The organism is Streptomyces polyrhachis, assembly GCF_042663125.1.
GTDB lineage: Bacteria > Actinomycetota > Actinomycetes > Streptomycetales > Streptomycetaceae > Streptomyces > Streptomyces polyrhachii.
Window position 1 is genome coordinate 1 of record NZ_JBHSZO010000003.1, and the last position, 225,609, is coordinate 225,609.

At 72.2% G+C, this 225,609-nt stretch carries 210 protein-coding genes, 4 tRNA genes and 1 pseudogene (1 of these 215 only partly in view); 97 read left to right on the plus strand and 118 right to left on the minus strand.

Annotated features, from left to right (window positions below; translation table 11 throughout):
* Positions 1–404 precede the first annotated feature (404 nt).
* Positions 405–797, plus strand: a complete 393-nt coding sequence (locus ACFQLX_RS02285; RefSeq protein WP_386411315.1) for a cupin domain-containing protein — start codon at positions 405–407, stop codon at positions 795–797.
* Between the two features lie 24 nt (positions 798–821).
* Here ACFQLX_RS02285 and proC read toward each other — a convergent pair whose 3' ends face one another.
* From proC to ACFQLX_RS02310, 5 genes are all read right to left on the minus strand, one after another.
* A complete protein-coding gene (gene proC / locus ACFQLX_RS02290) occupies positions 822–1,628 on the minus strand; it encodes a pyrroline-5-carboxylate reductase (RefSeq protein WP_386411318.1) in 807 nt (268 codons plus the stop codon).
* A 105-nt stretch (positions 1,629–1,733) separates the two neighbouring features.
* Entirely contained in the window at positions 1,734–2,534 is an 801-nt protein-coding gene (locus tag ACFQLX_RS02295; protein ID WP_386411321.1) for an ABC transporter permease, read from the minus strand.
* Positions 2,531–3,340, minus strand: a complete 810-nt coding sequence (locus tag ACFQLX_RS02300; protein ID WP_386411324.1) for an ABC transporter ATP-binding protein — start codon at positions 3,338–3,340, stop codon at positions 2,531–2,533. The genes ACFQLX_RS02295 and ACFQLX_RS02300 overlap by 4 nt, the downstream gene beginning before the upstream one ends.
* Before the next feature lie 121 nt (positions 3,341–3,461).
* Positions 3,462–3,977, minus strand: coding sequence for a hypothetical protein (locus tag ACFQLX_RS02305; protein ID WP_386411327.1), 516 nt, complete (start codon positions 3,975–3,977; stop codon positions 3,462–3,464).
* Positions 3,978–4,011: 34 nt separating this feature from the next.
* Positions 4,012–4,797, minus strand: a complete 786-nt coding sequence (locus ACFQLX_RS02310; protein WP_386411713.1) for a DUF3109 family protein — start codon at positions 4,795–4,797, stop codon at positions 4,012–4,014.
* A 99-nt stretch (positions 4,798–4,896) separates the two neighbouring features.
* On the opposite strand from ACFQLX_RS02310, the gene ACFQLX_RS02315 reads away from it, so the two are divergent.
* The 4 genes from ACFQLX_RS02315 (at position 4,897) to ilvD (ending at position 9,338) form a co-directional block, all read left to right on the plus strand.
* Positions 4,897–5,823, plus strand: a complete 927-nt coding sequence (locus ACFQLX_RS02315; protein ID WP_386411330.1) for a Ppx/GppA family phosphatase — start codon at positions 4,897–4,899, stop codon at positions 5,821–5,823.
* Between the two features lie 59 nt (positions 5,824–5,882).
* Entirely contained in the window at positions 5,883–6,704 is an 822-nt protein-coding gene (locus ACFQLX_RS02320) for a sugar phosphate isomerase/epimerase family protein (RefSeq protein WP_386411333.1), read from the plus strand.
* Positions 6,701–7,360, plus strand: a complete 660-nt coding sequence (locus ACFQLX_RS02325; protein WP_386411334.1) for a TetR/AcrR family transcriptional regulator — start codon at positions 6,701–6,703, stop codon at positions 7,358–7,360. The genes ACFQLX_RS02320 and ACFQLX_RS02325 overlap by 4 nt, the downstream gene beginning before the upstream one ends.
* A gap of 124 nt (positions 7,361–7,484) precedes the next feature.
* Positions 7,485–9,338, plus strand: coding sequence for a dihydroxy-acid dehydratase (gene ilvD, locus ACFQLX_RS02330; protein ID WP_386411337.1), 1,854 nt, complete (start codon positions 7,485–7,487; stop codon positions 9,336–9,338).
* A 103-nt stretch (positions 9,339–9,441) separates the two neighbouring features.
* Here ilvD and ACFQLX_RS02335 read toward each other — a convergent pair whose 3' ends face one another.
* Complete coding sequence (locus ACFQLX_RS02335) at positions 9,442–11,178, minus strand: BACON domain-containing protein (RefSeq protein ID WP_386411340.1); 1,737 nt, start codon at positions 11,176–11,178, stop codon at positions 9,442–9,444.
* A 187-nt stretch (positions 11,179–11,365) separates the two neighbouring features.
* Between ACFQLX_RS02335 and radA the strand changes: the two genes are divergently transcribed.
* The 3 genes from radA to ACFQLX_RS02350 all read left to right on the plus strand — a co-directional run bounded on the left by radA (position 11,366) and on the right by ACFQLX_RS02350 (position 14,780).
* Positions 11,366–12,877, plus strand: a complete 1,512-nt coding sequence (gene radA, locus ACFQLX_RS02340; protein WP_386411343.1) for a DNA repair protein RadA — start codon at positions 11,366–11,368, stop codon at positions 12,875–12,877.
* A 92-nt stretch (positions 12,878–12,969) separates the two neighbouring features.
* The gene (gene disA / locus ACFQLX_RS02345) at positions 12,970–14,097 is read left to right on the plus strand and encodes a DNA integrity scanning diadenylate cyclase DisA (protein ID WP_386411346.1); all 1,128 of its coding nucleotides are present in this window, start codon (positions 12,970–12,972) and stop codon (positions 14,095–14,097) included.
* Between the two features lie 260 nt (positions 14,098–14,357).
* Positions 14,358–14,780, plus strand: coding sequence for a hypothetical protein (locus ACFQLX_RS02350; RefSeq protein WP_386411349.1), 423 nt, complete (start codon positions 14,358–14,360; stop codon positions 14,778–14,780).
* 25 nt (positions 14,781–14,805) lie between these two features.
* On the opposite strand, the gene ACFQLX_RS02355 is transcribed toward ACFQLX_RS02350, so the two are convergent.
* The 4 genes from ACFQLX_RS02355 to ACFQLX_RS02370 all read right to left on the minus strand — a co-directional run bounded on the left by ACFQLX_RS02355 (position 14,806) and on the right by ACFQLX_RS02370 (position 18,868).
* Positions 14,806–15,750, minus strand: coding sequence for a hypothetical protein (locus ACFQLX_RS02355; protein ID WP_386411352.1), 945 nt, complete (start codon positions 15,748–15,750; stop codon positions 14,806–14,808).
* Between the two features lie 94 nt (positions 15,751–15,844).
* Positions 15,845–16,660: a hypothetical protein gene (locus tag ACFQLX_RS02360; RefSeq protein WP_386411355.1), complete on the minus strand. Its 816-nt coding sequence runs from the start codon at positions 16,658–16,660 to the stop codon at positions 15,845–15,847.
* A 129-nt stretch (positions 16,661–16,789) separates the two neighbouring features.
* The gene (locus ACFQLX_RS02365; protein ID WP_386411357.1) at positions 16,790–17,692 is read right to left on the minus strand and encodes a phosphoribosylaminoimidazolesuccinocarboxamide synthase; all 903 of its coding nucleotides are present in this window, start codon (positions 17,690–17,692) and stop codon (positions 16,790–16,792) included.
* Between the two features lie 102 nt (positions 17,693–17,794).
* The gene (locus tag ACFQLX_RS02370) at positions 17,795–18,868 is read right to left on the minus strand and encodes an alkene reductase (RefSeq protein WP_386411359.1); all 1,074 of its coding nucleotides are present in this window, start codon (positions 18,866–18,868) and stop codon (positions 17,795–17,797) included.
* A gap of 131 nt (positions 18,869–18,999) precedes the next feature.
* Between ACFQLX_RS02370 and ACFQLX_RS02375 the strand changes: the two genes are divergently transcribed.
* Complete coding sequence (locus ACFQLX_RS02375; protein ID WP_386411362.1) at positions 19,000–21,741, plus strand: helix-turn-helix transcriptional regulator; 2,742 nt, start codon at positions 19,000–19,002, stop codon at positions 21,739–21,741.
* A 60-nt stretch (positions 21,742–21,801) separates the two neighbouring features.
* On the opposite strand, the gene ACFQLX_RS02380 is transcribed toward ACFQLX_RS02375, so the two are convergent.
* The 3 genes from ACFQLX_RS02380 to purD form a co-directional block, all read right to left on the minus strand.
* Entirely contained in the window at positions 21,802–23,289 is a 1,488-nt protein-coding gene (locus tag ACFQLX_RS02380; RefSeq protein ID WP_386411364.1) for a N,N-dimethylformamidase beta subunit family domain-containing protein, read from the minus strand.
* A gap of 206 nt (positions 23,290–23,495) precedes the next feature.
* Positions 23,496–25,169, minus strand: a complete 1,674-nt coding sequence (locus tag ACFQLX_RS02385; protein ID WP_386411367.1) for a hypothetical protein — start codon at positions 25,167–25,169, stop codon at positions 23,496–23,498.
* Positions 25,170–25,573: 404 nt separating this feature from the next.
* Entirely contained in the window at positions 25,574–26,827 is a 1,254-nt protein-coding gene (gene purD, locus ACFQLX_RS02390; protein ID WP_386411370.1) for a phosphoribosylamine--glycine ligase, read from the minus strand.
* 277 nt (positions 26,828–27,104) lie between these two features.
* On the opposite strand from purD, the gene ACFQLX_RS02395 reads away from it, so the two are divergent.
* Positions 27,105–27,866, plus strand: coding sequence for an SLATT domain-containing protein (locus tag ACFQLX_RS02395; RefSeq protein ID WP_386411373.1), 762 nt, complete (start codon positions 27,105–27,107; stop codon positions 27,864–27,866).
* A gap of 81 nt (positions 27,867–27,947) precedes the next feature.
* On the opposite strand, the gene ACFQLX_RS02400 is transcribed toward ACFQLX_RS02395, so the two are convergent.
* Together ACFQLX_RS02400 and ACFQLX_RS02405 are read right to left on the minus strand one after the other, a co-directional pair.
* Positions 27,948–28,595: a hypothetical protein gene (locus ACFQLX_RS02400; RefSeq protein WP_386411376.1), complete on the minus strand. Its 648-nt coding sequence runs from the start codon at positions 28,593–28,595 to the stop codon at positions 27,948–27,950.
* Positions 28,596–28,714: 119 nt separating this feature from the next.
* Positions 28,715–29,380 (minus strand): GntR family transcriptional regulator, encoded by a 666-nt coding sequence (locus ACFQLX_RS02405; RefSeq protein ID WP_386411379.1) that lies wholly within the window; start codon positions 29,378–29,380, stop codon positions 28,715–28,717.
* 252 nt (positions 29,381–29,632) lie between these two features.
* Between ACFQLX_RS02405 and ACFQLX_RS02410 the strand changes: the two genes are divergently transcribed.
* Together ACFQLX_RS02410 and ACFQLX_RS02415 are read left to right on the plus strand one after the other, a co-directional pair.
* A complete protein-coding gene (locus tag ACFQLX_RS02410) occupies positions 29,633–31,423 on the plus strand; it encodes a protein kinase domain-containing protein (RefSeq protein ID WP_386411380.1) in 1,791 nt (596 codons plus the stop codon).
* A gap of 128 nt (positions 31,424–31,551) precedes the next feature.
* Positions 31,552–33,639: a serine/threonine-protein kinase gene (locus tag ACFQLX_RS02415; protein WP_417845702.1), complete on the plus strand. Its 2,088-nt coding sequence runs from the start codon at positions 31,552–31,554 to the stop codon at positions 33,637–33,639.
* A gap of 53 nt (positions 33,640–33,692) precedes the next feature.
* Here ACFQLX_RS02415 and ACFQLX_RS02420 read toward each other — a convergent pair whose 3' ends face one another.
* Positions 33,693–34,976, minus strand: a complete 1,284-nt coding sequence (locus ACFQLX_RS02420) for an adenylosuccinate synthase (protein ID WP_386411384.1) — start codon at positions 34,974–34,976, stop codon at positions 33,693–33,695.
* Positions 34,977–35,128: 152 nt separating this feature from the next.
* Between ACFQLX_RS02420 and ACFQLX_RS02425 the strand changes: the two genes are divergently transcribed.
* Both ACFQLX_RS02425 and ACFQLX_RS02430 read left to right on the plus strand, forming a co-directional pair.
* Positions 35,129–35,962 carry a diacylglycerol kinase gene (locus tag ACFQLX_RS02425; protein WP_386411715.1) on the plus strand — a complete coding sequence of 278 codons (834 nt, stop codon included), beginning with the start codon at positions 35,129–35,131 and terminating at the stop codon, positions 35,960–35,962.
* Positions 35,963–36,048: 86 nt separating this feature from the next.
* The gene (locus tag ACFQLX_RS02430) at positions 36,049–36,747 is read left to right on the plus strand and encodes a PepSY domain-containing protein (RefSeq protein ID WP_386411386.1); all 699 of its coding nucleotides are present in this window, start codon (positions 36,049–36,051) and stop codon (positions 36,745–36,747) included.
* Between the two features lie 46 nt (positions 36,748–36,793).
* On the opposite strand, the gene ACFQLX_RS02435 is transcribed toward ACFQLX_RS02430, so the two are convergent.
* From ACFQLX_RS02435 to ACFQLX_RS02465, 7 genes are all read right to left on the minus strand, one after another.
* On the minus strand, positions 36,794–38,005 hold the full coding sequence (locus ACFQLX_RS02435; protein WP_386411388.1) for a cytochrome P450: 1,212 nt from the start codon (positions 38,003–38,005) through the stop codon (positions 36,794–36,796).
* A gap of 68 nt (positions 38,006–38,073) precedes the next feature.
* Complete coding sequence (locus ACFQLX_RS02440; protein WP_386411390.1) at positions 38,074–38,739, minus strand: response regulator; 666 nt, start codon at positions 38,737–38,739, stop codon at positions 38,074–38,076.
* A complete protein-coding gene (locus tag ACFQLX_RS02445) occupies positions 38,736–40,055 on the minus strand; it encodes a sensor histidine kinase (RefSeq protein ID WP_386411392.1) in 1,320 nt (439 codons plus the stop codon). Before ACFQLX_RS02445 ends, ACFQLX_RS02440 begins: the two co-directional genes overlap by 4 nt.
* A gap of 224 nt (positions 40,056–40,279) precedes the next feature.
* Positions 40,280–41,071 (minus strand): alpha/beta hydrolase, encoded by a 792-nt coding sequence (locus ACFQLX_RS02450; RefSeq protein WP_386411394.1) that lies wholly within the window; start codon positions 41,069–41,071, stop codon positions 40,280–40,282.
* 29 nt (positions 41,072–41,100) lie between these two features.
* Positions 41,101–42,303 (minus strand): kynureninase, encoded by a 1,203-nt coding sequence (gene kynU / locus ACFQLX_RS02455; RefSeq protein WP_386411396.1) that lies wholly within the window; start codon positions 42,301–42,303, stop codon positions 41,101–41,103.
* Positions 42,296–43,132: a tryptophan 2,3-dioxygenase family protein gene (locus tag ACFQLX_RS02460; protein WP_386411717.1), complete on the minus strand. Its 837-nt coding sequence runs from the start codon at positions 43,130–43,132 to the stop codon at positions 42,296–42,298. The genes kynU and ACFQLX_RS02460 overlap by 8 nt, the downstream gene beginning before the upstream one ends.
* Positions 43,133–43,319: 187 nt before the next feature.
* Complete coding sequence (locus ACFQLX_RS02465) at positions 43,320–44,123, minus strand: DUF3152 domain-containing protein (RefSeq protein ID WP_386411397.1); 804 nt, start codon at positions 44,121–44,123, stop codon at positions 43,320–43,322.
* Positions 44,124–44,289: 166 nt separating this feature from the next.
* Between ACFQLX_RS02465 and ACFQLX_RS02470 the strand changes: the two genes are divergently transcribed.
* Entirely contained in the window at positions 44,290–44,703 is a 414-nt protein-coding gene (locus ACFQLX_RS02470) for a DUF3151 domain-containing protein (RefSeq protein ID WP_386411399.1), read from the plus strand.
* A 102-nt stretch (positions 44,704–44,805) separates the two neighbouring features.
* Here ACFQLX_RS02470 and fbaA read toward each other — a convergent pair whose 3' ends face one another.
* From fbaA to ACFQLX_RS02505, 7 genes are all read right to left on the minus strand, one after another.
* Entirely contained in the window at positions 44,806–45,828 is a 1,023-nt protein-coding gene (gene fbaA / locus ACFQLX_RS02475) for a class II fructose-bisphosphate aldolase (protein ID WP_386411401.1), read from the minus strand.
* Between the two features lie 184 nt (positions 45,829–46,012).
* Positions 46,013–46,561, minus strand: coding sequence for an orotate phosphoribosyltransferase (gene pyrE / locus ACFQLX_RS02480; RefSeq protein WP_386411403.1), 549 nt, complete (start codon positions 46,559–46,561; stop codon positions 46,013–46,015).
* A 61-nt stretch (positions 46,562–46,622) separates the two neighbouring features.
* The gene (locus tag ACFQLX_RS02485; protein ID WP_386411405.1) at positions 46,623–47,432 is read right to left on the minus strand and encodes an aldose epimerase family protein; all 810 of its coding nucleotides are present in this window, start codon (positions 47,430–47,432) and stop codon (positions 46,623–46,625) included.
* 91 nt (positions 47,433–47,523) lie between these two features.
* Complete coding sequence (locus ACFQLX_RS02490) at positions 47,524–48,522, minus strand: CoxG family protein (RefSeq protein WP_386411407.1); 999 nt, start codon at positions 48,520–48,522, stop codon at positions 47,524–47,526.
* Positions 48,523–48,601: 79 nt separating this feature from the next.
* On the minus strand, positions 48,602–50,191 hold the full coding sequence (locus ACFQLX_RS02495; RefSeq protein WP_465270542.1) for a polyamine aminopropyltransferase: 1,590 nt from the start codon (positions 50,189–50,191) through the stop codon (positions 48,602–48,604).
* A 129-nt stretch (positions 50,192–50,320) separates the two neighbouring features.
* Positions 50,321–50,872 carry a DUF2617 family protein gene (locus ACFQLX_RS02500; protein WP_386411411.1) on the minus strand — a complete coding sequence of 184 codons (552 nt, stop codon included), beginning with the start codon at positions 50,870–50,872 and terminating at the stop codon, positions 50,321–50,323.
* A 586-nt stretch (positions 50,873–51,458) separates the two neighbouring features.
* Positions 51,459–51,689, minus strand: coding sequence for a hypothetical protein (locus ACFQLX_RS02505; protein ID WP_386411413.1), 231 nt, complete (start codon positions 51,687–51,689; stop codon positions 51,459–51,461).
* Positions 51,690–51,868: 179 nt separating this feature from the next.
* Here ACFQLX_RS02505 and ACFQLX_RS02510 point away from each other — a divergent pair, with 179 nt between their 5' ends.
* A complete protein-coding gene (locus ACFQLX_RS02510; RefSeq protein WP_386411415.1) occupies positions 51,869–53,035 on the plus strand; it encodes a pyridoxal phosphate-dependent aminotransferase in 1,167 nt (388 codons plus the stop codon).
* Positions 53,036–53,109: 74 nt separating this feature from the next.
* Here the strand turns inward: ACFQLX_RS02510 and ACFQLX_RS02515 are convergent, their stop codons facing one another.
* Together ACFQLX_RS02515 and clpB are read right to left on the minus strand one after the other, a co-directional pair.
* Positions 53,110–53,643: a type III secretion system chaperone family protein gene (locus tag ACFQLX_RS02515; protein WP_386411417.1), complete on the minus strand. Its 534-nt coding sequence runs from the start codon at positions 53,641–53,643 to the stop codon at positions 53,110–53,112.
* A gap of 124 nt (positions 53,644–53,767) precedes the next feature.
* Positions 53,768–56,371: an ATP-dependent chaperone ClpB gene (gene clpB / locus ACFQLX_RS02520; RefSeq protein ID WP_386411419.1), complete on the minus strand. Its 2,604-nt coding sequence runs from the start codon at positions 56,369–56,371 to the stop codon at positions 53,768–53,770.
* A gap of 174 nt (positions 56,372–56,545) precedes the next feature.
* Between clpB and ACFQLX_RS02525 the strand changes: the two genes are divergently transcribed.
* Complete coding sequence (locus ACFQLX_RS02525) at positions 56,546–56,950, plus strand: pyridoxamine 5'-phosphate oxidase family protein (protein WP_386411421.1); 405 nt, start codon at positions 56,546–56,548, stop codon at positions 56,948–56,950.
* Between the two features lie 213 nt (positions 56,951–57,163).
* Here ACFQLX_RS02525 and ACFQLX_RS02530 read toward each other — a convergent pair whose 3' ends face one another.
* Positions 57,164–57,403: a hypothetical protein gene (locus ACFQLX_RS02530; RefSeq protein ID WP_386411423.1), complete on the minus strand. Its 240-nt coding sequence runs from the start codon at positions 57,401–57,403 to the stop codon at positions 57,164–57,166.
* Between the two features lie 450 nt (positions 57,404–57,853).
* On the opposite strand from ACFQLX_RS02530, the gene ACFQLX_RS02535 reads away from it, so the two are divergent.
* Entirely contained in the window at positions 57,854–58,882 is a 1,029-nt protein-coding gene (locus ACFQLX_RS02535) for a helix-turn-helix transcriptional regulator (protein ID WP_386411425.1), read from the plus strand.
* Here ACFQLX_RS02535 and ACFQLX_RS02540 read toward each other — a convergent pair.
* Positions 58,845–59,801 (minus strand): helix-turn-helix transcriptional regulator, encoded by a 957-nt coding sequence (locus tag ACFQLX_RS02540; RefSeq protein ID WP_386411427.1) that lies wholly within the window; start codon positions 59,799–59,801, stop codon positions 58,845–58,847. The genes ACFQLX_RS02535 and ACFQLX_RS02540 overlap by 38 nt on opposite strands.
* Before the next feature lie 100 nt (positions 59,802–59,901).
* Between ACFQLX_RS02540 and ACFQLX_RS02545 the strand changes: the two genes are divergently transcribed.
* A complete protein-coding gene (locus ACFQLX_RS02545; RefSeq protein ID WP_386411428.1) occupies positions 59,902–60,894 on the plus strand; it encodes a helix-turn-helix transcriptional regulator in 993 nt (330 codons plus the stop codon).
* Between the two features lie 7 nt (positions 60,895–60,901).
* On the opposite strand, the gene ACFQLX_RS02550 is transcribed toward ACFQLX_RS02545, so the two are convergent.
* From ACFQLX_RS02550 to dnaK, 4 genes are read right to left on the minus strand one after another with little or no spacing between them, the layout of a single operon-like run.
* Positions 60,902–61,369, minus strand: coding sequence for a heat shock protein transcriptional repressor HspR (locus tag ACFQLX_RS02550; protein WP_386411430.1), 468 nt, complete (start codon positions 61,367–61,369; stop codon positions 60,902–60,904).
* Between the two features lies 1 nt (position 61,370).
* Complete coding sequence (dnaJ, locus tag ACFQLX_RS02555; protein WP_386411432.1) at positions 61,371–62,552, minus strand: molecular chaperone DnaJ; 1,182 nt, start codon at positions 62,550–62,552, stop codon at positions 61,371–61,373.
* Between the two features lie 51 nt (positions 62,553–62,603).
* A complete protein-coding gene (gene grpE, locus ACFQLX_RS02560) occupies positions 62,604–63,275 on the minus strand; it encodes a nucleotide exchange factor GrpE (protein ID WP_386411434.1) in 672 nt (223 codons plus the stop codon).
* Positions 63,272–65,128 (minus strand): molecular chaperone DnaK, encoded by a 1,857-nt coding sequence (dnaK, locus tag ACFQLX_RS02565; RefSeq protein ID WP_386411436.1) that lies wholly within the window; start codon positions 65,126–65,128, stop codon positions 63,272–63,274. Before dnaK ends, grpE begins: the two co-directional genes overlap by 4 nt.
* A 336-nt stretch (positions 65,129–65,464) precedes the next feature.
* Between dnaK and ACFQLX_RS02570 the strand changes: the two genes are divergently transcribed.
* A complete protein-coding gene (locus tag ACFQLX_RS02570) occupies positions 65,465–67,735 on the plus strand; it encodes a (Fe-S)-binding protein (protein WP_386411438.1) in 2,271 nt (756 codons plus the stop codon).
* 81 nt (positions 67,736–67,816) lie between these two features.
* On the opposite strand, the gene ACFQLX_RS02575 is transcribed toward ACFQLX_RS02570, so the two are convergent.
* A complete protein-coding gene (locus tag ACFQLX_RS02575) occupies positions 67,817–68,500 on the minus strand; it encodes a CDGSH iron-sulfur domain-containing protein (RefSeq protein ID WP_386411440.1) in 684 nt (227 codons plus the stop codon).
* Positions 68,501–68,616: 116 nt separating this feature from the next.
* Positions 68,617–69,765: a PP2C family protein-serine/threonine phosphatase gene (locus tag ACFQLX_RS02580; protein WP_386411442.1), complete on the minus strand. Its 1,149-nt coding sequence runs from the start codon at positions 69,763–69,765 to the stop codon at positions 68,617–68,619.
* Positions 69,766–69,910: 145 nt separating this feature from the next.
* Between ACFQLX_RS02580 and sigJ the strand changes: the two genes are divergently transcribed.
* Positions 69,911–70,855 (plus strand): RNA polymerase sigma factor SigJ, encoded by a 945-nt coding sequence (sigJ, locus tag ACFQLX_RS02585; RefSeq protein ID WP_386411444.1) that lies wholly within the window; start codon positions 69,911–69,913, stop codon positions 70,853–70,855.
* A 113-nt stretch (positions 70,856–70,968) separates the two neighbouring features.
* Positions 70,969–72,165: an NAD(P)/FAD-dependent oxidoreductase gene (locus ACFQLX_RS02590; protein WP_386411446.1), complete on the plus strand. Its 1,197-nt coding sequence runs from the start codon at positions 70,969–70,971 to the stop codon at positions 72,163–72,165.
* Positions 72,166–72,289: 124 nt separating this feature from the next.
* Here ACFQLX_RS02590 and ACFQLX_RS02595 read toward each other — a convergent pair whose 3' ends face one another.
* Both ACFQLX_RS02595 and ACFQLX_RS02600 read right to left on the minus strand, forming a co-directional pair.
* Positions 72,290–72,691, minus strand: a complete 402-nt coding sequence (locus ACFQLX_RS02595; RefSeq protein WP_386411448.1) for a VOC family protein — start codon at positions 72,689–72,691, stop codon at positions 72,290–72,292.
* 110 nt (positions 72,692–72,801) lie between these two features.
* Complete coding sequence (locus ACFQLX_RS02600; protein ID WP_386411449.1) at positions 72,802–73,224, minus strand: arsenate reductase ArsC; 423 nt, start codon at positions 73,222–73,224, stop codon at positions 72,802–72,804.
* 109 nt (positions 73,225–73,333) lie between these two features.
* Between ACFQLX_RS02600 and ACFQLX_RS02605 the strand changes: the two genes are divergently transcribed.
* Positions 73,334–73,642: an ArsR/SmtB family transcription factor gene (locus ACFQLX_RS02605; RefSeq protein ID WP_386411451.1), complete on the plus strand. Its 309-nt coding sequence runs from the start codon at positions 73,334–73,336 to the stop codon at positions 73,640–73,642.
* Positions 73,643–73,677: 35 nt separating this feature from the next.
* On the plus strand, positions 73,678–74,451 hold the full coding sequence (locus tag ACFQLX_RS02610; protein ID WP_386411453.1) for an aquaporin: 774 nt from the start codon (positions 73,678–73,680) through the stop codon (positions 74,449–74,451).
* Positions 74,452–74,463: 12 nt separating this feature from the next.
* On the opposite strand, the gene ACFQLX_RS02615 is transcribed toward ACFQLX_RS02610, so the two are convergent.
* Positions 74,464–74,826 carry an ArsR/SmtB family transcription factor gene (locus tag ACFQLX_RS02615; protein WP_386411455.1) on the minus strand — a complete coding sequence of 121 codons (363 nt, stop codon included), beginning with the start codon at positions 74,824–74,826 and terminating at the stop codon, positions 74,464–74,466.
* Between the two features lie 124 nt (positions 74,827–74,950).
* Between ACFQLX_RS02615 and ACFQLX_RS02620 the strand changes: the two genes are divergently transcribed.
* Positions 74,951–76,360 (plus strand): FAD-dependent oxidoreductase, encoded by a 1,410-nt coding sequence (locus ACFQLX_RS02620; protein ID WP_386411457.1) that lies wholly within the window; start codon positions 74,951–74,953, stop codon positions 76,358–76,360.
* Positions 76,361–76,390: 30 nt separating this feature from the next.
* Here the strand turns inward: ACFQLX_RS02620 and ACFQLX_RS02625 are convergent, their stop codons facing one another.
* Positions 76,391–76,843, minus strand: a complete 453-nt coding sequence (locus tag ACFQLX_RS02625) for an SCO4225 family membrane protein (RefSeq protein WP_386411459.1) — start codon at positions 76,841–76,843, stop codon at positions 76,391–76,393.
* A 721-nt stretch (positions 76,844–77,564) separates the two neighbouring features.
* On the opposite strand from ACFQLX_RS02625, the gene ACFQLX_RS02630 reads away from it, so the two are divergent.
* Positions 77,565–77,804 carry a hypothetical protein gene (locus ACFQLX_RS02630; RefSeq protein WP_386411461.1) on the plus strand — a complete coding sequence of 80 codons (240 nt, stop codon included), beginning with the start codon at positions 77,565–77,567 and terminating at the stop codon, positions 77,802–77,804.
* Positions 77,801–78,196 (plus strand): type II toxin-antitoxin system VapC family toxin, encoded by a 396-nt coding sequence (locus ACFQLX_RS02635; protein ID WP_386411463.1) that lies wholly within the window; start codon positions 77,801–77,803, stop codon positions 78,194–78,196. The genes ACFQLX_RS02630 and ACFQLX_RS02635 overlap by 4 nt, the downstream gene beginning before the upstream one ends.
* A gap of 299 nt (positions 78,197–78,495) precedes the next feature.
* On the opposite strand, the gene ACFQLX_RS02640 is transcribed toward ACFQLX_RS02635, so the two are convergent.
* The 17 genes from ACFQLX_RS02640 to ACFQLX_RS02720 form a co-directional block, all read right to left on the minus strand.
* Positions 78,496–78,747, minus strand: a complete 252-nt coding sequence (locus tag ACFQLX_RS02640; protein WP_386411465.1) for a hypothetical protein — start codon at positions 78,745–78,747, stop codon at positions 78,496–78,498.
* A complete protein-coding gene (locus ACFQLX_RS02645) occupies positions 78,740–79,093 on the minus strand; it encodes a hypothetical protein (protein WP_386411467.1) in 354 nt (117 codons plus the stop codon). Before ACFQLX_RS02645 ends, ACFQLX_RS02640 begins: the two co-directional genes overlap by 8 nt.
* Positions 79,094–79,603: 510 nt before the next feature.
* The gene (locus tag ACFQLX_RS02650; RefSeq protein WP_386411469.1) at positions 79,604–79,861 is read right to left on the minus strand and encodes a hypothetical protein; all 258 of its coding nucleotides are present in this window, start codon (positions 79,859–79,861) and stop codon (positions 79,604–79,606) included.
* Positions 79,858–80,136 carry a hypothetical protein gene (locus ACFQLX_RS02655; protein ID WP_386411471.1) on the minus strand — a complete coding sequence of 93 codons (279 nt, stop codon included), beginning with the start codon at positions 80,134–80,136 and terminating at the stop codon, positions 79,858–79,860. The genes ACFQLX_RS02650 and ACFQLX_RS02655 overlap by 4 nt, the downstream gene beginning before the upstream one ends.
* A 3-nt stretch (positions 80,137–80,139) precedes the next feature.
* The gene (locus tag ACFQLX_RS02660; protein ID WP_386411473.1) at positions 80,140–80,997 is read right to left on the minus strand and encodes a peptidoglycan-binding protein; all 858 of its coding nucleotides are present in this window, start codon (positions 80,995–80,997) and stop codon (positions 80,140–80,142) included.
* A 77-nt stretch (positions 80,998–81,074) separates the two neighbouring features.
* Positions 81,075–81,725: a hypothetical protein gene (locus ACFQLX_RS02665; protein ID WP_386411475.1), complete on the minus strand. Its 651-nt coding sequence runs from the start codon at positions 81,723–81,725 to the stop codon at positions 81,075–81,077.
* Positions 81,726–81,750: 25 nt separating this feature from the next.
* A complete protein-coding gene (locus ACFQLX_RS02670) occupies positions 81,751–82,029 on the minus strand; it encodes a hypothetical protein (protein ID WP_386411477.1) in 279 nt (92 codons plus the stop codon).
* The gene (locus ACFQLX_RS02675; RefSeq protein WP_386411479.1) at positions 82,026–84,401 is read right to left on the minus strand and encodes a hypothetical protein; all 2,376 of its coding nucleotides are present in this window, start codon (positions 84,399–84,401) and stop codon (positions 82,026–82,028) included. Before ACFQLX_RS02675 ends, ACFQLX_RS02670 begins: the two co-directional genes overlap by 4 nt.
* On the minus strand, positions 84,388–85,212 hold the full coding sequence (locus ACFQLX_RS02680) for a hypothetical protein (RefSeq protein WP_386411480.1): 825 nt from the start codon (positions 85,210–85,212) through the stop codon (positions 84,388–84,390). Before ACFQLX_RS02680 ends, ACFQLX_RS02675 begins: the two co-directional genes overlap by 14 nt.
* Positions 85,213–85,367: 155 nt before the next feature.
* Positions 85,368–86,276 carry a hypothetical protein gene (locus ACFQLX_RS02685; protein ID WP_386411482.1) on the minus strand — a complete coding sequence of 303 codons (909 nt, stop codon included), beginning with the start codon at positions 86,274–86,276 and terminating at the stop codon, positions 85,368–85,370.
* A 159-nt stretch (positions 86,277–86,435) separates the two neighbouring features.
* Positions 86,436–86,855, minus strand: coding sequence for a hypothetical protein (locus ACFQLX_RS02690; RefSeq protein ID WP_386411483.1), 420 nt, complete (start codon positions 86,853–86,855; stop codon positions 86,436–86,438).
* 773 nt (positions 86,856–87,628) lie between these two features.
* The gene (locus tag ACFQLX_RS02695) at positions 87,629–88,483 is read right to left on the minus strand and encodes a hypothetical protein (RefSeq protein ID WP_386411485.1); all 855 of its coding nucleotides are present in this window, start codon (positions 88,481–88,483) and stop codon (positions 87,629–87,631) included.
* Between the two features lie 481 nt (positions 88,484–88,964).
* Positions 88,965–89,621 (minus strand): hypothetical protein, encoded by a 657-nt coding sequence (locus ACFQLX_RS02700; RefSeq protein WP_386411487.1) that lies wholly within the window; start codon positions 89,619–89,621, stop codon positions 88,965–88,967.
* A 48-nt stretch (positions 89,622–89,669) separates the two neighbouring features.
* Positions 89,670–90,011, minus strand: coding sequence for a hypothetical protein (locus tag ACFQLX_RS02705; protein WP_386411489.1), 342 nt, complete (start codon positions 90,009–90,011; stop codon positions 89,670–89,672).
* A gap of 65 nt (positions 90,012–90,076) precedes the next feature.
* The gene (locus tag ACFQLX_RS02710) at positions 90,077–90,367 is read right to left on the minus strand and encodes a hypothetical protein (protein WP_386411491.1); all 291 of its coding nucleotides are present in this window, start codon (positions 90,365–90,367) and stop codon (positions 90,077–90,079) included.
* Positions 90,368–90,484: 117 nt separating this feature from the next.
* The gene (locus ACFQLX_RS02715; RefSeq protein ID WP_386411493.1) at positions 90,485–91,054 is read right to left on the minus strand and encodes a phage tail tube protein; all 570 of its coding nucleotides are present in this window, start codon (positions 91,052–91,054) and stop codon (positions 90,485–90,487) included.
* A gap of 99 nt (positions 91,055–91,153) precedes the next feature.
* Positions 91,154–91,555 (minus strand): hypothetical protein, encoded by a 402-nt coding sequence (locus tag ACFQLX_RS02720; protein ID WP_386411495.1) that lies wholly within the window; start codon positions 91,553–91,555, stop codon positions 91,154–91,156.
* Positions 91,556–91,899: 344 nt separating this feature from the next.
* Here ACFQLX_RS02720 and ACFQLX_RS02725 point away from each other — a divergent pair, with 344 nt between their 5' ends.
* Positions 91,900–92,106, plus strand: a complete 207-nt coding sequence (locus ACFQLX_RS02725) for a hypothetical protein (RefSeq protein WP_386411497.1) — start codon at positions 91,900–91,902, stop codon at positions 92,104–92,106.
* Between the two features lie 67 nt (positions 92,107–92,173).
* On the opposite strand, the gene ACFQLX_RS02730 is transcribed toward ACFQLX_RS02725, so the two are convergent.
* Positions 92,174–92,689: a hypothetical protein gene (locus ACFQLX_RS02730; RefSeq protein WP_386411499.1), complete on the minus strand. Its 516-nt coding sequence runs from the start codon at positions 92,687–92,689 to the stop codon at positions 92,174–92,176.
* A 252-nt stretch (positions 92,690–92,941) separates the two neighbouring features.
* Here ACFQLX_RS02730 and ACFQLX_RS02735 point away from each other — a divergent pair, with 252 nt between their 5' ends.
* On the plus strand, positions 92,942–93,241 hold the full coding sequence (locus ACFQLX_RS02735) for a WhiB family transcriptional regulator (RefSeq protein ID WP_386411501.1): 300 nt from the start codon (positions 92,942–92,944) through the stop codon (positions 93,239–93,241).
* Positions 93,238–93,807, plus strand: coding sequence for a hypothetical protein (locus ACFQLX_RS02740; RefSeq protein WP_386411503.1), 570 nt, complete (start codon positions 93,238–93,240; stop codon positions 93,805–93,807). The genes ACFQLX_RS02735 and ACFQLX_RS02740 overlap by 4 nt, the downstream gene beginning before the upstream one ends.
* 226 nt (positions 93,808–94,033) lie before the next feature.
* Here the strand turns inward: ACFQLX_RS02740 and ACFQLX_RS02745 are convergent, their stop codons facing one another.
* The gene (locus ACFQLX_RS02745; protein WP_386411505.1) at positions 94,034–94,468 is read right to left on the minus strand and encodes a helix-turn-helix domain-containing protein; all 435 of its coding nucleotides are present in this window, start codon (positions 94,466–94,468) and stop codon (positions 94,034–94,036) included.
* A gap of 228 nt (positions 94,469–94,696) precedes the next feature.
* Here ACFQLX_RS02745 and ACFQLX_RS02750 point away from each other — a divergent pair.
* A pseudogene (locus ACFQLX_RS02750) lies at positions 94,697–94,900 on the plus strand (flavoprotein); the annotation flags it as partial.
* 320 nt (positions 94,901–95,220) lie between these two features.
* Here the strand turns inward: ACFQLX_RS02750 and ACFQLX_RS02755 are convergent.
* Positions 95,221–95,294, minus strand: a tRNA-Gly gene (locus tag ACFQLX_RS02755).
* Between the two features lie 439 nt (positions 95,295–95,733).
* On the opposite strand from ACFQLX_RS02755, the gene dcd reads away from it, so the two are divergent.
* Together dcd and ACFQLX_RS02765 are read left to right on the plus strand one after the other, a co-directional pair.
* A complete protein-coding gene (gene dcd / locus ACFQLX_RS02760) occupies positions 95,734–96,309 on the plus strand; it encodes a dCTP deaminase (protein WP_386411507.1) in 576 nt (191 codons plus the stop codon).
* Between the two features lie 156 nt (positions 96,310–96,465).
* Positions 96,466–97,983, plus strand: a complete 1,518-nt coding sequence (locus ACFQLX_RS02765; protein ID WP_386411719.1) for a ricin-type beta-trefoil lectin domain protein — start codon at positions 96,466–96,468, stop codon at positions 97,981–97,983.
* Between the two features lie 97 nt (positions 97,984–98,080).
* Here the strand turns inward: ACFQLX_RS02765 and ACFQLX_RS02770 are convergent, their stop codons facing one another.
* The 5 genes from ACFQLX_RS02770 to ACFQLX_RS02790 form a co-directional block, all read right to left on the minus strand.
* Complete coding sequence (locus tag ACFQLX_RS02770; protein ID WP_386411509.1) at positions 98,081–98,965, minus strand: Yip1 family protein; 885 nt, start codon at positions 98,963–98,965, stop codon at positions 98,081–98,083.
* Between the two features lie 179 nt (positions 98,966–99,144).
* Entirely contained in the window at positions 99,145–100,596 is a 1,452-nt protein-coding gene (locus tag ACFQLX_RS02775; protein ID WP_386411511.1) for an FG-GAP and VCBS repeat-containing protein, read from the minus strand.
* Between the two features lie 77 nt (positions 100,597–100,673).
* On the minus strand, positions 100,674–102,149 hold the full coding sequence (locus ACFQLX_RS02780; protein ID WP_386411513.1) for an FG-GAP repeat protein: 1,476 nt from the start codon (positions 102,147–102,149) through the stop codon (positions 100,674–100,676).
* 245 nt (positions 102,150–102,394) lie between these two features.
* Positions 102,395–103,951, minus strand: coding sequence for an esterase (locus ACFQLX_RS02785; RefSeq protein ID WP_386411515.1), 1,557 nt, complete (start codon positions 103,949–103,951; stop codon positions 102,395–102,397).
* 172 nt (positions 103,952–104,123) lie between these two features.
* A complete protein-coding gene (locus ACFQLX_RS02790; RefSeq protein ID WP_386411517.1) occupies positions 104,124–104,576 on the minus strand; it encodes an Lrp/AsnC family transcriptional regulator in 453 nt (150 codons plus the stop codon).
* Positions 104,577–104,660: 84 nt separating this feature from the next.
* On the opposite strand from ACFQLX_RS02790, the gene ACFQLX_RS02795 reads away from it, so the two are divergent.
* On the plus strand, positions 104,661–105,722 hold the full coding sequence (locus ACFQLX_RS02795; protein WP_386411519.1) for an asparaginase: 1,062 nt from the start codon (positions 104,661–104,663) through the stop codon (positions 105,720–105,722).
* A 28-nt stretch (positions 105,723–105,750) separates the two neighbouring features.
* Here the strand turns inward: ACFQLX_RS02795 and ACFQLX_RS02800 are convergent, their stop codons facing one another.
* A complete protein-coding gene (locus ACFQLX_RS02800; RefSeq protein ID WP_386411521.1) occupies positions 105,751–106,122 on the minus strand; it encodes a cupin domain-containing protein in 372 nt (123 codons plus the stop codon).
* A 43-nt stretch (positions 106,123–106,165) separates the two neighbouring features.
* Entirely contained in the window at positions 106,166–106,708 is a 543-nt protein-coding gene (locus ACFQLX_RS02805; protein ID WP_386411523.1) for a CGNR zinc finger domain-containing protein, read from the minus strand.
* 30 nt (positions 106,709–106,738) lie between these two features.
* Between ACFQLX_RS02805 and ACFQLX_RS02810 the strand changes: the two genes are divergently transcribed.
* Entirely contained in the window at positions 106,739–108,010 is a 1,272-nt protein-coding gene (locus tag ACFQLX_RS02810) for an MFS transporter (RefSeq protein WP_386411525.1), read from the plus strand.
* 67 nt (positions 108,011–108,077) lie between these two features.
* On the plus strand, positions 108,078–108,914 hold the full coding sequence (locus ACFQLX_RS02815) for an undecaprenyl-diphosphate phosphatase (protein WP_386411527.1): 837 nt from the start codon (positions 108,078–108,080) through the stop codon (positions 108,912–108,914).
* Positions 108,915–109,088: 174 nt separating this feature from the next.
* Here ACFQLX_RS02815 and ACFQLX_RS02820 read toward each other — a convergent pair whose 3' ends face one another.
* The 7 genes from ACFQLX_RS02820 to ACFQLX_RS02850 all read right to left on the minus strand — a co-directional run bounded on the left by ACFQLX_RS02820 (position 109,089) and on the right by ACFQLX_RS02850 (position 117,327).
* A complete protein-coding gene (locus ACFQLX_RS02820) occupies positions 109,089–109,817 on the minus strand; it encodes a response regulator transcription factor (RefSeq protein WP_386411529.1) in 729 nt (242 codons plus the stop codon).
* Between the two features lie 67 nt (positions 109,818–109,884).
* Positions 109,885–110,730, minus strand: a complete 846-nt coding sequence (pstB, locus tag ACFQLX_RS02825; RefSeq protein ID WP_386411721.1) for a phosphate ABC transporter ATP-binding protein PstB — start codon at positions 110,728–110,730, stop codon at positions 109,885–109,887.
* 68 nt (positions 110,731–110,798) lie between these two features.
* Positions 110,799–111,713 carry a phosphate ABC transporter permease PstA gene (gene pstA, locus ACFQLX_RS02830; RefSeq protein ID WP_386411531.1) on the minus strand — a complete coding sequence of 305 codons (915 nt, stop codon included), beginning with the start codon at positions 111,711–111,713 and terminating at the stop codon, positions 110,799–110,801.
* Positions 111,710–112,660, minus strand: a complete 951-nt coding sequence (pstC, locus tag ACFQLX_RS02835; RefSeq protein ID WP_386411533.1) for a phosphate ABC transporter permease subunit PstC — start codon at positions 112,658–112,660, stop codon at positions 111,710–111,712. Before pstC ends, pstA begins: the two co-directional genes overlap by 4 nt.
* A 22-nt stretch (positions 112,661–112,682) precedes the next feature.
* Positions 112,683–113,693: a PstS family phosphate ABC transporter substrate-binding protein gene (locus ACFQLX_RS02840; RefSeq protein ID WP_386411535.1), complete on the minus strand. Its 1,011-nt coding sequence runs from the start codon at positions 113,691–113,693 to the stop codon at positions 112,683–112,685.
* A gap of 267 nt (positions 113,694–113,960) precedes the next feature.
* Positions 113,961–114,950 (minus strand): PstS family phosphate ABC transporter substrate-binding protein, encoded by a 990-nt coding sequence (locus tag ACFQLX_RS02845; protein ID WP_386411537.1) that lies wholly within the window; start codon positions 114,948–114,950, stop codon positions 113,961–113,963.
* Between the two features lie 304 nt (positions 114,951–115,254).
* Complete coding sequence (locus ACFQLX_RS02850; protein WP_386411539.1) at positions 115,255–117,327, minus strand: PhoX family protein; 2,073 nt, start codon at positions 117,325–117,327, stop codon at positions 115,255–115,257.
* Positions 117,328–117,568: 241 nt separating this feature from the next.
* Between ACFQLX_RS02850 and ACFQLX_RS02855 the strand changes: the two genes are divergently transcribed.
* Positions 117,569–118,828: a YibE/F family protein gene (locus ACFQLX_RS02855; protein ID WP_386411540.1), complete on the plus strand. Its 1,260-nt coding sequence runs from the start codon at positions 117,569–117,571 to the stop codon at positions 118,826–118,828.
* Between the two features lie 39 nt (positions 118,829–118,867).
* Here the strand turns inward: ACFQLX_RS02855 and ACFQLX_RS02860 are convergent, their stop codons facing one another.
* Together ACFQLX_RS02860 and ACFQLX_RS02865 are read right to left on the minus strand one after the other, a co-directional pair.
* A complete protein-coding gene (locus ACFQLX_RS02860; protein WP_386411542.1) occupies positions 118,868–119,077 on the minus strand; it encodes a DUF5326 family protein in 210 nt (69 codons plus the stop codon).
* Positions 119,078–119,234: 157 nt separating this feature from the next.
* Positions 119,235–119,552 carry a cupin domain-containing protein gene (locus tag ACFQLX_RS02865; RefSeq protein ID WP_386411544.1) on the minus strand — a complete coding sequence of 106 codons (318 nt, stop codon included), beginning with the start codon at positions 119,550–119,552 and terminating at the stop codon, positions 119,235–119,237.
* 69 nt (positions 119,553–119,621) lie between these two features.
* Here ACFQLX_RS02865 and ACFQLX_RS02870 point away from each other — a divergent pair, with 69 nt between their 5' ends.
* The 4 genes from ACFQLX_RS02870 (at position 119,622) to ACFQLX_RS02885 (ending at position 122,991) form a co-directional block, all read left to right on the plus strand.
* Entirely contained in the window at positions 119,622–119,993 is a 372-nt protein-coding gene (locus tag ACFQLX_RS02870; RefSeq protein ID WP_386411546.1) for a phage holin family protein, read from the plus strand.
* 19 nt (positions 119,994–120,012) lie between these two features.
* Positions 120,013–121,179, plus strand: a complete 1,167-nt coding sequence (locus tag ACFQLX_RS02875; RefSeq protein WP_386411548.1) for a cystathionine gamma-lyase — start codon at positions 120,013–120,015, stop codon at positions 121,177–121,179.
* A gap of 327 nt (positions 121,180–121,506) precedes the next feature.
* Positions 121,507–122,412 carry a LysR family transcriptional regulator gene (locus tag ACFQLX_RS02880; RefSeq protein ID WP_386411723.1) on the plus strand — a complete coding sequence of 302 codons (906 nt, stop codon included), beginning with the start codon at positions 121,507–121,509 and terminating at the stop codon, positions 122,410–122,412.
* Between the two features lie 87 nt (positions 122,413–122,499).
* Complete coding sequence (locus ACFQLX_RS02885; RefSeq protein ID WP_386411550.1) at positions 122,500–122,991, plus strand: NUDIX domain-containing protein; 492 nt, start codon at positions 122,500–122,502, stop codon at positions 122,989–122,991.
* A gap of 10 nt (positions 122,992–123,001) precedes the next feature.
* Here the strand turns inward: ACFQLX_RS02885 and ACFQLX_RS02890 are convergent, their stop codons facing one another.
* Positions 123,002–124,183, minus strand: a complete 1,182-nt coding sequence (locus tag ACFQLX_RS02890) for a globin domain-containing protein (RefSeq protein ID WP_386411552.1) — start codon at positions 124,181–124,183, stop codon at positions 123,002–123,004.
* A 235-nt stretch (positions 124,184–124,418) separates the two neighbouring features.
* Here ACFQLX_RS02890 and ACFQLX_RS02895 point away from each other — a divergent pair, with 235 nt between their 5' ends.
* Positions 124,419–125,306: a GNAT family N-acetyltransferase gene (locus ACFQLX_RS02895; protein ID WP_386411554.1), complete on the plus strand. Its 888-nt coding sequence runs from the start codon at positions 124,419–124,421 to the stop codon at positions 125,304–125,306.
* 67 nt (positions 125,307–125,373) lie between these two features.
* Complete coding sequence (locus ACFQLX_RS02900) at positions 125,374–125,826, plus strand: GNAT family N-acetyltransferase (protein WP_386411556.1); 453 nt, start codon at positions 125,374–125,376, stop codon at positions 125,824–125,826.
* Between the two features lie 84 nt (positions 125,827–125,910).
* Here ACFQLX_RS02900 and ACFQLX_RS02905 read toward each other — a convergent pair whose 3' ends face one another.
* From ACFQLX_RS02905 to ACFQLX_RS02915, 3 genes are read right to left on the minus strand one after another with little or no spacing between them, the layout of a single operon-like run.
* Positions 125,911–126,573 (minus strand): HAD family hydrolase, encoded by a 663-nt coding sequence (locus ACFQLX_RS02905; protein ID WP_386411558.1) that lies wholly within the window; start codon positions 126,571–126,573, stop codon positions 125,911–125,913.
* A 37-nt stretch (positions 126,574–126,610) separates the two neighbouring features.
* The gene (locus tag ACFQLX_RS02910; protein ID WP_386411560.1) at positions 126,611–127,105 is read right to left on the minus strand and encodes a GNAT family N-acetyltransferase; all 495 of its coding nucleotides are present in this window, start codon (positions 127,103–127,105) and stop codon (positions 126,611–126,613) included.
* 39 nt (positions 127,106–127,144) lie between these two features.
* A complete protein-coding gene (locus ACFQLX_RS02915) occupies positions 127,145–127,921 on the minus strand; it encodes a GNAT family N-acetyltransferase (RefSeq protein ID WP_386411561.1) in 777 nt (258 codons plus the stop codon).
* Between the two features lie 86 nt (positions 127,922–128,007).
* Here ACFQLX_RS02915 and ACFQLX_RS02920 point away from each other — a divergent pair, with 86 nt between their 5' ends.
* Genes ACFQLX_RS02920 through ACFQLX_RS02930 form a run of 3 tightly spaced genes read left to right on the plus strand, consistent with a single transcriptional unit; the run spans position 128,008 to position 129,438 of the window.
* Positions 128,008–128,394 carry a MerR family transcriptional regulator gene (locus ACFQLX_RS02920; RefSeq protein WP_386411563.1) on the plus strand — a complete coding sequence of 129 codons (387 nt, stop codon included), beginning with the start codon at positions 128,008–128,010 and terminating at the stop codon, positions 128,392–128,394.
* Positions 128,395–128,398: 4 nt separating this feature from the next.
* Positions 128,399–128,743, plus strand: coding sequence for a thioredoxin (gene trxA / locus ACFQLX_RS02925; protein ID WP_386411565.1), 345 nt, complete (start codon positions 128,399–128,401; stop codon positions 128,741–128,743).
* Between the two features lie 35 nt (positions 128,744–128,778).
* Positions 128,779–129,438, plus strand: a complete 660-nt coding sequence (locus ACFQLX_RS02930) for an NUDIX hydrolase (RefSeq protein WP_386411567.1) — start codon at positions 128,779–128,781, stop codon at positions 129,436–129,438.
* On the opposite strand, the gene dnaB is transcribed toward ACFQLX_RS02930, so the two are convergent.
* Positions 129,383–131,713: a replicative DNA helicase gene (gene dnaB / locus ACFQLX_RS02935; protein WP_386411569.1), complete on the minus strand. Its 2,331-nt coding sequence runs from the start codon at positions 131,711–131,713 to the stop codon at positions 129,383–129,385. The two genes, ACFQLX_RS02930 and dnaB, sit on opposite strands and share 56 nt — an antisense overlap.
* 464 nt (positions 131,714–132,177) lie before the next feature.
* On the opposite strand from dnaB, the gene ACFQLX_RS02940 reads away from it, so the two are divergent.
* Positions 132,178–133,527 carry an MATE family efflux transporter gene (locus ACFQLX_RS02940; protein ID WP_386411571.1) on the plus strand — a complete coding sequence of 450 codons (1,350 nt, stop codon included), beginning with the start codon at positions 132,178–132,180 and terminating at the stop codon, positions 133,525–133,527.
* Positions 133,528–133,741: 214 nt separating this feature from the next.
* On the opposite strand, the gene rplI is transcribed toward ACFQLX_RS02940, so the two are convergent.
* The 4 genes from rplI to rpsF form a co-directional block, all read right to left on the minus strand.
* The gene (gene rplI / locus ACFQLX_RS02945; protein ID WP_386411573.1) at positions 133,742–134,188 is read right to left on the minus strand and encodes a 50S ribosomal protein L9; all 447 of its coding nucleotides are present in this window, start codon (positions 134,186–134,188) and stop codon (positions 133,742–133,744) included.
* 19 nt (positions 134,189–134,207) lie between these two features.
* Positions 134,208–134,444, minus strand: a complete 237-nt coding sequence (gene rpsR / locus ACFQLX_RS02950; protein ID WP_271313129.1) for a 30S ribosomal protein S18 — start codon at positions 134,442–134,444, stop codon at positions 134,208–134,210.
* A 99-nt stretch (positions 134,445–134,543) separates the two neighbouring features.
* The gene (locus ACFQLX_RS02955) at positions 134,544–135,155 is read right to left on the minus strand and encodes a single-stranded DNA-binding protein (protein WP_386411575.1); all 612 of its coding nucleotides are present in this window, start codon (positions 135,153–135,155) and stop codon (positions 134,544–134,546) included.
* 123 nt (positions 135,156–135,278) lie between these two features.
* Positions 135,279–135,569, minus strand: a complete 291-nt coding sequence (gene rpsF / locus ACFQLX_RS02960; protein ID WP_386411577.1) for a 30S ribosomal protein S6 — start codon at positions 135,567–135,569, stop codon at positions 135,279–135,281.
* 278 nt (positions 135,570–135,847) lie between these two features.
* Here rpsF and ACFQLX_RS02965 point away from each other — a divergent pair, with 278 nt between their 5' ends.
* The 3 genes from ACFQLX_RS02965 (at position 135,848) to ACFQLX_RS02975 (ending at position 138,644) form a co-directional block, all read left to right on the plus strand.
* Positions 135,848–136,186 carry a hypothetical protein gene (locus ACFQLX_RS02965; RefSeq protein WP_386411579.1) on the plus strand — a complete coding sequence of 113 codons (339 nt, stop codon included), beginning with the start codon at positions 135,848–135,850 and terminating at the stop codon, positions 136,184–136,186.
* 224 nt (positions 136,187–136,410) lie between these two features.
* A complete protein-coding gene (locus tag ACFQLX_RS02970) occupies positions 136,411–137,529 on the plus strand; it encodes a lipid II:glycine glycyltransferase FemX (protein WP_386411581.1) in 1,119 nt (372 codons plus the stop codon).
* A gap of 92 nt (positions 137,530–137,621) precedes the next feature.
* Entirely contained in the window at positions 137,622–138,644 is a 1,023-nt protein-coding gene (locus tag ACFQLX_RS02975; protein ID WP_386411582.1) for an alanine racemase, read from the plus strand.
* Positions 138,645–138,660: 16 nt separating this feature from the next.
* Here the strand turns inward: ACFQLX_RS02975 and ACFQLX_RS02980 are convergent, their stop codons facing one another.
* Together ACFQLX_RS02980 and ACFQLX_RS02985 are read right to left on the minus strand one after the other, a co-directional pair.
* Positions 138,661–140,235, minus strand: coding sequence for a glycosyltransferase family 87 protein (locus ACFQLX_RS02980; RefSeq protein WP_386411584.1), 1,575 nt, complete (start codon positions 140,233–140,235; stop codon positions 138,661–138,663).
* An 85-nt stretch (positions 140,236–140,320) separates the two neighbouring features.
* Positions 140,321–143,080, minus strand: a complete 2,760-nt coding sequence (locus ACFQLX_RS02985) for a transglycosylase domain-containing protein (RefSeq protein ID WP_386411586.1) — start codon at positions 143,078–143,080, stop codon at positions 140,321–140,323.
* 374 nt (positions 143,081–143,454) lie between these two features.
* Here ACFQLX_RS02985 and ACFQLX_RS02990 point away from each other — a divergent pair, with 374 nt between their 5' ends.
* The 3 genes from ACFQLX_RS02990 to ACFQLX_RS03000 all read left to right on the plus strand — a co-directional run bounded on the left by ACFQLX_RS02990 (position 143,455) and on the right by ACFQLX_RS03000 (position 146,776).
* Entirely contained in the window at positions 143,455–144,117 is a 663-nt protein-coding gene (locus tag ACFQLX_RS02990; protein ID WP_386411588.1) for a PadR family transcriptional regulator, read from the plus strand.
* Between the two features lie 53 nt (positions 144,118–144,170).
* Positions 144,171–145,253 carry an inositol-3-phosphate synthase gene (locus tag ACFQLX_RS02995; RefSeq protein WP_386411590.1) on the plus strand — a complete coding sequence of 361 codons (1,083 nt, stop codon included), beginning with the start codon at positions 144,171–144,173 and terminating at the stop codon, positions 145,251–145,253.
* A 170-nt stretch (positions 145,254–145,423) separates the two neighbouring features.
* Complete coding sequence (locus tag ACFQLX_RS03000) at positions 145,424–146,776, plus strand: MFS transporter (RefSeq protein ID WP_386411591.1); 1,353 nt, start codon at positions 145,424–145,426, stop codon at positions 146,774–146,776.
* A gap of 129 nt (positions 146,777–146,905) precedes the next feature.
* Here ACFQLX_RS03000 and ACFQLX_RS03005 read toward each other — a convergent pair whose 3' ends face one another.
* Positions 146,906–148,411, minus strand: a complete 1,506-nt coding sequence (locus tag ACFQLX_RS03005) for a CCA tRNA nucleotidyltransferase (RefSeq protein WP_386411725.1) — start codon at positions 148,409–148,411, stop codon at positions 146,906–146,908.
* Positions 148,412–148,709: 298 nt separating this feature from the next.
* On the opposite strand from ACFQLX_RS03005, the gene ACFQLX_RS03010 reads away from it, so the two are divergent.
* The 7 genes from ACFQLX_RS03010 (at position 148,710) to trxA (ACFQLX_RS03040) (ending at position 158,705) form a co-directional block, all read left to right on the plus strand.
* Entirely contained in the window at positions 148,710–151,019 is a 2,310-nt protein-coding gene (locus tag ACFQLX_RS03010) for a DUF6049 family protein (protein WP_386411592.1), read from the plus strand.
* 123 nt (positions 151,020–151,142) lie between these two features.
* The gene (gene murJ, locus ACFQLX_RS03015) at positions 151,143–153,452 is read left to right on the plus strand and encodes a murein biosynthesis integral membrane protein MurJ (RefSeq protein ID WP_386411726.1); all 2,310 of its coding nucleotides are present in this window, start codon (positions 151,143–151,145) and stop codon (positions 153,450–153,452) included.
* 133 nt (positions 153,453–153,585) lie between these two features.
* A complete protein-coding gene (locus ACFQLX_RS03020; RefSeq protein WP_386411594.1) occupies positions 153,586–155,346 on the plus strand; it encodes a protein kinase family protein in 1,761 nt (586 codons plus the stop codon).
* Positions 155,347–155,436: 90 nt separating this feature from the next.
* Entirely contained in the window at positions 155,437–156,117 is a 681-nt protein-coding gene (gene sigM / locus ACFQLX_RS03025; RefSeq protein ID WP_386411596.1) for an RNA polymerase sigma factor SigM, read from the plus strand.
* 524 nt (positions 156,118–156,641) lie between these two features.
* Positions 156,642–157,163, plus strand: a complete 522-nt coding sequence (locus ACFQLX_RS03030; protein WP_386411598.1) for a hypothetical protein — start codon at positions 156,642–156,644, stop codon at positions 157,161–157,163.
* Positions 157,164–157,336: 173 nt separating this feature from the next.
* Complete coding sequence (gene trxB / locus ACFQLX_RS03035) at positions 157,337–158,317, plus strand: thioredoxin-disulfide reductase (protein WP_386411600.1); 981 nt, start codon at positions 157,337–157,339, stop codon at positions 158,315–158,317.
* Positions 158,318–158,375: 58 nt separating this feature from the next.
* Positions 158,376–158,705: a thioredoxin gene (trxA, locus tag ACFQLX_RS03040; protein WP_386411602.1), complete on the plus strand. Its 330-nt coding sequence runs from the start codon at positions 158,376–158,378 to the stop codon at positions 158,703–158,705.
* Positions 158,706–158,848: 143 nt separating this feature from the next.
* Here trxA (ACFQLX_RS03040) and ACFQLX_RS03045 read toward each other — a convergent pair whose 3' ends face one another.
* The 9 genes from ACFQLX_RS03045 to rpmH form a co-directional block, all read right to left on the minus strand.
* Positions 158,849–159,466, minus strand: a complete 618-nt coding sequence (locus ACFQLX_RS03045; RefSeq protein ID WP_386411604.1) for a GNAT family N-acetyltransferase — start codon at positions 159,464–159,466, stop codon at positions 158,849–158,851.
* Positions 159,467–159,756: 290 nt separating this feature from the next.
* Positions 159,757–160,875, minus strand: coding sequence for a ParB/RepB/Spo0J family partition protein (locus ACFQLX_RS03050; RefSeq protein ID WP_386411606.1), 1,119 nt, complete (start codon positions 160,873–160,875; stop codon positions 159,757–159,759).
* Positions 160,872–161,921 (minus strand): ParA family protein, encoded by a 1,050-nt coding sequence (locus ACFQLX_RS03055; RefSeq protein WP_386411608.1) that lies wholly within the window; start codon positions 161,919–161,921, stop codon positions 160,872–160,874. The genes ACFQLX_RS03050 and ACFQLX_RS03055 overlap by 4 nt, the downstream gene beginning before the upstream one ends.
* Positions 161,922–162,175: 254 nt before the next feature.
* Positions 162,176–162,898 (minus strand): 16S rRNA (guanine(527)-N(7))-methyltransferase RsmG, encoded by a 723-nt coding sequence (gene rsmG / locus ACFQLX_RS03060; protein ID WP_386411610.1) that lies wholly within the window; start codon positions 162,896–162,898, stop codon positions 162,176–162,178.
* A 170-nt stretch (positions 162,899–163,068) separates the two neighbouring features.
* On the minus strand, positions 163,069–163,593 hold the full coding sequence (locus ACFQLX_RS03065) for a Jag family protein (protein ID WP_386411612.1): 525 nt from the start codon (positions 163,591–163,593) through the stop codon (positions 163,069–163,071).
* A gap of 14 nt (positions 163,594–163,607) precedes the next feature.
* Positions 163,608–164,909 (minus strand): membrane protein insertase YidC, encoded by a 1,302-nt coding sequence (yidC, locus tag ACFQLX_RS03070; protein WP_386411614.1) that lies wholly within the window; start codon positions 164,907–164,909, stop codon positions 163,608–163,610.
* Positions 164,910–164,912: 3 nt separating this feature from the next.
* On the minus strand, positions 164,913–165,209 hold the full coding sequence (gene yidD, locus ACFQLX_RS03075) for a membrane protein insertion efficiency factor YidD (protein WP_386411616.1): 297 nt from the start codon (positions 165,207–165,209) through the stop codon (positions 164,913–164,915).
* Positions 165,206–165,589 carry a ribonuclease P protein component gene (gene rnpA / locus ACFQLX_RS03080; protein ID WP_386411618.1) on the minus strand — a complete coding sequence of 128 codons (384 nt, stop codon included), beginning with the start codon at positions 165,587–165,589 and terminating at the stop codon, positions 165,206–165,208. Before rnpA ends, yidD begins: the two co-directional genes overlap by 4 nt.
* A gap of 27 nt (positions 165,590–165,616) precedes the next feature.
* Positions 165,617–165,754 (minus strand): 50S ribosomal protein L34, encoded by a 138-nt coding sequence (gene rpmH, locus ACFQLX_RS03085; RefSeq protein ID WP_386411620.1) that lies wholly within the window; start codon positions 165,752–165,754, stop codon positions 165,617–165,619.
* Positions 165,755–166,111: 357 nt separating this feature from the next.
* On the opposite strand from rpmH, the gene dnaA reads away from it, so the two are divergent.
* The 12 genes from dnaA to ACFQLX_RS03145 all read left to right on the plus strand — a co-directional run bounded on the left by dnaA (position 166,112) and on the right by ACFQLX_RS03145 (position 182,668).
* Positions 166,112–167,902 (plus strand): chromosomal replication initiator protein DnaA, encoded by a 1,791-nt coding sequence (dnaA, locus tag ACFQLX_RS03090; RefSeq protein ID WP_386411622.1) that lies wholly within the window; start codon positions 166,112–166,114, stop codon positions 167,900–167,902.
* A 905-nt stretch (positions 167,903–168,807) separates the two neighbouring features.
* A complete protein-coding gene (gene dnaN / locus ACFQLX_RS03095; protein ID WP_386411624.1) occupies positions 168,808–169,947 on the plus strand; it encodes a DNA polymerase III subunit beta in 1,140 nt (379 codons plus the stop codon).
* 189 nt (positions 169,948–170,136) lie between these two features.
* A complete protein-coding gene (gnd, locus tag ACFQLX_RS03100; protein WP_386411626.1) occupies positions 170,137–171,015 on the plus strand; it encodes a phosphogluconate dehydrogenase (NAD(+)-dependent, decarboxylating) in 879 nt (292 codons plus the stop codon).
* Positions 171,016–171,042: 27 nt separating this feature from the next.
* A complete protein-coding gene (gene recF / locus ACFQLX_RS03105; protein WP_386411628.1) occupies positions 171,043–172,179 on the plus strand; it encodes a DNA replication/repair protein RecF in 1,137 nt (378 codons plus the stop codon).
* A complete protein-coding gene (locus ACFQLX_RS03110) occupies positions 172,176–172,718 on the plus strand; it encodes a DciA family protein (RefSeq protein ID WP_386411630.1) in 543 nt (180 codons plus the stop codon). Before recF ends, ACFQLX_RS03110 begins: the two co-directional genes overlap by 4 nt.
* Positions 172,719–173,080: 362 nt before the next feature.
* Complete coding sequence (gene gyrB, locus ACFQLX_RS03115) at positions 173,081–175,141, plus strand: DNA topoisomerase (ATP-hydrolyzing) subunit B (protein WP_386411727.1); 2,061 nt, start codon at positions 173,081–173,083, stop codon at positions 175,139–175,141.
* A 79-nt stretch (positions 175,142–175,220) separates the two neighbouring features.
* Positions 175,221–177,866 (plus strand): DNA gyrase subunit A, encoded by a 2,646-nt coding sequence (gene gyrA / locus ACFQLX_RS03120; protein ID WP_386411632.1) that lies wholly within the window; start codon positions 175,221–175,223, stop codon positions 177,864–177,866.
* 19 nt (positions 177,867–177,885) lie between these two features.
* Positions 177,886–178,614, plus strand: a complete 729-nt coding sequence (locus ACFQLX_RS03125) for a DUF3566 domain-containing protein (protein WP_386411634.1) — start codon at positions 177,886–177,888, stop codon at positions 178,612–178,614.
* A gap of 73 nt (positions 178,615–178,687) precedes the next feature.
* Positions 178,688–178,761, plus strand: a tRNA-Ile gene (locus tag ACFQLX_RS03130).
* Positions 178,762–179,034: 273 nt separating this feature from the next.
* Positions 179,035–179,169, plus strand: coding sequence for a DLW-39 family protein (locus ACFQLX_RS03135; protein WP_365414966.1), 135 nt, complete (start codon positions 179,035–179,037; stop codon positions 179,167–179,169).
* 266 nt (positions 179,170–179,435) lie between these two features.
* Positions 179,436–181,313: a vWA domain-containing protein gene (locus ACFQLX_RS03140; protein WP_386411636.1), complete on the plus strand. Its 1,878-nt coding sequence runs from the start codon at positions 179,436–179,438 to the stop codon at positions 181,311–181,313.
* A complete protein-coding gene (locus tag ACFQLX_RS03145; protein WP_386411638.1) occupies positions 181,310–182,668 on the plus strand; it encodes a hypothetical protein in 1,359 nt (452 codons plus the stop codon). Before ACFQLX_RS03140 ends, ACFQLX_RS03145 begins: the two co-directional genes overlap by 4 nt.
* Positions 182,669–182,728: 60 nt before the next feature.
* On the opposite strand, the gene ACFQLX_RS03150 is transcribed toward ACFQLX_RS03145, so the two are convergent.
* Positions 182,729–183,994, minus strand: a complete 1,266-nt coding sequence (locus ACFQLX_RS03150; protein ID WP_386411640.1) for a serine/threonine-protein kinase — start codon at positions 183,992–183,994, stop codon at positions 182,729–182,731.
* A gap of 30 nt (positions 183,995–184,024) precedes the next feature.
* Complete coding sequence (locus tag ACFQLX_RS03155; RefSeq protein WP_386411641.1) at positions 184,025–184,570, minus strand: DNA-binding protein; 546 nt, start codon at positions 184,568–184,570, stop codon at positions 184,025–184,027.
* A 171-nt stretch (positions 184,571–184,741) separates the two neighbouring features.
* On the opposite strand from ACFQLX_RS03155, the gene ACFQLX_RS03160 reads away from it, so the two are divergent.
* Positions 184,742–184,814 (plus strand) — tRNA-Ala (locus ACFQLX_RS03160).
* A gap of 190 nt (positions 184,815–185,004) precedes the next feature.
* Positions 185,005–186,030: a restriction endonuclease gene (locus ACFQLX_RS03165; protein ID WP_386411643.1), complete on the plus strand. Its 1,026-nt coding sequence runs from the start codon at positions 185,005–185,007 to the stop codon at positions 186,028–186,030.
* A gap of 122 nt (positions 186,031–186,152) precedes the next feature.
* On the opposite strand, the gene ACFQLX_RS03170 is transcribed toward ACFQLX_RS03165, so the two are convergent.
* Positions 186,153–186,893, minus strand: coding sequence for a DUF5324 family protein (locus tag ACFQLX_RS03170; protein WP_386411645.1), 741 nt, complete (start codon positions 186,891–186,893; stop codon positions 186,153–186,155).
* Positions 186,894–187,319: 426 nt separating this feature from the next.
* Here ACFQLX_RS03170 and ACFQLX_RS03175 point away from each other — a divergent pair, with 426 nt between their 5' ends.
* Positions 187,320–187,844, plus strand: coding sequence for a peptidylprolyl isomerase (locus ACFQLX_RS03175; RefSeq protein WP_386411647.1), 525 nt, complete (start codon positions 187,320–187,322; stop codon positions 187,842–187,844).
* 352 nt (positions 187,845–188,196) lie between these two features.
* On the opposite strand, the gene crgA is transcribed toward ACFQLX_RS03175, so the two are convergent.
* The gene (gene crgA / locus ACFQLX_RS03180; protein ID WP_386411649.1) at positions 188,197–188,460 is read right to left on the minus strand and encodes a cell division protein CrgA; all 264 of its coding nucleotides are present in this window, start codon (positions 188,458–188,460) and stop codon (positions 188,197–188,199) included.
* Positions 188,461–188,620: 160 nt separating this feature from the next.
* Here crgA and ACFQLX_RS03185 point away from each other — a divergent pair, with 160 nt between their 5' ends.
* The 5 genes from ACFQLX_RS03185 (at position 188,621) to ACFQLX_RS03205 (ending at position 192,592) form a co-directional block, all read left to right on the plus strand.
* Entirely contained in the window at positions 188,621–189,352 is a 732-nt protein-coding gene (locus tag ACFQLX_RS03185) for a DUF881 domain-containing protein (protein ID WP_386411651.1), read from the plus strand.
* Between the two features lie 170 nt (positions 189,353–189,522).
* Complete coding sequence (locus ACFQLX_RS03190) at positions 189,523–189,693, plus strand: hypothetical protein (protein ID WP_386411653.1); 171 nt, start codon at positions 189,523–189,525, stop codon at positions 189,691–189,693.
* Complete coding sequence (locus ACFQLX_RS03195) at positions 189,690–190,343, plus strand: aminodeoxychorismate/anthranilate synthase component II (protein ID WP_386411655.1); 654 nt, start codon at positions 189,690–189,692, stop codon at positions 190,341–190,343. The genes ACFQLX_RS03190 and ACFQLX_RS03195 overlap by 4 nt, the downstream gene beginning before the upstream one ends.
* A gap of 23 nt (positions 190,344–190,366) precedes the next feature.
* A complete protein-coding gene (locus ACFQLX_RS03200) occupies positions 190,367–191,725 on the plus strand; it encodes a class E sortase (RefSeq protein ID WP_386411657.1) in 1,359 nt (452 codons plus the stop codon).
* Between the two features lie 204 nt (positions 191,726–191,929).
* Positions 191,930–192,592, plus strand: coding sequence for a class E sortase (locus ACFQLX_RS03205; RefSeq protein WP_386411659.1), 663 nt, complete (start codon positions 191,930–191,932; stop codon positions 192,590–192,592).
* Positions 192,593–192,629: 37 nt separating this feature from the next.
* On the opposite strand, the gene ACFQLX_RS03210 is transcribed toward ACFQLX_RS03205, so the two are convergent.
* The 3 genes from ACFQLX_RS03210 to ACFQLX_RS03220 all read right to left on the minus strand — a co-directional run bounded on the left by ACFQLX_RS03210 (position 192,630) and on the right by ACFQLX_RS03220 (position 196,095).
* Complete coding sequence (locus ACFQLX_RS03210) at positions 192,630–194,030, minus strand: DUF2252 domain-containing protein (RefSeq protein ID WP_386411661.1); 1,401 nt, start codon at positions 194,028–194,030, stop codon at positions 192,630–192,632.
* Positions 194,031–194,217: 187 nt separating this feature from the next.
* Entirely contained in the window at positions 194,218–194,793 is a 576-nt protein-coding gene (locus tag ACFQLX_RS03215; RefSeq protein WP_386411663.1) for a TerD family protein, read from the minus strand.
* 318 nt (positions 194,794–195,111) lie between these two features.
* On the minus strand, positions 195,112–196,095 hold the full coding sequence (locus ACFQLX_RS03220; protein ID WP_386411665.1) for a helix-turn-helix domain-containing protein: 984 nt from the start codon (positions 196,093–196,095) through the stop codon (positions 195,112–195,114).
* 90 nt (positions 196,096–196,185) lie between these two features.
* On the opposite strand from ACFQLX_RS03220, the gene ACFQLX_RS03225 reads away from it, so the two are divergent.
* Positions 196,186–200,460, plus strand: a complete 4,275-nt coding sequence (locus ACFQLX_RS03225) for a S8 family serine peptidase (protein ID WP_386411666.1) — start codon at positions 196,186–196,188, stop codon at positions 200,458–200,460.
* Between the two features lie 108 nt (positions 200,461–200,568).
* Here the strand turns inward: ACFQLX_RS03225 and ACFQLX_RS03230 are convergent.
* Positions 200,569–200,652, minus strand: a tRNA-Leu gene (locus tag ACFQLX_RS03230).
* A gap of 428 nt (positions 200,653–201,080) precedes the next feature.
* Between ACFQLX_RS03230 and ACFQLX_RS03235 the strand changes: the two genes are divergently transcribed.
* From ACFQLX_RS03235 to ACFQLX_RS03265, 7 genes are all read left to right on the plus strand, one after another.
* On the plus strand, positions 201,081–201,887 hold the full coding sequence (locus tag ACFQLX_RS03235) for an FhaA domain-containing protein (protein ID WP_386411668.1): 807 nt from the start codon (positions 201,081–201,083) through the stop codon (positions 201,885–201,887).
* Between the two features lie 10 nt (positions 201,888–201,897).
* Complete coding sequence (locus ACFQLX_RS03240; protein WP_386411670.1) at positions 201,898–202,407, plus strand: FHA domain-containing protein FhaB/FipA; 510 nt, start codon at positions 201,898–201,900, stop codon at positions 202,405–202,407.
* A 28-nt stretch (positions 202,408–202,435) separates the two neighbouring features.
* Positions 202,436–203,848 (plus strand): Stp1/IreP family PP2C-type Ser/Thr phosphatase, encoded by a 1,413-nt coding sequence (locus tag ACFQLX_RS03245; protein ID WP_386411672.1) that lies wholly within the window; start codon positions 202,436–202,438, stop codon positions 203,846–203,848.
* Positions 203,849–203,872: 24 nt separating this feature from the next.
* Positions 203,873–205,297, plus strand: a complete 1,425-nt coding sequence (locus ACFQLX_RS03250; RefSeq protein ID WP_386411674.1) for an FtsW/RodA/SpoVE family cell cycle protein — start codon at positions 203,873–203,875, stop codon at positions 205,295–205,297.
* Complete coding sequence (locus ACFQLX_RS03255; RefSeq protein WP_386411676.1) at positions 205,294–206,760, plus strand: peptidoglycan D,D-transpeptidase FtsI family protein; 1,467 nt, start codon at positions 205,294–205,296, stop codon at positions 206,758–206,760. Before ACFQLX_RS03250 ends, ACFQLX_RS03255 begins: the two co-directional genes overlap by 4 nt.
* Positions 206,761–206,964: 204 nt before the next feature.
* Positions 206,965–208,944: a Stk1 family PASTA domain-containing Ser/Thr kinase gene (pknB, locus tag ACFQLX_RS03260; protein WP_386411678.1), complete on the plus strand. Its 1,980-nt coding sequence runs from the start codon at positions 206,965–206,967 to the stop codon at positions 208,942–208,944.
* Positions 208,945–209,003: 59 nt separating this feature from the next.
* Complete coding sequence (locus ACFQLX_RS03265; RefSeq protein WP_386411680.1) at positions 209,004–209,822, plus strand: J domain-containing protein; 819 nt, start codon at positions 209,004–209,006, stop codon at positions 209,820–209,822.
* 32 nt (positions 209,823–209,854) lie between these two features.
* On the opposite strand, the gene ACFQLX_RS03270 is transcribed toward ACFQLX_RS03265, so the two are convergent.
* The 3 genes from ACFQLX_RS03270 to ACFQLX_RS03280 all read right to left on the minus strand — a co-directional run bounded on the left by ACFQLX_RS03270 (position 209,855) and on the right by ACFQLX_RS03280 (position 211,055).
* Positions 209,855–210,106, minus strand: a complete 252-nt coding sequence (locus ACFQLX_RS03270) for a hypothetical protein (RefSeq protein ID WP_386411682.1) — start codon at positions 210,104–210,106, stop codon at positions 209,855–209,857.
* Positions 210,103–210,462 (minus strand): hypothetical protein, encoded by a 360-nt coding sequence (locus ACFQLX_RS03275; protein ID WP_386411684.1) that lies wholly within the window; start codon positions 210,460–210,462, stop codon positions 210,103–210,105. The genes ACFQLX_RS03270 and ACFQLX_RS03275 overlap by 4 nt, the downstream gene beginning before the upstream one ends.
* Positions 210,463–210,548: 86 nt before the next feature.
* On the minus strand, positions 210,549–211,055 hold the full coding sequence (locus ACFQLX_RS03280) for an Lrp/AsnC family transcriptional regulator (protein ID WP_386411686.1): 507 nt from the start codon (positions 211,053–211,055) through the stop codon (positions 210,549–210,551).
* A 194-nt stretch (positions 211,056–211,249) separates the two neighbouring features.
* Between ACFQLX_RS03280 and pdhA the strand changes: the two genes are divergently transcribed.
* From pdhA to ACFQLX_RS03295, 3 genes are read left to right on the plus strand one after another with little or no spacing between them, the layout of a single operon-like run.
* Entirely contained in the window at positions 211,250–212,413 is a 1,164-nt protein-coding gene (gene pdhA, locus ACFQLX_RS03285) for a pyruvate dehydrogenase (acetyl-transferring) E1 component subunit alpha (RefSeq protein WP_386411688.1), read from the plus strand.
* A complete protein-coding gene (locus tag ACFQLX_RS03290; RefSeq protein ID WP_386411690.1) occupies positions 212,413–213,480 on the plus strand; it encodes an alpha-ketoacid dehydrogenase subunit beta in 1,068 nt (355 codons plus the stop codon). Before pdhA ends, ACFQLX_RS03290 begins: the two co-directional genes overlap by 1 nt.
* Positions 213,480–214,847 carry a dihydrolipoamide acetyltransferase family protein gene (locus ACFQLX_RS03295; RefSeq protein WP_386411692.1) on the plus strand — a complete coding sequence of 456 codons (1,368 nt, stop codon included), beginning with the start codon at positions 213,480–213,482 and terminating at the stop codon, positions 214,845–214,847. The genes ACFQLX_RS03290 and ACFQLX_RS03295 overlap by 1 nt, the downstream gene beginning before the upstream one ends.
* A gap of 71 nt (positions 214,848–214,918) precedes the next feature.
* Here ACFQLX_RS03295 and ACFQLX_RS03300 read toward each other — a convergent pair whose 3' ends face one another.
* Together ACFQLX_RS03300 and ACFQLX_RS03305 are read right to left on the minus strand one after the other, a co-directional pair.
* The gene (locus ACFQLX_RS03300) at positions 214,919–215,707 is read right to left on the minus strand and encodes an alpha/beta hydrolase family protein (RefSeq protein ID WP_386411694.1); all 789 of its coding nucleotides are present in this window, start codon (positions 215,705–215,707) and stop codon (positions 214,919–214,921) included.
* Between the two features lie 88 nt (positions 215,708–215,795).
* Complete coding sequence (locus ACFQLX_RS03305) at positions 215,796–216,386, minus strand: TetR/AcrR family transcriptional regulator (RefSeq protein WP_386411696.1); 591 nt, start codon at positions 216,384–216,386, stop codon at positions 215,796–215,798.
* 90 nt (positions 216,387–216,476) lie between these two features.
* On the opposite strand from ACFQLX_RS03305, the gene paaN reads away from it, so the two are divergent.
* On the plus strand, positions 216,477–218,186 hold the full coding sequence (paaN, locus tag ACFQLX_RS03310) for a phenylacetic acid degradation protein PaaN (protein WP_386411698.1): 1,710 nt from the start codon (positions 216,477–216,479) through the stop codon (positions 218,184–218,186).
* 44 nt (positions 218,187–218,230) lie between these two features.
* Here the strand turns inward: paaN and ACFQLX_RS03315 are convergent, their stop codons facing one another.
* The 3 genes from ACFQLX_RS03315 to ACFQLX_RS03325 are packed head-to-tail and all read right to left on the minus strand — an operon-like array spanning position 218,231 to position 221,163.
* Positions 218,231–218,968: a TrmH family RNA methyltransferase gene (locus ACFQLX_RS03315; RefSeq protein ID WP_386411700.1), complete on the minus strand. Its 738-nt coding sequence runs from the start codon at positions 218,966–218,968 to the stop codon at positions 218,231–218,233.
* 30 nt (positions 218,969–218,998) lie between these two features.
* Positions 218,999–220,381, minus strand: coding sequence for an HTTM domain-containing protein (locus ACFQLX_RS03320; protein ID WP_386411702.1), 1,383 nt, complete (start codon positions 220,379–220,381; stop codon positions 218,999–219,001).
* Positions 220,378–221,163, minus strand: a complete 786-nt coding sequence (locus tag ACFQLX_RS03325) for a DUF5819 family protein (protein WP_386411704.1) — start codon at positions 221,161–221,163, stop codon at positions 220,378–220,380. Before ACFQLX_RS03325 ends, ACFQLX_RS03320 begins: the two co-directional genes overlap by 4 nt.
* A gap of 327 nt (positions 221,164–221,490) precedes the next feature.
* Between ACFQLX_RS03325 and paaA the strand changes: the two genes are divergently transcribed.
* The 5 genes from paaA to ACFQLX_RS03350 all read left to right on the plus strand — a co-directional run bounded on the left by paaA (position 221,491) and on the right by ACFQLX_RS03350 (position 225,377).
* Positions 221,491–222,492, plus strand: a complete 1,002-nt coding sequence (gene paaA, locus ACFQLX_RS03330; RefSeq protein WP_386411706.1) for a 1,2-phenylacetyl-CoA epoxidase subunit PaaA — start codon at positions 221,491–221,493, stop codon at positions 222,490–222,492.
* Positions 222,489–222,773 (plus strand): 1,2-phenylacetyl-CoA epoxidase subunit PaaB, encoded by a 285-nt coding sequence (paaB, locus tag ACFQLX_RS03335; RefSeq protein WP_386411708.1) that lies wholly within the window; start codon positions 222,489–222,491, stop codon positions 222,771–222,773. The genes paaA and paaB overlap by 4 nt, the downstream gene beginning before the upstream one ends.
* Positions 222,774–222,814: 41 nt before the next feature.
* Positions 222,815–223,546, plus strand: a complete 732-nt coding sequence (gene paaC / locus ACFQLX_RS03340) for a 1,2-phenylacetyl-CoA epoxidase subunit PaaC (protein WP_386411710.1) — start codon at positions 222,815–222,817, stop codon at positions 223,544–223,546.
* A gap of 158 nt (positions 223,547–223,704) precedes the next feature.
* The gene (gene paaD / locus ACFQLX_RS03345; RefSeq protein ID WP_386411729.1) at positions 223,705–224,259 is read left to right on the plus strand and encodes a 1,2-phenylacetyl-CoA epoxidase subunit PaaD; all 555 of its coding nucleotides are present in this window, start codon (positions 223,705–223,707) and stop codon (positions 224,257–224,259) included.
* Positions 224,256–225,377: a 2Fe-2S iron-sulfur cluster-binding protein gene (locus tag ACFQLX_RS03350; protein WP_386411712.1), complete on the plus strand. Its 1,122-nt coding sequence runs from the start codon at positions 224,256–224,258 to the stop codon at positions 225,375–225,377. Before paaD ends, ACFQLX_RS03350 begins: the two co-directional genes overlap by 4 nt.
* Before the next feature lie 31 nt (positions 225,378–225,408).
* On the opposite strand, the gene ACFQLX_RS03355 is transcribed toward ACFQLX_RS03350, so the two are convergent.
* Positions 225,409–225,609, minus strand: the 3' portion of a protein-coding gene (locus tag ACFQLX_RS03355; RefSeq protein WP_386411731.1) for a rhodanese-like domain-containing protein. The gene runs 129 nt beyond the window's last position; only the last 201 of its 330 coding nucleotides appear in the window; the start codon falls outside the window, past its right edge — the gene reads right to left on this strand; the stop codon is at positions 225,409–225,411.

Below are 225,609 nucleotides of genomic sequence, written 5' to 3' on the forward strand. Positions count from 1 at the left end.
TTCCTCCGGGCGCTTCCCTTCGTGTCCCCGACTCTATCAGACGCTTTTCAGTGTCTGACTCCCGGTCGGCGGGATTCCCACCCGGCCGCTTCTGCTTTCGCTTCGCGGCCTTGCGGTGGTCACTACGTTAGCGGACTTCGTACCGGGCGCCTAATCGGGCCCTTTCGAAACGAAATTCGGCATGCCGAATTCGACCCCGTCAGGGGTTAACGCTCTGTAGTGAGGTGTTGCCGGAAACGACCCTTGGGGTCGCTCGGAACCGTGTAGGCGCCGTGGCAACTCGAAGAACTATACGGACGGGCCGGAGTCGTGTCAACCCCTCCCCCCAGCAGGCCGCTGACCTGGGGTTCCCGCACAATCGCGGCAGGCGCCAAGGCGGCGCCAGCGCCCTGGGAGGCACCTCTATGTCCGAGTCCGAGTCCGAGTCCGAGTCCGTGACCGAACAGCAGTCCGCCGGCAGCTTCGCGCTCCACGTCCCCGACGCCGTGCTGGAGCCGGAGCCGCTGGAGCCCGGGCAGATCGTCTCGGGTGACCCCGTCGTCTCCGGGAAGGTGGTGTGGGAGTCCGAGGACGGCAGCCAGGTGCGGGGGATCTGGCAGATGACGCCCGGCGTGGTGACCGACACCGAGGCCGACGAGCTGTTCGTCGTGCTGAGCGGGCGTGCCACCGTCGTCTTCGAGGACGGCAAGGTCATCGAGGTGGGCCCCGGTGACATGTGCGTCCTGCGCGAGGGCGACCGTACCGAGTGGACCGTGCACGAGACGCTGCGGAAGGTCTACCAGGCGCGCGTCGCCTGAGGCCGCCTGGCGTACTGCCCGCCGTCACTGGCCCGAGGCCAGCTCCCTGGAGCGGTCTCGGGCCGCCTCGATCGCGGCGATCAGGGCGGCGCGGACGCCGTGGTTCTCCAGCTCGCGGATGGCGCTGATCGTCGTCCCGGCGGGGGAGGTGACCGCCTCGCGGAGCTTCACCGGGTGCTCGCCGCTGTCGCGGAGCATCACCGCGGCGCCGATGGCGGCCTGGACGATGAGGTCGTGGGCCTTGTCGCGGGGGAGGCCGAGCAGGATGCCGGCGTCGGTCATCGCCTCGACGAGGAAGTAGAAGTACGCGGGGCCCGAGCCGGAGAGCGCCGTGGCGGCGTCCTGCTGGGTCTCCGGGACGCGGAGGGTCTTGCCGACCGGCTTGAAGATCTCCTCCGCGCGGGCCAGATGGTCGCTGCCGGCGTGGCTGCCCGCCGAGAGGACCGACATCCCCTCGTCCACCAGGACGGGGGTGTTGGGCATGACGCGGACCACCGGCACCTCGTGCGGCAGGTGCTCCTCGATGGACTCCGTCGTGATGCCCGCCGCCGCGCTGATGACCAGGCGGCCGGCGGGGACGTGCGGGGACAGCTCCGTCAGCAGGGCGCCCATGTCCTGGGGCTTGACCGCGAGGATCAGGGTGTCGGCGCGCTTGGCCGCCTCCGCGTTGGAGACGACCTCCACCCCGTACCTCGTGCGCAGTGCTTCGGCGCGCTCCGGGCGGCGGGCGGTCACCAGGAGGTCCCCCGGGGACCAGCCCGCGCGGATCATGCCGCTGAGGAGGGCTTCGCCGATCTTGCCCGTGCCGAGGACTGCGACCTTCTGCGTCATGGGGGCATCCTCCCATCGCGGGGGTGCGGGGCACCTGCTCTGTCCACAGGGTGGGCGGCGCCCCGGTGGTCGGGGTGGTGCTCGGGGTAGTGGCCGGGGTGATCGTCAGGGGGTCCGGCGGCGGAGGGTGGCCGCGCCCAGGGCCAGGACCGCCGCGGCCGTTCCCGCGACGATCAGGACGTCGCGGACGAAGGCGGCCGTCACCTCGGGGTGGGTGAGCAGCTGCGTCATCGCGTCGACCGCGTACGACATGGGCAGTACGTCCGAGACCGCCTCCAGTACGGGGTGCATCTTCTCGCGGGGGGCGAAGAGGCCGCAGAGCAGGAGCTGCGGGAGGACGACCGCCGGCATGAACTGCACCGCCTGGAACTCCGAGGCGGCGAAGGCCGAGACGAAGAGGCCCAGTGCCGTGCCGAGGAGGGCGTCCAGCAGGGCCACCACCAGCAGCAGCCAGGTCGGGCCGGCCACCTGGAGGTCGAGGAGCCAGACCGCGAGGGCGGTGGCCAGGGCTGCCTGGGCTGCTGCCAGCACGCCGAAGGCCAGGGCGTAACCGCCGATCAGGTCGCCCTTGGCGAGGGGCATCGCGAGGAGGCGTTCCAGGGTGCCTCCGGTGCGTTCGCGCAGGGTGGCGATGGAGGTCACGAGGAACATCGTGATCAGCGGGAAGATGCCCAGGAGTGCGGCGCCGGTGGTGTCGAAGCGGTCCGCGCGGCCGTCGAAGACCCCGTAGAGGAGGGTCAGCATCAGGCAGGGGGTCAGCAGCATCAGCGCGATGGTGCGCGGGTCGTGGCCGAGTTGGCGCAGGACGCGGGCGGCGGTGGCGAGGGTGCGGGTCGTCGAGGCGGCGAGGGCGGAGGTGGCCGCGGGGGCCGTCGCCTGGGTGGGTGGTGCGGTCACGGTGGTCATCGCAGGGCCTCCTCGGTGGCATCGGCGGTGTCGGTGTTCGCGGCGTCGACGATCTTCAGGAAGGCATCCTCGACCGTCGCCGCGCCGGTGCGTTCGCGTAGGGACGCGGGGGTGCCGTCGGCGATGATCCGGCCCTCGCGCATCAGCAGCAGGCGGTGGCAGCGCTCGGCCTCGTCCATGACGTGGGAGGAGACGAGGAGGGTGACGCGGCGTTCGGCGGCGATGCGGTGGAAGAGGTCCCACAGGTCGCGGCGGAGCACCGGGTCCAGGCCCACGGTCGGCTCGTCCAGGACGAGGAGGTCGGGGGTGGCGAGCAGGGCCGCGGCCAGGGAGACGCGGCCGAGCTGGCCGCCGGAGAGGTTGCCGGCCAGGGTCTCGGCGCGGTTGGTGAGGCCGACGTCGGCGAGGGCGCGGTCGACCACCTCGCGGCGGGCCGGGCGGCTGCGGAAGAGGGCGGGGTGCTGGACGGTGGCGAAGTAGTCGAGGTTCTGGCGGGCGGTGAGGTCGCGGTAGACCGAGGGGGCCTGGGTGACGTAGCCGATGCGGGGGCGCAGGGCGGCGCTGCCCGCGGGGTGGCCGAGGACGTCGAGGGTGCCGGTGACCTTGGCCTGGGTGCCGGCGACGGCGCGCATGAGGGTGGACTTGCCGCAGCCGGAGGGGCCGAGGAGGCCGGTGATCCTGCCCCGGGGGATGTCGAAGTCGAGGCTCGTGAGCACGGTGCGGGGGCCGCGGACGACCGTGAGGGCGCGGGCGTGGACGGCTGGGGGGTCCGGTGGGACCGAGGGGCGGTTCTCGTAATTCATCATGTGTTGAATATGGCGCGTGGGGGTGCCTCCGTCAAGGGGGCGCGGGGCCGGAAAACGTTCGAGCGGGACACCCGTTGCTTCGGGTGTCCCGCTCGGAGGTCGGGGCAGGGGTGCGCTGCGGTCAGCGTCCGGTGCGGCGCTTGGCAGCGTTCTTGGCGGGGTTCTTGGCCGGGTTCCTGCTGCGGGTCCTGCGCTGCTTCTCGTACAGGGACAGCTCGTCCTGCCACTCCTGGCGGTGGAGGCGTTCGCCGGGGGCTTCGAGGAGGTTGCGTACGAAATAGGCGAGCAGGACGCCGATGAAGCCGATGCCGTTGGTCGCGCGGGAGGACGAGGAGAACTGAGTCGTCTCCTCGGCCGGGGGGCGGCGGGTGAAGCCGGCGAGGGTGCGGGTGAAGGCGAGGGAGCTGCAGATCGCGAAGGCCGCGATCATGAGCGCGGTGACCAGGCTGCCGGAGTTCTCCATGGTCAGGCCGTCGTAGGCGAGTTTGAGGATGAACGCCCCGGCCGCCGCCGCGGCCGCCGTCGCCACGGCGAGGGCGAGGCGGCGCAGCCAGTACGCGGGGGTGCGCGCGGCCCAGGTCGTGCCGAAGAACCGCAGCGGCCGGGGGCCGGGGGGCTCGGGATGCGAGTCGGTCATAGGACCGATTATCCCGGGTGCGATGGGGGTGCTGTCAGCTGTCCGCGGGGTGGGGCGCCAGGAGGGGGAGTTGGGCGTTGAGGCGCTGGGCGCACAGGTCTGCCAGGACCTCGTAGCCCTTGGGGCCCATCAGCTCCGTCAGTTCCGCGCGGTACGAGACGTAGACCGGGTCGGCGGCGGCGTGGGCCGAACGGGCCGAGGTGCACCACCAGTTCAGGTCGTGGCCGCCCGGGCCCCAGCCGCGGCGGTCGTACTCGCTGATGGAGACGACCAGGACCTGGGTGTCGTCGGGGCGGGTGACCTGGTCGTAGGTGCGGCGGATGGGGAGCTGCCAGCAGACGTCCGGCTTGGTCTCCAGCGGCTCGCGGCCCTGGCGCAGGGCGAGCAGGTGCAGGGCGCAGCCCGTGCCGGCCGCGAAGCCGGGGCGGTTGTTGAAGACGCAGGCGCCGTCGACGCGGCGGGTCTTGCGCTCGCCGTCCTCGTCCAGCTCGATCCAGCCCTTCTTCGAGGAGGTGCCCTCCGCGTGGTACTGCCACAGCTCGGGGGTGAGCTGCTTGACGTACCCCGCGACCCGCTTCTCGTCGTCCTTGTCGGAGAAGTGCGCGCCCAGCGTGCAGCAGCCGTCCGCCGCGCGGCCCGCCTCGATGCCCTGGCAGCCCTGGCCGAAGACGCACGACCAGCGCGAGGTCAGCCAGGTCAGGTCGCAGCGGAAGACCTGGTCCTCGTCGGCGGGGTCGGGGAACTCCACCCAGGCGCGCGGGAAGTCCGGCCCTGTCTCGTCGGGGCGGATGGTCTGCTCGGCGGCGCGCTGGGCGCCCACGGTCCGGTCCGACGCCTGCTCGGGTGCCCGGTTTGCCTTGTTCGTCTTGGCCACGACTCAAGCGTACGGCCCCTGGGGGGAGGCAGTAGCGTCTCCACCATGAGACTCGGAGTGCTCGATGTCGGTTCGAATACGGTTCACCTGCTCGTCGTGGACGCCCACCCGGGCGCCCGTCCGCTGCCCGCGTACTCCCACAAGACGGAGCTGCGGCTGGCGGAACTGCTCGACGGGGAGGGGGCGATCAGCGAGCCCGGCGTGGAGCGGCTGATCGACACCGTGCGCGAGGCGCTGGAGGTGGCCGGGGACAAGGGCGCGGAGGACGTGCTGCCGTTCGCGACCTCGGCGGTGCGCGAGGCGGCCAACGCGGAGGACGTGCTGCGGCGGGTGGCCGAGCGCACCGGGGTCGAGCTCACCGTGCTGAGCGGCGAGGAGGAGGCGCGGCTGACGTTCCTGGCGGCGCGGCGCTGGTTCGGCTGGTCGGCGGGGAAGCTGCTGGTGCTGGACATCGGCGGCGGTTCGCTGGAGGTCGCGTACGGCATCGACGAGGAGCCCGACCGGGCCGTCTCGCTGCCGCTGGGCGCGGGGCGGCTGACGTCGTCCTGGCTGCCGGGGGATCCGCCGGGGGTGGAGGACGTACGGGCGCTGCGGCGCTACGTGCGGGCGCAGATCGCGCGGACCGTGAGCGACTTCAGCCGGCTCGGGCAGCCGGACCGGGTGGTGGCCACGTCCAAGACCTTCCGCCAGCTGGCCCGGATCGCCGGGGCCGCGCGCTCCGGCGAGGGGCTGTACGTACAGCGCACGCTGGGGCGCAAGCCGCTGGAGGAGTGGGTGCCCAGGCTGGCCGCGATGCCGGTGGAGCAGCGGGCGGCGCTGCCCGGCGTCTCGGCGGGGCGGGCGCCGCAACTGCTGGCGGGAGCGCTGGTGGCGGAGGGGGTGATGGACCTCTTCGGGGTCGACGAGCTGGAGATCTGCCCGTGGGCGCTGCGGGAGGGGATCATCCTGCGGCGGCTCGATCATCTTCCGTGACGGGCGGGTTACCCGGAGTGCGGGGAGTTGACGGGGAGGCAGCACGTAGGCTGTCTGCTGTGGCAGAGCTAGTACGGATCCCGGACGCGAAGGTCGCGCTGTCCACGGCCTCGGTCTATCCGGAGCCGACGGCGACCGCCTTCGAGACCGCCGCCCGCCTGGGCTACGACGGCGTCGAGGTCATGGTGTGGACCGACCCGGTCAGCCAGGACATCGAGGCGCTGCGCCGGCTCTCCGACCACCACGGGGTGCCCGTCCTCGCCGTCCACGCGCCCTGCCTGCTGATCACGCAGCGGGTGTGGGCGAAGGACCCGTGGGAGAAGCTGCAGCGGGCCAGGTCCGCCGCCGAGCGGCTGGGGGCCTCGACCGTCGTGGTGCATCCGCCGTTCCGCTGGCAGCGCTCCTACGCGCAGGACTTCGTGGACGGGATCTGGCGGATGGCCGACGAGACGGACGTCCGTTTCGCCGTGGAGAACATGTACCCCTGGCGCTACCGCGACCGCGAGATGCTCGCCTACGCGCCCGACTGGGACGTCACCAACCAGGACTACCGGCACTTCACCCTCGACCTCTCGCACACCTCCACCGCCCGCAACGACGCGCTGGAGATGGCCGCGCGGATGGGCGACCGGCTGACGCACGTCCACCTCGCGGACGGCACCGGCTCCGGCAAGGACGAGCACCTGGTGCCCGGGCGCGGCAAGCAGCCGTGCGCGGAGCTGCTGGAGCGGCTGGCCGCCTCCGGTTTCGCCGGGCACGTGGTGGTGGAGGTGAACACCCGGCGGGCGATGTCGGCGGCGGAGCGCGACGCCGATCTGGCGGAGGCGCTGGCCTTCACCCGGCTGAACCTGGCGACCGCCGCGCCGCGGGGCGCTCGGTGAGCACCGACGCCCCGGCGCCCAGGCGGCGGCGGGGGCGTCCCTCGCGCGAGGACGCCGGCGAGGGGCCGGGGGCGCGGGAGCGGATCCTGGCCGCGGCGCGGGGGGAGTTCGCCGAGCGGGGGTACGACAAGGCGTCGATCCGCGCCATCGCGCGGCGGGCGGACGTCGATCCGGCGCTCGTGCACCACTACTTCGGGCCCAAGGAGCAGGTCTTCGAGGCGGCGCTGGAGGTCGACTTCGCGCCTGCGATGGAGCTGCCCGAGGTGATCTTCGGGGGGGCGTCCACCGGCGGGGGCGGCGGTGCGGGCAGCGGTGTCGACGAGGGCGCCGGCGAGCGGTTGACGCGCTACATGCTGGGGGTGTGGGAGAGCGCCCTGACCCGCGAGCCGCTGCTGGCCGTCGTGCGCTCCGCCGTGAACAACGAGGCGGCGGCGGCCATCTTCCGCCGGGTCGTCGTGCGCAACGTACTGCGCCGGGTCACGCCCCGACTGGCCGGTCCGGACGCGGAGTTGCGGGCCGAGCTGGCGGTGGCGCAGCTGGTGGGGGTGGCGATGCTGCGGTACGTGGTCAAGGTGGAGCCGCTGGCCTCCGCAGGCGTGGAGGAGATCGTCGCGCGGGTGGCGCCGGTGGTGCAGCGGCATCTCGCGGGGGCGTGAAGGGGCGCTCCCCTCTTCGGTACGCACCCCCGCGCGCCGTCCGGATCCCGGACGGCCGGTCCGGATCACGGGCACGGGGCGTAGGCTCGGTGGACTCACCGCCCACGCATAACCGGAGGTCGCGATGCCCGCGCTGAGGTCCCGTACCGTCACCCACGGCCGCAACATGGCGGGGGCGCGCGCGCTGATGCGGGCCTCCGGGGTGGCCAACGAGGACATCGGCAAGCCGATCATCGCGGTGGCCAACAGCTTCACCGAGTTCGTCCCCGGGCACACCCACCTCGCGCCCGTCGGGCGGATCGTCTCCGAGGCGATCAGCGCGGCCGGCGCGGTGCCGCGCGAGTTCAACACCATCGCCGTGGACGACGGCATCGCGATGGGCCACGGCGGGATGCTCTACAGCCTGCCCTCGCGCGACCTGATCGCCGACTCGGTGGAGTACATGGTGGAGGCGCACTGCGCCGACGCCCTGATCTGCGTCTCCAACTGCGACAAGATCACGCCGGGGATGCTGATGGCCGCGCTGCGGCTGAACATCCCCACCGTGTTCGTCTCCGGCGGCCCGATGGAGGCCGGGCGCGCCACGCTGGTGGACGGCACCGTGCGCAAGCTGGACCTCATCGACGCCATGGTGGACGCGGCGAACGACTCCGTCTCGGACGCCGACGTGCTCCGTATCGAGGAGAACGCCTGCCCCACGTGCGGCAGTTGCTCGGGGATGTTCACCGCCAACTCGATGAACTGCCTCACCGAGGCCATCGGGCTGTCCCTGCCGGGCAACGGCTCCGTCCTGGCCACCCACACCGCGCGCCGGGCGCTCTACGAGGCCGCCGGGCGGACCGTCGTGGACATCACGCGGCGCTACTACGAGCAGGACGACGCGAGCGTGCTGCCGCGCGCCGTCGCGAGCCGGGCCGCCTTCGAGAACGCCATGGCGCTGGACATCGCGATGGGCGGCTCGACCAACACGATCCTGCACCTGCTGGCCGCCGCGCAGGAGGCGGGCGTGGAGTTCGGCCTCGACGAGATCGACGCCGTCTCGCGGCGGGTGCCGTGCCTGGCGAAGGTCGCGCCCAACGTGGCGCCGCAGGGGACGTACTACATGGAGGACATCCACCGCGCCGGCGGGATCCCGGCGATCCTGGGCGAGCTGTACCGGGGCGGGCTGCTCAACGAGGACGTCACCTCCGTGCACGCCGACTCCCTGGCCGGCTGGCTCAAGGAGTGGGACGTGCGCGGCGGTTCGCCCTCGCCGGAGTCGGTGGAGCTGTGGCACGCGGCGCCCGGCTGCGTACGGTCGGCCACCGCCTTCTCGCAGTCCGAGCGCTGGGAGTCCCTCGACACGGACGCGGCCGGCGGCTGCATCCGCGACGTGGAGCACGCCTACAGCGCCGACGGCGGGCTGGCCGTGCTGCGCGGCAACCTCGCCGAGGACGGCTGCGTGGTGAAGACCGCCGGCGTGGACGCCTCGATCCTCACCTTCGAGGGGCCCGCGGTGGTCTGCGAGTCGCAGGAGGAGGCGTGCGACAAGATCCTCGGCAAGCAGGTCGGGGAGGGGGACGTCGTCGTCATCCGCTACGAGGGGCCGCGGGGCGGGCCGGGGATGCAGGAGATGCTCTACCCGACGTCGTTCCTCAAGGGACGCGGGCTGGGCAAGGCGTGCGCGCTGGTGACCGACGGACGCTTCTCGGGCGGGACGTCGGGGCTGTCGATCGGGCACGCCTCGCCGGAGGCGGCGGCGGGGGGCACGATCGCGCTGGTCGAGGACGGGGACCTGATCCGCATCGACATCCCCGGGCGGTCGATCGAGCTGGTCGTCCCCGAGGAGGTGCTGGCCGCGCGGCGGGCGGCGCTGGGCGGGCGGTACGCGCCGCGGGGGCGCGAGCGGAAGGTGTCGGCAGCGCTGCGGGCGTACGCGGCGATGACGACGAGCGCGGACCGGGGCGCGGTGCGGGATGTGAGCAAGCTGGAGGGCTGAGGCTTTCCCGCTCGGGCTGGGTGCTCGGGCTGAGTGCTCAAGCGAGGCTCGTACGGGCGAGGGCCCCGGCGCCGGATCTCCTCCGGTGCCGGGGCCCTTTCTGCTACGCCGGTGGAGTCTCCCCGCCCGGTGACGGTGCGGGCGGGGGCTCCGACGGCGGCGGGTCCGAGGGGGACGGCGGCGGGGTGCCGGGGTCGCTCGGGGTGGGCGTCGGGGTCGGCGGTGGCGGGGTGGGGGACGGGGCCGGCGGGGGCTGCGAGGGGGTCGGCTCCGGCGGGCGCGTGGGCGTGGGCCTGGTCGGCGGGCGGGTCGGCACGGAGGGGCGGATGATCCGGCGGCTCTCCCCCCGGCCGTGGATGAGGATCTCCGCGCCGCCCGGCTCGATCAGGACGCGGGCGTCCCAGCGGCCGCGCGGCTGGCGGGCGGAGTCGACGGAGACCGCGATCGTGGTGCTCTCACCCGGGAAGAGGGTCCCCGAACTGCTGCTGAACGTCAGCCAGGACGCCGCCGAGCGGGCGTGCCAGCGCACCGCCGCGCCGCCCGAGGCGTGCAGCGTGATCAGCGTGGCGTCGCCGCTGGGCATCGCCTCGACGGTGAGGCGGCCCGGCCCCTTCGTCGTGGCGGTCCCCGTACGGGCGCGGTCGGTGGGGCCGCCGCTGTCGACGACCTCGACGGAGACGTCCGGCGTGCGGCTGCCGGCGGTGTAGCGGGGCGCGGGCAGCTCCTGGGCGCTGCCCGCCTCCTCCACCGGATCGCCGTCCAGGTCGCGCGGGCCCATGGCCTTGCCCGTGGCCGCGGGGAAGGCGTCGCGGCCGTCGTCGGCCGTCGGGGCGCCCCGGTAGGCGGCCCACAGGGCCAGGACGGGGGCGGCGACGACGGTGGCCACGACGGTGGAGGTGATAGCGCGGTTGCGCAGGCGGTCGCGGCGGGCGGCGCGGACCTTGGGGTCCTGCGGGAAGCCCGTACGGTCATAGCGCGGCGCGGACATCCGGCGCACGCCCAGGGCGCGCGCCATCGCGCTGTGCGCGGCGGGGCGGGGGGCGGCGAGCACGGGCAGCCGGCCGCTGCCGCCCTTGGCGGAGACCCAGCTGAGCGAGCCGGGCCAGCCGGCGGCGGCGCAGGCGCGCTCGGCCGTGCGGCGGCAGTCGGGGCAGTCGTCGACGTGGCGGACCAGCTCGCGGCGCAGGGCCGCGCCGAGCAGCACCTCGCTGTCGCCGGCGAGGCCCGCGACGACGGGGCAGCTGCCGTGCTCGACCACGGCCAGCGCGGCCTGGGTGCGCTCGACCTCGCAGGCGGCGCGGGAGAGCAACTCCCGTGCGGCGTAGGGGTCGATGGCCAGGACGACGGCCACCTCGTCCGGGGGGAGGCCGTGGCGGACGGCCAGCTCCAGGGCCTCGCGCTGCTCCGGCGTCGTACCGGCGGCCTCGGGCCAGGCGAGGCGGGCCAGCTCGCGGCGGCGGGCGGCGGGGCCGTCGGCGGCGTCGGGGGCGTCGGCGGAGGGCGGGGCGCCGTCCTTCGCGGCGCCGCCCGTACGGAAGCGGTCCCGGCGGGACATCCGGCGCAGGCAGGCCCAGCGCGCCAGCGAGTAGAGCCAGGGGCGCAGCCCGACCGCGTCCGTGGCGGGACCGGCGTCCAGGCCCCGGCGCCGGCGGCGCTCGGCGAGCGCGAGGACGTCGCCGAGGGCCTCGACGGCCTCGTCGTGGTCGCACAGCACGGAGAGGCAGTAGGTGAACAGCCCGTCCAGATACGGCTCGTACGCGGCCGGGGGCTCGGGGGCTATGTCGGATCCCTTGGCGTGTGCGCCGGGGTGGCGCGGCTGGGGCGGGCTGCTGCTTGTCACGTTCGTGACGGTAGGGGGAGCCGGGCGCCGGAATCCGGGCGTTGGACGGGACTCACCCTGACGGGTGACGGCGCCCGCGGTCGGGGCCGCGCGACGCGGTCCGCACTGCCCGCAGTACTGCCCGTAGCACTGCCCTGACCGTACGGACCAGGCCGCGCTGTCAGTGCGGCCCGCTACGGTGGCGCCCATGGCTCAGCGAAAGACCGGCGGCAAAGACCGCCCCTCGTACAGGTGCTCCGAATGCGGCTGGACCACCGCGAAGTGGCTGGGGCGCTGCCCCGAGTGCCAGGCGTGGGGGACGGTCGAGGAGGCCGGGGGTGCGCCGCAGGTACGCACGACCGCCGCGACCCGGGTGACGACCTCCGCGCTGCCCATCGGCCAGGTCGACGGGACGCGGGCGGAGGCCCGCAGCACGGGGGTGCCCGAGCTGGACCGGGTGCTGGGCGGCGGGCTGGTGCCGGGCGCGGTGATCCTGATGGCCGGGGAGCCGGGCGTGGGCAAGTCGACGCTGCTGCTGGACGTCGCGGCGAAGGCGGCCGACGCCGAGCGCCGCACGCTGTACGTGACGGGGGAGGAGTCGGCCGGGCAGGTGCGGCTGCGCGCGGACCGGATCAGGGCGCTGAGCGACCACCTGTACCTGGCGGCGGAGACGGACCTGGCGACGGTGCTGGGGCACATCGACGAGGTGAAGCCCTCGCTGCTGGTGCTGGACTCCGTGCAGACCATCGCCTCCGGGGAGATCGACGGCGCGCCCGGCGGGATGGCGCAGGTCCGCGAGGTGGCCGGGGCGCTGATCCGGGTCTCCAAGGAGCGCGGGATGTCGACGCTGCTGGTCGGCCACGTGACGAAGGACGGCGCCATCGCGGGCCCGCGCCTGCTGGAGCACCTGGTGGACGTGGTGCTGCAGATCGAGGGCGACCGGCACGCGCGGCTGCGGCTGGTGCGGGGGGTGAAGAACAGGTACGGGGCGACGGACGAGGTCGGCTGCTTCGAGCTGCACGACGAGGGGATCGTCGGACTGGCCGACCCCAGCGGCCTGTTCCTGACCCGGCGCGACGAGCCGGTGCCGGGGACGTGCCTGACGGTGACGCTGGAGGGGCGCCGGCCGCTGGTGGCGGAGGTGCAGGCGCTGACGGTGGACTCGCAGATCCCCTCCCCGCGGCGGACGACCTCGGGGCTGGAGACCTCGCGGGTGTCGATGATGCTGGCGGTGCTGGAGCAGCGCGGGCAGATCACGGCGCTCTCCAAGCGCGACATCTACAGCGCGACGGTCGGCGGGGTGAAGCTCTCGGAGCCGGCGGCGGACCTGGCGGTGGCGCTGGCGCTGGCGAGCGCGGCGAGCGACACGCCCCTGCCGCAGAACCTGGTGGCGATCGGCGAGGTGGGCCTCGCGGGCGAGGTGCGCCGGGTGACGGGGGTGTCGCGCCGGCTGGCGGAGGCGGCGCGGCTGGGCTTCACACACGCGCTGGTGCCGTCCGATCCGGGGAAGGTCCCGGCGGGGATGCGGGTGCTGGAGGTGGCAAACATAGGGGAGGCGCTGCAGGCGCTGCCCATCGGCCGCGGGCGGGGGTCCTCCGGTGGGAGGGCCGGGGGCAGGCGGGCGGGCGGTGGTGCGAAGGGGGCGTCCGGGAGCCCGTTGAGCGGCGGCGGGGACGCCGGTCCGCCCGAGGCCCGGATACCGGAGGAGGCACGCCGGTAGACTTTGCCCCGGTCTTGTCCGTCCAGCGCGCGGTGCGCTGCCTGGGGGCGGGTTCTTGATCTCCTGGCGGACACCCTGACGGAGGACGCGAAGTGGCAGCCAACGAGCGGGCGTCGGCTCCGGGCCGAGCCGTTTCCGGCCCCGGCTCCGACGGTCTGAAGATGCGGGCCGCGCTGAGCGCGGTGGCCCCGGGGACGGCGCTGCGCGACGGCCTGGAGCGGGTGCTGCGCGGCAACACCGGCGGGCTGATCGTGCTGGGCATGGACAAGGTCGTCGGGGAGATCTGCTCGGGCGGCTTCGCGCTGGACGTGGACTTCTCCTCCACGCGGCTGCGGGAGCTGTGCAAGCTGGACGGCGGCCTGGTCCTGGACCGGGAGCTGACCAAGATCCTGCGCGCGGGCGTGCAGCTGCTGCCGGACTCCTCGATCCCCACGGAGGAGACGGGCACGCGGCACCGCACGGCGCAGCGGGTGTCGATCCAGTCGGGCTTCCCGGTGGTGTCGGTGAGCCAGTCGATGCGGCTCATCGCGTTGTACGTGGACGGGCAGCGCCGCGTGCTGGAGGACTCGGCGGCGATCCTGTCGCGGGCGAACCAGGCGCTGGCGACGCTGGAGCGCTACAAGCTGCGCTTCGACGAGGTCGCGGGGACGCTCTCGGCGCTGGAGATCGAGGACCTGGTGACAGTCCGGGACGTCTCGGCGGTCTCGCAGCGGCTGGAGATGGTGCGCCGGATCGCGACGGAGATCGCGGAGTACGTGGTGGAGCTGGGCACGGACGGCCGCCTCCTCTCGCTCCAGCTGGACGAGCTGATCGCGGGCGTGGAGCCGGAACGCGAGCTGGTCGTACGCGACTACGTCCCCGAGCGCACGGGCAAGCGCCCGCGCACGGTGGCGGACGCGGTGGCGGACCTGGACCGCCTCTCGCACGCGGAGCTGCTGGAACTGACCACGGTGGCAAGGGCGTTGGGATACACGGGCTCCCCCGAGACCCTGGACTCCCCGGTCTCCCCGCGCGGCTACCGCCTCCTGGCGAAGGTCCCCCGCATCCCCGGTCTGGTGATCGACCGCCTGGTGGAGCACTTCGGCAGCCTCCAGAAACTCCTGGCGGCAAGCGTCGACGACCTCCAGACGGTGGAGGGCGTAGGCGAGGCCCGAGCCCGCTCGGTCCGCGAGGGCCTCTCCCGCCTGGCGGAGTCGTCAATCCTCGAACGCTACGTGTAGCTCCACACCCGAACGCCCGGTACGACCGGTACGACCGGAACAGCCAGCCCAACCGAACCAGCCGCCCCACCCCAGCGTCGCGGAGCGACGCAGCATCCCCGGTCCCTGGCCAGCCAACTCCCCGGCCCCCCAACCAACCCCACCCACACCACCACCCCAGCCCGCAACCGTCGCGGAGCGACGAAGCACCCCCGCCGCGGAGCGGCGCACCGCCCCCCGCCACATCACCCCGCCACCACGCCCCCTGCTTCACTAACCCCATGAATGAACTCATAGCGACAGCAGGAGTGTTCAGCGCCGGCGCGACAATCGGCGCCATGCTCGTCAGCCACCGGCAGCAGAAGCTGTCGGCCCACCTCATAGACGGCAGGCGTATCCGGATCCCCTGCACGGCGAAGCTCCGTCACACGTCCCGGTGGACGGCCGGCCGGTTCGTAATCGAAGCCGGAACCTGGGAGTGGCAGCCGCGATCGCCCAAAGGCGAGCTGCAGACGCTTCCACCGGACCTGACCATGGCCGCGGTCCTCCCCCAGGGCTCCCCGGAAACAAGGAAGCGCCATCTCCACGCCATGGGGATGGAGTGCACGTCCTCGCAGGGAGACATCCTCATCGCCGTACTCCCGGGGCAGATCGCGTACCTGGCCATGGCACTTCCCAGCACCACACGCCCGGACGTGGAATAGCCCGCCTCCGGAGAGGACCGGTCGCCTACTCCTCCTCGAAGACCTCGTCCGCAGTGTCGACCGTCATGGACCGGCGCCACCACACGTCCAGGAGGGCCGTGTCCCGGCAGCTCTCGACTCGCTCGCGCACCGCTGCGGGGACCTCGATGCCTCGCAGTTCGAAATGCGCCAGAACCCCGTTTCGCAACTGTGCCAGCCTCCCTTCCTCCCGGCCTTCCTCCCGGCCTTCCTCGCGGCCTTCCTCCCGGCCTTCCTCAAGACCCTTCGCCCGGGCCTGGTCGCGGACCTGCTCGGCTGCCTCCGAGCGGAAGAAGTAGTCGAGTGTGCTCATGAGATCCCTCCACTTCGCGCGGGCCGGGCCTTCCGCCAGGCCGGCTTCCACGAACTCCGCGAACACCGCCGCCGTGTACGGATCCACCGTGCCCAGCGCGGACGCCAGCGCCTCCAGTATCGCAGGCGCCAGTCCTTCCTTACTATGCGTAATCGCCGAGAACACCGCCAGTGGCAGATCGCGGGCGGCCTCCGCCTCGTCCGCGATCACCGGGACGTTGTCCGGGCCCAGGACCAGCGGCCGGACCGTCATCGACGTCCAGCCGGGGAAGCCCAGCTCGATGGGCTGCGCGGCCCAGCGGGCGGTCGCCCGGTCCTGGCACAGGACCAGGAGGACCGGCACGCACTTGTGCCTGTCGTGCACATGCGCCATGTAGTTCGTCCAGCTGGCGCGCTTGTCGGGGTCCTTGCGGCCCTGCGCCTCGATCAGCAGCGCGAAGCGCCCCAGCGCCGTCTCCACCCGCAGCACGGTGTCGACGCGGCGCTCCAGCGGCGCCAGCTCCGTGGCGTCGGGGCTGAGCACGTCGATCTCGGTCGGCTCGGGGAACTCGAGGTCGAGTATGCGCTCGAAGGCGCGGATGAGGAGGGTGGCGTCCTCCTGGAAGATCCGGTGGAGGGCCTCGTGCGACGAACTCACCATGGATACGACGCTACGGGCAGAGTCGCCGCAGTTCAGGGGAATGATCGACGATCACTCGATGGTGGCCTTCCGCTTGCGGCCCCGGGCCGTCGTCCTACCCCGCGATCTCGAACTCCGTGCGGGAGGCGGGGAGTCCGGACGGCTTCAGTTCGGCTTCGTACGTGCCGGGGCCGAGCAGGTCCCGGGTCACCGGGCCGCACTCGGGGGCGCTGCGGACCGCGTCCCAGGTGATCGTCCGTTCCATCGTGCCGCCCGCCGGGACCTCCAGCAGTATCGGGTTCGTCGTCCAGGGGCAGTCCGCCGAGGACCAGACGCGGGTGTCGTCGCCGGTGGCGCGGATCGTGATCACCGCGCGGGTGGGGCCGAAGGGCAACTTGCAGGCGTTCGCCGCCTCGTTGGCCGCCGTCAGCTTCAACCGGGGCTTCTCGTCCGCCTGGTACGTCGGCCGCACGGTGCGGATCGTGAACGTCACCGCCGAGCGGTCGCAGTCGGCCAGCGCGGACTCCGCCGGGACCCCGTCCTCCCCCACCGGGAAGCCCTCCGTGCCGCTTGTGTCCGAACCACCCCCCGAAGCACCGCCCGCCTCGGCGGCGTTCTCGGCGCCGGGCGTGGGCCCGGACGTCCCGGCCTCCGGGTCCTGGGGGTCGCCGCCCTCCGTCGTACCGCCGTCCTCCTCGTCGCGGCCGCCGGGGCGCTGGCTGATCAGCGGGCCCGACTCGCTGGGGCCGGGCGTGATCGAGGCGACCGGGCCGTCACCCTGGTTCTTTCCGTCGCCCCCGTCGTCGCCGCCCAGGGTCAGCGCCCACGCCATCGAGGCGCTGAGCAGCGCGACCAGCACAGCCAGAACGGCCCTTCGCCGCCAGTAGATGGTGGCGGGCAGAGGGCCGATCGGATTGCGCAGAGATCCCACGGCGCAAACCTTACGAGACTTGCGCCGCGCCGGACCCCTATACCCGCCGCTCCGGTCTGACTTGTCCCAACTTCGTTCGTGGAAAGGGGGTTGGGACGGGTGGGACCGGGGGGTTCACCACAGGCCCGCTCAGGCCCAGCGCTCACCCGTCAGCCGCTCGTACGCCTCCGCGTAGCGCGACCGCGTCCCCGCCACGACCTCCGCCGGCAGCTCCGGCGGCGGGGTCGCGCCGCCGGGGTCCCAGCCCGAGGCCGGGGAGGCGAGCCAGTCGCGGACGTACTGCTTGTCGAACGAGGGCTGCGGGCGGCCCGGTTGCCAGGCGTCCGCCGGCCAGAAGCGCGAGGAGTCCGGCGTCAGCACCTCGTCGCCCAGCACCAGCGTGCCGTCGGCCCGGCGGCCGAACTCGAACTTGGTGTCCGCCAGGACGATCCCCCGCGCCCGCGCGATGTCGCGGGCCCGCTCGTAGACCGCCAGCGTCGTGCGGCGCAGCTCCTCGGCCGTGGCGGCGCCGGAGCGGCGCACGACCTCCGCGTAGGAGACGTTCTCGTCGTGCTCGCCGACCTCCGCCTTGCTCGCCGGGGTGAAGATCGGCTCGGGCAGCTCGGAGCCGTCGAGCAGCCCGTCGGGGAGGGGGAGGTCGCACACGGTGCGCGTGGCCTCGTACTCCTTGAGCCCGGAGCCGGTGAGGTAGCCGCGCGCCACGCACTCCACGGGGATCATGTCGAGCGGCTCGCAGACCAGCGTGCGCCCGGCCCAGTCGGCGGGGGCGCCCTCGGGGACCTCGGTGGACACGACGTGGTGGGGCACCAGGTCGGTGAAGCGGTCGAACCACCACAGCGAGAGCCGCGTGAGGATGCGGCCCTTGTCGGGGATCTCGGTGGGCAGCACCCAGTCGAAGGCCGAGGTGCGGTCGGAGGCCACCATCACCAGGCGGCCGTGGCGGTCGCGGTAGAGGTCGCGCACCTTGCCCGTGTGCAGGTGCACCAGGCCGGGCACCTCGATCGGCTCGGGCTTTACGACAAATCCGCTCACGGCGTCCTCCGGGAGTTTCCTACGAACACCGTCGATTGTCGCCCATCGCGCGGCAGGCCGGCGCCGCAGGGGCCCGCCGCCGGCCCCTGCGGCGCCGCGGCGTCAGCCGGCCAGCGCGGGATAGTCGGTGTAGCCGCGGTGGTCGCCGCCGTAGTACGTGTCCGGGTCCTCGGGGTTGAAGTCGGCGCCCGCGCGGATGCGCGCCTGCGCGTCCGGGTTGGCCAGCCACAGCCGCCCGTAGGAGACCGCGTCCGCCCGCCCCGCCTCCAGTGCCCGCGCCGCCAGCTCCGGGGCCTCCTCGAAGGGCCGTGCCGGCTGGTTGAGGATCAGCGCGGTCGGCCAGTCGCGGCGGATCGCGTCGGTGATCTCCGGGTGCGCGGTCTCCAGTACGTGCAGGTAGGCCAGCCCGTACGGGGCCAGCGCCGCCGTCAGCGCCGCGTAGGTCTGCGCCGGGGTCTCCTCGGCGATGCCGTTGAAGGTGTTGCCGGGCGAGACGCGCAGGCCCACCCGGTCGGCGCCGATCGCGTCCGCGACGGACTGGACCAGCTCGACGGCGAAGCGGATGCGGCCCTCGACCGAGCCGCCGTAGGCGTCGGTGCGCCGGTTGGTGTTCTCGGCGAGGAACTGCTGGATGAGGTAGCCGTTCGCGCCGTGCAGCTCCACCCCGTCGAAGCCCGCCTCGATCGCGTTGCGCGCGCTCTGCGTGAACTCGTCGATCACCCGCGCGATGTCCGCCAACGTCAACTCGCGCGGCTCCGGGTGGTCGAGCAACCCCTGGTCGGGGGTGAAGAGTTGGCCGCCGGAGGCCACCGGCGAGGGCGCCTCGGGCAGGCCGCCGTCGGCGTAGAGGTACGGGTGGCCGATCCGGCCGGTGTGCATCAGCTGCTGGAAGATCACGCCGCCCCTGGCGTGCACCGCGTCGGTGACCTTGCGCCAGGCGGCGATCTGCTCGGCGTCGTGGATGCCGGGGGTCTGGACGTATCCCTGGCCGCGTACGGAGGGCTGGGTGCCCTCGGTGATGATCAGCGCGGCGCCGGCGCGCTGGGCGTAGTACTCGGCGGTCAGCTCGCCGACCAGGCCGCCGGCCGCGCGGGAGCGGGTCATGGGGGCCATCACCAGGCGGTGGGGGAGGTCGTGGCGGCCGATGCGGACGGGTTCGAAGATGGCGTTCGTCATGTCCTCGACGCTAGGTCGGCGGGAATGCCCGGCGAATCCGTAGCGCTTCGGTATTCGGCTACTGGGTGCGCACCGTGGAGGCGCCCGGGGCTCCCCGTACAACACGTACACGACACAGGTGGTGGAGACCGGTGCTGGTCGGACGGGACACGGAGCGCAAGGCGCTGCGGCGGCTGCTGGACGAGGCGGTGGCGGGTCGCAGCGGGGCACTGGTGCTGTGCGGCGAGGCGGGCATCGGGAAGTCGGCGCTGCTGTCGTACGCGGCGGGGCTGACGGAGCGGGGGGAGCCGGGGGAGCCGGCCGGGGTCCCCTGGACCGTCCTGCGCGCCACCGGCTACGAGGAGGAGGCCGGCCTCGCCTTCGCCTCCCTCCACCAGCTCCTGCGCCCCGTCCTGGACCGCGCCGCCGCCCTCCCGCCGCCCCAGGCCGAGGCCCTCCACCGCGCGCTGGGCAGCGGCGCGGCGGCTGGCGGCCCAGGCGGCCCAGGCGGCGGCGACCGCTTCCTCCTCGGGCTGGCGGTGCTCTCCCTGCTAGCCGAGGCCGCCGAGGCCGCTCCGGTGCTCTGCCTCGTCGACGATGCCCAGTGGCTCGACGTGCCCTCCGCCGAGGCGCTGCTCTTCGCCGCCCGGCGGCTCGCGGCCGAGCGCGTCGCCGTCGTGTTCGCCGCCCGGGAGGGGGAGTTCGGCGCCGCCGGGATCGAGTCGCTGCGGCCGGCGCGGCTGGCGGGCGGGGAGGCGCGGGCGCTGCTCGACGCGCTGGGCGTGCCCGCGCCGGCGCGCGAGCGCGTACTGGCCGAGTCGGACGGCAATCCGCTGGCGATGACGGAGTTCGCGGACGCGGTCGGGCAGGCGCCCGCCGTCCCGGGGGCGCCGCTGAGCGCGCCGGAGCGGGTGCTGGCCGCGTACCGCGCGAAGGTGATGGCACTGCCCGAGCGCAGTCGGCTGATCGTGCAGCTGGCCGCCGCCGAGACGCAGTGCCCGCTGCCCGTACTGCTCGCCGCCGCACCGGCGTTGGACGTCGGGCTGGCGGATCTCGCCGAGGCGGAGGCGCGCGGGCTGGTCGCCGTCAGCGGGGGAAAAGTCGGCTTCCGCCATCCGCTGATCCGTACCGCCGCGTATCTGAGCGCCCCGACCGCCCGGCGGGTGCTGATGCACCAGGCGCTCGCGGACGCCGCCGAGGCCAAGGGCGGCGCCGACTGCGCCGTGATGCACCGCGCCGCCGCCGCGACGGGCCCCAACGAGCGGGCGGCGGCCGGTCTGGAGGCGTACGCGGCGCGGGCGGCGGCCTCGCGCGTCGCGGCCTCCGCCGCCGGCGTCTACGCCCAGGCCGCCCGCCTCTCCCCCGCCCCCGCCGACCGGCTGCGCCGCCTGACCGCCGGGGCGTGGGCGGCCGTGACGGCGGGGCAGGCCGAGCTGGGGGCGCGGCTGGCGGAGGAGGGGGAGGGAGTGGTGGGGGGCGACCGTTCCCCAAGCTCTTCGAGCAGGGGATACCTCATGCAGGCGGGGGAGTTGGCGTACATCCGCTCCTTCTGGCTCTTCGAGGACGACCGCCCCACGCAGGCCGCGCGGCTGCTCATCGAGCACGCCGCGCGGACGGACGCCGCCTCGGGGGCCGATCCCGAGCGCGTACGGATGATGCGGCGGACCGCCGCGACGTACGCCTGGTCGGCCGGGGACCTCGCCGCCCTGCGGGAGGCGGCCGCTCCGCTGGACGGGCGGACGGCCATGGACCGCTCGGTACGGGGCCTGGCGGCGCTCGCGGAGGGGGACTTCGCGCGCGGACTGCCGCTGGTGGCGGAGCTGCTGGACGGGGAGGGGCTGCGCGGGGCGGGCACCCACCAGCGGATGCACGCCCTCTCGGTGGCCTCGCTGCTGCCCGACGACACCGTCCTGGCGTACGTCGAGGAGCTGATCGGGGAGGCCCGCGAGCAGGGGTGGATAGGGCGGCTGCCGTACCTGCTGCACGTGCTGGCCCGCCAGCAGATCCACGCCGGCCTGCACCGCCAGGCGCGGGCCACCGCCGCCGAGGCCGCGACGATCGCCCGGGACACCGGGCTGGCCGTGCGTATCCGGCGGCTGGACAACCTCCTCGCCCGGATCAGCGCCGTGGAGGGCGAGGAGGAGCGGGTACGGGAGCTGGTGTCGACCTCGCTCGCGGCGGACGGCAACTACGCGGTGACCGCGCTGAGTCTGCTGGACCTGGGACTGGGCCGGTACGAGGCGGCGGCGCGGCGGCTGGCAAAGGCGCGCGGGGCGGCGGGCGGGCACAGCGCGGCGATGGTGTTCGCCGCGGCGGACGAGGTGGAGGCAGCGTTCCGGCTGGGCGATCCGGGGCGGGCGGAGCCGGCTGCCCGGCGGTTCGCCGCGTGGGCGGCGGCGAGCGGGCAGCCCTGGGCGCGGGCGGTGGCGCTGCGCAACGAGGCGCTGCTGACGGGGGGTTCGGAGCCCTTCGAGGAGGCGGTCCGGCTGCACGCGGCAGGCGACGGCCGCCCCTTCGAGCGCGCCCGGACGAGCCTGCTGTACGGGGAGCAGCTGCGCCGCGCCCGGCACAAGGCGCGGGCGCGGGAGCAACTGCGCGCCGCGCTGGGGGTCTTCGAGCGGCTGGACGCCCGCCCCTGGGCCGAGCGGGCGCGGGCGGAGCTGCACGCGGCGGGCGACGTGACCGTCCCGGCCGCGCCGGGCGAGGGCTCCGCGCTGCTCGCGCTGACCCCGCAGGAGCTGCAGGTCGTACGGCTCGCGGCGGCCGGCAGCTCCAGCCGCGACATCGCGACGCGGCTGTTCCTGTCGCCGCGCACGGTGGAGTACCACCTGTACAAGGCGTATCCGAAGCTGGGCGTGGGCTCGCGCCGGGAGCTGGCGGGGCTGGAGCTGTAGGTCCTGACGCGGGGGAACTCCGTACAGGACCTGGGTCCTGACGCGGGTCCGGACGGCCGTTCAGTCCCGCTTGCAGATCCGGTCCAGCAGGTTCGCCGTCGCCCGCTGGACCACCGGGGAGGCGTGCCCGGGGCGGTTGAGCGCGGGGGACCAGGCGAAGGTGCCCGAGGCGAAGACCAGGGCGCCGCTGGGGGCGCGGTACAGGGAGGTCTCCTGGTGGCGGCGCACCCCGCCCGCGTCGTGGTACGGCGAGTGGGCCAGCAGGATGCGGTCGGTGTGCTCGGGCAGCGGGGCGCGCGGGAAGTAGCGGTCGGCCTCGCCGGCGACCAGGCCGGTCAGCTCGTCGCCCTCGTGCGCGCCGGTGGCCTCCCAGAGCCAGTGCCCGGCGTTGCGGACGACCAGGGGGTGGGGCTCGGGCACCCGGCCCACGTACTGGATGCCGAGCAGCTCCTGCTCCGCCAGGCCCTGTTCGCGCCAGAGCAGCGGGCGGCCCGGGCCCTGGCGCTTGCGGCAGCGCAGTATCCGGTCGGGCTCGCCGGACACGGAGGGCGCCAACTCCACCTGCCAGTACATGGTGTTGGCGGAGAGGAAGACCAGCGAGGTCCCGGTGTCGCGGGCCAGGGTGGCGTGGCGGCGCATCTGCGGCGACCAGTACTCGTCGTGGCCGGGGAAGACCAGCCCCCGGTAGCGCGAGGGGTCGACCCGGCCGGCGTGCAGGTCGCGGGCGTTGGCGTAGGTGATGTCGTAGCCGAAGCGCTCCGCCCAGCGGATGAAGTCGTAGGCGTGGCCGACGTGCAGCGGCATCCCCGCGCCCGCGTAGGGGCGGTCGAAGGAGACGGCGACGGCGGCCTCGCGCTCGCCCAGCAGCTTCCCGCCGTCGTCCCAGGCGTGGTAGAGCGAGGCGCCGGTGCGGCCGTCCTCCGGGTAGAGGTTGTACGCCTGCCAGGTCACGTCCGGGAGCAGCAGCAGCAGGTCCGCGGGGTGGAAGTCGCGGACGGTGAAGGGGACGTGGGAGCGGTGGCCGTCGTCGGTGGTGAGCACGGCGACGTAGGCGCCGGGACTCCAGTACGAGGGGACCTGCAGCCGCCAGGAGAGCCACCAGTGGTGGCAGGAGACGGTGCGCTCGGCGCTGAGCGGGCCGGGCTGGACCAGGCCGGAGAGCCGGGGCGAGGTGGTGATCTTCGCGGCGCCGTCGCCCGCGTAGTGGCCGATGCGGTAGATGTCGACGCCGAAGGGCTGGGGCGGGTTGACCGTGACGCGGAAGTCGATCGACTCGCCGGGCGCGACCGCGCCCGCGGAGGCGAAGCCCTTGATCTGGCCGCGGACGTCGTCGGCGGTCTTCGGGCTGCCGCCCGTGCGGCGCGGGGCGGGGATCAGGCCGCTGCGGCTCTGGCCCGATCCCAACTCCACGTACCAGGGAACCAGTTGGCCGTCGTCGAAGTAGTGCTCGGCGTCGCGCAGCCAGGGCAGCGGCCCCTGCGCGAAGGGGTCGGAGACGGCGTGCGCGAGCGCGCCGGACTCCCAGCGCCGGATCTGCTCCGTACCCACGATCTGCCCTCCTTCGCCCATTCGGCTAACAGGACATCACATCAAGCACCCAGATGGTTACCCTTGGCCACGAAATCGTGGAGGAACGGACTGCTTTTCTCAGGGAAAGCCCCAATTCGGAGAAGCAGAACCGGTTTTGCGGTCAGTGTGCCGCTGGGTACGGGCAGCCGCCCCCCGCCCGGTGGGAGCCGGACCCCGCCGGCGCCTCAGACCAGCAGCAGCGGCTTCTCGGCCCGCACGCCCGCCGCGCCCAGCCAGTGCCGCAGCGGCAGGGCGTCGCCGAGCTCCACCAGCGCTTGGACCGCGCGGCCCAGCTCGGGGCGGCGCTCGCCGCCGACGAGCAGCACGGGGCCGTCCAGCCAGTCCAGGCCGGGCAGTGCGCCGGCCGTGTCCACGGCCGCGCAGCAGACCGTCGCCAGCACGTGGCCGGCGAGCAGCTCCCGTCCCGTACGCGGCGCCTGGAGCTGCAGCAGCGGGGGGACGGCGACCGCGGCCGTCTCCGCCTCCACGGCGGCCCGCAGCGCCTCGGCGAGGGCCCCGCGGTCGCCGCCCGAGGTGAGCCAGTCCACCACCCGCGCCAGCGTCGCCCGGTCGGAGGCGGGCGGCGCCCCGGGGGGCGCCCCCACCTCGGTGAGCGCGTCCAGGGCGGCGTGCAGCCGGGTGGCCTCGGTCCGCCAGGTGCGGTCCACGACCTCGTCCGGGTACTGCTCCCAGCCCACCGGCGACCAGCTCGCGTCGCCTCCTGCGGGGACCGCCCCGCTCGAAGGGGCCGGGGGGTCCGCGGGGGCGGGCGTGCCGTGGAAGAGCTGGGCCGCGAGCAGGGAGACCGCCTCGTCCACCAGGCCGGGCTCCTCCAGCAGGTCGCAGGCGGGGCGCTCCCCCAGCCGGACGGCGAAGGCGCCGTCCTGGGCGGCGAGGCGGTCGCGGCGCGACAGCTCGGTGAGCGCGGAGACCACGCCGGCGTCCAGCCGGGAGGGCCAGCGGCCCATGTGCCAGGCGGGCAGCGCGACGCGGGTGAGGAGGCGGTCCCAGCCGGCGTAGGCGAGGCCGACCTGCTCCTGGGCGGCGATCCGCAGCCCGTAGTCCACGGTCTGCGCCCGCTCCGAACCGGCGGCGGCCACCCCGCGCTCCATCTCGGCCGGATGCTCGCCGCAGGAGCGGAGCATGATCCGCGCCGCCGTACGCACCACAAAGCGGCCGGGGCTCGGGAAGCGGCCCGACGCGGGGGGCGCGTCGGCGGCGGCCGCGTCCAGTCCGCGGATGAAGCGGCGGGCGGCGGCGATGTCGGGCTGGGCGGCGGGGCCCGTACCGGCGACGACGGGGGCGAGCAGGGCGCGCAGCTCGGCGACGCGCATCCACCACAGGAAGGGCGAGCCGATCACCAGCACCGGCGCCTCGAACTCCTGGGCCTCCCGGCCGCGCAGCAGGGCGCGGCCGGAGCGCAGATGGCTGCCCGCGCGGTCCTCCAGCCAGCTGTCGCAGTCGGGCGTGAGGGCTATCGCGGAGGGCGCGGGCACGCCGAGCCGCTCGGCCAGCTCACCGACCAGCCTGTACAGGTCGGCGGCGCCCTCCCGGGGGACGGGGACGGTCGGGCTGCGGGCCGGCTCGGCGCGCAGCACGGCCACCGCGACGAGGGCGGCGAGGGCGAGGACCGCCAGGCCCAGCCCCAGCACCCACCACCGGGCGGCCGCGAGCGGGCCGTCGATCCGGCCGCTCGCCGAGCCGATGAGGAGCACCGCCGCCACGGCGAGCGGCAGCAGGGCGAGCGCGAGGGCGAGGTGCCGCACGCGGAGCACGGCCAGCGCGCGGCCCCGGGCCGCCGCGGCGCCCGCCTCACCGCCCCGCCTGCCGCTGCCGTCGCGGTCCACCACACCGGTCACGGTCGAACCTCACCCCCTCGCACCTCTGCGGCCCCTGTCGCCGGCCGTCGGATCTCGTCCGATGCCACCGGAGCGCCGTCCGTACTGCCTGGGCACAGCCGGTCCGCACCTACTCCCACTGTGGCACCCGGCACCGACAGCGCAATGCCGGTGAGCCGGTTGGCTCCCTGGCACGGACGCCGGCCCCTCCCCCGAGGGCCCGGAACACCCCTCCGGCAGGAGGGGTACCCGGGTACCAAGTGCAGGCGACTGCACGATAGTTGTGCCCGCTGCGCGCGTCAGCAACTTGCCGCAGCGCTCACCCGATGGAATGGCTTTGGGTAAAGCTCACCCGGGAGCGGCCCGGTAGAGGTACCGGTAGCCGCTCCCGGGTGGGAGGGGTCGAAAGGGCCGCCAGGGCCTGGTCAGACGCCCGCGGCGATGTCCCCGCGCGCAAAGGCCCCGTCGATGCCGATCTCCCCGACCAGCGCGTACGCCCGCTCCCGGGCCTGCGCCACGTCCTTGCCCAGGCCCACCACCGACAGCACCCGGCCGCCGGCCGTGCGCACCCGGCCGTCCGCGTCCGCCACCGTGCCCGCGTGCAGCACGTAGGCGTCCGGCCCGCCCTCGCCGGCCTCCCCGCCGGCAGCGGGCAGCCCCTCGATCACGTCGCCGGTCCGGGGCGCGGCCGGGTAGCCGTGGGCGGCCAGGACGACCGTGACCGCCGCGTCCTCGCTCCAGGCCAGCGGCCCGTGGTCGGCCAGGGTGCCGGTCGCGGCGGCGTGCAGCAGCCCGGCGAGGGGGGTGCGCAGCCGCGCCAGGACGACCTGCGTCTCGGGGTCGCCGAAGCGGGCGTTGAACTCGATGACCCGTACCCCGCGCGAGGTCAGCGCCAGCCCCGCGTAGAGCAGTCCGGAAAAGGGCGTACCCCGGCGGCGCAGTTCGTCCACCGTCGGCTGCAGCACGGTGCGCAGCACCTCGTCCACCAGGTCCGGGTCGGCCCAGGGCAGCGGGCTGTACGCGCCCATGCCGCCGGTGTTGGGGCCCTGGTCGCCGTCGTGGGCGCGCTTGAAGTCCTGCGCGGGGGCGAGCGGGAGGACCGTCTCGCCGTCCGTCACCGCGAAGAGGCTGACCTCCGGGCCGTCGAGGAACTCCTCGATGACGACGCGCTCGCAGCCCGCCGCGTGCGCGCGGGCCTCGGCGGGGTCGGAGGTGACCACGACGCCCTTGCCTGCCGCGAGGCCGTCGTCCTTGACCACGTAGGGCGCGCCGAAGGCGTCGAGGGCCTCCTCGACCTCCGCGGCGGTGGTGCAGACGTGGGCGCGGGCGGTCGGCACCCCGGCCGCCGCCATCACGTCCTTCGCGAACGCCTTGGAGCCCTCCAGCCGGGCGGCCTGCCCACCGGGGCCGAACACCGGGATCCCCGCGGCCCGTACGGCGTCGGCGACCCCCGCGACCAGCGGCGCCTCCGGGCCCACGACGACCAGGTCGGCGGCCAGCTCGGCCGCCAGCGCGGCGACCGCCCCGCCGTCGAGGGCGTCGACCGGGTGCAGGACCGCCTCGGCCGCGATGCCGGCGTTGCCGGGGGCGCAGTGCAGTTCGGTGACCTGGGGGTCGCGGGCGAGTGCGTGGCACAGGGCGTGTTCGCGGGCGCCGCCGCCGATGACTAGAACCTTCACGCGGCCGAGCCTATCGGCTCCCGCGCGCAGCCCCTCCTTCGCACGGGAGTGCCCCGGCCCCCGCTCTTCGGCCTGTCCTATAAGCAGGGTATCCACCCCGTACGGGCTAATTGCGCGGCCGCGGGGCGCGGCGATCATCCGTTTGGCGGTAGGAACGGAACGCCAATCGCACCATCACCACGCGGCAGCAGCGGCCACACCGCCGGCCGCCCGTCCGGTCGGCACGCGTCGTACCCCAGTCACACCCAGTCACACCCCAGTCGCAAGGAGCACAGCTGTGTCGGAGGAGAGCCCCAAGGAGCCCCGGGGGACCGGACCGGAGCGCCGCGGCACGCTGGGTTGGACGGGCCGTACGGGGGTACCCGGCCGGGCGGAGCTGCTCGGCCGGCCCTTCCCGCGCGGCGACTGGGGCGAGCCCGCGGAGCGGCTCAGCGAGGTCTACCTCTGGGTCGAGGAGCGGGCGGTGCGCACGGTCGACTGGTACCTGCGCGACCGGCGCTGGAAGCGCGCCACCGCCCGCGTGCTGCGGGCGGTGGCCGGCGCGGCGGCCGTGGTGGCGGCCGCGCTGCCGCTGGTGGACGTGGCGGGCGGCTGGACGGGCGCCGCGCCCTGGGGGTTTCCGGCGCTGCTGGTCGCCGCCGCCGCGCTGGGCGCCGACCGGTACTTCGGACTGACGGCGGGGTGGATGAGGGATGTGGCGACAGCACAGGCCGTGCAACGGCGGCTGGAGGCTCTGCAGTTCGACTGGGCCTCGGAGAGCGTCCGCGAGGTGCTCGGCCCCGCGGAGGGGACCGCTTCGGAGGCCGCCGACCGGTGCCTGGCGGTGCTGCGGCGCTTCACGGAGGACGTGACCGATCTCGTACGGGCGGAGACGGCGGACTGGATGGTCTCCTTCCACGCCGGGCCGACGACGCTGATGACGCAGTCGCTGGCCTGGATCAGGTGGCCGGAGGCGGGCGGTGCGCCGCCGCGCTTCCCCTTCCCGCCGCCGGGTATGCGGCCGAACATGCCGCGCCAGCGGCCGCCGGAGCCGCGCTGAGGTGTACGGGCGCCGCGTGGGCCCGTACACCTGCGGGCCCACGCGGCGCCCGTACACCTGCGGGCCGCGCCCCGGGCGCCGTCAGCTGAAGACGATCATCGAGCCCTGGGCCAGGCTCCGCGTCGCCGCCGCGTGCAGGCCCAGCCAGACGTGGCGTTCGCGGCCGAAGGGGCCCGCCTCGTAGCGCACCCCGGCGGGCTCGCCCAGCTCGGTCGGGCCGGCCGGGGGGGCGGGCGCGGGCGGCGGGTTGGCGGGGTCGATGCCCAGGGCGGGGGCGATGGCGAGCAGTTCGCGCAGGAGGCCCTGGGTGGAGCCCAGCGGGCCGCCCTCGGCGAGGAGTTCGTCGTTGCTGAGCGGCTCGGCGAAGTCCACGGGGACGTAGGCGCCGGCGTGGTCGAAGTGCCAGACCAGGTGCGACTGGCGGGCGGTGGTCTCGAACATCTCCAGCAACTGCTCGTAGTCCGAGCCCAGTTCGCCCACCGGCGTGACCTCCAGGCCGCAGAGGTACAGGAGGTGGGCGCGGCGCAGGAAGTGCAGCGCGTCGTAGTCGAAGCCCGCGACCGGCGCCACGTCGCCGGACAGGCCCGGCATGTAGGTGTGCACGGGGACGGGCGGCAGCCCGGCCCCGGTCAACGCCTCGTCGTAGCGCGCGAGTTCCTCGGCGAAGGGGTTGTCGGGGCTCTGGCACAGCACGTCCACCAGGGGCACGAGCCACAGGTCACACGCCAAGGAAGGGCTCCCATCCGGGATCGAGGGGTCGCGCGGGCAGCGCTCGCGGTCGAAGGAGGGGCCGGCGCCGGACCGGCCACTCCTCGCGGCGTCGGACCAGCGTAGTGGGCCGGGGGGTTTCAGGAAGCGTCCAGGAGGTCGATCAGGGCGAGCGTGTGGCGGCTGTGCGCGCGGACCAGCTCCAGCACGGTCGCCGTGTCGCGCCGCGCGATGGCGTCGACCAGGTCGCCCTGGTGCTGCCAGAACAGCTCGGCGAGGTCCGGCCGGCCGCGCAGCACGGGCACCGCGAAGACCCAGCACCGCACCCGTATCCCGTCGAGGAAGTCCGCGAGGTACGGATTCCCGGCCGCGGCCCCGATCTCGCGCCAGAAGCGCAGGTCGTAGTGGACGAGTACGTCGAGGTCGCCGGCCCGCGCCGCCCGCTCGGCCTCCTCGCCGCGCCGCCGCATCGCGGCCAGCGAGCGCTCCCCGACGTGCGGCAGCCACTCCTCGCCGCCGCACTGGAACATGCCCTCGATGACCGTCCGGCGGGCCTCGATCATCGAGCGGAAGTCGGCGGCGGTGAAGGCGTGCACGCAGTAGCCGCGGTGCTCCTCCACGTCCAGCAGCCCCTGTCCGGCGAGGTCGACCAGGGCCTCGCGCACGGGGGTGGCGGAGACCCCGTACTGCTCGGCGAGCTGCTTGACGGTGATGTTCCGGCCGGGGGCCAGCCGGCCGGCGAGGATCTCGTCGCGGAGGGCATCGGCGAGCTGCGAGCGCAGGGTGTCGCGGCGGACGACGGGCATGGTGGGACTCCTCGCAGGGGGCGGCGCATCCCCACCCTAGGGGGTGGTGGTCCAGTCCACCCGAGCCGTGGAAGGGGGTGTTCTGCCGGGGTGGTCTCCGAGGTGGTATCCGGGGTGGTATCCGGGCCGCAGGGCAAACCGCCGGGCGGGCTGCCGACCGGAGTTGTCCACAGAGACGTACGGATCTCGGCGGATGTCGGCGGGGGCCGATAGTGTGGCGGCACGCCGATCGCGAGGGGAGCGCGCATCCGCATGGAACATCTCGGACCCGACGACCCCCGCAAGGTGGGTGCCTACCGGCTGCTCGGCCGGCTGGGCGAGGGCGGTATGGGCAGGGTCTACCTCGCCCACTCGGAGCGCGGCCGCACGGTCGCGGTCAAGCTGGTGCGGGCGGAGCTGGCCCGCGAGCCGGAGTTCCGCCGGCGCTTCGCCCAGGAGGTCGCCGCCGCCCAGCGGGTCGGCGGCGAGTGGACGGCGCCCGTGCTGGACGCGGACACCACGGCCGCGACGCCCTGGGTGGCCACGGGATACGTGGCGGGGCCCTCGCTCTTCGACGTGGTGGCCCGCGAGCACGGCGCGCTGCCGGTGGCCAGCGTGCTGTCGCTGGCGGCCGGGCTGGTGCGCGCGCTGGAGGCGATCCACGGCGTGGGGCTGGTCCACCGCGACCTCAAGCCCTCCAACATCCTGGTCACGATCGACGGCCCGCGCGTGATCGACTTCGGTATCGCCCGCGCCCTGGACGCCGGTTCCACGGGCGCCGGCGCGATGACGCACACGGGCGCGGTGATCGGCTCGCCCGGTTTCATGTCGCCGGAGCAGGTGCGCGGCGAGCGGGTGGGGCCCGCCAGCGACGTGTTCTGCCTGGGCTCGGTGCTGGCCTTCGCGGCCACGGGCCGGATGCCGTTCGGCACCCAGGAGAGCGGGGCGCACGCGCTGCTCTTCCGGATAGCCCAGGAGGAGCCGGACCTGACGGGACTGGAGGGGCGGCTGCTGGAGCTGGTCCGCGACTGCCTGGCCAAGGACCCCGGGGAGCGGCCGACCATCGCCGAGCTGGCGCGGCTGACGGCCGCCGAGGCGGAGGCCACCGTCAGCGGGACGCCCTGGCTGCCCGGGGAGCTGCTGGCCCATCTGGGCCGCCGCGCCGTGCAGTTGCTGGACGTCGAGGCGCCGACGACGACGAAGACCCCCGCCCCGCGCCGGGTGGAGAGCGCGGCCCCGGCCGCGGCGCCCTCCGGCGGCCCGGTGCCGTACGTGCCGGTGGCGCCGCAGCACACGCCGCCGCGCCAGAATCCGCCGCCGGTCCAGACGCCTCCGCCGCAGGTGCCGTACGCGGGGCAGGGGCCGGCCCCGGGCGCCTATCCGCCGCCGTACCGGCAGCAGGCGGGCTGGCAGGCGACCCCGCCGCCGTACAGCAGGGTCGTGCAGGCCGGGCGGCCGCAGATCGCGCGGCCGGTGCGGGGGCTGGCGAACGCCACCACGGTGCTGCTGGGGCTGTGCGCGGTGCTGCAGTTCGCCGAGCTGGTGTTCTTCCTGATCACCATCGGGAAGCTGAACAGACTGCAGGAGTCCGCCGACTGGGGCCGGCAGGTCGGCATCTACGACACCTTCCTGACCCTCGGCATCTTCTCCTTCCTCCCGGCGATCGTGCTCTGGCTGATCTGGTTCCACCGGGTGCGGTGCAACGCGGAGGCGTTCGCGCCCGGACAGCTGCGGTACGGGACGGGGATGGCCATCGGCGCCTGGTTCATACCCGTGGGCTGGTGGTGGATCCCCAAGCAGGTGGCCAACGACATCGTGAAGGCCACCGCCCCGCCCCCGGCCGCCCGCGGCCCGCTCAACGGCTGGTGGTGGACATGGGTGCTCACCCTCGCCGGCTGGGTGCTCAACTGGGAGGTGTGGGAGACGACCAGCAGCCTCGAAGCAGCCGAACAGGCCGTGCTGGTCAACATCTTCGCCGACTTCGCCACGGTGCCGGCGGCGATCCTCGGCGCGGTCTTCGTCCAGCGGCTCTCGGCGCTGCAGGAGCAGCGGATGCGCTTCTGACGCGGGGCTCCGGCCGCCGCACGCAAGCGCCCCGCGAGAGGTGGGTACGCGTGCTGGCCCCCGGGCCGCATGCGCCCTAATCTTTGAAGGCGCCGTGTTCCGGGGGGAGTTGTGCGGTTATGGATCTGCTGGAGCCGTTGAGGCCCTCCGATCCCCGGACTGTCGGGGGTTACCGGCTGCTGCGCCGGATCGGTGCCGGGGGGATGGGGCAGGTCTATCTGGGCCGCTCGGCAGGCGGCCGGGCGGTCGCGGTCAAGCTGGTCAAGCCGGAGGTCGCCGAGGAGGCCGAGTTCCGCCACCGCTTCCGGCTGGAGGTCGAGGCCGCGCGGCGGGTGGGCGGGGCGTGGACGGCGCCGGTGCTCTCGGCCGACACCGAGGCCGAGGTGCCCTGGGTGGCCACGGGCTATCTGGCCGGCCTGTCCCTGCACACGGTCGTCGCCGAGGAGTACGGCGCGCTGCCCGAGTCCTCGGTGCGCGCCCTGGCGGCCGGGCTGGCCGGCGGGCTGCGGGCGATCCACGCGGCGGGCATCGTCCACCGCGACCTCAAGCCGTCCAACGTGCTGGTGACGGTCGGCGGCCCGCGCATCATCGACTTCGGGATCGCGCGGACGCTGGAGAGCCTGGCCTCCGGCGGGCTGCGCACCATGACGGGCGCGGTGCTGGGCTCCCCCGGCTTCATGTCGCCCGAGCAGGTGCGCGGCGAGCCGGTGACCCCGGCCAGCGACGTGTTCTGCCTGGGCGCGGTGCTGGCCTTCGCCGCGACGGCCCGGCTGCCCTTCGGCCGCGCGGACAGCGGGGCGCACGCGGTGATGTTCCGGATCGCGGAGGGGGAACCTGATCTGACGGGACTGCCGCCGGCGCTCCTCCCGCTGGTCCGGGGCTGCCTGGCCCGCGTGCCCCGCGACCGGCTGACGACGGGCGCGGTGCTCGCGCTGAGCGGCCCCGGCCCCGGCCCCGGAAGCACGGGGGCGCCGGGCGCGCGCGGTGGCGGGGCGTGGCTGCCGGGCGAGGTGCTGACCAGGCTGGGACGGCAGAGCGAACTACTGCTGGAGTTCGAGGAGTTGCCCGACCCCGGTCCCGGCCCGGCCGCCGGGACGCACGCGGCGACGGAGGTGGCGATCCCCGTACGGTCCGGCGGCCCCGGGGCTTCCGCACCCGGCTCACCGCCGCCGGGCCCCTCCGTTCCCGCCGCCCCGGGATCCCCGCCGCCGCGAGGCGTGTTCGGCGCCCCGTACACCCCCGTCACCGAGTCCCCGCTGCCCCACCCCGCGCCCACCGCGGACCTGCCCGCCGACTCCCCCGAGCCCGCGCTCCTCCTGCGGCGACGGCGGCGGCGCGCGGTCCGTTCCGCCGCCGTCGTCCTGCCCGTCCTGCTGCTGCTGGCGGCCGGGGGCTGGCTGCTGGCCCGTTCCGGCGACCGGGCGGAGCGCGATCCGTGGGCGCACGCCACCGCCCCCTCACCCAGCGCCGGTGAGCGCTCCGACCTGCCGCAGACCATGATCGGCGCCTGGGAGGGCAGCGACTCCCCGGCCGGGCGCGACGGCAACCTGATGCGGGTGGAGCTGTATCCCGGGCAGGTGGGGACGGGTGTGGGCCTCGCGTACAGCGCGGGCCCGGAGAACATGTGCGTGCGCCGCCTGGTCCTGGTCGAGGCGGGTGAGCGGCTGACCCTGGACCACGCCGAGACCCTGCGGCGCGTCCCCGCCGACTCCTGCGGCAGCCGCGAGGACCACACCCGCACGGTCTGGCTCCAAGGCGACGTCCTGCACTGGGAGGACGGCGAGGGCCGGGTCACCGAGCTGCGCAGCGCCTTCAGCAGCCCCGCGGCCGTCCCCGCGGGCCTGCTCGGCGAGTGGGAGGCGGACCGCGTCTCCGGTGGCACCAGATCCAAGCTCCACCTGACAGTTCGGCAGGGCGGTTTCGGGGCGGCGGTGGAGCAGCGCACCCAGGAGTGGTCGCGCAACTTCTGCCAGTGGAACGCCTACCTGCTCCTGGTGCGGGAGGACACCGCGGCCTTCTCGCCGTACGAGCTGGACCCGAAGGTCGCCTCCAGCTCCCAGTGCGACAACGGCCGCTGGCACGAACTGGAGGTGGTCGACGCCACGACCCTGCGCTCCACCGTCCCCGGCAGCGGCGACGACCCGATCGTCTTCACCCGGGTCGGCGCGAAGGACGGGGCGGACGGCAGGGGCGCGAAGGACGGCACGAAGCGGTGAGGGGACGCCCGGCGTCAGCCGGACGTCCCCTCGAAGCCTCGGTCAGGCAGATCTCAGACGAACGAGTTGATCTGGATCGTCTCGTCGCGCCCCGGCCCCACGCCGATCGCGGAGATCGGCGCCCCGGACAGCTCCTCCAGGCGCCTGACGTACGCCTGGGCGTTCGCCGGCAGCTCCTCGAAGGTCTTCGCCTTGGAGATGTCCTCGCTCCAGCCCGGCAGGTACTCGTAGACCGGCTTGGCGTGGTGGAACTCCGTCTGGCTGTAGGGCAGTTCCTCCACCCGGCGGCCGTCGATCTCGTACGCCACGCAGACCGGGATGCGCTCCCAGCCGGTGAGCACGTCGAGCTTGGTGAGGAAGAAGTCCGTCAGGCCGTTCACCCGGGTCGCGTAACGGGCGATGACCGCGTCGAACCAGCCGCAGCGCCGGTCGCGGCCCGTGGTCACGCCGCGCTCGCCGCCGATGACGCGCAGCTTCTCGCCGTCCTCGTCGAACAGCTCCGTCGGGAACGGCCCGGCGCCCACGCGGGTGGTGTACGCCTTGAGGATGCCGATGACCCGGGTGATCTTCGTCGGGCCGACGCCCGTACCCGTGCAGGCGCCGCCGGCGGTCGGGTTGGACGAGGTGACGAAGGGGTACGTGCCGTGGTCCACGTCCAGCAGGGTGCCCTGGCCGCCCTCGAAGAGCACGACCCTGCCCTCGTCGATGGCGTCGTTGAGGACGAGCGTGGTGTCCGCGACGTACGGCGCGAGCCTGTCCGCGTAGCCCAGCAGCTCCTCGACGACCTGGTCGGCCTCGATGCCCCGCCGGTTGTAGAGCTTGGCCAGCAGCTGGTTCTTGGAGTCGAGGGCCGCCTCGACCTTCTGCCGCAGGATCGACTCGTCGAAGAGGTCCTGGACCCGGATGCCGACCCGGTTGATCTTGTCCGCGTAGGCGGGCCCGATGCCCCGCCCCGTGGTGCCGATCTTCCGCTTGCCCAGGAAGCGCTCGCCCACCTTGTCGAGCGTGGTGTGGTACGGCGTGATGAGATGCGCGTTGCCGCTGACGAGCAGCTTGGAGGTGTCCACACCGCGCTCGCCCAGCCCCTCCAGCTCGGAGAAGAGGACCGAGGGGTCCACGACCACGCCGTTGCCGATGACCGGGGTGCAGCCCGGCGAGAGGATGCCCGAGGGGAGCAGGTGCAGCGCGTATTTCTGGTCGCCGACGACGACCGTGTGGCCGGCGTTGTTGCCGCCCTGGTAGCGGACGACGTAGTCGACGGAGCCGCCGAGGAGGTCGGTGGCCTTCCCCTTGCCCTCGTCACCCCACTGAGCGCCGAGCAGCACGAGTGCGGGCACAGGCGTACACCCCTTCCGGGCGGGGCATGTCCACCATGGGCGGAGGCTCCCGGCGCTCCGTTGCGCCTGGGGGGCCGTCCGCGGCCGGGATGGACCGCGCCCCGGAACAGACGAAGCCCCGTGCGTTCATCGCAAGGGGCTCTTGCACCGAGATATTACCTGAGGAAGGGCCCGTGGTGTCAGCTGTGTCGCTGCTCGTGGTCGTAGACCCGGCCGCACGGCGGGTGGATCCGGAGTCCGTCCGTATCGCGAAAGACGTGCTCAGCGCGGGTGCGACGGTCAAGTTCTGCTTTCCGGAGGACACCGAGGAGATCGAGCGTGCGTTCGCCCATCGGGGGGCCAAGCGCCCCGTGCTGGTCGGCGACGACCTCGCGCTGCTGCGCACCGTGCGGCTGCTGCACCGCGAGCGGCTGCTGGACGAGGCGGCGCTCTCGGTGGTGCCCGTCGGGCCGCCGGACGGGCTGGTGCTGACCCACCGGCTGGGCGTCCCGCAGGACACGGTGACGGCGGCGCGGGCCGTGCTGGACGGGGTGGAGCGGCGCCAGGGGCTGCTGACCGACGACTCGGGCGGGGTGGTGCTGGGCGGGCTGCGGGTGCCGGCCGGGGCGCACGACCCGGGCCACGGGCCCCACCGCAGGCCGGGCCTGTGGCAGCGGGCGCTGCTGCACGCCCCGTGGCCGCACGGGCCCGCCCCGCACCCGCCCGAGGAGGACGGGCCCCGGCTGCGGGTGGAGGCCGACGGGGTGGTGCTGGCCGATCTGGACCGCCCGGTCTCGCAGGTCCACGTCTCCCCGGCGGACGGGGCGCGGGGCCTGGCCGACGTGCTGATCGCGGTGGGGAGCGCGCCGGTGCGGGCCTCGGCGCGCTGTGTGCGCATCTCCGGTGCGGACTTCCACTACCGCGCGGACGCGGAGATCGGCGGCCCGGTGCGGACCCGTACGTGGACGGCGCACCCGCAGGCGTGGCGGCTGACGCTGCCCCGGTGACGGCCGGTGCGCGGCCCCGGTGCGCGACCCCGGTGCGCGGGCCGTGCGGGCGGGCGCGCGGCCCAGGACCGCGTCATCGTGGGCGGATGAGCGACATACGGCGCAACCGGCGCAGGCTCAGACTGGCCACCGGAATCGCGGGCTCGGTGGCCCTCTTCGGCGCCGGTACGGCCCTCGGCGGCCACCTCGCCGAGGACGGGGCCCGGCAGGGCGAGGGCGTGCCCCTGTCATCCGTTCGGACGCACGACCTGGGGCGGATCGCCGCCGGGGCGCCGCAGGAGCAGGCCGAGCGGCTCTCCCTGGCCTCCCGGGTCGACGTCGCCGCCGCCGTACGGGCCGCGCTGGCGCGGACCCCGGGCCGGGCGACCGCGGCCGCGCTGGAGAGCGAGCAGGGCTCGCTGGTCTGGGAGGTCGAGGTCCTCGACCACGGCGGACGCTGGCACGGGCTGACGGTCGACGCGGGCAACGCGGCGGTGGTGCGGCGGCGGACGGACGGCGGCGGGGGCGGGTCGGGCGCGACCGGGGAGGCGGGCGCGGGGGGCGCGGGGGGCGCGCAGAACGCCCGGCTGGCCGAGGCCGCCGAGGTGACGCTCACCGAGGCCGCGCGCGGCGCGCTGGCGGCGGTCGCGGGCCGGGTGGGCGCGGTGTCGCTGGAGTCGCGCTTCGAGGGGCGTAGGCGGCTGAACTGGGCGGTCACCGTGCAGGACCACGACGGGCGCGTACACGGGGTGTGCGTCGACGCGGTGGGCGGGGAGGTGCTGCGCGACCGGGTGGCGGCCTCCTAGACCTCCGCCTAGACCTCCGCCCAGCCCTCCCCGCCCAGCCCTCCGCCTAGACCTCCACCAGCACCTCCCTCGGCCCCCGGATGACGAAGCCGTCCCCGAGCCGGGGCTCCGCGCTCAGCCTGAGCTCGGGGGCGCGGCGCAGGAGTGCGCCGAAGGACGCCCGCAGTTCGATGCGGGCCAGCGGTGCGCCCAGGCAGTAGTGGATGCCGGCGCCGAAGCTGACGTGCGGGTTGGCCGTACGGGCCAGGTCCAGGGTGTCGGGGGCGGTGAAGGCGGCCGGGTCGCGGTTGGCCGAGCCCATCAGGCAGGCGACCTCCGCGCCGCGCGGGATCACGGTGCCGTCGATCTCGACGTCGTCCAGCACCCAGCGCTCGAAGAGCTGCAACGGGGTGTCGTAGCGCAGGAGTTCGTCCACAGCTGTGGACAGCAGCGCCGGGTCGGCACGCAGGGCGGCGAGCTGACCGGGGTGGCGGAAGAGGGTCCACCAGCCGGCGGAGACGGTGTTGACGGTCGCCTCGTGGCCGGCGTTGAGCAGCAGCACGCAGGTGGAGACCAGCTCCTGCTCGCTCAGCCGCTCGCCCTCGTCGTGGACGGCGATGAGGGCGCTGATCAGGTCCTCGCCGGGGCTGCGGCGGCGGTGGGCGACGAGATCGCGCAGGTAGGCGGAGAACTCCACGGAGGCGGTGACGGCGCGGGCGGCCGTCTCGGGGGAGGGCTTCAGTTCGTACATGCCGCAGATGTCGGCCGACCAGGGGCGCAGCAGCGGGCGGTCGGCGGCGGGGATGCCCAGCATCTCGGCGATCACCGCGACGGGGAGGGGCTCGGCGACCAGGGCGACCAGGTCGCCGCCGCCCTGCGCGACGAGCGACGCGGCCAGCTCGTCGGCCATCCGCCGTACGGTCGGGGCGAGTTGCTCGACGGTGCGCGGGGTGAACGCCTTGGAGACCAGGCGGCGGATGCGGGTGTGGTCGGGGGCCTCCAGGTCGAGCATCCCGTGGTCGTTGAGGGTGTGGAAGGGCTCGTGCCCGGGCGGCGGGGGTGTGCGGCCGAACTCCTCGTGGGTGAATCGGTGCAGGTAGCTGCGCCCGAGGCGGCGGTCGCGCAGGAGGGCGCTGACGTCCGCGTGGTGGGGGATCAGCCACTGGCCGGTGGGCTCGAACCACAACGCCCGGCCCTGCGCGCGCAGGTCGGCGAAGGCCGGGTAGGGGTCGGCGGCGAAGGCGGGGTCCCAGGGGCGGAAGGGGAGGTCGGCGCTCATGGCGCCGACCGTACTGGCGTACGGGCCGCGCCGACCAGACCCCCGTCACCCGCCCGCCGCCGACCACCTCACCCCGGCGCCACCAGCCGCGCCTCGTACGCGAAGATCGCCGCCTGGGTGCGGTCGCGCAGGCCCAGCTTCACCAGGACCCGGCCCACGTGCGTCTTCACCGTCGACTCCGCGACCACCAGCCGGCCGGCGATCTCCGCGTTCGACAGGCCCTGCGCGATCAGCGCCAGCACCTCCGTCTCGCGCTCGGTCAGCTCCCCCAGCCGGCGGGCGGCCGGGAGGCGCGGGACGGCGCCCTGCTCGGCGAAGGTCGTGATCAGCCGCCGGGTGACGGTCGGCGCGAGCAGGGCCTCACCGGAGGCCACCACCCGTACGCCGTCGGCGAGTTGGCGTGCGGAGGCGTCCTTCAGCAGGAAGCCGCTCGCGCCCGCGCGCAGCGCCTGGTAGACGTACTCGTCCAGGTCGAAGGTGGTCAGGATGAGCACCTTGGCGCCGCTGTCGCCGGCGACGATCTCGCGGGTCGCCTCCAGTCCGTTCAGCTCCGGCATGCGGACGTCCATGAGCACCACGTCCGGCCTCAGCTCGGCCACCCGCGCCACCGCCGCGCGCCCGTCGGCGGCCTCGCCGGCGACCTCGATGCCGTCCTGGGCGCCGAGGAGGACGGAGAAGCCCTCGCGGACCATGGCCTGGTCGTCGACGATGAGGACCCGGATGGGGGCGCTCACCGGACGGCCTCCTGCGCGACGGGGAGGAAGACCTCGACCTGGTAACCGCCCTCCGGCGTCGGCCCGTTGGCCAGCTCGCCGCCCAGCATCGCCACCCGCTCGCGCATCCCGGTCAGCCCGTGCCCGGCGCCCGGCGAGGGGGTGACGGGGGCGGTGGGCGGCGCGTTGACGATGCGCAGGCCCAGCCCGCCGAAGACGTGCGAGACCTCGACGCGGGTAGGGGCGCCGGGGGCGTGGCGCAGGGTGTTGCTGAGCGCCTCCTGCACGATGCGGTACGCCGACAGCTCGACGCCCGGCGGCAGTTCACGGATCGTGCCCGTGACGACCTGCTCCACCGGCAGCCCCGCCTCGCGGACGTTCTCCACCAGCCGCCCGAGGTCGGCGAGGGTGGGCTGCGGGGCGTCGGGCGCCTCGTAGTCCTCGGCCCGTACGACCCCCAGCACCCGGCGCAGCTCGGCGAGCGCGGCGACCGCGTTCTCCCGGATGGTCGCGAAGGCGGCGGTCAGCTCGGGCGGCGGGTCCTGCACGCGGTACGGGGCGGCCTCGGCCTGGATGGCGACGACGGACATGTGGTGCGCGACCACGTCGTGCAGCTCGCGGGCGATGGTGGTGCGCTCCTCCAGCACGGTGCGCTGCGAGCGCTCGTGCACGACGGTGACGTCCTTGGCGGCGGACTCCTGCTGGGCGGTGCGCCAGCCGCGGACCGCGACGGCGAGGAGGAGGACGATGAGGGAGATGAGGGCCATGGCACCGCTGTTGTTGGACCAGCCGAGGTTCAGGTTCGCGGCGAGGATGCCGAACCCGGTGCTGATCACCCACATCCACACGGCCGTGGCCGGCCGGCACCGCAGGGCGACCAGCGCCATCACTGCCAGATGGGAGAGGAAGGAGCCGGGAGCCCACGGCCACAGGCCGTTGTTGTCTCCCAGGACCACCGCCGCGACCGCCGTCAGCGTGAGTGACAGCCAGAACGCCGCCACGGGACGGAAGAGCGCCAGCAGCAGCGGCAGCACGGCGACCAGGACTAGCGGCAGCGAGCCGTAGTTCGGGACGGCGTTGAGGAAGAACGCGAACCCCGCCAGCCCCACCACCGCTGTCTGCGGCAGCCACCGCACCACCGTCCGTACGAAGCCCGGCAGCCGCTGGCGCTCCAGCCGCCCCAGTTCCAGCGGCGCCATCGGCTCCAGCGCGAAGGCCCGCCGCCCCAGATCCGCCCGCAGCGACCGCCGCAGCACCTCGGCGGCGTCCCGGAACACGGCCCACTCACTGCGCCGTTCGCTGCCGTACCCCGTTTCAACCCGCGTCGTCTCCGTCATACCGGCCACGCTAGGCGAGCGCCCCGCGCCCGGTCATCGCCCGGGGTGGGGAACCCCGCGGGTCCCCCTCAGGTACGACGCCTCAGCGCACGTAGTCCTTGAGGGCCTCGGTGTCGAGCACGATGTCCACCGGGGCCGGGATAGTGAGGGGCTCCCCGAACCGCACGCTGAGCGCGACGCGGTAGCCGTCCACCTCCGGATCGCTGTGCAGCCTGACCGCGACATCAGCCCTGGTAGGACCTGTCCCCTGTGTGTTCACCCGTTCGTGGAGCCTCCCCGCCCGCAGCCGCTCCCGCGAGCACCCCGTACGCCCCCGTCCCCGGTGTCACCGGCGCGTAGTGGCCCGTGCCGGGCAGTTCGCGCAGCTCCCCGGTGGCGTGTTGCGCGTACCGGCGGGACAGCTCCGCCGGCACCGTCGTGTCCAGCGCTCCGTGCAGCAGCGTGACCGGGGCCGGCGGGGGCGGCATCCGCATCGGGTCCGTCTCGTCCAGGCGCTGGGCTACGAGGTCCGCGCCGCCGAGGAGTTCGCCCACCGCGTCGTCGCTGAGCGCCAGTTCGTGGGCCAGGGCCAGGTCCGCGACCGGGGAGACCGCCACCACCGAGGCCACCGCCGCCGGGCAGCGCGCGGCCGCCCACAGGGCGAGGTGGCCGCCCGCCGAGTGGCCGACCAGGGTGACCGGGCGGGCGCCGGGGAGGGCGGCCAGCGCGGGCGGGAGGTCGTCGAAGGTGGCGGGGAAGCCGCCGCCCCCGCCGACGCGGCGGTACTCGACCAGGGCGACGCAGCGCCCCAGGTCGGCGGCGAGGGCGGCGGCGAGCGGGGAGAGGTGCGTACGGTCGTAGCGCTCGCGCCAGAAGCCGCCGTGGAGCAGGGCGATCACCGGCGCCCCCGTCCCCTCGTAGGCCGTCCCGTACAGGTCGACCACCTGCGAGGGGTGGTCCCCGTAGCGGAAGCTCCGCTCGGGGGCCACCGGCCCGTGCGCCAGCAGGGCGTCCAACTCCGCGTCGTCAGGCGTCATGCCCGCCCGCACCTCTTTCTCGTCCGCGCTCAGGGCGCCAGCACCGCGCCCAGCGTCCGCGCCGCCGTGTACGCGTCCGTGAACGACGTATACAGCGGGGTGAAGCCGAAACGCAGCACATCCGGCTCGCGGAAGTCCCCGATCACGCCGCGCGCGATCAGCTCCGCCATCACCTTGCCCGCGTCCGCGCACCGCAGCGCGACCTGGCTGCCGCGCTCGGCGTGCGCCGCCGGGGTCAGCGACTCCACCAGCCCCGCCGGGACCTCGGCCGCCACGCGGCGCAGGAAGAAGTCCGTCAGGGCGAGGGACTTGGCCCGTACGGCCTCGATCCCCACCCCGTCCCAGACCTCCAGCGCCGCCTCCAGGGCGAGCATGGACAGGATGTCGGGGGTGCCGACCCGGCCGCGCAGCGCACCCTCGGCGGGGGCGAACTCCGGTCGCATGCCGAAGGGTTCGCGGTGTCCGTTCCAGCCGGGCAGCGGGGAGTCGAAACCCCCCTGCACAGCACGGTTGATGTAGAGGTACGCGGGTGAACCCGGGCCGCCGTTCAGGTACTTGTACGTGCACCCCACCGCCAGGTCCACGCCGTGCTCGTCCAGCCCCACCGGCAGCGCGCCGGCGCTGTGGCAGAGGTCCCAGACGGCGAGCGCCCCGGCCGCGTGCAGGGCGGCGGTGATGCCGGGCAGGTCGTTGAGCCGCCCGGTGCGGTAGTCGACGTGGTTGACCAGCGCGGCGGCCGTACGGGGCCCCGCCTCGGCCGCGATGGCCTCCGGCGGCAGCGGGCGCAGGGTGCGGCCCGTCATCCGGGCGGCGGAGGCGGCGAGGTAGCCGTCAGTGGGGAAGGTCGTGGCGTCGACCAGCACCTCGTCGCGCTCCTCGCCGGCCAGCCGGATCGCGGCGACGAGGGCCTTGAAGACGTTGACGCTGGTGGAGTCGCCGACCACGATCTGCCCCGGCGCGGCGCCGACCAGCGGCGCGATCCGGTCGCCGATACGCTCCGGCGCGGTCCACCAGCCGGCCTCGGTCCACGAGCGGATGCGCAGCTCGCCCCACTCCCGGCGGACGACCTCCGCCAGCCGGTCGGGGACGGCGGCGGGGAGGGCACCCAGGGAGTTGCCGTCAAGGTAAACGGCGTCATCCAGGACGAAGCGCGCACGCAGGGGCGCGAGGGGGTCGGCTGCGTCCAGGCGGGCGGCCTCGACCACCGGCTCCACTGCTATCGGCTCAGACACGGGACCGCGCTCCCCACAGCTCGGGAAAGACGTTCTTGCGCGCACGCTTCTCCAGCCAGGCGACCCCGGCCGAGCCGCCCGTACCGACCTTGGAGCCCATCGCGCGCCGGGTGGCGACCAGGTGGTCGTTGCGCCAGCGCCAGACCAGCTCGCCGACCTCCGTCAACGCCTCGCCCAGGCGGACCAGTTCGCCGTCCTGGTCGCCGGCGTAGACCCGGGCCCACGCCTCCTCGACGTCGGGGTGGGCCTCGTAGCGGGCGGTGGGCTCGCGCTCCAGGACCTCGGCGGGGATCGCGTAGCCGCGCCGGGCGAGCAGGCGCAGCACCTCGTCGTAGAGCGAGGGCTCCGCGAGGGCCTTCTCCAGCTCGGCGTGCACGCGCGGGGCGCCCCGGTGGGGCACCAGCATCGAGGCGGACTTGTCGCCGAGCAGGAACTCCATCCGCCGGTACATCGCCGACTGGAAGCCGGAGCCCTCACCCAGCGCCGAGCGGTAGGCGTTGAACTGGGCCGGGGTGAGGTGCGCGATGGGCTTCCAGGAGGCGTTGAGCGACTCCAGCTCCCAGGCCGAGCGCTTCAGCGCGGCCATCGCGACCGGGAGTTCGCCCCGGCGCAGGGCGGCGGCGGCGGTCTCCCACTCGTGGACGATCACGGTGAACCACAGCTCCATGACCTGGGTCGTCACCAGGAAGACCATCTCGCCCGGCTCGTCGGAGCGGGGGTGCTGGAGGTGGGTGAGGACGTCGGCCTGGACGTAGTCCTCGTACGGCGTGGTGCCGGCGAAGTCGAGGTGCGGGGCCTCGGAGTCGGGGGCCGCGCCCCCCGCGGACATGGGGCAGCCGGAGAGCGGCTGCGTGGAGCGGTCAGAGGACATCGCTGTCTCCCAGGTGGTGCTTCCGGGTAGCGGTCCGCCCCTTCCTGCGTCGGTAGTAGGCCCCGGTCCCCTCGGGCCCGTATCGACGGGCCCACCAGGAATGATGCGCTCCAGCGCGGCTCAGGGCAAGGCGGCCCGGCTCCGCTCAGGGCACGGACGGCCCGCTCAGGTAGCGCCCGCCGCGGTCGTACGGCCAGGCGTTGGCGACGCAGCCCTTCAGGCCCCTGATCTGCTGCATCATCGCCGGCGCGGGCTTTCCCGGACCGGGGCAGGTGAGGTGGCCGTGGCCGAGGCTGTGACCGACCTCATGGTTGACGATCAGCGCGCGGTACTCGGTGATCGGGCCGGTGAACTGCGCGGAGCCCTCCGTCCACCGGGTCAGGTTCACGACCACGGTGGCGCCCACCCGGCAGTTCACGTCGCCCTGCGGGTGCAGCCCGCCGGCCCGGCACAGGTCGTTGGCGCGCTCGGGGGTCGCGAGTTTGATCACCACGTCGTACGGGCCCGAGGCCACCCGCCGGAAGCCGTGCCGCCCGTCGGCGGTCCAGCCGCGCGGGTCGGCCAGCACCCGCTCCACCGCCGCGCCCACGGCGTCGGCGCGCAGCCCGCTGCCGTCCTCCACCTGCACCAGGTAGCGCAGGATCGACCCCTTCCCGGTGGTCTGGCCCGAGCCGGGCGCGGTGGTGTAGCGCCCGGAGCCCCGGCGCGGCACGGCGGTGGGCCCGGCGGGGGCGGGTGTGCTCGCGGAGGGTGCCGCCCGGGGGGTACGGGACGGGGTGGGCGCGGGCTTCGGCCGCACGGGCGGCGGCGTGGTGCGTACCGGAGCGGGCTCCTCCTGCGCCACCGGGGCGGCCCGGTCGGCGGTGTCCGCGTCCCACCAGGACACCCCGCCGGCGATGCAGCCCAGCCCGAGCAGCAGCCCGGTGAGGGGGCGGACGGCACGCGGCATCGGGGTACTCCAGCTACTCCGCAGCCGGCGGGAGTGGGAGAGGCCGACCAGATCCGATCATGAATTCGGATTGATCGTACATGTGCTCGGACAGTGCACCGGGGTGCGCCGGGGCCGCCCGGTCCGGGAGCGTTGCGGATACGGGGCCGGTGGCACACTGGCCCCCATGGCAACTCACGAGAACCTGCTCGGCGGCCCCGAGCCGACCCGCCTGCCCGACGACCCCGGCCCCCGCGACCTGCTCGCCGCCGGCACCGACCCGGCCGAGGTGGCCGCCGCGTTCCCCGCCTCCTCGCTGGCCTGGGCCCAGCTGGCCGACGACGCCTTCGCCGCCGGCCGCCCCGTCGAGTCGTACGCCTACGCCCGCACCGGCTACCACCGCGGCCTGGACTCCCTGCGCCGCAGCGGCTGGCGCGGACACGGCCCCGTTCCCTGGGAGCACGAGCCCAACCGGGGCTTCCTGCGCTCGCTGCACGCGCTGGGCCGCGCGGCCGGGGCGATCGGCGAGAGCGAGGAGTTCGAGCGCTGCACGGTCTTCCTGCGCGACAGCTCCCCGCAGGCAGCGCAGACGCTGTCCTGAGGCCGTACGTACGACGGCAAAGCCCCGGCCGCCCCTCTCTCACCAGGGGCGGCCGGGGCTCCGGTCGTCGAACAGGCCCCCGCAAGGGCCCTCCATCAGGCGCTACTTGAGCTTCGTACCCGCCGAACGCAGGTCCGCGCAGGCCAGGATGACGCGCTCGGCCATCGACTGCTCGGCGGACTTGCCCCAGGTGCGCGGGTCGTACAGCTTCTTGCTGCCGACCTCCCCGTCGACCTTCAGCACGCCGTCGTAGTGGCGGAACATGTGGTCCGCGACGGGGCGGGTGAAGGCGTACTGGGTGTCGGTGTCGATGTTCATCTTCACCACGCCGTTCTCCAGCGCGGTGGCGATCTCCTCACGGGTCGAGCCGGAGCCGCCGTGGAAGACGAAGTCGAACGGCTCGCTCGTGCCGTACTGCGCGGAGACCCCCTGCTGCAGGTCCTTCAGCAGCTCGGGGCGCAGCACGACGTTGCCCGGCTTGTAGACGCCGTGCACGTTGCCGAAGGAGGCGGCCAGCAGGTAGCGGCCCTTCTCGCCCAGGCCCAGCGCCTCGGCGGTGCGCAGCGCGTCCTCGACGGTGGTGTACAGCTCGTCGTTGATCTCGTGGCTGACGCCGTCCTCCTCGCCGCCGGTCGGGGTGATCTCGACCTCAAGGATGATCTTCGCGGCGGAGGTACGGGCCAGCAGCTCCCGGGCGATGTCCAGGTTGTCGGCGAGGGTCTCGGCGGAGCCGTCCCACATGTGCGACTGGAAGAGCGGGTCGCCGCCCTTGGCGACGCGCTCCTCGGAGACGGCCAGCAGCGGGCGTACGTACCCGTCGAGCTTGTCCTTGGGGCAGTGGTCGGTGTGCAGCGCGATGTTCACCGGGTACTTCTCGGCGATGATGTGCGCGTACTCGGCCAGCGCGACCGCGCCGGTGACCATGTCCTTGCTGTACTGGCCGCCGAGGAACTCCGCGCCGCCGGTGGAGATCTGGACGATGCCGTCACTCTCCGCCTCGGCGAAGCCGCGCAGGGCGGCGTTGAGCGTCTGCGACGACGTCACGTTGATGGCCGGGTAGGCGAACCTGCCTGCCTTCGCCCGGTCGAGCATCTCGGCGTAGACCTCGGGGGTTGCGATGGGCATCTGTCCGCTCCTTGGGGATGCGCGGGTTTCTCCGTATGCGGGGGGCGACGTCGTCGTCGGTGCCGCTCCCATCCTTCCAGATGTGTCCAGGGGCACTGAACGGGTGCGTCCCGAGCCGCCGGACGGGCCGGCGGCCCCGGACCGCCGGCCCCGGACCGCCGGCCACTCAGGCCGCTCAGGCCGCTCAGGCCAGGCCCAGCTCCTGCGAGCCGAAGGCGTAGCGGTAGGGCACGCCCGCGCCCTGCTCGATCTTCTCCGCGGCGCCCGTCGCCCGGTCCACGATCGTCACCACGGCGACGACCTCCGCGCCCGCCTCGCGCACCGCCGCCACCGCCTCCAGCGGGGAGCCGCCGGTGGTGGAAGTGTCCTCGACCACGACCACCCGCCGGCCCCTGATCTCCGGCCCCTCGACCCGGCGCTGCATGCCGTGCGCCTTGGCGGCCTTGCGTACGACGAAGGCGTCCAGCTCGCGCCCGCGCGCGGCGGCGGCGTGCAGCATGGCGGTGGCCACCGGGTCGGCGCCCATGGTCAGGCCGCCGACCGCGTCGAAGTCGAGGTCGGCGGCGAGGTCGAGCAGCACCTGCCCGACCAGGGGGGCGGCCTGCCCGTCGAGGGTGACGCGGCGCAGGTCGACGTAGTAGTCGGCCTCCAGCCCGGAGGAGAGCGTCACCTTGCCGTGCACCACGGCCTTGTCCTTGATCTGCTGCAGCAGTGCGGCGCGGTAGTCAGTCATGGCCCCGACCCTACGCCCACCCCGCGGGGAGGTTTCACGTGAAACCTCCCCGGGCTCCGCGTCACCCCAGTGGCCGCCAGGTCCAGGTCATCGCGCCTTCCAGCGGGTCGACGGGGGTGACCAGCCGGGGTGCGGTGTTGAGGCCGTTGGGCGGGCCGGACTGCGGTTCGGTGCAGACCGCCGCCTCCTGCTCGTCGTAGACCACCAGCCACTCCTGCCGGCTGGTCACGGTCAGCTCCAGCACCTCGGGCCAGGTCAGGGTGACCTCGGTGCCGTACGGCATGCCGAAGCAGTCGTCCCAGGGGCCGGCCTGCGGCTCGATGCGCCGGCCGGTGGGGAGGTGGTCGGCGCCGCGCTCCTCCTGCCAGACGGGGGAGAAGGCCAGCTCGACGTCGCCGCCGCGGCCGAGGTTGCGCAGGAACCAGGGGTGCCAGCCCACCTGCGCGGGGAAGGACACCCCGGCGGTCTCCACGCCCATCGACACGGTCAGCGCGCCGCCGTCCCCGGCCAGCTCGAAGCGCTGGGTGACGGTCCCCTTGTACGGCCAGGGGTCGGCGAGTTCGTAGCTGAAGACGGCCGTACGCACCCCCTCGTCGGGGTCCGCCGCCACCGCGACCCGCTGCCAGGGCACGTCGCGGCCGGTGCCGTGGTTGGCGTGCGGGGGCGCGTTGACCGGCATCTGGTGGATCTCGCCGCCGACGGGGAAGCGGCCGTGGTCGATGCGCCCGCACCAGGGGACCATCGGGAAGCTGCCGAACTCCGGCCCCTGTCTGAGCAGTTCGTCCCCGCGCACCTGGAGGGAGGAGATCCGGCAGCCGTTCGCGGCGTCGATGACGAGGACGGCGTCACCGGCTTCGAGTCGTGTGGTCACGCCTACGAGGGTAACCACCGCCGCTGCCCCAACTGGCAGGCGTGCGGCGAGTGTCCGCCCGTACGGACCCCGCCGCCAGCGCTCCCCCCGCTCAGCCCCGGCGGCGCAGCGCCCGTCCCGCGAGCACCGCCGCCGCGACGAGCACCGCCGCCGCCGGGGCCGCCCGGCGCAGCTTCCCGACCGCCGTGAGCGTCTCGCCGGAGGGGGGCTGGGGGGTGTAGCGGCCGCGCGGGGGCGCGTGGTCGACCTCCTCCGTCGAGCGGCCGATCATCGTCCGGCGGGCGTGGGCGGCCTCGGGCTGGTCGGGGTCGGCCACGTCCTCCAGCTCCTCGATGACCTCGATGCCGAGGACGTCGGTGTCGTCCAGGTCGTCCAGGTCGTCGAGGTCGTCCAGCTCCTCCGGAGGCGCCGAGTCCGCGGGGGCCGCCGCCGGCTCCTGCGCCTCCCCGGTGCGGGGGCGGTCCGGGCCGGGGATGCCGGGGATGACGCGGTCGTTGTCGTCGCCGGCGTCCAGGAGGGCGGGGCCGGGGGCGTCGTCGGGGTCGTCCCCGTCCAGCTCCCCGTCCAGCTCGGCGTCGCGTTCGGCGTCCTGCGCCTCCTCCGCCGCCGCCCGCGCCTCGGCCTCCTCCTCCGCCTCCTCGGCGGCCAGCTCCGCCGCCAGGGCCTCCGCGAAGCGCTCCAGCAGCCGCTGCGCCGCCGAGCGGGCCTGCGCCGGCTCGGCCGCGGCGAGTCGGCCCTCGGCGAGGACCGTACCGCCCCAGGTCAGCGCCGTGCCCTCGCCCGAGGGGCGCAGGGTGAGGGTCAGGGCGAGCTTCACCGAGCCGGAGCCGCGGGCCTCCACGCCCTCGCCCTCGACGGCGAAGGCGCCGGGCGCGGCGGTGTCGTTGTGCGGGCTCAGGCGCAGGCTGCCCCGGTAGGTGATGGTGGAGCCGCCGATGCGCAGTCTGAGCCGCCCGCGCAGCGGCTCGGTCTCCTCCGATCGGGCGGCGTCGAGCTGGAGGCCGGGCACGCTGCGCGCGACCAGGGCCTCGTCCGCGAGGGCGCGACGGACGGCCGCTTCTTCATACGGGACGTACACCTCAAGCTCCATGCGCCCGAGGGTACCCAGGCAGCCCCGCGCAGGCATCGGCTTCACGGCGCGGGTTGCGGCGGGGAACTCCGTACCAGGCCTATGGCACGAACCGGGGGTGGACCAGTGTCGACGGGCGCACCTTCGCCGGCCGCGGCCCGCGCCCCGCTCCCGCCTCGCGCAGGGCCGCCGGGGTGAGCCAGCGCAGCCGCGGGGCGTCCGCGGGCAGCGCCAGCCGGGGCGGCGCGGCGCGGGCGGCCAGCCAGAAGCCCCAGTCCCCGGCCTCGGGGAGGACCCCCCGCCCGCCGCGGCCCTCCCGCCCGCCGTCGCGGCCCGGGACGCGGAAGCCCGTCGCGCGCAGCCCGGCCGCGCGCAGGGTCGCCTCGACCGTCCAGTAGACCCGGGGCCGCCCCCGCAGCGCGCCCGCGTGGACGCTGAGCCGGCCGCCGGGCGCGAGGGCCCTCGCGGCGAGGGCGTAGAACTCCTGCGAGTAGAGCTTCACGCTGGGCGTGAGCACCGGGTCCGGCAGATCCGAGACGATCACGTCGTACGCGCCGGGTTCGGCCGAGCGCCGCAGCCAGTCGAAGGCCTCGGCGTCCACCACCCGCAGCCGGGGGTCGGCGAAGACGCCGCCGTTGAGGGCGGACAGCTCCGGGTCGGTCCGCGCCAGCCGTACGACGCCGGGGTCCAGCTCCACCAGCACCACCTCGCGCACGTCCCGGTAGCGCAGCACCTCGCGCGCCGCGAGCCCGTCACCGCCGCCGAGGATCAGCACCCGCTCCCGGCGCCCCGCCATCGCCGGGTGCACCAGCGACTCGTGGTAGCGCTGCTCGTCGCGCTCGCTCACCCGCAGCCGGCCGTCGAGGTAGAGGGCCAGGGGTTCGCCCCGGCGCCCGGTCAGGACGACCTCCTGCACGCCGGTGGTGAGGGCCACGCGCACCTCGTCCCCGTACACCTCCCGGCGCACCGCCCGCTCGAAGGCGGGGGCGAGGACGGCGGCGAGCAGCAGCAGGACGAGGACCAGGGCGTTCCCGGCCAGCAGGTACGTACGGTCGCGGCGGCTGAGGTCCCCCCGGAAGAGCCACAGCACGAGCGCCCCGCCGGCCACGGCGTTGACCGCGCCGGTGGCCAGCGGGCCGGCGATCTGGCCCAGCCAGGGCAGCAGCAGGAACGGGAAGGCCAGCCCGCCGGCCAGCGCGCCCACGTAGTCGGCGGCGAAGAGGTCGGCCACCGCGCCGCCCGCGTCCTGGCGGCGGATGCGCTGGATGAGGGTCATCAGCAGCGGCACCTCGGCGCCGATGAGCACGCCGATGGCCAGCGAGAAGCCGACCAGCGCCACCTGCGAGTGGCCGACCCAGGCGAAGCAGGCGTAGAGCGCCATCGCGGAGAGGCCGCCGACCAGCGCGAGGGCCGCCTCTATCAGCCCGAAGGCGGCGGCGGCGCGCGGGCGCAGCCGCTTGGCGAGGAGGGAGCCGACGCCCATGGCGAAGACCATCACCGAGAGCACGACGGAGGCCTGGGTGACGGAGTCGCCGGCCAGGTAGGAGGCGAGGGCGACCAGTTCGAGTTCGTAGACCAGGCCGCAGGCGGCGCAGACGAAGACCGTGGCGAGCACGAGGAGGCGGCCCGTGGCGGGACGCACGGGCAGGCCCCTCCTGGACTGCCCCGGCCGCCTCGGCTGCCGGGGCACGACATATGCCGGGGTCTCAGGCCGCTCGATCACGGAACGAACGATACGGTCGCGCCGATGTCTCCCTTTGTCACCCACAAGGGTGCGATATGCGGTTCGCATGGGCGAGTTGGTGTGCGGGAGGTGTCTTCAGGCCGGCTGAGCCACCCGCACGCCCACCCGGGTCCGGGTGGTCACCAGGCGTCCCTCCTGCGGGTACGCGTGCCAGGTGCGCCAGCCGACGCTGTCGCCGCCGCCCCGTCCCCCGCTGCCCCCGCCGCCGCCCTGGCGGTGCACCAGCAGCGCGGTGAAGGCGTGCGGGCTGCCGGGGAAGACGCCGGCCAGCCCGTGCGGATGCTCCGCGACCAGCGCCAGCAGCTCCTGCGCGCGCACGCCGAAGGCGCCGGCGGAGAGGTGCTCGACGTGCGCGCTGAACTCGTAGTCGAAGTCACCGATCTGCTTGGAGACGCCGAGCGGCAGCGGGGTGCTGCTGCCGGGCAGGCAGGCGACGGTCTCCGAGCAACTGCCGTCGGGACCCTCCAGGATGACCTGGTGGGAGGCGCCCAGCAGCCGCAGCTGCACGTCCATCTCGTCGATCCGCAGCGGCAGCACCGCGAGCGCGGGCAGCGGCCGCATGCCGAGCCGCCAGGCCAGGTCGGCGGCCCGGGTGTCGGTGTAGGAGGTCTGGAGTGTGGTGAGCATGGGTCGGCTCCGTATTCGGCTCCGTATGACGTGTGGCGAACTGGGCCGGCCGCCTCACAGGTGCACCTGGGATGGAGGACGCGGAGGTTCCGTATGACACGGAACCATGAACTGCCAGGCCCCCACCGGGCTTTTCGGCATCTTCACCCGCTTTACATCCCCTCGGGGGCCACCCTGGTCACATGTTCACCAAAGGGGCGCCCCGCGGCTCCGAAAGGAGCACGGGGCGCCGCTTTTCGGGCATAGCCCGACAATTTCAGCTCCCTCCGCCGCCGCAACCGCCGCCTCCGCCGCAACCACCGCCGCCGCAGCCGCCGCCCCCGCCGCAGGACTCGGACGAGCTCGCACCGCCGTTACCGCAGGCCCAGCCCCCTGCACCGCAGCTACCGCTCCCGCGGGCGGACGAGGTGCGCCGCTCCCTGGTGCGGACCGGCTTCCGCTTGCTGCGGGCGCCCGGCCGCCCCACACCTCTCGTCGCCCTGGACAGGACGCTTAGGGCGCCCACCAACGAAGCGGCGCTCAGCAACACCACCCATACCAACATGCCCTTTCCCCCCTGCTCTTCATCCGCTCCGCACGCGGTCCCTCAGTCGCCCCCACCGCCGCCGCAGCCACCGCCGCCACCGCAGGAAGAGGAGCCGCCCCCACAGGAGGAGCCGCCCCCGCAGGAGGACCCTCCCCCGCTCCAGCCGCCGCCCGACCCCCTGCGCCGCCCGCCCCGGGAGCGCCGGGGCGCGGCGGACCGGTCTCCCAGCAGCCCCACCACTCCGAAGAGCACTATTCCGAAGAACACCACCATGACGATCACGGTCCCCATGCCCGCTCCCCCTCAGCTTCCGCACCGCGCCGGACCCGCGTCCGCGAGGCCCTGCGCGCGGGAGCCCCGTGCTCCCAACCCGGTGGTGCCCGCGCCTTCCGCGCCCCAAAGCGGATTTGAGCAACTCCAGAGCTTCGACCTGTGGTTCCGCCTCCCGCGCACCCACTACCGTGACGCGCATGCGACGCCCGTACCTCAACAGCCGCCTGGCGGAGTTCACCTCGACGATCTTCGCGGAGATGTCCGCCCTGGCGGCCGGGACCGGGGCGATCAACCTCGGCCAGGGCTTCCCCGACACGGACGGACCCGAGGCGGTCCGCGAGGCGGCCGTGCGCGCGATCCGCGACGGCCGGGGCAACCAGTACCCGCCGGGCCCCGGCGTGCCCGAGCTGCGCCAGGCGATCGCCGACCACCAACGCCGCTTCTACGGACTGGAGTTCGACCCCGATACGGAGGTCCTGGTCACCGCGGGCGCGACGGAGGCGATCGCCGCGGCCATGCTCGCGTTGCTGGAGCCCGGCGACGAGGTGATCGCCCTGGAGCCGTACTACGACTCCTACGCGGCCTGCATCGCCCTGGCCGGCGCCCGCCGGGTGCCGGTGACACTGAGGCCGCACGCGGGCGCGTACCACCTGGACCCCGACGAGCTGCGCGCGGCGATCACCCCGCGCACCCGGCTGCTGCTCCTCAACACCCCGCACAACCCGACGGGTACGGTCCTCACCCGCGCCGAGCTGGCGGCGGTGGCGGAACTGGCGGTCGAGCACGACCTGCTGGTGGTGACGGACGAGGTCTACGAGCACCTGGTCTTCGACGGCGCCCACCTCCCGCCGGCGTCCTTCCCCGGGATGCGCGAGCGGACGGTGGGCATCTCCTCGGCGGGCAAGACCTTCTCGCTGACCGGCTGGAAGGTCGGCTGGGTGACGGCGCCGCCGGAGCTGCTGGCGGCGGTGCGCTCGGCGAAGCAGTACCTCACCTTCGTCTCCGCGGGCCCCTTCCAGTACGCCGTCGCGGAGGCGCTGGCCCTCCCCGACGCGTACTACGAGGGCCAACGCGAGGAGCTGCGCGCCAAGCGCGACCTGCTGTCGGCGGGCCTGGCGGACGCGGGCTTCGCCGTCTACCGCCCGGCGGGCACGTACTTCGTCACCACCGACATCCGCCCCCTGGGCGAGAAGGACGGCCTCGCCTTCTGCCGCGCCCTCCCCACCCGCTGCGGCGTGGTCGCCGTCCCCACCGCGGTCTTCTACGACGACCAGGAGGCGGGAGCGCCCTTCGTCCGCTTCGCGTTCTGCAAGAAGGACGAGGTACTGCGGGAGGCCGCGGCCCGGCTGCGGGCGCCGGCCTAGGACCGCCCCCGACGCCTGTCCCCCCGACCGGACTCCGGTCGGGGGCACAGGCGTCGGTCGTCGGGGGAGGGGGGTCAGCCCTCGTCGTCCGGCTTGTCCTCGGTCGACTCCTCGACCTCGGTGGCCAGGCCCAGCGTCTCCACCAGCCACTTGTCGAACTCGACGGAGGCGCGCACCCAGCTGACCGTCGAGGAGACGAAGTGCTCCAGGCTGACGCCGGTGCCGATGAGCATCTGCGCCTCGCCGATCAGGCGGACGGAGCCGTCGTCATGGGTGTGGGTGTAGACCTTCGGCCACAGGGTGCGGCGGTTCCAGTCGTCGATGGTCTCCAGCAGCGCCGACTTGTCCTCGATCGAGTGCTCGCGGTCGTAGAACGTGCGGACGGAGAAGACCTGCTGCTCGTTCTCCCCGCGGAACATGAAGTACGTGCGGAACTGCTCCCACGGCGCCGCGAGGTCACCCTCGTCGTCGACGACGTACTTCAGCTCCATCTGCTCCAGGAGCTGCTTGACCAGGTCCTGGTCGGGAACGACCGGCCCCTGCGGGGCGGCCGGCTGCGGTTCGGGCTGGCCCCCGAAGTTCGGAATCGAGGACGGGTCGATACTCACCGTGAGTTTCCCTTCATAGCGTCCGCCCATCCTCCCCCATAGGGGGCGGGGGGTGGCAAGCCGCGACGCTGCGCCCGCAGCGGAATGCGGGCGCGCGTCGCGGCTGTGCGCGGCGGGTACGGGGCTACGCCTTCCTGCCGACCAGCAGTCCTTCGCCCGCCGTGTCCACCCGGACCGTGTCGCCGTCGCGGACCTCGCCCGACAGGATCTCCCGGGCGAGTTGGTCGCCGATCGCGGACTGCACCAGGCGGCGCAGGGGGCGCGCCCCGTAGGCGAGGTCCGGCGGGGCGTCCGGGCCGTGGCCCAGGCGCGCGAGCCAGTCCAGCGCCTCGTCGGAGACCTCCAGGGTGAGGCGGCGCTCGGCGAGGCGGCGCTGGAGGTGGTCCAGCTGGATGCGGGCGATGCGCCGCAGGTCGTCCCCGCCCAGGGCGTGGAAGACGACCTGGTCGTCGAGGCGGTTGAGGAACTCCGGGCGGAAGGAGCCGCGGACGGTCTCCAGCACCCGCTCGCGGCGCTGCCCGTCGCTGAGCGCGGGGTCCACCAGGTACGTCGAGCCGAGGTTCGACGTCAGGATCAGGAGGGTGTTGCGGAAGTCCACCGTCCGCCCCTGGCCGTCGGTCAGGCGCCCGTCGTCGAGCACCTGCAGCAGGATGTCGAAGACCTCCGGGTGCGCCTTCTCCACCTCGTCCAGCAGCACCACGTTGTACGGGCGCCGGCGCACGGCCTCCGTGAGCTGGCCGCCCTCCTCGTAGCCGACGTAGCCGGGCGGGGCGCCGACCAGGCGGGCGACGGAGTGCTTCTCGCCGTACTCCGACATGTCGATCCGGGTCATCGCCCGCTCGTCGTCGAAGAGGAAGTCGGCGAGCGCCTTGGCCAGTTCGGTCTTGCCCACGCCGGTGGGGCCCAGGAAGAGGAAGGAGCCGGTGGGGCGGTCGGGGTCGGCGATCCCGGCGCGCGAGCGGCGCACCGCGTCGGAGACGGCCCGTACCGCCTCGGACTGGCCGATGAGGCGCCGGCCCAGCTCCTCCTCCATCCGCAGCAGCTTCTGCGTCTCGCCCTCCAGCAGCCGGCCGGCGGGGATGCCGGTCCAGGCGGCGACGACGTCGGCGATGTCGTCGGGGCCGACCTCCTCCTTGACCATGGTGTCCTTCTTGGCGGCCACCTCGGCCCGCGAGGCCTCCTCCAACTCCCGCTCCAGGGTGGGGATCTCCCCGTAGAGCAGCTTGGAGGCCGAGTCGAAGTCGCCGTCGCGCTGGGCGCGTTCGGCCTGGCCGCGCAGGTCGTCCAGGCGCTCCTTCAGCTCGCCGACGCGGTTGAGGCCCTCCTTCTCCTTCTCCCAGCGGGCGGTCAGCCCGCGCAGCTCCTCCTCCTTGTCGGCGAGGTCCCTGCGCAGCCTGACCAGCCGCTCGCGGGAGGCGGCGTCCTGCTCGCCGGCCAGGGCCAGCTCCTCCATCCGCAGCCGGTCGACGGCGCGCTGCAGCTCGTCGATCTCGGTCGGGGAGGAGTCGATCTCCATCCGCAGCCGCGAGGCCGCCTCGTCGACGAGGTCGATGGCCTTGTCGGGGAGGAAGCGGGAGGTGATGTAGCGGTCGGAGAGGGTGGCGGCGGCCACCAGCGCGGAGTCGGCGATCTGCACCTTGTGGTGCGCCTCGTAGCGCCCCTTGAGCCCGCGCAGGATGGCGACGGAGTCCGCCACGCTCGGCTCGGCGACCAGCACCTGCTGGAAGCGCCGCTCCAGCGCCGGGTCCTTCTCGATGCGCTCGCGGTACTCGTCCAGCGTCGTCGCGCCGACCATCCGCAGCTCGCCGCGGGCCAGCATGGGCTTGAGCATGTTGCCCGCGTCCATCGCGGAGTCGCCGCCGGCGCCCGCGCCGACGACCGTGTGCAGCTCGTCGATGAAGGTGATGATCTGGCCGTCGCTCGCCTTGATCTCGGCCAGCACGGTCTTCAGCCGCTCCTCGAACTCGCCCCGGTACTTCGCGCCGGCGACCATCGCGCCCAGGTCGAGGGAGACCAGGCGCTTGCCGCGCAGCGACTCGGGGACGTCGCCCTTGACGATGCGCTGGGCGAGGCCCTCCACGACGGCCGTCTTGCCGACGCCGGGCTCGCCGATGAGGACGGGGTTGTTCTTCGTACGGCGGGAGAGGACCTGGACCACGCGGCGGATCTCGGCGTCGCGGCCGATGACCGGGTCGAGCCTGCCCTCGCGGGCGGCGGCGGTGAAGTCCGTACCGAACTTCTCCAGCGCCTTGTACGTGCCCTCGGGGTCCTGCGTGGTCACCCGCCGCCCGCCGCGCGCCGCGTCGAAGGCGGTCTGCAACTGCCCGGCCCCGGCGCCCTGCTGCTCCATCAGCCGCGTGGTCTCGCCGCCCTTGGCGGCCAGCGCGATCAGCAGGTGCTCGGTCGACACGTAGCTGTCGCCCAGCTCCTTCGCGCGCCGCGCGGCGTCCGCGATCACGGCGAGCAGCTCGCGGCTCGCGCGCGGCGGGGCGACCGTGGCGCCCTGCACGCCGGGCAGCGCGGCGACGAGCCGCTCGGCGCCCGAGCGCAGGGTGGCCTGGTCGGCCTCGACCGCGGCCAGCAGGTCCTGGATGTTCTCGTTGTCCTGGCCCTCGAGCAGGGCGAGGAGCAGGTGCGCGGGGGTGATGTCCGGGTTCCCGCCGGACACCGCGCGGGTGTTGGCCCCGCTGATCGCTTCCTGGCTCCTGTTGGTCAGCTCCGCGTCCACTGCTTGTGCTCCTCCTCGCCGCCGCACTACCGCACTGCGCTTACCGTCCTGAAGTAACTTGAGTCTACTCCACTCAACTCGATGCGTCGCGCCAATTCCCGCCGCGGCGGGGTGAATTCACCTCGGGACGCGTCCGGTCCCCGGCCGGCGGCGCGGGCCTCGTACGCTGCCTGCGTGACGATCGACGTACGCAACCCGGACCCCGACTACCTGGCCTTCTGGCAGGAGTGGCAGCTGTGCACCCTGACCACGCACCGCGCGGACGGCAGCCCGCACGTGGTGCCGGTGGGGGTGACGTACGACCCGCGGGCCGGCCTCGCGCGGATCATCACCAACCGGGCGAGCCGCAAGGTCGCGCACATCCGCGCGGCGGGCGGGGCGGGCGCCCCGGTGGCGGTCTGCCAGGTGGACGGGGGCCGCTGGGCGACGCTGGAGGGCACGGCGCGGGTGGTGGAGGACCCGGCGGCGGTGGCGGAGGCGGTACGCCGCTACGAGGAGCGCTACGGCCGGCGCCCGGCGCCCAACCCGGACCGGGTGGCGGTGGAGATCTCGCTGACGCGGGGGATGGGCCGGGTATAGCATCCCCGACTCACGCCGCGCCCAAGGCAGGAGCCGCCCACTGGGCGCACGCGCGAAAGACTCTTCCCCTGGCTCCGGGGGGAGAGCCAGGGGAAGAGTGGCGGGCGGTGCCACCGCTGACTGCAGCAGCGGTGGCACCGCCGGCACAGCGCCCGGGGCGACGGTGTCCGGGGGGAGCCGCCCGTCAGGCGCAGTGGGGGGGTGGAGGCGCTGTCAGGAAGGGCCGACCTCGGCCTTCACGGTCGCCTCCAGGGTGAGGTTCACGGAGATGACGCCACATCGCACGACACACCGGACGGGCCGGCCCGAGCGATGGTGGTGAGCCCGCACATCTCCGTCCTCGTCCCTGACCACGGTGACCAGCCAGCCGGCGACCACCACGGTCATGGAGTCACCGGGGTGGGGGATCGCGGTGTCCAGGTCGACCGAGTGCCAGCCCGATCGATCAGTCATCGCCACCCCACCCCCATCACTCAGGTATCCGTCCGGCAGCGGCCGTTACCGGGTCGCCGCCGAGGCATCGGAGAGGAAGTCGCCCACTCACCAGCCCGAGTCGTCGTTGGGCTTCACTACCCAGCCCGAGTCGTCGTTCGGTGCCACGATCCAGCCCGAGTCATCACTCGGCCAGCCCGACTCCGCAGCGACCGAACTCCAGCCCGAGTCATCGCCACCGGAGGAACGCCAGCCGGAATCCCCCAGCGCCACCGCCCCGAAGGCGGCTGCGGCGACGACTGCGAAAGCGCAAACCCGGCGAGCCCACCTGGACATTCCGGCTTCACCTCTCCCTTTTCAGGTACTTGCCACGTCTCTCCTGCAATGAAAGATGACTCAGGTGGGGTCCCGAGCGCCACCGGGACCATGCATCATGTTCTTGCATTGCATGAGGCTGAGGGGGTGCGAACCATGACAGAAGCGGGCAATTCACGACATCGTCATTCCCCTGTGGCGCTGTGCGAGGAGGGCAAGGACATCTACGCCGGCGCGTTGCGCAGTGGCCGGATCGCCCGGTCCGCCGCGATCGACGCACCCTGCCTCGTCGATCTGGACCTGCTCTACCCCGATCCGTCGGACGACCAGTGGCTGATCCCCGTCCCGCCCTCGGCCGCCCTGTCCCAACTCCTCATCCCCATCGAGCGGGAGATACAGGAGCGGCGCCGCCAGACGGTGACCCTCACGGACGTCTTCGAGCCCTTCATCGCCATCACCGCCGACAGCGCGCCGACCGCGCACGCGATCACGGTCCTGGAGGGGTACGACCGCATCAACTCCGCCCTCGACCGGGCACTTGCCCAGTGCAACGAGGAGTTGCTCACCGTACAGCCGGGCGGTCACCGGCGGCCGACGAGCTTCGAGGAGGCGCTGCGCCGCGACCGGCCGCTCGTGGACCGGGGCGCGCGGATGCGCACCCTCTACCAGCACACGGCCCGGCACACGCCGACGACACTGGCCTACCTCGAACTCCTCGGCCACAAGGGGCAGGTGGAGGTCCGCACCCTTGAGGAGATCATCGACCGGCTCATCATCGTCGACCGGAAGGTCGCCTTCGTCCCGGCGCGCAAGGACCGCCAGGTCGCCCTGGAACTGCGCCACCAGGGGCTGGTCGCCTACCTGGTGGGCGTCTTCGAGCAGTTCTGGCGCCTGGCCACCCCGTTCATCGAGGAGATCAGCTACGATCCTCGCCCCGACGGCGTCACCGGCATCCAGCGCAGCATCGCCAAGCTCCTGGTGGCAGGGCTGGTCGACGAGGCCATCGCCCGCCGGCTGGGCATGAACGTCCGCACCTGCCGCTCCCACATAGCCAAGCTGTCCAGCCTGCTGGGCAGTGGCAGCCGCGCCCAGCTCGGCTTCCTGATCGCCCGCTCGGGACTGCTCGACGAGACCGAAACCCCGGTGGCTAGTCCGCCTGTTCCAGAATCCCGGAACGGGCTATGAGGAACCCGAGCTGGGCGCGGCCGTGACTGCCCAGAAGCGCGGAGAGCCTCGCGATGTGGCCGCGCACCGTGCGCACGTTCACCCCCAGGCGCGCCGCGACCACCTGGTCGTCGAGCCCCTCCACGAGCATCCGGGCGATCGCGCGCTGCACGGCCGACACCTCGTGGTCGGACGCCCCGTACTCGACCGGCTCCCACAGCGGGACCCCCAGCCTCCACAGCAGTTCGAAGCACTGCCGCAGCACCCGCACCAGCGGTGGATGGCGCACCTCGAGGGCCTGCGACCTGTCCTCGCTCGCGGGGATGAACGCGACCGTCTCGTCCACGACGACCATCCGCTCGATCACTCCGGGCAGCGTGCGCACCTCCACCGGGTAGCGCCGGATCTGCTCCTGGTAGCTCATCCTGCCGACGGTGAAGCGGGCCGCGTGCACGTAGAGCGTGCGCATCGAAACCCCGCGCTTCAGCACCTCCAGGTCCCTGGCCGCCCCCAGCTGTGCGGCGGCCTCGTGCGAGGCGGCCCGCGGCTGCATGGCCAGCACCTCGGTCTCACTCGCGGCCAGGGCCGCGTCGAGGCGCTGGTTGATGCGGTCGAACCCGGAGACGGTCGTCATCGGCAGCCCGGCGGCGGGCGGGGACTCCTCCTGCGGCCAGTCCGACACCAGAGCGGCCAACCGCCGTGTGTCCTGGTGCTGCCGGCGGCCCAGTGCCAGACCGAGGGCGGTGGCCACCGGCACGGGCAGCAGGCGCCCGGGATCGGTATCGTCGGGGACAAGTACACCCAGGTCCAGCAGGCACCGCGCCGACGCCGTGGCATCCCTCGGAAGTCCGCCCCCGTCCAGCGCCCGGACGTACACCGCGCGGCACCGCGCGCACATCACCGTGGCGCGTACCGTCTGCGGGTGCTTGTGCCGGGCCACAGCCTCACCCCCTTGGGCCTGCGGGGGGATCATGGCACAGCGACGGGACGGTGTCACGGAGTAGTCATGGACGCCCCGACACACGGCCGGGAGGAGAGCAGTGGGCACTGACGTACCGCACCCGGAGCACCCGCACGACGTGATCTGCCCGCCGGGCAGGGAGATCTACGCCCTGGCCCTGTCGCAGAACCAGGTCCGGCGGGACGCCGCGCTGGCCGCGCCGTGCCTGCTGGAGGCCGGCCTGCTCACCGTGGACGGGCAGAACGAGGACCTGCTGCGGCCCGTACCCCCTTCATACGGGCTGGAGTTGCTCGTCAAGCGCAACGAGCGGGCCTACCTGGAGCACGCCGCCGGCCTGGTGGAGGACTTCCGGGCCCTCGTCGACACCGTCCACCGCGTGCCGTCGGCCGAGCTGCCCCTCTTCACGCTGAGCGGGGTCGAGCGGATCAACGAGCGACTGGACTCCCTGAGCCGCCAGGCGACCGACGAGGTGCTCACCATGCAGCCCGGCAGCCAGCGCCCCGTGGAGGCGCTGGCCTCGGCGGCATCCCGCACGGCCGGCCTGCTGGAACGCGGTGTCCCCATCCGCACGCTGTACGTGCACTCCGTGCGCCACTCACGTGAAGTGCTGGACTTCCAGCGCAGGTTCGCCGGGCCGCTGCTCCAGGTGCGTACGGTGAACGAGGTCTTCGGCCGCATGATCATCATCGACAACGAGGCCGCGCTGATCGCTCTCGCCCACGACAACTCCACAGCGCTGGAGATCTGCCATCCTCCCGTGATCCGCTTCCTGCGCCGCACCTTCGACGTCCTGTGGGAGCACGGCAAGCCCCTGGGCCGGCCCCTGGCCGAAGGAAACAGGACGGACGGCGTACCGGCCGTCCAACTCCGCATCGCCCGCCTGATGATCGCCGGCAACGACGACCAGGAGATCGCGCTGCGCCTCGGTATCAACGTGCGTACCGTGCGCGGGCACATCGCCAAGCTCTCCGCCGCACTCGGCAGCGGCAGCCGCGCCCAACTCGGCTTCCTGCTCGCCGGATCGGGCCTGCTGGACGAGCCGACCGGGCCGGCCGCCCGCAGCCCCGGCTAGCCGCCCCTCAGCCCCGCTTGGGCCGCGGCTTCCACACCACCAGTGCGCTCGTCTGCTGGACCTGGTGGTAGGGGACCAGGTCGCGGCGGTACGAGGCGTGGACCTGGGCCTCGCGGCGCTGGAGGGTGTCCGCCGCGCCCTCCAGCGCGGACTGCAGCTCCGCCACCCGCTGCTGGAGCGCCGCGACCTGCGTCTCCAGCTCGATGATGCGCTTGATGCCGGCCAGGTTGATGCCCTCGTCCTGCGAGAGCTGCTGGACCTGGCGCAGCAGGTCGATGTCGCGCGCCGAGTAGCGACGGCCCCGGCCGGCCGTGCGGTCGGGGGAGACCAGGCCGAGGCGGTCGTACTGCCGCAGCGTCTGCGGGTGCAGGCCCGAGAGCTGGGCCGCGATGGAGATGACGTAGACGGGGGTGTCGTCGTTCAGCTCGTACGGACTGCGGCCCGGCCCCCGGCCCCCCGCACCTGGCACGCCCATCTCAGTCTCCCTCCGCGGCCTGGAACAGCGCGGCCCTGGGATCGGCGCCGTCGGCGCCCTCCGTGGCCCGCTGGTACGCCTCCAGCGTCTGGCGCGCCTTGTCCTCCAGCTCCGCCGGGACCTGCACCTCCACGGTGACCAGCAGGTCGCCGCGGGTGCCGTCCTTGCGCACCGCGCCCTTGCCGCGGGCGCGCATGGTGCGGCCGTTGGGCGTACCCGGCGGCAGCTTCAGCTTCACCGCGGGGCCGCCCAGCGTCGGGACGGAGATCTCGCCGCCCAGCGCCGCCTCCGGGAAGGTCACCGGGACGGTCACCGTGAGGTTGTCGCCGCGGCGGCCGAAGACGGGGTGCTTGGCGACGTTCACCACGACGTACAAGTCCCCGGCAGGACCGCCCCGTTCCCCCGGGGAGCCCTTGCCGCGCAGCCGGATGCGCTGGCCGTCGGCGACGCCGGCGGGGATGCGGACCTGCATGGTGCGCGAGGACTTGGCGCGGCCGGAGCCCCGGCAGACCTCGCAGGGGTTCTCCGCGATCATGCCGCGGCCCTTGCAGTCCACGCAGGGGTCGGTGAGCGAGAAGCCGCCCCCGCCGCCGCGCGAGACCTGGCCGGTGCCCACGCAGGTCGGGCAGACCCGGGGGGTGCCGTTCTGGTCGCCGGTGCCCGCGCAGGTCTTGCAGGCGGCCGAGGAGGACATCCGCAGCGGCACCGTGGCGCCCTCGACGGCCTCGTCGAAGGCCAGCGTCACCTCGGACTCGATGTCCTGGCCCCGGCGCGGCTGCGTACGCCCGCCGCCCCGGCCGCCGAAGAGGCCGCCGAAGACGTCGCCGATCCCGCCGCTGCCGCCGCCGAAACCGCCGGCGCCCGGCTGCGTACCCCCGAAGAGGTCGCCGAGGTCGAAGTTGAACTGGCCCGCGCCCCCCGGCCCGCCGGCCCGGAAGCCGCCGTTGCCGAAGAGGGCGCGCGCCTCGTCGTACTCCTTGCGCTTCTTGGGGTCGGCCAGGACGTCGTTCGCCTCGGAGACCTCCTTGAAGCGCTCCTCGGCCTTGGCGTCGCCCTTGTTGGCGTCGGGGTGGAACTCCCGCGCCAGCTTGCGGTACGCCTTCTTGATCTCGGCCTCGGTCGCGTCCTTGGGGACGCCGAGGACCTTGTAGTAGTCCTTCTCGATGAAGTCCTTGGTACTCATCCGCGGCGTCCCTCCTTCCGTACGCGCCCACTCGTGTCCGGCCTCAGCACGTCAGCCCTCGTCCGGGCCACCGCTCTCCTCTTCCGGGGCGTCCTCGGATCCGGCGGACCGCTCCTGCTCGCTCTTCACCGCGCCCGGCTGGGGTTCGGCGACGGCGACCCGCGCGGGGCGGATCGTGCGCTCCCCGATGCGGTAGCCCGGCTGCAGGATCTGCACGCAGGTCGTCTCCTCCACCTCGGGGGAGTACGAGTGCATCAGCGCCTCGTGGACCAGCGGGTCGAAGGGCTCGCCCTCCTTGCCGAACTGCATCAGGCCCATCTTGGCGACGACCGTCTCCAGCGACTCCGCCACCGACTTGAAGCCGCCGACCAGCTCGCCGTGGTCGCGGGCGCGGCCCACGTCGTCCAGCACGGGAAGCAGCTCGGTGAGCAGGTTCGCCACGGCCACCTCCTTGACCGCGATCCGGTCGCGCTCGACGCGCCGGCGGTAGTTCTGGTACTCCGCCTGGAGGCGCTGCAGGTCCCTGGTGCGCTCCTCGAGCGCCTTGGCGACCTGGTCGAGCCGGGCGGTGGCCGCGGGCGAGGCGCCGGCGTCCCCGGCCGGGGTGGCTCCCTCAGGTCCCTCGGGAGCGTCCCCGGCGGCTGCCGCGTCACGGGCGGCAGCGTCGTCGGTGGGGACGTCGGGCTCCTCGTTGTCCTCGAAGCCCTGGGTCTCCTCCGTCACGCGGCACCGTCCCGCTTCTCGTCGTCGACGATCTCGGCGTCCACCACGTCGTCGTCGGCGGGGGCGGAGTCGCCGTCGGCAGCGCCCGGGCCGGCCGCGCCGCCGGCCGCCTGGGCGTCGGCGTAGAGCGCCTGGCCCAGCTTCTGGCTGACGGTGGCGAGCTTCTCGGTGGCCTCGCGCAGCGCGCCGGTGTTCTCGGCGGACTCGTCCTTCAGCTGCTCCTTGAGCTCCGCCACGGCGGCCTCGACCTCGGACTTCACGTCGCCGGGCACCTTGTCCTCGTTGTCCTTGAGGAACTTCTCGGTGCTGTAGACCAGCTGCTCGGCCTGGTTGCGGGTCTCCGCGGCCTCGCGGCGCTTGTGGTCGTCGTCCGCGTACTGCTCGGCCTCGCGCATCATGCGGTCGATGTCGTCCTTGGGCAGCGCGGAGCCGCCGGTGACGGTCATCTTCTGCTCCTTGCCCGTGCCCAGGTCCTTCGCGCCGACGTGCATGATGCCGTTGGCGTCGATGTCGAAGGTGACCTCGATCTGCGGCACGCCGCGCGGGGCCGGGGGCAGGCCGGTCAGCTCGAACATCCCGAGCTTCTTGTTGTACGCCGCGATCTCGCGCTCGCCCTGGTAGACCTGGATCTGCACGGAGGGCTGGTTGTCCTCGGCCGTCGTGAAGATCTCGGAGCGCTTGGTCGGGATCGTGGTGTTGCGCTCGATCAGCTTGGTCATGATGCCGCCCTTGGTCTCGATACCGAGGGACAGCGGGGTGACGTCGAGCAGCAGGACGTCCTTGACCTCGCCCTTGAGCACGCCGGCCTGCAGGGCGGCGCCGATGGCGACGACCTCGTCCGGGTTGACGCCCTTGTTGGCGTCCTTGCCGCCGGTCAGCTCGCGCACCAGCTCCGCGACGGCGGGCATCCGGGTCGAGCCGCCGACCAGGACCACGTGGTCGATGTCGCCCAGCGGGATGCCGGCGTCCTTGATCACGTGGTGGAAGGGGGTCTTGCAGCGCTCCAGGAGGTCCTGGGTGAGCTGCTGGAACTGCGCCCGGGTGAGCTTCTCGTCCAGGTGCAGCGGGCCCTCGGCGGAGGCCGTGATGTAGGGGAGGTTGATCGAGGTCTCGGTGGACGAGGACAGCTCGATCTTCGCCTTCTCGGCGGCCTCGCGCAGGCGCTGGAGCGCCATCTTGTCCTTGGAGAGGTCCACGCCGTGGCCGTTGGCGAACTGCTTCACCAGGTAGTCCACGACGCGCTGGTCCCAGTCGTCGCCACCGAGGTGGTTGTCGCCGTTGGTGGCCTTGACCTCCACCACGCCGTCGCCGATCTCCAGCAGCGAGACGTCGAAGGTGCCGCCGCCGAGGTCGAAGACGAGGATCGTCTGGTCGTCCTTGTCCAGGCCGTACGCCAGCGCCGCGGCCGTCGGCTCGTTGACGATGCGCAGGACGTTCAGGCCCGCGATCTCGCCGGCCTCCTTCGTCGCCTGGCGCTCGGAGTCGTTGAAGTACGCCGGGACGGTGATGACCGCGTCGGCCACCTTCTCGCCCAGGTACGACTCGGCGTCGCGCTTCAGCTTCTGCAGGATGAAGGCGCTGATCTGCTGGGGGGTGAAGTCCTTGCCGTCGATGGACTGCTTCCAGTCCGTGCCCATGTGGCGCTTCACCGAGCGGATCGTCCGGTCCACGTTGGTGACGGCCTGCCGCTTGGCGACCTCGCCGACGAGCACCTCGCCGTTCTTGGCGAAGGCGACGACGGACGGCGTGGTCCTGGCGCCCTCGGCGTTGGTGATGACGGTGGGCTCACCGCCTTCGAGAACACTGACGACAGAGTTCGTCGTACCCAGGTCGATGCCGACCGCACGTGCCATTTCGCTGTCCTCCGGAGGTTGTCCGCACTGCTACTTGAGCTTGATGGGCTCAAGAGTGCCATGGGGCGAAGGTCCCGTCAAACGTTATGAGTGCATGAGACTCAACTTTCCTGCATCACCGCAGGTGGGGGGCGAAATTTTCGAATCCGCCCCACAGGGCGCCCCGCACCGCGCCCCCCGCGTGCGCGCCCGCGCCGCGCGGCGGGCGACGCAGATCACCGGGGCGGTCGCTTCAGACCCCCGGAAAACCCGGGTAACCTCAACCGGAGACTCGATAAGTTACCGCTTAGTAATGCCCAGGACGCAGCTCCGGAAGACAGGCCCGAGGAGCCCCTCATGCAGCTCGCCGCCATCGTCGTATCGCTGACCATCTCAGTGATCGCCGTAGCGCTCTTCGCCCGCGCCATCGCGCAGATCTACCGCTTCGTACGGCTCGGCCAGCCCATCCCGGCCGGCAGCCGCACGAACGACCCGGTCGCGCGCACGGTCACCCTGGCCAGGGAGTTCCTCGGCCACACGCGGATGAACCGCTGGGGCGTCGTCGGCGTCGCGCACTGGTTCGTCGCGATCGGCTTCCTCACGCTGATCCCGATCCTCGTCCAGGCGTACGGCCAGCTCTTCCAGGCCGACTGGATGCTGCCGGTGATCGGCGACTGGCTCCCCTTCGAGGTCTACACCGAGTTCATCGGCGCGATGACCGTGCTGGGCATCGCGGTGCTGATCGTGATCCGCCAGCTCAGCCTGCCCTCGCGGGCGGGCCGCAAGTCCCGCTTCGCCGGCTCGACGGCCTGGCAGGCGTACTTCGTCGAGTACATCATCCTCACCATCGGCCTGACGATCATGGTGCTGCGCGGCCTGGAGGGCGCCCTGCACCACGCTGGCGGCTACCAGGCGGGCTACTTCGCCTCGTACCCCCTGGTCGTCCTCTTCGGCAAGCTCACCACCAGCACGCTCTTCACGATCGTCTACGCGGTCGCCGCGCTGAAGATCACGCTGTCGATGATCTGGATGATCACCGTCGCGCTCAACACCACGATGGGCGTGGCCTGGCACCGCTTCCTGGCCTTCCCCAACATCTGGTTCAAGCGCAACGCCGACGGCGCGGTCGCGCTGGGCGCGCTGCAGCCGATGACCAGCGGTGGCAAGCCGATCGACTTCGAAGACCCCGGTGAGGACGACGCCTTCGGCGTCTCGCAGGTCGAGCAGTTCTCCTGGAAGGGCCTGCTGGACTTCTCCACCTGCACCGAGTGCGGCCGCTGCCAGTCGCAGTGCCCCGCCTGGAACACGGGCAAGCCGCTGTCGCCGAAGCTGCTGATGATGTCGCTGCGCGAGCACGCGGCGGCCAAGGCCCCGTACCTGCTGGCCGGCGGCGGCAAGACGATGGAGGGCGAGGAGCGGGCCTCCGAGGAGCAGCTGAAGGACGTGCCCGCCGCCGCGCTGGCCGAGGCCGAGCGGCCGCTGATCGGCACGCTGGAGGAGAACGGCGTCATCGACCCGGACGTGCTGTGGTCGTGCACCACCTGCGGCGCCTGCGTCGAGCAGTGCCCGGTCGACATCGAGCACATCGACCACATCGTCGACATGCGCCGCTACCAGGTGATGATCGAGAGCGCCTTCCCCTCCGAGGCGGGCACCATGCTCAAGAACCTGGAGAAGAAGGGCAACCCCTGGGGCCTGGCCAAGAAGCAGCGCCTGGCCTGGACGCAGGAGGTCGACTTCCCCGTCCCCGTCGTCGGCAAGGACGTCGAGGACCTCTCCGAGGTCGACTACCTGTACTGGGTCGGCTGCGCCGGCGCCCTGGAGGACCGGGCGAAGAAGACCACCAAGGCCTTCGCGGAGCTGCTGCACACGGCGGGCGTCAAGTTCGCGATCATGGGCGGCGACGAGGCGTGCACCGGTGACTCCGCGCGCCGCCTGGGCAACGAGTTCCTCTTCCAGCAGCTCGGCCAGCAGAACGTCGAGATGCTGAACGCGGCCTTCGGTGAGGACGCGGAGGAGGGGGTGGTGGTCGAGCAGGCGAAGAAGAAGATCGTCGCGACCTGCCCGCACTGCTTCAACACCCTGGCCAACGAGTACCCGCAGCTCGGCGGGCACTACGAGGTCATCCACCACACCCAGCTGCTCCAGCACCTCCTCGACGAGGGCCGGCTGCTGCCGGTCACGCCGGTCGACGGCCTCATCACGTACCACGACCCCTGCTACCTGGGCCGGCACAACAAGGTCTACACGCCGCCGCGCGAGATCATGTCCGCCGTCCCCGGGCTGCGCCAGCAGGAGATGCACCGCCACAAGGAGCGCGGCTTCTGCTGCGGCGCCGGCGGTGCGCGGATGTGGATGGAGGAGCGCATCGGCAAGCGCATCAACAACGACCGGATGGAGGAGGCGCTGTCGCTGAACCCGGACCTCGTCTCCACCGCCTGCCCGTTCTGCCTGGTGATGCTCTCCGACTCGCTCAACGGCAAGAAGAACGACGGCAAGGCCAAGGAGTCGCTGCAGGTCGTGGACGTGGCGCAGCTGCTGCTCGACTCGGTGAGGACGCCGGTGGCGGCGGCGGACGACGCCGCCGACGCCGCCGACTCCGGTGCGGAGCCCACGCCGGCCACGTAGGTCCGCAGGACACGCGAGAGCCCCGTACCCCTTCGTCCGCGAAGGGGTACGGGGCTCTCGCGTCCCGTCGGAGCGCGCCCCTCAGAACGTGCCGTCCTCGAAGCCCGTCGAGGCGTGGCTGCCGTCGCAGAAGGGCTTGTTGCGCGAGGCGCCGCAGCGGCAGAGCGTCTGGCGGTTGCGGACCTCGTACGGGCTGCCGTCGGCGCCGCGGACCTCGATCCCGCCGCGGACCCACAGCGGGCCGGAGACCTTCTCCCCCTCGTCCTCGACCACGCCGATCGAGGCGGGCAGCCGCGGCTCCACGGCCTTCTTCGCCTCCCGGTCCCAGACCACCAGGCGCCCGGAGGGGCACTGGCCGCCCTCCCGCTCCACGACGGCGGTGGTGCCCTCCTCCTGGACCAGGCGCCAGATGCCGCCCTCCCCGTCGCAGAAGCGGGCGTAGGCGCAGAGCACCTCGTCGTCGGTGAGGATGCGCTCGGGGCCGTCGATCTCCTGGGCCTGGTCGAGGTACGGGGCGCGGGTGGCGGTCTCCGTCCCCACGAAGCCGATCTTCTTGTGGGTGCCGTCGCAGTACGGCTTGTTCCCCGAGTGCCCGCAGCGGCACAGCCAGTACGTGTCCCCCTGCGCGGCCCCCTCCGGGTGCAGCGCCTCCCCTTCGCGCCACCCCACCGACGTACCGCTCCCGTCCACCTCGATCGCCTGCTTGGCCAGCGGCACACCGCCGCTCACCTCGTAGGGCCCGTCCTGTGTCACATCGATCCGCACGACCGCTCCCTCGCCCCGGCTGGTGCGCCGGCTTGCCTGCCCGACGCCGCCCAGGGTGGCCCGGCGGGGGCGGGGGGTGCGTGATTACGCCGACGGCGGCATGGCGGGGCCCGTACTCAGGAGGTCGCGGCCCAGGTCGAGGGGCGGACGGCCAGCAGCGCCGCGTCGTCGTCCAGGTGGCCGTCCGTGTGGCGCAGGACCGCCTCCACGAGGTCGGTCAGCAGCTCGTCCGGTTCGACGCCCGCCGGGTGCCGCGCCGCCAGCGACTCCAGCCAGTCGCGCAGCGGGAAGAAGTCGCCCCGCCCGTCCCGGGCCTCCGTGACGCCGTCGGTGACGAGCAGCACGGTCTCCCCCGCGTACAGCGGAAGCCGGACCACGGGCGGCAGCCCGCCCGCCAGGTCCACCAGCCCCAGCGGCGGGCCCTCCCCCTCCGGGAGCCGCCGTACGCCCCCGGGGCCGATGACCAGCGGGCCGTCGTGGCCGAAGTTGACCAGGTCCAGCACGCCCTGCTCGGGGAAGGCGAGGACGACCGCCGTGGCGAACCGGCCCTCCGCCTCCCCCAGCCGGGCGCGCAGCCGGTTGTGCCGGTCCAGGCGCTGCTCCAGGCGCTCGGCCACCTGCGACAGCAGCTCCTTGTGGTAGCCCGACTCGCGGAACGTGCCGGTCAGCGCGGCGGCCGTGGACACCGCCGGAAGCCCCTTGCCCTGCACGTCGCCGAGCAGCACCCGCGCCCCGTACGGCGTCTCCAGCACCTCGTAGAAGTCGCCGCCGACCCGCGCCTCGGCGTTCGCCGCCAGATAGCGCGCGGCGGAGTCGAGCCCGCCCCAGCCGGGCGGGATGGGGTGCAGCACCACCTGCCGGGTGGCCTGCGCGGCGTCCTGCACCCGGCCCAGATAGGTGCGTACCTGCTTGCGCATGACCGACACCACGACGGCCAGGACGGCCGAGACGATCGTCAGCACGAAGTCCTCGGGCCGCAGGTGGTCGGTGGACACCAGCGCGTCCACCACCCGGTTGGTGCCGATCGCCAGCACGCCGAAGCCGGCGGTCACCAGCGGCGGGCACATCGAGGAGGCCACCGCGGGGACCAGGGCCAGCCAGGTCCCCACCCGCATGGAGGGGCCGCCCAGGGTGCCGACGAGGACCACGCCGAGGTAGAGCGCGGCGGGCACCGTCCACGCGCAGCGCCCGTAGCGCAGCAGCAGCGGTGGCAGCGTGCGCCGGCGCCGCCGCGGCGGGGAGCGGCGGATCGATCTTCCAGCCATGGGCCCAGTGTGCGGGGCGGCCCGGTGATCGTCCGGATGCCGCGCACGGGACGTACTCCCCGGGATCGCGGAGGGGTGACCAACGACCCATCGGACCGCCCCAGTTGGCCACCGGGTTCTCCCGTGCGCCGCCTACCCTGGTCGTATGACCCTGACCACGGACGACGTACAGCGGTTCGAGGCCGCCCGGCCGCGGCTGGAAGCGCTGGCCTACCGGCTCCTGGGCTCCGCGAGTGAGGCCGAGGACGCCGCGCAGGAGACCTTCCTGCGCTGGCAGGCCGCCGACACCGGCCGCATCGAGGTCCCCGAGGCGTGGCTGACGAAGGTCCTCACCAACCTCTGCCTCAACCAGCTCACCTCCGCCCGCGCCCGGCGCGAGACGTACGTGGGCCAGTGGCTGCCCGAGCCGCTGCTCGCCGGCGACCCGATGCTCGGGCCGGCCGACACCGCCGAGCAGCGCGAGTCCGTCTCGTACGCCGTGCTCGTCCTGCTGGAGCGCCTCTCCCCGCTGGAGCGGGCGGTGTACGTGCTGCGCGAGGCCTTCGACTACCCGCACCGGGAGATCGCCGCGATCCTCGGCCTGAGCGAGGCCGCCAGCCAGCAGCACCTGCACCGCGCCAGGAAGCACGTCGCGCAGGGTCGGGCGCGCGCCGAGATCGACCAGGAGAGCGCGCGCCGGATCGTCGAGGAGTTCCTCGCCGCCGCGACCAGCGGAAAGACCGAGCCGCTGCTGGCGCTGCTCACCCGGGACGCGGTCGCGGTCGGCGACGGCGGCGGGAAGGTCCCGGCGCGGGCGAGTGCGTTCCAGGGCGCCGTGGCGGTGGCGAAGTTCCTGCGGGGGCTGTTCAAGCCGAGCCAGGCCAAGCGCAACCTGGTCGGCGGCTCGCCCGGGCTGTACACCGCCACCGCCAACGGCGCCCCCGCGCTGGTGGCGGTCCTCGACGGGCGGGTCATCGGCGTCACCTGCCTGGAGATCACGGCCGAGGGCGTCACCGCGTTCCGCAGCCAGGTCAACCCCGACAAGCTGGTGCGCGCGAGCCGGGTGTGGGCCGGCGCCGAGCGGGGCGAGGCGCTGCTGCACCCCTTCTGAGGCTTCTGAGGCACCTTCCGGCGGCGATGTGACCTGCTTCACGCCGCGCCCCTGTCAGGAAACGGCGGGCCGCCCGGTTCAAGGGGCGTACCCACCGCAGACAGGAGTCGGACATGAAGCACCGCATCGTCGTCCTCGGGGCCGGATACGCCGGAGCCGCCGCCGCGGGCCGCCTCGCCAAGCGGCTGCACCGCGACGACGTCGCCCTCACCCTCGTCAACGCCGAGCCCGACTTCGTCGAGCGCATCCGGCTGCACCAGCTCGCCGTCGGCCAGGAGCCGACCTCGCGCCCCCTGGCCGGGATGCTCGCCGGCACGGGCGTGGAGCTGGAGGTGGGCCGGGTCACCGCCGTGGACGTGGACCGCAAGGCCGTCGCCGTCCACGGCGCCGACGGAGCGCGGGAGTTGTCGTACGACACCCTCGTCTACGCTCTCGGCAGCGGCTGGCACGGCCAGGGCGTCCCCGGCACCGCCGAGCACGCCCACGAGCTCGCCGGCCGCCCCGGCGCGCTGCGGCTGCGCGCGCGGCTGGCCGAACTCGGCGCCGGGCAGCCGGTGGTCGTGGTCGGCGGCGGCCTCACCGGCCTTGAGGCGGTCACCGAGATCGCCGAGAGCCGCCCGGACCTCACCGTCCGCCTGGTCGCCCACGGCGGCCTCGGCGACTGGCTGTCCGCCAAGGGCCGCGGGCACGTGCGCCGGGTGCTCGACCGGCTGGGCGTCACCGTGTACGAGAACACCGACGTCACCGCCGTGGAGGCCGACCGGGTCCGTACCGCCGACGGCACGGACATCCCCGCCGCCGTCACCGTCTGGAGCGCCGGTTTCGCCGTCCACCCGATCGCGGCGGCCACCACGCTGGAGGTCTCCGCCACCGGGCAGATCGCCGTGGACGCGACCATGCGCTCGCTCTCCCACCCGGACGTCTACGCCGTCGGCGACGCCGCGCTGGCGCCGGGCCCCGGCGACAAGCCGCTGCGGATGTCCTGCGCCTCGGGCGGCCCCACCGCCTGGCAGGCCGCCGACGCCATCGCCGCGCGCCTGACCGGCCAAAGGATCCCCACCGTGCCGATCCGCTACTACGGCCAGTGCGTCTCGCTGGGCCGCGCGGACGGCCTCGTCCAGTTCGTCACCGCCGACGACCGCGCGAAGGACTCCGCCCTCACCGGCCGCACGGCGGCCCGTACCAAGGAGCTGATCTGCAAGGCCGCCGCCTGGGGCGTCTCGAACCCGACCCTGGGCCTGCCGGTCCGCCGCCGACGCGTCACGGCAGAGGCGGCGCACACGGTCCCGGCGGCACAGGCGTCGGCCTGACGCACGGCAGCGCCCAGCGACCCCGCCGGACGCGGTCCCGCCGGCGGGGTCGGGGCGGGCGGTCGAGCGCCGGGCGTGCTCCCCTTGCCAGCACCCTTCTCACGGACCCGGGCAGTCCCGGCGCTCACGTGGCGATCTCCCAGACGTGGCCGGCCGGATCGCGGAAGGAGGCGGTGCGGACGCCCCAGGGGCGGTCCATCGGGCCGTTGAGGAGTGCCACTCCGCGGTCGGCCAGTCCGCGGCAGGTGGCGTCCACGTCGTCCACGGCGAGGGTGAACACGAAGCGCGGTCCGTCCGCGGGCGTACCGACGCGCGCCGGGTCGACGAGCTCGGGCGCCTGGGAGGCCCGCAGCAGGTTGACCAGCGTGGCGCCGAAGCGGAACACGGCCGAGTCGTCGTCCTCGAAGAACACGGGTAGTTCGAAGACCTCCTGGTAGAAGCGCTTCGTCGCCTCCAGGTCCTCGGCGAACAGGGTGATCGCGGCGATACCGCCGGGCCACTCGGAGGCAGCCGCTGCACTGGTCATGGGCTTGAGCATGAACGGCCCGCCCCCTCACGTAAAGAGGGCCCGCGAGGGGACGGACTCCCCCGGGTCAGCCCTCCCCCCGGCCGCGTCCGCGCGTACACCCCCCGATGTCACATCCCGGGTGAGGCAGGTGACTCGATCTCGGCGATGAGTGCCTCGACGAGGCCCCTGATCTCGTCGCGGATGGGGCGGACCGCCTCGACGCCCTGGCCGGCCGGGTCCGCCAGGGCCCAGTCGAGGTACGTCGTGCCGGGGAAGACCGGGCAGGCGTCGCCGCAGCCCATGGTGATGACGTAGTCCGACGCCTGGACGGCCTCGGTGGTCAGCACCTTCGGCCGCTGGGCGGAGATGTCGACGCCGGCCTCCCGCATCGCCTCGACCGCGGCCGGGTTGACCCGGTCGCCCGGGACCGAGCCGGCGGAGCGGACCTCGATACGGTCGCCGGCCAGGTGCCGGAGGAATCCGGCGGCCATCTGGGAGCGGCCGGCGTTGTGGACGCAGACGAAGAGCACGGAGGCGAGCGGAGCGGTCATCGGTTCATCCTCGGTGGACGGCGCGGTCGCGGCGGGAGGGGCCGGCCGCGCAGGCAAAGAGATCAGCCCGTGCTGGTATCAGCCTCGGGTGACGTGAGAGTATCAGCCCATGATGACGTCAGTCGATGCTGATCTGATCCGGGTCCTGAGCGATCCCCTGCGCCTTCGGATCGTGGCCCTGCTCGCCCGCGAGACGCTCTGCACCAGCCACCTCGTGGCGGAGACCGGCGCCAGGCAGACCAACCTCTCCAACCACCTGCGAGTGCTGCGCGAGGCGGGGGTCGTGGAGACCGAGCCCTGCGGCCGGTTCACCTACTACCGGCTCAGACCGGACGTCATCGAGGCCCTCGCCGAGCAGCTCGCCGCCCTCGCCGCGACCGCGCGCGCCACCGCCGGCGCCAAGAGAGCCTGCCCGTAAGCGTCTTGCCCCACCTGCCCGAGGAGACCCCGCCCGTGACCGCCGCCCCCCAGCCCGCCGCGAGCGACGCCGCAGCCGCCGACACGTCGCCGCAGCCCGAGCCCGGCGCCACCCCGCCCCGTACGCCACTGACCGCCCGGGCCGCCGCCGAGTTCGTCGGCACCGCCGCCCTGGTGGCGGTCGTCGTCGGCTCCGGCATCCAGGCCGCCGACCTCACCGACGACGTCGCGCTGCAGCTTCTCGCCAACTCCACCGCCACCGTCTTCGGGCTCGGCGTGCTGATCACGCTCCTCGGTCCGGTGTCGGGGGCGCACTTCAACCCGGTCGTCACCCTGGCCGAGTGGTGGACCGCCCGCCGCGGGGGCGCGGGCGTGAACGGGCGCGAGCTCGCGGTGTACGTCCCCTCCCAGCTCGCTGGTGCGATCGCGGGCGCGGTGCTGGCGGACGCGATGTTCGGCGAACCGCTGGTGAAGTGGTCCACGCACGACCGCTCGGCCGGCCACCTGCTGCTCGGCGAGGTCGTGGCGACGGCCGGCCTCATCCTGCTGATCTTCGGCCTGGTCCGCACCGACCGGCTCCGCTTCGCGCCCGTCGCGATCGCCTCGTACATCGGCGCGGCCTACTGGTTCACCTCGTCGACCTCGTTCGCGAATCCGGCGGTGACGGTCGGCCGGGCGTTCACCGACACCTTCGCGGGCATCGCCCCCGCCTCCGTCCCGGCGTTCGTCGGCATGCAGCTGATCGGCACGGTCGTGGGTCTGGCGCTGGTGGCGGTCATCTTCGTACGCGGCCGTACGAACGGCGAATGACGCAGGCCCTCCTCACCCGCCGGCCGCCTTGGTGAGGATCGCGCCCATGGCGGCCAGGACGGCGGGCTCGACCCGGTAGTAGACCCAGGTGCCGCGCCGCTCGGAGGAGAGGAGGCCGGCCTCCTTCAGCTTCTTCAGGTGGTGGGAGACGGTCGGCTGCGAGACCCCGACGTCGGAGATGTCGCACACGCACGCCTCGCCGCCCGCGTGCGAGGCGACCGCCGAGAACAGGCGCAGCCGGACCGGATCTCCGAGGGCCTTGAACATCCTCGCGGTGCGCTCGGCCTCCTCGGCGGTCAGCGGGCGCTCGGTGAGCGGCGGGCAGCAGGGGGCGACCTCGGACCCAACGGGCGGCAGCGCGGCAGCGTTCGACATACATCTATGTTGACACATATCGAACCAGCCGCCCAGGGGCACTCCCCGGTGCTTCATTTCGATAAGTATCTATGTTGACGAGCGTCGATTCAGGTGCCATGCTTACGGCACAAGGGATCGACGGATGTCGAAGCAAAGGGGAATCGCCGTGAACACCGCCACCGCCGCCACCACCACCGACCAGCTGCCCGTCGTGGTCATCGGAGCCGGGCCCGCCGGCCTCGCCGCCGCCGCCCACCTCGTCGAGCGCGGCCTCGAACCGCTGGTGCTGGAGGCCGGACCGGTGGCTGGCGCGGCGGTACGCGAGTGGGCGCACGTCCGCCTCTTCTCCACGTGGGGCGAGGTCACCGACCCGGCCGCCGAGAAGCTCCTGGCCCCCACCGGCTGGGTCAAGCCGGACGCGGCGACGTACCCGACGGGCGGCGACTGGGCGGCCGACTACCTCCAGCCGCTCGCCGACCTGCTCGGCGAGCGCCTCCGCACCGGCGCCACCGTCACCGGCGTCTCGCGCGCCGGACGCGACCGCATCGTGGACGCCGACCGCGAGGCCCAGCCGTTCGTCGTCCACGTCACCCACGCCGACGGCCGCGAGGAGCGGCTGTTCGCCCGCGCGGTGATCGACGCCTCCGGCACCTGGGCCACCCCGAGCCCCGCCGGAGCCTCCGGCCTCCCCGCCCTCGGCGAGAAGGCGGCCGCCGACCGCGTCTCCTACCGCGTCCCCGACCTCAAGGACCCGGCCGTGCGGGCCCGTTACGCGGGCAGGCGCACCGCCGTCATCGGCTCGGGCGCCTCCGCCTTCACCGCCCTCGCCTCCCTCGCCGAGCTGGCCGGGGCGGCGGACGGCGCGGGGACGAAGGCCGTGTGGGTCCTGCGCCGGGGCATCTCCGGCTCCACCTTCGGCGGCGGCGACGCCGACCAGCTCCCCGCCCGCGGCGCACTGGGCCTCGCCGCGAAGGCCGCGGTGGACGCCGGCCACGCCGACGCCGTCACCGGCTTCCGCACGGAGGCCATCGAGCGCGACGGCGACCGCCTGGTCCTCGCGGCCGAGGACGGCCGCCGGCTCGACCCGGTCGACGAGGTCATCGTCCTCACCGGCTTCCGCCCCGACCTGACCTTCCTCTCCGAGCTGCGCCTCGGCCTCGACGAGCGCCTCCAGGCCCCGGTCGGACTCGCCCCGCTGATCGACCCCAACCAGCATTCCTGCGGCACCGTCTACCCCCACGGCGTAAACGAGCTCTCCCACCCGGAGCCGGGCGTCTACCTCGTCGGCATGAAGTCCTACGGCCGCGCCCCCACCTTCCTCGCCCTCACCGGCTACGAGCAGGTCCGTTCGGTCGCCGCCGCCATCGCGGGCGACCGGGAGTCGGCCGAGCGCGTCGAACTGGTCCTCCCGGAGACGGGGGTGTGCGGCGGCGCGGGCCTCTTCGACCAGCCGGCCGAGGACCAGCCGGCGGAGGAAGGGGGCTGCTGCGCCCCCGCCCCCGCGCTGATCCAGCTCGGCACCGCGCCGCCGGCCCCGACCTGCGGGTCGTGACCTTCGCCGGAGCCCGCGGTAAGGCGACGGCTACGCCGGTCCGGGACTGCGCCGCGACCGCGCGAGGCGACCGGTCACGAGGCGCACCACCGCCCACAGGGCCGTGGCGTTGACCAGGGCACAGGCGAGGATCACGCCGTAGAACCCGAACGTCGAGGCGGTGTCGGTCAGTTCGGCGCCGGACAGGTCCTGCGCCGCCGGGCCGGTCGGCGCCGCCTCCATGGGCACGGGCGCGGGCTCGGGCGGTACGGGGCCCGCGCCCGCGGGCGGCGCCTCCTCCGCCAGTCCGAGCGATTCGGGATCGGGCATGATCATCCCCAGGGCCGAGAGGCTGAGCGGCGCGGTGGCCAGGATCGGCCAGATCCCGGCGAAGCCGGCGTCGCCCGTCCTGCCCAGCACGCCCACCCAGGCCACCAGCCCGACCACACCCACCAAGTACCCTGCGGGAACCCACACTTCAAGCGCTGACCGCTGTCGTCTCATGGCAGCCAGTGTCGAAGGACCCGCCGCCCCGCACCTGAGTACACCTACTCAAGCCCGCGTACGCACCTGCTCACGCCACCGGCCCACACGAACGCGCGCCGCGTGTCCCTCGAAGAACTCCAGCAGCCGGGACGGCTCGACCACAGCAACGGCCTGGCGCACCGCAGGAAGGGTGAGGTCGGGCCAGACCTGCCGGCATCCGGGTCGCACTCCCAACGCCCCTGTTCCTCGTCACTCACGTGGCGTCGCCCGGCTCGCGAAGGCCGGCCTGCCAAACTTCGCCGACCTCCTGACACGCCACCTCGGACACCGGACGACATGATGTGGCGGTGGGGTACGAAGACGGTGCAGCACCCGAATTGTCCTAGACAACAAAGAAGCCTCAGCTCCCCGACCTGGGGCTTTGCCATAGAGCGGGTGACGAGAATCGAACTCGCGCTCCGAGCTTGGGAATCACCCGGCGCTGGGCTGCAGAACCGCCGGCGACCTGTGGAAACGCGTACTGGCGGCCGCGATGCACAGTGCCCGAACCCTTCGTTGCCGACCGCTGTTGACCGGGCCCACTGGCACGCTGTGGCACGACGGAGCCCTGGCGTCGTGCACCGGTGGCCTCCTGCAGTTTTTATTGCGCGGATTGGCGGATCATGGACCGCGAGGAGGCTCGCCGCGATCCTGGAACGAGCCATGGGCCGACCCGGTAACACCATGGCATGGTCGCGATATGGCGAACACGAAGAAGGTGACGATCACGCTCCCCGTGGAACTGCTGGAGAGCATGAAGGCGCACACCGACAACGTTTCCGGTTACATCACCGAACTCGTCGAGAGAGCCGAGCGGCGTCGCCTCCTGAGAGAAGAACTGGACGCCTACCAGGCCGAGGCCGGAGCGTTCACCGACGAAGAGCTGGCGGGCGCCCGCGCCCTGCTGCACGGTACAGAGGGGGCGGAACGCGCCGCGTGAACACCGAAACGCTGGTGCTCGACTCCGAGGGCCTCGCTCTGTGGGTCGCCCGGGACCGCAGGGTGGTGCTCCTCCTGGAACAGGCCGAGCGGGACGGTGTCGACGTCGCGATGTCGGCAGCCACGATCATCGAGGTCACGCATGCCGGCGCCGACATGGCACGGCTGAACTGGCTGCTCTCCCGCATTCGCGTGGAGGACGTGACGAAGGACAGTGCCCGCCGCAGCGCCCGGCTCCTCGGAAACGCCGGTCTCCACGGCCACACGTACGCGACCGATGCCATGGTCGCCGAGGTCGCCCTGCGCCTCCCCGGCCCCGTAGCAGTCCTTACGTCCGATGCGGACGACATGCGGAAGCTGTGCGGCCAACGGGCGCGCGTGATCAGCCTGTAGGTGCGGGCTTGCCGCTGCGGCGATACGGAGGGTCACAAGTGGCCCTGGACAAGAGCAAGAGCCCGGGCCACGGGCGCACCGACGATGCGCTCAGTTGCCGACCTGCATGTTCATTGGTTCATACCCGAGCGGCGAGGGAGCAGCCTCGCCCTGTCGTTGGCCGTGGTTTACCCCCGTATCTGGCACGACCGCGCCAGGAAAGCCCGAATTGGGGCCTGCCCGAGGCCCTGCTGTGGGCGATCAGGGCTGATCGGCACGGCGCTGCGAGGTGAAGTGAGGGTTGCTGGGGTGAATTGCGGTCAGTCGAACCAGGTCACCTGCAGCACAACGATGCGCTCCCCTCGGACATCGGTGAGGTAGGTAAGGAGCAGGCGACCCCTGCTCTCGGTACGGAGGCCAGGGTTGTGCCCGGTGAACGCGGCGCCGTCCAGGAAGACCATGGACTCCCGGATCGCGATCTCCTGCGCCATCCGCTCGGCTTCCTCGCGAGCCGACATGGGCAGACCGTCCAGAAGCGAGTCCGGGTCGACCTCCCAGTGCCAGTCAGCCACCCGCAACCTCGCGGTGCGCTGCCCGTACGATCTCCCCCGCCTCTCGGACAGCCCGGTCACGCACCTCGGGATCGTCACTGTCCAGCGCCGCCTCCGCTGCCCGCAGTCGGGCGGCGATCCGCGGGTGGCGCGCGATCTCCACCACCACACCCCACTCCCGGTAGAACATGCGGATCGGCACCACACTGCCCTCGTCACCAGCCCGCACAAACGCGCGCTGCATATCCTCGAAGAAGCCTGGCAGTCGAGACGGAGCGACCACGGCTACGGCCTGGCGCAATGCAGGAAGGGTGAGATCGGGCTTCGGGACCAACGGGCCGACGCTCTCCGCATGCGGCACGGACATCGCCTGCTCCCTCCTGCCAGCGCAACTAACACTGCCAGCGTACCGGCCGCCGTCGGCCAAGAGCGTGGCTCTCAACTACCCGGGACTGAAGCTCGCAGGTCGGTGAAGGGCGGGATGACCCGGACGCCGGCGATGAGTTTCATGCGGGGTACGGGGGTGCGGAGAACCAGCCGTCGGTCAGCAGGGGAGCGTCGGATGAAGGGTCCCCAGCGGTGGTCATGGGGCCTGCCTCGTCTTGTCGGAGTCCGCTGCCGTGTTCCAGCGTCCCGAGCACGGCGGGGAAACTCACGCGCGGGCCGAAGATGCCACCCGGCACACCTCGGGCGTTGCGGGTGCGGGCACTGCCCGATGACGGCGTGGTGTGCGGCTGTGGCCGGCGTCGGCTTGATCGCTCCCGGTACGTGACTCCCCGCGCAGGGCCGCCCGTCCGCGAGAGGGTCCGTAAAACAGTCCGTAAAACGCAGTGAACGCCCCTGCCCCGTATGGACACGGGAGGCAGGGGCGTTCGGGTCAGCGGTAGAGCGCGAGCAGGGCGATGGCCACGCCTGCCGTGCCGGTGAGTGCCGCCAGTGACGGCAGGGGCCAGCGGCCCCGTTCCAGGCGGTCGAGGCGGGACTCGTGGTCGGCGAGCCGGGCATCGGTCTGATCGCTGCGCTGGACGAGCAGGGCCAGGGAGCCGTCGACGCGGGCGAAGCCGACCTCGACGGCCCCCCGCAGCCGCTCCAGCTCCAGTGCGATCTCCAGCGGGGCGGGGGGCTCCTCGTTCAATGCTCGTCCTTCGTATCGGCGGCGCGGACCTCCCGGGCCAGCGCGCGCAGCTCCGCGTCCACCCCGGCTTCGGTACGCAGCCACTCGGGGGTGGCCCGCTGCACCGAGGGCAGCGCCATGAGCCGGGTAAGGGCACCGGCCACCGCGAGGGCCGTCCCTATTCCGGCAGTGGTGTCGCGGACTCCGGCGGCGTCGACGAGGAGTGGCAGTGCGGCGGCCAGGCCGAGCAGGGTCTGGACAAGTGTGCGGGCGGTGCGGCGGGTGGCATCGGACATCGGCTATCCCTCCTTCGGAACCCGAAGCGCCGCCCATGAACGGGCTCCCGGTATGCCGTCCGCGTCCGCGCCGGTGTAGCCGAGTCTGCGCTGCCAGGCGGCGTAGGAGGCGCGGTCCGCGTCGCTCCACACGGGCCCGGGACCGACGGCGTAGCGCCCGCATCCCTCGGCCACCAGCCGGCGCCCCAGCGCGGTGATCAGCGCGCTGCGCCGTCCGATGGTGAAGAACGCGGCGCCGGGGAAGGGCGCGTAGGACGGCGTGGCCGCGGACGGCTGCGGCTTCGCTCCCAGCAGCCGCCCGATCCGGGTGCGCATCGAGGCCATCGGGAACGACAGGTCGATCTTCCGCCGGGTCCACTCCTTGTGGGCGATGACGCTCGCGGCCGACCAGCCGTGCGCCCGGCACACCGCTGCCGATACCCGCGCGGCGGCGGCGAGTTGGACCTCGGGGTAGGGGTCGTGTCCGTCGCCGAGGTTCTCGATCTCGAAGCCGTAGAAGCGGGCGTTTCCGTCCACGGCGTCCGCCCCGGGGGCGGGCAGCGGGGCTTCGACACGTACGGCGTTGAGGACCCCGGCGGCTCCGGCCCCGGCATGGTTCGTACGGCCGTAGCCGACCAGGTGCACGGTGGCGTCCTTGGCGATGACGCCGATGCACAGCGGACCGGGGAGGTCGGGGCGTCCGTCGCGGCACAGCGCGACGGAGTCGCGGCCGGCGGTGTGGTGGAGCATGACGCCGTGCACGGGGCCCCACGGGCCGGCGGCGTTGCGGTTGCGGGTGCGCCAGCCGGCGTGCGGTTCGACGTGCACGCCTTCGGCACGCAGGGCGTGCAGGAAGGTGTCGGGGGACAGGGGTACGGCCATGGGGTTGCCTCCAGGAAAAGGCGGTGGCCCCCTGCCGGAGCAGGGGGCCGCCGCCTGGATGTGCCGGTTGGATGACGTCAGTTGACGGGGTCGATGCGCACGAACCGCATGTCGAAGAAGGCGGAGTTGGCGGTGGCCGACGACCGGTAGGCGGGGATGGCGTTGTACCTGGTGCCCGGTGTCAGTCCGGAGACCAGGAACTGCGCGGAGAGGGAGGCCCGGCTGGTGGTGTAGGTGAGCGCGGAGCGGTCGTCGTGCGCCGCGAGGTGGACGGTTCCGTCGAGCTTGCGGATGTTCGCCGACATGATGCTGCCGTTGCTGTTGACCGACGAGTACATGTAGGCCCCCACGGTGACGATCACCTGGCCGGCGGCCGGGGCGATGAACTCCGCCTTCATGGGATCGCCGAGGGCGTCGGTCAGGGTTTCCGTGTACGCCGTGCTCGTGGTGCTGCCGCCGTCGAGGTTGACCCGGTGGACCGGCGTGGAGCCGACCGGCTGCCAGCCGGCGGCGGTGTAGACGCTCAGCCGGCCCGGATTCGCCGCCCAGGCCACCATGCCGGAGACCGGCGCGGTGATCACCGCATCGCGGGCGGCCTCGTCGGCGAAGCGCATCACCAGGCGCCCGTCGGCGGCCTCCGCCAGCGACTTGAGGTGTGCGGGGAGGTCGGCCGGGTCGCTGGGCTGGGGATAGGGAAGATTGCTGATCGCGGTGTACTGGGTGGTCATCGGTGCGCCTTCCTCGTAGCGGGGTTCACTGGGTTGCGGGCGCGACCACGACCACCCCGGGTGCCGGTTCCAGCGCGGCCGCGGCGGCCTCCCCCGCAGGCGCGGCCGCGTTGGTTTCGGGCACGGGCGCCGGTCGTGTCCCAGGCTGCGGCTCCGCTGCCAGCACCGCGGCGGTCGGGCCGGCGATCACCGGGCTCGGGGCGAGGCGCTCCGTCACCTCCTGCGCCACGGCCTGGGCCAGCTCGTCGAGCTGGGTCTCGGTGAGGACGACGGGGGTCGGCTCCTGGGGCGTGGTCTCGCTCATTGGCTGTCCTCCTTGATCTGCCGCCAGGTGCGGCCCCCTGCCGCGACGCCGGCGAGCGTCACGTAGCGCGTCTTGACCTCCGTGTAGGTGGCGTAGTCGGGTACCACCGCCGGCCCTACCGGTGCGTCGGGCGTGAGACCCGTGTCCGCCGGCACCCCGTTGGAGGAGGTGCCGCGCAGCGTCAGGGTCTGCTGGACGGCACCGCTCTCCGCCGCGTTGGTGCGGATGGCCACCACCCAGGCGAGAGTGTCGAGTGTCGCCCCGTGGGTGTCCTTGAGCCGCACCACGTCGCCGAGTTGGATGCGCGGGTCGTACAGCACGTCCACGTCCCCGAACACCGGCACCGGGTACTTCCCGGCCTCCCGCATGGCGGTGGCGAGCTCCTGCGCCGCGTCCAGGTCCTGGATCCAGTCACTGGCCTCGGCCGAGTGCTCCTGGCGCCCGTAGAGCTGCACGCTCTGGCTGCTCGCCACCCATGCCGTGGCGGAGCGCTCGACGGGATCGGCGGACGGCTTGAGAGTGATCAGCCGGACGGACGGCTTTCCGTCGCGCGTGATGGTGTACAGCCGCTGCGCGCTGCGGTTGGTGAAGCGCACCACCAGCTTGCCGTCCTCGCGGCGGGTGAGGATGTCCACCGCGCCCTTGACCGCCGTTCCGCCGGCGGCGTAGTTCGGGGAGAAGCGGACCTGGGAGCCGCCGGTGATGACCGAGTCGTCGTCGGTGAGGGGCGGGGAGATGTCGAACTCCTCGTTCGCCATGGTGTAGTTGACGGTGAGGGAGGAATTCGCCGGGATCTCCCGGATGGCGGTGTCCTGGTAGTCGGTTCCGGTGACGGCGCCGACCGCGGACCAGTCCCTGGCCGGCTGCACGCAGTAGTTGCGGCAGGCGTCGATCTCCTCGGAGACCGTGAGGGAGGCGATCTCCCGGACCGTGGTGAGGGTCAGGTCCGCCTCGCTCGGCACGCTGGCGAACCGGGTGTGGTTGCGCCAGCGGAAGGCCCCCCGCTCGTCGATCTCGGCGGTGGACATGCTGGCCTTGGCTATCTGGGTGAGCACGTCCCACTGCGAGCCGCTGACCGTGGGCACGGTGGTGAGCGGCAGGATCGCCTCGTCCAGCTCGGCGGACTTCGTCCAGGCGCCGGTCCGGTCGAACTCCGCCGCCGTGGGCATGGCGGCCAGGCCGCTGGTCACCTGGAGGTTCTCCGCCGCCACCGACGTGAACAGCCACACCTGGTCCAGCTCGGACCCGGGCTGGATACCGGAAGCCAGGGCGAACGTACTGGCTGTGCCCAGCAGTTGGGTGCCGTCGGGGCCGGTGAGCCGAGGCTGGACGGTCGGATAGACACTGCTTCCGGTGCCGGCCATGTCGAAGAACACGCCGATGTGCCAGACGCCCCGCTTGTCCTTCAGAGCAGGCCAGTTCCAGCTGAAGTACGTCCCTCCCCCGTCCCAGGTCCCCGAGTGCACGATCACTTCGCCCTTGGCGAAGTCCACCGCGAAGCGCAGCCGCCCCGCTTCCGTACCGGTGCGGTTGAGCTTGAAGTAGATCTCCGCCATGTCCCCGGTGCCCAGAGCGCTGTTGACCCAGGCTTCGGCCAGCAGCCGGCTCCCGGGCACGGTGACCCGGCTGCGCGGGAACCAGGAGGCCGTCACCCCGCGGGTGCCCGGCTGCTGCCCGCGGGGCAGCATCGCCATCTCGTGCGGCGCCCCCTCCCGTATCCAGGAGTAGTGCTGGGGGTCGGGCAGCGACTCCGGCTGCCCGTAGCTCGCCGCGAAACCGCCGTGCAGCGAGGCGTGTACGAGGGTGAGGGGCTGGCCGGCGACGAAGTCCGGGTAGCGGGGCGGCGGGGCGGTGTGGAACCCGGCCTGGCGCAGCAGCTCGTCCACGCACCAGGTGGCGGACGCCACCGGCCGCTTCAGGAAGAACCCGGCGTAGGGCCGTGGCAGCTGCGCCGGCCCGCGCAGGCGCTCCGCCCCGTCCAGCGCGGTGAGCTGGACGGTATCGGTGCCCGAGGCGGCCGACCGGGACCGTACCGTGCCGCGGAAGGCCGGCCGGGTCGAGGTGCCGAGCCCCGCCTCGTGCACCACCGACTGCCCCGGCCTCACCATGTCCCCGGTGCTGTGCGCGGCCCACGGCGAGTACAGCTTGGGCGCCGAGGCGTCCCCGCTGCCACCGATGTTGACCGTCAGCTGGGCGGAGGCGCTGCCCGCGAAGGAGCGCATGGCGGGCGGCAGGTCCGTCGCGTACGACCGGTCCAGCTGCCAGGACTGCACCTGCCCGGTCAGGTCCCTGCCGCCCAGCCGGGTGGTGTGCACGGGAGTGCGCTCGCCGCTGTCGAGCTGCTCGTCGAGTGCGTCGTCAGACGGCTGCACTGGACACCTCCACCAGGTCGATGCTGACGCTGCGGTACGGGTAGGGCTTGGTCGGGCTGTCGGTGTAGCCGGTGATGACCATGGGCGGGCAGCCCTCGCCGGGGATGCCGGCGGCCGCGCCGTCGTCGTAGGACAGGCAGGCGCCGCCGAGGGAGTACGTACCGGCAACGCCGGGCCTGGCGGTCGGCGTGACGAAGGCGGCCCCGGCGGGGACGGTGCCCGCGACGTAGGCGGCAGCGGCGTTCACGGATGAGATGAGGACGCCTGCCACGTCCTTGAAGTCGAGCTGGACCGAGCGTGCGGCGAGCGCGGCGATAGCGGACGGAGCCCGAAAGGACACCCGCATACCCGGCGCGACGGGGAATCCGTACCAGCGCGGGGCGTTCCAGCCGACCGTCGCGTTGACAGCGTCGTCGGCCTTGACGGAGAAGACCCCCGGGGACGTCTCGATCAGCGACCCCCCGACGCCCGACACGAACCACTGCCCGAGGCCCGCCGCCCCCCGGTCGCCCTTGCCGGTGGCCGCCCGGGCGTCGAGCATGTTCGCGGTGGTCGGATCGATCAGGGCGAGCGGACCGTTGCCGTCGGTGCGCCGGGCCAGCCGGTCCAGGATCTTCGCCTTGGCCGGCTCCAGAGCGTCCCAGCTGAGCTTGACGCGCCGCACCGCGTTGGGTCTGCGCATCACGGTCACGCGGCCGCCGATCGACTGGAACTCGCTGACCCCCAGATCGGCGGCCCGGTCGAAGGACTTGGCGGCACGGTCGATCTCCCACAGACCGCCGGGCGGCCCGATGAACAGGTTCCGTCCCATGGTTCACACCTCTCTGCCCCGGCGACTCCTGCGCCGGGGCATGAAAAAGGCCGACGCCCGGTCATTCGGGTCATCGGCTCTGCGGAAAGGGCTCTGCCCTGTCGAAGGTCGGAGGCGCCTGCGCCCCGCACTACGCGGGCACGGGCCCCGCTCCCCTATCGCCGGGCGAGCTTGCGGCTGCCGAGCTGCACGGCGCGCGCGATGGTCTGGCTGTCGACCTCCACGACCACGGGCCGCTGGGCCAGCTCCTCCATGGCGGCGGCGAGCCGGCGCAGCGCGGGGTGGCCTCCGCCGCTGAGCCCGGTCATACGCTCCAGCTTGCTGAGCGGAATCACCGCCTCGGACTCGCGTCCCTCGCCCACCAGCGCCAGGGTGCCGCCACTTCGGGCGCGGACGATACCGCCCTCGGCGAGGGCCGGGATGTTCGGGAGCCTCGGAATGTTCAGCCCGAAGGACTTCCCCCCGAACTTCGGCACCCATCCCGGAATGCTGACCTTGATCCGGTTGAGGCCGCCGATGGCCCCGTTCATGGCGGTGATAAGCCCGCGGATCGGCGCGGTGTAGAGGTTGACGATCCCCTTCAGGATCGGCGTGATGAAGTTCATCGCCGTCCGCGTCCCGGACGAGATCGCCTTCATCGCGATGGAGAAGCCCCTCCTGGCGAGGGCCACGACCTTGTCCATGTTGACGAACTGCGCGATCAGCGGCGCCAGCAACGTCATGAGCAGGCCGAACGGACTGGCGGCCATCGCCAGATTGAGCCCCTTCTGCGCCAGGGAAGCACCCTTCAGCCCCTTCCCCAACCTCCCCATGGACTTCCCGCCCTTGTCGGCGTTCTTCCCAGCCTTCCCGACAGACTTCTCCACCGCGTCGGCCTGCCGCTTGACGTCACGCAGCGCGAGCTGCGCGCCCTTGGCGGAGGACTTCAACCGGTCAAGCGAGACCTTGAACCGATCAGCCCCACCCTTGGCCCTTCCCATCCCACTCGACGCCTGACCCACGGCTGCACGGAACTGACCTACACCGTCCCCGGCCTGCCGAGCGGAAACCTGAACCTTGCCCACAGAGGCACCGGCTGCTTGACTCACGCTCCCGAGGCGGCGTATCGCTGACGTGCTACCGGAAGCTGCGGTACGGAATCGATTGAGGGAGGCAGCTGCCACCCCCATGCTTCGTGCGAGATTCATAGCTCTCCTTCATAAAAGTTGATTATTCAGACTCGATTAGGCGGCAGCCCGAGCGGCCGCCCGAATTTCAGAAGTGAGAGAGTGAATTGAACGGACAAGTCCCATCGCCTGCGACTGCATCTCTTTCATACTCTGAATATCAGCCCGAGTAACTGGAAGTGGAGTTCTCTCCGGAATTTTTCGAACCATAATTTTCCCCTCCACTTGCTGCCCTCCAAATTTAGAAAGCAGGGCTGGCTTGATGGCGGAGAAGTCTGTGACGAGTGCCACGATGGCAGCTGCGACAGCCACTCCCAGCATCTCCCATTTATGATCAATAATAGGCTTGACTGCCTTATCGAGACCCACCACGGAGGACCATACTTCTGCCCGACTGGGCGGCTTCGTAAGTTCCGCCTTCACTTCTTCAACCAATTTTCTGGTTTCGCGTATTTCTTTTTCCATCTCGCTGGTCACCGAAAGCTCCTAATATTTTATTTGAATTTATGATTCCCACAAGAAAGCAGGCTTGGGCAGAATTGGGTACTGAAATTTTTTAATGAACTGGGCAGATTCGAAACATCTGGCGCCGGCGTCGAAATAAATATCTCCAGCCTCGCTGACTTTCGACACCATGGTCAGGACCGTGCGGTCGCCAGTAGCCGGGACCACAGGAGTCTTACCCACCGGGGCCCAGGTGGTGCCTGCGTGATGGTCCGATCTCAGCGCGACCTCGTCCCCGAATTAGATCTGCGTGCCGACCTGCGCAGCTTCCTCCCATATCTCAGCGAACCCGACTTTCTTCCAGGCTGCTACCCGAGCCTCGTCCTGCCGGATGGCCCGCTAGACCTGCCGCTGCGGAGATAGCCCCCTGATCGCACCGACCCGGGCAATGGTGAAGAAGATATCGAAATGCTTCTCGATCGCACGGCGCACCAGTTCATACATCCACAATGCGGCCTGAAAGCCATGTATACACAGATCGATATCCCTAATCACTGCAATGAGTTCCGCACGATGGCAATCGGTCAGCTTCGAATATAGAATCCGTAGATTTACTACGCATCCTCCGATTCATCGCCAAACGGCGGATATTCCTATAAATCGGCATGTCTCGCTCAGTGGCCACTCCCAACACCCATGGACATAAATCCTGCCATATTCGGCCAGGGTTCAACCAAAGTCCGGCCAACTTAAAATCTACTTAATGCAATTAAGAATCTCTTTAATAAATCAAGGAAATGCAGATTCTAGTAATCCTCGGGAAAATGAGTCGTCTGTCGAACTTCCCAAGGGGTGCCATATTTATTATCCCCCATTACTCTCTCCATGCGCACGCTCGCCCAGATGATTACGACTGCGCCAACCAATGCGATCGGCATTTCTAGTTGTCGAGGGCCAAGGGAAATGAGCGCCGGCATCTGGAAAATGACTCCAATTGCATACTGCGCCAGGAAAAATGGGCGGATAGTTGATCCATATTTGGCATATCGGCGAGTTGTTAGAGTTTTTCGATCAGAATCGGTAGCCTTGAGACTTGCGGGACCTTGGAGAAGATCACGGGCCACTTCTCGATCGATCTCCCCCCAGACCACCTGCCCGCCGTCGGCCACAACCGCGGCCGGAATCGCCCCTTCGATAAGTTTCCACCTAGTGGGCATGCATATCCAAGCAGGATGGCCGGCGCATTCGATGCCGAATCGCAGCAAATGCATCCGGGATACTCCTTGGGCGTACCCAAGCTCCAAAAGTTCCACCGGATCTACACGGATCCGCGAATCGTCATCGGATAGAACATTCAAGTAACGAAAATGCGTTACGTTCAAGGCGCCTGGTTTAGCACCTCGCTGAATATGACTATGCCAGCGCGGCCGACCCACCCTGACGCGCAACGCATAAACACTACCCTGCGCTGCGTCATCAAGCAGTACTCGCGGACGATCCACCAATCGTCGGCCCAGCAAACCACGGAAGACAAGGACAATCGGAATGGCAACCACGAACATCCAGAACACCACATACCCGGGACCGTAACCAGTACGGGTTCGCCCAGCCATGAAGCTCAAGGGCAGCGCCAGCACTACCAGAAGAGCTGCCGCCGCCAAAGCCCACTCATGTGGCGGAGGACTAAGCCGGCCCGGCACGGGTGGCATCTCGACAGGCGCAGGAACGGGAAGGGAGCCATACTCCGGAGCTGCGATGCTGGCTACAGTCCAGGCCATAGTGAAGATGCCAGCTGCCGCAAGCAGCCACAGCAAACCCCAGCGCGGCGCCGTAGCGTACGCAGTCGCCAGTAGCGCTGCATAACACCATAGACACGCTAGGGCGCCTCCCCCGAAAAGTCGGGTCCAGATCGTTGAGCAACGCAAGGTGCTGTTCTGCATGCTCCGATGCTGGCACCGTGGACGGTCACCCGGTGATCGCGATGCGCTTTCGTGATGTCCTGGTTCATCGCGCCAGCACCGTGCAATCGCCGATCTTCCCTCCCGGCCGGCGACCTTGGCCGATCCGCGTGCCAGCACGAGAGGCATCACCCATTCGTGAGCGTGCTCCCCGTGGCCTGCCCGGCGGTGCGGACCTCGATTCTCACGCCGTCTCGTATGTCCCGCTGATGCGGAAGAAGCTGCCCGAGTCCTTCGCCCATGCCGAGCCCAGGACCCCTGTGGCGCCGATCTGGCCCAGGGCGGGGGTGCTGGTGGACGTGGGGCCCCAGACCGTGAAGCCTGTCGCGCCGGAGGTGGAGGTGAGCTGGGCACTGACCAGGGCGCGCCCGCCGGTGCTGGCGGCGTTGCCGACGAACTGCACCAGGACGCCCGTCGCTCCCGCCGGCACCGGCAGGCCGAAGGTGTAGGCGCCGCTGCCGAAGGCGGTCGTGGAGCCCATGGCCAGGACGAGTTGGAAGTGGCAGGTGTTGCCGACGAGGGCGTAGCGGCCCTGAAGGGTTCCGTCGCCCAGGGTGGGGTTGGTGGTGGCGGCGGTCCAGGTGGGCGTGTACGCCGTCCAGACGCCCGGGGAGATCCACGCGTTGCCGTCGTAGATCGTGAGCAGGGCCGAGGTGGTGAGCCAGGCCACCATCCCCGACACCGGGGCCGTGATCTTCGCGTCCCGTGCCGCCGCGTCCGCGAAACGCAGCACCGTGCGGCCGTCCGCCGCGTCGGCCAGGGCCTTCAGATGTGCCGGGAGGTCCGCCACGTCCGCGGGGGCCGGATAGGGAAGGGAACTCAGCGGTGTGTACGTCGCCATGGATGATCTGGTCCTTTCGGATGCGGATTGCGGGCAGCGCGGCGCCCGTTACGAGAAGAAGACCGCGAGCTGACCGGGCGAGGGCAGCGCGGGCGTGCCGTCGGCCGGCGACTCAGCTGCCTCGTCGTCCTGCCCGTCCATCCCCGGTCGCGGCACCGGCTTGGGGTAGTCCAGCGGCTCGGCGTCCTCGTCGCGGTGGATCGTCGCCGTCATCCAGTTGGCCTCCGCGAGGTGGTCGACGGCCTGGGCCAGCAGGTAGTCCGTCAGGGACCACTCCGCCGTCTCCCCCTGTGTGGCGCGGGCGACCGCGCTGTCGCGTGGCAGGTGCCGGACCAGCACCGCGAGGCGGCGTGAGGACAGCCGCCCGCGGTGCCAGTCGAGCAGGTCCACGCCGTAGTGGCGGAGCAGGTCGGCTTCCAGTGCCTCGGCGTGTTCGTCTACGAACTCGCCGAGGCTCAGCCTTCCCCCAGGCCCAGCCCACTCTCCTTGCCGTACGCCTCCAGGATCGCCGCGATGTCCTGCATCGTGACCTCGTGCCGGTTGAAACGGTGGAACTGCCGCTCACCGAGGAGGAGTTCCAGCAGGCCGTCCACGTCGTTGTCGTCGAGGTCGCGCAGCTTGCGGGCGGTGGAGCGGGTGAGTTCGGTGGGCAGCTCGAAGACATCGCCGTCGAGGGTGAACGTCCAGGAGCGGCCCAGGGCCTCCTGGCGCTGCGCGCGGGCAGCGGCTACGTCGAATCCAGACATGGTGCGCGGTCCTTTCGAAAGGGGTGGGTCAGGTAGGTACGTCACAACACCGCTGTGGGCCGGGGCGGCGTATGCCCCGGCCCACAGCGGCGCCGGCCCCGAAGAGCCGGCGGAGGGTTACGCGTAGGCGCCGTCCTTCATCAGGATCGTCGCCAGCGGCGTGAGGTCGTCCACCGCCAGCGCGGTGAAGGTGACACCGAGCTTCACCGCACCGGTGCGGCTCAGCGACAGCTCCTCGGTTTCGGTGACCTGACCGCGCGGGACGACGAAGCGGTAGCGGACCGCGGTGCCGTCGTTGAACTCGATGCCGAGCGCCCGCTCGTCGGCCTTGGGGTTGCTGGCGAGGCTGTACTTGTACTCGCCGGCCGGGACACCGGCGGTCACCGCGTCGCCGCCCATGAAGAACGGCAGGGTGTCCTTGTTCAGCTGGAGCAGCTGGAACTTCACGGTGAGGTCGCGGTCGGAGTAGATGAACCGGGCGGCACTGACGGACTGCCAGGTGTCGACCGGGTCGATCTTGTCCTTCTTGTTGAACTTGATGCCCTCGGTGGTGGTGTAGCCCAGGTCCCGCCACTTGGTCGCGTCCCAGGCGATCGCGGTGTCGGCCGGGGCGGCGGTGCCGGCCGGGGCGACCAGGATGCGTCCGGTGCCGGCGACGCGGATCTCGTTGCTGTTGTTTCCTGCCATGGAAGTGCTCCTTCGAAGAGTGCTTGCGGATATGGCGAAGGCCCCGCCGGTCGGCAGGGCCTGTCAGAGGTGAGCGTGGTGCTCAGGTGGGACGGGTGCTCAGGCGGGACGGATGTGCAGCCTGATCGTGGCCAGGTAGCGCTTGGCCGCCGAGCGGTTGTAGTCGGGCAGCCAGCGCGGCCCGTCGGCCTCGTCGAGCTGACTGACGTACGCACCGCCGTAGGTGGTGCCCGGAAGGTCGAGTAGCGCGGAGCGGGCGGCGAGCGCCAGAGTGTGCGCCGTGGTCTTGTCCGGGCCGTAGACCTCCAGGTCCACGAGCGGCAGGTCGAGGTGGAGGTCGTCCACCCAGGCTCCGCCGGCCCGGGAGACCAGGATGGCCTTCTGGGTGCCGTCGAAGCCGGCGGGCGGGACGCTGTCGACCGCTGCGCCCGCCACCTCGCTGCGGACCTTGAGGAAGTCGACGACGAGTCGTTCGACGTCCGGAAAGGAAATACTGCTCACACAGGGTCCTCTCTTGACTCCGTTGAGTGCAGGGGCTTGGGTTGCCCAGGGGAACCACGAAGCGGCAGGTCCGCGGCCCCGGTCGGGGGCGCAGCTCCGCCGCTGCTTCGAAGTGTGACGCACTGCGTGCGAGCGCGCAACTTAAGAATCGATCCCGACATGTTCGAATATTAGTTCGACGAAACCTCTATGCTGAGTCCCCGATCCGCGCAGCCAGCGCCGACGGGAACAGCTGCGAACTGGCACGGAAGCGGGTGGGGTGGATGACATCGGAGGATGGCGAAGTGAACGCGGCGGCGGTCCGGGGCCATGGGGCCGCCGGGGCAGGTCCGGTGGATCAGCGGTTGCGGCAGCTCCTGGCCGGGCTTCCGCACACTCCTTCCGACGAGCAGCTGGAGCGGCTGGTGGACGTCGTACGGGCCGAGGTCGAACGGCGGGAGTACGCCGCGTACGCCAGCGGCTGGCAGGACGCGGTGGAAGCGCGGCGCTCGTCCTCCGGCGGGGGCGACCGGACCGCGGGTCTGCGTTTGATCGCCGGCGGATCGCACTGAGGTGCCGTAACCCTGGGCCCCGTTCGGCGGCCGCGGCGCGCTCGGATCCGCACCCCCGGCCCCGAGGTCAGGCGCCTTCCCCGTCCTCGGTGCTCCGGACGTCCCGGTGCTCGGCCCCGCAACCCTCTTCCCCCGCCCCCTGCCTGTCCGATCGACGGCCGGAAGGGGGGCGGTGCGGCCGCAGCGGCGGGATGTCAGGCGTCCGCGAGCCCGACGGTTTCACGTCGAAGACGGGCTTGGACCGTTTCGGATCGGAACCACCCGCATCCTCGTCCGGGCGGCGCGGGAACGGCAGGACCGTGGCGGGATCGGCCTCCTCCGCCTCGAACACCAGTCGCAACCTACCCACTTCGGCGGACATGCGGGCCCGCTCCAGTGCCGGACGGAGATCCCTCTCCGCGTCCTGCCAGCCGCTCGCGTACGCCTGGTACTCGCGGCGCTGCAGCTGTGCGCGCGACAGGACGACCACCTCGTCCGGCGAATGCGCCTCCAACAGTGCTTCCAGCTCACCGCGGAGCGCCTCAGGGTCCGTCTGCGGGACACCCTCGGTGTCACCCTCCCCGACGCCCTCATAGCCGGACATGCCTCTCCCATCCTTGCTTCGACACGTCCCGGCTGCAGTCGGTCGACCGGGAGGGCCGGGAGGGGGGCTGCCACGTGAGGGCGGCCCGGCCGCTCGCCATCGTATAGCGCGATCAGCTGGAGCAAGCCTTAGATAACGGCTGTTAGCGCAGGTCAGGGCGGGGGAGTACTCACAGGCCCATAGATTGCGCTCGCGCGCGCAATCTGACATCGTGCGTATGGACAACGAACCTCTGGATCCACGGAGCGGCCCATGCCCACATCCCCGTACCGCCCGAGCCGAGTCGACCTCGCCCCCGGTGAACACACCGACTGGCAGACCTCCGCCGCGTGTACCGGCCTCCCGCCGAGCGCTGTCTTCGCACGCACCGAGCGCGAGGCACTGCCCGCCCTGCGGGCGTGCGAACGCTGCCCCGTGCGGGCCCGGTGCGAGGAGGTGGTGGCACCTGCGGAGAACTGGTTCGACGGCGTGAGCGGTGGCCGGTTGTGGCGCAACGGGCGGCCGGTGCAACCGAGTTCCGCCACGCACGCAGCTCTGGAGGTCGCCGCATGACGGACGCCGCCTACTGGCTGAACACCCTGCGCGATCAGTTCCCCACGCTGATCGACGAGTTGGCCCCCGCCGGCCGCTCCGCTTCCACGCCGCGCGGCATGCCGGGCCCCGCCACCCCGTCCCGTACGACGGTGCCGCTGCGGCTGCACGTCTCCGACGCGATACGGGACATCACCGACGGCGTGGTCGAGTTGGAGGAGGCGGTACGGGACAAGCTCGGCCTCGGACGTGCCGGCCAGGCACCGGTCCCGGTACGGATCGGGCGGATGGCCGCTCTCCTTGCCCAGGTGGCCGCGCACCCACTGCTCGCCGAGCACGTACGCGATGAGGCGCGGCGGATGGCCCGGCGGTGCTCACGTGCGCTGGGCGGGTCCGAGCCGATGCTCACCGCCGCCGGGCGCTGCCCGTGGTGTGACTCCGTGTCGCTGCGGGTGTTTCCGGAACGGGGCTCGACGCTGTGCATCAACCCGGGGTGCCGGTGCGACCGTGCCGACTGCGACTGCGGTACGAACCCGGCGCAGCGCCATGAGTGGCCGCTCGCCCAGAACCCGGAGGTGTCACGCTGATGCTGATCACTGGAGCGGCGGCGGCCAGAGAGGTGGCCACTACGCCGGCGACCATCCGGAAATGGGTGCAGCTCGGCCGACTCGCGCCAGCCGGTCGTCAGGGGCGGGCGGCGCTGTACCGGCTGCAGGATGTGTTCGCCGCGGAACGGGCAGCCCGCGGTATGCCCCGGTGAGGACTGCCCTGCGGGGCGCCGGGTGCGCGGCGGACCGTCGGCCCCGGCAGGGCTCAGCGCACCCGGCGCCCCGGTGCCTTTTCCGCCGCGGTCGGCAGGAACTGGCTCGCCACCTTCACGAACATCTCCCGCTGGCTCTCCGGGATCCCCAGCAGCACCGCCGCCTGCTCAAGTGTCAGCTCACCGCCGTACTCGACAGGCGGAGGCTTCTCGCCCGCCTCCGGCAGTTCCTCGGCGGTGAGCTGACCGGAGCGGATGAGCATGTCGCGCACCGGCACCTTCAGCGCCCACGCCAGCCGCCGCATCGTCTCCAGATCCGGCAGGCTCTGCCGCTGCAGCAGCCGGGTGATGGCAGCGCGGTGCACGCCCGCCTCATCCGCGAGACGGGACTTGCCGCCTCCCCGCGGGCTGTCGATGTCGTAACCGCGTTCGCGGAGCAGTTGCTCGATCCAGGTGGCGAACCCGTCAGGGTCGTGTGCGGTCGCCATTGCCCTCCTCCTTCATGGTCCCCCCAGTCATCCACATACCCTAGCGTGCTTTCGCGCAAATAATTACGTGCACGCGGACGCGAAACTTACCGTAGGGCAACCAGCACCAACCGTAGGCGGAGCGCTGTACGCGAGGGGGTCCCCGAGCGCCGCGCCGCCCTCTGGATCGAGACCGCCTGCGCCTGTGCCCAGCAGGGCCGCCTCGCCGACGGCTACCAGGCCCTGCGGATCACCGTCCCGCCGTACGTGAAAGCCGCCATGGCCGCACACCCGGCGTACGGCCGCAGCCTGGACCAACTCCGGGAGATGGGCGTCCTGATCGGGTCGTACGAGCCGCACCTGCCGAAGGCAGGCGGCGGAGCCGACCTCTCCTGGTGGGAGGAACTGCTGGAGCTGCTGGACGGCGGGATCGAAGGATCCTCCGGACGGTGATCGAAGGTGGATCCCTCGGGGAGCACGTAGGGCGACCTGTGCGTAGGCGCTCTGGAGGTGGACGAGGGTCTGCTCGGCTGCCACCTCATGCTGGGCGTGCTGGTGGGTGCGATGCCAGTGCCTCGCGAACGCCACGGCGATGAGGACGGCGTCGAGCAGCATCGCCATTTGAGACATCGGGCGTCGGCGTGGCACAGATGGCACGCCACGGCACCTCTGAGGTGGGCTTTCGCGCGAGATGGGGCACGCGGAGGGCACGGCGGGCCCGGAGAGGTCTAGACAACAGAGGAGCCCCAGGTCGCTGACCTGGGGCTTTGTCGTGGAGCGGGTGACGAGAATCGAACTCGCGCTCTGAGCTTGGGAAGCTCATGTTCTACCATTAAACTACACCCGCGTCGATGAGAGGTGTGCCTCTCGTCGTCCGCACACTCTACCCCATCACCTCGGGGAGGCCGAAGCCTCTTGCCCGGGGGTGGGGTTTTCCGTTGCGTGGGAGGGCTGGGGCGGCGGGGGCTACGGGCGCCTCCCGGGCGGGAGTTGGGCGTTAGGGTGGATGGCGGTCCAGGGGCGGGCCGGGTGGGTTTGAGGGGATGTATCCCGTAATGTGGCGGCCTCCGGCCTCGCGGAAGGGACCCCATCTTGACCGAGTCGACCGTCGTTCGTTGTGCCGACGGGCACGTGTTCAGCACCCCCTCGCTGCCCATGCAGCGGCTCGGGGCGGGGCGGATCGGGCCGGGGCGGCTGGTGCGGTGTCCCCGGTGCGGGCGGTTGCGGCAGGTTGTTCCCATCGCCCGTCGCGCGGGGTAGCGGCGGCTGCGGCGTATCCTCGTGGGGTGCTGCTCTCAGACAAGGACATCCGGGCCGAGATCGACTCCGGGCGGGTGCGGATCGACCCCTTCGACGAGGGGATGATCCAGCCCTCCAGCGTGGACGTGCGACTCGACCGCTTCTTCCGGGTGTTCGAGAACCACCGCTATCCGCACATCGACCCCGCCGTCGAGCAGTCGGACCTGACGCGGCTGGTGGAGCCCGAGGGCGACGAGGCGTTCATCCTGCACCCCGGCGAGTTCGTGCTGGCGTCCACGTACGAGGTCATCACGCTGCCCGAGGACGTCGCCTCGCGACTGGAGGGCAAGTCCAGCCTCGGGCGGCTGGGGCTGCTGACGCATTCCACGGCCGGCTTCATCGACCCCGGCTTCAGCGGGCACGTCACCCTGGAGCTGTCCAACGTCGCCACCCTGCCGATCAAGCTCTGGCCCGGCATGAAGATCGGCCAGCTCTGCCTCTTCCGGCTCAGCTCGCCCGCCGAGCACCCCTACGGCTCGGCCAAGTACGGCTCCCGCTACCAGGGTCAGCGCGGGCCCACGCCGTCGCGGTCCTTCCTCAACTTCCACCGCACGCAGGTCTGATACGCGGGCCTCCCGCCTCCCTTACGTACCAACCACCCCTTGCGTACTGCTCTTTCGGGTTTTCTTTGAATGGTCATGGCCATGGCCATTCACATCGGTGCTGACTGCACGTACAACTCCCGGGTAACCCATGGGCCGTTGAGGGGAGACCTCATGATGCGCAGAGGGAGCGCGCGGCGGATCGTGTCCGTCGTCGCGGGAGTGCTGATGATGCTGTCCGGCGGAGGTGGTGCGGTCGCCGCGTCGGGGAGCGACGGGGGGCGCTCGGCCGCCGTCGCGCCGCTGCGGGGCGAGCTGGAGGGGCTACGGGCCGCGCAGGCACGGGAGTTGTACGGGAGCAGCGGCGTCCTGCCGCTGGACGAGCGGCCCACCTCGCTGGTCTCGCTCGGCGACAGTGAGATCAGCGGTGAGGGCGTCGGCACGTACGAGGCGGGGACCGACGGGCCCGACAACTGGTGCCACCGCTCCCCCCAGGCCGCCATCCACCGCACCGGTATCGCCGCCGACGTGACGTACAACTTCGCCTGCTCCGGCGCCTACACCGGCAATATCCGCATCGGCGGCGTCAAGCAGTACGCCGACCAGCCGGTGCAGAGCGACAGCCTGGCCGTCGCCGCCCGCAACACGCGCGTGAAGATGGTGCTGCTGGTCGCCGGGGCCAACGACGACCTGCAGTTCGCGCCGGTGATCACCGACTGCGTGACCCGGTGGTTCCTGCTCCAGGGTCCCTGCGAGGCGACGTACGGGCCCGGCTGGCAGTCGCGGGTGGACGGGCTGCTGCCCAAGGTCGAGGCGACGATCGGCGACCTGCGTACCGTGATGCGCGGCGCCGGGTACGCGGACGGCGACTACAAGCTCGTCGTGATGGGCTACCCCGGTCCGCTGAGCCCGGACTTCGCGGACAACCCCGCCTTCCCCGGCAAGCTGATCGGCGGCTGCACCGGCTACACCTCCGACGCCGCCTGGGGCCGCAACAGCGCCGTGCCGCTCTTCGCCACCGGCGTGCGCGAGGCGGCCCGGCGCAGCGGCGCGGTCTTCCTCGACAACTCGCGGCTCTTCCACGGCCACGAGGTCTGCATGGAGGACGCCTGGGCGCGCGGCCTCAGCGTCGACCTCACCCACCCCTTCCCGCCCGACTCCAACTCCGTGCGCCAGTCCTTCCACCCCAACGCCCGCGGCCACGGCGCCTTCGCCGCCTGCCTCACCGCCGTCTACCAGTCCGGCCTGCGGGAGGCCGGCTGCTTCGACCCGCTCGGTACGGGCACGCCCGTGCTGCGGGCCGGGGCGTGGGACGACGCCCTGGCCCCGCTGCGGGGCGCCGCGACCGGCAGCTGCGTGGACGCCCTCGGGGCGGCCAGCGCCAACAACACCGGTGTGGGCGGCTGGGGTTGCCACGGCGGGCGCAACCAGCTGTGGTGGCACGATCCGCAGCGGGGCACGATCCACAGCGGGCTGACCCACGACCGCTGCCTCGACGTGCCGGGCGCGCGGTACACGGCGGGCGCGGCGCTGGTGCTGTGGAACTGCCACGGGGCGGCGAACCAGCGCTTCGTACGGCAGGGCGAGACGCTGCGGCCGCAGGCGGCTGCCGGGCTGTGCCTGACGCTCGCCTCGGCGACCGACCGGGTGCGGCTGCGGGCCTGCGACGGGTCGGCGGGGCAGCGGTTCTCGTAGCCCGGCGTGGAAAAGCGGCGTGAAAAAGCGGTATGAAGAAGAGGGGCCCTCCCGGACTCCGGGAGGGCCCCTCTCGTACCTCTCGTACCCAACTCGGCTACAGCGTGCCCAGCTTGATCAGGAACAGCAGTGCCAGCAGCTGGATCGAGCTCGCCGCCAGCGCGCGCGGCCACGGCAGGTCGTGCGACCTGGCCGTCATCAGGGTCAGCAGCGCGCCCGCCACCACCAGCGTCGCCCAGCCCACGGCCTGCACCGGCGTCGCGTCGCCGCCCAGGAACATCGCCAGGAGGAGGCGGGGCGCGTCGGTGAGGGAGACGATCAGCATCGACAGGCCCACGGTGGGCGCCCAGGTGCCGTTGCCGCCGAGCTGGCGGGCGAGGGTGTGGGTGACCACGCCCAGCAGCAGGAAGCCGATGAGGACGAAGACGCAGGTGGCCAGGACGTACGGCACGGAGGTGGCGAGCGTGGAGTTGAGGACGTCCGTGCGGGCCTCCTCGAAACCGAAGATCGCCAGCACGCCGTAGAGGAAGGTGACGGTCAGCGCGGGGCCCCACAGGGTGTGGTCGCGCATCTGCCAGAAGGTGCGGTCGGGGTGGCGGACGATGCCGCTCAGGAGGTCCTTCCAGTGCAGGCGCGGGCCGGCGGGCACGGGGGCGCCGCCGCTCTGGTAGGTCTGGCCCTGCTGGTACGGGGCCTGCTGGTACGGGCCCTGCTGACCGTGTGCCTCCGGGGAGTAGCCGACGCCGTAGGGCTGGGTGTGCCCCGGGTTGTCGGACCGGTGGGGGCCGCCGGCGAAGTACTCCGGTCCGCCCTGGGCGCCCTGACCGCCCGGTCCGCCCTGCCACTGCCCGCCCGGGGCGCCGTGGGGGCGCTGGGGCGCGCCGTATCCCGGGGTGGGCCCCTGCTCGTACGGGGGACGACCCTGACCTTGCTGCCGTGCGCCGTGGGGGTTGCGTCCACGGCCGTTCCTGAATCCAGCCACGTATTCGAACGTACCTGGTCCGGGGAGGCCCGCGGGACCAGGTACGGCATTGTGACCGGGCCGCTACACGGCGGGGCGGCCGGCCGGCGCCGGGGAGCGGTCCGGCATCCGCCGCGCACCGGGCTGCGGGCGCGGCGGATGCCGGATGGCACTTCAGTGGGGCAACTCAGTGGGGCAACTCAGTGGGCGAACCTCGATCCGAAGGACGAGAAGCCTCCCGGCCCGCCCAGGCCGGACTGGCTGAAGTAGGTGACGCCGGAGGTGCTCAGGCCACCGGTGGCGGAGGACCTCAGATACCAGACCATGCCCGTTCCCGCGTTCTCGTCCCGGGAGCCGACGAGCAGTTCGCTGCGGCCGTCGGCGTTGGCGTCGGGGAGGCCGACGGCGAAGCCGAAGGAGTCCCTGGGCTCGTTGCCGCCCGGGATGCCCGAGGTGTTCTGCTCGTACGCCACGGCCCCCGTGCCGGTGAGTCCGGTCGAGGAGCCGCGCAGGACGGTGACCAGTCCCGCGTCGAGCACGCCGCCGAGGTCCTCGCCCTCCGAGCCGACGGCCACGTCCCCGTACCCGTCGCCGTTGACGTCGCCGATGGCCACGTCCCAGCCGAAGTGGTCGTCGGCCTCTCCGCCACCGGGGATGCCCGCGGTGTCCTGGGTGATCTTCACGGGGGTACGGGTGGTGCTCAGGCCCGTGGCGCTGCCGTAGGTGACCGTGATCGCACCGCCCAGGGCGCCGTCCGGTGACCAACTCCGCTTCTCGAACGCGTGGCCGGTGACGACGTCCCCGTAGCCGTCCTTGTTGATGTCGCCGATCGCCGCCGTGTAGCCACCGGCGAGCTTGCCCGCGGGGGCGAGGCCGGAGGTACCGCCGCGGTAGAGGATGCTGCGGTCGACGTAATCGCCGCCGCTGGTCTCGTAGTTGCCCATCATCAGCAGCTCGTCGGCGGCGTCGCCGGTGACATTGCCCGCGATCATCACCTCGCCCACATCCATCCGGGCCTGGGCGTACGGGTCGAGGTCCTGGCGCTTCGCCGCCTGGCCGGTGCGGGTGAGGGGACCGTAGAAGATGTTGATCCCCGGGGTTCCGTTGACTGCCAGGTCCTTCTTGCCGTCACCGTTGTAGTCGCCGACCGCGACCACCCCACCGAACCAGTGGTGGTTCTCGGGGAACGGCCCCTTGAGGTCGCTCCCGGAGGTCAGTCCGGCAGCACTGCCCCACAGGATGGTGACGGTTCCGGCGTCGCCCGTGCTGCCTATCCTCTCGTTGGGCTGTACGACCACCAGGTCCGTGTACCCGTCGCCGTCCATGTCGCCGGCGGACTGGTCCCAGCCGAACTCGTCGCCCGACTCCGCCGTGCCGGGGATGCCGGAGGTGTCCTGGCTGATCACCTGGCGCCTGGTCTTGTCCAGTCCGGTCGCCGATCCGTAGACGACGGCCACGGTGCCGGCGCTCGCACGGCCGTTGACCGTCGTCTGCGGGGCGGAGATCGCCGTGTCGGCGAAGCCGTCGCCGTTGAAGTCCGGCTTGGGAACAGTGATCGCGGCCGAGGCGGTTCCGCCGGTCAGCGTCAGCAGACCGCTGGTGAGGGCTGCGGTCAGGGTGGCGGAGAAGGTGACGTGAAGTCTCTTGCCCATAAGTGTTGTTGCTCCGTGAGGAGTGGGAGGGGATGGTCGCCGGTGGGCGCCGGGAGGGCGCCCACCGGGGGTGGGCGTCAGTTCGCCGCGTTGCCGCCGTAGACCGGGTAGCCCGTGGTCGAGACGCCGACCGCGCTCGGGCCGAAGAGGACCGCGCCGGTGACGCCGATCCGGCCGTTGGCGGCCTTCAGGACGGTCATCGCGCCGTTGAAGTCGTTCTCGCCGATCGAGCCGATGGTGAGGTCCGCCTGGCCGTCGCCGGTGACGTCGGCGAGCTTGACCTCCGAGCCGAAGTTGTCGTCCTTCTCGCCGACGCTCGGGACGCCGGTGGTGTCCTGCTGGAAGAACTGCATGCCGGTGGAGGTGTTCAGGCCGCTCGCGGAGCCGTAGAGCACGGTGACGGAGCCGCTGTTGGCGATGCTGGTGCCGGAGGAGTTGGTGAGGTTCTCACCCCAGGCGCCGATCGCCAGGTCGGCCATGCCGTCGTTGTTGATGTCGCCCAGCGAGACCTCGCCGCCGAAGGCGTCGCCCGCCTCCGAGCCGCCGGGGACGTTGCCGGAGTTCTGGGAGACGGTCTGCGAGCCCTGGGGGCCGGAGGGGGATCCGTAGCGGACGACGACCTTGCCGCCGTCGGAGGAGTCGGGGGTGCCGGAGCTGTCCCACTCGATGCCGGTGACGATGTCGCCGTAGGTGTCGCCGTTGATGTCGGCGATGCCGGTCATGATGCCGGAGGTCAGCTGCTGGTAGGAGCCGGTCAGCCCGGTCGCGGAGCCCTGGAAGTAGTAGTTGGCGTTCCAGCCGTCGTTGTTGGCGTCGAAACCGTCGATGACGAGGTCGTCGCGCTGGTCGCCCGTCACGTCGCCCGCGTGGATCGTGAGCGCGCCGAGCGGCCGGCCGTCCACCGTGCCGGAGTGGATGGGCGGGGAGACGGTGGAGCGGCCCGCGAAGGTGGTCGAGCTGGTCGTACCCCCCTTGAAGATCCAGGTCTTGGCGTGGTCGCTGCCGACCGCGAGGTCGTCCCGGCCGTCGCCGTCGAAGTCGCCGGCGGCCAGCGCCTGGCCCCAGGCGTCGTGGCTGCTCGGGGCCGGGTCGACCAGGGCGGCGCCGCCCTTCAGGCCGGTCGGGGAGCCGAAGAAGAGGTGGACGACGCCCGCGGTCACGTCGGTGCCCAGCGTCTCCCTGCTGGCACCGACCGCGAGGTCGTCGTAGCCGTCGGCGTTGAAGTCACCGATGGCGCTGGACCAGCCGAAGCCGTCGTGCTTCTCGGCCGTGCCCGCCACACCCGCCGAGTCCTGGCTGAACGTCTGGCGCTTGGTGGTGGTGGTGAGCCCGTTCGCCGAGCCGTACTGCACCACGATCTGGCCCGCGCCCTCGCGGCCGTTGACGTAGGCGTTGCCCGCCGAGTAGGCGACGTCGGCGTAGCCGTCGTTGTTGAAGTCGGCAAAGTCGCCCTTGGCCAGGGCGGATGCCTGCCCGGCCGTCGCGGCCAGCAGGCCGCCGGTCAGCGCGGCGGCAGCGGCGGTCGCCAGCGCGACGCGGAAACGAAGCGTCATGTGTAGGTCTCCCGTTGGATCGGTAGGCGCATCGGAGCCGCCGCCGGCCCGAAGCCGGCGGCGGCGCGTCGATCCCTACGCGGTCATGGGCCGCTACGGGGCGCCGCGCCCGGTTCGTCACCGGCACGGCGCCGTAGTCGGCGTCGAGAAGACCTGGGAGGCGTCCGAATGGTTGTACGAGAGACGTGGGTTTCATGGAATCCGTGTGAACTCCGCGGCCCCCGCCATCCGGATGCCGCCTGCCCCTACTCGTCCATCGCCGCCCCGTACATCGTGTCCGTACGCCAGGCGCCGAGCGTGCCGCCGTCGTACGTCCACGAGCCCTTGGCTGTGATACCGGACGACGTGGCGGGCAGCACCCACATGACGCCGTCGTTCGTGTTCTCGCCGGGGGCCGCGGCCAGCAGGCCGAAGAGGCCGTCGTTGTTGGCGTCGGTCAGGCGCACCTGCCCGCCCCAGCGGTCGGAGGTCTCCGCCCCGCCGGGGACATAGGCGGAGTTCTGGTCGAAGCTGCGGGCTCCCGTCGCCGTCAGGCCGCCCGGCGCCCCGCGCAGCACCCACACCGCGCCCGCGTTGGACACCGATCCGACGTCCTCGCCGGGAGCGCCGATCGCCAGGTCGGGCAGGCCGTCGCCGTTGGTGTCGCCGGCGGAGAGGTCGGCTCCCCACTGGTCACCGCTCTCGCCGCCGCCGGGGACACCGGTGGAGTTCTGCGTCCAGTGCTGCGCCCGCACCGGGTCGAGGCCGGAGAGGTCGCCCTTGGCGAGGTAGATGTCCACCGCGCCGCCGGTGGACGCCGCGCCCGTACCCGTGTCGCCGATGGCCAGATCGTCCTGGCCGTCGTGGTTGAAGTCGCCCGCGGTGACGGTCGGTCCGCCGTCGAAGACGCCGCCGGAGGACATGTCGTCGATGTTGGCACTGCCGTGCAGCACGTCGGTGCCGCCCGCGCCGCCGCCGTCGCCCGTGGTGATCCCGCCGATGGCGAGGTCGGCCCAGGAGTCCTCGTTGAAGTTGCCGTGGCTGAGGGTGCGCAGGCCGTATCCGCTGGCCGCCGCGGTGGCGTCCTTGGTCTGCGGGCGGATGACCGTGCGCTCCTTCGCGAGTATCAGGCTGCCGCGCTTCCCGGCGGACTGGGCGCTCTTCCCGGTGGTCGCCGCCAGGTCGCCCGGGCCGAGGATGTAGAGCAGCAGCGCGTCGTTCTCCAGTATCGCGATGCTGTCGCGCGGGTAGGCGTCCGGGTCGTCGGAGAGGAGGGCGAAGAAGCGGGCCGCCTCGATGTTGCGGCCGAACTTCGCGCCCGTGCGCGCCTGCTCGTGGTCCTCCATCCACATGTTCTCCGCGCTGTGCAGCCCGGTCGGCGAGCCCCAGAAGATCGTGGCGCCGCCCGCGTCCTTGAAGGCTCCGAGGTCCTCGCCGGGGATGCCGACGATCGCGTCGTCGTAGCCGTCGTTGTCCAGGTCGCCGGAGGCCACCGCCCAGCCGAAGCCGTCGCCGGCCTCGGCGCCGCCGGGCACGCCGGTGCTGTTCTGGTGGATGACCGTTCGCTTGGTGGTGCTGATGCCGCCGGCCGAGCTGTACTGCACGGTGACGTAGCCGGCGCCCTTGGCGCCGCCCACCGTGGCGCCGGGGGCGCCGACGAGGACGTCGTCGCGGCCGTCGCCGTTGAAGTCGCAGTTGCGCTGCTGCCAGCCGATCGAGGGGAAGGGTACGGGCGCGGCCTCGGCGGCCGGTGCGGTCGCCGCCGCACCCGCAACGGTCAGTAGGGCGGTCGCGGCCAGGGCCGTGAACGTGGAATGACGCACGGGGTTGCCTCCTCGGGCTCCTCGGATACCCGCGGCCGGACACAGCCGGTCACGGCGGTCGGTGCGTGGGGGAGCGGCGGAGTGGTGCGGACAGGAAGCTGAGCGGCCTCACCACGGAAGACACCCGACGTTCACCTACGGTTGCACTCCCCCTCGTCCGATTTCCCCGCGATCATCCGATCGGTAGACCCTGGGGCTCCTTGACCCGCTTCATGATGATCTGCGAGTTCACCTCCGTGACACCGTCCAGCGCGGTCAGCCGCTCGATCCACAGCTGCTCGTACGCCGCGAGGTCCGCCACCGCGATCCGCAGCAGGCAGCCGGGACTGCCGAAGAGGCGGTACGCCTCGACCACGTCCGGGATGTCCCGCAGCGCCGCCTCGAACGCCTCGACGGCCGCGCGGTCGCGCCGTACCTCGATGGAGACCAGCACCTCGAAGCCGCGTCCGACCGCCGCCGGGTCGATCACCGCCCGGTAGCCGAGGATCACCCCGTCCGCCTCCAGCCGGCGCACCCGGCGCAGGCAGGCGGAGGGGCTGAGCCCGACGCGGTCGGCCAGCTCCTGGTTGCTGAGCCGGCCGTCGCCTTGAAGCTCGCGCAAGATACGGCGGTCAATGCGGTCCATGACGCAATTATCCGCCGCCCACACCCCCGGTCCGGGGTGGAACTCGCAATCCGATACGACCCCTTTTTTCCTAACCTTGCGGGTATGAACGACCTCAAGCGCATCGTCCTCATCTCCACCGGCGGCACCATAGCCAGCCGCTGGCAGGGTTCCGGTTACGCCGCCGACGCCGCCGGCGCCGAGGTGCTGGCCGGGTCCGCCGTGCCCGAGGGCGTGCGGGTCGAGGTCGTGGACCTCTTCAACGTCAACAGCTCGCGGATGACCACCCGCCGCCAGCTCACCCTGCTGCGCACCGTCCACGAGGTCCTCGCCGACCCCGGGGTCGCGGGCGTCGTCGTCACGCACGGCACGGACACCCTGGAGGAGACGGCCTTCCTGCTCGACCTCCACCACGGCGACGAGCGCCCCGTGGTCCTCACCGGCGCCCAGCAGCCGTACGGCACCGAGGGCGGCGACGGCCCCGGCAACCTCTGCGACGCGCTGCGCACCGCCTCCAGCGACACGGTGCGCGGGCTGGGGGTGCTGGTGGTCTTCGACGGCCTGGTGCACGCCGCGCGCGGCACGCTCAAGGCGCAGACCCTGGCGGCGGAGGCGTTCGCCGACCCCGGCGCGCCGCCGCTGGGCCGGGTCGGCTTCAGCCGGGTGGACCTGTACCGCAGGCCGCTGCGTCCGGCTCCGCTCCCGCTGCCGCGGGCGGTGTACGCCCCGGACTACGCGGACGCCGAACTCCCCCGCGTGGACGTGCTGTTCCACCACACCGACGGCGACCCCGTGCTGCTGCGCGCGGCGCTGGCGGCGGGCGCGCGCGGGCTGGTGCTGGTCGGTACGGGCGCGGGGAACGCGACGCCGGAGTACGCGCAGGCGGTGGCGGAGGCGGTCGGGCGGGGTGTCCCGGTGGCGCTGAGCACCCGCGTCGCGGCCGGCCCGGTCGCCGAGATGTACACCGGCGGCGGCGCGGTGGACCTGGCGGCGGCGGGCGCGGTCCTGGGCGGCACCCTGCGCGCCGGCCAGCTGCGGATCGCCCTGGTGGCGGCGCTGCTGGCCGATGCGCAGGAGGGCGCCGACACCGCGGGGCTGCTCGCCTCGCTGGTCGACCCGGGCGCTCCGGGCGGCGGGGTCCGTACGGACGAGGCGGTCGCGGCCTAGCGGCGGGCGCTGTGACCTGCGCCGGGGCCTACTCCGGATCGGGCACGCGGTAGCCGGGCACGGACGGCCAGCGCACGGTGAGGACGACGGACTCCTCCTCCGCCTCCCAGGAGTGGTCCACGCCCTTGCCCCAGACCACGTACTCGCCCTGCTCGCCCAGCACCACGCTGCGATCGGGGAAGTCCAGCCGGAAGCGCCCGCTGATCAGCACCAGCAGCGCCGTGCGCACCTCGCCGCGCGCCCACTGCGCACGCCGGTCACCGACCGGGTGGACCCCCCACTTGATCTCCACGTCCTCGCTGTGGCGGGGATCCCCGGCCTCCTTGAAGTGCCCGAGCAGCCAGCCCCGGTCCAGCGCCGCGTCGCGGTCCGCGCGTCCTACGTAGAGCGTGTCGTCCATGCGGCCGATGCTGCCAGACCGCGGACCGGGCGGACGGCGGGGGTCAGCGTCGTCCCGTACGACCGCGATGGGCCGCGACGCGGGACCTGCTGCCGCAGGCCGGGGAGCAGTAGCGGCGCGGGGAGCCGGGGCCGGTGCGCAGGAAGAGGCTGCCGCAGTCGGCCGCCGCGCAGGTGCCCCAGGCCAAGGCGCCGCGTTCACTGATGAGTTGGGCCAGGGCGTGGGCGGAGGAGGCGAGGAACCAGTCCGCCCAGGACGCCTCGTCGTCGCGGTCCACGTGCAGGTGCCAGGCATGGCCGTCGTGGCGGGAGAGGCGCGGGCGCGCGCCGCACTGCGCCAGGATCGCGTTGAGGGCGGGCGCGGCCTCGTCGAGGTCCGCGGCCGTCAGCACCTCGTCGGTCAGGCGCCGCACGGCCGTACGCAGCCCGGCGGCGTCCGCCTCCGAGAACTCCCCTTCCGCGAGCCCCTGTTCACCGTGGCGCTCCAGCAGCTCCGCGAGGGCCGCGCGGGGCAGCCGGGGGTCGGCGCGGACCGCGTTGGCCAGGTCGACGAGCCGCTCGGCGGGGCGGAATCCCTGCTTGTGCACGGCTCCACGATATCTGTAACGTCTTGTTTCATGAAGCCGTTACTCGCTCTCCTGCTCACCGCCGCCACCGGCGCCCGCCTCGCCGAGGAGGGCGTCGGGATCGCGCTGGTGCTGCTCGCGCGGGAGCGGACCGGGGACAGCGCCGCGGCGGCGGCCGTCCTCGCGGCCTGGCTCGCACCGCACGTGCTGGCCGCCCCGGTGGCGGGGGCCCTGGCGGCGCGGGCTCGGCGGCGGGGGCTCTTCTACGGGGGCGCGCTCGCCGTCCTCGCGGTGTCCATCGGCGCCCTCGCGCTGCTGCTGGGCCGGGTGCCGACCGGGATCGCGGTGGCCGTCGCGGTGGCGGGCGGCGCCTGCGGACCGGTGGTCACGGGCGGCCTGTCGAGCCTGCTCGCGGAGCCGGCACCACCGGGCCCGGCCCGCGACCGGGCGTACGCGCTGGACGCGGTGACGTACAACGTGGCCGGCGTCGGCGGCCCCGCGCTGGTGGCGCTGACGGCGGCGGTCGCGGGCCCGGCGGCGGCCGGGGCGCTGCTGGCGACCGTGGCGGGGGTCTCGGCGGTGGCGGTGGGCTGCGCGCTGACCCGGCGGCGCGGCGGCACGCGCAACTCCCCCGACGCCATGCCCGCCTCCCCCGACTCCGCGCACAACTCCCCCGATCCAGGAGCGCCGGCCCGCCCGGCCAGGAGCGGCACCCGCCCCGCCCTCGCCACCCTGTGGCAGGTCCGCCCCCTTCGGGCGATCACCGCCGCGACCACCCTGGCCTTCCTCGGCGTCGGCGGACTCACCCTGACCGCCGTCGAGTTGGAGGCCGCCCGCGGCTATCCCGGCGAGGGCGGCGCCCTGATGACGCTCTTCGCCGCCGGCGCCCTCGCCGGCTCCCTCCTCACCGCACGCGCCGCGCCCCGTACCACCGCGCGCCGCCTCGCCGTCCGCAGCCTGCTCGGCACCGGCCTCGCACTGGCCGCCGCGGCCCTCGCCGCGCCGTTCGTACTCTGCGCGGCGCTCTTCGCCCTCGCCGGCCTCTGCGACGGCCCGCTGCTCACCGCCACCCTGCGCATCCGCGCCGACCACGCCCCCGCGGCCCTGCGCACCCAGGTCTTCACCCTCGGCGCCGGACTGAAGGTCACCGCCGCCGCGGCGGGCGCCGCGCTCACCGGGGCGGCGGTGGCGCTCGCCGCGCCCGAGGCGGTCCTGCTGGCCGTCGCCGCACTGCAGTTGGCGGCGGCGGAGCTGCTGCGGCGCACCTGGCGGCCGGGAGGCGGCGTACACACGAGCGAGGCGGTTCGGGTGGGGGCCGGGTGAGGGGTGGCAGGCGGTCGCGTGCATAGGGTGTCTCCTACGTCACACACGGTGAGGAGAGCGGGAGCACGTGAGCGCGATCGGTGTCGGGGAAGCGGTTGTCCTGGGGATTGTCGAGGGGGTGACGGAGTTCCTGCCCATCTCCTCCACCGGGCATCTGAAGATCACCGAGGGCCTGATGGGCATGGACGTGGACTCCAAGCCCGTCGTCGCCTTCACCGCCGTGATCCAGGTCGGGGCGATCGCCTCCGTGTTCGTCTACTTCTTCAAGGACATCAGGCGCTTCGCCACCGCCTGGCTGCGCGGCATCCTGCACCGCGACCAACGCGGCGGCCACGACTACAAGTTCGCCTGGTGGGTCATCTACGCCACCATCCCCATCGTCGTCGTCGGACTCGCCGCGAAGTCCCTCATCGAGGGGCCCCTCGCCTCGCTCTGGGTCGTCGCCGGCTCGCTGATCGTCGGCAGCGGGATCATGTACGTCGCCGACCGCTACGGGACCCACCAGCGCGACGACGAGCAGGTGACGTTCGCCGACGCGATGCTGGTGGGCGGCTCGCAGATCCTCGCGCTGCTCTTCCCCGGCTTCTCGCGCTCCGGGGCGACGATCTCCACCGGCCTGCTGCTGGGCCTCAAGCGCGTCGCGGCGACGAAGCTCTCCTTCTTCCTCGGGCTGCCGGCGCTCACGGGCGCGGGGCTGTACGAGCTGAAGGACGCGGTCGGCGGCGGGGTGGGGGTGGCGCCGCTGGTGGTCGGCACCGCGGTGTCGTTCGTGGTGGCGTACATCTCGATCGCGTGGCTGCTGCGGTACGTCGCCAAGCACGACTTCGCGATCTTCGTGATCTACCGGATCGTGGTGGGGCTGCTGCTGTTCGCCCTTCTGGGGGCGGGAGTTATCAACTCCTGAGGGGCTTTCCCCCTCAACTGGGGCTTTTCATCATCCAGTTGGCCAACTTGCTTGGGGGCAGCAGCACTTGGCCAACTGTCTTTCGTACGGCTCCAGTTCACACGCACAAACGCATCGCGCCCCGCCGTACCCCCGTACCGACGGGACGCGATGCACGTCCGGATGACCGTACGACTATCCGACCGACGGCCCTGATGATCCTGGTACGAACCGATAACCCACGTTTCGTACCGTCAGAATGACCGACGGATCATGCGGATCGTCGCCGATCCGGTCCCGCAGCCGCCGGATGTGCACGGCGATGGTGTTGGACTTCGGCGCGGTGCCGCCCCACAGCTCCGCGCTGATCTGGTCGCGGGTGACGACCTTCTCCGCGTTGGCCACCAGCAGGTGCAGCAGTTTGAACTCCCGCAGCGGCAGCTGCACCAGCCGCCCGGCGATGCGCGCCTCGAAGGTGCCCGGGTTGATGCTGTACACCCCCGCGCTCACCGTCCGGTCCACCTCGTAGCCGACCGGACCGGTCACCCCGAGGAGCTTGAGCACCTCGTACGGGCGGTACGGACGCGCGACGCAGGCGCTGGCCCCCGCGGTCAGCGCCTCCACCGCGTCCTCGGCGTCCTCGGGACCCACCCCGATGATCACCGGGGTGGTGCAGCGGCGGCGCAGCACCTCCACCACCCGCGCCCCCGGTACGAGCGGCAGCTTCGCGCTGACCAGCACCGCGTCCGGGTTCTGCAGGCCGACCTGGAGCAGCGCCTCGGCCCCGTCGGAGCAGAAGACGACCTTGACCTGGTGCCCGGCGAGGTGCTCGGCCAGCTCGTGCGCCACCTGCTCGTCGGCGTCCGCGAGCAGCAGCACCCGGCCGCCGTGCCGCTGCCCGGGAAGGGCCGGTCTCGCCGACACCGACGCCGACGGGAGGGACGGCGGCGCGGGCGGCCGGGGGGCGGACTGCATCGTCGTCAGTTCCCCGTCACCCGAAGCGGCCGGTGATGTAGTCCTCCGTGCGCTGGTCGCTGGGGCTCTCGAAGATCTTGCGCGTGGTGTCGTACTCGACGAGTCGCCCGTGGCGGACCCCGGCGTCGTCGACGCCGGCCGTGAAGAAGGCGGTCCAGTCGGAGACGCGGGCGGCCTGCTGCATGTTGTGCGTGACGATGACAATCGTGAACTCCGCTGCGAGCTCCACCATCAGGTCTTCGATCTTGGCGGTGGCGATCGGGTCGAGGGCCGAGCACGGCTCGTCCATGAGGATCACTTCGGGCTTCACGGCGATGGCGCGGGCGATGCACAGCCGCTGCTGCTGGCCGCCGGACAGGGCGAGCGCCGAGTTCTTCAGCTTGTCCTTGACCTCGTCCCACAGGGCGGCGCCGGTCAGCGCCTCCTCGACGAGGTCGTCCGTCGCCGACTTCGACAGGCGGCCCTTGCGGCCCTGGTTGACCCGGGGTCCGTAGGCGATGTTGTCGTAGATCGACTTGGGGAAGGGGTTGGGCTTCTGGAAGACCATCCCGATCCGCCGGCGGACCTCGATGGGGTCGATGTCCGCGCCGTAGAGGTCCTCGCCGTGGTAGGCGACCTTGCCCGTGACACGCGCGCCGGGGATCAGGTCGTTCATCCGGTTGAAGCAGCGGATCACGGTGGACTTGCCGCAGCCGGAGGGGCCGATCATCGCGGTGATCTGGCGGCGCCCGATGGTCATGTTGACGTCGCGGACGGCCTTGTGGTCGCCGTAGTAGATGTCGAGGTCGGAGACCTCGTACACCGGGTCGGCGAGGGAGGGCTGCGGCCTCTCGTGTCCCTGGGGCGCGAGCTCGATCGCCATGGTGGAGGTTTCCTTGTGGGGGTTCTTGTGGGGAGCGGTCTGCGGCTGGTTCGGGATGGTCATCGCGGTCACCATCGCTTCGAGTAGCGGTTGCGCAGCCAGATCGCGGCCGCGTTCATGAGCAGGAGGATCGCCAGGAGTACGACGATCGCGGCGGCGGCGAGGTAGTGGTACTCCTCGCGGGACTCGCGGATCCAGAAGAAGATCTGCATCGGCAGCGCGGTGAACTGGCTCTGCGCGCCCTCGGGGTTGAAGGGCACGTAGACGGCGATGCCGAGCATGACCAGCGGCGCCGCCTCGCCGATCGCGCGCGAGAGCGCCAGGATCGAGCCGGTGGCGATGCCGGGCACGGCCGCGGGCAGCACCTGGCGGCGGATCGTCTGCCACTGGGTGGCGCCCAGGGCCAGGGAGCCCTGGCGGATCGTGGGCGGCACAGCGCGGATCGCCTCGCGCGAGGCGATGATCACGACCGGGAGCACCAGCAGGGAGAGCGTCAGCGCGCCGGTCAGCACCGTGTTGCCGAGCTTCATCTGGCGGGCCAGGATGCCCAGGCCCAGGATGCCGTAGACGATCGAGGGGACGGCCGCCAGGTTCTGGATGTTCAGCTCGATCAGGCGGTTGTACCAGCGGTTGGTGTCCGCGTACTCCTCCAGGTAGATCGCCGCCATGATGCCGGTGGGCAGGCAGAACAGCGCCGTGAAGGAGATGACCCAGAGCGTGCCGAGGATGGCGGACTGGCCGCCGGAGGCCGCCGGGTCGATGGTGTCGGGGAAGTTGGTGAACAGCCGCGAGTCCAGGCGCGGGAGCGCCTCGCTGACGATGTAGGCCAGCAGCACGGCGAGGAAGACCACGCCGACCGCGAGGCAGGCCATCAGCAGCCACTTGAACACCGACTCGCCCGGACGCATCCGGGGTCCGCGCAGTGCGCCGGGCTCCAGCTCGGGTGCGGGCCTGCGGTCCTGTACGACCTTGGCGAGGCTCATTCGTACACCTCCCGGTACTTGCGCACCAGCCGCATGCTGATCATGTTCATCACGAAGGTGAGGACGAACAGCACTGCGCCCACCGCGAAGATGGTCTTGTACTCGAAGGAACTGGTGGCGACGTCGCCGGAGCCCGCCTGGGCGATGAAACCGGTCATGGTCTGCATCGGCTCCAGCGGGTTGAGGCTCACCTTGGTCGACTGGGTGCCCGAGATGATCGCGACGATCATCGTCTCGCCGATGGCGCGCGAGACGCCCAGCACGCAGGCCGCGACGATGCCGGAGAGCGCGGCGGGGACCACCACGCGCAGCGCGACCGTGCGGCGGCCCGAGCCCAGCGCGTACGCGCCGTCGCGCAGCGCGTGCGGGACGGCGGACATCGCGTCCTCGGCGAGGGAGGCGATGGTGGGGATGACCATGACGCCCATGACCAGGCCGGCGACCAGCGCGTTCTGGAACTCCGGGGCCTCGCCGGGCAGCGGCCAGTGCTCGCGCAGCAGCGGGGTGAGGAAGAACAGGCCGAAGAAGCCGTACACCACGGTCGGGATGCCGGCGAGGACCTCCAGCGTCGGCTTGAGCACCGCGCGCACCCGGGGGCGGGCGTACTCGCTCAGGTAGATCGCCGAGCCGATGCCCACCGGGATGGCCACCAGCAGTGCGATCGCGGTGATGAGGAGCGTGGCGGTGAGCAGCGGCAGGATGCCGTACGAGGGGTTGCTGAACAGGGCGGTCCACTTGGTGCCGCCGAAGAACTCCCCGAAGCCGACGCGCTTGAAGAAGTTGATGGTGGGGGGAAGGAGGGATATGACGATGCCCACCGTGGTGGCCACCGACACCAGGGCGGCGAGCAGGAGCAGCCCCTTGACCGCCAGCTCGCCGTAGCGCGGGCGGCCCCGCCGCAGGGACCGGGTCCCTGCGGGGGGCTGCGTCAGACGAAGGTCTGTCACGATGTCCGTTTCTGCCGTTTCGTTACTTCAGCTTGGCGGCAGCCGCGGTCAGCTCGGACTCCTGCTCCGTGCTGAGCGGGATGAACTTCGCCTTCTCGGCGATGGACTTGTTGTTCTTGACGAAGTAGTCGATGAACGCCTTGACCTCGGGGCGGCCCAGCGCCTTCTCCGAGGGGTAGATGAACAGCGGGCGGGCCAGCGGGGTGTAGCTGCCGTCCTGGGCGGCCTGGGCGCTCGGCGCCACGCAGCCCTTGCCGCCGTCGATCTTGACGACCTTCAGCTTGTCCTGGTTCTCCTCGAAGTAGGTGTAGCCGAAGTAGCCCAGGCCGCCCTTGGTGCCGGAGACACCCTGCACCAGGACGTTGTCGTCCTCGCTCGCGGTGTAGTCCTCGCGCGAGGCGTTCTTCTCGCCGTTGATCTCCTCGGTGAAGTACTCGAAGGTGCCCGAGTCCGTACCGGGGCCGAAGAGCTTCAGCGGCTCGGCCGGGAACTTGGCGTCGACGTCCTTCCAGGTCTTCGCCTTGGAGCCGGGCTCCCAGATCTTCTTCAGCTGCTCGACCGTGAGGCACTCGGCCCAGTCGTTGTCCTTGGAGACGACCACGGAGAGCGCGTCGTTGGCGATGTGCAGCTCGGTGTACTTGACACCGGCCTTCTCGCACAGCGGGGCCTCCTCGTCGTCCTTGATCGGACGCGAGGCGTTGGAGATGTCGGTCTCGCCGGCGCAGAACTTCTCGAAGCCGCCGCCGGTGCCGGAGATCGCCACCGTGGTGTTGACGCCGGAGTTCTCCTGCTTGAAGAGCTGGCCGGCCGCGATGGTCAGCGGGCCGACCGTCGAGGAGCCGTCGATCTTGATGGTGCCGGAGAGGCTCTTGGCGCCGTCCTTGCCCGAGTCGCCCTTGCCGGCCTCCTCGCCGCCGCAGGCGGCCAGGCCCATGATCATGACGGGGGTCGCGACCAAGGCGCCGATACGGATGGCCCGCGAAGACTTGCGGGAGGCCTGACGGGTGCCCCCGAGGTTCGTCTGCACGCTCACTGCCCTCTTTACGTGTGTCGGTCGGCAGAACTTCCGCTTCTGCCAGGGGATGTACGGGCCAGGAGCCCGGCAGGTCTTATAAAAGGACCCGCAGCCAGACACGAACGGGTGAAGTCGGTTAACGAGAGGTGAACATCGGCGTGCCAGTGGGTGCTTGCGTTATCGCGGCGTTATTTCCCGCATCGACGCAGGTGAACACGGGTGGGGGGCGAGGGGAGGGGAAAGCCGCCGGAGGCGGGGGCGCGGGCCTGGGGCGACGCCCCCGCCTCACTCCTCGTGCGTGCGCTTGAGCCTGCCCAGCGCCGCGCGCAGCCCGTCCTCCTGCTTCGGGCTGAGCGGGATGTACTTGGCCCGCTCGGCGATCTTCGCGTGGTTGTCGACGTAGAACTCCACGAAGGCCAGCACCTCGGGGCGGGCCAGCGAGGCGGTGGAGGGGTAGATGAACAGCGGCCGGCCCAGCGGGTAGCCGCCGCTCTGCACGGACGTGGCGCTGGGCGCCACGCAGCCCTTGCCGGCGTCGATGCGCAGCGCCTTGAGGTGGTCGGCGTTCTCCTCGTAGTAGGTGTAGCCGAAGTAGCCCAGGCCGCCCGCGCTGGCGGAGACGCCCTGCACCAGGACGTTGTCGTCCTCGCTGGGGGTGAAGTCCGAACGCGACGCCTTCTCCTCGCCGTTGATCTCGGCGGTGAAGTAGTCGAAGGTGCCCGAGTCGGTGCCGGGGCCGAAGAGGTCGAGGGGCTGGTCGGGGAAGGCCGGGTCGATGTCGTGCCAGTTCCTGACCGTGGAGCCGGGCTCCCAGATCCTCTTCAGCTGCTTGGTGGTGAGGCAGTCGACCCAGTCGTTGTCCTTGTGGACGACGACGGTCAGGGCGTCGTTGGCGACGGTGAACTCCCGCAGCGCGATGTCGTTCTGCGCGCAGTCGAGCTTCTCCTCGTCCTTGGCGGGGCGCGAGGCGTCCGACATGTCGGTCTCTCCGGCGCAGAACGCCTCGAAGCCGGCACCGGTGCCGTTGTCCTCCACGGAGACGATGACGCCGGGGTTCTTCTTCTCGAAGCTCTCAGCGGCGGCGCGGGTCAGGGGGGCCACGGTGGAGGAGCCGTCGACGGCGACCGAGCCGGAGAGCCGCCCGGGGGCGGCGCCCTCCTTGCTGCTCGCGTTCGCGTCGTCGGCGTCGAGCAGGCCGCAGCCGCTCAGGGCGGGCAGGGCCAGTAGTGATGCGGTCAGGCCCAGACGGAGGAAAAGGGAGGTACGCACGCTCACGGCCTCACTGTCGTAAAAGGGCATGGAGTGGCCATGCCAGCAGGAGTTGTGGAGGTTTGCGCGCCCGGGCAGGCCCTATCGAAGGGCCCGCCGGCATACACAGCCGAGGCGGGCAAGCCAACACGGCATGAACAGCGTTTCGTGCTCAAGTGACAGCGCCGCAAGCCCCGTTGAGGAGGAGGCGGGCTTCGGGCCAGCGGCGGCGCATGCGTGGAGGGCAGGGCGTCGTGCGCGCCCTGCCCTCCACTGTCCACTGTCCACTGCCACGGGGCGGGTCCCCTGCTACGGGCCCCGCCGGCCGGCCTCAGGAGCCGATCGGGGCGCCGTCCGCGCGCCAGACGCAGGCGATCGACGGGCGCGGCATCGTGCCGGGTCCGTCGGGCCACGTCGAGGCCGGGTTCTCGGTGGTCGCGCCGTCGATCTCGCCCGGGTGCTGGACGGAGACCAGGACGCGGCGCTCCTGGACCACCGGTCCGCAGGTCTCCGCGCCGTGCGGGACGGTCAGGAACTGCTTGACCTGGCCCTCGTAGCGGCCGGTGACCGCGACGCCGAAGAGGCCGTCGTGCGAGCCGAGCTGGTTGCCGTCGGTGGAGATCCACAGGTTGCCGTGGACGTCGAAGGTGACGTTGTCCGGGCAGGAGATCGGGCTGACCTTGTCCTTGGGGAAGCCCGCGAAGTAGGTCGTCGGGTCGTTGGGGTCGCCGGCGACCAGGAAGAGGCGCCAGGCGAAGCGCTCGGCGGTGGCGTCGCCCCTCGCCTCGGTCAGCTCCAGGACCTGGCCGTGCTTGTTGGCGGGGCGCGGGTTGGCCTCGTCGACGCCGGTGGCGCCGGTGGCGGTGCGCTTGGTGTTGTTCGTCAGCGCCACGTAGACCTTGCCGGTGCGCGGGCTGGGCTCGACGTCCTCGGGGCGGTCCATCTTGGTCGCGCCGACCTTGTCACCGGCCAGGCGGGTGTAGACGTACACCTCCTCGGCGCTCATGCCCTCCACGAAGGAGGTGTCGCCGCTGGCCAGCGGAATCCACTCGCCGCTGCCGTCGAACTCGCCGTCGGAGGGCAGCTTTCCGCTGCCGTCGATCTCCGCCGCCGGGCTGTCGCCGGTGAACTTCGCGACGTACAGCGTGCCCTCGTCCAGCAGCGTCATGTTGTAGCGGCGGGCGGCCGGGGACTGCCCGGGCTTCACGCGCTTGCTGGAGACGAACTTGTAGAGGTAGTCGAAGCGCTCGTCGTCGCCCGAGTACGCCACCACGCGGCCGTCGGCGGCGATGCGGACGTTGGCGCCCTCGTGCTTGAAGCGGCCCAGCGCGGTGTGCTTGACCGGCACCGAGTCGGGGTCGTACGGGTCGACCTCGACCACCCAGCCGAAGCGGTTGACCTCGTTGGGCTCCTTCGACACGTCGAAGCGGTCGTCGAAGCGCTCCCACTTGCGCTCGGTGGCCGCGCCCGCGAGGCCGTAGCGCGCCAGGCGCGCCTTGTGCTCCGGGTCCAGGACCGCGCCGGCGTTCGCGAAGTACTGGTTGAAGTTCTCCTCGCCGGACAGGATCGTGCCCCACGGGGTGGTGCCGCCCGCGCAGTTGTTGAGCGTGCCCAGCACCTTGGTGCCGGTCGGGTCGGCGGAGGTCTTCAGCAGGTCGCTGCCCGCGGCCGGACCGGTGAGGCGGAACTCGCTGGTCGCGGTGATCCGGCGGTTGAGCTGGTGGCGGGTGACGGCGGTCAGCGCGCCGCTGCGGCGGTCCTCCTGGACCACGACGACGGACAGGCCGTGCGCGGCCCAGGCGGTCTCGGTCTGCTCGCGGGTGGGGTTCGCGGCGTCCCAGCCGGCGAACATCAGCACCTCGTCGGTGTACTCGTGGTTGGCCACGAGCAGCTGGCGGCCGCGCTCGGCCAGCGGCAGCAGGGTGAGGAAGTCGTTGTTGTAGCCGAACTGCCCGGCCTGCGCCGCGGCGCTCTGGTTGTCCGGGTCGAAGGCCGGCGCGCCGCGCAGGATCGGGTCGCCCCAGCGGATCACGACGCCCTGCTCGTAGCCCTCGGGCACGACCACCGCGTCGATCAGGTTCGGCGCCACGGGCGTGAAGCGCAGCCCGCGCGCCGCGCCGCCCGCGAAGGTGCCCGCGGTGGCGGCGGCGCGGGTGGCGGTCTGCGCCCGGGGCGCGGCGGCGCTCAGCGCACCGGCGCCGGCCGCGGCGATCACGGTGGCGGCGGCACCGGCGCGCAGGATCCCGCGGCGGGAGAGCGACTCGGTGATCACATCGCCGAGGTAGGCGTTGCCACTGGTGTTGGGCACCTCGTGGAAGCAGGCGTCACCACAGCGGTAACGGCAGGTCAGGGCAGCACGGCCGCCCGGGTGCGGCGAACTGATGAGCGGCAGAAACTTGCGCACGGGTCCCCTCCGATTACGGTTTGTCCGGGCTCGGACGCTAGGCCCACCGGCGAGCCGGCCGGGGGACACACGGTGAACGGGCGGTGAATCCCGCCGCCGCGCCAAGTGACGCCGCCCGTCGGCCCGTACGGCGCACGGCCCCCGCCGTACGAACCGCGCGCCCGCCCCCTTTCCGTACGAACCGCGCACCCGCCGCGCCCCGCCACCGGAGCGCCGCCCTCCATCCTGAAATGATCGGAGGGTGACGCACTCCCACAGCCACGACCACGGACCGGCCCACCCCGCCTCGCGCCGGCTGCGCACGGTGATCGCCGCGGTGCTGATCCCCTTCGCGCTGCTGGTCCTCGCCGGGCTGCTCGCGCTCTGGCCCGACGACCCGGGCGGCCACGACCGCTCCGGCGTGGGCTTCGACACCCAGCGCCAGCAGGCCCGCGTCACCCGGGTCGAGGAGGTCGACTGCGCCGAGGTCAACGCCCAGTCGGGCAAGCCGCCCGCCAAGGGCGGCAGGCCGGAGACGTGCGAGCGGGCGACCGTCGAGGTGACCACCGGCTCCGACAAGGGCCGCACCTTCAAGGAGATCGTCACCCCCGACGCGCTGCGCCGCTACAGCACCGGCCAGGAGGTGATCGTCTCCTACCAGCCCGACGCCCCGCCCGAGGTGCAGTACGCGGTGGTGGACGTGGTGCGCAGCACGCCGATGTGGGTGCTGGCCGCGCTCTTCGCGCTCATCGTGGTGGTGGTCGGACGCCTGCGCGGGGTGGCCTCGCTGATCGCGCTGGCGATCACCTTCGCCGTGCTCGTCCTGTTCATCCTGCCCGCGATCATCCAGGGCTCCAACCCGCTGCTGGTCGCCATCGTCGGCGGCAGCGCCGTCATGCTGATCGCGCTCTACCTCAGCCACGGCTTCAACGCCCGCACCTCGGTCGCCGCCATCGGCACCCTGGCCTCGCTGCTGCTCATCGGGCTGCTCGGCTCGGTCTTCATCGGCTGGGCCCGACTCACCGGCTCCACCGACGACTTCACCGGGCTGATCCACTCCCAGTACCCCGGCATCGAGATGAGCGGCCTGCTGCTGGCCAGCGTGCTCATCGGCTCGCTCGGTGTGCTCGACGACGTCACCGTCACCCAGGCGTCCGCCGTCTGGGAGCTGCGCCAGGCGGACCCGGCGGCGGGCTGGCGCCAGCTCTACGGCGCGGCGATGCGCATCGGCCGCGACCACATCGCCTCGGTCGTCAACACCCTGGTCCTGGCCTACGCGGGCGCCTCGCTGCCGCTGCTGCTGCTCTTCACCACCGCCCGGGTGGGGGTGGGCGGACTGGTCACCAGCGAGCTGGTGGCGCAGGAGGTCGTCCGCACCCTGGTCGGCTCGATCGGCCTGGTGGCCTCCGTACCGCTGACGACGGTGCTGGCGGCGCTGGTGGTGGCGAGCGACCGGCCGGCGGGACGCCGCCCGGGGGCCGCCTCGGGCAGCGGAGGGCGGGGGCGGCGGCGCAAGCGGTAGGCGGGGGCGGGGGCGGGGCCTACCCGCGCCGCCCGCCCGTCAGCCCTTCGAGCCCGCGCCGCCGAACCTCCGCACCAGGAAGACCAGTCCGGCCACCAGCACGGCGAAGAGCAGCACCTTGAAGACGAGGGCGAAGAGGAAGCTGAGCACGCTCAGCAGCAACCCGCCGAAGACGATGACGGCGAGCAGCGGGATGACGACCCACTTCGCCCACCACGGCAGACCTCTGGTTATCTCCTGAACGGACACCGGCTCCTCCTGACGCTGCTGGACCGCCGGGATCCTCCCGGCACCTCCCAGGCTAGGTCCCCGCCCGTCCGTACGGGAGGGACCGCGGCCCCGGTCCGTCCCGGAAGCGACCCTGAGGCCGACCCTGATAAGGAGCGCGTCACGGGCGGCGGCCCGCTCAGCCCTCCGGCGGCGAGAAGACCACCATCACCCGCAGGTCCTCAGTGATGTGGTGGAAGCGGTGCGGCTGCCCGGCCGGTACGTAGACGACGCTGCCGCGGGCGACCTGGGTGGTCTCCTGGCCGACCGTGATCGAGGCGCGGCCGCTGACGACGAAGTAGACCTCGTCCTGGCGGTGCGGCTGCTGGCCGTCCGCCGCGCCCGCGTCCAGCGCGTAGAGCCCCACCGACATGTTCCGCTCGCGCAGGAACTGCAGATACGCTCCGTCATTCGCGCGGCGCTCCGCCTCCAGCTCATCCAGCCGGAATGCCTTCATCCGCGTCTGTCCCCCTCGTGTGACCCGGATCTCCGGGTGATCTCGTCCCTGATGGAGATGATCCCAACCATGAAGAGCTTCCTCGTCAAGACCCTGGCCAACGCCGCGGCCCTCGCCGTCGCCGTCTGGCTGCTCAAGGACATCACACTGACCGGCGACAGCACCGACCGGACGGTCACGCTGATAGTCGTGGCGCTGATATTCGGCGCGGTGAACGCCGTCGTCCGCCCCGTCGTCAAGCTCTTCGCGCTGCCCGCGCTGGTGCTGACGCTGGGGCTCTTCACCCTCGTGATCAACGCCGTGATGCTGCTGCTGACCTCCTGGATCGCCGACCAGGCGGATCTGGCCTTCCACGTCGACGGCTTCGTCGCGGCGCTGCTGGGCGCGCTGGTGGTCAGCGTGGTGTCCTGGGCGCTGAGCCTGGTCCTGGACCGGGACTGACCGGATGACGGGCCAGCCGATGAACCAGCCGACAGACCAGCCGATGGACCACGCACACCTCGCCGGCGTCGGGGAGGGCACCCGGGCCGCACACGCGGGCGTTCCCCCGCGCGCTCCTTACGAACCCCCTTTCCCCGGCCCCGTGTTCACCTCCCACTACCACCTGCCGGGCGATCCGGCCGGCGCCCCGTACACCTACGGTCGCGACGGCAACCCGACCTGGACCCGGCTGGAGGAGGCGCTCGCCGAGCTGGAGTCGCCGGGCGCCCCCGCGCACGCGGTGGCCTTCGCCTCCGGCATGGGCGCCCTGTCCGCCGTGGCGCTGTCGCTGCTGCGGCCCGGCGAGGCGGTCGTCGTCCCCGCGGACGCCTACAACCTGGTCGGCGGCGTGCTGCGCGAGCAGTTGGCGGACTACGGCATCGAGGTACGGGCCGCGCCCACCGCCGGCGACGCCCAACTCGCCCTGCTGGACGGGGCGAGGCTGCTGTGGCTGGAGACGCCGTCCAACCCGGGGCTGGACGTCTGCGACATCCGCCGGCTGGCCGCCGCCGCGCACGAACGCGGCGCGCTGGTCGCCGTGGACAACACCCTCGCCACCCCGCTCGGCCAGCGCCCGCTGGAGCTGGGCGCCGATCTCGCGATGGCCAGCGGCACCAAGGCCCTCACCGGGCACGCGGACCTGCTCCTCGGCTACGCCGCCGCCCGCGACGAGGCGATCGCCGCGCGGCTGCGGCTCTGGCGCAAGACCACCGGCGCCGTCCCCGGGCCGATGGAGGCGTGGCTGGCCCACCGCTCGCTGGCCACGCTGGAGCTGCGTACCGCACGGCAGGCGGCCAACGCCCTCGCCGTGGCCCGCGCGCTGCGCGAGCGGCCGGAGGTGTCCGGGCTGCGCCACCCGGGCCTGGCCCAGGATCCGGCGTACGCCGTCGCCGCCGGCCAGATGAGCCGCTTCGGCTGCGTGGTCTCCTTCACGCTGCCCGGCCGGGAGTTCGCCGAGCGCTTCCTGGCCGCGCTGCGGCTGGTGGACGACGCGACCAGCTTCGGCGGCGTGCGCAGCTCGGCCGAGCGGCGCGGGCGCTGGGGCGGCGACGCGGTGCCCGAGGGCTTCATCCGGCTGTCGGTCGGGGTGGAGGACGCGGCCGACCTGGTCGCGGACCTGCTGCGGGCGCTGGACACGGCCGGCTGAGCGGCCCCTGCGCACAAACCCGAGCAGCGCCCCCGGGACCCGCAGGACCCGGGGGCGCTGCTTCGCGTGCTCCTCGCGCGCCGCGAAGGGCAGGGACTGCGGCCCGGGTCTCCCCCCTCTGACCCGGCACCGGGCACCCGACGCCCCCGCACACAGTCGCTACGCGCGAAGAACCGCGAACCTCAAGGCTAGTTGACTCTCCGCAGGTGTCCAATCACGGTTTCGACGGAGACCTATCGACATATTTATAGATGGGCAGCGAGACTGTCGGGGTCAACTGCCCTACGAGGGAGTGGAGTCGGGCGTGGGGGAGGTGGGTCAGCCGTGCTGGACCTGACACTCCTGCGTACCTTCGTCGCGGTGCACCGCGCCGGGTCCTTCACCCGGGCCGCCACCCTGCTGGGCCTCTCGCAGCCCGCCGTCACCGGGCAGATCCGCTCGCTGGAGCGCCAGCTCGGCCGCCCCCTGTTCGTCCGGGGCGCGCGGGGCGTCACCCCCACCACCCTGGGCGAGGAGCTGGCGCACAAGGCGGCCCCGCATCTGGACGCGCTGCTCGCCCTGGCCGGTACGGGGCGGCCGGGGGCGGCCGGCCCGGCGACGCTGCACCTGGCGGGGCCGCCGGAGTTCCTGGCGCTGCGGGTGCTGCCCGCGCTCGCGCCGCTGGTCGGGGCGGGGCTGGCGCTGCGGGTCTCCTACGGGCGCGACGACGAGACGCTGGAAGGGCTGGCGGCCGGCCGCCACGACCTCACCGTCACCCGCGAGCGGCCCCGGGGCGCGGCGCTGACGGCGACGGCGCTGTGGGACGAGGAGCTGGTGCTGGTCGCGGCCGAGCGCTGGGCCGGGGCGGTGGGGGCCGCGGGAGCCGGGGCTGCGGGGTCGGGGACTGCGGGGTCGGCGCCGGAGGCGGTGCCCGTCGTGGAGGTGCACGAGAGCCTCCCGTTCGTCGGCCGCTACTGGGCCGAGGTCTACGAGGCCGAGCCGCCCGCACCGGCCGCGGTGGTCGTACCGGACCTGCGCGCGGCGCTGGCCTGCGCGGTGCGCGGGGCCGGGCTGGCCGTACTGCCCAGGTACCTGTGCGCCGAGGCGCTGCGGCGCGGGGAGGTGGTCGAGCCGGCGCCGCCCGCGATGGCCCCGATCCGCACCTACTTCCTGTCGGTGCGGGCCGGCTCGCTGACCGCGCCGCAGCTGGCACGGGCGCACGAGCGGCTGGTGCGGGCGGCGGTGGACTGGTGAAGAGGTCTGTGCAGAGGGCCAGTTGAACGCCACCGCGCGCTTGCGTGAACACGTTTGGACGCGCAGGGCACGTGCCACACTTCCCTCATGACCGTACGGACCGTGGTCAAGCGCACCGCCCGCGCCATCCTCCTCGACGGCGCCGACCTCATCCTCATCAAGCGCACCAAACCGGGCTGGGCCCCGTACTGGATCACTCCGGGCGGCGGCGTCGAGCCCGAGGACCCCACCGTGGTCGACGCGCTGCACCGCGAGGTGGACGAGGAGCTGGGGGCCAAGGTCACCGACGTGGTCCCCGCCTTCGTCGACACGGTGGCGCACGGCCCCGACGCCGGCCCGGAGGGGGTGCCCGGCGGGGTGAAGGTGCAGCACTTCTTCGTCTGCCGGCTGGAGACGATGGACCTCTCGCGCCGCCACGGCCCCGAGGTGGACGAGCCGTGCGGGCTCTACGAGGTGGTGCGGCTGCCGTTCACCAGCGCGGGCGTGGACTCCGTCAACGTGGTGCCGCCGTCGCTGCGGGCCTTCCTGCGGGCCAACATCGAGGGTGTACGGGCGCTACTGGCCGACGACCTGGGGTGAGCGCGACCGCTCACCGCACGTCCGCCGCCAGGGTCTCCAGGTCGTCGTGGCGGATGCGCCCCGGCGCCATCCCGGCCGCCGTCAGCACCGCCACCCCGCTGCGGACCATCGGCGGCGGCCCGGAGAGGTAGGCGTCGAACGCCGGCCAGGGGCCCCGGCCGCCGACCGCCTCCGGCAGCGGGCCGACCACCGGGTGCACGGACAGCCAGGGGTTCGCCCGCTCCAGGCGGCGCAGGGCGTCGAGGTCGTAGAGGTCGCCCTCGCGCCGGGCGCCGTAGAAGACCTGCGTCTCACGCGCCGTCCCGTGCCGGGCCACGTCCTCCACCAGGGCGCGGATCGGCGCGATGCCCGTCCCCCCGCCCAGGCAGAGCAGACCGCCGTCAGCGCCGTGGTCCACCGTCATGGAGCCGCAGGGCGGCCCCAGGCGCAGCACGTCGCCGGGGCGGGCGCGGCGCACCAGCGAGGTGGACACCCAGCCGGCCGGGACGGCGCGGACGTGGAAGGAGAGCAGGCCGTCGGCGCGGGGGGCGGCGGCGAAGGAGTAGTGCCGCCAGACGCGCGGCCACCAGGGCGTCTCGAGCGCCGCGTACTGGCCGGGGGTGAAGGGGTAGGGCTGGTCGGGGCGGATCGTCAGGACGGCGATGTCGGCGGTGCGCTGCTCGTGGGCGAGGATCTCGCCGAGCCACCAGGCGGGGGCGCGCCCCTCGTCCTCGGCGGCGGCGTCGATCATCGTCTGGGAGAGCGCGGTGTAGAGGCGCACCCAGGCGGCCTCGGTCTCGGGGGACCAGACTTCGGCGGCGTGGCGGCGCAGGGCGGCCAGAAGCGCGTGGCCGACGGCCGGGTAGTGGGCGGGGCGGGTGCCGTACTTGCGGTGGCCGCGGCCCAGCCGGGCCAGGAGCGCGGTGAGCGCGGCGGGGTCGTCGGCGTGGCGGCCGGCGGCCAGGAGCGCCTGGAAGAGGCGGTCGCGCTGGGCGTCCATGGCGACGGGGAACAGCTCGCGGGTCTCGGGGTGGCGGGAGAAGAGCAGCGCGTAGAAGTACGCGGTGGCCTCGTCGGCGACGGGCGCGAGGTGGTCGAGGGTACGGCGGACGAGGGCGGCGTCAGAGGGCGGGTCGGACGGGGTCTCGGGGGGCGGGTCCGCCGGGGTGTCGGACCGCGCCGCGGGCACGGTCCCGGGCGAGGGCCTCGCCATGTCCCGGTCCCCGCCCTCGCTCGGAGCCGTGGCCGGTGCGTCCCTCACGATGCCTCACTGCGTCACGTGCGGTCTGCGGCCGGATGCCGTACGTCGAGACTGGCACGCACCGGCGTAACCCCGTACACCTTCCGCCAACCCGCCGCATACCACCGGCCCGGGGGCTACAGTGCCCCGAGCGCCCCGCCCGTAAAGCGGTCGACGCGGCAGGGACGGCTGCGGCAGGGTGGCGCGCGTGGCTGAACTCCTCTCCCCCGGCGCACCGTCCGTCCAACTCCCCCTCCCCGACCTCCCGTTCCGCGAGCTGGGCCTGGCCGACCTGCCCGCCCTCCTGGACCTCGGCGCCGATCGCGGCTGGGCCCGCGAGGAGCGCAAGTGGCAGCTGCTGATGCAGGTCGGCACCGTGTACGGGGCCGACGCCCCCGACGGTGGCGGACTGGCCGCCGCGCTGGCCCTCACCCGCTACGGCACCAGACTCGCCGCCATCGGCATGGTCCTCACCGCCGCCCGCTACGCTCGCCGGGGCCTCGGCCGGCGCGCGATGCGCCACGCCCTCGCAGCCGCCGAGGGCGCCGTCGTCACCCTGCACGCCACGGACAACGGGCGCCCCCTCTACGAGCAGTTGGGCTTCCGCACGGTCGCCACCGCCCCGATGCGCCGCGGCGTGCTGACCCCGGACACCGCCGTGGACACCTCCCGCGTACGCCCCGCGCGGGCCACCGACCTGGGCACGATCCGCGAACTGGACCTCGCCGTCTTCGGCGCGGACCGCACCGCGCTGCTCACCCGGCTGCCGGCGTTCTGCGGGCAACTGCTCGTCGCGGAGGGCGGCGGACGCCTCCTCGGCTTCGCCGGCACCTGGCAGACCGTGGGCTCCACAGTGATCGGCCCCGTCGTCGCCGACTCGACCGCGACCGCGAAGGCACTGATCAGCGTGCTGGCGGCAGCCACCGAGGGGCCGCTGCGGCTGGACGTCGACAGCCGGCACGCCGAGCTGTGCGCCTGGCTGCAGGAGCACGGGCTGCGGGAGGCCGACTGGCGGCAGTCGGTGATGGTGTACGGCGCCGAGCAGGCGCCGGGGGACCTCGCGCGGCGCTTCGTGCCGGTGACGGTGGCCCTGTAGGTGCGCTGTAGGTGCGCTGCGGGGGCGCTGGGGGAGGCGCTTCGGGGAGCCTCGTAGGGTGCCGGGTATGAGCGATCCCCAGATCCGCGCCACCGTGCGGGAGGACGTCCCCGCCATCGTCGCCATGCTCGCCCACGACCCCATCGCCGCCCAGCGGGAGTCGCCGGACGACCTGGCCCCGTACTACGCGGCCTTCGAGCGGATCGCAGGCGATCCCCACCAGCGCCTGGTCGTCGCCGCCCGGGGCGAACAGGTCGTGGGAACGCTTCAGTTGACCCTCATCCCGGGGCTGTCCCGCACGGGCATGACGCGCTCGGTCATCGAGGCCGTACGCGTGCACCACGGCGAGCGCGGCAATGGCCTGGGAACCCAACTCATCGAGTGGGCGGTGGCGGAGTCGCGGCGGCTGGGCTGCGGACTGGTCCAGCTCACCTCCGACGCCCGGCGCGAGGACGCGCACCGCTTCTACGAGCGGCTGGGCTTCGAGGCGTCCCACGTCGGCTTCAAGAAAGCGCTCTGACGACAGACGTCCGGGGGGTGGGAAACGGGTCATGTTTCACGTGAAACATGACCCGTTTCCCACCCCTCCTGACCTTCGGGCGCCTCAGCCCAGGGCGCGGATCGCGTCGGGGAGCTCCCGCATGTGGTCGAAGAGCACCGTGCCCTCTCCCGCCAGCCACGCCGCCGGCGAGAGACCGCCCGCGAAACCAAGGCTGCGCATACCGGCCGCGCGGGCGGCCTGGACCCCGTACTGGCTGTCCTCGACCACCACGCACACCTCCGGCGCACAGCCCATGCCGCGCGCCGCGTGCAGGAAGAGGTCGGGGGCGGGCTTGCCCCGGGGCACCTCGGTGGCGGAGTAGATCCGGCCCTCAAGCCGATCCCACAGCCCGGTGCGGCCCAGGGTGTGGCGCATCTTCTCGTGCGGGCCGCTGGAGGCCACGCAGTACGGCAGCCCGTCCGCGTCCAGCGCGTCGAGCGCCTCCACGACACCCTCGACGGCGGTCAGCTCGGTGTCGATGGCGACCTTGTGCATCGCACGGTTGCGCTCGTGCCAGACATCGGCGCTCCGTGTACCGAGCCGGGCGGCGACCATCGCGTGGACGGACGCCTCCGACTTGCCCATGAAGTGGTCCACGACCTCCTCCGGCGTGAGGATCCAGCCGAGGTCGGCGCCGATCTCGATCTGCATGTGCACGGCGAGGCGCTCGGTGTCGACCAGGACGCCGTCGCAGTCGAAGATGACCAGTTCCACGGGCTTGTTCATACGGGCGAGGGTAACCGGAAGATCAACTGGGGCGTACTCAGCCCGACTTGCGAAAGCCCAGTGAGGCGTAGAGCAGCTCCGCCTCCGGCGTCTCGGCGGTGAGGTGGAAGGCCCGCTGCCCCCGGCCGCGCGCCTCGTCGAGCAGCACGCGCGTCACCTCGTAGGCCAGGCCCAGGCGCCGGGCGGCCGGGAGGGTGCCGACGGTGTGCACCTCGCCGTCGGGCGAGCAGTGCGCGGCGGCGAGCGCCACGTCGTCGGCGTCGAAGGCGGCGGCGACGATCCGGCGGCCGTAGCGCACGCCCTCGGCCACCTCGGCCAGCTCCCCGGTCTCCGCCAGCGCCCGCGCGATCCCCGCGACCGTACCCGGATCACCGTAGGCGACCCGGGTCACCGCCAACGCGGACGCCAGCCCCGGATCACCGGCGGCGACGACCCGCACCGTGACACCGGCCGGAAGGCGGCGCGGCGCGGCGGACGGGGCGCGGGCGTCCAGGAGGAGCTGAGGGCGGGCGTCGTCGTACGGAAAGCTCATCCCCGTATCCAAGCGCACCGCGCACCCGGCCCCGCGCGCTCAGCCTTCGGCGATCATCGCCGTCGCCCGCGGTACGAACCCCAGCCGCCGGTAGATCCGCGCCACCGACTCGTCGGCCGCCGAGAGGAACAGCGTGTGCACGCCGCCCCCGCCCGCCGCCAGCGCCAGCGCGCGCGTCACCGCGTACGCCAGCCCGCGCCGCCGCGCCTGCGGCAGCGTACCGACACCGCCGATCTCCGCGACCCCGCCGACCGGCAGGCTGCTGCCGGAGCACAGCACCCGGCCCTCGGCGTCGACGGCCGCCACCAGCAGCCGGTGCCCGCTGCGGATCGAGGCGGCGGTGGCCGCGACGGTGCCGTCGGCGGTCAGCTCCGCGGCGACCTCCTCCTGGCTGCCCGCCCGCCCGAAGGCCAGATGGACGGCGGCCAGCGCGGGCGCCAGCTCGGGATCGTCGGCGCCGAGGAGCCGTACCACCACACCGGGCGTCTCGACGGCGGGACCGAGCGCGCCCTCCAGGACGAGCAGCGGGTGGGCGCCGGCCTTCAGACCCGTAGCCTCAACAGCCTCCCGCAGCCCGGGAGTCACCTCCGCCACCCACTCGAACGCCTCCGGGATCCCCAGCTCGCGCTGCCGCTCCCGGACCGCCAGCACCGCCTCCGCGGTGGGCTCACCACCCGCGGGCCGCGCATAGTACGGAAAGCCCGCCCCCTCCCGTACGAACAGCCGCAGCGGCCCGAACTCCTCGACCCTGGCGGCAGCACGCGGCACCGCGTCGTAGTACGCCTCTATCGCCCGAAGCGAATCCGTGGAAGTCACCGACGCATGCAACCACCCCGCGCCGGATCGGACCACCGGATTACACGCTGGCCCTGACGTCGGGGTCAGGGTCTACGGTCGACACCATGCGGATCGGAGAACTGGCGGACAGGGCGGGCACCACCCCGCGCGCCCTCAGGTACTACGAGGCGCGCGGCCTGCTGCCCGCCCGGCGCGACGAAAGCGGCCACCGCGCCTACGACGAGGACGACCTGCGACTGCTGCGGGAGATCCGCCGCCTGCAGGACATCGGCTTCGAACTGGAGGAGACCCGCCCCTTCGTGGAATGCCTGCGCTCCGGACACGCGCAGGGCACCGACTGCGCCGCCTCCCTCGCGGTCTACCGCCGCAAACTCACCGAGATCGACGCGCTCATCGCCCGCCTGGGCGCCGTACGCGAGGAGATAGCCGCCCGCCTGGACGGCACGACACCGACCGCGCCGCGCTGCGGGCGCACCCCCGGGAAGGACTGAACACATGGCCCGGCAAACGGAGTTCGCCACCACCGTCACCACCGTCACCGACGACACCTTCGCCACCGAGGTACTCGCCTCCGACCTACCCGTACTGGTCGACTTCACCGCCGACTGGTGCCCGCCCTGCCGCATGATCGCCCCGGTCCTGGCCGCACTGGCCGAGGAGGAGGCCGGCCGCCTGCGGATCGTCACCCTGAACGTCGACGACAACCCCCGCACCCAAGCCGCGTACGCCGTCCTGTCAATGCCGACCCTGCTGCTCTTCGAAGCCGGCGAACCCGTACGCCAACTGATCGGCGCCCGCCCGAAACTACGCCTACGCAAGGAACTCGGCCTGGACGGCTAACCCCCGCTGTCAGACCCCTCTGCCACGATGCGCCCATGCGCCCCCAGCCCGAAACCCGGCCCGAGGTCAGCCACCTCCACCACCTCCACCACCTCCTCGCCCGTATCGACCCCTGGGACGACCTGGAACGCGAGCAGATCGCCACGGCCGCCACCTGGGCGGCGAGTGGAGCCCCACTCTGGCGCACGGCGAAACCGGCCACCCCGCCCATCCATCTGGTCAGCTATTTCGTCGCGCTGGACGCACCACGGGGACGACTGCTGCTGACAGCACACCGCGCCTCCGGCCTCTGGCTCCCTCCCGGCGGCCATGTCGAACCGGGCGAGACACCCTGGGCTGCGGTACGCCGCGAATGCCGCGAGGAACTGGGCATCGAGGCCATGCCCTGGCCGGCCGGCACCGACCCGCTCTTCCTCACGATCACCGAAACCCGCGGACCGGGCCGGCACACGGACGTATCACTGTGGCACCTGATCCACGCCTCGCCCGAGCAGATCACGGCCTACGACGAACGCGAGTTCAGCGCGATCCGCTGGCCGACACCGGCAGAGGTCCTCACCGAGCCCACCACACACCAGGACCCCCACCTGCACCGCTTCACCCGCAAACTCCTGGCCGCACAGCCCACCGCCCCCGCGGCTACTGCTGCGCCATGTCCTGGAAGCGCGAGTAGTGGCCCTGGAACGCCACCGTGATCGTGGCCGTGGGGCCGTTTCGGTGCTTGGCCACGATCAGGTCCGCCTCGCCCGCACGCGGCGACTCCTTCTCGTAGGCGTCCTCGCGGTGCAGCAGGATGACCATATCGGCATCTTGTTCGATAGAGCCGGATTCACGCAGGTCGGAGACCATCGGCTTCTTGTCCGTGCGCTGCTCGGGGCCACGGTTCAGCTGGGAGAGGGCGATGACCGGGACCTCCAGCTCCTTCGCCAGGAGCTTGAGGTTGCGGGACATGTCCGAGACCTCCTGCTGACGCGACTCCGGACGGCGCGAGCCGCCCGACTGCATCAGCTGGAGATAGTCGATCACCACGAGCTTGAGATCACTGCGCTGCTTCAACCGCCGGCACTTCGCCCTGATCTCCATCATCGACAGGTTCGGCGAATCATCGATGTACAGCGGCGCGTTGGTGACATCCGGCATCCGCCGCGCCAACCGCGTCCAGTCGTCGTCCGTCATCGTCCCGGACCGCATGTGGTGCAGCGCCACCCGCGCCTCCGCGGAGAGCAGCCGCATCGCGATCTCGTTACGCCCCATCTCCAGCGAGAAGATGACACTCGGCAACTCGTGCTTGATGGAGCAGGCCCGCGCGAAGTCCAGCGCGAGCGTGCTGTTGTGCGTGGGCACCATGGACCGCGTGGCCAGGTAGAGATGGTCCTCGTTGTCGACCTGCACACAGCGCACGGGGACACTCTCGACCTCCCGCACCTCCGTGACGAACCGCCGCCCGCCCCCCGGCCGCCGCCGCGCGGCGTGCTCACGGCGCAGCCGCTCCGAGCCGAAGACCTCGTCCCCCGTGCTGAAGCAGACCAGATGGACCGGAGAGGAGTCCCCGGAGCCGCCCCCGGCCCGCACGGTCATCGCACAGCGGTACCCGAGCCCCGTCACCAGCTCACGGAAGCCCTCCGCCAACGCCCTGCCGCTCGTCGCGAACTCCACCGCACCCGCGGCCGTCACCGACCCGCCGGTCTCCAGCAGCCCCGCCAGCAGTTCCCGCCGCTGCGCCACCGAGCCCCGCAGATACGCCTGCGGGATCTGCCGCGCACCCCGCGCCGCCAACACACCCGGCGCCACCGGCAGTTCACTCTCCGCCAACTCCAGCGCGGCGGCCGTGGCCACCGAGTGGTTCAGCCGGCGGTCGGCGCGCGTCTCGCGGCGCAGGGTGGCCGCGAGTTCCTTGGTCGTCCGCACTCCCGGCCGCGCCCGGCGGTCCTCGCTCCCGTACACGGCGGCGGCCCGGCGCGAGGCCCGGGTCTCGGTCAGCCACTGGTGGTCCGCGTCGGCCACGACGGCCGTACCGTCGTCGAAGACCACCTCGAAGCAGGGGCGCCCGTGCATCACCTCGGTGGCCGCGACCACCCGCGTCGGACGGCCGTCCGCGCCGAGCAGGAAGTCGCCCGCCCGCACCTCGCCCATCGTCGTCCACCCCGTCGGGGTCGGCAGCGGGGTGTCCAGCGCGAGGGCCTTGCCCATCGCCGGACGGGCCGCGATGACGATCATCTGGCCCGGATGGAGGCCGTTGGTGAGGGAGTCGAGGTCGGTGAAGCCCGTGGGGACGCCGGACATCTGGCCGCTGCGCGAGCCGATCGCCTCGATCTCGTCGAGGGCGCCCTCCATGATGCCGCTCAGCGGGAGGTAGTCCTCCGAGGTGCGCTGCTCGGTGACCGCGTAGATCTCGGCCTGCGCGGAGTTGACGATCTCGTCGACGTCGCCGTCGGCCGCGTATCCCATCTGCGTGATACGCGTGCCCGCCTCGACCAGGCGGCGCAGCACCGCGCGCTCGTGGACGATCTCCGCGTAGTACTCGGCGTTCGCCGCGGTCGGGACGGTCTGGACCAGCGTGTGCAGATAGGAGATACCGCCGACGCGGCCGATCTCGCCGCGCTTGGTCAGCTCGGCCGCGATGGTGATGGGGTCGGCGGGCTCGCCCTTGGCGTAGAGGTCGAGGATCGCGCTGTAGATCGTCTCGTGCGCCGGGCGGTAGAAGTCGTTGCCCTTGAGGACCTCGACCACGTCCGCGATGGCGTCCTTGGAGAGCAGCATGCCGCCCAGGACGGACTGCTCGGCGTCGAGGTCCTGCGGGGGGACGCGCTCGAAGCCCGAGGACTCCGGAGCGGAGGAGCCGAAGCCGTCCTCCTCGGGGCTGCGGTCATGCTGCTCACCGCCGCGCGGGCGCCGGGAGAACGGCAGCCTGTCGCCGGCGCCACCGCCCTCGGAGCGGCCGACCGGCCGTCCGTCCACGTAGTCAGTCATCCCGCCCCTCCTTCACGTCCCGATCCCATTAGTACGGCACGGGTCTGACAATCGAGGCGCCCCGCTCCCGATCCGGCGACTGTGTCGGGTGGGTGGCGGGGTGGGCTCCCGACCGGCTCCGAGGCGCCCGATGACACCGCTCGGCCGGTCCACGGTAGGGGTGGGAGGGGGCGGACACCAATTCAGTTGTCCACAGGGGGGTGTGGATACCTGTGGATAACTTATGGATAGCTGTGTACAACTTGGGGGCGACCGGTGGACAGGGCTGTGCACAACTTGAGGGGGACCACCCCGACACCCCATCTGACCTGCGGTTCCTTTATCCACGGGCGGTGGATGAAAAAAACTTCCCCAATGGGTCCGACATCACGGCCGCAGGAGCCCCCGGACGGCCTCCCACCCACCTCCACGTAAGCCCCGCAACCCCATTGCATCCATTACCTGTGGACGACTAGATTGGATGTATGAACCAGGCTCCCACCACCGCCGGCCGCGACCGCCCGGCCCTGCGCCGCCACGACCGCGAGATCGTCGCGCTCGCGGTGCCGGCCTTCGGCGCGCTGGTCGCCGAGCCGCTCTTCGTCCTCGCCGACAGCGCCATCGTCGGCCACCTCGGCACGCCCGAGCTGGCCGGGCTCGGCGTCGCCGCCTCCCTGCTGATGACCGCCGTCAGCGTCTTCGTCTTCCTCGCCTACGCCACCACCGCGGCCGTCGCCCGCCGGGTCGGCGCCGGGGACCTCCCCGCCGCGATCCGCCAGGGCGTCGACGGCATCTGGCTGGCGACCGCGCTCGGCGCCGCGCTGGCCGCCGCGGCCATTCCCGCCGCGCCCGCCCTGGTGGAGCTGTTCGGCGCCTCGCCCGCCGCCGCGCCGCACGCGGTGACGTACCTGCGGATCAGCGCCCTGGGCATCCCGGCGATGCTGGTCGTCTTCGCGGCCACGGGCGTGCTGCGCGGCCTGCAGGACACCCGCACCCCGCTGTACGTGGCGGTGGGCGGCTTCGCGGCGAACGCCGCCCTCAACGCCGTGCTCGTCTACGGCGCCGGCTGGGGCATCGCCGGTTCGGCCTGGGGCACGGTGCTCGCCCAGTTCGCCATGGCAGCGGTCTATCTCGGCGTCGTCGTCCGCGGCGCCCGCCGGCACGGTGCCCCGCTGCGCCCCGACATGGCGGGGATCCGGGCGTGTGCCCAGGCGGGTGTCCCGCTGCTGATCCGTACCCTCGCGCTGCGGGCGGTGCTGCTGATATCGACGCTGGTGGCGACGCGGCTGGGTGACGAGGAGATCGCGGCGCACCAGGTGGTGCTCGGGATCTGGACGCTGCTGGCCTTCGCCCTGGACGCGATAGCCATCGCCGGGCAGGCGATCATCGCCCGGTACCTGGGGGCGGGGGACGCGGCGGGTGCCCGGTTGGCGTGCCGGCGGATGGTGCGGTGGGGGGTGGTCACGGGGGTGGCGCTGGGGGTGCTGGTGGTGGCGCTGCGTCCGCTGATCCTGCCGCTGTTCACCTCCGATCCCGCGGTGCAGGAGCAGTTGCTGCCGGCGCTGCTGGTGGTGGCGGTGACCCAGCCGCTCTCGGGCGTGGTCTTCGTGCTGGACGGGGTGCTGATGGGGGCGGGGGACGGCCCGTATCTGGCCTGGGCGATGCTGGCGACGCTGGCGGTGTTCGTCCCCGCGGCCTTCGCCGTGCCGGCTCTGGGAGGGGGCCTGACGGCCCTGTGGTGGGCGCTGGGCCTGATGATGGCCGCCCGGCTGGTGACGCTCTGGCTGCGGGCCCGCTCGGGCCGCTGGCTGGTGACGGGCGCCGTACGAGCCTGATCGGCGCTGTACGGGCCTGGTCCGCTGCGGTACGGGCCCGACCTGCGGCTGTACGGGCCTGGCCCGCGCCGTTTCACGTGAAACATCACGCTCTTCGCATCCTCGGCCAAGGCTGGCCGGCGGACGCGGAAAGGGCCACCCCCCGTGACGGGGGATGGCCCTTGTGTGATCCGGAACCGCTCCGGCACGCGGCCGGCGCGGTCACGAAACCGCGTTACGCGGCCTGGACCTCAAGGCTGACCTTCGCAGCGACCTCGGGGTGCAGACGCACGGACACGGCGTGCGCGCCCAGCGTCTTGATCGGCGTCACGACCTCGATGCGGCGCTTGTCCACATCGGGGCCACCGGCGTCCTTGATCGCCGAGGCGATGTCGGCGGCGGTGATGGCACCGAACAGGCGGCCGGCGTCGCCGGCACGGGTCTTCAGGCGCACCTTCACGCCCTCCAGCTCCGCCTTGACGGCGTTGGCCTGCTCGACCGAGGCGATCTCGCGCAGCTTGCGGCCGCGACGGATCTGCTCGACGTCCTTCTCGCCACCCCGGGTCCAGCGGATCGCGAGACCGCGCGGGACCAGGTAGTTGCGGGCGTAGCCGTCCTTGACCTCGACGACGTCGCCGGGGCCACCGAGACCGGTGACCTCATGGGTGAGGATGATCTTCATGCTGTCGTCACCCTCCCAATCAGCGAGCGGTCGAGGTGTAGGGCAGAAGCGCCATCTCACGGCTGTTCTTCACAGCCGTGGCGACGTCGCGCTGGTGCTGCGTGCAGTTTCCCGTCACGCGGCGGGCACGGATCTTGCCGCGGTCGGAAATGAACTTCCGCAGCAGGTTCGTGTCCTTGTAGTCAACGTAGTTGACCTTGTCCTTGCAGAAAGCGCAGACCTTCTTCTTAGGCTTGCGCGGAGGCGGCTTAGCCATTGTCGTTCTCCATTTGGATCAAGAAGTTTTGTGTGGTGTGAGCCCTGGCCCGCCGCCCCGTGAGGGGGCGTCGGGATCCCGGCCGAGCCCGCGAGGGGCTCAGAAGGGGGGCTCGTCCGAGTAGCCACCGCCGGAGCCGCCGCCCCAGCTGCCACCGCTACCGCCCTGTCCGCCCTGACCTGCCTGCTGAGCGCCGCCCTGCGGACCGCCGGCGGGAGCGCCGGATGCCCACGGGTCGCCGCCCTGACCGCCGCCCTGACCGCCGCCGGAGTTGCCACCCCAGCTGCCGCCCGAGCCGCCGCCCTGCTGGCCGCCGCCGAAACCGCCGCCGCCCTGACCGCCTCGGTTGGGGGTCTTGGTGACCTTCGCCGAGGCGTAGCGCAGTGCGGGGCCGATCTCGTCGACCTCAAGCTCCACAACGGTGCGCTTCTCACCGCTCTGGGTCTCGTAGGACCGCTGGCGCAGCCGCCCCTGGGCGATGACCCGCATGCCGCGGGTCAGCGACTCGGCCACGTTCTCCGCGGCCTGGCGCCAGATCGACGCGCGGAGGAACAGCGCGTCGCCGTCCTTCCACTCGTTGGTCTGGCGGTCGAAGGTGCGGGGGGTCGACGCGATCGTGAAGTTCGCGACGGCCGCACCGGAGGGGGTGAAGCGCAGCTCGGGGTCATCGGTCAGGTTCCCGACGACGGTGATGACGGTATCGCCTGCCATGTGAAGACCTCTCGCGTGTGCTTGCGGCTGCTGGGCCGGTTGCGGGCTTGTACGGGCTTGCTACGCACCGGACGGTGCGCGGTGAACGTGTTCAGCTACTCGATGCCCGTGCCCTGACGACCCTCAGTGGGTGTCCGGGCGGAGGACCTTGGTCCGGAGGACCGACTCGTTCAGATTCATCTGACGGTCGAGCTCCTTGACGACCGCAGGCTCGGCCTGCAGGTCGATGACCGAGTAGATGCCCTCGGGCTTCTTCTTGATCTCGTAAGCGAGACGACGACGGCCCCAGGTGTCGACCTTCTCCACCTTGCCGCTGCCCTCGCGGACAACGGTCATGAAGGAATCGATCAGCGGGGAGACAGCTCGCTCCTCGAGATCGGGGTCGAGGATGACCATCACCTCGTAGTGACGCATGTGTACCCACCTCCTCTGGACTCAGCGGCCACGGCATTTCCGTGGCAGGAGGGTTCTCTTGCGTCGCAACGGTAGCGGCCGGCACTGACACTCCCCGAAGTTGTCCACAGGGCGTCGTACGGCCGGTACGTATACCGGTGCAGCGGTCCAGACTACCCGGCGAGGGCCTTCCGGTTGAAATCCGGCCGACATTGGCCGCACTCTGTACACATCGGGTGTGACCCGGGTCACGGCCCATCGGGCCGCGGGCAGGCCCGTCACCCACAGGGAGGTGCCTCATGGCACAGGCAGCACCGCGGCACATCACGCAGCCCCCGCCCCTGCAGCGGGCCATCGGCCTCTTCGCCACCGACGGCAGGCCCCACCACCGCGTCGACACCCTGCTCGCCATCACGGTCGCCCTGGGCACGCTGGCGTTCGTGACGTGCTTCTTCGACGGGCTGCACCTGCTGGCGTCCTGGTCGGGCCTGGTGTCCGTCGTCACCGGACTGTGGGGGCAGATGATCTCCGCGACGACCCGGGAGCGCTTCTTCCTCCTCACGGGGCTGACCCTGGGCGCGCTGGGCTTCTACATCGGCATGTCCGCGGGCGGCCTCTTCGGCGGCGTGCTGGGCTGAGGCCCGCCGCCGGGATGCGGGGCGCGTACGGGGAAGCCGGCGGGCGCGTGCGGGGAAGCCGGCCACACGTCCGGCCGTACGCACCCGAAAGCCGCCTTCCCCGCCCCCGCCGCGGAAGGACCCGGGGCGGCCCGCCGCACAGCCCGGCGCCCGCCCCGGTGGGGTGCTCAGGACCGCAGTAGGCTTCCGTCCCAAGCCTCGCAGTCCATATAGGAGCATCCCCCATGAGCCTGACCCTGCGGACCATCAGCCGCGAGCAGCATCTGGCGTACATCCAGAGTCTGCCCGCGGCCAGTCACTGCCAGGTGCCGGCGTGGGCGGACGTGAAGGCCGAGTGGCGTTCGGAGAGCATCGGCTGGTTCGACCCGGAGGGCCGCCAGGTCGGCGCGGGCCTGGTCCTCTACCGCCAACTGCCCAAGGTCAAGCGCTATCTCGCCTACCTGCCCGAGGGTCCGGTCATCAACTGGTTCGACCCGAACCTGGAGAGCTGGCTGCAGCCGATGCTCGCGCATCTGAAGCAGGAGGGCGCCTTCTCCGTGAAGATGGGCCCGCCGGTCGTGATCCGCCGCTGGCACGCCGACTCCATCAAGAAGGGCATCGCCGATCCCCAGGTGCGGCGGCTGCGCGACGTGGAGGCCGACGTCATCGAGCCGCGCGCCTTCGAGGTGGCCGAGCGGCTGCGGCGGATGGGCTGGCAGCAGGACCAGGAGGCGGGCGCGGGCTTCGGCGACTTCCAGCCGCGGTACGTCTTCCAGGTGCCCCTGGCGGGCCGCAGCGAGGAGGAGCTGCTCAAGGGCTTCAACCAGCTCTGGCGGCGCAACGTGAAGAAGGCCGAGAAGGCCGGCGTGGAGGTCGTCCAGGGCGACCTCGGCGACTTCGGCGAGTGGCAGCGGCTGTACGAGATCACGGCCGAGCGCGACCACTTCCGCCCGCGCCCCCAGTCGTACTTCGAGCGCCAGTGGAAGGCCCTCAACGGCGAGCTGCCCGGCCGGATGAAGCTCTACTTCGCCCGCCACAACGGGGTGAACCTGGCCGCGACGACGATGCTCCGCGTCGGCGGCCACGTCTGGTACTCCTACGGCGCCTCCGACAACACCGGCCGCGAGGTGCGCCCCTCCAACGCCATCCAGTGGCGGATGATGCGCGACGCGCTCGCCGAGGGCGCCTCGGTGTACGACCTGCGCGGCATCGGCGACGCCCTGCACGAGGAGGACCACCTCTTCGGGCTCATCCAGTTCAAGGTCGGCACCGGCGGTGAAGCGGTGGAATACCTGGGCGAGTGGGACTTCCCCCTCAATAAGCTGCTGCACAAGGCGCTCGACATCTACATGTCGCGCCGCTGACGCACGCCGCCGGCGCACCACACGCACCGCATACCGCCGGCAGCACCCCCGGCACCACCCGCTCCGCCGCTGACGAAAGGTCCCGGCCCGCCATGGCGCTCACCCTCTACGTAGACACCGCGCGCTGGCGCAACCACCAGCACCACGTCCTGCAGCAGTTCCCCGGCCTGGTCCCGGTCTGCAAGGGCAACGGCTACGGCTTCGGCCACGAGCGCCTGGCCGACGAGGCCACGCGCTTCGGCGCGGACGTCCTGGCGGTGGGCACCGTCCACGAGGCGGCCCGTACGAAGGACTACTTCGGCCGGGACCTGATGGTCCTGACGCCCTACCAGCTCACCGAGGAGCCGGTGCCGCTGCCCACCCGCGTCATCCGCACCGTCGCCTCCGTCGACGGTGTGAACCGGCTGGTGGGCGCGCGGGTGGTCATCGAGGTGATGTCCTCGATGCGCCGCCACGGGGTCAGCGAGGAGGAGCTGCCCAAACTGCACTCCGCGCTGCAGGACGTGCGCTTCGAGGGCTTCGCCATCCACCTGCCGCTGGAGGCGGTCAACGCGGTGGAGGAGGTCATCGCCTGGATGGACCGGCTGCGCGCGGCCCGCCTGCCGCTGCACACGCTGTACGTCAGCCACCTCACCGCGGCCGAACTGGGGCGCCTGCAGCAGCAGTTCCCGCAGACGCGCTTCCGTGCCCGCATCGGTACCCGGCTGTGGCTGGGCGACCACGAGGCGACGGAGTACCGCGGCACGGTCCTGGACGTCACCGCGATCGCCAAGGGCGAGCGCTACGGCTACCGCCAGCAGAAGGCGGCCGGCGACGGCCACCTCGTCGTCGTCGCGGGGGGTACGTCGCACGGGGTCGGCCTGGAGGCGCCCAAGGCGATGCACGGGGTGATGCCCCGCGCCAAGGGTGTCGCGCGCGCGGGCCTGGCGACGGTCAACCGCAACCTCTCGCCGTTCCTGTGGCAGGGCAAGCAGCGCTGGTTCGCCGAGCCGCCGCACATGCAGGTCTCGATCCTCTTCCTCCCCGACGACGTGGCGCCACCCACGGCGGGGGAGGAGCTGACGGCGCAGCTGCGGCACACGACGACGACGCCGGACCGGATCGTGGACCGCTGAGCGGCTGGCTGGGCGGCTAGCGCTCCGTACCCCAGCGCTCCGTACCCCAGCGCACCGGCTGCCCTGCGGGCGGGGCGCCCAGGCCGTCGAAGGCGTCGGCCGGGAGGGCGTGCCTGCCCTGGCGGGGGTGGCCCAGCACCACCGTGTCGGAGGCCCAGTCCAGGGGGCCGCCGGCCGGGTCGTCGTCGCCCGCGGCCCGTACCGGATCGCGCTCGGGCAGCAGCATGTCGCGTACGACCACGGCACACAGGTAGAGCGTGCCGAGCAGGTGGACGGCGATGACCCAGTGGTACTGCTCCTCCGACAGCCCCGGCGCGTCCCCGCCGCCCGTGGTGCGGGCCAGGTAGAGCCAGATGCCGGCGAAGTAGACGACCTCGCACGCCTGCCAGAGGAGGAAGTCGCGCCAGCGGGGGCGGGCCAGCGCGGCGAGCGGGATGAGCCACAGGACGTACTGCGGGGAGTACACCTTGTTGGTCAGGATGAAGACCGCCACGAGCAGGAAGGCCAGCTGCGCGTAGCGCGGGCGGCGCGGCGCCCACAGGGCGAGCAGCAGCACGCCCAGGCCCAGGAGCACGGCCAGGAGCGCCGAGAGCGTGTTGACCACGGTGGTGTCCAGGCCGCCGGCCCTGTTCTGGGAGATGATCAGCCAGAACGAGCCGTAGTCGACGCCCCGTTCACGGCTGAAGGCGTAGAAGCGCACCCAGCCGTCCCAGGCGAAGTACATCACCGGCAGGTTCACCGCCAGCCAGGCGCCGAGCGCCCCGGCGAGCGTGGTGCCGTACTCCCGCCAGCGGCCGGCCCGCAGGCAGAGGATGAACAGCGCGCCCAGCAGCAGCACCGGGTAGAGCTTCGCCGCGGTGGCCAGGCCCAGCAGGATGCCCGCCGCCAGTGGCCGGCTGCGCGACCACATCAGCATCGAGGCGGCGGTGAGGGCCACGGCGAGCAGGTCCCAGTTGATGGTGGCGGTGAGCGCGAACGCCGGGGCGAGGGCGAGCAGCAGGCCGTCCCAGGGGCGGCGGCCGTGGGTGCGTACCACGCAGACCACGAGGAAGGCCGTGCAGACCAGCAGCATCCCGGAGTTGACCAGCCAGTAGACCTGCTCGCTGTGCACCAGGTCGCCGGGCTGCGGGGTCAGCCAGGAGGCGATCTCCATGAACAGGCCGGTGAGCACCGGGTACTCGAGGTATCCCATGCCGCCGGAGAGGTCCGCCGGGAGGGGGTCGAAGTACGGTACGAGGTCCTGCGCGAAGCCGCGGCCCTGGTAGAGGTGCGGGATGTCGGAGTAGCACAGGTGCGTGTACTGGGCGTCCCCGCCGGTGAACCAGGCCCCGTCGTAGCAGGGCAGCTTCTGCACCATGCCCAGGGCGAACATCCCCAGCGCGATCAGTGCGACGACCCGCACCGGCGTCCACCAGCTCACCCCGGCGGCGGTGCGCCTGCCCGCGGGGCCGCCGATGAGCGCGCTGGCCCGCGCGGCGAGCGCGTCGTACACGGTGGGCGGCACGGGCACGGGGTATCCCCCGGAGGGCTCAGAACCGGCCCCTGCGCTCCGCGGACCGGGGCGGGCGGGGTCGTCGCGCAGGCTGCTCATGGGGACATCCTGCCGTACGAAGAAACGATCCGGCCCGCACGGATGAACTCCGTGCGGGCCGGATCGCCGCTGTGCCGGGCGTCCGTCATCCTCCGCCGAAGAGGCCGCCCTTGTTACTGCCGTTGCCGCCACCGCCGGTGGTGGTCGTATCGCCCCCGGTGCTGGTGAGGCCGCCGTCCGGCGCCGTCGGTGTCGGATCCGGTGTCGGGGTCGGTGTGATGCCGCCGAGGGTGCCGCCGTCGGTGGTGGTGGTCGTGTCGCCGCCGTCCTGGCCGGTGGTCGTCGTACCCCAGCAGGCGGGGTCGAGCGGGTCCGGGCAGGTGCCGCCGCCGCCGTCGGACTTGCCGGGCTTGGGCCGCTCGCTCGGCTCGGGCTTCTTGTCCTCCGGCGTCTGCACCGGCTTGGGCTCGGGCTTCTTGGCCCCGCCACCGTAGATCTTGTTGTCGATGGGGAGGGCCGGGGCGAACGGCTCGATCTTCGTGCCCTTGAGGGCGTGCTCCATGTAGTTCGTCCAGATCTCCGTAGGGAGGTCACCACCGTGGACGGACGGATCGCCTGCGACACCCCGCATGGAGAGGTGCGAGGGGAAGTCCTTGCTCAACTGCTCAAGGATCGCAGGATCCTTCTTGCGGATGTCGTCGTTGAGGGGGCGGGAGAGGACGATGGAGGTGGACAGCTGCGGGGTGTAGCCGACGAACCAGGCGGAGGCGTTGCCGTCGGTGGTACCCGTCTTGCCGGCCGCCGGCCGGTTCGGGTCCCAGCCGAACTCGCTGGTCATCTTGCTGGCCGTACCCGTCTTGACCACGTTGTTGAGCACCTTGGTGACGTTGTTCGCCACGTTCTCGCTGATGACCTGCTTCGGCTTCGGCTTGTCGAAGCCCGGGAGCGCCGCCCCGCTCTTCTTCACCTGCGTCACGGAGTAGGCCGCGCGGTGCTCGCCGCCCTGTGTGAAGGTGGTGTACGCGCTGGCCATGGTGACCGCGTCCGGGGTGGAGGTGCCGAGGAACCAGGAGGCGTTGTGCTCCGAGTACTTGCCCACACCCGGCAGGCCCAGACCGTTGGTGACCTTCTCGACGGTCTTGTGGCCGATGTCCCAGCCGAGCTGGACGTAGGTGGAGTTCACCGACTTCTGCATGGCCTTGTCGAGAGTGATCTCCCTGTAGCTCGCCCGGCCCTCGTTGCGCTGGCGGAAGGGATCGTTCTCGGGTGGCCCGGGAACCGTGTCGCCGTTGTTCTTCCGGATGAGCAGGTCATTGGCACCGCTGTAGACGCTCTCCGGTGAAATGCCCTCGCCGTCGGTCTTGTAGGTGCCGTACTCCATGGCGGCGGCAAGGGTGAAGGGCTTCCAGGTCGAGCCGACGGGCGTGTTCCCGTTGCGCGCGTTGTTGAGGTACCAGCCGTTCTCGAAGCCGGGGCCGCCGTAGATGGCCAGCACCCTCCCGGTCTTCGCATCGACGGAGGCGCCGCCGACCTGCAGGTACTTGTCCTCGCTGCGCTTCTTCGGGTTGAGGTGCTTTTTCTCGGCCTCCTCGACGGCCTTTTTCAGGTCATCCACCCGCTTCTTGTCGAAGGTGGTGTGGATCTCGTAGCCGCCGCGGTTGAACTGGTCCTCGCTTACTCCCTGCTCCTTGAGCTTGGTGATGGCTTCCGCCTTCGCCATCTCAGCCATGTAGCCCAGCTGTCCGCTCAGACCCGCGCCCGGGATGTACTTCTTCATCTTGGGCAGGCCCTTGTACTTCGCGGCCTCGGCAGGGGTGAGGGGGTAGCTCCCCTTGACCTTCACCTCGGTCATCCGCTTGAGGATCCACTGCGTGCGCTCGGTGGCCCGCTCGGTGTTGCGCGCCTTGTCCGCACCGTACGCCTGGGGGTCGAACAGGCCCGGGCCGTTGAGCAGCGAGGCCAGGAAGGCGCTCTGGTGCGGGTTGAGCTTGGACGCGTCGATGCCGAAGTAGGTCTGCGCCGCGGCCTGGATGCCGTAGGCGCCCCGGCCGTAGTTCGCGGTGTTCAGGTAGCCGGCGAGGATCGTCTCCTTGGACTCCGTCGCGCCCACGCGCACCGAGATGAGCAGTTCCTGCGCCTTGCGCTTGAGGGTCTGGGCCTGGTTGTCGAGCTGGGCGTTCTTCACGTACTGCTGGGTGATGGTCGAGCCACCCTGGATGGAGTCGCCCTTGGCCATGTTGAAGACGGCGCGGGCCATGCCCTTGGGGTCGATGCCCGAGTCCTCGTAGAAGGTGGCGTTCTCGGCGGTGATCACCGCGTTCTGCATGTCCGCGGAGATGGCGCCGAGTTCGACGATCTGACGGTTGTACTCCGACTGGGAGGTGCCCAGCTGAGTGCCGTCGGACCAGTAGTAGACGTTGCTCTGCGCGCTCGCGGTCTTGGCGATGTCGGGCACGACGACCATGCTCAGGCCTATGCCCACCAGCCCGATCAGGCAGGCGGTCCCCAGCACGCACATGCCGAGCACCTGCTTCCAGGACGGCAGCCAGCGCTTCAGGCCGTCGCGGTCCGAGCGCGGGTAGTCGATGAAGCGCTTCTTCGCCGGGGGCTGGTAGCGCCGCCGGCTGCCGCGGCCGTAGTCGTCGTCACCGTAGCCGCCGCCACCGCTTCGGCCGCCGCCACCGCCGTAACCGCCGGAGCGGCTGCCCGTGTACCCGTCGGGGCCCGAGGGGGCGCGGCGGCGACCGCCGCCACCGCCACCGGCCGTACGACGCGCCGCGGCACGACCGCCGTATTCGCCACCCGCGGCGGCGGAACCGTATCCGCCCCCCGAGGGGGCGCGACGACGGCCTCCCCCGCCTCCAGCGCGTCCGCCGTTCGGCGGCTTGCGACGGTGCTCGCTCATGGAAGGACTACTCCTAGGACGGATCGGTGCCTCGCCTGCCGGCGGTTGCTGTCAGCCGGTCCCCCCGCAGTACCGCTGTGCCATGGGCAACCAGCCGCACTGTACCGAGGACGACGACGTCCACATCAGGCTCGTGGTTCCCAGTGGCTTGCATCTGCCATCCAGGTTACGCACGCGAGCCAAGCCCCAATTCAGCCCTTGTCCAGGCAATACGGGCGCATTGCCAGGCGTGATCTCGCCGATGTGACGCCGTTCACAGCACTCCGTCTTGCCGACTCCGGAAGGCAGTTCTATCGTCGGGATGTATCGAGCCGATACATCAGCTCGGCATAGCGCTGACACGGCGCACGCGGTGGAAGAGGAGGCGGGGCACGATGAGCAGACGCTCCGGCATCCTCGAGTTCGCCGTCCTGGGCCTGCTCCGCGAATCCCCGATGCACGGCTACGAGCTGCGCAAGCGGCTCAACACCTCGCTCGGGGTCTTCCGCGCCTTCAGCTACGGCAGCCTCTATCCCTGCCTGAAGACGCTGGTGGGCCAGGGATGGTTGACGGAGGAACCCGGCCTCGCCTCGGACGACGCGCTGGCCGCGACCCTCGCCGGCCGCCGAGCCAAGATCGTCTACCGGCTGACGGCCGAGGGCAAGGAGCACTTCGAGGAGCTTCTCGCCCAGACCGGCCCCGACAGCTGGGAGGACGAGCACTTCACCATGCGCTTCGCCTTCTTCGGCCAGACCTCCCGTGACGTACGGGTGCGGGTGCTGGAGGGGCGGCGCAGCCGGCTCGAGGAGCGCCTGGACCGCATGCGGACGTCCCTCGCCCGCACGCGCGAGCGGTTCGACGACTACACACTGGAGCTGCAGAGGCACGGTATGGAGTCGGTGGAGCGCGAGGTCCGCTGGCTCACCGAGCTGATCGAGAGCGAGCGTGCGGGGAAGGATCGCCGATCCGGCCCCGCAGGCGAAGCAGATGACACGGGCGGCCCGCCCCGGGACCGGGGAGCCACCCGGCCGGATCCGTCCGACGACACATCCACCTGAGGTCCTGCAGCCCGCAGGACCTTGATTTCCGAAACACAGGGAGCAACCGTCTAATGGGTTCGGTTCGCGTAGCCATCGTCGGCGTGGGTAACTGCGCCGCTTCTCTGGTGCAGGGCGTCGAGTACTACAAGGACGCCGACCCGGACACGAGCGTCCCGGGTCTGATGCACGTCCAGTTCGGCGACTACCACGTCAAGGACATCGAGTTCGTCGCCGCCTTCGACGTCGACGCCAAGAAGGTGGGCCTGGACCTCTCCGACGCCATCGGCGCCAGCGAGAACAACACCATCAAGATCTGCGATGTCCCGCACGCCGGTGTGACCGTGCAGCGCGGCCACACCCTGGACGGTCTGGGCAAGTACTACCGCCTGACCATCGAGGAGTCCGACGCCGAGCCGGTCGACGTCGTCAAGGTCCTCAAGGACACCAAGGCCGACGTGCTGATCTGCTACCTGCCGGTCGGCTCCGAGGACGCGGCCAAGTACTACGCCCAGTGCGCCATCGACGCCAAGGTCGCCTTCGTCAACGCCCTGCCAGTCTTCATCGCCGGTACGAAGGAGTGGGCTGACAAGTTCACCGAGGCCGGTGTGCCGATCGTCGGCGACGACATCAAGTCCCAGGTGGGCGCCACCATCACGCACCGCGTGATGGCCAAGCTCTTCGAGGACCGCGGGGTGCGCCTGGAGCGCACCATGCAGCTGAACGTCGGCGGCAACATGGACTTCAAGAACATGCTGGAGCGCGACCGGCTGGAGTCCAAGAAGATCTCCAAGACGCAGGCCGTCACCTCGCAGATCCCCGACCGCGACCTGGGCGAGAAGAACGTCCACATCGGCCCCTCGGACTACGTGGCCTGGCTGGACGACCGCAAGTGGGCGTACGTCCGCCTTGAGGGCCGCGCCTTCGGCGACGTCCCGCTGAACCTGGAGTACAAGCTCGAGGTCTGGGACTCCCCGAACTCGGCCGGCATCATCATCGACGCCCTGCGCGCCGCGAAGATCGCCAAGGACCGGGGCATCGGCGGCCCGATCCTCTCGGCCTCCTCGTACTTCATGAAGTCCCCGCCGGTGCAGTACTTCGACGACCAGGCCCGCGAGAACGTGGAGAAGTTCATCAGCGGCGAGCTGGAGCGCTAGACGCCCTACCGGGGTCGTATCACCTCGGCTTGTCGCAGGGGCGGGGCCCGGGCGGTTTCTGCCCGGGCCCCGCCCCTTTTCCGGCGCTCCCACCCGCCCCTGCGTGTCCGTACGGGCCTCGCGGCGGCTTTTCCCGCGCGGCCCCCGGTCCGCTCTGCGAGGCTGTGCGCATGCCCGCTGTCCGCGATCTGCGCACCCTGCTCATGCTCAGCGGCTTCCGCAGGCTGCTCGCGGTACGGCTGCTCTCCCAGTTCAGCGACGGCGTCTTCCAGGTCGCCCTGGCGACGTACGTGGTCTTCTCACCGGAGAAGCAGGCATCCCCCGCGGCGATCGCCTCCGCGATGGCCGTGCTCCTGCTGCCGTACTCCCTCGTCGGCCCCTTCGCCGGAGTGCTGCTCGACCGCTGGAGCCGGCGGCAGATCCTCTGCTACGGCAGCCTGCTGCGCGCAGCCCTCGCCGCGACCACGGCCGCGCTGATGGCCGCTCCCCTGGCCCCGCCCCTGGCCGGCTCGGTCCCCGACGGCCTCTTCCTCCTCAGCGCGCTCTGTGTGACGGCCGTCAACCGCTTCGTCCTCGCCGGCCTCTCCGCCTCCCTGCCCCGCGTCGTGGACACCGAAGGGCAACTGGTGCTCGGCAACTCCCTGACGCCCACGGCGGGCACGCTGGCGGCCACCGCCGGGGCAGGGGTGGGCCTCCTCGCCGGAGCCGTCGGGCTCGCGGGCCCGCGGGGCACCTCGGCCGACGCGGCCACCATGCTCGCCGCCGCCTTCGGCTACGTCTGCGCGGGGCTCGCCGCCCTGCGCATCGCCCACGCCGCCCTGGGCCCCGATCCGGGCCCCAGCCCGCCGCGACTGCTCGCCACCGCCGCCGGGACGGTGAGCGGCCTGCTCGCCGGACTGCGCCATCTCGCCGCACGCCCGGTGGCCGCTCGCGCACTGGCCTCGATGGCCGCACTGCGCTTCTGCTACGGCGCCCTGACGGTGATGATGCTGATGCTCTGCCGCTACGCCTGGACCGGCAGCGGCGACGACGGCGGGGCGCTGACCCTGCTGGGCCTCGCCGTGGGTATCTCCGCCGCCGGGTTCTTCACCGCGGCGCTCATCACGCCCTGGGCGGTGTCCCGTCTCGGCCGCCTCGGCTGGATCGCACTGTGCTCGACAGCCGCGGCATTGCTGGTGCCCCTCCTCGTCCTGCCCTTCCGCAAGGAGACGGTCCTGGCCGCCGCCTTCCTGGTCGGACTGACGACCCAGGGCGCGAAGATCGCCACCGACACGGTGGTGCAGAGCGCGGTGGCAGACGACTACCGGGGGCGGGTGTTCGCCCTCTACGACATGCTCTTCAACGTGGCCTTCGTGACCGCCGCCGCAGCCGCCGCCCTCGTCCTGCCCCCCGATGGCCGCTCGACCACTCTTGCTCTCGCCGTCACAGCGCTCTACGCGCTGGCCGCGGCGGCGGTGTTTCACGTGAAACACCGCGCACCCGCCTCGCGTCCGGCGCCTGTTTCACGTGAAACATCGTCCTGAGCCGGTCCGAACCAGGAGACCGATGCGCATGTTTCACGTGAAACACCGCCGTCGCGGCGAATCCCCCACGCCTGCGTTTCACGTGAAACACCGCCCTGCGCCCGGACGGCGCTCCCGGCTCGGATCAGGTCATCCCTGCTCCTGGACGGCCCACCACTCCCGCAGCGCCGCCGCCGCGGCCTCGTGCTCCATCGGCCCGTTCTCCAGCCGCAGCTCCAGCAGGTGCTTGTACGCCCGCCCCACCGCCACCCCGGGTCCGATCCCGAGGATCTGCATGATCTCGTTGCCGTCGAGGTCGGGGCGGATCGCGTCGAGTTCCTCCTGCTCCTCCAGCCGCGCGATGCGCTCCTCCAGTCCGTCGTACGCCCGCTGCAGTGCGTTGGCCTTGCGCTTGTTGCGGGTCGTGCAGTCCGATCGGGTCAGCTTGTGCAGCCGCTCCAGCAGCGGGCCCGCGTCGCGCACATAGCGCCGCACCGCCGAGTCGGTCCACTCGCCCGTGCCGTAGCCGTGGAAGCGCAGGTGCAGCTCCACCAGCCGGGAGACGTCCTTGACCAGGTCGTTGGGGTACTTGAGCTTCACCATCCGCGCCTTGGTCAGCTTGGCGCCGACCACCTCGTGGTGGTGGAAGGAGACGCGGCCGTCGCTCTCGAAGCGGCGGGTGCGCGGCTTGCCGATGTCATGCAGCAGCGCCGCCAGTCGCAGCGTGAGATCCGGCCCGTCCTGCTCCAGGTCGATGGCCTGCTCCAGCACCGTCAGGGAGTGCTCGTAGACGTCCTTGTGCCGGTGGTGCTCGTCGCGCTCCAGCCGAAGCATCGGCAGCTCCGGCAGTACGTACTCGGCCAGTCCGGTGTCGACGAGCAACTTCAGGCCGGCCCGCGGGTGGGCGCCCAGGAGGAGCTTGTTCAGTTCGTCACGGACCCGCTCGGCGGAGACGATCTCGATCCGGGCCGCCATGTCCTTCATCGCCGCCTGCACCTCGGGGGCGACCTCGAAGCCGAGCTGGGAGGCGAACCGCGCGGCACGCATCATGCGCAGCGGATCGTCGTCGAAGGACTGCTCGGGCGTGCCAGGGGTGCGCAGCACCTGGGCGGCCAGGTCCTGCAGCCCGTCGTGCGGGTCGATGAACTCCTTGGCCGGCAGCGCCACCGCCATCGCGTTGACGGTGAAGTCCCGGCGGACCAGGTCCTCCTCGATGGTGTCGCCGTAGGACACCTCGGGCTTGCGGGAGGTGCGGTCGTACGACTCGGAGCGGTAGGTCGTCACCTCGATCTGGAAGCGCTGGTTGTCGCTACCGCTCCGGGTCTGGCTTCCGTCACCGCCCGGGGCCTCCTTCTGGCAGCCCACGGTGCCGAAGGCGATCCCGACCTCCCAGACCGCGTCCGCCCACGGCCGCACGATGCGCAGTACGTCCTCGGGGCGGGCGTCGGTGGTGAAGTCCAGGTCGTTGCCCAGGCGCCCCAGCAGGGCGTCGCGCACCGACCCGCCGACGAGCGCCAGCGTGAAGCCGGCCTCCTCGAAGCGGCGGGCCAGCTCGTCGGCGACGGGGGAGACCCGCAGCAGCTCGCTCACCGCGCGGCGCTGGGCGGCGCTCAGCTGCCGGTGCTGCTGCCGGCCTGGCTGCTCCGTGTCCGGCACGTCCTGCGCGTCCTGGCCGTCGGCCGGAGGCGTACTGGCCTGAGAAGTACTGGCCTGCTGGGAGAGATGGTGGTTCGGCACAACAGAACAGAGTACGGGGCTTACGGACCGTCCGAGCCCACCGCCCGGCACCGCGCCCGGCCCCCGGCGGATGATCCGCGCGACCGGCGGCCGTGGCACCTCGTTACCATCGGGGGTCCGGGGTCGGCGGCACGGCGTGGCACGACCCCGTACCGATTCCCACTGACCCCGACACAGATCCACCACGACCCACAAGGACAAGGACGGGCGAGCGCGCGTGGCCGAGGCGGCAGACAACGACGGCACCACCCGCGGTTCTGCCCGCCGGGCCCGGAGACCACGCACGGCGGGCCGGCGGCAGGCGCGGCGGGCCGGACTGCTGCTGGCCGCGCTGCCCGTCCTCGCGGGGCTGCTGCAGCTGCCCGGCGCGGAGCACGCGCAGGCGGCCTCCGGCTCACGCACCGTCGAGGTCTCCGTCTCGGAGCTGAGCCCCGCCCTCCCCACCGAGGACGACACCGTCACCGTCTCCGGCCGGCTGCTCAACCGCGGCGAGGAGCGGATCTCGGGCGCGCGCGTCGCGCTGCGGATGACGGGGGCGCCGATGGAGAGCCGCACCGCCATCGCACGGTCCGCCGAGCGCACCGCCTTCAGCTGGCAGCAGGACGGCTACGAACTCGACGGCGCGGGCAGCAGGAGGATCGACGGCGGTCTCCCCCCCGGCATCGCCGTGCCCTTCACCCTGCGCGTGCCCGCCGAGGAGCTGCGGACCGACGGAGCCGGCGTCTACCAGCTCACGGTCAGCGTCTCCGGCGCCACGGCGGCCAACCCCACCGAATCGGTGCTGGGCCTCCAGCACGCCTTCCTGCCCTGGCAGACCGGCGAACGCGGCACGAAGACCGGCCTCACCTATCTCTGGCCGCTCATCTCCCAGCCCCAGCTCACCGCCCGCACCGACCCGGACAAGGCGCAGACCCCGTACTTCCGCAGCGACGCCCTGGAGCGCGAGCTGCGACCGGGCGGGCGCCTGCAGGTCCTTCTCGACCAGGGCATGGACCTGCCCGTCACCTGGGTCGTCGACCCGGATCTGCTGGCCTCGGTGAACGCGATGACCAGCCCGTACTGGGTGCTCGGCGCGGACGGCAGGACGCGCACCCCCGGCAGCAGGGAGAACCGGGAGCGGGCCAAGGCGTGGCTGGCCGGGCTGCAGAGCGCCGTGCAGGGGCGCGAGGTGGTGGCGCTGCCGTACGCCGACACCGACCTCGCCTCCGTCGCCCACCGCGCCGAGGGTGCCAGCACCACGCGCAAGCAGCTGCGGGAGGCCGTCCAGCTCTCCCGGGTGACGGTGGAGTCCGTACTGGGAGTGCCGGCCCGCAGCGACTTCGCGTGGCCCGTGGACGGCGCCATCGACCCGGCCATCGTGCAGACCGCCGCCGACGCCGGCGCCAACAAGATCATCGCCCGTAGCGACAGCCTGCGGGAGCGCACCGACCTGACGTACACCCCCAGCGCGGCCCGGCCCATCGGCGGCGGGCGCACCGCGGTGGTCGCCGACGCCGGGCTCTCGCGCCTCTTCGAGGGGGACATGCTCGACGCGGGGAAGTCCGCGCGGGCCGTCCAGCAGTTCCTCGCCCAGACCCTGATGGTCACGCTGGAGGCGCCGAACCGGCAGCGGAGCATCGTCGTCGCCCCGCAGCGCACCCCCACCGCCGCGCAGGCCCAGACGATGGCCACCGCCCTGCGCTCCCTCTCCCAGCAGCGGTGGACCAGCCCGCAGGACCTCACAGCCGCCGCGAAGGCCCCCGCGGACCCCCAGGCCGCCACCACCGTCCCCGGCGCCGGGAGCTACCCGGCGAAGCTGCGCAGGCAGGAGCTGGGCACCGCGACCTTCACGGGCATCCGCCAGGCCCAGCAGCAGGTCGACGACTTCCAGGTGATCCTCACTGACCCCGAGCGGGTGACCGTGCCCATCGGGAACTCGATAAAGCGCGAGCTGTCCACCGAGTGGCGGGGTAACCCGAACGGCGCAAAGCACTACCGCGAAGCTGTGGTGGACGAGCTGACCGAGCTGACCGGCTCGGTGCGGCTGATCGACAAGACCGATCTGACGCTCTCCGGCCACAGCGGCACCCTGCCGGTGACCGTGCAGAACAACCTGGCGCAGGACGTGAAGGGTCTGAAAGTCCGGCTCACGTCCAGCAACAACCTCGGTCTGCAGGTCAGCGAGGACCAGGTGGTGAGTGTGCCCGGCGGCCACAGCACCTCGGTGAAGTTCGACACCACCGCCAACGCCAGCGGCACCTACACCATCACCGCTCAGCTCTTCACCGCCGACGACCGCCCGGTGGGCGGAGCCAAGGCGTTCAGGGTGGAGGTAACGTCAATCACCTCGACGGTGCTCCTCGTGATCGGTGTCGGGATCCTGCTCGTCGTCCTCGCCGGCGTACGCATGTACACCCAGCGCAAACGGGCCGCCGCGCAGGATCCGGCGGACGGCGCCCCGGGCGGGAAGGACGCGGGGACGGGCGGCGACGACACCGGTCCGGCGCCCGGCGCCCCCACCGCCCCGGGTGAGAAGGTGGACCGTTAGAAGGCGTGGCCCTCACTCCTGGAGCTCGCGGCGGGAGCGGGGCGGCGGCTTCACCGACTGCGTCACAGACGCGTCATAACGACGTTATGAACAAAGGCCTGCGAAGACGATGCTGGGGTGGCCATGAACGCGCCGTACGACGGTGACCGGATCCAGGAGACGGGCGGCGATCCGTCGGGCCGCCCCGGCCCGCAGCAGCCGGTGCCCGGGCGGCCCGCGGCGGGAGAGCCCTGGGCGTCCCCCGAGCCCCCCCAGGCGGCTCCCGGGGCTGCCCAGCCGTCCCCCGCCGAGCCGTACGACGGACAGCCCGGCGCACAGCCGCCCGTACAGCAGTCCCCCCAGCCGCACGGCGGCGCTCCGGCCCAGCAGCCCGGCTTCGCCCAGCAGCCGCCGCCGGACCCGTACGTCCAGGCCGCCTACGCCCAGGACCCGTACCAGCAGCCCGACCCCCTGACGGACGCCTACTACGACCGCGCCGCGCACCCCCCGCCGCCCGGCGCCCAGCCCGCGCAGCCGCTCTACGCGCCCCCGCCCCACCCCCAGCACGCCCCGGACCCGCGCCTGTACGCGCCCCCGCCGCCCCCCGAGCCGGACGGCCCCGGCCGCCACCTGCCCTACGGCGACGCCTCGGGGCGCACGAGCTACCTCGGCGTCGACGACCTGCTGGCCGAGACGTCGCAGCCGCCCGCCGAGCCGGACGCCTTCACGCACCTCTACCGCGACCAGGCCGCCACCCCCCAGCAGCCCCCGCAGCCGGAGCCCGAGCCGCCGGCCGTGCCCGTCCAGCGCGGCGGCAACCGCGTGACGAGCCTGGCCAGGTCCAGCGCCGTGATGGCCGCGGGCACCCTGGTCTCCCGCATCACCGGGTTCATCCGCCAGCTGCTGCTCGTCGCCGCCCTGGGCACCACCGTCCTGGGCGACACCTACAACGTCGCCTTCACCCTGCCGACGATGATCTACATCCTCACCGTCGGCGGCGGCCTCAACTCCGTCTTCGTCCCCCAGCTGGTCCGGGCGATGAAGAACGACGAGGACCAGGGCGAGGCGTACGCCAACCGCCTGCTCACCCTCGTCGCGGTCATCCTCGGCGGCCTCGTCCTGGTCTCCGTCCTCGCCGCCCCGCTGCTGGTGCGGATGATGTCGGTGTCCATCGCGGACGACGCCGGCGCCAACTCCGTCGCGGTCGCCTTCACCCGCTACTGCCTGCCCACCATCTTCTTCATGGGCATCCACGTCGTCATGGGCCAGATCCTCAACGCCCGCGGCCGCTTCGGCGCGATGATGTGGACGCCGGTCCTGAACAACCTGGTGGCCATCGCCACCTTCGGCCTCTTCCTCTTCGTGTACGGCACGCAGAAGAACTCCGGCATGTCCACCGAGACCATCACCGCCGACGGCATCCGCCTGCTGGGCGTCGGCACGCTCCTGGGCCTGGTGGTGCAGGCACTGGCGATGATCCCGTACCTGCGCGAGACGGGCTTTCGCCTCCGGCCGCGCTTCGACTGGAAGGGCCAGGGCCTGGGCAAGGCCGCCGGGCTCGCGAAGTGGACCATCCTCTTCGTCCTGGCCAACCAGGCCGGCATGGTCGTCGTCACCCAGCTCGCCACCGCCGCGAGCGTGGAGACCGCCGGAAAGGGCCTCGAGGGCACCGGCATCCTCGCCTACCAGAGCGCCCTGCTGATCTGGCAGATGCCGCAGGCCATCATCACCGTCTCGGTCATGGCCGCGCTCCTGCCGCGCATCTCCCGCGCCGCCGCCGACGGCGAACCGCTCGCGGTCCGCGACGACGTCTCGCACGGCCTGCGCACCTCGGCCGTCGCCATCGTGCCCATCGCCTTCGGCTTCGTCGCCCTCGGCATCCCGATGTGCCTGCTGCTCTTCGGCGGCGGCACCGGCACCGAGGGCGCCCACTCCATCGGCCTGGTGCTGATGGCCTTCGGCCTGGGCCTGATCCCCTTCTCGGTGCAGTACGTGGTCCTGCGCGGCTTCTACGCCTACGAGGACACCCGCACGCCCTTCTACAACACGCTCATCGTCGCCGCCGTGAACGCCGCCCTCTCCGGCCTCAGCTTCCTGGTCCTGCCCGCCCGCTACGCCGTCGTCGGCATGGGCGCCGCCTACGGCATCGCCTACGCCGTGGGCGTGGGCGTCGCCTGGCGCCGGCTGAAGACGCGCACCGGCGACCTGGACGGCTCGCGGGTGGTCCGCACGTACACCCGCCTGTCCCTGGCCAGCATCCCGGCCGCACTGGCCGCCGGCGCCCTCGCCTACGGGGTGCTGAGCTGGCTGGGCGAGGGCTTCTTCCCCGCGCTGCTCGCCCTGGTGCTGGGCGGGACGGCCCTGCTGGGCGTCTTCTACCTCGCCGCGCGGCGACTGCGCATCGAGGAGCTGGACTCACTTGTGGGGATGGTCCGCGGGCGGCTCGGGCGATGAGACCCGCACCGTGCCCGACGGGGCTGCACAACCTTCCGCATCCGGTGTGTGTCGTGGGTAGCAGAAGAGTGCGGGCACAATTGCCGGAAGTCCGAGCGGCCGGGTAGGTACGACTGGGGAGGCAGGAGAAACGGTGTCGGAACAGAGGACGACGGCCGTTCCCACGGCGCCCTCCGACGTCGAGGGCTCCGACGGTGAGGGCTCCGACGTCGAGTCCTCACCGGCGCAGGACGCCGACACGAGGGGCGGCGAGGTGCGGCCCTCCCCGGCGGACGGCGACGCACCGAAGGACGCCGCGGCGGACGGCAGCACCTCCGGGAGCGCGCCTGCCACCGCCGACACCCCGCCGGTCGCCCCCGCCGAGCGCCCCGCGCCGCCCGAGCTGCACAGCGGCCACAAGCTCGCCGGGCGCTACCGGCTGGAGGAGTGCCTCACCCGCCTCGACGGCTTCAGCAGCTGGCGCGCCGTGGACGAGAAGCTGCGCCGCGCCGTCGGCATCCACATCCTGCCCGCCGACCACACGCGCGCCACACCCGTCCTGGCCGCCGCCCGCGCCTCCGCCCTGCTGGCCGACCCCCGCTTCGTACAGGTCCTCGACGCCGTCGCCGAGGGGGACTTCAGCTACGTCGTCCACGAGTGGCTGCCCGACGCCGTCGAGCTGAGCACCCTCCTCGACGGCGGCCAGCCGCTGGACGCCCACGAGGCGTACCAGCTCGTCCACCAGCTCTCCCTCGCGATGACCGCCGCCCACCGCGAGGGCCTGGCGCACCTCTGCCTCTCACCGGCCACCGTGCTGCGCACCTCCACCGGGCAGTACCGCATCCGCGGACTCGCCGTCCAGGCCGCGCTGCGCGGCATCACCGCCACCGGCACGGCGGCCTCCCAGCGCGCGGACACCGAGGCGCTGGGCGCCCTGCTGTACGCGGCGCTGACGGGGCGCTGGCCGTACGAGGAGGACGCCTACGGGCTGCTGGGCCTCCCGAAGGGCAGCGGCCTCCCCGCCCCCGACCAGGTGCGCGCCGGCGTCCACCGGGGCCTCTCCGAGCTGGCCATGCGCGCACTGGTGAACAACGGCGCCACACCCACCCGGCTGGAACTCCCCTGCACCACGGCGGAGGAGCTGACCCAGGCACTCGCCGCGCTGCCCCGCATCCGCCCGCCGGAGCCCTCCTACGCCACTCCCGAGTCCTTCCAGCGCCCGGCTTACACCGCGGGCCGTCCCGGCGCGCCCAGCGCCCCGCAGCAGCCCGCGGTGCCCGTCGCACCGCCCACCCTGCCGGGGCGCACCGGCAAGGCGCTGAAGTGGAGCGTCTCGGCGCTGCTCATCGCCGCGCTGGCGCTGGGCAGCTGGCAGCTGGCGGACACCCTGATGAACCGCGGCGGCCCGACCGGCGACCAGGCAGCCGACCGGCAGCAGTCCTCGGTGAAGCGCCCCGCGGCGCTCGGGGGCAAGCCGGTGAGGATCGTCTCGGCCCGGGACTTCGACCCGTACGGGACCGGCGTGGAAAGCCGCAGCAGCGTCCCCGACGCGATCGACGCCGATCCGGCCTCGTACTGGAACACCAAGTGGTACACGACCGGGAAGTTCGGCAACCTCAAGCCGGGCGTCGGGCTGATCGTGGACCTCGGCAGGGCCCAGCAGGTCGGCAGCGTGCGGGTCTCGCTCGTCGGTGACACCGCCGTCTCCGCGCTGGCCGCACCCCGGTCCACCACCGCCATGCCCGGCGACCTGTCGGGATTCGCCGAGTTCGACACCGGCGAAGGCAACGATCTGACACTCAAGCCGAGGAAGCCCGTCATCACACGGTACGTTCTGGTCTGGCTGACGGAGGTGCCCATGGGCAGCGACGGCCAGTTCCGCGGCAAGGTCTCGGACATCTCCGTCAAGAGCTGAGTCAGGAGCAAAGCCGCCGGAAGCCGAGCAGGGCAGGGCCGGACCGGGCGGATGCGAGGGACACCGTCGGCAGCGGGGAGGAGGCGGGCTTTGGAGCAGTCGGGTAACAGCACCGCCGACGACCGGGAGCTGCTCGCCCGCCATGTGGCCGGCGACCCGGACGCCTTCGCGGAGATAGTCAGGCGCCACCGCGACCGACTCTGGGCGGTGGCACTGCGCACACTGGGCGACCGAGAGGAGGCCGCGGACGCGCTGCAGGACGCGCTCGTCTCCGCCTTCCGGGCCGCGCACACCTTCCGCGGCCAGTCGGCCGTCACCACCTGGCTGCACCGCATCACCGTGAACGCCTGCCTGGACCGCGTCCGCAAGGCCACCACCCGGCGCACCTCCCCCGTCGCCGACACCGACCGCTTCGAGCAGCTGCTGGAGCCCAGCGAGTCGGCCGCCGCCCCGGCCGAACGCCGCGATCTGCACCGCGAACTCATCACCGCGCTGGCGACACTTCCCCCCGAGCAGCGGGCCGCGCTCGTCCTGGTCGACATGCAGGGCTATCCCGTCGCCGAGGCCGCCGAGCTGCTGGGCGCCCCCGTCGGTACGGTGAAGAGCCGCTGCGCCCGGGGCCGCGCCCGCCTCGTGCCACTCCTGACCCACCTGCGCCCGCCCAGGAACCCGGAGGGCACACCGCCCGTCCCACAGGCGACGGGCAAGGCAAAGGACCGGGCGACGACGAACGAAGCGAGCGCACGGCAGGGCGGAGGTGAGAGCGCATGACACCGGAGAGGCAGCACTCCCGGCAGGACTGGCATCCAGAGGTCACGACCATCTGCGAGTACGCCGAGGGCCTGCTCGACCCCCAGCCCGCCGCCGCCCTCGCCGCCCATCTCGAGCGATGCCCCCTGTGTGCGGACGTGGAGCGCGCACTGGACGAGGTCGGCACGCTGCTGGGCTCGCTCGGGACGATGGAAGCAGACGCCTCTCCGTCGGACCCGCACATGCCGACGGACGTAGCCGACCGGATCGACGCGGCCCTTGCCGCCGAGCACCCTTTCAGGACACCCCGCAACGCGACCGCTCCGGTTTCACGTGAAACCAGCGACCCGGCGAACGCTGTTCCACGTGAAACCGAAGCCCCCACGGGTGGGGTTTCACGTGAAACCGATGTCGAACCGAGCGCCGTTTCACGTGAAACAAGCCCGCGCCCCGCCCCGCGTCCCCCCGGTCGCCCCCTGCGTGCCCCAGGGCCGGGCCGCCCCGCTTCCCGCCCCCGCCACCGCCTGCGCAGAGCGCTCACCGGTATGGCGCTGGGAGCCGGCCTGCTGGGTGCGGTGCTGCTGGTGGGACAACTCCTCCCTCCCACTGGAAACGACCTGGACGGCAGGAGCGCCGACAAGGCGAAGTCAGCAAAGGGAAGGACGGACGCCGCCGTGTCCGGTCCCGACCTCAACGAGGAGAACCTCGGCAGCCGGGTCCGCGAGTTGATCGCCGGATCGGCCCAGCGGTCCCACTCCGATCCTCCGGGCACGGCAGCCGCGGAATCCGCACCCACGGAATCCGCCGCACCCCTGGCAGGGGAACCACCGCACGACCCCCAGCCGTCGACGGCCGTCCCGCCCTGCGTCCGCAGCGCCGTACCGGCGAGCGGCGACCCCCTCGCGGTGGAGCGGGAGAGCGTACGGGGCATGCCGGCCCTGCTGTTGCTCTTCCCCCGCCCCGGCGAGCCCGCGTACGTGGACGCCTACGTCGTCGATCTGCGCTGCGCCTCGGAGGCGAACGCACAAGCGGAGTTGCTGCTCCGCGACACCTACCGCCGCCCGTAGATTCCCTTCCGCGGCTCCCCGCACCCCGCAGCCCGTAGTCTCACGACCCCGCCCGCGCCGCGCCGTCAGGCGGCAGGAATGCCGCGCCCTTAGGATCGGTTAGGTGGGGTGACAGGCCATCCCGGAGCACCGACTCCCGGTACGCACTCAGCCTTGAGACAAGGAAGATACCCGTGAGCGACGTCCGCAACGTGATCATCATCGGCTCCGGACCGGCAGGTTACGCCGCCGCTCTGTACACGGCTCGCGCCGCGCTGAAGCCGCTGGTCTTCGAAGGCTCCGTCACGGCCGGCGGCGCCCTGATGAACACGACCGACGTGGAGAACTACCCGGGCTTCCCCCAGGGCATCATGGGCCCCGAGCTGATGGACAACATGCGTGCGCAGGCCGAGCGCTTCGGTGCGGAGCTGATCCCGGACGACGTCATCTCCGTCGAGCTGAACGGCGACGTCAAGACCGTCACCGACTCCGCCGGCACCGTGCACCGCGCCAAGTCCGTGATCGTGGCGACCGGTTCCCAGCACCGCAAGCTGGACCTGCCCCGGGAGGACGAGTTCTCCGGCCGCGGTATCTCCTGGTGCGCCACCTGCGACGGCTTCTTCTTCAAGGACCAGGACATCGCCGTCGTCGGCGGCGGCGACACCGCGATGGAGGAGGCCACCTTCCTCTCGCGCTTCGCCAGGTCCGTGACGGTGATCCACCGTCGCGACGAACTGCGCGCCTCCAAGGCGATGCAGGAGCGCGCCTTCGCCGACCCGAAGATCTCCTTCATCTGGGACACCGAGGTCATCGGTGTCGACGGTGAAGTCAAGCTCACCGGTATCACCCTGCGCAATCTGAAGACCGGTGAGGTCAGCGAACTCCCCGTCACGGGCCTGTTCATCGCGATCGGCCACGACCCGCGCTCCGAGCTGTTCAAGGGACAGCTGGACATGGACGCCGAGGGATACCTCGTCGTCGAAGCCCCGAGCACCCGCACCAACCTGCCGGGGGTCTTCGCCTCCGGGGACGTGGTGGACCACACCTACCGCCAGGCGATCACCGCTGCCGGTACGGGAGTCTCCGCGGCGCTGGACGCCGAGCGCTATCTCGCCCATCTCGCGGACAGCGAGAAGGCCAAAGAGCCGGAGAAGGCGGCTGTCACAGCCGTCTGATCCTCAGCACACCCATCCCTCACCCACCCCCACCGCACAACGAGGTAAGGAGACCACCATGGCTGGTGCCACTGTGACTGCGACCGACGCGGATTTCGACGAGAAGGTCCTCAAGAGCGACAAGCCCGTCCTGGTCGACTTCTGGGCCGAGTGGTGCGGTCCCTGCCGCATGATCGCCCCCGCGCTGGAGGCGATCGCGGCCGAGAACCCGGAGAAGCTCACCGTCGTCAAGCTCAACATCGACGAGAACCCGGCGACGGCCGCCAAGTACGGGATCATGTCGATCCCGACGATGAACGTCTACCAGGGCGGCGAGGTCGTGAAGACCATCGTCGGCGCCAAGCCCAAGGCCGCGCTGGAGCGCGATCTGGCGGACTTCCTCGGCTGATCCACCCCGGAGCACCCCACGCCCGTGCCCGCCCCTCCTGGGGGCGGGCACGGGCGTTCCTGCCCCCTCTGCCTGCCGCCCCCCTCCGCCCCCCGGATCGGACAGTCGTGTTTCACGTGAAACACGGCTGTCCGGGCAGTGCCCTACAGCGGTCGCAGCACAGGGTCCTTCTGCACGGCCCCCAGGAGCTTGTCCAGGGCCAGCTCCATGTCCTCCCGCCAGGAGAGCGTGGTGCGCAACTCCAGCCGCAGCCGGGGATAGCGGTGGTGCTGGCGGACGGTCTTGAAGCCGACGGCCAGCAGATGCTCGGCGGGCAGCACGCAGGCCGGCTCGGTCCACTGAGCATCGCCGAAAGCCTCGATCGCCCGGATCCCCCGGCGCAGCACGTCCTTCGCGACCGTCTGCACCATGACCCGCCCCAGCCCTCTGCCCTGGAAGCGGGGCGCGAGCCACGCGGTCATCAGCTGGACGGCGTCCGAGGCGACAGGGCTCGTGGGAAACGCCGTGGAGCGCGGCACATAGGCGGCCGGCGCGTACATCACGAAGCCGGCCGGGACCTCGTCCACATACAGCACGCGCCCGCAGGACCCCCACTCCAGCAGCACGCCGGAGATCCAGGACTCCTTCTCCGCCTCGCCGCGCTCGGCCCTCAGCGCGGCCTCTCCGCTGACGGGGTCGAGCTCCCAGAAGACGCAGGACCGGCATCGCCGGGGGAGGTCGGGCAGATTGTCGAGTGTGAGCGGTACGAGCCTTCGCCCCATGGAGCCCTCTCGTTCCCGGCGGGCGGCACGGTGCCCGCTCCAGTGCCCCGGGCCGCGGCCAGGGCGGTCTTCTCCCAGCTTCTCTCCCGGAGCAGGCTGCCGATGAACCCGCCCATCGCGCCCAGTCCCAGGCCCACGCCGAGCAGTCCGCTGCGACTCGGTGACCGCATGGCCGCCCCCTCTCCATACGTACGAGCATCGTATCCGGGGCGATACACCCGCGTTACCCGTGGGAACGCAAAGAGCGGGCCGCGTCGCACGCGGCCCGCTCCGGGCGGAGTCTCAGCGACTCACTCCTCGTCGTCCTCGCCGTCCTGGGCAAGGCGCTTCTCCAGCACCTTTCCCTCACCGGGGGCAAGGGCGCCCAGGATCCGCTCCAGATCCTCTATCGAGGCGAACTCGACGACGATCTTGCCCTTCTTCTGACCCAGGTCCACCTTCACCCGTGTCTCGAAGCGGTCGGAGAGCCGCGCGGCGAGGTCCGTCAGCGCCGGCGACATCCGGCTTCCGGCCCGCAGGCCCTTGGAGCGGGCCGTCTTGGGGCGCGAGCCCAGCAGCGTGACGATCTCCTCGACGGCCCGCACCGACAGCCCCTCGGCAACGATCCGGTGGGCCAGGCGGTCCTGCTCCTCGGCATCGTCCACCGACAGCAGGGCCCGGGCGTGCCCGGCCGAGATCACTCCGGCCGCGACACGGCGCTGCACGGCGGGGGAGAGCTTCAGCAGCCGCAGCGTGTTGGAGACCTGGGGGCGCGAGCGCCCGATCCGGTCGGCCAGCTCGTCATGGGTGCAGTCGAAGTCCCGCAGCAGCTGATCGTAGGCCGCAGCCTCTTCCAGCGGGTTCAGCTGGGCCCGGTGGAGGTTCTCCAGCAGGGCGTCCAGCAGCATCTTCTCGTCGTCCGTGGCCCGGACGATCGCGGGGATGCGCGTCAGACCGGCCTCACGGCAGGCCCGCCAGCGACGCTCGCCCATGATCAGCTCGTAGCGCTCCTCGCCGAGCCGGCGCACCACGATCGGCTGGAGCAGACCGACCTCCTGGATGGAGGTGATCAGCTCGGCGAGCGCGTCCTCGTCGAAGACCTCACGCGGCTGCCGCGTGTTCGGCGTGATCGAGTCCAGCGGCAGCTCGGCGAAGTACGCTCCCGCCACCTCCTCAAGCCGCGGCAGCTCCCCGTACTGAGGGTCGGCGGCGTCCAGATCCACGACGTCCAGCCCGGCGGACTCCAGCTCGTAGGACGACCTCTCCGGTGCCTCGAACGAGCTGGGAATGTCCCGCTCCGACACTATGACCGGAACAGCACCGGGCGAGGTGGTCGCACCGCCCACCAGCGGTCCGTTGTCAGGGCCCGTCGGAGCGGTGGGGATCAGTGCCCCCAGCCCGCGGCCCAGCCCTCTGCGTCGATCACTCACCGAGCTCCTCCGTCCATGCGCTCACCCGAAACCGCACTCCCCGCGCCCTCGGCACTGCCCCGCACCGCGATCTCCCGCGCCGCCTCCAGATAGGAGAGCGCCCCGCTGGAACCCGGATCGTACGTCAGCACCGTCTGCCCGTAGCTGGGAGCCTCCGAGATACGCACCGAGCGCGGAATGCTGGTGCGCAGCACCTCCTTGCCGAAGTGGCTGCGCACCTCCTCCGCCACCTGGGAGGCCAGCCGGGTACGGCCGTCGTACATGGTGAGCAGGATCGTGGAGACGTGCAGCCGGGGGTTGAGGTGGCCGCGCACCAGATCGACGTTGCGCAGCAGCTGGCCGAGCCCCTCCAGGGCGTAGTACTCGCACTGGATCGGGATCAGCACCTCGGCACCCGCCACCAGGGCGTTCACCGTCAGCAGCCCCAGCGAGGGCGGACAGTCGACCAGGACGTAGTCCAGCGGCTGCTCGTAGGCGTCGATGGCGCGGCGCAGCCGGCTCTCCCGGGCGACCAACGAGACCAGCTCGATCTCCGCGCCGGCCAGGTCGATGGTGGCGGGAGCGCAGAACAGGCCCTCCACGTCGGGGACGGGCTGCACCACCTCGGAGAGCGGCTTGCTGTCCACCAGGACGTCGTAGATCGACGGCACCTCGGCGTGGTGGTCGATCCCCAGCGCCGTGGAGGCGTTGCCCTGGGGGTCGAGATCGATGACGAGCACCCGGGCGCCGTGCAGAGCCAGGGAGGCCGCCAGATTGACAGTGGTCGTGGTTTTACCCACACCACCCTTCTGGTTGGCGACGACCATCACCCTGGTCTGCTGCGGGCGCGGCAGACCGCGCCCCGCTCTACCCAGTGCCTCGACGGCGAGCTGAGCGGCACGGCCGATGGGAGTGTCGTCCATGGGGGGCGATGTTTCACGTGAAACATCCGCCGGTTCGGAACGGGGACCGGGGACCTGGTCGGCCATCGGTCCTGCGACGTTGGCGTCGGACCGCAAGGATTCACTCTCCTCGACTTCAGACTCGCAATGAACAGAGCCTGCCATGCCGAGGGGTTTGCGTACCAGCGAGGACCGTTCTCCTGTGGATGAATCTCGGTCACTTCTAGACTGCCGCACCTCGACAACCTCACGACTTCGGCTGAGGATGCCCGGCAGCAACGAATGCAATGAGCGACGTTTCACGTGAAACAAGATGGCGGCGTGAGCGACCACACACCCGGCGACACTCCGAAACGTCCGGATCCGATCCGGGCATTGAGGGCGTAACGGGCGATTAGGAGCATTTAGATGAGGAACATTTAACGGTGCCGCCGGGCACCCTTGGTCGACTTGCGGGCCGCCCGGGCCCGCTTCGCCGCGAAACGCACCCCGCCGGGACTCTCCCCGACCACAGCCCGCACCAGGGTCGACGGCGGATCCACCACGCCCTCACCGACCTGCAGCACCGAGGTCTCCACCACACCGAGCTTGCTCAGCGCCGTCCTGGCCGCCTGCAGCTCCTCCTCCGCGGTATCGCCCTTGAGCGCCAGCATCTCCCCGTACGGCCGCAGCAGCGGCACCCCCCAGCCCGCCAGGCGGTCCAGCGGGGCCACGGCGCGAGCGGTCACCACATGGACCGGCTGCAGCGTCCCCAGCACCTCCTCGGCCCGCCCCCGCACCACCGTCACATGGTCCAGTCCCAGCAGCTCCACGACCTCCTGCAGGAAGTTCGTCCGGCGCAGCAGCGGCTCCAGCAGAGTGATCCGCAGATCGGGCCGCACCAGCGCCAGCGGAATACCGGGCAGCCCCGCCCCCGAGCCCACATCGCAGACCGTGACACCCTCGGGAACCGCCTCGGAGAGCACCGCGCAGTTCAGCAGATGCCGCTCCCAGAGCCTGGGCACCTCACGCGGACCGATCAGCCCCCGCTGCACACCGGCCTCCGCCAGCAGCTCGACATAGCGCACCGCATCCGGCAGCCGATCGCCGAACACCTTCGCCGCCGCCTCGGGCACGGGGGGAAGCTCAGCTGACTCCGTCACGGGGGACCGTCCTCTCCTGGCCGGCTGCGGTGCTCACAGCGGTTCGTTCGCTCACTTCGGGAACAACTTCAGACTGACAAGAACCGGCCCCGCCTGCGAGGCAGACGGGGCCGGAGAACACCTCAGAAGCCGGTACGGCCCCCTCGCTGCTTCCTGAGGACGCGCAGCGCTCAGGCAGGCAGCACGACGACGCAGCGCTCGGGCTCCTCGCCCTCCGACTCACTGCGCAGACCGGCGGCCTTCACGGCGTCGTGGACGACCTTGCGCTCGAAGGGCGTCATCGGCCGCAGCTTGACGGGCGCACCGCCGGCCCTGACCTCCTCGACCGCCCGGTCGCCGATCTCCACCAGCTCACCGCGCTTACGGGCCCGGTGGCCGGAGATGTCGAGCATCAGCCGGCTGCGCTCACCGGTCTCACGGTGCACCGCCAGCCGGGTCAGCTCCTGCAGCGCCTCCAGCACCTCGCCGTCACGGCCCACCAGCTTCTGCAGCTCACGGCTCTCGTCGCTGATGATCGACACGGAGGCGCGGTCGCCCTCCACATCCATGTCGATGTCCCCGTCCAGGTCCGCGATGTCCAGCAGACCCTCCAGGTAGTCGGCGGCGATCTCGCCCTCCTGCTCCAGGCGGGACAGCGCGTCCGTCGTCTCCTCGGAGGCGGCGTCCTGCTGGGGGATCTCCACGGTTTCCGTCATGGCGGGACTCCTTCTCACTTCTTCGACGACGGGTGCTTGGGGCGCTGACCGCCGCCCTTGCGCTTCCCGGAGCCGGCGGAACGGGGGTTGCCGGTGGCACGGGAGCGGCCGCCCGGAACGGACGGGGACTGCGGCTTCTTCTCCAGCGACGGAGCCTGCTGGCCCTCGGGCTCGTCCTGGACCTCGGCGGCATCCGACCCTGCCGACTCAGCCGCCTCGGCCGCCTCGTCGGCCTTGGCCTGCTGGGCCGCCTGGCGCTGGGCCTTGCTCTGGCGCTTGGGCTGCTGGCGCCGAGCGGCACCGCCTTCGGCCGCCGCGGCCTCGGGCTTGGCGTCGCCCTTCTCCACGGTGCCGTTCTCCAGCGCCACCAGACCGGCCCGGTTCAGCCCGTTGACGAACTTGCGCTCGGCCTCGTTGCGGTCGCGGCTGTTCTTCTCCGCGATGATCTTGACGAGCGCCCGCTCCCGGCGCGTACGGACCTTCTCGTGCCGCACGATCACCTGCTGCAGCTTGCCCAGCATCTTCTCCTGGGCCTTGCTGCCCGGGGTGGGATTGCGCTCGATGACGTACATCTGCTGGCCCATGGTCCACAGGTTCGTGGTCAGCCAGTAGATGAGGACACCCACGGGGAAGTTGATACCGAAGACGGCGAACATGATCGGGAAGATGTACATCAGCATCTTCTGCTGCTGCATGAACGGCGTCTTGACCGTGAGGTCGATGTTCTTCGTCATCAGCTGGCGCTGCGTGTAGAACTGCGACAGCGACATCAGGACGATCATGATGACCGTGACGACCCGGACATCCAGCAGCGTGGAGCCCAGGCTCTCGATCTTGCCCGCGGAGTCCATGAACTTCGCCGCGATCGGAGCCCCGAAGATCTGCGCGGCCCGCGCCTGGCCCACCTGCGCCTGGGTCAGGACGCCGACCTCCTGGTTGCTGGCCACCTTGCTCAGCACCTGGAAGAGGGCGAGGAAGAACGGCGACTGCGCCAGGATCGGAAGACAGCTCGAGAGCGGGTTGGTGCCCGTCTCCTTGTAGAGCTTCATCATCTCTTCGGACTGGCGCTGCTTGTCGCTCTTGTAGCGCTCCTGGATCGCCTTCATCTTCGGCTGCAGGATCTGCATGTTCCGCGTCGCCTTGATCTGCTTCACGAAGAGCGGGATCAGGGCGATACGGACCACGATGACCAGCGCGACGATGGACAGACCCCAGGCCCACCCGCTGTCCTCGGCGAAGACCAGGCTGAACAGGGAGTGGAACTGGACGATGATCCAGGAGACAGCGATATAGAGGGGCTGGAGGACCGTGTCCACGAATCAGGCTCCTTGGGCGTTGGGCTCAGACGTCTCGCCCCCACGGCTGATCCGAAGACGCAGTCGCTGGTGCCAGACCGGATGCTTGCGGGGCGGAACATGATCGACTCCGCCGAGCGACCACGGGTTGCAGCGCAGGATGCGCCAGGCGGTCAGGGCCGTGCCCTTCACCGCACCGTGCAGTCGGATCGACTCGTACCCGTAGTGCGAACAGGACGGGTAGTACTTGCAGACCGGGCCCAGCAGGGGGCTGACAGTCCACTGGTACAGCTTGATCAACCACAGCAGCGGGTACTTCATCGCGGCGCCTTCGAAGGGGGTGAGGGGGCGCTCAGTCGCCGCAGCGCCGCGTCCAGATCCCCACTCAGCCGATCGAACTCGGCCTCGGCGGCACCGGGCAGCGCGCGTACGACCACCAGGCTACCGGGGGGCAGCCCCGCGATCCGGTCCCGCATGAGGTGACGAAGACGACGCTTGACCAGATTGCGCTGGACCGCGCCCCCCACCGCCTTGCTGACGACGAAACCCGCACGCGCCGAGGGAGCACTCTCCCCCGGCATGTGCGGGTCGTTGCCGCTGTTCAGATGGACGACGAGAAGCGGGCGGCCGGCCCGCCGACCCCGCCGTACCGCGGTCGCGAAGTCCTCGCGCCGCCTCAGCCGATGCTCGGAAGGCAGCACGATGACGCCCGTCGTCTCAGGTCGGACTCAGGCGGACAGGCGGGCGCGGCCCTTGCCACGGCGGTTCGCCAGGACGGCGCGACCGGCACGGGTCCGCATACGCAGCCGGAAGCCGTGGGTCTTGGCACGCTTGCGGTTGTTCGGCTGGAAAGTGCGCTTGCTCACTCGGGGGCTCCACAGAACTTCGGATCTCGCCGGGTGACGAGAAAACGGGGCTGACCGTGTCAACGGCTGTCACCGTGCGCCCGCGAGTAGCTCGCATAACGCCGGGTCGGTGATCTGCACCGCGGCGCCGTGCCCTTCGGAGGCAGGCGGCAGCAGCCGTCGACAACTCGACCTCGATACGGTACGCGGGGCGCCACCTTCCGGTCAAACCGGCGGCCGGTCGCCTTCGTACACAGCCCTGTGGACAACGACTTGAACGCGGGCACAGGTGGTAGCTACCGTGGCATTTTCCCCGCACACGTCCAGGGCGCGCCCTGAGCGCCGCCCCCGACCGAGCGAGTGAAATGAGAGTGCCCCGTGGCTGATCTACCGGCAGACCTGGGCACGGTCTGGCCACACGTACTGGAACAGCTCCTCGCGGACGCGCAGAACGTCAAGCCCCAGGACCAGCGCTGGCTGCGCGACTGCCAGCCCCTCGTCCTGGTCGCCGGGACCGCCGTGATCTCCGTTCCCAACGAGTACGCCAAGGGCGTCGTCGAGGGCCGCCTGGCGCCCGTGATCAGCGACGCCCTCAGCCACGCCTTCGGGCAGACCGTCCGGCTGGCGATCACCGTCAGCCCCGTGGAGGCCGACTCCCCGGCAGCGCTGCCCTCCGTCCCGGCCCAGGCCCCCCCGCCGCACCACCACACACCCGCCGAACAGCAGCCGGGCCCCGTACCGCACCAGCACCAGCCGGAGCAGCAGCACCAGCAGGAACAGCTCCCCGGAGCCGAGCCCACCTCCCCCGCACCCTCGTACGGGGGCTACGAGCGGCCCACCGCCCGCCCCGCCTACCCGGAGTACGCCCAGCCGCGCGCCGAGCCCGGGGCCTGGCCCCGCGCCCAGCCCCCGCAGGGCTACGGCGGCCACGACTACACCGGCGAGCGCACCGCCTCCGACCCGTACGCGCAGACCCCGCGCCCCCAGCAGGTGCAGGCCCCCGGCCGGGCCCAGCTGCCCGCGCCCATGACCAGCCCCGAGCTGCCCGCCCCCGCCGGACCCGGCGGCCCCGGGTCCGGCCAGGACCGCAGCCGGCTGCCGGCCAAGAGCGGCACGTCCGGCGGCGCCGCCGAGCCCACCGCACGGCTGAACCCGAAGTACCTCTTCGACACCTTCGTCATCGGCGCCTCCAACCGCTTCGCGCACGCCGCCGCGGTCGCCGTGGCCGAGGCGCCGGCCAAGGCGTACAACCCGCTCTTCATCTACGGCGAGTCCGGCCTGGGCAAGACGCACCTGCTGCACGCCATCGGCCACTACGCCCGCAGCCTCTACCCGGGGACCCGGGTGCGGTACGTCAGCTCGGAGGAGTTCACCAACGAGTTCATCAACTCCATCCGCGACGGCAAGGCGGACACCTTCCGCAAGCGCTACCGCGACATGGACATCCTGCTCGTCGACGACATCCAGTTCCTGGCGAGCAAGGAGTCGACGCAGGAGGAGTTCTTCCACACCTTCAACACCCTGCACAACGCCAACAAGCAGATCGTGCTCTCCTCGGACCGGCCGCCCAAGCAGCTGGTCACGCTGGAGGACCGGTTGCGCAACCGCTTCGAGTGGGGACTGATCACCGACGTCCAGCCGCCCGAGCTGGAGACCCGGATCGCGATCCTGCGCAAGAAGGCGGTGCAGGAGCAGCTCCACGCCCCGCCGGAGGTGCTGGAGTTCATCGCCTCGCGGATCTCGCGCAACATCCGCGAGCTGGAGGGCGCGCTGATCCGCGTCACGGCCTTCGCCTCCCTCAACCGCCAGCCGGTGGACCTGGGGCTGACGGAGATCGTGCTGAAGGACCTGATCCCCGGCGACGAGGACGCCGTCCCCGAGATCACCGCGCACGCCATCATGGCCTCCACCGCCGACTACTTCGGCCTCACGGTCGAGGACCTCTGCGGCACCTCCCGCAGCCGGGTACTGGTGACCGCGCGCCAGATCGCCATGTACCTGTGCCGCGAACTGACCGACCTCTCGCTGCCCAAGATCGGCGCGCAGTTCGGTGGCCGCGACCACACCACGGTGATGCACGCGGACCGCAAGATCCGCGCACTGATGGCCGAGCGGCGCTCCATCTACAACCAGGTCACCGAGCTGACCAACCGCATCAAGAACAGCTGAATTCCCGGCAGTCGAGGCCGCCGGCGTCGTCGGTGGCGAGGCGTTGCGGCCTGTTATCCAGCGCTCTCCAGAGGTTCTCCAGCACTCTCCAGAGGCTCTCCACGGCGAAGGGGCCCGCAGAAGTAGTACTTCTGCGGGCCCCTTCGCCGTTCGATTAGTGCTCTCCGCCCCCGAGTTATCCCCAGAAATCCGCCAACTGGCCGTCCACACCATGGGGAAGACTCAAGTTGTCCACACGGGGGTGTGGACGAGTGTGGGATAACTTGCGAAGCTGCAGCTCAGCACCCTGTGGATTTGTGGATGTAAGTTGTCCACAGGTTGGGGATAGTCCCTTGTCCACAGGAGGGGCCGGGCAAGTCATCCACAGGCAGCGGGACTTCATCCACAGCAGAACCGATTCTGTCCACAGGCCATCCACAGAGTTATCCACTGTTCGGCAACACAACGCGCCTCATCACCTGTACGCGTGAAAGAGGTCACACATCCGTGGCGGGTTGGGCTGTGGGTAACTGGGGAAAAGCTGGGGACGGAGCTGTGGGTAACAGAGGGCTTCCTGTGGACGGTGTGTGGACAACTTTTGGTTGTCCACAGAAGGTCCGAGTTATCCACCGCCGCGTCCACAGGCGCTGTGGAAAAAATTTGGGGTCTGACCTGCGAAAACGGGGTTATCCACCGTATCCACAGGCCCTACTACTACTACAGGGGATATGTAGCTCGAGCCTCGTTTAGAAGTGGGGCTTGTGGACAAGTCGGGGGAGGCCCGCCAGCGGGCTGGACGCAGGTTGACGCCGATCCGTGCCCCGGCTGTCGGTGCGGTACGACAGACTGGTCCCCTGCAGACAAGCAGTGCTTGATCGCGCAGTGCTTGTTCAACGACATGCCGGCAACAGCAGGAGGCGGTCTCGGTGAAGATCCGGGTGGAGCGCGACGTACTTGCGGAGGCGGTGGCCTGGGCGGCCCGCAGCCTGCCCGCCCGTCCCCCTGTCCCCGTCCTCGCGGGGCTGCTCCTGAAAGCGGAGTCCGAGGACGGCGGCAGGCTGAGCCTGTCCGGCTTCGACTACGAGGTCTCGGCCCGGGTCTCCGTCGAGGCGGACGTCGAGGAGGAGGGCACGGTCCTGGTCTCCGGCCGCCTGCTCGCCGACATCTCCCGCGCGCTGCCCAACAGGCCGGTGGAGATCTCCACCGACGGGGTGCGCGCCACCGTCGTCTGCGGCAGTTCGCGCTTCACCCTCCACACCCTGCCGGTGGAGGAGTACCCGTCGCTGCCCCAGATGCCCACCGCGACGGGCACGGTCCCCGGTGAGGTCTTCGCGGCCGCCGTCGCCCAGGTCGCCATCGCCGCAGGCCGCGACGACACGCTGCCGGTGCTGACGGGTGTGCGCATCGAGATCGAGGGCGACACGATCACGCTGGCCTCCACCGACCGCTACCGCTTCGCGGTCCGCGAGTTCCTGTGGAAGCCGGAGACGGCCGAGACCTCGGCGGTGGCGCTCGTCCCCGCCAAGACCCTGCTGGACACCGCCAAGGCGCTGACGAGCGGTGACACCGTCTCGATCGCCCTGTCCGGCTCCGGTGCGGGCGAGGGCCTCATCGGCTTCGAGGGCGCGGGGCGACGGACGACCACGCGGCTGCTGGAGGGCGATCTGCCGAAGTACCGCACGCTCTTCCCGACCGAGTTCAACTCGATCGCGGTGATCGAGACGGCGCCGTTCGTCGAGGCGGTCAAGCGCGTGGCGCTGGTGGCCGAGCGCAACACCCCGGTGCGGCTGTCCTTCGAGCAGGGTGTGCTCACCCTGGAGGCCGGCTCCAGCGACGACGCACAGGCTGTGGAGCGGGTGGACGCGACGCTGGAGGGCGACGACATCTCGATCGCCTTCAACCCGACCTTCCTGCTGGACGGCCTGAGCGCGATCGACTCGCCGGTGGCCCAGCTGTCGTTCACGACCTCGACCAAGCCGGCGCTGCTGAGCGGCCGCCCTGCGGTGGACGCCGAGGCGGACCACGCGTACAAGTACCTGATCATGCCGGTGCGGCTGAGCGGGTAGGTCGGAGCTACTCCGGGCGCGGACTGCTTCGGGCCGGGGGTGTGGGGGTCGCCCCCGCAAGACCGCAGTAGGCCGGTGCGGCTGAGCGGCTGAGCGGTTCGTCCACAGTCCGGGGACGTGGCTGAGCGGGGTCGCGCGCCCCGGCGTAGGCTCGGGAGCGGATACGTAGGCGCTTACGGAGGGTCAGTGATGGAGCTCGGTCTCGTCGGTCTGGGCAAGATGGGCGGCAACATGCGCGAGCGCATCCGCCGTGCGGGCCACACCGTCGTCGGTTACGACCGCGATCCGGATCTCGCGGACGTGGCCGGCCTCAAGGAGCTGGTGGACGCGCTGCCCGCCCCCCGGGTGGTGTGGGTGATGGTCCCGTCGGGTGCGGCCACGCAGGCGGTGATCGACGAGCTGGGTGAGCTGCTCGATCCGGGCGACCTCATCGTGGACGGCGGAAACTCCCGCTGGACGGAGGACGAGAAGCACGCGGCGGAGCTGGCGCCCAAGGGCATCGGTTTCGTGGACTGCGGCGTCTCGGGCGGCGTCTGGGGCCTGGAGGAGGGCTACGCGCTGATGTACGGCGGCTCGGACGAGCACGTCGCGCAGGCGCAGTGGGCCTTCGACGCCCTGAAGCCCGACGGTGACAACGGCAGCGTGCATGCGGGCAAGGTGGGTGCCGGGCACTTCGCCAAGATGGTCCACAACGGCATCGAGTACGCGATGATGCAGGCCTTCGCCGAGGGCTGGGAGCTGATGGAGGCCTCGGACTGCGTCACTGACGTGCGTGAGGTCTTCCGCAGCTGGCAGGACGGGACGGTCATCCGCTCCTGGCTGCTGGACCTGGCGGTGCGGGCGCTGGACGGTGACGAGCACCTGGATCAGCTGCGGGGTTACGCGGAGGACTCGGGTGAGGGCCGCTGGACGGTGGAGGCGGCGCTGGACGAGGCCGTGCCGCTGCCGGCGATCACGGCCGCGCTGTACGCGCGGTTCGCCTCCCGCCAGGAGGACTCCAAGCAGATGAAGATGATCGCGGCCCTGCGCAACCAGTTCGGTGGGCACGCGGTCGAGACCAAGAAGTAGCGGGAATCAGGGGGCCGGCCGGCAACTATGCACGTCACGCATCTCTCGCTGGCCGACTTCCGCTCGTACGCCCGGGCCGAGGTCGTCCTCGCCCCGGGCGTCAGTACGTTCACGGGGCCCAACGGGCAGGGCAAGACCAATCTGGTCGAGGCGGTCGGCTATCTGTCGACCCTGGGCAGCCATCGGGTCTCCTCGGACGCGCCGCTGGTGCGGATGGGTGCCGAGCGCGCCGTGATCCGGGCGGCGGTGGAGCATGAGGGCCGCAGGCAGCTGGTGGAGCTGGAGCTGAATCCGGGGCGGGCCAACCGGGCCCGGATCAACCGCTCCTCCCAGGTCCGTCCGCGTGACGTGGTGGGCATCGTGCGCACGGTGCTCTTCGCTCCGGAGGACCTCGCGCTGGTCAAGGGTGATCCGGGTGAGCGCCGCCGTTTCCTCGACGAGTTGGCGGTGGCCCGCCATCCGCGGATGGCGGGGGTGCGCGGGGACTACGAGCGGGTGCTCAAGCAGCGCAACACGTTGCTGAAGACCGCGGCGATGGCCCGGCGGCACGGTGGTCGGCAGCTGGACCTCTCCACGTTGGACGTCTGGGACCAGCATCTGGCGCAGGTGGGGGCGGAGGTGCTGGCGCAGCGGCTGGAGCTGGTGGCAGCGGTGCTGCCGCTGGCGGACAAGGCGTACGAGAGTCTGGCGCCGGGCGGCGGTCCGCTGGGGTTGGAGTACAGGTCGGTGGGCGGGGGTCTTGAGGGTGCGGCGGGGGCTGTGTCGCGAGAGGAGCTGTGCGGGCTGCTGCTGGAGGCGTTGGCGGGGGCGCGCAAGCAGGAGATCGAGCGGGGGGTGACCCTGGTGGGTCCGCACCGTGACGAGTTGGTGCTGAAGCTGGGTGGTCTGCCGGCGAAGGGTTATGCGAGTCACGGGGAGTCGTGGTCCTTCGCGCTGGCGCTGCGGCTGGCCTCGTACGAGCTGCTGCGTGCGGAGGGGGTGGAGCCGGTGCTGGTGCTGGACGACGTCTTCGCGGAGTTGGACGCGCGGCGGCGGGAGCGGTTGGCGGAGCTGGTGGCGCCGGGGGAGCAGGTGCTGATCACGGCGGCGGTGGACGAGGACGTTCCGGGGTTGCTGGCGGGGGCGAGGTTCGCGGTGTCGGACGGTGAGGTGCGGCCGGGGTGAGCGGGCAGGGTGGCGGTCCGGTGGCGCCGGGCGGGGAGCAGGAGCCCTCGGGGGTGGATCTGGCCCGGGTCGCGCTGCGGGCGGCGCGGGAGCAGGCGAGGGCGCGCGGTGCGGAGGCGGTGCAGCGCAAGCAGGCGCGGCGGGGCGGGTTGCGTTCGGGTGCGCGGTCGGACGGGCGTGATCCGCTGTCGTTGGGTGCGGCGGTCAACCGGTTGATCGCGGAGCGCGGTTGGGAGGCGCCGGCGGCGGTCGGCGGGGTGATGGGGCGCTGGCCGCAGCTGGTGGGGCCGGAGGTGGCGCAGCACTGTGCTCCGGACTCCTATGACGAGGAGGAGCGGGTCCTGGTCGTGCGGTGCGATGCGACGGCGTGGGCGACGCAGCTGCGGCTGCTGGTTCCGCAGCTGCTGCGCCGGCTCAACGATGATCTGGGGCCGGGGACGGTGCGCTTCATCAAGGTGCTGGGCCCGGGTGGTCCTCCGCAGCGTTACGGGCGGTTGCGTGCGCCGGGCAGTCAGGGGCCGGGGGACACCTACGGCTGAGGTGGTGTCGGCCGGGCCCTGGTGTGGTCCTGGTGGGGCGGGTGTGCGGTCGTATCAATCGTGTGGGGGGCGTGATCTCGCTCACACTATCGTTTCCTTGACACCGTGAAGCCGCCAGCGGCTCTCAGGGGCTCTCGGACTCCCCGTTCGTGTGTGGGGACTCGGGCGGACGGCCCGCATCGCGGCTGAGGGGGGTGCAGGGCCTCGCAAACCGTCATTCTGTCGGTGGCTACCGGTAGACTGGACGGGATCCGCCAGTTGCGGAGCATGTCGACCGCAGTACCACCCCGTACCACTCAGTAGTGGCCATCCGGACGCAGTCCTGCAGGCAGTCAGGACAGGAGTCGGACCGGTGGCCCCACCTGTGCCAGAAAGGGCGCTTCGTGGCCGATTCCGGCGACCTCAACGAGTCCGCTCCCCGCGTCGGGGAGCCTGACACCAAGCCCGCGGGCCCCGCCTACGACGCCGACGCGATCACCGTCCTCGAGGGCCTCGACGCGGTGCGCAAGCGCCCCGGTATGTACATCGGTTCGACCGGTGAGCGCGGTCTGCACCACCTGGTCCAGGAGGTCGTCGACAACTCGGTCGACGAGGCGATGGCCGGGCATGCCACCCACATCGAGGTGACGCTGCTGGACGACGGCGGTGTGCGGGTGGTGGACAACGGCCGCGGTATCCCGGTCGGTATCCAGAAGTCCCAGGGCAAGCCGGCCGTGGAGGTCGTGCTGACGGTCCTGCACGCGGGCGGCAAGTTCGGCGGCGGTGGGTACGCGGTCTCGGGTGGTCTGCACGGGGTGGGTGTCTCCGTGGTGAACGCGCTGTCGACGCGGTTGGCGGTGGAGGTCCGCACTGACGGCTACCGCTGGACGCAGGACTACAAGATGGGTGTTCCGACCGCGGAGTTGCTGCGTAACGAGGCGACGGCCGAGACCGGCACCTCGGTGACGTTCTGGGCGGACGGCGACATCTTCGAGACCACCGAGTACTCCTTCGAGACGCTCTCGCGGCGTTTCCAGGAGATGGCCTTCCTCAACAAGGGTCTGACGATCTCGCTGACCGACGAGCGTGAGTCGGCCCGCCAGACCTCGGGGGCGGACTCGGCGGACGGCGCTGACGCCCATGAGGCGCGGACGGTCTCGTACCACTACGAGGGCGGTATCTCCGACTTCGTGCGGCATCTGAACTCGCGCAAGGGCGAGCCGGTGCACCCCACGGTGATCGACTTCGAGTCGGAGGACGTCGAGGGGAGCATCTCGGTCGAGATCGCGATGCAGTGGAACGCCCAGTACACCGAGGGTGTCTACAGTTTCGCCAACGTCATCCACACCCATGAGGGCGGTACGCACGAGGAGGGTTTCCGTGCGGCGCTGACGGGTCTGGTCAACCGCTATGCGCGGGACAAGCGGCTGCTGCGGGAGAAGGACGACAACCTCACGGGTGAGGACATCCGCGAGGGTCTGACGGCGATCATCTCGGTGAAGCTGGGTGAGCCGCAGTTCGAGGGCCAGACGAAGACGAAGCTGGGCAACACCCAGGCGAAGACCTTCGTGCAGAAGGTGACGCACGAGCGGTTGACGGACTGGTTCGAGCGTAATCCGAACGAGGCCGCGGACATCATCCGCAAGTCCATCCAGGCGGCCACGGCGCGGGTGGCGGCCCGTAAGGCCCGGGATCTGACCCGGCGCAAGGGGCTGCTGGAGTCGGCGTCGCTGCCGGGCAAGCTGAGTGACTGCCAGTCCAACGACCCGACGAAGTGCGAGATCTTCATCGTCGAGGGTGACTCCGCCGGCGGTTCGGCGAAGTCGGGGCGCAATCCCAAGTACCAGGCCATCCTGCCGATCCGCGGCAAGATCCTGAACGTGGAGAAGGCGCGGATCGACAAGGTCCTGCAGAACCAGGAGGTCCAGGCGCTGATCTCGGCCTTCGGGACGGGTATCCACGAGGACTTCGACGTGGAGAAGCTCCGCTATCACAAGATCATCCTGATGGCGGACGCCGACATCGACGGCCAGCACATCCAGACGCTGCTGCTGACGCTGCTCTTCCGCTTCATGCGCCCGCTGATCGAGACGGGGCACGTCTTCCTCGCCCAGCCGCCGCTGTACAAGATCAAGTGGACGCGGGACGACTTCGAGTACGCCTATTCCGACCGTGAGCGCGACCAGTTGATGGATCTGGGCCGCTCGGCGGGCAAGCGCATCCGCGAGGACGCGGTGCAGCGCTTCAAGGGCCTCGGTGAGATGAACGCGGAGGAGCTGCGGATCACCACCATGGACCCGGACCTGCGGGTGCTGCGCCATGTGACGCTCGACGACGCGGCGGCGGCGGACGACCTGTTCTCCGTCCTGATGGGTGAGGACGTGGAGGCACGTCGCTCGTTCATCCAGCGCAACGCCAAGGACGTTCGCTTCCTCGACATCTGAGTCGGCCCGGCCGGTGCCCGCGCCCGCGGGGTGCGCGCCGGCTGCCGTAGATCCTCCAGACAAGGACTGAGACCAAGCAATGGCCGACGAGAACGGCGAGAACCCCACCCCCGTCCCCTCCGCCGACGTCACCGTCGTGGCGGAGATCGACGAGGTCACCACCGACCGCGTGCTGCCCGTCTCCCTGGAGACGGAGATGCAGCGCAGCTATCTCGACTACGCGATGTCCGTCATCGTCTCGCGCGCCCTGCCGGACGTGCGGGACGGCCTCAAGCCCGTCCACCGCCGCGTGCTGTACGCGATGTACGAGGGCGGGTACCGGCCGGAGCGCGGCTTCTACAAGTGCGCCCGCGTTGTCGGCGACGTGATGGGCAACTACCACCCGCACGGCGACTCCGCGATCTACGACGCCCTGGTGCGCCTGGCGCAGCCCTGGTCGCTGCGGATGCCGCTGGTCGACGGCAACGGCAACTTCGGCTCCCCGGGCAACGACCCGGCGGCGGCCATGCGCTACACCGAGTGCAAGATGGCGCCGCTGGCGATGGAGATGCTCCGCGACATCGACGAGGAGACCGTCGACTTCGGGGACAACTACGACGGGCGCTCCAAGGAGCCCCGCGTCCTGCCGGCGCGTTTCCCGAACCTGCTGGTCAACGGCGCTGCGGGTATCGCGGTGGGGATGGCGACGAACATTCCGCCGCACAACCTGCGCGAGGTCGCGGCAGGTGTGCAGTGGTATCTGGACAATCCGCTGGCGTCCGCCGAGGAGCTCCTCGAGGCGCTGATGGAGCGCGTCAAGGGCCCCGACTTCCCCACCGGTGCGCTGGTGGTGGGCCGCAAGGGCATCGAGGAGGCGTACCGCACGGGGCGCGGCTCGATCACCATGCGGGCCGTGGTGGCGGTGGAGGAGATCCAGGACCGCCAGTGCCTGGTGGTCACCGAGCTGCCCTACCAGGTCAACCCGGACAACCTGGCGAACAAGATCGCCGAGCTGGTCAAGGACGGCCGGGTCGGGGGGATCGCGGACGTCCGCGACGAGACGTCCTCGCGTACGGGCCAGCGCCTGGTGGTCGTGCTGCGCCGCGACGCGGTCGCCAAGGTCGTGCTGAACAACCTCTACAAGCACACCGACCTGCAGACGAACTTCGGTGCGAACATGCTGGCGCTGGTGGACGGGGTGCCGCGCACGCTGTCGCTGGACGCCTTCATCCGGCACTGGGTGACCCACCAGGTCGACGTGATCGTCCGCCGGACGACCTTCCGGCTGCGCAAGGCCGAGGAGCGGGCGCACATCCTGCGCGGTCTGCTCAAGGCGCTGGACGCGATCGACGAGGTCATCGCGCTGATCCGCCGCTCGGACACGGTCGAGGTGGCCCGGCACGGGCTGATGGACCTGCTGGCTATCGACGAGATCCAGGCCAACGCGATCCTGGAGATGCAGCTGCGCCGGCTGGCCGCCCTGGAGCGGCAGAAGATCGTCGCGGAGCACGACGAGCTGCAGACGAAGATCAACGAGTACAACGCGATCCTGCTCTCCCCCGAGCGCCAGCGCCAGATCATCAGCGAGGAGCTGGCGGTCCTGGTCGACAAGTACGGCGACGACCGGCGTTCGGCGCTGGTGCCCTTCGACGGCGACATGTCCATCGAGGACCTGATCGCCGAGGAGGACATCGTCGTCACGGTGACGCGCGGCGGCTACGTCAAGCGCACCAAGACCGAGGACTACCGCTCCCAGCGGCGCGGCGGCAAGGGTGTGCGCGGGGCGCGGCTGCGCGAGGACGACATCGTCGACCACTTCTTCGTCTCCACCACGCACCACTGGCTGCTGTTCTTCACCAACAAGGGCCGGGTCTACCGGGCCAAGGCGTACGAGCTGCCGGACGCGGGCCGTGACGCCAAGGGCCAGCACATGGCGAACCTGCTGGCCTTCCAGCCGGACGAGCACATCGCGGAGATCCTGGCGATCCGGGACTACGACGCCGTCCCGTACCTGGTCCTGGCGACCAAGGCGGGCCTGGTGAAGAAGACGCCGCTGAAGGACTACGACTCGCCCCGCCAGGGCGGTGTCATCGCGATCAACCTGCGGGAGATGCCCGACGGCTCGCCCGACGAGCTGATCGGCGCGGAGCTGGTCTCGGCGGAGGACGATCTGCTGCTCGTCAGCAGGAAGGCCCAATCGATCCGCTTCACCGCAACGGACGAGGCGCTGCGTCCGATGGGCCGTGCCACCTCGGGTGTGAAGGGCATGTCCTTCCGCGAGGGTGACGAACTCCTCTCGATGAATGTCGTGCGGCCGGGTACGTTCGTGTTCACCGCCACCGACGGCGGGTACGCGAAGCGCACGAACGTCGACGAATACCGGGTCCAGGGTCGCGGTGGTCTGGGTACCAAGGCCGCCAAGATCGTGGAGGACCGCGGTCTGCTGGTGGGTGCGCTGGTGGTGGAGGAGAGTGACGAGATCCTCGCCATCACGCTCTCCGGCGGCGTGATCCGTACCCGGGTCGACCAGGTCAGGGAGACGGGCCGCGACACCATGGGTGTCCAGCTGATCAACCTGGGCAAGCGGGACGCCGTGGTGGGTATCGCCCGCAACGCGGAGGCCGGGAGTGAAGCGGAAGAGGTCGAGGGCGCAACGGTTGAGGTCGCCGAGACGTCGAACGTAGCGGAGACTGCCGAGGGTCTGGTGGCGGAGACGGGCGCGCAGGCGTCCGGGGCCGCGGAATAGCGCGTAAGGGAGTGACGACGTGAGTGGAGCCACGGGCGCCGGGGCGGGCCGTGCGGGAGCCGCGGAGGGGTATGTCCCCGCCGATGCGGCTCCCGGTGAGGACGACGGCGCCCGTGGGCCCGCCACGTCGGGGAGCCAGGGGGGCACGGTGACGGACAGTCGGTCCGCGGCGAGGGAGGGGGCGGCCAGTCCGCTGCCGCCCGCGCCGGTGGCGGCGCCCTCGGTGCCGGCGGGTCCGCATCGTCCGCCGCATGCCTACGAGCCGCCGGCCGGGCCCGCGCCCGCACCCGCGTCGGCTCGCGGGGCGGCGGTGGGCGCGTCGGTCCGCAAGGGCGCCGCGGTGCGGCGTTCGCGTACGGGTGCGCGGACGGTGCCGCGTACGCGCAAGGCGCGGCTGCGGGTGGCGAAGGTCGACCCGTGGTCGGTGATGAAGGTCAGCTTCCTGCTGTCCATCGCGCTGGGCGTGTGCACGATCGTGGCCGTGGCGGTGCTGTGGATGGTGCTGGACGCGATGGGCGTCTTCTCCACCGTGGGCTCCACGATCGCGGAGGCGGTGGCCACGGAGGGCTCCGAGGGCTTCGACCTCGTGTCGTTCCTGTCGCTGTCGCGGGTGCTGAGCTTCACGGGCGTGATCGCGGTGATCGACGTGGTCCTGGCGACCGCGCTGGCCACGCTGGGCGCGTTCATCTACAACCTGTCCGCGGGCTTCGTGGGCGGTATCGAGCTGACGCTGGCAGAGGACGAGTAGTCCCAGCTCACGGCCGCGAAACTACCGATTTTGGGACTCGGCCCCTGGTGCGCTAATCTTCAGGGGTCGGCGCGCGGGTATAGCTCAGACGGTTAGAGCGCATCCCTGATAAGGATGAGGCCCCAGGTTCAAGTCCTGGTACCCGCACCGTGTCGAAGCCCCCCAGTGGATACCACTGGGGGGCTTTCGCATGGGAGGGGGCGGTGAGGGTCGCAGTCGTGGCGCAGGTGGAGGTTTCACGTGAAACGCGGACATGTGCGGCTTGCGGGCGTGTGGGGCGTGGGGCGGTCGCGGTGGGGTCGTCCGGGCGTCGGGGCGGCTTGGGACGGGCTTCGGTGGCGGCCCCGGGTTGGGCGGGGCTGACTGTGTATCATCGGGGCCGGAAGGTCACGGATGACTATCGAAGGACGAGGTAGTGCGGTGAAGAAGCTGATCCTGGTCGCACTGGCCGCTCTTGGCGGGCTCCTCGTGTACCGCCAGATCCAGGCGGACCGCGCCGAGCAGGACCTGTGGACGGAGGCGACCGACTCGGTGCCCTCCTCCTCGGGCGTCTGATACGAGGTTTTCGCGAGCCCCGGCTCCTCGCACCGTTCGGTGCGGGGGCCGGGGCTTTGTCGTGGGGCGGGGGCGGGGGGCTCCCCGGTTTGCGGCGCCGTGCCGTGGGCGTTTGCTGGCAAAGTCCGGTCCGGCCGACTGGCGGTTTCGAGGTCAACTGCCAGGAGGGGGTGCTGTTTCACGGCTGTGACATCCACCCCCTGTTGTTTGCTATTGCACACCCCCTAGGGTGCTGTTCGTAACCGCGTCATCAAGGGGGGCATGACATGCGAGGACTTCATCGGCGGACCGCCGGGGGGCTGGCGGTGGCGGCGCTCGTGCTGGGGCTCGCGCCGGCCGCCGAGGCCCGTACGGGCGGCGCGGCGCAGAGCGGGCCCGACGCCGGGAGCGGGCTGGTGATGGTGCTGGACTCCTCCGGCTCCATGCGCGACGACGACGGCAGCGGACGCCCCCGGATCGACGCGGCCCGGGCGGCCGTCGGCCAGGTCGTCGACAGCCTGCCCGACGGCTATCCGACCGGCCTGCGGGTCTACGGCGCCGACCGCTCCAGCGGCTGCACCGACACCCGCCTGGCCAAGCCCGTCGCCCCGCTGGACCGGGCCGCCCTCAAGGCCGCCGTCGCCGCCGTGCGGCCCAAGGGGGACACCCCCATCGGCTACTCGCTGCGCAAGGCCGCCGCGGACCTGCCCGCCGCCGAGCCGGGTGCCCCCGGGCACCGCTCGATCCTGCTGATCTCCGACGGGGAGGACACCTGCGGGACGCCCGAGCCCTGCGAGGTCGCGGCCGAGCTGGGGAGGGAGGGCGTCGACCTGCGGATCGACGCCATCGGCTTCCAGGTCGGCGGCGCGGCCCGCAAGCAGCTGGAGTGCATCGCCAGGGCGGGCCACGGCTCGTACTACGACGCCCCCGACGCCGCCGCGCTCGGGCGCCAGCTGCAGCGCGCCGGGCAGCTCTCCGCCGGCGGCTACCGCTTCCGGGGCGGGACCGCCGCGGGCGGGGCGACGGCCGACAGGGCGGCCGTGCTGGGAGCGCCGGGGCAGTACCTGGACAGCATCGGGCCCGGTGAGAGGCGGTGGTACGCCGCGACCCTGGACGCCGCCTCCGCCGCCGACTTCGGCGTCACCGCCGTCCCGCAGACGGGGGTGGCGGTGGCGTACGGCGACGGGATCGACCTGGAGCTGACCGCCGCCGACCGGTTCACCAGCCGCTGCGACGGGCAGAGCGCCCACTTCCAGCAGGACGAGGGCGCCCACCCCCTCACCAACGCCGTCAGCCGCATCCCCAGCGCCGACGGCTCGCGGGCCTGCGACCGGGCGGGCCGCTACCTGCTCTCCGTCACCCGCACCAGCTCCCCCGGCGCCGACCGGGCGCGCTGGCCGCTGGAGTTGGCCTTCACGCGGGAGGCCGCACTGAAACCCGGCACCGTACCCGCGCAGTCGCGCAAGGAGTACGGCGAGGTGGCGCTGCCCACCGCCGCGCCGAGGGACGTCGAGGGCGGCAGCGGCTTCAACGACGCGGCCGCGCTGCGCACCGGGGTGTGGCGCGACCGGCTGCTGCCGGGGCAGACGCGCTTCTACAAGGTGCCGGTGGGCTGGGGCCAGCAGCTGCGCTACCGCGCCGAGTTCGCCAACGAGCCCCGGCTCGCGGACACCTCGGGCGTCTCCAGCCACGTCGACACCGACCTCTTCGCGCCGGGGCGGGGCTTCGTCGGCGACGGGCCGTACAGCAGCTCGCACGGCTACTACGGTGAGCCCGTCGCCACCGACCTCGGTACGGTGCCGGTGAGTTGGACAAACCGCTGGGAGGCGGGCGCCGCCGTGACGCCCCTGCGGATGCGCGGCGACTACTACCTCGCCGTACGACTGGGGCCCGACGCCGCGAAGTTCGCCCAGAACGCCGCCATCGGCGTCGTGCTGCGCGTCGCGGTCGCGGGGGAGGCGAAGGCCGGGCCGCAGCACCGGGCGCCGGCGCTGAAGACGTCCCGTACGGGGAAGGCCGCGGCCGCACCCGACCGGGAGGATCAGGGCGGCGGGGGCCGTACCGCGCTGGTCGCCGCGGTGGCGGCGGGTGCGCTGCTGCTCGCCGCGGGAGGCGCGTACACCGTCGTACGCACAGCAGGCAGGACGAGGAGGGGGAATTCGTGAACGGCAAGAGGACGGCCCTGGCCGCGCTGGCCACCGCCGCGGTGCTCGGGGCGCTGCTGCCCGCCGGGCCCGCGCTCGCGCAGAGCACCGCCGCGGAGAGCGGCTACCGGATCGCACCGGACGCGCAGCCGGTCAAGGGCGCCGAGAGCAGCGCCGACGGGCCGGAGCTGAAGGCCGGCACGGTCTACCGCGACCGCATCGGACCGGGCGGGAAGCTCTACTACAAGATCGAACTGGATGCGAAGTCCAACTCCTTCGTCCAGGTCGTCGCCGCGCCGGGGACGACGGACCAACTGGCCTTCAACGACGGCATCTCCATCAGCATCCTGAGCGCCGGCAACACCACCTGCGGCAAGGTGGACGACAGCGTCGGCACCGACAACCGGGCCACCGCACTGATCGACGCCGCCTACCGGCTCATCGAGCCCGACGGCGACTGCCAGGAGGCCGACGTCTACAACGTGCTCGTCGAACGGGTGAGCAAGGCCACCTCCACCCCCGACGACTGGACGCTGGAACTGCGCCCCAAGGTGGAGCCGCCGGTGACGGGCAAGCCCGGCGGGACGCCCCAGGCGTGGCCCGAGGGCACCCCGCCGCCGCGCCCCGGCATCGAGGCCCGGCCCATCACCGGCGGCAGGGGGCTGGCGGACGCGGCGGGGATGTACGACGGGGTGTGGAAGGACCGCATCCCGCCCGGCCAGACCCGCTACTACCGCGTCCCGCTGGACTGGGGGCAGTCACTGGCCACGCACGTGGAGTTCGGCACCGTCCCGGTGTCGGACGACAGCGCCTGGCACAGCTCCGGGGCCTCCGTGGAGTACTACGACCCCGCGGGCTGGCACGTCGGCTCGGGCGAGGCGTCCTACAACGGGCGCGAGCAGGCCAAGGTCGTCAACTGGACGCCGAAGATCGACTACGCCACCCGGTTCAGCGACGACAGCAGCATCGTCGGCTTCGCCTACGCGGGCTGGTACGTCGTGGCCGTCCATGTCCACCAGGAGGTCGGAAAGTTCGTCAAGGGCACCGTCCCGGTCGTCCTGCGCACCAGCGTCAAGGGCGAGCCGGCCGCGGGCCCGGTGTACGCCGGGGACGCGGTCGAGGCGGGCTTCGGGGTCGGCGAGGACGACCGCGAGGCGGCGAAGGAGGGGCTGAGCGCCGCACAGGCCGATACGGGCGGCGGGCTGCGGCCGGTCTTGGGGTACGTGGGCGTCGGGGTGGGCTCGCTGCTCATCCTGGGGCTGGGCGGCTGGTGGCTGCTCGGGCGGCGTACGGGGGCGGGGCCGGCGGATGCGGCGGGTCCGGCCAATCCGTACCAGCAGCCGCCGGGCGGAGGCTACGGGTACCCGCCGCAGTAGGCGCCGGAAGGGGGCCCGGTCCCTACCGGGCCCCCTTCGGTGTGCGTACGCACCCGTGCGCTACCCCGTGAGCAGCGCCCACACGCCCGCGCCCAGGCAGGCCAGCGCCACGACGAGCACCGCGGCCGCCACCTTCGCGGACGGGCCGGAGGGCGCGGTACGGGCCCGGGGGGCGGTCGTCGCGGGCGGCGCGGGCGGATGCGCGGCCGTGTACTGCCGCGTCGGCTCCGGCATCCCCACCGGCATGGTCGGCGGTGTCGGATCACCCGTCGCGACGGCCGCGGGCGGCGGGGTGGGCGGCGTCGCGGGCAGTGAACCGGGCGGCGTCGCGGGGTGCACGGGCTGTGCGGGCTGCACGGGCTGTGCGGTCACCGGCGGCGCGAGCGGGAAGCTCCCGGTGGGCGAGGCGGGGGAGGCCGGCGCCGGCCCGAAGCCCCCGGCGGCGCTCACCGGCCCCTGCGCCCCGTACCCCCGGGGGAGCGGCCCGATCTGGTCGAAGACCTCCACCGGCTCCGCGTCCGCCCCCTCCTGCGGCAGCAGCTCCACTGCCGAGGCCAGCGCCCTGCGCACCCCCGTCGCCGTACGGAAACGGGCCTGCGGATCCGGCTGCAGCAGCCCCGCCAGCACCTGCCAGAGCGGCGCCGGCACCCCCGCGGGCGGCGGGGGCGTGCCCTCGCGCAGGAACCACTCGAAGACCTCCTTGCCGTCCGGCTTCACCCCGGTCAGCAGATAGAGCCCCACCAGCCCCGTCGCGAAGAGGTCCGCCGGGAAGTCCGGCTCCGCGCCCAGCATCTGCTCCGGCGCGACATAGCCCGGCGTACCGACCACGAAGTCCGTCTCCGTCAGGCGCGCCTCGCCCTTGCGCATCGCGATGCCGAAGTCGGAGAGCTTCAGATGCGGGCGCCCCGTCCCGGTCACCTCCAGCAGGATGTTCGCCGGCTTGACGTCGCGGTGCACCACGCCCTCCGCGTGCACCGCGTCCAGCCCCGCCAGCAGCTGGTCCAGCAACTCGGCCGCAAAGCGCGGCGGAAGCGGGCCGTAGTCCCCGATCAGGTGGGCCAGGGAGCCGCCGCACACCAGGTCCATCGTGAAGAGGACCTTGTCGTCGTCGGCCGCCCAGCTCGCCGGGGCCAGCACGTGCGGATGGTCGATGCGCAGCGCCTGCTCGCGCACGAAGCGCAGCAGCGCGTGCGCGTCGCTCTGCTGGAGCACCTTCGCCGCCACATACCGCCTGCGGCGGCGGTCCCAGGCGCGCCAGACCGCGCCCGCGCCGCCCCTGCCGATCGGGTCGATCAGCTCGTACCTTCCGGCGAAGACCTCACCCATGGCGCCCCGCCCGCCCCCTGTCGCTCCGGTCTAACCCTGGTGTGCCTCGTAGTGCGCGACCGCGTCCGCGGTCCGTCCGGCACCGTACACCCGCAGGAACTCTGCCAGTTCGGGGTGGTCGGGGGCGAGGGAATCCGCGGCGTCGATGATGTCGGCCGCCCCCGCGACCGAGCGCAGCAGCGACTGGATCTCGCGTACGACCCGGCGCACGGGGGCCGCGCCGGTGGTGGCGGTGCCCGTCGCGGTGCCCAGCACCGCGCCGCCGGCGGAGCGGCGGATCTCCTCCATGCGCGTCGCGGCCTCCCCCGCGCTGACGCCGCCGACGGCGACCTCCTGCGCCAGCTCCTGCAGCGCCTGCGCGCGCTGGACGACCGCCGGATTGCCGATCCGGGCGCGCTGGCCGCTCATCAGCTGGGAGAGCATCGGGGCGGAGATGCCCAGCACCGCGGCCAGCCGGGCCTGGTTGAGGCCCAGGTCCTCGATCAGCCGGCGGAAGAGGACGCCCAGCGGCTCCCCGTACCAGCCGCGCTGCTGTTCGCGCGCCCGCTCACCGGCTTCTCTGCGCGTGTCGTCCATGGCTGCGGCCTCCCCTGATGCGCTCCTGCGCGCCCTTCACTGCTGCGAAGTTCCGCCTCGCATCCTACGGAGCACGGCCGTGCGGCCACAGGGGCCCGGGGGCAGGGAACGCCCGACCGGGAAAGCTTTTCGGCATCCCCCGGAGGACCGGGTACGCTGTTCGGGACACCCGGGGCCTTAGCTCAGTTGGTAGAGCGCCGTCTTTGCATGGCGGATGTCAGGAGTTCGACTCTCCTAGGCTCCACCCGGTGGACGCCCCCTGACCGCGGATCGCGGATCGGGGGGCGTTTTTCGTGCCCGGCGTCCTCCGCCGACGAAAGATGTGTACCGAATACGCATGCTAAACACAGGCGTGTCTTCATATCTACGGATTCGTTAGCCCGTACGGGGGCGGAGCAGCGGGCTTCTCCCCCGTCTAGTGGGAGGGGCCGACGATGATCCACGAAGCCGTACTGCTGGAGTCGAGGAGCCTGCGCACGAGCGTGTGCGAGCGGACCGACGTGCTCGACCGGGTCAGGGTGCTGTCGCTGCTGCCGGACGGGATGCATGTGACGACGGCGATGGTGGCGGAGTACTTCGGGGTCGGCATCAAGGCCGTCCGCTCTCTCGTGCTTGACCACCGCGACGAGCTCGAAGCCAGCGGGTACCGGGTTTTGACAGGTGCAGAACTGAGCTCCTTCAAGGAGCTCAGTTACATTCAGTCACAGTCTGCGTCCCTCGCTGTCTTCTCCCGTCGGGCCGTCCTCAACGTCGCCATGCTTCTGCGTGACAGTGAAGTCGCACGTCAGGTGCGTACGTACCTTCTCGACGTGGAGACCGCCGTCCGCAGTCGGCCTGTGGATAACTCCGGCGCCGGGCCTGTGGATAACTACGCAGAGGAGTTGAACGACTGGTTCGACCGCCGTCTCGCCGACACCCTCGGCAAGACCCTCACCCCCATGGTCAACGCCATCATCAAGACCCTCGGTGAGCACCACACGGAGATCGGCGAGCTCCACCGGGAGTTCGCGGACATGAAGGCCCGCCTCGACGGCATCCGGCTCGGGCCCTCCCCCGGCCGCCCGCTTCCCGGGGTCATGGCCGCGATGGACGCCATGGGCTGGCGGGAGTTCGAGCGCCACGTCGCGGAGCTGCTGCGCCGGGACGGCTGCACCGGCGTCAAGGTGACCGGCGGGGCCCACGACCGGGGCATCGACATCGCGGGCCGGACCGCCGACGGCCGCTCGCTCGTCGTCCAGTGCAAGAACTTCGCGCCCTTCCGCCCGGTCTACAGCGGTGAGGTGCGCAAGTTCATCGGCGACGCGAAGGTGCTGCGGCGGGCGGACGTGGCGCTGTTCGTCTCCACGACCACCTTCACCCGCGATGCGCTGGACGCCGCCTGCTCCGGCGGCGTCACGGCCGTGCACCGCCATCTGCTCGAGTCCTGGAGCGGTGGGCTGGTGCTCCAGGTCCTCAGGTAGCGCGGCGCAGACGCGGGCGGGCCCGAAGTCGCAAGACCAAGTTGCGGCTTCGGGCCCTCCCCGTTTCTACTCCGACCGGGCCGGTGCTGTCCGGCGGACGGCCGGACCGGGGCGCGTCCGGGTCAGTCCCGAGCCTCGCGCTCGTAGGTCTCGAAGGAGGTGCGCGTCGCGTCCGCCGGGTCGGACGCCGCGTCCTCCAGCAGCTCCTCCTCGGACTGCTTGGCCTGCACCTCCGGGTCGAGTACGGCCTCGGCGGCGGAGTCCTCGGAGCGGTAGACGAGGGTCTCCTCCACGTACGTCTCGCCGACCTCGGTCGCCTCGGGCGGCTCGACCAGCCACTCCGGGTTGGCCTGCCGGTCCCACCAGCGCCAGGCGGCCAGCGCGCCGGCCCCCACGGCGCCCAGCACGGCGACGGTACGGACCGCGCGGGCGGCGCTGCGGCGGCGGTGCCGGCGGCGGGACAGGGCGGCGATCTCCGCCGGGGTGACCTGGCCGCGCAGCGCCCGCAGCGCGGCGGTGGAGCGGGAGGCGGCCTCGTGGGCGGCGTCCTGGACCGCGTGCTGCGCGGTCGGCAGGGCGACGGCGCGGGTCAGGTAGGCGGCCTCGGAGACCTTGGGCACGACCTGCTTCTCGTAGGTGCGGTGCGCGTCGTGGGCCAGGTCGGCGACCTTGGGCGCGAGGCGCTCGCGCGCTCCGGCGGCCACGTGGCGGGCGGTGTGGGCGCACTGGCCGGCCAGGTGCCGGCCCTGCTCCCTGGCCGCGTCGGCGTACGGCGCCATCGCCTCGGCCGCGTTCCTCACGGTCTCCTTGGCGGTGCCGCCGGACGTGTGCACGCCGCGTTTCACGCCGTGTGTGCGGGTCACGGGATCATCCTCCTCGTGGCAGTCGGCTGGTTCGGCGCGCTCGTACACGGGCGTCGTGCGGGGCGAAGACACCGAGTGCGGGCCGCGCGCCCGGTTGGGCCCGGTAAGCCTGGGGAGCGCCTGTCCACCCGCTCTCAGATCATGCATCCGAGCCTCGACGACGGCATGTCGAACTAGCCCAAAAAAGAACAAGAGGTGCAAGAGGGAGCGTTGTCTCCGACAATGCCACGATCCGTGCCCGGGCGAAAGGCGCGGGGCCTGCGGAAGGGCCGCGGGCGCGCGGAGGGGGCGAAACACGGGGGGCGGAAGTCGGCCCGCGTCAAGCTCATCGGCCGGATCGCCCGCGTGTCCCGGCGCACTGGTCCGGATCGCTTCCGCTTCGTGGCAGGATCGGTAGCCGTCCAAGCAGACTAGGGAAGGTAGATCGTGGCTGAGCAGCTGTACGCCACCCTGAAGACCAACCACGGCGACATCACGGTGAAGCTTCTGCCGAACCACGCGCCCAAGACCGTCGCCAACTTCGTCGAGCTCGCGGAGGGGGAGCGCGAGTGGACCAACCCGGCCACGGGCAAGCGGTCCACCGACAAGCTCTACGACGGCACCGTCTTCCACCGTGTCATCCCCGGCTTCATGATCCAGGGCGGCGACCCGCTGGGCAACGGCATGGGCGGGCCGGGCTACGAGTTCGCCGACGAGTTCCACCCGGAGCTGCGTTTCGACAAGCCCTACCTGCTGGCCATGGCGAACGCCGGCCCGGGCACCAACGGCTCGCAGTTCTTCATCACCGTCGCGCCGACGCCGCACCTGGACCGCCGCCACACCATCTTCGGCGAGGTCGAGGACGAGGCCAGCAAGAAGGTCGTCGACGCCATCGCGGGTACGGCCACCGGCCGCAACGACCGTCCGGTGCAGGACGTGGTGGTGGAGTCGGTCAGCATCGACAAGCGCTGACAAGCGCTGGCAGGCACGGGCCGCCCGGCTCTGCCCCGCGTGGACGTCGTCCACGCGCTGGAGGCGGGGCCGGGCGGGGGCCATCCCTCAAGTTGTCCACAGGCTGGTGTGTGGCCTGTGCATGACGCTTCAGGCCGCCGTCCGCGGCCGAGCGGATCTGCGTTTCCGCAGGAAGATCAGGGTGTACGGGCCCTGCGCGGGCCTGAGCGAATGGTCACACCGGCGTCAACGCCATGAAGGCTATCCACAGATCGTCGTCTTTTGTGCACAGCTGTGGACGGCCTGTGGATAACTCTGCGGAAGGGCCCGCAGGCGGGGGCTGCCGTCGATGCCGGCGCCCCCGCCCGGCGGCCTACTTCCACTGGGTGGAGACCACGAACCCCGCCGCGATGAAGCCGAAGCCCACCACGATGTTCCAGTTGTCCAGCGCACCGACGGGGAAGTCGCCGGACGTCACGTAGAACACGACGATCCAGGCGAGCCCGATCAGGAAGAGCGCCAGCATGAGCGGCGCGACCAGCCGGCGCGGGCCACTGCCGCGCAGGTTGATGCTCTGGGCCGTCCGCTCGGGGGGCGGGGTGAAGTCGGCCTTCTTGCGGATGCGTGACTTCGGCACGAGAGAAACTCCTGTCGATGCTGCTGACGCGGGCGGGGATCCCCTGGTCGGGAAGCATGTCCGCCGGACCTGTCCTACCCCCAGGCGTCCGTTAGCGTAGTGCCTTCCAGCGTGGGAAGGAGCTAAAGGTACTGTGAGGAATTTCCCTCGACACCTTCCCGTGTCCCGACCGCGACCTGCGCGGGTGCTGACACTGGCGGTCTTCACCCTCGCCGGCCTGCTGTTCTGGACGAGTTTCCAGACCGCCAAGGGCGTCAATCTGCGCACCGACGACTCGATGCTGCGGCTCAGCGACCTCATCCACGAACGTGACGCCTCCAACGCCGACCTGGACGCCCGTACCTCAGAGCTGCGCGCCGGCAACGACGTCCTCGCCGACCGCGACCTCGCCCCCGACCCGGCCGCCCGCCGCCGCATGCGCGCGCTGGCGGACGCCGCCGGGACCGGGGCGCTGCGGGGCCCCGGCCTGAGCGTCACCCTGCAGGACGCCCCGCCCGACGCCAGGGCGCTGATCCCGGGCGTCCCCGAGCCGCAGCCCGACGACCTGGTGATCCACCAGCAGGACGTGCAGGCCGTGGTGAACGCCCTGTGGCAGGGCGGCGCCGAGGGGATCCGGATCATGGACCAGCGGCTGATCTCCACCAGCGCGGTGCGCTGCGTCGGCAACACCCTGATCCTGCAGGGCCGCGTCTACTCCCCGCCGTACACCGTGACGGCCGTCGGCGACCCCGGGCGGCTGCGCGAGGCGCTGGACGCGGCGCCGTCGATCCGCAACTACCAGCGCTACGTGGCCGCGTACGGACTGGGCTGGCAGGTCGAGCGGCACCGGGAGACCGACCTGCCCGGCTACGCGGGCACGGTCGACCTGCGCTACGCGCAGCCGGTGGACTGACCGGCCCCGACAGGTTCGGCCCGGCCGGGCGGGCGGCGCCGCCACTGTGGCCGAGTGCACAGGGGCGGCCGGAGCGCCTGTGGACAACCGGCCGTACGCTGGGGCCGATCGTTACCCTGGTACGGCGAAGGGCGCGGCGCCCTCGTGGCGGCGAGCGTGAAGAGGGGCACATGTACGGCTGGATCTGGCGTCATCTGCCGGGGAACGCGCTGCTGCGCGGGCTGGTCTCCCTGCTGCTCGTGCTGGGCATCGTCTACCTGCTCTTCCAGTACGTCTTCCCGTGGGCGGAGCCGCTGCTTCCCTTCGGCGAGGTGACGGTGGACGAGGGGCGCGGAGCATGAGCGCGCGCATCCTGGTCGTGGACAACTACGACAGCTTCGTCTTCAACCTGGTGCAGTACCTGTACCAGTTGGGCGCCGAGTGCGAGGTCCTGCGCAACGACGAGGTCTCGCCGTCGCACGCCGGGGCGGGCTTCGACGGTGTGCTGCTCTCCCCCGGCCCCGGGGCGCCGGAGCAGGCGGGCGTGTGCATCGACATGGTGCGCCACTGCGCGGCGGCCGGAATCCCCGTCTTCGGGGTCTGCCTGGGGCTGCAGTCGATGGCCGTGGCCTACGGCGGCGTCGTCGGGCGCGCGCCGGAGCTGCTGCACGGCAAGACCTCACCCGTCCGCCACGAGGGGACGGGCGTCTTCCGCGGGCTGCCCTCGCCCTTCACCGCGACGCGGTACCACTCGCTGGCCGTGGAGCGCGCGACCGTGCCGGACGAGATGCGGATCACGGCGGAGACGCAGAGCGGCATCGTGATGGGGCTGCGCCACCGGGACCTGCCGGTCGAGGGCGTGCAGTTCCACCCGGAGTCGGTGCTCACCGAGTGGGGCCACCGGATGCTGGCCAACTGGCTGGAGGAGTGCGGCGATACGGGCGCGGTGGTGCGTTCGGAGGGGCTCGCGCCGGTGGTGGCCGCGGTCGCGGGCACGGCGGCGGCAGGGTGAGCGGGGAGCAGGCTCCGGCCCCGGTGAGCGACGGACGGGCGGAGCCCCGGCCCGAGTCCCGGCCCGAGCCGCTGCGGGAGGAGCCGACCGCGGCTGACTCCTCGTGGTTCCAGCCCCGGCGTGCCATGCCCGCCCAGGACGTGGCGGCCGCCCCGCCGGTGGATCCTGCCCAGGAGGGCGCGCCGGCCGAGGCGCCGGTGGCGGAGCCGGTCCGTCCGGCGGCGGGAGTGCCCTGGGGCGCTCCGGTGGATGGGTCCGTACGGCAGCCGGAGCCGCAGCCCGAGCGGATCCCTGAGCCGGAGCGGATACCCGAGCCCGTGCCGGTGCCGCAGTGGTCCGAGCCCCTGCCGCCCGCGCCGCCCGCGCCGCCCGTGCACGACGTGCCGACCACCCAGATACGTACCGTCCAGCCCTCCATCCCCCCCGCGCCCGAAGTCCGTGCCGGGGCCGGTGCGGTGCGGGAGCAGGCCGCCGACCGGACGATGGCGCTGCGGGTCGGTGAGCTGCGGGCCGCCTTCGCCGCGAAGCTGCTCGGGCCCGCCGACTACCCTGCGGAGGATCCCGCCGGCGAGTCGGCCGAGTCGGCGGCGCCCGTCGCGGGCAGCCGGACGGCCGCCCGGCGGGCCGCGCGCGCCGCCAAGCAGCAGCGCCAGCTGATGGCGAGCCGGATCGCGGGCGAGACCTTCATCACCTTCGGTGCCCTGATGCTGCTCTTCGTGGCCTACCAGCTGTGGTGGACCAACGTGCTCGCCGACCGCAACTCCGGCAACCAGGCGAAGCAGCTGCGGAAGGAGTGGGCCGCCCCGGAGCAGGACGGCCCGACGGCCGACCCGAAGGACGCCAAGCCCGCCGAGCGCGGCGCCGGCAGCGCGAAGGACCGCGCCGCCGGCGGCTACGACCCGGGCGAGGGCTTCGCCATCGTCCACATCCCCAAGCTGGGCATCGACGACCCGGTGGCGGAGGGCGTCGACAAGGTGAAGGTGCTGGACAAGGGACTGATCGGGCACTACAACGACGGCGAGCTGAAGACCGCGATGCCCTGGGACCGGACGGGCAACTTCGCCATCGCCGGGCACCGCAACACCCACGGCGAGCCGTTCCGCTACATCAACACCCTCGTGGCCGGCGACCAGGTCATCGTGGAGACGAAGCACACGTACTACGTGTACAAGGTCACCCGTCAGCTGCCCTCGACCAGCCCCGCGAACACCTCGGTGATCGAGCCGGTGCCGGTGGGGTCGGGATTCACCAAACCGGGCCGGTACATCACCCTCACCACCTGCACGCCCGAGTTCACGTCGAAATATCGGCTGATCGTCTGGGGCGTTATGGTCGACGAGCTGCCGCGGAGCGCAGGTGTGCCGGATGCGCTCGCGGGCTGAGACACGGGGGACCGCGGTCTCCGGCAGGGGTAGGACCACGGCTTCTGAGGATCGGGGCGGGCGTTGACGGTCACGGACAACTCGCGGGGTACGCCCAGCTGGGCGGGCGGCGGGCGGCCGTCGCACCGGGCGCCGCAGCCCGCGGCGCCGGGCGGTCCCGGCCCCGCCGGGGCTCACCGGCCGGCCCGGCCCCGTTCTCGCGGCGTGCTGGCGGCGACCGTCAGTTTCACGGGCGAGCTGCTGATCACCGTCGGTGTGGTGCTGGCGCTCTTCGTCGCCTACTCGCTGTGGTGGACGAACGTCGAGGCGAACCGCGAGGCGGGCCGCATGGGCGACCGGCTGCGCGACACCTGGCAGGGCGCCCCCGAGAAGCCGGGCGCGCTCGACACCAGGGGCGGGATCGGTTTCCTGCACGTCCCGTCGATGGCGGACGAGGTGCTGGTCCGCGCGGGCACCTCGCCGAAGATCCTCAACAAGGCGGTCGCGGGCTACTACCGCGACCCGCTGGCCTCCGCGATGCCCTGGGACAAGCAGGGCAACGTCACCCTGGCCGCGCACCGCGACGGCCACGGCGCGAAGTTCCACAACATCCACAAGATCGGCATCGGTGACCCGATCGTCTTCGAGACGAAGGACACCTGGTACGTCTACAAGACCTTCGCCACGCTCCCCTCGACCTCGAAGTTCAACGTGGGCGTGCTGAAGCCGGTGCCGGAGGGCTCGGGCAGGGCCAGGGCCGGGCGCTACATCACACTGACCACCTGCACGCCGATGTACACCTCGAACTACCGCTACGTGGTCTGGGGCGAGCTGGTGCGTACCGAGAAGGTCGACGCCCGGCGCACCCCGCCGCGCGAGCTGCGCTAGTCACGCCCGGCCCGCCCCTGCACACCCAGCCCCGCCCCTAGACGCCCGTCTCCGCCGCGAGGCGGCCGGCGGCGACGGCCTTGAGCAGCTCCGCGTGGTCGGCCTCCGTACGGTCCGCGTAGGCGCGGGCGAAGTCGGCGACCGCCTCGTCCAGTTCGTCCGAGCGGCCCGCGTAGCCGGCGACCAGCCGGGGGTCGAGGCTGTGCGCGTGGGCGCGGGCCAGCAGGGCGCCGGTCATCCGCGCGTAGTCGTCGAGCTGCTCGGGGAGCAGTTCCACGGGGTCGACACTGCCCTTGCGGTTGCGGAACTGCCGCACCTGGTACGGGCGTTTGCCCACGCTCGTCCAGCCCAGCAGGCTGTCGCTGACCACCTGCATCTGCTTTTGGCCCAGGACTATCCGCCGCCCCTCGTGCGCGACGGGCGGCTGCGGGAAGCCGGCGGCGGCGGTGAACGGGGCGAGTGCGGAGGGGCGCGCCTCCTTCACCTGCAGCACCAGCGGGCCGCCCCGGTGGTCCAGGAGCAGCACCACATAGCTGCGGGTGCCCACACTGCCGGTGCCGACGATGCGGAAGGCCACGTCCTGCACCCGGTAGCGGGCGAGCAGCGGGTGGCGGTCCGGCGGGAGGGTGCGCAGGTAGTCGGCGAGTGAGGCGGCGACGGCCGCCGCCTCGGCGTCGTCGACCCGGCGCAGGACGGGCGGGGCGTCGGTGAAGCGGCGGGTGCCGTCGGGGAGTTCGACGGTGTTGCGCTCGGCGAAGCGGGCGCTGGTGTTGCGCCGGGCCTTCTGCGCGACCCGCTCCAGGGTGCCGAGCAGGTCGTGCGCGTCGGTGCGGGAGACCAGCTCCTCGTCGGGCAGCGCGTTCCAGGCGTCCAGTACGGGGAGCCTGGCCAGCAGCCGCATGGTGCGCCGGTAGGCGCCGGCGGCGTCGCGGGCGGCGTCCCGGCAGGCGTCCTCGCCCGCGCCCGACTCGCGGCCGGCGAGGACCAGGGAGGTGGCGAGGCGTTTGAGGTCCCACTCCCAGGGGCCGTGGACGGTCTCGTCGAAGTCGTTGATGTCGATGGTCAGCGCGCCGCGCGCGTCGGCGTAGAGCCCGAAGTTGGCCGCGTGGGCGTCGCCGCAGAGCTGGGCGCCCAGCCCGGTGTGCGGCAGTGGCGCGAGGTCGTGGCCCATCAGCCCGGCGGCGCCGCGCAGGAAGGCGAAGGGGCCGGCGGCCATCCGCCCGGTGCGGATCGGGATCAGCTCCTCGATCCGGCCGCGTGCGGAGGACTCCACGGCGTCGGCGACGGCGGGGCGGCCGGGCCGGGTGGTGAAGCGCGCCTGCTCGGCGCGGGGGAGGCGGCCGCGCAGCGCCTTGCCGTGCTCCTTGGGGGAGGTCGCGCCGCGCGGCGGGGCGAAGCCCTCGACCTCGGGCAGCCGGACGGTGTCGGTGGCTGGCATCTGACCCTCCCCGTTCGAAGACCGCCTGGTGGCAGCCCCGTTCTCGCTGCGGAAAGGGTAGTCGGTACGTCAACAGCGGCCGGGGAGAGGAGGGTTTTCGCCGCCGCAGCCGATCCAGCCGATCCAGCCGATACGACGAAGCGGCCCGCCCCCGTTCGGGGACGGACCGCTCGGCCGGCTGGACGGCTCAGACGTTGACGCCGAAGTCCTGCGCGATGCCGCGCAGCCCCGAGGCGTAACCCTGGCCCACCGCACGGAACTTCCAGTCCGCGCCGCTGCGGTACAGCTCGCCGAAGACCATCGCGGTCTCGGTCGAGGCGTCCTCGCTCAGGTCGTAGCGCGCCAGCTCGGCGTTGTCGGCCTGGTTGACCACGCGGATGAACGCGTTGCGGACCTGGCCGAAGCTCTGCTGGCGGCCCTCGGCCTCGTAGATCGACACCGGGAAGACGATGCGGTCGATGTCGGCGGGGACGGCGGCCAGGTTGACCTTGACCTGCTCGTCGTCGCCCTCGCCCTCACCCGTGAGGTTGTCGCCGGTGTGCTCGACCGAGCCGTCCGGGCTCTTGAGGTTGTTGAAGAAGATGAAGTTCTTGTCGGAGGCGACCCTGCCGTCCGCGCCGACGAGCAGCGCGCTGGCGTCGAGGTCGAAGTCCGTCCCCGTGGTCGTACGGACATCCCAGCCGAGACCCACGATGACCGCGGTGAGGCCGGGGGCCTCCTTCGTCAGCGAGACGTTCCCGCCCTTGGAAAGGCTGACACCCATGGTTGATCCCTGCTCCATCCGGCGCGGGAGCGCCGCTTGACTGTGTGACGGTTGACGACTGCGTTCCTGAGGACTGCTCAGTCCGCCCGATGTGACCAACGAGCGCCCTGCGGGCGGGGTTCCCGCCGCGGCCTCCCGGCGGGGAGGGCGCGGCGGACCTGCGCCTGAACGCTATCGCCGATCGGCCCCTGGGTGCAGGACCCGCGCACGGGCGGCCGACAGGTCATGTTTCACGTGAAACATCTCGTGTGCACACCTTGCCCGGATGGCGGATGTTTCACGTGAAACATCCGCCATCCGGGCTCGGGCGGCAGCCTCTCAGATCCAGCCCCGGCGCGCGGCGACGGCGCCCGCCTGGAAGCGGTTCACGGCGCCGAGCTGCTCGTGCAACCGGCTCATCCGGCGCCTCATGGTCCGTACCGACCAACCGAGCTGGCGCGCTATCGCCTCGTCCTTCAGCCCGCTGACCAGCAGTGCCAGCAGCAGCCGGTCCTCCTCTGCGGGCCCGTCCTCCTCGGCCCCCTCGCCGCTCCCGTCATCTGCGGCGGGCTGGGAGGTGAGCAGCGGGGTCGCCTGCTCCCAGCACAACTGCCAGTAGTGCGTCAGCGCGTCCAGCAGCAAGGAGGGCCGGATGACCGCGGCCCGGACGTCCGTCAGGTCCAGCGAGAGCGGCATCAGCGCCAGCGTCTCGTCCGCGATGGCGAGCTTGAGCCGCAGGCCGGGCAGCACCCGGGCCTCCTCGCCGTGCGCCACCAGGTGCCGGATGTCGTCCAGCACACCGGGCCACTCCAGCGCCTCGGGTGCGTAGACCGCGCGGTAGGCCACGCCGCCGCGCATCGCGTTCTCCTCCACCGGATTGGCGGTGGTCAGCGCGTACGGCGGCCGGTCCAGGGTGCGGACCTGCTCCTTGGCCTCCTGCTGCAGCCGTACGAACCAGCGCCCCAGCGCCTCGCGCCCGGAGACGATCTCGACCTCCTCCGCCTCCCCGCCCCGGGCCGCCTCGAAGAGCCGCGCCAGCTCGGCGGCGGCGGAACGGACCTGCCCCAGCTCGGCGCTGCGTTTCTGGATCAGCGCCTCGACGGCGTGCTGGGGGTCGATGGCCGCGTAACGGCGCCGCACCCCCGACATCCGCCCGACCAGTCCGCGCGCGTGCAGGCGGTCAAGTGCCCTTACTACACGGTCGGATGAGGTGGAGAGCCCGCCCGCCAGCTCGGCGGGAGAGGCAGCCCGGCAGGCCAGCAGAGCCCGGTAGACCTGCTCGTCGAAGGCGTCGATACCGACGGGTGCCAGCTCGTGGGACATGCCGGTGATCGTGGCCCACCTGTGCCAGCGGCAGCAATGGGCCGGGGCGAATCGTTGCCGTTCTCGCCCCCGTCCCGTTAGGAAGCCTTCATGGGGTACTCACATCGAAGAACTGCGCACATAGGGCTGACCGCCGCCGTGCTGGGCGGGCTGCTCACGGCAGTCCCGTCCTCGGCCGCGTCGGCGGAATCCAAGACTCCGGGCAAGCAGCGGGTCATCGTCGAGCTGGCGGACGCCGCGGCGCTCCAGGCCGCGCCCGGCTCGCCCAGGAACGCCCGGGCCGCCGACGTGGCGGCCGGACGCAAGGCGCTGGGCGGCAAGCAGGACGCGCTGCTGGCGAGGGCGAAGGACGCGGGCATCACCGCGACGTCCGTACGCCGCCACACGCTGCTGCTCAACGCCGTCGCCATGACGGTCGAGACGGGCGACGTGGCGAAGCTGAAGAAGCTTCCCGGTGTGAAGTCGGTCCTCCCCGACACGAGGTCCAAGCCGCTCAACGCCGACGCCCAGGCCCTGACCGGGGTGCCGAAGCTCTGGGAGCGCACGGACGCCGCGGGCGTACGGGCCACCGGCCGGGGCACCACCGTCGCGGTCATCGACACCGGCGTTGACTACACCCACCCCGATCTGGGCGGCTGCCTGGGCGAGGGCTGCAAGGTCGTGGCCGGCTACGACTTCCACGCGGGCGACGCGGACCCCATGGACGAGGTCGACACCTGGAACCCGCGCGGGGGCGGCCACGGCACGCACGTCGCGGGCACCATCGCCGCCAAGGCGGCCGCCGAGGGCGGCGTCACCGGCGCCGCACCGGACGCCACGCTGCTCGCGTACCGGGCACTGGACCAGTACGGCGGCTGGGACTCCCACATCATCGCCGCGATCGAGGCCGCCGCGGACCCGGCGAACCCGCACCGCGCCGACATCATCAACCTGAGCCTGGGCAACGGCCTGGACGGCCTGGACCCCCTCGGGCGCGCGGCCACCGCCGCCGCCGACGCGGGCATCCTCGTCGTGGCCTCGGCGGGCAACACCGGTCCCGGCGCCTACACGGTCAACTCCCCCGCCTCCGCGCGGGGCGTCCTGGCCGTCGGCGCCTCCACCAGCGGGGTGCGCATCCCCGAGGTGCGTACGGCCGGCAGCGGCACCAAGCTCGACACCTACCGCGGCGCGGTCTCCGCCAACCCGCCCGCCGAGCCGGTCACGGCAGGCGTGGCGGACATCGGCCGGGGCAGCCCCGAGGAACTGGACGCGGCCGGCGACCTGAGCGGGAAGATCCTGCTGTACGCGGTCGCGCCGGGCACCAACGTCGCGGAGCTCTCCGACGACCAGCGGCTCTACCAGGAGGCCGAGCGGCGCGGCGCCCTCGCGATCATCGGCGGGGTCAGCAGCGGCGGCAACGGCGGAGGCGGCGGGGGCGGCATCGGCATCGGCGCCCGGCAGCCGATGCCGGGCGCGCCCCTGGCCAAGGGCGAGGCCCGGCTCGCGGCCGGCCCGCTGGCCTCGGGCGACGAGCTGCGCATGGACCGACTCGTCGTCCTGGGCGTGGACTCCTACCAGGGCGCCGAACTGGCCGCCCTGGCCGGTACGGACGCCAAGCTGACCCTCTCCGGGCGCGACTCCACCGACGAGGTCGCCTCGTTCTCCTCGCGCGGACCCGACGCGGCGCTCGGGCTGAAGCCCGACCTGGTCGCCCCCGGTGTGGAGATCCGCTCCACCGCGCCCACGGCCGCCTTCACCACCGGTACCACCCGCATGTCCGGCACCTCGATGGCCTCCCCGCTGGTCGCGGGCACCGCGGCGCTGCTGCACCAGTTGCACCCCGAGCGCACCGCCGCCCAGCTCGGCGCGGCGCTCACCGGCTCCGCGAAGCACCTGGCGGGCGTGGACACCCTCACCCAGGGCGCCGGCCGCCTCGACGCGGTGGCCGCCGCCGACCAGGCGCTCACCGCCGCCCCGGCCACCGTGTCGATGGGCCTGGCGGACCTGGCGGAGAAGCGTTTCACCGAGTCGGCGACGCTCACCGTCACCAACTCGGGCAGCGAGACGCTGAGCGGCCCGGTGTCGGTCTCCGGCGCGGGCGCGTCCGTCTCGCCGGCCACCGTCTCCCTCCCGGCGGGCGCCAGCACGCAGCTCAGGCTCACCGTGACCGGCGAACGCCCCGACGCGGCCCGCCACTTCGCGGGCGCCGTCAGCGTCAGGCCGGCCGCCGGCCACGCGCTCACCGTCCCGTACCTGCTGGACGCCGCGCCGCTGACCGTCGAGGCGACCCCGGACCCCACGGACGGCGCCGCGCAGCTCTACGTGCGTACGCCGACCGCGTACAGCGAGCCGCCGCAGCTCACCGTCCAGCCGCCCAAGGGCCCCGCGAGTACGGTGGGCACCCAGCGGACCGGGGACCCGCACTACTTCCGTGCGGACGTGGCGGGCACGGTCCCCGGCTTCTACCGGGTGACCGCCCGCTCCACCACCGAGGCGGGCGTGCGCCAGTGGGGCGTCGGCGGCTTCGAGGTCGTCGGCCCCAACGAGGCGGGCCGCAAGTGGACGCCGATCGGCCCGAACAACACCGACGGCAGCGTCACCCTCTCCCCCTCCGACGGCGACCGCGCCGTGGTGGGCGTCTCCGGGGCCCCCGGCGCCTTCACCAGCACCGACCGCGGGAAGTCCTGGACGCAGCGCACCCGCACCCCGTTCATGGGCGCCGGCTTCAGCGAGCCGTTCATCGTCGTCGACCCGCGCAACGCCGACCGCTGGTGGCTCGCGGCCGGCGCCCAGTCCTGGACGGTGGGCGGCGGCGGCATCCTGCGTACCGACGACAACGGCCGCACCTTCCAGCGCACCGGCGCCCCCGACACCCCCTATCTGGCGCTGGTCTCCGACGCCGCCGCGAAGGTGCTCGTCGCGCAGACCTATGACGGACTGCTGATCAGCCGGGACGGCGGGGCGAGTTGGGCGTACGAGGAGCTGGGGCTGCCCGCCTCGGTCACGTCCGTCAGCATGGGCGGCGACGACCTGTTCGTCCGCTCCGGCAAGAGCATCTGGGCGGTCCGCTCGCTGGCCGGGGCCTCGCCCCAGCCGGCCGAGAAGGTCCGCACCGTCACCTCCAGCCAGATCATCTGGCGCTTCACCGGCGACGACCGGCTCCTCGCGCTCCAGGTCCTGGGCGCGGGCGGCGGTCTGCACCTCAGCGCGGACGGCGGCCGCACCTGGAGCGTCTCGCGTACGGACCGCGGTCACGTGAACGTCGACAGCGGCGCCGTCTACTACGACAGCTCCGAGGCAGGGGTGAGCGAGCTGAGCCGGGACGCGGGCCGCACCTGGACGAGGGTGGTGCGACCGGTCGACGGCACCTTCAGCCAGGACTTCGACGTCTGGGCCGACGGCTCGTACACCACCAGCGCCCTCAGCGCGGGCATCTACCGCGCCGCGGAGGGGGCCGAGCCCGTCCGCATCGGCGTCCAGGGCTCCGACATCCCCTCGCTGGCGGTGGCCGACGGCCGGCTGCTGGCGGGCAGCAGCCGGGGCATGTACGCCACCGACCTGCCGGCGAAGAGCCCCGAGTGGGGCGCCGGCGAGCACGAGGGCACCCAGGGCGCGGACATCCCGTTCATGAAGGCCTGGGCGAAGGACCCGCGCATCGTCTGGCGGATCCACGCCGAGCCCTTCGGCTCGTTCCTGGTGCAGAAGAGCACCGACGGCGGCCGCACCTGGCAGGACCGGGGCCGGCACGAGGAGCCCGACCTCAAGGCCGCCTCGCTGATGGTCGACCCGCGCGACCCCGAGAAGGTGGCCATCGGCTTCCGGGCCTGGAACAAGGCGGGCGTCTACACCACCGTCGACGGCGGCGCGCGCTGGCGTATGCACCGGCACGACGACCGCTTCGGGGCGATCGAGGCCGATCCCGTCGACGCGGGCCGGATCTGGCTGGGCGGCTACGGCGGCCTGTACTACTCCGACGACTTCGGCGCCACGGTCAAGCGGGCGGCGGACGAGTTCGCGGGTGAGGTCACCGCGATCGCCTTCGACGGCTCCCGGATGCTGGTCGGCGGCCGTTCGCTGCGCTACTCCACCGACGGCGGGCGCAGCTTCCACGACGCCGACGAGGGCGGTCTGCGCCTGTCGGTGTCGGCGCTGCTGAAGGCGGGTGGCAGCTGGTACGCCGCCACCACCGGTTCCTGGCTGCCGGGCGAGGTCCCGCTCGGCGCCCGCGGTGTGCTGCGCTCGACGGACGGCGGGAAGAGCTGGCGCTCGGTCTCCGCCGGCCTGCAGAACACCGACGTCCTCTCCCTGGCGGCGGCCCCGGACGCCGGCGCGCTGTACGTGGGCACCCGGCAGGGCGGGGTGCACCGCCTGACGCTGGAGGACTGACCCCCGCATGCTCCGGGTGGCCGCGGCGGCCACCCGGAGCACGGCGGCCACCCGCAGGAGCCCCGGAAACGAGGAAGGACCCCCGGCGAACCGGGGGTCCTTCGTCTGTGCGCGAGGGGGGAGTTGAACCCCCACGTCCTTTCGGACACTGGAACCTGAATCCAGCGCGTCTGCCTATTCCGCCACCCGCGCATTGGGTGTGTCTCCGGGGCCCTGCGGCGCCTTTCGACATTCAGAAGATTAGCACGGCCCCCAGGGTGGAATCACATCCGTTTCGGGTCCGCACCCCGAGGGCATACGCACAGCCCGGAGCACGCCCCGCGGGCCCGCGCACCCGCACGCCCCGCGCGGACGGCCGGGGCGTTGCGCTTCCCCTGTGCCGCCGGGGTCCCTCGGTGCGGGACACTGGATGCGCATCGCCCGTACCATCCAGGGTGGAAGCGACAGGTGCGGGGGCGTGCGATGTGAGCGAGACGACATCGCGGTGACGGCGGAACGCGGAACCAGCCCGTTCCCCCGGGCGTGGATACGATCAGTGGCCGGTACGGGATGGATGTTCGAGGATCGGGGACCCCGGCGAGCGGGGGCCCCCTGAGAGCCATGACGAAGGGAGGTGCCCGATGGGAGTGCTGAAGCGCTTCGAACAGCGGCTGGAAGGACTCGTCAACGGCACCTTCGCGAAGGTGTTCAAGTCCGAGGTCCAGCCGGTGGAGATCGCCGGCGCCCTCCAGCGCGAGTGCGACAACAACGCCACCATCTGGAACCGCGAGCGCACGGTCGTCCCCAACGACTTCATCGTGGAGCTCTCCGCTCCCGACTACGACCGCCTCGCCCCCTACTCCGGACAGCTCGGCGAGGAGCTCGCCGGCATGGTGCGCGACTACGCCACCCAGCAGCGCTACACCTTCATGGGCCCGATAAAGGTGCACCTGGAGAAGGCCGACGACCTGGACACGGGCCTCTACCGGGTCCGCAGCCGCACCCTCGCCTCCAGCCAGTCCCAGCAGCAGCCCCAGGCGCCCCCGCGCCGCCCCGGCGCGCCCCCGGCGGGCGGCGCCCCCGGCGGCTACCAGGCACCCGGCGGCGGCTACCAGGGCCGCAGCGCCCCGCCCCCGGTCCCCTCGCGGGCGCCCGGCGGCGGCCAGCTGCGCAGCTGGGTGGAGATCAACGGTGTCCGCCACCAGATCTCCCGCTCCACGCTGGTCATGGGCCGCTCCACCGAGGCCGACGTACGCATCGACGACCCGGGCGTCTCGCGGCGGCACTGCGAGGTCAGGGTCGACGGAAACGCCGCGACAGTGCAGGATCTGGGGTCCACGAACGGGATCGTGGTGGACGGGCAGCACACCAAGCGCGCTACGCTCCGCGACGGCTCCCGGATCGTCGTGGGCTCCACGTCCATCGTTTTCCGGCAAGCCGAAGGGTGAAGCGGGGGCAATGTCAGAGCTGACCCTCACGGTCATGCGGTTGGGTTTCCTCGCCGTACTGTGGCTGTTCGTCATCGTGGCCGTCCAGGTCATCCGCAGCGACCTCTTCGGTACGCGGGTGACCCAGCGCGCCGCCGCACGCCCGCAGGCCGAGCGGCCCGCGCCCAGCCGGCAGTCGGCCCGCCAGGAGTCCCGGGGCGGCGGCGGGCGCCGGGCCGGGCGGGGCGCCCCGACCAAGCTCGTCGTCTCCGAGGGCTCCCTCGCCGGCACGACGGTCAGCCTGCAGGGGCAGACCATCACGCTGGGCCGGGCGCACGATTCGACGATCGTGCTGGACGACGACTACGCCTCCTCGCGGCATGCCAGGATCTACCCGGACCGCGACGGCCGGTGGATCGTCGAGGACCTGGGCTCCACCAACGGCACGTACCTGGACCGGGCACGGCTGACCACGCCCATGCCGATCCCGCTGGGCGCGCCGATCCGGATCGGCAAGACCGTCATCGAGCTGCGGAAGTAACACCGACCATGACCGGAGGGTGGGCACCATGCGGATGTACCCGGAGCCGACGGGCGAGGTGCGCATGAGCCTTTCCCTGCGCTTTGCGGCCGGCTCGCACGAGGGCATGATCCGTGAGCACAACGAGGACTCGGGCTACGCCGGTCCCCGGCTGCTGGCGATCGCCGACGGCATGGGCGGCCAGGCGGCCGGGGAGGTCGCCTCCTCCGAGGTGATCTCCACCATCGTCGACCTCGACGAGGACGTCCCCGGCTCCGACCTGCTCACCTCGCTGGGCGACGCGGTCCGCCGCGCCAACGACCGGCTGCGCGACATGGTCGAGGAGGACCCGCGCCTGGAGGGCATGGGCACCACCCTGACCGCCCTGCTGTGGACGGGCCAGCGCCTGGGCCTGGTGCACGTGGGCGACTCGCGCGCGTACCTGCTGCGCGAGGGGCAGCTGACGCAGATCACCCAGGACCACACCTGGGTGCAGCGACTGGTCGACGAGGGCCGCATCACCGAGGAGGAGGCCACCACGCACCCGCAGCGCTCGCTGCTGATGCGCGGGCTGGGCACCGGCGACCACGTGGAGCCGGACCTGTCCATCCGCGAGGTGCGCGCCGGCGACCGCTACCTCATCTGCTCCGACGGGCTGTCGGGCGTCGTCAGCCACGAGACGCTGCAGGACACCCTCGCCGGCTACCAGGGCCCGTACGAGACGGTGCAGGAGCTGATCCAGCTCGCGCTGCGCGGCGGCGGCCCGGACAACATCACGGTGATCGTCGCCGACGTGCTGGACGTGGACGACAACGACACCCTGGCCGCGCAGCTCAACGACACCCCCGTGGTGGTCGGCGCGGTCGCGGAGAACCAGCAGCAGATCACCACCCCCTCCTCCATGCAGACCCCGGCGGGGCGCGCGGCCGGACTCGGCCGCCCCGTGCCGCCGCAGGCCGGCGGCTTCGGCCCGCCCGGCGGCGGCGGGGGCGGCGGCCGCGACGACGACGATGACGCCTACGGGCTGGCGTACAACGACGAGGACTTCCTCAAGCCCCCGCCGCGCTTCCGCCGGCTCAAGCGCGGCCTGGTGCTGGCGCTGGTGCTGGGCGGGCTGGGCTACGGGGCCTACCGGGCCTACGAGTGGACCCAGGACCAGTACTACGTCGGCGTCCAGGACGACCGGGTGGCGGTCTACCAGGGCATCGAGCAGAAGCTCGCCTGGATCTCGCTGTCGAAGGTGACCGAGGACACCGATATCGAACTCAAGTACCTGCCGAAGTACCAGCAGGACCAGGTGCAGAAGACCATTACCGCGAACAGCCTTCCCCAGGCCCGGGAGAAGACCGAGGAGCTGCGCAAGCAGGCCGAGGTCTGTGAGCTGCTCGAGACCAGCGAGGCGAAGAACGGGCCCGCCCTCACCGAGGAGCAGCAGGAGCTCACGGGCCAGTGCCCGAAGTGACTGCGGGGGGCCTGAGTACCGATCATGAGTAGTTCCAGCCACACCACGTCCACCATCGGCGTCGCCGGGGCGCCCAGCCGGCGCAACACCGAGCTGGCGATGCTCGTCTTCGCCGTGCTCATCCCGGTGTTCGCCTACATCAACGTCGGCCTCGCCAAGGACGGCTCCGTCCCCGCCGGCGCGCTCGGCTACACCCTGGGCCTGGGCTGCCTGGCGGCCGTGGCGCACCTGGTGGTGCGCCGCTTCGCCCCGTACGCCGACCCGCTGATGCTGCCGATCGCCGTGCTGCTCAACGGGCTGGGCCTGGTGCTGATCTGGCGCCTGGACCTGGAGCCGTCGATCACCACGGCGAAGCTGGGCGGCGCGATGGCGCCCCGGCAGCTGCTGTGGTCGACGGTGGGCATCGCGCTCTTCGTCGCCGTGCTGATGCTGCTGAAGGACCACCGCATCCTGCAGCGCTACACGTACATCTCGATGGTGGTGGCGCTGGTGCTGCTGCTGCTGCCGATGGTGCCGGGGATCGGCCAGGAGGTCTACGGCGCCCGGATCTGGATCCGGATCCCGGGGGTGGGCTCGCTGCAGCCCGCCGAGTTCGCCAAGATCTTCCTGGCGGTCTTCTTCGCCGGCTACCTGATGGTCAAACGCGACGCCCTCGCGCTGGCCAGCCGCCGCTTCCTGGGGATCTACCTGCCGCGCGGGCGCGACCTGGGGCCGATCCTGATGATCTGGGGCGTGAGCCTCATGATCCTGGTCCTGGAGACGGACCTGGGCACCTCGATGCTGATCTTCGGCCTCTTCGTGATCATGCTGTACGTGGCCACGGAGCGCACGAGCTGGGTCATCTTCGGTCTGCTGCTCTCGGCGCTGGGCGCGGTGGTGGTGGCCTCCCTCAGCCCGCACGTGGGCTCGCGGGTGGACGGCTGGCTGGACCCGCTGGCCCGCGTCCCCGACGGCCAGGGCGGGATGGGTGTCACCGAGACCGCGCAGGCGCTGTACTCCATCGGCTCCGGCGGCATGCTCGGCTCCGGCCTCGGCCAGGGCTACTCCCGGCTCATCGGCGGCATCGCCCCCAAGTCCGACTACATCCTCTCCACCGTCGGCGAGGAGCTGGGCCTGGCCGGCTGCATGGCCGTGCTGATCCTCTACGCGCTGCTCATCCAGCGCGGCATACGGACCGCCCTGGCCGCCCGCGACCCCTTCGGCAAGCTGCTGGCCGTGGGCCTGTCCGGCGCCTTCGCGCTGCAGGTCTTCGTGGTCGCCGGCGGTGTGACCGCGCTGATCCCGCTGACCGGTATGACGATGCCGTTCCTCGCGCAGGGCGGCTCCTCCGTCATCGCCAACTGGGCGCTGGTCGCGATCCTGCTGCGGATCAGCGACACCGCCCGCAGACCGGCCCCTGCCCCGGCCTCCAGCCCCGACGCCGAGATGACTCAGGTGGTCCGCCCGTGAACAAGCCCCTGCGCAGGGTGGCGATCTTCGCCGGCCTGCTGATACTGGCCCTGCTCGTCCGGGTGAACTGGCTGATGTTCGTCGACGGCGACGAGCTGCGTACGCACAAGGACAACCGCCGGGTCGCCATCGAGCGCTACTCGGTGCCGCGCGGCGACATCATCGTCAACGGGAAGTCCGTCACGGGCCACGCCGAGACCACCGGCAGCGACTTCAAGTACAAGGTGACCTGGAAGGACGGCCCGATGTGGGCCCCGGTCACCGGATTCGCCTCCCAGGCCTTCGGCGCCACGCAGCTGGAGGAGATCTACGACGGGATCCTCACCGGGACCGACGACCGCCTCTTCTTCGGTGCCACGGTCGACATGCTGATGGGTAAGCCCCGCCAGGGCGGCAGCGTCGTCACCACGATCGACCCGAAGGCGCAGAAGGCGGCCTTCGAGGCGATGGGCAGCCGCAAGGGCGCCGTGGTGGCGCTGGACCCGAAGACCGGCAAGATCCTGGCGCTGGTGAGCACCCCCTCGTACGACCCCTCCGTCTTCTCGGGGAACTCGCTGGAGGACGCGGAAGCGCGCCAGAAGCTCCTGGAGAACCCGGACAAGCCGATGGTCAACCGGGCGCTGCGGGAGACCTACCCGCCCGGCTCGACCTTCAAGATCGTCACGGCTGCCGCGGCCCTGGACAACGGCACGTACGACCTGGACCAGCCCACGGGCTCGGAGCCGAACCTCTACCAGATCCCGCAGAGCCCCAACAAGATCGGCAACCCGATCGCCGGCCGCTGCGACAACGTGTCCATCAAGACCGGCCTCATGTGGTCCTGCAACACCGTCTTCGCCAAGGTGAGCGAGGAGGTGGGGAACAAGAAGATGCGTGAGCAGGCCGCGAAGTTCGGCTTCGACGAGAAGGTCTACACCCCCGTCCGCGCCGAGGTCAGCACCTACCCCGAGGCCGACCCCGCCTTCAACGCGATGGGCGGCATCGGCCAGGGCAACGTCCAGGCCACCCCGCTGCAGATGGCCATGGTCGCCGCCGCGGTGGCCAACGACGGCAAGCTGATGAAGCCGTACATGGTCGACGAGCTGAAGGCGCCGGACCTGGACACGGTCGAGCGGACCGACCCGGAGTCGATGGGCGAGGCGATGTCCGAGGAGACCGCGCGCAAGCTGCAGGAGGCCATGGAGGCCGTCGTCTCCGGCGGCACCGGCAAGCCCGTGCAGATGCCGAACGCGACCGTGGGCGGCAAGACCGGCACCGCCGAGCGCGGTGAGCGGGTCAAGGGCAGCAAGCAGACCAACATGAAGCCCTACGCCTGGATGATCACCTACGCCAAGGGCGAGAACGGCAGGCAGGTCGCCGTCGCCGTCGTGGTCGACGACCCGAACGCGGCGCGTGCGGAGATCTCCGGCTCCGGTACGGCCGGCCCCGTCGCCAAGGCCGTCATGCAGGCCGTGGTGGGCTAGTGACACCGGGCCCGCAGACCGCCCCCACGCTCCGGAAGACGACCTTCCGGGCGACTGGCGGAGGATCGGATACCGGTCGGATATCGGCTGACCTTCCCGGCCCTTTCACGCCTCAACTGCCCGGTACGGTATGCCGAGCAGCGCAAGTGGACGATTACACCGGCCCGCAGCGGGCCGCGCACAGTCAGAGGGCTGGAGAGAGCTATGGATGAGCCGCGTCGCCTGGGCGGGCGGTACGAGCTGGGCCAGGTGCTCGGCCGCGGCGGCATGGCCGAGGTCTACCTGGCCCACGACACCCGCCTGGGCCGGACCGTCGCCATCAAGACGCTCCGCGCGGACCTGGCCAGGGACCCCTCGTTCCAGGCCCGCTTCCGCCGCGAGGCGCAGTCCGCGGCCTCGCTGAACCACCCCGCGATCGTCGCCGTCTACGACACCGGCGAGGACTACATCGACGGGGTCTCCATCCCGTACATCGTGATGGAGTACGTGGACGGCTCCACCCTGCGTGAGCTGCTGCACTCCGGGCGGCGGCTGCTGCCCGAGCGGGCCATGGAGATGTGCGTCGGGATCCTGCAGGCGCTGGAGTACAGCCACCGCAGCCAGATCGTCCACCGCGACATCAAGCCGGCGAACATCATGTTGACGCGCACCGGCCAGGTCAAGGTGATGGACTTCGGCATCGCGCGCGCCATGGGCGACTCCGGCATGACCATGACCCAGACCTCGGCCGTGATCGGCACCGCGCAGTACCTCTCGCCGGAGCAGGCCAAGGGCGAGCAGGTCGACGCCCGCTCGGACCTCTACTCCACCGGCTGCCTGCTCTACGAACTCCTCACCAACCGGCCGCCGTTCGTCGGCGACTCGCCGGTCGCGGTGGCGTACCAGCACGTGCGCGAGGAGCCGGTCGCCCCGTCCGTGTACGACCCGGAGATCACGCCGGAGATGGACGCGATCGTCCTCAAGGCGCTGACGAAGGACCCCGACTACCGCTACCAGTCGGCCGACGAGATGCGCGCCGACATCGAGGCGTGCCTCGACGGCCAGCCGGTCGCCGCGACCGCCTCGATGGGCGTGATGAGCGGCTACGGCTACGGCGACGCCCCGACCACGGCGATGGGCGCGGTGGGCGGCGGCTCCCCGTACGGCCAGTCCGGCTCGATGCTGCCGCCGTCGCGCGACGACGACGGCGGGATGGGCTACGACGAGGGCGGGCCCGGCGGCGGACGGCGGCGCCAGCAGCCGCAGCGCAGCGGGACGATGTCGACGGTGCTGCTGGTGGTCGCGGGGATCCTGGTGCTGGTGGGGGCGATCTTCATCGGCAAGGCGGTGTTCAGCAACAAGCCGAAGGACACGAAGGTGTCCGTGCCCCGCGTCCTGGAGATGACGAAGGCCGACGCGCAGACGCAGCTCAGGAACATCGGTCTGGTCTACGCCGAGGGTCCCGGGAAGTCCTGCGCGGCGGAGAAGAAGGACACGATCCTGACGCAGTCCCCGGGGCCGGACGAGAAGGTCGACGACGGCTCGACGGTCACGGTCGTGCGGTGCACCTCGGTGGCGAAGGTCGAGGTGGACGACGTCAAGGGCCAGTCCGTCGAGGAGGCCCGGCGCACGCTGAAGGACGCCGGCTTCGAGGTGAAGGAGAAGACCGAGCCCTCCGACACCGTCGAGCCGGGCAAGGTCATCGCCCAGGACCCCGAGGGCGGCACGAAGCTGGAGCCGGGCAAGACGGTGACGCTGACGGTGGCGGGGGCTCCCGCCGCGGTGGCGGTCCCGGACGTCAAGGGCATGGACTACAACACGGCCGTGCAGACGCTGAAGGCCAAGGGCTTCACCGCCATCTCCCAGCCGACGCCGGAGCCGAGCGACGAGCAGCAGCAGGGCATGGTGACGCGGACCGATCCGCCGGCGCTGACCGAGGTGAAGAAGGACCGGCAGATCACGGTCTTCGTGGCGGCGGAGAAGGAGCAGAAGGTCCTGGTGCCGCCGCTGGTCGGCCAGAACGTGGCCACGGCGCGGACGATGCTCCAGCAGTCGCAGCTGGCGCTGGGCGAGGTCCGTAGCCTCGACCCCTCGAAGCAGCCGGGCGAGGACTGGATCGTCCAGGCGAGCGCTCCGCAGGCCGGGCAGGAGCTGAAGCCCGGCGAACAGGTGAGCGTCCTGGTGACGCCACCGCAGGGGCGGTAACCGGGCAGCCGGTCGACCGGGAAGCGTGCCAGGGGCCGCGGGCGCACCGTCCGCGGCCCTTGGCCTACCCTGGCCCGGTGACTGAAGCGAGCAGTGTGGGCAACACGGGCGTGGAGCGGCTGGAGCGCGCGGTGCGCGCGGCCGAGGACGCCCTGATCGAGTACGAGATCGCGGTGGACACCTTCCGGATCGAGGTGGACAACTTCTCCCGGCTGCACCACCAGCGCCTCGGCCCCGTCTACACGCGGCTCGACGAGCTGGACGCGCTGATCGCGGAGGCGGTCGCGGCGCGCAGCGGTGACCCGGACGACATCGCCAAGGCGCAGGACCTGCGCTCGCTGGTGATGCCGATACCGGGGGTGGAGGAGCTGTTCGGCGGCTGGATGACGGACGACGGGATCACCCCCGAGGCCGCGGCGATGCTCACCGACCAGTCCGCCCGTACGCCCGAGCGCGTCCGGCCGAGCGAGACGTGCCGGCGGCTCTACCGGGAGCTGGCCCGCCGGGCGCACCCGGACCTGGTGCAGGACGAGACCGAGCGCGACCGGCGCTCGGAGTTCCTCATCCGGGTCAACCAGGCGTACGCGATCGGCGACGAGGCGGCGCTGCGCGCGCTGACGGCGGAGTGGGAGGCGGGCCCGGCGCCCGTACTGCCGGAGCTGACGCGCGCGGAGGAGCTGTACGCGCGGCTGGAGTGGCTGGCGGCGCGCAAGGAGGACCTGGCCGCGCAGGCCAAGGAGCTGGAGGAGTCGGCGATCGGCCAGATGCTGCTGCTGGCCCCCGACGACCCGGACCGCCTCATCGAGGAGGTCGCGGAGGAGCTGATGGCGCGGGTGGCGCGCCGGGAGGTGGAGCTGGCGGAGCTGAGCGCGGACTGACACCGGGGAGGGAGGGCGGACGGCGCCCCGGTTCACCAGCCCGTGATCTGCATGACGTAGACCCGCTCGTGGCGTGGAATGACCTGGTACTCGAACATTCCGCCGGGCACCAGCGCCGTGCCGCCGCCGGGTGAGTGGCCGGTGTCCGCCGAGCCGTGGAGGTGGAGTGCCGCGGCGGCGCGCACCAGTTCGTCGGCTTTCCGCTCCACCTCGGCGACCAGCGCGAGAGGGGCGCCGTGAACGACGTGCTCCTCGCTGGGGTCGTACTCCCAGGTCCAGGTCACGCAGCCGCTGCCCGTGCTTCGTTGACGACGGAGAGGACCTCGTCCATGGCAACCCGCCAGGAGGGGTCGGTGCGGTCGAGGGACTGGCACGCCTGCTCCGCGCTGCGGCGGCGCTGGAAGAGGTCGGGACGGCGCTCGATCTCCACCTCGCCGGCCCACACCGTCAGCCACTGGTGGATGGGCGCGAGGGTGTTGTGCTGCGCGGCGAGGGAGAACGCCTCGTTCTTCTGCCGGTCCATCTCGCTCAGCCGGTGCGGGGCGATACGGGCAAGCGCCAGACGCAGGGCGTCGGGGGTCCGCGAGGGCCGCGGAAGCAGCTCGGAGGGCTGGTCGGAGGGAAGCTGCGGGGTGCTCACTGTCTGTCTCCTTCCACATCCGCCACGGACGCGCTTGCCCGTAGCTTAGCGAGCTGCGGGGCGGCGCACGGGGGAGACGGAGACGCTCACGCCTCCTGGAGGTCCGTCTCCTCGAAGACCAGCAGGGTGCGGGTGGAGAGGACCTCCGGTATCGCCTGGATCCTGGTCAGGACGAGGTCGCGCAGGGCGCGGTTGTCGGCGGTGTGGACCAGGAGCAGGACGTCGAAGTCGCCGCCGACCAGGGCGATGTGCGTGGCGCCGGGGAGGCTTTCCAGCTGGGCGCGGACCGAGCGCCAGCTGTTTTGGACGATCTTCAGGGTGATGTACGCGGAGGTGCCCTGGCCTGCGCGTTCGGCGTCGACTCGGGCGCTGAAGCCGCGGATGACGCCGTCGTGCAGCAGGCGGTTGATGCGGGCGTAGGCGTTGGCGCGCGAGACGTGCACCTGCTCGGCGACCGAGCGCACCGAGGCGCGGCCGTCGGCGCGCAGGATGCGCAGGATGGCGTGGTCGACCTCGTCCAGCGGGCGCGCGGGGCCCGGGGGCGGGCCGCCGGGGGCGCCCGGGGGGTCGGCGGCCATCTGTTCGTCGCTCACGCTCTCCGCCTTCCGCACATGGACGCACTGCCCTCATTCCAGGCTGTGCAGAACCGTTTGTCCACAGGCTCTCGGCGAGAGTAGCCAAACTGCCCGGGCAACCGAACAATCGGTAGGTGAGGGACAGGCCCGACCGGCCGCGCCCTCTGTGTGTTCATGCCTGTGTTCATGCCCCCCACAAGGAGGTGGAAGTCATGACGGTCACCGAGCAGCCCTCACGCCCCGCGCAGACGGCCGCACCGCGCTGGCAGCCCGCCCGGGACCCGGCGCCGCTGCTCCCGGACGCCGAGCCCTACCGCGTGCTGGGCACGCCGGCCGCGGCGCGGCTGGACGCGGAGCTGATGCGCGGGCTGTACGGGGAGCTGGTGCGCGGCCGCCGGTACAACCAGCAGGCCACCGCGCTGACCAAGCAGGGCAGGCTGGCCGTCTACCCCTCCACCACGGGCCAGGAGGCGTGCGAGATCGCCGCCGCGCGGGTGCTGCGCGAGCAGGACTGGCTCTTCCCCTCCTACCGCGACACCCTGGCCGCCGTCGCCCGCGGCCTGGACCCCGTGCAGGCGCTCACGCTGCTGCGCGGCGACTGGCACACGGGGTACGACCCGCGTGAGCACCGCATAGCGCCGCTGTGCACCCCGCTGGCCACCCAGCTGCCGCACGCCGTCGGGCTGGCCCACGCCGCCCGGCTGAAGGGCGACGACGTGGTCGCGCTGGCGCTGGTCGGCGACGGGGGGACGAGCGAGGGCGACTTCCACGAGGCGCTGAACTTCGCCGCGGTCTGGCAGGCGCCGGTCGTCTTCCTGGTGCAGAACAACGGCTTCGCGATCTCCGTCCCGCTGGCCAAGCAGACCGCCGCCCCCTCCCTGGCCCACAAGGGCGTGGGCTACGGGATACCGGGCAGCCTGGTCGACGGCAACGACGTCGCCGCGGTGTACGAGGTGCTCACCGAGGCCGTGGAGCGGGCGCGCTCGGGGGGCGGCCCGACCCTCGTCGAGGCCCTCACCTACCGGATCGACGCGCACACCAACGCCGACGACGCGACGCGCTACCGCTCGGCCGAGGAGGTCGAGGCGTGGCGCGCCCACGACCCGGTGGCGCTGCTGGAGCGCGAGCTGACCGGGCGCGGCTGGCTGGACGAGGCCGGGATCGAGGCCGCGCGCGAGGCCGCGGAGGAGATGGCGGCGGAGCTGCGGGCCGCGATGAACGCGGACGCGGAGCTGGATCCGGCGGATCTCTTCGCGCACGTCTTCGCGGAGCGGACGTCCCAACTGAGGGAGCAGGAAGCGATGGTGCGGGCCGAGCTGGCCGCAGAGTCGGCTGACGGGCCGGCTGCTGGGCCGGTTGCTGGGGAGGAGCACTGATGGGGACTGCTGTTCAGTCCGGCCGCCGGGCCGGGGCGCAGGCCAAGCCCGCCACCATGGCGCAGGCCATCAACCGCGCCCTGCGCGACGCCATGGCCGAGGACCCCTCGGTGCACGTGCTCGGCGAGGACGTCGGGCAGCTCGGCGGTGTCTTCCGGGTCACCGACGGGCTCACCACCGAGTTCGGCGAGGACCGCTGCACGGACACGCCGCTGGCCGAGGCCGGCATCCTCGGCACGGCGGTCGGCATGGCGATGTACGGGCTGCGGCCGGTGGTCGAGATGCAGTTCGACGCCTTCGCCTACCCGGCGTTCGAGCAGCTGATCAGCCACGTCGCGCGGATGCGCAACAGGACGAGGGGTGCGATGCCCCTGCCGCTCACCATCCGGGTGCCCTACGGCGGCGGCATCGGCGGGGTGGAGCACCACTGCGACTCCTCCGAGGCGTACTACATCGCCACGCCGGGGCTGCGGGTCTACACCCCGGCCACGGTCGCCGACGCGTACGGGATGCTGCGCGAGGCCATCGCCTGCGACGATCCGGTGGTCTTCCTGGAGCCCAAGCGGCTGTACTGGTCGAAGGCCGACTTCGTGCTGGACGCCCCGGCGCCGGTGGAGCCGGTGGGCCCCACGGGCCGGGCCGTCGTGCGCCGGCCGGGGACCTCCGCGACGCTGATCACGTACGGGCCCTCCGTGCCGGTCTGCCTGGAGGCCGCCGAGGCGGCGCGGGCCGAGGGCTGGGAGCTGGAGGTCGTCGACCTGCGCTCGCTGGTCCCCTTCGACGACGAGACGGTCGCCGCCTCGGTGCGGCGGACGGGACGGGCGGTCGTGGTGCACGAGGCGACCGGCTTCGGCGGCCCCGGCGGCGAGATCGCGGCCCGGGTCACGGAGCGGTGCTTCCACTATCTGCAGGCGCCGGTGCTGCGGGTGGCGGGCTTCGACATCCCGTATCCGCCGCCGATGCTGGAGAAGCACCATCTGCCGGGCGTGGACCGCATCCTGGACGCGGTGGACCGGCTGCAGTGGGAGTCGGAGTTCACCGACCCGAGTGCGGACGGGGGCAAGTGATGCCGGAGGTGCGGGAGTTCAGCCTGCCGGATCTCGGTGAGGGGCTGACCGAGGCGGAGATCGTGCGCTGGCTGGTGGAGGTCGGCGAGGTCGTCGCCGTCGACCAGCCGGTGGTGGAGGTCGAGACGGCCAAGGCGATGGTCGAGGTCCCCTGTCCGTACGGCGGCGTGGTCACGGCGCGGTTCGGGGAGCCCGGGGACGAGGTGCCGGTGGGGTCCGCGCTGGTGACGGTGGCGGTGGGATCCGCTGCGGGCGGTTCGCCGCAGGGCGCCGCCGGAGCCGCTGCCGAGGCCGCTGCCGAGGATGGGGTGGAGGCGGGCTCGGGGAACGTGCTCGTGGGGTACGGCACCAGCACGTCGGCGGGCGGGCGGCGGCGCCGGGCGCGGCGTCCCGGCTCTGATTCCGGGGGCGCGGGTGCCCGCGAGGTCGCCGCGGCCGGTGCGCCGGTCGCCGTCGAGGCGCCGGTGTCCGGTCCGGTCGCGGTCATCTCGCCGCTGGTGCGGCGGCTGGCCCGGCAGCACGGGCTGGAGCTGGCGCGGGTGCGCGGCTCGGGCCCCGGCGGGCTGATCCTGCGCGCCGATGTGGAGCGGGCCGCTGCGGCCCGTACGCCTGAGCCGGCTCCTGTTGTCCCTGCGGTGGCCGCTGCCCCGGCCGCCGAGCGTGTGCCCCTGCGCGGCATCCGCGGGGCCGTCGCCGAGAAGCTCTCGCGCAGCAGGCGGGAGATCCCCGACGCGACGACCTGGGTGGACGCGGACGCGACCGAGTTCATGGCGGTGCGCCGGGCGATGAACGCCGCGGGCGGCGCCGCTGCGGGGTCTGCGGGGTCTGCGGGGAAGGTCTCCGTCCTCGGGCTGCTGGCGCGGATCTGCACGGCCGCGCTGGCCCGTTATCCGGAGCTGAACGCCACGGTGGACACCGAGGCCCGCGAGATCGTCCGGCTGCCCGAGGTCCACCTGGGCTTCGCGGCGCAGACGGGCCGGGGATTGGTGGTGCCGGTGGTGCGCGGGGCGCAGGCGATGAGCGCCGCGCGGCTCAGCGCGGAGATGGCGCGGCTGACGGAGGCGGCGCGGGCGGGGGCGCTGACGCCCGCCGACCTGACGGGCGGCACGTTCACGCTGAACAACTACGGCGTGTTCGGCGTCGACGGCTCCACGCCGATCATCAACCACCCCGAGGCGGCGATGCTGGGCGTCGGCCGAATAGTGCCCAAGCCGTGGGTGCACGAGGGGGAGTTGGCGGTGCGCCAGGTCGTCCAGCTGTCGTTCACCTTCGACCACCGGGTCTGCGACGGCGGCACGGCGGGCGGCTTCCTGCGCTATGTCGCGGACTGCGTGGAGCAGCCCGGGGTGCTGCTGCGGGACCTGTAGGCCGTATGGCGGCCGTATGACGGATCGGCGGTGAACGCCCGCCGCGGAGGCGGGCGTTCACCGCACCGGTGTCAGCCGGCGCTCTTCTTGATGAACGCCCGCACGCTCTCCCAGGTCTTCGGGTACTCGTCGAGGAGCGAGTTGCCGTGCTCGGCGCCCTCGATGACCTCGTACTTCAGGTCCCTGGAGTGCGTGGCCGCCTTCTTCAGCTTCTCGGCGTCCTCGAAGAAGCGGCTGTCGTTACGGCCCACGACCAGGTAGACCGGCATCGTCAGCCTCGCCACCGCCGCGAGGGCGTCGAGGTCGCCGAACTCGGCCGGACCGGAGAGGGAGACCACGGCCGAGACGGGCGGCTCGATCACCGCGGCGGCGGCGAGGGAGCCCGTGCCGCCCTTGGAGGCGCCGATCAGCACGATCTTCTTCGCGCCCTTCTCGCGCAGCAGCTTCGCGCCCGCGACGAGTTCGTCCACCTCCGTGGAGAGGCTGTTGATCGCCAGCGCCTGGTAGCCGTCGGCTGCCAGCTGGTCCGCCAGGGGCACCCAGGAGCAGGCGTTGAGGTTCACCTGGTGGGAGAAGATGACGCCGACCGGGCCCTTGCCCGTCAGATAGGCGTCGGTCTCCATGCCGTCGGGGAGCGCCAGGGTGGTGGAGCCGGCCAGCTGGTCGGCTTCGAGGCAGCCGAGGTCGTTGGGCCCGGAGCTCTCCGGGGCCGGCTCCGGGGTGGTGCTCGCGGGGGCCGCGTTGTCCGTCGAGCCACCGGTGGAGCCGCTCGGGGAGCCGCTGTCCCCGCCGCAGCCGGTCAGCGCGATCAGCACCGCCGTGGACACAACCGCCGCCGCGCACACCCTCGTTCGCCTCATGAACCGCGATGGTGGCGGCAGCGGAGGCCCGGGTCAACGGCGGAGGATCGCCTTCCGGCAACGATCCGGCCGCAGCCGGGCCCCGGCCCTACGTACGCAGTCCGGCGAACGCCATCCGCACCACGGCGTCCGCCACCTCGGCGCCGTGGTGGCCGCCGCGCGCCTGGGGGCGGTACCACTCGGCGACCGAGTTGATCATCCCGAAGAGCAGCCGCGTCGCCAGCTTCGGATCCACGTCCGCCCGGATGTCGCCGTCCGCCGCGGCCTGCTTCAGCAGCTCCGCCACCCGCTGGTCGAACTCGCGCCGGCGCTCCATCGCCCACCGCTCGGTGGCGGTGTTGCCCCGCACCCGCAGCAGCAGCGTGACGTACGGCAGGTCGGCCGTCAGCACCTCGGTGCTGCGACGCGTGACGTACTCCAGCCGGTCCACCGCGCGCCCCTCGCACGCTCCGGGCTCCTCCAGCACGCCGAAGAGGCCGTCGAGGGCGCGGCTGACCGCGCGGTGCAGCAGCTCCTCCTTGCCGCGTACGTGGTGGTAGATGGAGGACTTGGAGATACCCGCGGCCTTGGAGAGGTGCTCCATCGACGTGCCGTCGTAGCCGCGCTCGATGAAGACCTCGACCGCCACGGCGAGGAGGGACTCGGGCGTGTACGTGTCCCGCTTGCCGCCGTCTGCCACTTATCCACAGCCCCTCTTAAACCGACCGATCATTCGGTTACTCTAACCGCGATCGGACTTTCCCTTCCAGCTCGACGAGGAGTTGGCCCCATGATGACCGAGCCGAGTGCCCTGAGCCACGAGACGCTGACCGAGCGGCACCGCCCCACCCTCGACCGGGCGCTGGAGGCCGCCGGCAGCCGCGGCTACTGGTCGCCCTACCCGGAGCACCCCAAGGCGTACGGGGAGAGCGCCCCCGCCGAGGGCCTGGCCGCCTTCGAGGCGGTGCGCCGTACCCGCTTCGAGCTGGACCAGCCGGGCACGGACGGCTGGGCGGCCCCCGGTGAAGTCTCGCCCTACGGACCAGAGTTGGGCATCGAGTATCCGCACGCCGACCCCGACGTGCTGCTCCCCGCCATGCGCGCGGCCATCCCCGCCTGGCGGGACGCCGGCCCCGAGCTGCGCGCGCTGGTCTGCCTGGAGATCCTGGCCCGCATCAGCGCCCGGACGCACGAGTTCGCGCACGCGGTGATGCACACCTCCGGGCAGGCGTTCATGATGGCGCTGCAGGCCGGCGGCCCGCACGCCCAGGACCGCGGCCTGGAGGCCGTGGCGTACGCCTACGCCGAGCAGACGCGCACGCCGCGGGCGGCCGACTGGTCCAAGCCGCAGGGCAAGCGCGAGCCGCTGGAGCTGAGCAAGACCTTCACCGCCGTGCCGCGCGGCGTCGCGCTGGTCATCGGCTGCAACACCTTCCCCACGTGGAACGGCTACCCGGGCCTGTTCGCCTCGCTGGCCACGGGCAACGCGGTGCTCGTCAAGCCCCATCCGCGCGCCGTGCTGCCGCTGGCGCTGACCGTGCGCATCGCCCGCGAGGTCCTCGCCGAGGCGGGCTTCGACCCGGACCTGGTCTGCCTGGCCGCCGAGCGCCCCGAGGAGGGGATCGCCAAGACGCTGGCCCTGCGCCCCGAGATCCGCATCATCGACTACACGGGCTCCACCGCCTTCGGTGACTGGCTGGAGGCCAACGCCCGCCAGGCGCAGGTCTACACGGAGAAGGCCGGCGTCAACACGGTGGTCGTCGACTCCACCGACGCCTACGCCGCGATGCTGGCGAACCTCGCCTTCTCCCTCTCCCTCTACAGCGGCCAGATGTGCACCACCCCGCAGAACCTGCTGATCCCGCGCGACGGCATCGACACCGACGCGGGTCACAAGTCCTACGACGAGGTGGTCGCCGACCTCGCCGCCGCCGTGGACCGGCTGCTCGGCGACGACGCCCGCGCCAGTGCGCTGCTGGGCGCCGTCGTCAACCCCGGGGTGCGCGAGCGCCTGGCGGCGGCCGCCGGGCTGGGCGAGGTCGCGCTGGCCTCGCGCGAGGTGGCCAACCCCGACTTCCCCGACGCCGTGGTCCGTACGCCGGTGATCGTCAAGCAGGACGGCGCGCGGAAGGTCTGGGAGGGCCCGGACGCCGAGGCGGCCTACCTCTCCGAGTGCTTCGGCCCGGTCTCCTTCGCGGTCGCGGTGGACTCCACGGCCGAGGCGCTGGAGCTGCTGCGCCGCACGGTGCGGGAGAAGGGCGCGATGACGGTCGGGGCGTACACCACCTCGCCGGAGGTGGAGCGTGCGGTGGAGGAGGTCTGCCTGCAGGAGGCGGCGCAGCTCTCGCTGAACCTGACGGGCGGGGTGTACGTCAACCAGACGGCCGCCTTCTCCGACTTCCACGGCAGCGGCGGCAACCCGGCGGCGAACGCGGCCCTGTGCGACAGCGCGTTCGTGGCCAACCGCTTCCGGATCATCGAGGTCCGCCGCCAGGCGTGATGCCCGACGCCCGGACCCGGGGGCGGCCTAACTCCGTACAGGACCTATCGCGGGCCGCCCCAGTGGAAGAGCGTCATCGCGACGCTCGTGGCCAGGTTGTAGCTGGAGACCTGGGGGCGCATCGGGAGCGCCACCAGGTGGTCGGCGCGGGTGCGCAACTCGGTTGAGAGGCCGTGGCGTTCGGTGCCGAAGGCCAGCAGGGCGTCGTCGGGGAGGGTGAGGGCGCGGATGTCCTCGCCCTCCGGGTCCAGGGCGTAGAGCGGACCGGGCGGCAGCCCGTCGAGGTCCAGGCGCTCGACCGCGGTGGCGTAGTGCAGTCCGGCGGCTCCGCGCACGGCGTTCGGGTGCCAGGGGTCCGCGGTGCCGGTGGTGACCACGCCGGTCGCGCCGAAGCCGGCGGCCAGGCGGATCACGGCGCCGATGTTGCCCAGGTTGCGCGGGTCCTCCAGGACGACCACGGGCGCGGTGCGCGGGCGGCTGTGCAGCGCCGCCAGGTTCGCCGGGCGCGGGGTCCGTACGGCCAGGGCGGCGACCTCGGTGGGGTGCGCCCGGGGGGCGAGCCCGCGCAGCTCCTCGGGGGTCGCCTCGGTGAGCAGGGCGTCCAGCGCCGCGGTGAGGTCGGGCGCCAGCTCCGCCGCCAGGTCCAGCGCCCGCGCGCGGTCGGTGGTGAGCGCGGTCCGTACCTCCGCGCCGAAGCGCAGGGCGTGCTTGAGGGCGTGGAAGCCGTCGAGCAGCACGGTGTCGCCGCCGGACGGTGGCGGCGGGGCGGGGGAGTCGGTCATCCGTCCATCTTCGCCCCTGCCGCCGACCGCTCAGGACGTGCGGACGTCCTCGGGTTCGGGCTCGGGCTCGGGCTCTGACGCGGACACGGGCGCGGACACGGGCGCGGACGGCGACCCCTGCCGGGGAGCGGGGATCACCCCCGCCGCCGTGGCGGGCGCCTCCGTGGGCTCCGCCTCCGCCCGGCGCCCGCGCAGCAGCCGGCGGGGAAGCGCCGAGATTCGGGCGCCGGCCCAGACCAGGAAGACCGTCGGCAGGAAGACCGCGTCCGCCGAGATCATCGCCAGCGAGAAGAAGGGCAGCCCGAGCAGCACCGCGATGCTCAGGTGCTCGACGATCATCAGCGCGAGCAGGGCGTTCTTCAGCCGCCGGTTGAAGAGGGTGAAGGGGAAGGCGACCTGCACCATGACCGTGCCGTAGCTGACGATCATCACCATCGTGCCGCTGGCGGCGAGCACGTCGCCCAGCGCGGGCCAGGGGGAGAAGTAGTCCAGCTTGAGCGGGTAGTAGACGGCCGTGCCGTCCTGCCAGCGCGAGCCGCTGATCTTGTACCAGCCGGCGGTGGCGTAGATGAAGCAGACCTGGACGACGATGATCAGCAGCCCGGCGTTGTGCACGAGGTTGGCCAGGGCGTCCAGCACGGCGCGCGGCTCGCCCGCCGGCCGCTCCCGCACGTACCACCAGGCCCCCTGGGAGAGCCAGATCGTGCACAGGGCGAAGCCCCAGCCCGGCATGTGCGCGACGGGGCCGAGCGTCCAGAACCACTCGATCCTGCCCAGCGCGCAGAACAGCAGCAGGAAGAAGCCCAGCACGGTCCACAGCCAGACCCCCACCAGGTCGGGCCCCGGCCGCGCGGCGCCCGACTCCTGCCGGCGCCGTCGGCGCGCGTCCAGCGACCAGACCTGCCCGCAGCGGGTGAGCACCAGGTAGCCGGCCATGAGGTGGACGACGTTGTCGCCGCCGTCGCCGACGATGACGCTGCGGTTCATGAACGAGAAGACGCCGAGCATGAAGAGCACCGACATGGTCCGCGTCCGCCAGCCCAGCAGCAGCCCGAGGGCGGAGAGCACGGCCAGCGCGTAGACCACCTCGAACCAGCTGTCCTGGCGCGACCAGAGCAGCATCGTGAAGGGGTCGTGCAGCGCGGTCTGCCGCTGGGCCAGCTCCCAGCTCCAGGGCGAGTCGGGCCCGTAGAGCTGGTGGCGGTGCGGGAACTCGCGCAGCAGGAAGCCGAGCCAGGTCAGCGCGAAGCCGATGCGCACGACGGCCGTCTGGTACGGGCCCAGCGCGCTGCCGGTGACCTTGGCGATCCCGGTGGCGAGGGCGTTCTCGACGCGGCGCGCAGGGGTGGCGCGCGAGGAGGCGGGGGAGCCCGGCGGGTTCGGGGAGCCCGGGGAGGCGGTGGTGGTGGTCACTTGGCCGCTTCCTCCCAGCGCCGCAGATCGCCGGGCTGCAGGTCACCGGAGGTGACCCGCCACCAGGGGAGCGTGCGGTACGTGGTCTTGGTGTCGGTCTTCTCGCCGGTGTAGGGGGGCCGGGGGATCGCGGTGTACGTACCGCGCAGCTGGACGCTCTCGAGCCGGGCGCCGTCGTGCTCGGGGCCCAGGCGCAGGAGCACGATCCGCTTGAGGTAGGCCTTGGAGAAGCCGCCGCGCTCGCCGAGGGGCTCGTTCTTCTCGTTGTGGGAGTTGAGGTAGTACTCCCAGGCCCGGCGGAGCTGGTTCTGGTCGGTGTGGCTGGGGAAGGGGTTGTGCCGGATGGCCGCGCCGTCCTGGGCGGAGAGGTCGATCCACTCCGTGTCGGTCAGCTCGCCACCGGTGTTGACCCTGGCGCGGACCTGGACGTGGATGTTGGTCTGCAGCGGGTTGGGGGCGAAGAGCTTCCAGTTCTGCTCGAACTCGGGGTAGACGTAGTCCGCTATCAGGCCCTGGTGCTCCTTGCTCACCGTGTTCGGCGGGGCGATGTGGAGGAAGAGCGTCCCCAGGTGCAGCGCTGTGAGCAAGGTCACGGCCGCCAGGGCGACGGATATGACGGCGCGCGAGAGGGGCGAGAGCCGCGCCTCCCCGGCGTCCTCGCCTGCGGTGGCCCCACCTGCCGCGGCCTCGGGGTCGGCTATGTCCGCCCCGTCGGCCTCCCGGGTCTCCCCGGTCACGTGCGGTGCGGTTGCGGCGACGACCTGCCGTTCCCGATCTTCCATGCCCGACTTCCCGTGTCACTGGATGGTGGCGCCCCCCGCCCGCCCCGCAGCGGGTCGGGCAGGGCCTACGGCCCGGAAGGGGCCGGTTCGGCACGCTACCGTCCCCGGCCTCCCGGGCGCACTGCCCGGCAGCCGCGGACTTTGTCCACAGGGTGGGGACTGCGGCCTTGACAGGGTACGGCCCGAAGCCGACCATGGAACCGAACGATCGGTCGGTCGGGCCGCGGCCGGGTGCGGCCCGCAGCGCGGTCAGCAGCGTGGTCAGCAGTGCGGCGCGCGAGGGATCCGGCCGGACACAGTGGGAGTGACGCAGCGAGGGGGCCGCCCATGACGGCGATGATCGGCGAGGCAGGCACGCGGGACGCGCAGGAGGCGTTCGACGCGGCGGTGGCGGCCGACGAGCGCATCGAGCCGCGCGACTGGATGCCCGACGCCTACCGGGCCACGCTGGTGCGGCAGATAGCGCAGCACGCCCACTCCGAGATCATCGGCATGCAGCCCGAGTCGAACTGGCTCACCCGCGCCCCCTCCCTGCGCCGCAAGGCGATCCTCATGGCCAAGGTGCAGGACGAGGCCGGCCACGGCCTCTACCTCTACAGCGCGGCCGAGACGCTCGGCGTGAGCCGCGACGAGCTGCTGGACAAGCTGCACACGGGCCGGCAGAAGTACTCGTCGATCTTCAACTACCCCACGCTGACCTGGGCGGACGTCGGCGCGGTCGGCTGGCTCGTGGACGGCGCCGCGATCATCAACCAGGTGCCGATCTGCCGCTGCTCCTACGGTCCGTACGCGCGGGCGATGGTGCGGGTCTGCAAGGAGGAGTCCTTCCACCAGCGCCAGGGGTACGAGCTGCTGCACACCCTCAGCAAGGGCACGCCCGAGCAGCACGCGATGGCGCAGGACGCGGTGGACCGCTGGTGGTGGCCGTCGATGATGATGTTCGGCCCGCCGGACGACGAGTCCACGCACTCCGCGCAGTCGATGGCCTGGAAGATCAAGCGGCACTCCAACGACGAGCTGCGCCAGCGCTTCGTGGACATCTGCGTCCCCCAGGCCGAGATCCTCGGCCTCACCCTCCCCGACCCGGACATCCGGTGGAACGAGGAGCGGGGGCAGCACGACTTCGGCGCCATCGACTGGTCCGAGTTCTGGGACGTGCTCAGGGGCAACGGCCCGTGCAACGAGGAGCGGTTGAACCGCCGCCGGCAGGCGCACGAGGACGGGGCGTGGGTGCGCGAGGCGGCGGCGGCCTACTCCGAAAAACACGACAGGCGCACCGAGCGCGACCGGCACGCAGAACACGACCAGCACGGAAAGGCGCAGGCATGAGTTCGAGTTGGCCCCTGTGGGAGGTCTTCGTCCGCAGCAGGCGCGGCCTGTCGCACGTGCACGCCGGCAGCCTGCACGCCCCCGACGCGGAGATGGCCCTGCGCAACGCCCGCGACCTCTACACCCGCCGGCAGGAGGGCGTCTCGATCTGGGTGGTGCCGTCCACGCGGATCACCGCCTCCTCGCCCGACGAGCGCGACCCGTTCTTCGAGTCGGCCGCCGACAAGCCCTACCGCCACCCGACCTTCTACGAACTGCCGGACGGGGTGAAGAACCTGTGAACCCGAGTCCTGTGAGCCCGAGTCCTGTGAACCCGAGTCCGGTGAGCCCTACGGGTGCGGTGCTGGCCCTGGGCGACGACGCCCTGATCCTCTCCCACCGGCTCGCCGAGTGGTCGGGCAACGCCCCCGTGCTGGAGGAGGAGGTGGCCCTCGCCAACATCGGGCTCGACCTGCTCGGGCAGGCGCGGCTGCTGCTGTCGATGGTGGGCGACGAGGACGAGCTGGCGTTCCTGCGCGAGGAGCGCGCCTTCCGCAACCTCCAACTGGTCGAGCAGCCGAACGGCGACTTCGCGCACACCATCGCGCGCCAGCTCTACTTCTCGGTCTACCAGGAGCTGCTGTACGGGCAGTTGGCGGCCGGGGACGGCCCGCTGCGTCCGCTGGCGGCCAAGGCGGTCAAGGAGGTCGCCTACCACCGCGACCACGCCGAGCAGTGGACCCTGCGCCTGGGCGACGGCACTCCCGAGTCGCACGAGCGGATGGCCCGCGGACTGCAGGCGCTGTGGCGCTATACCGGCGAGATGTTCCAGCCCGTCGAGGGCCTGGACGGCAGCGGGGACGCCGGAGTCGTGGACTGGCCGGCGCTGGAGGCGGCGTGGCTGGCCCGCGTCACCGACGTGCTGGAGCGCGCCACGCTGACCGTGCCCGAGGGCCCGCGCACGGGAGCGTGGGCAGCGGGCGCGGGCCGCCAGGGCCTGCACACGGAGTCCTTCGGCCGGATGCTCGCGGAAATGCAGCACCTGCACCGCAGCCACCCGGGGGCGTCATGGTGACGAGCAAGCCGGACATCGGCACGGTGCAGGAAGCCCTCCCGGAGCATCAGGACCTGCCAGAACTTCCGGAGCAGCCTTTTGAGCAGCCCTCTGAAGAGTTCTCTGAAGAGCCCTCCGAAGAACTCTCTGAAGAGCCTCTGGAGGAGAGCGACGAGCCTCTGGAAGGTTCCCTCGAAGCGGAACTGCTGAAGCTGGCCGGAGGGGTTCTGGACCCGGAGCTGCCCGTGCTCAGCCTCGCCGAGCTGGGCGTGGTGCGCGGAGTGCACGTGTACGCGCCGGGGCGGGTGGAGGTCGAGCTGACCCCCACCTACACCGGCTGCCCGGCGGTCGAGGCGATGTCCGCGGACATAGAGCGCGCGCTGATCGAGCACGGGGACGTGGCCCGGGTGCGGGTCCGCCTGGTGCTGGAGCCGGCCTGGACGACCGACGACATCACGGCCGAAGGCCGCCGCAAACTCCGGGAGTTCGGCATAGCGCCCCCGCGGCCGACCCGCGAGCACGGCCCGGTCGCGGTGGGCCTGGGCCCCACCCGCACGGCCACCGACGCGGCCCCCGCACAGCCGGGAGCGGCGACGCCCGAAGCGGTGCGCTGCCCGCGCTGCGACTCCCCGCACACCACCCTCCTCTCCCGCTTCTCCTCCACAGCCTGCAAGGCCCTGCGCCGCTGCGAGGACTGCCGGGAGCCGTTCGACCACTTCAAGGAGCTGACATGACGGCGCCCGCACCGGCGGCCTCCCGCCAGCAGGCCGCCTTCCACCCGCTCACCGTCGTCCGGGTGGAGCGGCTGACGGAGGACGCCGTCGCGCTGACCTTCGCCGTCCCCGCCGAGCTGCGGGAGGCGTACCGCTTCCACGCCGGGCAGCATCTGGCCATCCGGCGCCGGGGCGCCGGGGGGAACGGGGGCGGGGTGCGGCGGACGTACTCGATCTGCTCGCCGGAGTCCGCCGATCCGGCCGAGCTGACGGTCGGGGTGCGGGAGGTCGCGGGCGGCGAGTTCTCGACGTACGCGAACCGGGAGTTGACGGCCGGCGACGTTCTGGAGGTGCTGACTCCGGCCGGGCGTTTCGGACTGCGGGAGCGCCCGCGTCCCGGTGGGCACTACGCCGCGATAGTCGGCGGCAGCGGGATCACACCGGTGCTGTCCATAGCCGCGACGCTGCTCGCCGGCGATCCGCAGGCCCGCTTCTGCCTGGTGCGCAGCGACCGCACGGCGTTGTCGACGATGTTCCTGGAGGAGGCCGCGGACCTGAAGGACCGCTGGCCGGAGCGCTTCCAACTGGTGCAGACCCTCTCCCGGGAGGAGACGCAGGCGGGTCTGGAGTCGGGACGGCTGGACGAAGGGCGCCTGGAGCGCCTGCTGCCCGCGCTGCTGCCGGACACGGTGGCGGCCGTCGACGGCTGGTTCCTCTGCGGCCCCTACGGACTGGTGCAGGGAGCCGAGCGGGCGCTGCGGACGCTGGGGGTCGCACGCCGCCGTATCCACCAGGAGATATTCCACGTGGACGACGGCTCAGCGCCGCCCCCCGTGGCACCGTCGGCCGACCGCACGCCCGACCAGGCGTCGGTCACGGCGACGCTCGACGGCCGCTCCGGCAACTGGGAGGTGCGACCGGGGGAGACGCTGCTGGAGGCGGTCCTGCGCAACCGCTCGGACGCGCCGTACGCGTGCAAGGGAGGCGTCTGCGGGACGTGCAGGGCGTTCCTGGTCGAGGGCGAGGTGCGGATGGAGCGCAACTTCGCACTGGAGCCGGACGAGTTGGAGGCGGGCTATGTCCTGGCCTGCCAGTCGCACCCGGCGACGGAACGGGTGGAGCTGGACTTCGACCGCTGAGCGGTGAGCGGTGGCGGCTGGTGCTGACCTGTCAGGCCACCGTGCCCGGAGCGCCGTCGGCGGTGACGACCGGGCGGCCCGTGGCGGCCCAGGCCTCCATGCCGCCGGCGACGTTGACGGCGTCCAGGCCCTGCTGGCCGAGGTACATCGTGACCTGGGCGGAACGTCCGCCGGAGCGGCAGATGACGTTGATGCGGCCGTCCTGCGGGGCGGCCTCGGTCAGCTCGCCGTA

What these genes read in the sequence shown, in the direction of transcription:
- ACFQLX_RS02680 (WP_386411480.1), bottom strand. Translation starts at nt 85,212, where the DNA reads ATGGGACGGAACCTGTTCATCGGGCCGCCCGGCGGTCTGTGGGAGATC.
- ACFQLX_RS02995 (WP_386411590.1), top strand. Translation starts at nt 144,171, where the DNA reads ATGGGTTCGGTTCGCGTAGCCATCGTCGGCGTGGGTAACTGCGCCGCT.
- ACFQLX_RS03245 (WP_386411672.1), top strand. Translation starts at nt 202,436, where the DNA reads ATGCGGATGTACCCGGAGCCGACGGGCGAGGTGCGCATGAGCCTTTCC.
- radA (WP_386411343.1), top strand. Translation starts at nt 11,366, where the DNA reads ATGGCTCAGCGAAAGACCGGCGGCAAAGACCGCCCCTCGTACAGGTGC.
- ACFQLX_RS03065 (WP_386411612.1), bottom strand. Translation starts at nt 163,593, where the DNA reads ATGACGGAAACCGTGGAGATCCCCCAGCAGGACGCCGCCTCCGAGGAG.
- ACFQLX_RS02780 (WP_386411513.1), bottom strand. Translation starts at nt 102,149, where the DNA reads ATGACGCTTCGTTTCCGCGTCGCGCTGGCGACCGCCGCTGCCGCCGCG.
- ACFQLX_RS02405 (WP_386411379.1), bottom strand. Translation starts at nt 29,380, where the DNA reads ATGCCCGTCGTCCGCCGCGACACCCTGCGCTCGCAGCTCGCCGATGCC.
- ACFQLX_RS02745 (WP_386411505.1), bottom strand. Translation starts at nt 94,468, where the DNA reads ATGGCGACCGCACACGACCCTGACGGGTTCGCCACCTGGATCGAGCAA.
- ACFQLX_RS02795 (WP_386411519.1), top strand. Translation starts at nt 104,661, where the DNA reads ATGAACGACCTCAAGCGCATCGTCCTCATCTCCACCGGCGGCACCATA.
- paaN (WP_386411698.1), top strand. Translation starts at nt 216,477, where the DNA reads ATGATGACCGAGCCGAGTGCCCTGAGCCACGAGACGCTGACCGAGCGG.
- ACFQLX_RS02715 (WP_386411493.1), bottom strand. Translation starts at nt 91,054, where the DNA reads ATGGCAGGAAACAACAGCAACGAGATCCGCGTCGCCGGCACCGGACGC.
- ACFQLX_RS02665 (WP_386411475.1), bottom strand. Translation starts at nt 81,725, where the DNA reads ATGACCACCCAGTACACCGCGATCAGCAATCTTCCCTATCCCCAGCCC.
- rplI (WP_386411573.1), bottom strand. Translation starts at nt 134,188, where the DNA reads ATGAAGATCATCCTCACCCATGAGGTCACCGGTCTCGGTGGCCCCGGC.
- ACFQLX_RS02700 (WP_386411487.1), bottom strand. Translation starts at nt 89,621, where the DNA reads ATGGCGACGTACACACCGCTGAGTTCCCTTCCCTATCCGGCCCCCGCG.
- ACFQLX_RS03215 (WP_386411663.1), bottom strand. Translation starts at nt 194,793, where the DNA reads ATGGGTGTCAGCCTTTCCAAGGGCGGGAACGTCTCGCTGACGAAGGAG.
- rpsF (WP_386411577.1), bottom strand. Translation starts at nt 135,569, where the DNA reads ATGCGTCACTACGAGGTGATGGTCATCCTCGACCCCGATCTCGAGGAG.
- ACFQLX_RS03220 (WP_386411665.1), bottom strand. Translation starts at nt 196,095, where the DNA reads ATGTCCCACGAGCTGGCACCCGTCGGTATCGACGCCTTCGACGAGCAG.
- ACFQLX_RS03235 (WP_386411668.1), top strand. Translation starts at nt 201,081, where the DNA reads ATGGGAGTGCTGAAGCGCTTCGAACAGCGGCTGGAAGGACTCGTCAAC.
- ACFQLX_RS02535 (WP_386411425.1), top strand. Translation starts at nt 57,854, where the DNA reads ATGACAGAAGCGGGCAATTCACGACATCGTCATTCCCCTGTGGCGCTG.
- ACFQLX_RS02350 (WP_386411349.1), top strand. Translation starts at nt 14,358, where the DNA reads ATGAATGAACTCATAGCGACAGCAGGAGTGTTCAGCGCCGGCGCGACA.
- ACFQLX_RS02470 (WP_386411399.1), top strand. Translation starts at nt 44,290, where the DNA reads ATGGCAACTCACGAGAACCTGCTCGGCGGCCCCGAGCCGACCCGCCTG.
- ACFQLX_RS02970 (WP_386411581.1), top strand. Translation starts at nt 136,411, where the DNA reads ATGAGCCTGACCCTGCGGACCATCAGCCGCGAGCAGCATCTGGCGTAC.
- ACFQLX_RS03155 (WP_386411641.1), bottom strand. Translation starts at nt 184,570, where the DNA reads ATGGACGACACGCGCAGAGAAGCCGGTGAGCGGGCGCGCGAACAGCAG.
- pknB (WP_386411678.1), top strand. Translation starts at nt 206,965, where the DNA reads ATGGATGAGCCGCGTCGCCTGGGCGGGCGGTACGAGCTGGGCCAGGTG.
- ACFQLX_RS03210 (WP_386411661.1), bottom strand. Translation starts at nt 194,030, where the DNA reads ATGCCAGCCACCGACACCGTCCGGCTGCCCGAGGTCGAGGGCTTCGCC.
- ACFQLX_RS02305 (WP_386411327.1), bottom strand. Translation starts at nt 3,977, where the DNA reads ATGACCGACTCGCATCCCGAGCCCCCCGGCCCCCGGCCGCTGCGGTTC.
- ACFQLX_RS02285 (WP_386411315.1), top strand. Translation starts at nt 405, where the DNA reads ATGTCCGAGTCCGAGTCCGAGTCCGAGTCCGTGACCGAACAGCAGTCC.
- ACFQLX_RS03000 (WP_386411591.1), top strand. Translation starts at nt 145,424, where the DNA reads ATGCCCGCTGTCCGCGATCTGCGCACCCTGCTCATGCTCAGCGGCTTC.
- pstA (WP_386411531.1), bottom strand. Translation starts at nt 111,713, where the DNA reads ATGAGCCTCGCCAAGGTCGTACAGGACCGCAGGCCCGCACCCGAGCTG.
- ACFQLX_RS02435 (WP_386411388.1), bottom strand. Translation starts at nt 38,005, where the DNA reads ATGAGCGCCGACCTCCCCTTCCGCCCCTGGGACCCCGCCTTCGCCGCC.
- ACFQLX_RS02800 (WP_386411521.1), bottom strand. Translation starts at nt 106,122, where the DNA reads ATGGACGACACGCTCTACGTAGGACGCGCGGACCGCGACGCGGCGCTG.
- ACFQLX_RS02315 (WP_386411330.1), top strand. Translation starts at nt 4,897, where the DNA reads ATGAGACTCGGAGTGCTCGATGTCGGTTCGAATACGGTTCACCTGCTC.
- ACFQLX_RS03030 (WP_386411598.1), top strand. Translation starts at nt 156,642, where the DNA reads ATGGCGCTGGGAGCCGGCCTGCTGGGTGCGGTGCTGCTGGTGGGACAA.
- ACFQLX_RS02615 (WP_386411455.1), bottom strand. Translation starts at nt 74,826, where the DNA reads ATGTCGAACGCTGCCGCGCTGCCGCCCGTTGGGTCCGAGGTCGCCCCC.
- ACFQLX_RS03150 (WP_386411640.1), bottom strand. Translation starts at nt 183,994, where the DNA reads ATGGGTGAGGTCTTCGCCGGAAGGTACGAGCTGATCGACCCGATCGGC.
- ACFQLX_RS02740 (WP_386411503.1), top strand. Translation starts at nt 93,238, where the DNA reads ATGACGGACGCCGCCTACTGGCTGAACACCCTGCGCGATCAGTTCCCC.
- ACFQLX_RS02920 (WP_386411563.1), top strand. Translation starts at nt 128,008, where the DNA reads ATGCGGATCGGAGAACTGGCGGACAGGGCGGGCACCACCCCGCGCGCC.
- ACFQLX_RS02875 (WP_386411548.1), top strand. Translation starts at nt 120,013, where the DNA reads ATGAACCAGCCGACAGACCAGCCGATGGACCACGCACACCTCGCCGGC.
- ACFQLX_RS03325 (WP_386411704.1), bottom strand. Translation starts at nt 221,163, where the DNA reads ATGGAAGATCGGGAACGGCAGGTCGTCGCCGCAACCGCACCGCACGTG.
- ACFQLX_RS02630 (WP_386411461.1), top strand. Translation starts at nt 77,565, where the DNA reads ATGGCGAACACGAAGAAGGTGACGATCACGCTCCCCGTGGAACTGCTG.
- ACFQLX_RS02550 (WP_386411430.1), bottom strand. Translation starts at nt 61,369, where the DNA reads ATGGGCGTGCCAGGTGCGGGGGGCCGGGGGCCGGGCCGCAGTCCGTAC.
- ACFQLX_RS02870 (WP_386411546.1), top strand. Translation starts at nt 119,622, where the DNA reads ATGAAGAGCTTCCTCGTCAAGACCCTGGCCAACGCCGCGGCCCTCGCC.
- ACFQLX_RS03190 (WP_386411653.1), top strand. Translation starts at nt 189,523, where the DNA reads ATGTACGGCTGGATCTGGCGTCATCTGCCGGGGAACGCGCTGCTGCGC.
- ACFQLX_RS02600 (WP_386411449.1), bottom strand. Translation starts at nt 73,224, where the DNA reads ATGACCGCTCCGCTCGCCTCCGTGCTCTTCGTCTGCGTCCACAACGCC.
- ACFQLX_RS02505 (WP_386411413.1), bottom strand. Translation starts at nt 51,689, where the DNA reads ATGGGGACCGTGATCGTCATGGTGGTGTTCTTCGGAATAGTGCTCTTC.
- ACFQLX_RS02735 (WP_386411501.1), top strand. Translation starts at nt 92,942, where the DNA reads ATGCCCACATCCCCGTACCGCCCGAGCCGAGTCGACCTCGCCCCCGGT.
- ilvD (WP_386411337.1), top strand. Translation starts at nt 7,485, where the DNA reads ATGCCCGCGCTGAGGTCCCGTACCGTCACCCACGGCCGCAACATGGCG.
- ACFQLX_RS03300 (WP_386411694.1), bottom strand. Translation starts at nt 215,707, where the DNA reads ATGAGGCGAACGAGGGTGTGCGCGGCGGCGGTTGTGTCCACGGCGGTG.
- ACFQLX_RS02450 (WP_386411394.1), bottom strand. Translation starts at nt 41,071, where the DNA reads ATGACGCCTGACGACGCGGAGTTGGACGCCCTGCTGGCGCACGGGCCG.
- ACFQLX_RS02885 (WP_386411550.1), top strand. Translation starts at nt 122,500, where the DNA reads ATGACCGTACGGACCGTGGTCAAGCGCACCGCCCGCGCCATCCTCCTC.
- ACFQLX_RS02890 (WP_386411552.1), bottom strand. Translation starts at nt 124,183, where the DNA reads ATGGCGAGGCCCTCGCCCGGGACCGTGCCCGCGGCGCGGTCCGACACC.
- ACFQLX_RS02620 (WP_386411457.1), top strand. Translation starts at nt 74,951, where the DNA reads ATGTCGAAGCAAAGGGGAATCGCCGTGAACACCGCCACCGCCGCCACC.
- fbaA (WP_386411401.1), bottom strand. Translation starts at nt 45,828, where the DNA reads ATGCCCATCGCAACCCCCGAGGTCTACGCCGAGATGCTCGACCGGGCG.
- ACFQLX_RS03165 (WP_386411643.1), top strand. Translation starts at nt 185,005, where the DNA reads ATGATCCACGAAGCCGTACTGCTGGAGTCGAGGAGCCTGCGCACGAGC.
- ACFQLX_RS02655 (WP_386411471.1), bottom strand. Translation starts at nt 80,136, where the DNA reads ATGTCCGATGCCACCCGCCGCACCGCCCGCACACTTGTCCAGACCCTG.
- ACFQLX_RS02590 (WP_386411446.1), top strand. Translation starts at nt 70,969, where the DNA reads ATGAAGCACCGCATCGTCGTCCTCGGGGCCGGATACGCCGGAGCCGCC.
- ACFQLX_RS03350 (WP_386411712.1), top strand. Translation starts at nt 224,256, where the DNA reads ATGACGGCGCCCGCACCGGCGGCCTCCCGCCAGCAGGCCGCCTTCCAC.
- ACFQLX_RS02445 (WP_386411392.1), bottom strand. Translation starts at nt 40,055, where the DNA reads ATGACGGAGACGACGCGGGTTGAAACGGGGTACGGCAGCGAACGGCGC.
- ACFQLX_RS02605 (WP_386411451.1), top strand. Translation starts at nt 73,334, where the DNA reads ATGATGACGTCAGTCGATGCTGATCTGATCCGGGTCCTGAGCGATCCC.
- trxA (WP_386411602.1), top strand. Translation starts at nt 158,376, where the DNA reads ATGGCTGGTGCCACTGTGACTGCGACCGACGCGGATTTCGACGAGAAG.
- ACFQLX_RS02660 (WP_386411473.1), bottom strand. Translation starts at nt 80,997, where the DNA reads ATGGCCGTACCCCTGTCCCCCGACACCTTCCTGCACGCCCTGCGTGCC.
- ACFQLX_RS02865 (WP_386411544.1), bottom strand. Translation starts at nt 119,552, where the DNA reads ATGAAGGCATTCCGGCTGGATGAGCTGGAGGCGGAGCGCCGCGCGAAT.
- ACFQLX_RS02670 (WP_386411477.1), bottom strand. Translation starts at nt 82,029, where the DNA reads ATGAGCGAGACCACGCCCCAGGAGCCGACCCCCGTCGTCCTCACCGAG.
- paaB (WP_386411708.1), top strand. Translation starts at nt 222,489, where the DNA reads ATGAGTTCGAGTTGGCCCCTGTGGGAGGTCTTCGTCCGCAGCAGGCGC.
- ACFQLX_RS02990 (WP_386411588.1), top strand. Translation starts at nt 143,455, where the DNA reads ATGAGCAGACGCTCCGGCATCCTCGAGTTCGCCGTCCTGGGCCTGCTC.
- ACFQLX_RS02985 (WP_386411586.1), bottom strand. Translation starts at nt 143,080, where the DNA reads ATGAGCGAGCACCGTCGCAAGCCGCCGAACGGCGGACGCGCTGGAGGC.
- ACFQLX_RS02570 (WP_386411438.1), top strand. Translation starts at nt 65,465, where the DNA reads ATGCAGCTCGCCGCCATCGTCGTATCGCTGACCATCTCAGTGATCGCC.
- ACFQLX_RS03290 (WP_386411690.1), top strand. Translation starts at nt 212,413, where the DNA reads ATGGGGACTGCTGTTCAGTCCGGCCGCCGGGCCGGGGCGCAGGCCAAG.
- ACFQLX_RS02410 (WP_386411380.1), top strand. Translation starts at nt 29,633, where the DNA reads ATGGAACATCTCGGACCCGACGACCCCCGCAAGGTGGGTGCCTACCGG.
- proC (WP_386411318.1), bottom strand. Translation starts at nt 1,628, where the DNA reads ATGACGCAGAAGGTCGCAGTCCTCGGCACGGGCAAGATCGGCGAAGCC.
- pyrE (WP_386411403.1), bottom strand. Translation starts at nt 46,561, where the DNA reads ATGACTGACTACCGCGCCGCACTGCTGCAGCAGATCAAGGACAAGGCC.
- paaA (WP_386411706.1), top strand. Translation starts at nt 221,491, where the DNA reads ATGACGGCGATGATCGGCGAGGCAGGCACGCGGGACGCGCAGGAGGCG.
- ACFQLX_RS02500 (WP_386411411.1), bottom strand. Translation starts at nt 50,872, where the DNA reads ATGCTCACCACACTCCAGACCTCCTACACCGACACCCGGGCCGCCGAC.
- ACFQLX_RS02370 (WP_386411359.1), bottom strand. Translation starts at nt 18,868, where the DNA reads ATGACGAACGCCATCTTCGAACCCGTCCGCATCGGCCGCCACGACCTC.
- ACFQLX_RS03195 (WP_386411655.1), top strand. Translation starts at nt 189,690, where the DNA reads ATGAGCGCGCGCATCCTGGTCGTGGACAACTACGACAGCTTCGTCTTC.
- ACFQLX_RS03250 (WP_386411674.1), top strand. Translation starts at nt 203,873, where the DNA reads ATGAGTAGTTCCAGCCACACCACGTCCACCATCGGCGTCGCCGGGGCG.
- ACFQLX_RS02965 (WP_386411579.1), top strand. Translation starts at nt 135,848, where the DNA reads ATGGCACAGGCAGCACCGCGGCACATCACGCAGCCCCCGCCCCTGCAG.
- gyrA (WP_386411632.1), top strand. Translation starts at nt 175,221, where the DNA reads ATGGCCGACGAGAACGGCGAGAACCCCACCCCCGTCCCCTCCGCCGAC.
- ACFQLX_RS03140 (WP_386411636.1), top strand. Translation starts at nt 179,436, where the DNA reads ATGCGAGGACTTCATCGGCGGACCGCCGGGGGGCTGGCGGTGGCGGCG.
- ACFQLX_RS02510 (WP_386411415.1), top strand. Translation starts at nt 51,869, where the DNA reads ATGCGACGCCCGTACCTCAACAGCCGCCTGGCGGAGTTCACCTCGACG.
- ACFQLX_RS02465 (WP_386411397.1), bottom strand. Translation starts at nt 44,123, where the DNA reads ATGCCGCGTGCCGTCCGCCCCCTCACCGGGCTGCTGCTCGGGCTGGGC.
- trxA (WP_386411565.1), top strand. Translation starts at nt 128,399, where the DNA reads ATGGCCCGGCAAACGGAGTTCGCCACCACCGTCACCACCGTCACCGAC.
- ACFQLX_RS02910 (WP_386411560.1), bottom strand. Translation starts at nt 127,105, where the DNA reads ATGAGCTTTCCGTACGACGACGCCCGCCCTCAGCTCCTCCTGGACGCC.
- sigJ (WP_386411444.1), top strand. Translation starts at nt 69,911, where the DNA reads ATGACCCTGACCACGGACGACGTACAGCGGTTCGAGGCCGCCCGGCCG.
- ACFQLX_RS02710 (WP_386411491.1), bottom strand. Translation starts at nt 90,367, where the DNA reads ATGTCTGGATTCGACGTAGCCGCTGCCCGCGCGCAGCGCCAGGAGGCC.
- yidD (WP_386411616.1), bottom strand. Translation starts at nt 165,209, where the DNA reads ATGAAGTACCCGCTGCTGTGGTTGATCAAGCTGTACCAGTGGACTGTC.
- ACFQLX_RS02765 (WP_386411719.1), top strand. Translation starts at nt 96,466, where the DNA reads ATGCGCAGAGGGAGCGCGCGGCGGATCGTGTCCGTCGTCGCGGGAGTG.
- ACFQLX_RS03315 (WP_386411700.1), bottom strand. Translation starts at nt 218,968, where the DNA reads ATGACCGACTCCCCCGCCCCGCCGCCACCGTCCGGCGGCGACACCGTG.
- ACFQLX_RS02790 (WP_386411517.1), bottom strand. Translation starts at nt 104,576, where the DNA reads ATGGACCGCATTGACCGCCGTATCTTGCGCGAGCTTCAAGGCGACGGC.
- pdhA (WP_386411688.1), top strand. Translation starts at nt 211,250, where the DNA reads ATGACGGTCACCGAGCAGCCCTCACGCCCCGCGCAGACGGCCGCACCG.
- ACFQLX_RS03055 (WP_386411608.1), bottom strand. Translation starts at nt 161,921, where the DNA reads ATGGCAGGCTCTGTTCATTGCGAGTCTGAAGTCGAGGAGAGTGAATCC.
- recF (WP_386411628.1), top strand. Translation starts at nt 171,043, where the DNA reads ATGCACGTCACGCATCTCTCGCTGGCCGACTTCCGCTCGTACGCCCGG.
- ACFQLX_RS02980 (WP_386411584.1), bottom strand. Translation starts at nt 140,235, where the DNA reads ATGAGCAGCCTGCGCGACGACCCCGCCCGCCCCGGTCCGCGGAGCGCA.
- ACFQLX_RS03240 (WP_386411670.1), top strand. Translation starts at nt 201,898, where the DNA reads ATGTCAGAGCTGACCCTCACGGTCATGCGGTTGGGTTTCCTCGCCGTA.
- ACFQLX_RS02810 (WP_386411525.1), top strand. Translation starts at nt 106,739, where the DNA reads ATGAAGCCGTTACTCGCTCTCCTGCTCACCGCCGCCACCGGCGCCCGC.
- ACFQLX_RS02975 (WP_386411582.1), top strand. Translation starts at nt 137,622, where the DNA reads ATGGCGCTCACCCTCTACGTAGACACCGCGCGCTGGCGCAACCACCAG.
- ACFQLX_RS02775 (WP_386411511.1), bottom strand. Translation starts at nt 100,596, where the DNA reads ATGGGCAAGAGACTTCACGTCACCTTCTCCGCCACCCTGACCGCAGCC.
- ACFQLX_RS03045 (WP_386411604.1), bottom strand. Translation starts at nt 159,466, where the DNA reads ATGGGGCGAAGGCTCGTACCGCTCACACTCGACAATCTGCCCGACCTC.
- ACFQLX_RS02490 (WP_386411407.1), bottom strand. Translation starts at nt 48,522, where the DNA reads ATGGAGCTTGAGGTGTACGTCCCGTATGAAGAAGCGGCCGTCCGTCGC.
- gnd (WP_386411626.1), top strand. Translation starts at nt 170,137, where the DNA reads ATGGAGCTCGGTCTCGTCGGTCTGGGCAAGATGGGCGGCAACATGCGC.
- dnaJ (WP_386411432.1), bottom strand. Translation starts at nt 62,552, where the DNA reads ATGAGTACCAAGGACTTCATCGAGAAGGACTACTACAAGGTCCTCGGC.
- ACFQLX_RS02295 (WP_386411321.1), bottom strand. Translation starts at nt 2,534, where the DNA reads ATGACCACCGTGACCGCACCACCCACCCAGGCGACGGCCCCCGCGGCC.
- ACFQLX_RS02905 (WP_386411558.1), bottom strand. Translation starts at nt 126,573, where the DNA reads ATGAACAAGCCCGTGGAACTGGTCATCTTCGACTGCGACGGCGTCCTG.
- ACFQLX_RS02645 (WP_386411467.1), bottom strand. Translation starts at nt 79,093, where the DNA reads ATGTCCGTGCCGCATGCGGAGAGCGTCGGCCCGTTGGTCCCGAAGCCC.
- ACFQLX_RS02595 (WP_386411448.1), bottom strand. Translation starts at nt 72,691, where the DNA reads ATGACCAGTGCAGCGGCTGCCTCCGAGTGGCCCGGCGGTATCGCCGCG.
- ACFQLX_RS02730 (WP_386411499.1), bottom strand. Translation starts at nt 92,689, where the DNA reads ATGTCCGGCTATGAGGGCGTCGGGGAGGGTGACACCGAGGGTGTCCCG.
- ACFQLX_RS02955 (WP_386411575.1), bottom strand. Translation starts at nt 135,155, where the DNA reads ATGGCAGGCGATACCGTCATCACCGTCGTCGGGAACCTGACCGATGAC.
- ACFQLX_RS02430 (WP_386411386.1), top strand. Translation starts at nt 36,049, where the DNA reads ATGAGCGACATACGGCGCAACCGGCGCAGGCTCAGACTGGCCACCGGA.
- ACFQLX_RS02930 (WP_386411567.1), top strand. Translation starts at nt 128,779, where the DNA reads ATGCGCCCCCAGCCCGAAACCCGGCCCGAGGTCAGCCACCTCCACCAC.
- ACFQLX_RS02900 (WP_386411556.1), top strand. Translation starts at nt 125,374, where the DNA reads ATGAGCGATCCCCAGATCCGCGCCACCGTGCGGGAGGACGTCCCCGCC.
- murJ (WP_386411726.1), top strand. Translation starts at nt 151,143, where the DNA reads ATGAACGCGCCGTACGACGGTGACCGGATCCAGGAGACGGGCGGCGAT.
- ACFQLX_RS03225 (WP_386411666.1), top strand. Translation starts at nt 196,186, where the DNA reads ATGGGGTACTCACATCGAAGAACTGCGCACATAGGGCTGACCGCCGCC.
- dnaK (WP_386411436.1), bottom strand. Translation starts at nt 65,128, where the DNA reads ATGGCACGTGCGGTCGGCATCGACCTGGGTACGACGAACTCTGTCGTC.
- ACFQLX_RS02625 (WP_386411459.1), bottom strand. Translation starts at nt 76,843, where the DNA reads ATGAGACGACAGCGGTCAGCGCTTGAAGTGTGGGTTCCCGCAGGGTAC.
- dnaB (WP_386411569.1), bottom strand. Translation starts at nt 131,713, where the DNA reads ATGACTGACTACGTGGACGGACGGCCGGTCGGCCGCTCCGAGGGCGGT.
- pstB (WP_386411721.1), bottom strand. Translation starts at nt 110,730, where the DNA reads ATGGCGATCGAGCTCGCGCCCCAGGGACACGAGAGGCCGCAGCCCTCC.
- ACFQLX_RS02580 (WP_386411442.1), bottom strand. Translation starts at nt 69,765, where the DNA reads ATGGCTGGAAGATCGATCCGCCGCTCCCCGCCGCGGCGGCGCCGGCGC.
- ACFQLX_RS02300 (WP_386411324.1), bottom strand. Translation starts at nt 3,340, where the DNA reads ATGATGAATTACGAGAACCGCCCCTCGGTCCCACCGGACCCCCCAGCC.
- ACFQLX_RS02355 (WP_386411352.1), bottom strand. Translation starts at nt 15,750, where the DNA reads ATGGTGAGTTCGTCGCACGAGGCCCTCCACCGGATCTTCCAGGAGGAC.
- ACFQLX_RS02940 (WP_386411571.1), top strand. Translation starts at nt 132,178, where the DNA reads ATGAACCAGGCTCCCACCACCGCCGGCCGCGACCGCCCGGCCCTGCGC.
- ACFQLX_RS02530 (WP_386411423.1), bottom strand. Translation starts at nt 57,403, where the DNA reads ATGACTGATCGATCGGGCTGGCACTCGGTCGACCTGGACACCGCGATC.
- ACFQLX_RS02460 (WP_386411717.1), bottom strand. Translation starts at nt 43,132, where the DNA reads ATGTCCGCGGGGGGCGCGGCCCCCGACTCCGAGGCCCCGCACCTCGAC.
- rpsR (WP_271313129.1), bottom strand. Translation starts at nt 134,444, where the DNA reads ATGGCTAAGCCGCCTCCGCGCAAGCCTAAGAAGAAGGTCTGCGCTTTC.
- ACFQLX_RS03295 (WP_386411692.1), top strand. Translation starts at nt 213,480, where the DNA reads ATGCCGGAGGTGCGGGAGTTCAGCCTGCCGGATCTCGGTGAGGGGCTG.